Below are 229,115 nucleotides of genomic sequence, written 5' to 3'. Positions count from 1 at the left end.
CTCAACCACCACGACCTGTGGTCGCTGCGAGGCGTCGGCCTCGGCGAGGACAAGCTGCCGATGATCCTCGGCTGCGACGCCGCGGGCGTCGACGAGGACGGCAACGAGGTGGTGCTGCACTCCGTCATCGGCCAGACGGGCCACGGCGTCGGCCCCGACGAGCCCCGCTCCATCCTCACCGAGCGCTATCAGGGCACCTTCGCCGAGCAGGTCTCCGTCCCCGCCTGGAACATCCTGCCCAAGCCGGCGGAACTGTCGTTCGAGGAGGCCGCCTGTCTGCCGACGGCCTGGCTCACCGCGTACCGCATGCTCTTCACCAACGCCGGGGTGCGCCCCGGGGATTCGGTGCTCGTCCAGGGCGCGGGCGGCGGCGTGGCAACCGCCGCGATCGTCCTCGGCAAGGCCGCCGGACTGCGGGTGTACGCCACCAGCCGCGACGAGGCCAAGCGGCGGCGCGCCGTCGAACTGGGTGCGGAGGAGGCGTACGAGCCGGGCGCCCGGCTGCCGCGGCGGGCGGACGCCGTCATCGAGACCGTCGGCGCGGCGACCTGGTCCCACTCGGTCAAGTCGCTGCGCCCCGGCGGCACGCTGGTGATCTCCGGAGCGACCAGCGGAGACCGCCCTTCGCATGCCGAGCTGACCCGGATCTTCTTCCTGGAGCTCAAGGTCGTCGGCTCCACCATGGGGACCAGGGACGAGCTGGAGGACCTGCTCTCCTTCTGCGCCGCCACGGGCGTGCGGCCGGTGATCGACGAGGTGCTGCCGCTGGACCGGGCGCGGGAGGGCTTCGAGAAGATGGAGAGCGGCGAGCTGTTCGGGAAGATCGTGCTGACCTGCTGACCTGCTGACCTGCTGACCTGCTGACCTGCTGGCGTGCTGGCGTGCTGGCGTGCTGACGCGCTGAGGTGCTGAGGTGCTGGCGTGCTGAGGCCCTCTTGATGGTCCGTCAGTTCTGCTGATGGGATCCGGCTCATGCGACTGGTGCGTACGAACCCGCGTATGAGCCGGAGTCTCCGTCTGCTGGTGGCCTTGGCGCTGGCCTGCTGCTGTTTGGCCGTGCCGGGGCTGACGCCGACCGCCGCCCGAGCGGCGGACCGCCCCGACGGCATTCCGCCGCTCACCGACGACCGCGGCCGGGTGATCACCGTCCGCGGCTGGAACGTCGAGGACAAGACCGGACGGGGCGAGTCGGCCCTGACCGCCGTCACCGAGAAGCACTTCCGCGATATGCGGGCGAAGGGGTTCAACGTCGCCCGGCTGCTGGTCTTCTGGGACGACCTGGAGCCGCGGCGCGGCCGCTACAGCCAGGAGTATCTGCGCCGGATCGAACGCATCCTGAACTGGGCGCACCGGTATGACATCCAGGTGCTGCTGGACGCCCATCAGGACGTCTTCGGGCCGGCCTTCGGGCACCGGGGCATCCCCGAATGGGCTGCCAGGACCGACGGGCTGCCCTTCACCCCGCACCCCGACGACTGGTTCTCCGAGTACTTCGAGCCCGCCGTGCAGCGGGCCTTCACCCATCTCTACGAGGATCCTGACCTCCGGCGCGCCCAGGCGCGGATGTGGCGCGTTCTGGCGGCCCGCTTCGGCGGCCATCCGGCCGTCCTCGGCTATGACCTGATCAATGAGCCGATGGGGGAGCTGCGGGACGGCGAGGCCCCTGCGGCCGCGGCCCGCCGGGTCGAGCGCGAGCAGCTCACGCCGATGTACAACCGTCTCGCGGACGCGGTCCGCTCGGTCGACCGCGACAGCTGGCTCTTCGTCGAGCCGACGCCGATCGTCGGCGAGGGCGTGCCGACGGGCCTGGGCCGGATCGACGATCCGAAGGTCGTGTACGCGCCCCACTTCTACAACACCGCCATGGAGGCGGGGGCGGACTACGACCCGGACGCGGGCTGGATCGAGGCGTACGAGGCCGCCGTCACGGTCTACCCGGCACGGCACCGGATCCCGGTGGTGGTGGGGGAGTGGGGGCCGCTGAACAACGCACTGCCCAATATGTCGCGCTTCTACCGTGACGCGCTGGCCTCGCTGAACCGCTACAGCTCAGGCTGGGCGGGCTATGTGTGGTGCTACGGCGGCGGCTACTGCGCGGTCGACGCCGAGGGCCGCTTCCGTGCCAACAAGGAGCAGACGGCCGCCCCGTACGCGGCGGCGGTCGCGGGCCGGGTGTCCGCCGACGCGTTCGACCCCGAGGCCGGGACCTACCGGCTGCGGTACCGGGCGGCCGGCCGCGGGGTCAGCGAGCTCTCGCTGCCGCCGGACGCGGCCGGGTGGCGGATCGCGGTGACGGGGCGCGCGTGGACGCCGACGGAGGCGGTGGCGGCGGGGAGGGCCTGCACGGTGCGGGTGTTCGCGGCGCGCGGCGCCGAGGTCGAGGTCACGGTCACCCGTGGCGATGTCCACCAGGGTTGACGGCTGTGAGTGAGGCTTCACCCCCCCAGACCCCCAGACCCCCAGACCCCCAGACCCCCAGACCCCCAGACCCCTGACGGCCTTCGGCCGTGTCCTCGCTCCCCGGACGAAGTCCGAAGTCCGGGGACGCAGCTGAGGGAGTCTGGGGCGTGGGTCCGGAGTTTCCAGTCTGGCCGGGGTTTGGGGCGCGGGTCCGGAAATCCAGCCTCGCCTGGGGCACCTCTGGGGGAGGCAGCTGGGGGAGTCTGGGGCGCGGGCGTTCGGGGGCGGAGCCCCCGAGAACTGGGGGGCCGGGGCGGAGCCCAGGGGTGGGAGGGCCTACGGCCTGGGGGCCCTGAGCAGCGCCGAGATGTGGGCCGCCGCCGTGGAGAGGTGGCGACGGGCCTCGGTCAGCTGTGTCGCCGTCACCCCGTGGTCCCGCGCCGCATCGCGGATGTCGTCGCGGAAGCGGTCGAGCAGCCGGTCCAGGTCCCGCGCCGGATCGCCCGAGTCCGGCGTGTCCTTCGCCCACTCCGGGACCGCCTCCTCCGCAGGCTCCGGCCGGATGTACGGCGGCCAGGCCGTGCCCTTCGCCAGGCCGCCCAGCTGCGCGCTGAGTTCGCTGAGCCCTTCCCGTACACCGGTCGGCCAGTCACCCCGCGCGAAGTGGTCCTGCACCTGCTCCTGGACCTGGCGAGCGATACGCTGCATCTCCTGACGCGCCGTCTCCTGCGCCTCCCGCGCCCGGCGCGACTCGTCCTTCGCCCGGCGCGTCTGCTCCTTCCACTCCTGCTGGGCGCGGCGCAGTTCCTCCTTGGCGGCCCGCCACGACTGCTCTCCCGTCGCGGTCTTCGACGTCTGCCGGGTCTCGGTCGCCGCGGCCCGCATCTCGCTGCGCAGCTTTCCCGCCGCCCCGCGGACGTCGTCGCGGATCTCGGCGGCCAGCTCGGACACCGACTCGCGGATCTCCCGCTCCAGGTCGTCGAGTTCGCCGCTGCGTCCGGCGAGCTCCTCGCGGCCCGCGTCGGTGATCGAGTAGACCTTGCGGCCGCCCTCCGTGGCATGCGTGACCAGGCCCTCGGCCTCCAGCTTGGCCAGCCGCGGGTAGACGGTGCCCGCGCTGGGCGCGTACAGCCCCTGGAAGCGCTCCTCGAGGAGCCGGATGACCTCGTAGCCGTGGCGCGGCGCCTCGTCCAGCAGCTTGAGCAGGTACAGGCGGAGCCGACCGTGGGCGAAGACGGGGGGCATGTCAGAGCACCTTCCCGGCAGCGGCGTCGGACGGTTCGCCCTCAGGGGTCGCCGGCGGTCGGCGCAGCAGGGCGATGGAGCCGGAGACGGTCGTCACCCTGAGGGAGCCGGTGCCCGCGCCCAGCGTGCCGGTGATCTTCTTCGTGCCCCACTGGCCGCTGACCCGGAGGTCGTCGAAGGCGCTGGAGACGGCCCCGCCGGTGGTGTTGATGCCGACCTGTGCGTCCGCGGGCTGGGGCAGCCGGATCGCGACCTCGCCCGAGACGGTGGTGAGCCTGATGTCGGGCGGTGCGGCGCCGGCGGTCGGCGCGAGGTCCAGCACCATGTCGCCGCTGACGGACTCCGCCCTTACCGACCGGCCCAGCCCCTCGACGACGGTGAGGTCGCCGGACACGGATTCAAAGCGCAGATCGCCCGCCAGGGACTGGGCTTCCAGACTGCCGGAGACGGACTCGGCGCGGACGGCGCCGGTCAGACCGACCAGCGTGGTGTCGCCGCTGACGCCGCGTACGACGGCGTCGCCGCGGATGCCGGAGACGACGGCCCCGGCCCCGATGACGCCGACCTCCACTGCGGCGTCGGCCGGCACGGCCAGGGAGACGACCGCCTCGCGCCGCCAGCCCTTGGGGTCCAGCCACTTGAGGAGGCCCTTCCAGGGGAGATCCTCATAGGCCACCGTGAGCGTGGAGCCCTGCTGGGTCACGATCAGCGGCGGGCCGTCGAGTGCCGAGACCTCGAGCCGGGCGGGGCCCTCGTCCGTGCCGACGACATTCACCGTGCCGTTGACGATGCGGACGTTCAGGGCGGTTACGGGGTTGTCGAAGGTGAGCTTGGCGGGCTCGGCGACTTCCCAGGTCGAGTGGGGCATGACGGGGCCTCCTCGGCGGCCGTAGCAACGCAACATATCGCGTCTCCTGGTAACACGATATATCGCGGTTGCCCGGTGTCAAGGTGTGCGGGGCGCTATGCCGTCCACGCAGACTGCGCCGCCATGCCGTCGCGCCGTCCGCGCCATGATGCGGTCGCGCCGTCCGCGCCGTCCGCGCCGTGATGCGGTCACGCCGTCACGCCGTCACTCTTCGTCTTCGTCGTCCAGCCGCGCCAGCCAGGTGGCCAGCCGCTCCACCGGCACCTCGAAGTCCGGGTTCAGATCGACGAAGGTGCGCAGCTGCTCGGCGAGCCACTCGAAGGTGACCTCCTCCTCGCCGCGCCGCTTCTCCAGCTCTTCGATGCCGCGGTCGGTGAAGTACACGTCCAGCTCCAGTAGGCGAAGGGGGTTACGTACAAGTATGGCGGGAAACGCAGGGGCCCGGGCCGCACCGCAGTGCAGCCCGGGCCCTCAGACACGCTGGATCAGCGCGGCATCAGCGCGGCATCAGCGCGGGTCAGGCCTCGAAGACCTCGGCGACCAGCTGCTGCTGCTCCTGCTGGTGGCGCTTCGCCGAGCCGACCGCCGGGGAGGACGAGTGCGGCCGCGAGATCCGGCGCAGACGCTCGCCGTGCGGGATGTCCGCGCCGACCGCCAGGTCCAGGTGGTCGATCAGGTTCAGCGCGATGAACGGCCAGGCGCCCTGGTTCGCCGGCTCCTCCTGCGCCCACAGGTACTTGTCGGCGTTCGGGAACTTGGCGATCTCGGCCTGCAGCTCCGCACCGGGCAGCGGGTAGAGCCGCTCCACGCGGATGATCGCCGTGTCCGTGACGCCGCGCTTCCTGCGCTCGGCCTCCAGGTCGTAGTAGACCTTGCCGGCGCAGAAGACGACCTTGCGCACGGCCGCGGGGTCGACGGAGTCGTCTCCGATGACCGGCCGGAAGCCGCCGACGGTGAACTCCTCCGCCTTCGACGCCGCGGCCTTCAGACGCAGCATCGACTTCGGGGTGAAGACGACGAGCGGCTTGTGGTGCGGGTTGTGGACCTGCCAGCGCAGCAGGTGGAAGTAGTTCGACGGCAGGGTCGGCATCGCGACCGTCATGTTGTTCTGGGCGCAGATCTGGAGGAAGCGCTCGGGGCGGGCGGAGCTGTGGTCCGGCCCCTGGCCCTCGTAGCCGTGCGGCAGCAGCAGGGTGACGCCGGAGGTCTGGCCCCACTTCTGCTCGGCGGAGGAGATGAACTCGTCCACCACCGTCTGTGCGCCGTTGACGAAGTCGCCGAACTGCGCCTCCCACATCACCAGCGCGTTCGGGCGGGCCAGCGAGTAGCCGTACTCGAAGCCCATCGCCGCGTACTCGCTGAGCAGCGAGTCGTAGACGTTGTAGCGGGCCTGCTCCTCGTTGTTCAGGTAGAGCAGCGGGGTGTACTCCTCGCCGGTCTCCTGGTCGACCAGGACCGCATGGCGCTGGCCGAAGGTGCCGCGGCGGGAGTCCTGGCCCGCGAGCCGCACCGGGATGTTCTCCATCAGCAGCGAGCCGATGGCCAGGGTCTCGCCCATGCCCCAGTCGATCGTGCCGTCCTCGACGGAGGCGGCGCGGCGCTGGAGCTGCGGCAGCAGCCGCGGGTGGACGGTGATGCCGTCCGGGATGTTGACCTGGGACTCGGCGATCCGCTTGACAACCTCCTGGGAGACCGCGGTGTCGACGTGCACCGGGAACTCGGGCCGGGCGTCCGGGACATGCGCCGGGGCCGGGTGCGAGGTGGCCTCGCGGACCTCCGCGAAGACCTTCTCCAGCTGGCCCTGGAAGTCCTGGAGCGCCTGCTCCGCCTCTTCCAGGGTGATGTCGCCGCGACCGATCAGCGACTCGGTGTAGAGCTTGCGCACCGAGCGCTTCTTGTCGATCAGGTTGTACATCTGCGGGTTGGTGAACTGCGGGTTGTCGCCCTCGTTGTGACCGCGGCGGCGGTAGCAGATGAGGTCGATCACGACGTCCTTGTTGAACGCCTGGCGGAACTCGAAGGCGAGCCGGGCCACGCGGACCACGGCCTCCGGGTCGTCGCCGTTCACATGGAAGATCGGGGCCTCGATCATGCGGGCCACATCGGTCGCGTACATGGACGAACGCGAGGACTCCGGGGCGGCGGTGAAGCCGACCTGGTTGTTGATCACGATGTGGACGGTGCCGCCGGTGCGGTAGCCGCGCAGCTGCGACATGTTCAGCGTCTCGGCGACGACGCCCTGGCCGGCGAAGGCCGCGTCGCCGTGCAGGGCGACGGGCAGCACGGTGAAGTCGGTGCCGCCCTTGTTGATGACGTCCTGCTTGGCGCGGGCGACGCCCTCCAGGACCGGGTCGACGGCCTCCAGGTGGGAGGGGTTGGCGACCAGCGAGACCTTGATCTGCTCGCCGTCGAGGCCGGTGAAGGTGCCCTCGGCGCCCAGGTGGTACTTCACGTCGCCGGAGCCGTGCATCGACTTGGGGTCGAGGTTGCCCTCGAACTCCCGGAAGATCTGCGCGTACGACTTGCCGACGATGTTCGCCAGGACGTTGAGGCGGCCGCGGTGGGCCATGCCGATGACGACCTCGTCGAGGCGGGACTCGGCCGCGGAGTCGATCACCGCGTCGAGCAGCGGGATGACGGACTCGCCGCCCTCCAGCGAGAACCGCTTCTGGCCGACGTACTTGGTCTGCAGGAAGGTCTCGAACGCCTCGGCGGCGTTCAGCCGGCGCAGGATGCGCAGCTGCTCCTCGCGCTCCGGCTTGGTGTGCGGGCGCTCCACCCGGTCCTGCAGCCACTTGCGCTGCTTCGGGTCCTGGATGTGCATGAACTCGATGCCGGTGGTGCGGCAGTACGACTCGCGCAGCACGCCCAGGATGTCGCGCAGCTTCATCATCGACTTGCCGGCGAAGCCGCCGACCGCGAACTCGCGCTCCAGGTCCCACAGGGTGAGCCCGTGCTCGGTGATGTCCAGGTCGGGGTGCTTGCGCTGGCGGTACTCCAGCGGGTCGGTGTCGGCCATGACATGGCCGCGGACCCGGTAGGAGTGGATCAGCTCGAAGACGCGCGCCGCCTTGGTGACGTCGTCGTCGTGCGAGGCGTCGATGTCCTTCAGCCAGCGGACCGGCTCGTACGGGATGCGCAGCGACTGGAAGACGTCGTCGTAGAAGCCGTCCTCGCCGAGGAGGAGGCCCGCCACGATGCGCAGGAACTCGCCGGAGGCGGCGCCCTGGATGACGCGGTGGTCGTAGGTCGACGTCAGCGTCATGACCTTGGAGATGCCCAGCTTGTTCAGGGTGTCCTGGGAGGTGCCCTGGAACTCGGCCGGGTAGTCCATGGAGCCGACGCCCATGATCACGGACTGGCCCGGCATCAGCCGCGGCACGGAGTGGACGGTGCCCAGGCCGCCGGGGTTGGTCAGCGAGACGGTGACGCCCGTGAAGTCGTCCATCGTCAGCTTGTTGTTCCGGGCGCGGCGGACGATGTCCTCGTACGCCTGCCAGAACTCGAAGAAGTTGAGCGTCTCGGCCTTCTTGATGCCGGCGACGACTAGCTGGCGCTCGCCGTTCGGCTTCACCAGGTCGATGGCGAGGCCGAAATTGACGTGCTCCGGCTTGACGAGGGTCGGCTTGCCGTCCTTCTCCGCGTAGGACCAGTTCATCGACGGCATGGCCTTGATGGCCTGCACCATCGCGTACCCGATGAGGTGGGTGAAGGAGACCTTCCCGCCACGGGCGCGCTTGAGGTGGTTGTTGATGACGATGCGGTTGTCGAAGAGGAGCTTCACCGGGACGGCGCGGACCGAGGTGGCGGTCGGCACCTCCAGCGAGGCGTCCATGTTCTTCGCGACGGCGGCGGAGGGGCCGCGCAGGGTGATGAACTCCGGGCCGGCCGGGGTCCCGGCGGCGGGCTTCTCCGCCTTGGCCGGCTTCGCGGCGGCGGGCTTGGCGGCCGGAGCGGCCGCCTTCGCAGGAGCCGGGGACGCGGCCGCGGGCTTGGCGGCCGGAGCCGGAGCGGCCGCCTGTGCGGGTGCGGCCGGTGCGGCGGCGGGCGCCTGTGCCGGGGCGGCGGGCTTCGTCACCGCAGCCCCCGCGGCTGCGGAGTCGGCCGCGGGCCTCTCCGCCGTGCCGGGCTTGGCTGACGCCCCCGGCTTGTAGTCGGCGAAGAAGTCCCACCAGGCACGGTCGACCGAATTCGGGTCCTGGAGGTACTGCTGGTAGATCTCGTCGACGAGCCACTCATTGGGACCGAATGCGGCGGCGGGGTTGGCACCCGGCCCGCCTGGGTCGGTCGAGGTACTCGAGTTACTGGGGGACTGAGACGACACGGCGGCAACCGCCCTCTTCCGCTTCACAAGGTGATGGACAGCGGAAATAAAGGCTACGCCTCCGCGGCCGGGAGGTGCAGACCGGGCGGGCCATCGTCGCGCAAGTCACACTGGAACCCTGGTTTCGGTGCTGTGAATGGCGGGAAACAAGCGAGGTTCCGGTTCAGTGAGGGTGCGCGGAGCAGCGGCTACGGCCCCTGTGGCCCGTACCCCCGAAGCCGTGCGACGGCGCCTTCTTCGCTCCGCTGTCCTTCTCGGTTTTTCTCTGCTCTACGTCTGACAGGGTCTGGCGTGACTCTGCCTTCGTCTGTCTGCGTCTGTCCGCGGATCACTGCGCGTATGCCTGCCAGCGCGCAGAATCTCCGCTTCCGTTTGGAACCCTACGTCAAACGCGCGCCGAGTGGACGCCCGGAAGGGTGACGAGGATGCGGCACCCCCGGGCCGATTCGGCCACTCCTATCTGCCCGCCGTGCAGATCCACGGCCCAGCGGGCGATCGCGAGCCCCAGCCCGGTCCCGCCGTCGCTGCCCGGCCCGTGCGGGGACGGCGCACCGCCCCGGTTGAACCTCTCGAACACCCGATGGCGCTCCTGCTCCGGGATGCCCGGCCCCTCGTCGACGACTTCCAGGTCCAGCGACTCCGGGGACGGACCGCGCCGGGCCCGTACCGTCACCCGCCCGTGCGGCGGCGAGTGCTTCACGGCGTTGTCGATCAGATTCGCCACCACCTGGTGCAGCCGCTCGGCGTCCGCGTGCGCGGTCAGCTCGGGCGGGGAGACGTCGAGGTGCAGATGGACGTCGGTACGGGTGTGCAGGCCGGACGCAGAGGGCAGGCGGCGCCGGGTGGCGGCGAGATTGGCCTCCTTCAGCACGCCCGACAGATACGGCCACACCTCGAAGCGGTGGGCGCGCAGCGGTACGACGCCGTTGTCCAGCCGGGACAGATCCAGCAGGGTCTCCACCAGCCGGCCGAGCCGCTCGGTCTGCTTCAGCGCGGTGCCCATCGTCTCCGGGTCGGCGGCACAGACCCCGTCCACCACGTTCTCCAGCACGGCGCGCAGCGCGGCGATCGGGGTGCGCAGCTCGTGCGAGACATTGGCGACCAGCTCCTTGCGGTGCCGGTCCACGGCCTCCAGGTCGTCCGCCATGCGGTTGATGGTGCAGGCCAGGTCGCCCAGCTCGTCGCGGCGGTCCGCGCCGCGCACCCGGCGGGTGTAGTCGCCGTGGGAGATGCCCTTGGCGACGGTGTTCATCTCGTCCAGCGGGGCGGTCAGGCCGTGCGCCACGAACTGCGTGATCAGCAGGGTGGCGATCACCGAGAAGACGGTGATGAACCGCAGCTCGGTCTCGGTGCGCAGGGCGACCAGCAGCAGTCCGGTGGTGATGAAGACCGAGACGACCACCAGCGTGCCGAGCTTGGTCTTGACCGAGATCGAGAACGAGCGCCGACCGGACCCGCGCGCACTCATGGGGCGGGCGTCTCCAGCGCGTATCCCACCCCGTGGACGGTGCGGATCCGCTCGGCGCCGATCTTGCGGCGCAGCGCCTTGATATGGCTGTCGACGGTGCGGGTGCCGGAGGCGTCCGCCCAGTCCCACACCTCGGCCAGCAGCTGCTCCCGGGAGAGGACGGCGCGCGGGGTGTTCGCCAGACAGACGAGCAGGTCGAACTCCGTCGGCGTCAGATGGACGTCCTCGCTGCGCACCCGGACGCGCCGCTGGGCGTGGTCGATCTCCAGCTCGCCCAGGCGGAGGATGCCGCTGCGCGGGGTGACGGCGGCGATCGCGGCGCGCTCCACGCGGCGCAGCAGCACATGGACGCGCGCCGCGAGCTCGCGCATGGAGAACGGTTTGGTCATGTAGTCGTCGGCGCCGACGCCCAGGCCGACGAGCATGTCCGTCTCGTCGTCACGCGCGGTGAGCATCAGCACGGGCACGGGGCGCTGGGACTGCACACGGCGGCACACCTCGAGCCCGTCGAAGCCGGGCAGCATCACATCCAGCACCATCAGATCCGGCTGCCACGCCTCGGCGGCGTCGACGGCGGCCGGACCGTCGGCCGCGGTCTGCACCAGAAAGCCCTCGGCCCTCAGCCGAGCGGCGATCGCGTCGACGATCGTGACGTCGTCCTCCACGACGAGCACCCGGCGCTGGGCCCCGGGCGTGGTCGCGACGCCGTTGTGGGTGGTGTGTGTCTGCTCCATCGCCCGCCCCTGACGCACTCTTTCGCGTGCTGAAAATCGACGTAGATCCCGTGTGTTGGTCAGCAGCGTAAAGGCAGTCGAGCCGTCCCGGCTACGCAGGGCGAACAGCGAGGTGGACCACGTCGGGTACGCCTCGGGCAACGGGGATCTCTTCCGTCCTCACCTGGGTGAACCCGGCATTCCGCAATGTTTCCTCGAAAGCCGCGGACGGCTGGGCGGACCACACGGCCAGCACTCCGCCGGGCGTCAGCCGCCTAACGCAGGCGGCGAGCCCGGCCGGGGAGTAGAGGTTGCCGTTGTCGTCGGTGACCGTCCAGTCCGGCCCGTTGTCGATGTCCAGACAGAGCGCGTCGTAGCGGTGCGTAGTGGTACGGAGGTACTCGATGAGGTCCGTGTGAAGGATCACGCTGCGCGGGTCGTCCTGCGCGTCGCGCGAGATCGCACCGAGGAGCCCGCTGCGATGCCAGTCGATGATCGCCTCCTCGCGTTCGACGACGGCGATCCGCCCCCACCGGGGCTCTGCGGCGGCATGCGCGAAGGAGAAGCCGACCCCGAGCCCTCCGATGAGCACGGACGCCCCCGTCGTCCGCTCCCCGCGGGCGCCGTCCAGGGCGTTGAGCGCGGCATCGACCAGCAGCCGCTCGGAGCGCCCGTCCGAGGTGTCCATCAGAAAGCACCCATTGGCGATGATCTCGTACCGCTCCCCGTGCTCACGGAGTGCGACCTCTCCGTACGGCCCGGTGCGGCGGTCGAGGGTGACGGGCTGGTCGGGACGGGCGGGGTGGACGGGCGATGACATGCTGACGGCCTCCAGGCGCTGGTCGTAGGCGTCCGGGACGCCATCCTCACCGCCCGCGGCGGCTCGCGACAAACCGATTCAACGGTCGTCAGGCCGCCGGGCCGGCCGAGGTGTCGAAGAACAGGCTCACCAGCGGGGCCTGGACGCGCCAGCCGAGGCACTCGTACAGAGCCCGGCCCTGCGAGGTCGCGCCCAGCACGCCCACCGTGGCGCCGCGGTCGAGGGCCGCGTTCTGGAGGGTGCGCATGACGAGGCTGCCGAGGCCCCTGCGGCGGTGCGCCGCCGAGGTCTCCACCTGGTCGACGACGGCGGTGCGGCCCGTGGGCGCGATCTGGCCGCGGGCGGCGAAGGAGCCGTCGGCGGCCGTCACCAGGGCGCGGACGACGCCGCCGCGTGTCCAGGTCGTCAGGGTGTAGCCGTCAGGCGCGGCCACGGAGCCGCCGCACAGCTCCGCGGCCATCAGAAAGCCCGGCTCGTCCTCGCGCCACACGGGCCCCGCCCAGGCCCGCACCCGCGCCGGGTCCGCGAACACCTTCAGCCAGACCGAGGGCGCGGCCACGGCCTCGGCGACCTTGCGCACCGCGGCCTCGTCCCGGGCGGTCAGCACATGCCGGGTGGCGTGCGTGACCTGCCCGACGTGCACGGTGAAGCCCCACGGCTCGGCGATCGGATCGGCCGCGCCGCGCGAGACGACCCAGCCGTCCACCCAGGCGGTGACGGCATCGGCGACGGACGGGAACGACATCGAACCCCCTGTAATAGACACTGCTTCTATAGGAGTGTTACATGGGGCTGGGTGGCGGGGCGAGGGGTTTCCGTGCGGCGCCGGACTGCATCGGGCGGCACTGCTTGAGGCCGTGCACGGCCTCGTACTCCGCGGCAAGCCACGGGCCCAGGCCGTCGCGGTCGTCGCCGGCGTGGTGCGGTAGTTGCGGCCGGCCCCGTGGTGCGTGATCGCTGTGGGCGAACGAGCGTCGGGGAACATCTGCCGTCTCTCCTGCATTGAGTCGATACAGCTCAACTTGAATGCCGAAGGGGAGATCATGGCTGCTGAGTCCAATGCCGTCACCGCACTGTCCCTGCCGGTGCTGCCGCTCGACGACGAGGTCGTGCTGCCCGGCATGGTGGTGCCGCTCGATCTGTCGGACGCCGATGTGCGCGCCGCGGTCGAGGCGGCCCAGGCCGCGGCGCGTGCAGAAGGCGGGAAGCCGAAGGTGCTGCTGGTGCCCCGGGTCGACGGGACGTACGCCGCGACGGGAGTCCTGGGCACCGTGGAGCAGGTCGGCCGGCTCTCCGACGGCGACCCCGGGGCCCTGATCCGCGGCCGCGGGCGGGTGCGCATCGGGGCAGGCACCACCGGACCCGGGGCCGCGCTGTGGGTGGAGGGCACGCGGGTCGAGGAGGATGTGCCCGACCCCCTCCCCGGCGCGGTCGCCGAACTGGTCAAGGAGTACAAGGCCCTCGCCACGGACTGGCTGAAGAAGCGCGGCGCGTGGCAGGTCGTCGACCGGGTGCAGCATATCGACGGAGTCTCCGCGCTCGCCGACAACTCCGGCTACTCGCCCTTCCTGACCACCCCCCAGAAGATCGCCCTGCTGGAGACCGCCGACCCGGTGGCCCGCCTCAAGCTGGCGGTCGAACAACTGCGGGAGCACCTCGCCGAGCAGGACGTCGCCGAGGCCATCGCCAAGGACGTCCAGGAAGGCGTGGACAAGCAGCAGCGCGAGTTCCTGCTGCGGCGTCAGCTGGACGCCGTGCGCAAGGAACTGCGGCAGCTCAACGGCGAGCCCGCCGACGGTGAGGACGAGCCCGACGACTACCGGGCCCGCGTCGAGGCCGCCGACCTCCCGGAGAAGGTGCGCGAGGCCGCGCTCAAGGAGGTCGACAAGCTGGAGCGGGCCTCCGACCAGAGCCCCGAGGGCAGCTGGATCCGCACCTGGCTGGACACCGTCCTCGAACTGCCCTGGAACGAGCGGACCGAGGACGCGTACGACATCCAGGGCGCCAAGCGGACCCTGGACGCCGAGCACGCGGGCCTGCAGGACGTCAAGGAGCGCATCACCGAGTATCTGGCGGTGCGCAAGCGGCGCTCCGACCGGGGGCTCGGCGTGGTCGGCGGGCGGCGCGGAGGCGCGGTTCTCGCGCTGGTCGGCCCGCCCGGCGTGGGCAAGACCTCGCTCGGCGAATCCGTCGCGCATGCGATGGGGCGGAAGTTCGTACGGGTCGCGCTCGGCGGCGTACGGGACGAGGCGGAGATCCGGGGCCACCGGCGCACCTACGTGGGCGCGCTGCCGGGACGCATCGTACGGGCCGTCAAGGAAGCCGGGTCCATGAACCCCGTCGTGCTGCTCGACGAGATCGACAAGGTCGGCTCCGACTTCCGCGGCGACCCGGCCGCGGCGCTGCTCGAAGTGCTCGACCCCGCGCAGAACCACACGTTCCGGGACCACTACCTGGAGGTCGAGCTCGACCTCAGCGATGTGGTCTTCCTCGCCACCGCCAATGTGCTGGAGGCCGTTCCCGAGGCGCTCCTCGACCGGATGGAGCTGGTCCGGCTGGACGGCTACACGGAGGACGAGAAGGTCGTCATCGCCCGGGACCACCTCGTGCCGAGGCAGCTCGAACGCGCCGGTCTGGAGCCGGGCGAGGTGACCCTCGACGAGTCCGCCCTGCGCAAGCTCGCCGGGGAGTACACGAGGGAGGCGGGCGTACGGAACCTGGAGCGGTCCGTCGCACGGCTGCTGCGGAAGGTGGCGGCCCAGCACGAACTGGGCGAGCGGAACCTGCCGTTCACCGTCGGCGCGGAAGAGCTGCGCGGACTGATCGGGCGGCCCCACCATGTGCCCGAGTCCGCCCAGGACCCGGCCGAGCGGCGCACCTCCGTGCCGGGCGTCGCCACCGGGCTCGCCGTGACCGGCGCGGGCGGCGATGTGCTCTACGTGGAGGCCTCGCTCGCCGACCCCGAGACCGGCGCGGCCGGACTGACGCTGACCGGACAGCTCGGCGACGTGATGAAGGAGTCCGCGCAGATCGCGCTGAGCTTCCTGCGGTCCCATGGGGCGGAGCTGGAACTTCCGGTCACCGACCTCAAGGACCGGGGCGTCCATGTCCACTTCCCCGCCGGGGCCGTCCCCAAGGACGGGCCCAGCGCCGGCGTCACCATGACCACCGCGCTGGCGTCGCTGCTGTCCGGGCGGCTCGCGCGGACGGACGTCGCGATGACCGGGGAGGTGTCGCTGACCGGACGCGTGCTCCCGATCGGCGGTGTGAAGCAGAAGCTGCTGGCGGCGCACCGGGCGGGGATCACCACCGTGGTGATCCCCAAGCGGAACGAGCCGGACCTGGACGATGTGCCGGCTGAGGTGCTGGAGAAGCTGGACGTCCACGCGGTGACCGACGTCCGCCAAGTGCTGGAACTGGCGCTGGCGCCGGCGGATGTGGGGCTTCCCGCCGCGGCGTAGGCCCTTCCGGGGAAGGGCGGGGTGGCCGCCCGGGCGTGCCCGTCTCCGGGCAGGGGTGGCCGCCCGGGCATGCCCGCCTCCGCGGTGCGGGTCCTGCTCCCACCCGCCCCCGTGCGGGTGTGGGGCTTCGCCCCTCGCGCCCGGTGCGGCGCTGCGCGCCGTGGGGGTCTCTCGGGCCGCGCGTCCTCGCGGTGCGGGGGCTTCTCGGCGGCCTGGGGCGCCGGCCGGGTCCGGGCGGCCCGCGCGAGCGGGGAGCGCGCTGCGGGGCGTGGGGGCCGCTCAGCCCAGCCACCCCCGCAGCGCCGCTTTCGCCCCCGCCTGGAACCGCGTCTCCGCGTCCAGCGAGTGCAGCAGCCGGCTGATGCGGCGGCGCGCCGTGTGCACATGGACACCCAGGCGGCGGGCTATCGCCTCGTCCTTGAGGCCCGCCGCCAGCAGCGCGAGGAGGTCGTGCTGCGGGGCGGCGCAGGGGCCGCTCAGCGGCGTGGCCCGGTCCCAGACCGCCTCGAAGAGCGGCGTCAGCGCGCTGTGCAGCAACCCGTCCCGCACCACGAGCGCCGTGGCCCCCGGACCCGTGTCGTCCGGCGGAGGCAGCAGCGTGCCCCGCCCGTCGACCGTCAGCAGCCGGGTGGGCACCCCGCCCGCCGCCCGTACCCGCAGGCCCCGTTCGACCAGGGCGGCCAGATCGCGCACCCGGTCGGGCGAGGTCAGCTCGTCGCGGTCCAGGACGACCCGCACGGTGACGCCCCGGGCGAGCGGGCCCGTCAGGTCCAGGGCGGGCGGAGGGTGCAGCAGGACCGCCTCCCGCTCGGCGGACGCCAGCAGCTGTGCACTGCGTTCGGCGATCGCCCGGGGTCCGGTCACGGCCTCGACGCCGCACTCCGGCGGCCCCGGCGCATCCGACATCAGCCGCCCGGCGAGCCGGTCGGCGCTCATCCGCAGCCGCTCCAGTTCCGCGGAGCGCAGATGCAGTTCGGCCTGCCGCCGGTGGATGAGGGTGCGGATCGCCGCGTCCGGGGCCGTCGGATGGGGCAGTGCCCCGTCGCCGTCGGCCGGCGGAAGCGCGAAGCCGTGTTCCACGAGCCGGCCGAGCACCGCCTGCAGCCGGTCCCTCGGCAGCCCCAGCAGTGCCGCGAGTTCCTCCGCTCCCGAGGCCCGTCTGGTCAGCAGGGCCTCGTAGGCGCGTTCTTCGGTCTCCCCCAGACCGAGCGTGTGCAGCTCCCCTAATTCCCCCTTGCTCATGCCCCGGATTCTCACTCTGCGCTCAAGTGGCACACAAGTGTGCATGTCCACTTGTCAACATGCGTACTACATTGATCGGTTGGCGTTCGCCCGGTTGCATGTGCGCGACCACCTTTACGGCTCACCAGGCACGTGAGAGGGGTACGTACTGTGCGCACGTCCATACCAGGCAGGGCCGCATTACATCCGGGCGCAAGACGTTCCGGCAGGGGCGCGGGCGCAGGGGTCGCCGCGCTGCTCGCCGCCGCCGGGCTGCTGCTGACCGCGGTGCCGGCCCAAGCCGCGGCGGGCCCGGCGACCGCGCCGCCCCCCGACGTCGTACCCGGCGCGGAGACCGAGACCCCGTCCCTCGTCGAGGGAATCCGTGAAGCGGCCGATCCGAAGGCCAGCCCCGCGGACGCCGCCCGCAAACATCTCGACGCCAAGGAGAGCCGCTACCGGATCTCCGACGCCCGGCGCGATCTCGCCCCCCTCCAGACCGTCAGGCGCGGCGCGGAGGAGACCGTGCGGCTGCAGCAGAAGCACCGCGGCGTACCGGTGTTCGGCGGCCAGTACGTCGTGCGGATGGAGGCCGGGGACGGCGAACGCTTCGTCACCGGCACCTCGGGCAAGTACTTCACCGGCCTGAAGACCGGCACCGAGGCGACGGTGAGCGAGGAGACCGCCGTACGCCGGGCCGTCGCGGCCACCGCCGCCCGGCTGGCGGACAAGCGGCTCGCCAAGGCCGACGCCCCGCGCAAGGGCGAGCAGCGTACCGACCGGGCCGCCGCCCTCACCGGCACGGCCCGCGGCCTGGTCGTCATCCCGCGCGGCGAGGGAGTCCTCGCCCGCCAGGTGACGGTCCGCGGCACCGACACGGCCACCGGCGAGCCGGTGCTCCAGCAGGTCTTCATCGACGCCCGCGCCGGCTTCCCGGTCCTGCAGTTCAGCGGCATCAAGACGATGACGGACCGGGCCGAGAACAAGGGCCGCGCCGCGGCCGCCGCGCTGCCCGGAGACGGGACGGACGACCCCGCGCCGAAGGAGTTCCCCGGCGTCCAGGGCACGGGCGAGCGGCTGGACGGCGCGCAGACCGGGCTGGAGCTGACCCGCACCCCCTCGGGCGACCGGTTCCTGATGAACGACTTCTCCCGCATGTGGGGCAGCAGCCGGAACGCGCTGTCCACCTGGGACGCCCGCGACCGCGACGTCAGCGAGGTCGCCGGGGCCTGGCCGTCCGGACTGGGCGAGTTCGCCCACCCCACCCCGGAGTTCGGCAAGGAGGCCACCGAGTCGGGGGCGGTCGACGCCCACTGGGCGGCCGGCCGCGTCTACGACTACTTCAAGGACCGCCACGGCCGCGACAGCCTCGACGGCCGCGGCATGGCAGTCAACTCCCTCGTCGGCGTCACCGACTTCGGCTTCGGCTATGTCAACGCCTTCTGGGACGGCCAGAAGATGGTGTACGGCAGCGGCGACGAGGCCTACAAGCCGCTCTCCGCGGACCTCGACGTCGTCGGGCACGAGATGACCCACGGCGTCGTCGACAACTCCGCCGACCTGGTGTACGCGGGCCAGTCCGGCGCGCTCAACGAGGCCGTCGCCGACTACTTCGGCAACGCGATCGACCTCGCCGCCTCCGGCATGCCCATGGACCACCCGGACGCCGGCCTGATCGGCGAGGACCTGTGCCGCGACGCCGCCCCGCGGGACTGCGCCTTCCGCGATCTCAACGACGGCGCGAGCACCTCGAAGAACTTCCTCGGCGTGGCCTTCGGCACCGACAACGGCGGCGTCCACCTCAACTCCACGATCTTCTCCGGCGCGCTGTGGGACATGCGCGAGGACCTCGGCGGCGACCTCGCCGACAAGATCGTCTACAAGGCGCTCACCGAGTACATGACGCCGCTCGACGGCTTCACGGACGGCCGCAACGCCGTGCTCGCCGCGGCCCGGGACCTCGGCGTCGCGGGCAAGCGCCTGGGAGTCGTCAAGCGGTCCTTCAACGCCCACGGCATCGTGTCCGGCTGGGAGAACGCCCTCGGCGTGGACTCCGACCGGCTGCTCGGCCGGCTCAACATCGCCGGCACCGGCGCCCAGGCGGGCGGCGGCCGCTGGGTCGTCTCGCAGTCCAATGACGACGGTTCGGAGCCGTACACCGTCTGGTCCGGACGCACCGACGGCAGGGGCCACCCCAAGCTGATGAGCCCCAACGACGGGCGCTACCACGTGATGCCCGCCACCGACGGGAAGACCGTGGTCTGGGCCGCGTACGGCGCATCGGGCATCGACGTCCTCTCCCGCCCCGCGGCCGGCGGGCCGACGAAGAAGCTCTACACCACCGACACCGACGTCAGCGGACTGCGGGTGGAGAACGGCACCGTCGTCTTCGAGACCTTCGGGCTGTTCGGCGACCGTCACGTGGGCTATCTGCGGCCCGGCGACCGCAAGCCGGTCTGGGCCGACGGCGGCGGCTGGACGGTGCTCACGGCGTTGCCCTCGATCAAGAACGGGAAGATCGCGTACGCCAAGCTCTACCCGGAGGGCGGCGACTACAAGCTGGGTGTCGAGATCCTCGACCCGAAGACCGGGAACAAGATCCTCGCCGAGCAGCTCGAAGACCCGTGGACCCTCGGCCAGACCGGTCTCAACAGCACCCACGCCTTCTGGCTGACGGACGAGAACGTCCAGGACGACGGCCAGATGTCCATCCGCCGCTCCGGCGTCGACGGCACGGGCGCGATGGACATCAGTCCGGAGCGCAAGCCCCATGCGCTCTTCCCGGACGATCTCACCGTCTCCGAGACGGCCGTCACCGTCAGCAGCACCACGCCGGGCCTCGAGTGGAGCAATGAGGCGCTGTCGAAGCTGTGGCAGCTCACGACGGACGGCTCGCGCCAGGAACGGGTCTCCTGCAACCGGGGCGAGCAGCTCTCCCCGGCCGCGGTCTCGGGCCGCCAGGTGGTCTGGCTCGACGGAACCACCGGCTGGACCGATCTGGTCACCCGTGAGCGCCCTGCGGGCCGCTGCGGCTGACGAACCCGGTGAGCTGAATCGTCCGCGGACCCTCGGCGCCCGCGCGCCGGGGGTTCCGCCGCGCCGGGGGTTCCGCCGCGTCAGGCGTCTGCCGTGTTGGGTGTCTGCCGTGTCAGGCGCGCGCACCAGGGGCTGTGCCGCACCGGGGTGGCTACGCCGTCCCGCGCCCGTATCACGCACAATGGCTGCCATGACCACCGATCTGAAGGCCGACTGCGGGAACTGCTTCGGGCTGTGCTGTGTCGCCCTGCCCTTCTCCGCCTCCGCGGACTTCGCGATCGACAAGGACGCCGGCACACCCTGCCGCAATCTGCGGGACGACTTCCGCTGCGGCATCCACGCCCGGCTCCGGCAGAGCGGCTTCCCGGGCTGCACCGTCTACGACTGCTTCGGAGCGGGGCAGCGGGTCTCCCAGATCACCTTCGGCGGTCGGGACTGGCGGCAGGCGCCGGACGCTGCGGGGCGGATGTTCGCCGTGTTCCCCGTCGTACGCCAGCTCCATGAGCTGCTCTGGTACCTGGACGAGGCACTGGCCCTGCACCCGGCGCGCTCCCTCCACACCGACCTCCGGCGGCTGCGGGACGAGACCGGGAAGCTCGCCGCGGGCACGCCGGAGCAGCTGGCGGAACTGGCTGTGGCCGCACACCGCCAGCAGGTCAACGACCTGCTGCTGCGCACCAGCGAACTGGTGCGGGTGCAGGCCCCGGGCAGGCCGAAGAAGAGCCGCCGGGGCGCGGATCTGATCGGGGCCCGGCTCAACGGGGCGGATCTGCGCGGCGCGGACCTGCGCGGGGCCTGTCTGATCGCGGCCGATCTGCGCGGCGCGGATCTGCGGCAGGCCGACTTCATCGGGGCGGACCTGCGGGATGCCCGGCTCGACGGCGCCGACCTGACCGACGCGTTCTTCCTCACCCGGATGCAGCTCAACGCGGCCCGCGGCGACGCCGCGACCCGTCTGCCGACGGCGCTGGAGCGGCCCGCGCACTGGACGGAGCGCTGACCGGGATGCTGACCGGGATACTGACCCCGCAGGTTTCAGCAGATCCCGACCGGTGGGGCAGCAGCGCATAAGGAGCGCCGACGTGCACGACAACAGTACGGACAGCGGTGCGGACGGCGAGGCCGACCGTGAATTCCTGGCCCTGGAACGGGAGCTGGCCGTCTTCCTCCGCCGGGCCCGGGCGTCCTCCGGGGAGATGGCGCGCGAGGTGCACCCCGAGCTGGAGCCCGCCGCCTACGGGCTGCTCGTCCGGCTGGAGGAGGCGGGGGAGCAGCGGGCCACCGAACTGGCCGGATACTTCGGCGTGGGCAAGGCCACGATGAGCCGTCAGCTGCGCGCCCTGGAACACCTCGGTCTGGTCACCCGCGAGCCCGACCCCGCCGACGGCCGCGCCTCCCTCGTGCGGCTGACGGGCGAGGGCCTGGCCCGCTTCCGCCGGGTCCGGGACGCCCGCCGGGACCGCTATGTGCGCAAGCTGGCCGGCTGGGACCGCGGCGAGGTCGCGGAGCTGGCCCGGCTGCTGCACCAGCTCAACAAGCGAGCGGAGGGCTGACGCCCCGACGCCCGCTGTCTCCCGGATGCCTGCTGACGCCCTGATGCCCTGACGCCCTGACGCATGCTGTCTCCCCGATGCCTGCTGACGCCCGCTGATGCCCGCTGATGCCCGCTGACGCCCGCTGACGCCCGCGGTCCGCGCGGGCCGGCGGGTCACAGCTCGGCGAAGACCGCCGCCGCGTCGTCGTGGAGCTTCCAGCGGATGACCTGGGTACGCCGCTCCGCGGAGGTCTCCAGCGTCCGGACCCGGTCGATCAGTCCCCGCGGCCCCTCCTTCCGCAGCAGGGCCATGCACGCGCTCCAGTCGCCCTCCTCGAACATGTCCACCCAGCGGGACGCGCCGTCCGTCAGCGCCGCGACCGCCCGCACCCGCGTCCGCGGTGTGCTGCCGGCCACCGCTCGCTCCGCCACGCCGGGATCTGCGGCGGCGGTGAAGAAGCCGCCCTCCGCGTTCCGGAGCGCGTCCGCCGAGGCGTGGGTGCGCAGGGCCTCGCGCGGCAGCCGGTCGAGCCGGTCGTCGAGCACCGCCCGTACCGCGCCGTCCGGCGCCTGCAGCAGCAGCGTCGAGTCCGACAGCACCAGGTGCTCGACGGGGTCCGCCGGGCCGCCCCAGCGCACCAACACGGCGGTCGCCTGCGGCGTACGCACGTGAGAAAGGTCACAGGTTTGGCGGTGGGAGTCCGCGGTGCGCCGGATTGCCTCCGCGAGGATCTCGGTCAGCGTCAGATCACGCCGTGAACCGGACAGTTCGACCAACGCGCCGCCGAGGCGCGCCGTGAACCAGGGCACACCGTGCACACAGCCGTCACCCCCCGCCGGGGGCGTCACGCCGTCCAGCAGCACCAGCGTGCCGCCCCGGCCCGCAGCAGGAAGGGCCACAGAAGCCCAGTCCTCATTGGGGCGTTCGGGAGCGCCGGGGGAGGTGGCGAGTTCGAAGCGCATGATCGTAAGTCTGCACGAGTCGCACAGCGGACCTTCATGACGCCTCCGCAGGGCCTGCCAGGTCGTGCAGCTGATCCGTAGCGGCAGGTCAGGCCGTGCCGCGGCTCGTCCGACCGGGGCAGTGGGAATGCGGGCGGGCATCTTTCCAAAGGTTGCGCGGAAGATCCAGCCGCCGGGCCGCCTTGCGCCGATCCGGCCGCACCGGCGAGTTGTTCGCCAACTCCCGAGTGCTGTTCACTCGTTCGGGTGGCGGAGCGGCCGATGCGCGCCTCCCTCCCGAGTGCGCTGGAATGGTCGTCAACCGTGCCAGGGGTGGGATCTCGCGTGTGACCGGTCGTCATCTCTGCTTCATGGGTGGACGAGTCAAGCAGGATTGCGAGCACCGGTGCAGAAGAAGCGGCCTCAGGACAACGGCGGCAGGCCGGAGCAGGGCGTCACCCCGGACCAGGGCGGCACAAGCTCGGATGTCCCCGTCGGACGCGGTCGGCCCGTGCGCGTCCGCCGCCGTCTTGTCGCCGGTGTCGCCGTCGTCACCCTCGCCGTCGCCGGGGCCGGCGCCCCCGGTGTCCTCGCCGCAGCCGACCGGCTGACCGAGTCCCAGCGGCTCGCCACCCTGGCCGCCCTCAACCGCCAGGCCGTCACCCTCGCCCACTCCCTCGCGGACGAGCGGGACGACGTCACCGTGTACATCGCTGCGGGCCGCGAGGACCGGTCCGGCGACCGGTCCGGCGAAGAGCGCGGAGACCAGTCCGGCGACCGGTCCGGAGAAGAGCCCGGAGAGGCGTCCCAAGACGAGGGAGGCAAGGACGGCGAGCGGCGGAAGGTCTCCGACGACCACCGCGCCCGCGTCGACCGGCAGATCGAGGAGATCCGCGGCGAGCTCACCGGCGACCACGAAGAGCTGGGCCGCGAGCTGGCAGCCCTCTCCTCCGTACGCCGCACCGCGCTCACCGGCAAGGGCTCGGCGGAGGACGCCCACCGGGCCTACAGCCAGGTCATCGCGGGACTCCAGGCCCTCGCCGGTGAAGTGGCCGACAAGACCCCGGCCCGCGCCGCCGAGACCACCCGCGCCCCCGCCGCCCTCGGCCGGGCGGTCGAGCAGGCCGCCGCCACCCGCGGGCTGCTGCTCGCCGCGCTCGCCGTGCCCCGCGAGGAGAGCACCCCGACGCTCGACCCCGTCACCGGTCTGCCGGTGCAGAGCGACGAGCCCGACGAGGACGACCGCGCGCGCGACGCGCTCAGCGCCGCCGCCCAGCAGGCCCGCGTCCGGGAGCTGGCCGCCCTGGCCGACTTCGACCAGGCCGCGGGCAAGGAGGCTCGCGACTCGCTCGCCGCGACCGTCAGCGGACCGGAGGTCAAAGCAGCGCAGGGGCATCTCGCCCGCCTCGCCGACCAGCCGACGCTGAGCGACTCCGACCTGGAGTCGGACCCCGAGGACGTCGCCGCCGCGCTCTCCGCGCGCATCGAGCAGATGCGCGGCTTCGAGTCGTCCCTCGCCACCGCCCAGGCCGAGCGGTTCGAGAAGCTGCGCGACGACGACGTCACCGCGTTGGAACTGCGCATCGGGCTCCTCGGCGGTGTGGTCGTCCTGACCGTCGGCGCATGCGCGGCCATCGCCCGGACGCTGACCCGCCCGCTCGCCGTGGTGCGCATCGGGGCCGCGCGGCTCGCAGACGCGCCCGCACCCGAGACCGAGGAACCGGTGAGCTTCACCGGCCGCAACGACGAGTTCGCGCAGGTCGTACGGTCCCTGAACACCCTGCACGGCAGGCTGCGCGAACTCGCCGCGCGCGTGCGACGGATCGACGGCGACCACGCCGCCGGCGTCGCCGAAAGCGTCGACCTGGTCCGCGAGCGCGACGCCCTCACCTCCGAACTGGCCGCCGCCCGCGCCGAACTCCAGGAGCGCACCGGCGAGATCTCCGCCGAACTGCTCCGGCTGCGCCGCACCGTCAAGCACACCTTCGTCAATCTCTCGCTGCGCAACCTCGGGCTCGTCGACCGCCAGCTCTCCGTCATCGAGAAGCTGGAGGAGCGCGAACAGGACCCAGAGCGGCTCGCCACCTTCTTCAAGCTCGACCACATGGCCACGGTCATGCGCCGCCACAGCGAGAACCTGCTCGTCCTGGCCGGCGCCGAACACGGCCACGGCCAGGCGGGGCCGGTGCCGCTCGTCGATGTGCTGCGCGCCGCTGTCAGCGAGATCGAGCGCTACGAGCGGGTCGTCATCCAGGCCGTGCCGCCGCACACCCAGGTCGTCGGGTTCGCCGCGGACGATCTGAGCCATCTCGTCGCGGAACTCCTGGAGAACGCGGCTTCGTTCTCCCCGCCCGACGCCCGGGTCGAGCTGTCGGGCTGGCTGCTGCAGAACGGCGAGATCATGCTCTCCGTACAGGACGCCGGCATCGGGATGACGCCCGCCCGCATCGAGGAGCTGAACGCACGCCTGGCGGACCCCGAGCCGTACGAGAACGGACCCGGCGACGACGAGGGCGAGGGACTCGGGCTGCGGGTCGCCGCGCTGCTTGCCGCACGGCACGGCGTACGGGTCCAGCTCCGCGAGCACAAGCAGGGCGGCGTCACGGCGGTGGTCGTCCTCCCGCAGGCGCTGCTGCCGGAGGGGCCGTCTGCGGTCGCAGCTGCCGCCCCCGCCGTGCAACTGCCGGGTTCGGCGGCCGAGGCCAACTCCAACGTGCTGCTGCCGAGCCCGCGCCGCGCCGTCGAGCCGTCGGACGCCCCGGAGACGACACACGACCGGGCGCCCGACCTGGTGGACCAGGAGACGGTGGAGATCCGGCTGCCGAAGCCCCCCGCTGAGCGGGAGCCCGCCCGAGGGCCGGAGCCTGCCGCTGAGCCGGGGCCCGCCGCCGAGCGGGAGCCTGCCGGTGAGCCGGAGCCCGCCGGTGAGCCCAGGGCAGCCGCGGACCCGGACCCGGGGCCGGAGCCGCAGGCGGAGTCCTCGTACAGGCTCACGGACAAGGGGCTGCCGAAGCGCGTCCCGCAGTCCGTGGAGACCGCCGCATCCGCCGCCGACCGCACCCAGAGCGTGGACGCGGAAGAGCTCCGCCGCAGACTCGGCGGATTCCGGCAGGGCGCGATGGACGGCCACCGGGACGCCGCGGCGGAGATCGAAGCACGCACGCAGTCGGCAACCGCCGTACCGGCAACCGCTGAAGCAACCACCGAAGCAACCACGGACGAGGCGCCAGAAGAAGAATCGGGGGACACAGTCGAGGAGGCACGCAGTTGACTGCGACCCGCACGTTCGGACTGAGCAAGGAAGCCCGCAATCTGCACTGGCTGCTGGGCAATCTCGTCGAGGAGGTGCCAGGGGTGCGCTCCGTCGCGGTCGTCTCGTCCGACGGACTCCTGCTGCTGTCCTCCGACCCCGACGAGAACGCGGCCCCCGCGGCCCCCCGCCCCAAGGGCCCCAAGGGCTCCAGCGCCGACCTCGCCACCATCGTCTCGGGCCTCGCCAGCCTCACCGTCGGCGCGGCGAAGCTGATGGACGGCGGCCAGGTCAGGCAGACCATGGTGGCCATGCAGGAGGGCAGCGTCTTCGTGATGTCCATCAGCGACGGATCGCTGCTCGGCGTGCACGCGGCCCCCGACTGCGACATGAGCGTGGTCGCGTACCACATGGCGCTGTTCGTCGGCCGGGCCGGTCATGTGCTCACCCCCGAACTCCGCAGCGAACTGCGAAAGTCCATGGCGGAGAGGGAGGCCGTCCGATGACGCCGGCTCCCCTGCCCGAGCTTCCCGTGCGCGGCGGCGGCAGCCGCCCGGCCCGCGTCCGCCCGTACTCCCTCACCGGCGGCCGCACCCGCTTCGGCCACGTCCTGCTGGTCGAGACGTTCGTCGCCGCGCTCGACGCACCCGCCGGCCGCAAGGAACTCCCCAACGGCAGCCTCGCCACCCGAGTCATGCCCGAGCTGCGCGCGATCGTCGAGCTGTGCCGCCGTATGCGTACCGTCGCCGAGATCTCGGCGCTGCTGAAGATGCCGCTGGGCGTCGTCCGGGTGCTGCTCAGCGACCTGGTCGACCAGGGAAAGATCCGCGTGTACGGGACCGGGCACGGGCCCGGCAGACCCGACCGCGCGCTGCTCGAAAGGGTGCTGAGTGGACTCCGCCGCCTCTGACACGCTCCTCCCCGCCCGCTCCCACCCCGAAGCCGGCCCCCGCAACGCCGGGACGGCCGACGGCGCACGGCCGGCGGGGAGCCCGCAGCCGGAAGAGGACGCGCAGGCCTGGCAGCTGGACCTCACCCGAGCCCCGACCGCGACGAAGATCGTGGTCGCGGGCGGCTTCGGCGTCGGCAAGACGACCTTCGTCGGCTCGGTCTCGGAGATCACTCCGCTGCAGACCGAGGCGCTGATGACGCAGGCGAGCGAGGACACCGACGACCTGTCGGCGACGCCGGAGAAGCTGACGACCACCGTCGCCATGGACTTCGGCCGGATCACCCTGGACGAGGACCTGGTCCTGTACCTGTTCGGCACACCGGGCCAGCAGCGCTTCTGGTTCATGTGGGACGACCTGGTGCGCGGCGCGATCGGCGCGGTCGTGATGGCGGACACCCGGCGGCTGTCGGACTGCTTCCCCGCGCTGGACTACTTCGAGAGCTGCGGACTGCCGTACGTCGTCGCCGTGAACCACTTCGAGGGGACCGCCTCTTACGAGGCGCAGGACGTGCGGGAGGCGCTGACCGTGCCGACGCACATACCGGTTCTGATCATGGATGCGCGCAGGCGGACCACCGTGGTGGAGTCACTGCTGGCGCTGGTCGCGCAGGCGCTGGAAGCCACCCCCGAACAGCCCCAAAGATGAAAAGGACGGGTCGATGCGGAAGATTCTGATAGTCGGGGCCGGGCAGTCCGGTCTGCAGCTCGCGCTGGGGCTGCAGGCGGAGGGGTACGAGGTCACCCTGATGTCGAACCGCACGCCGGACGAGATCAGGACCGGGCGCGTCATGTCCACGCAGTGCATGTTCCACACGGCGCTGCAGCACGAGCGCGACCTCGACCTCAACTTCTGGGAGTCCCAGGCCCCGAAGACCGAGGGCCTCGGCGTCTCCGTCGCCGGGCCGGACGGCGCGCGGCCGATCGACTGGCTCGGACGGCTGGACGGCTACGCCCAGTCCGTGGACCAGCGGGTGAAGATGGCCGGCTGGATGGAGACGTTCGCACAGCGCGGCGGGCAGCTGGTCATCCACGGCGCGGCCGTGTCCGACCTGGACTACTTCTCCCGCGCCTACGACCTGGTGCTCGTCGCGGCGGGCAAGGGCGAACTGGTGTCGATGTTCGGCCGGGACGCGGAGCGCTCCCCGTACACCGAACCGCAGCGCGCACTGGCCGTCGCCTATGTCCACGGCCTCGGCCCGCGGCCGGAACACCCCGACCTCGACGCGGTGCGGTGCAATCTGGTGCCCGGGGCGGGCGAACTGTTCGTCATGCCGACGCTGACCACCGGCGGGCGCGCCGACATCCTGTTCTGGGAAGGCATCCCCGGCGGGCCGCTGGACGTCTTCTCCGGCGTCAAGGACCCCGCCGAGCATCTGTCGCTCACCCTCCAGCTGATGGAGCGCTTCACCCCGTGGGAGTACGCACGGGCGACGAAGGCCGAACTGACCGATGCCAACGGCACCCTGGCCGGCCGCTACGCCCCGACCGTCCGCAACCCCGTCGGACGGCTGCCCGGAGGCGGCCTCGTCCTCGGCGTCGCCGACGTGGTCGTCGCCAACGACCCCATCACCGGCCAGGGCTCCAACTCGGCGTCCAAGTGCGCGGCCGCCTACCTCGCCTCCATCGTGGAGCGGGGCGAGGAGCCCTTCGACGAGGCCTGGATGCAGGCGACGTTCGACGCGTACTGGGACACCGCCCGACACGTCACCAAGTGGACCAACGCCATGCTGGGCGCCCCGCCGGAGCACGTCCTGAACCTCATCGGCGCGGCGGGCGGCCTGCAGACGGTCGCCGACCGGTTCGCGAACGGCTTCAACGACCCGGCGGACTTCGAGAACTACTTCTACGACCCGGAGAAGACCGAGGCATTCCTGGCGGAGGCGGCGGCCCGGTAGCCCCGGGGGCTGCGCCCCCGCCCCCTCCCTCCTCGGGGCGAGCCCCGCCGGCTCCCCGCCGTGCAGAACGACGCGCTCGCCGGGCATCGCCGCGCCTGACAGCGTGCCGTCGCCCGCGCGAAGCGCTGGGGCGGACCGGGGTGCAGGGGGCCATGCGGCGCGACTGAAACTCCGCCAGCAGCTCGGCTGCGGACTCAGGGGGGTCGGCCGCCGCCGACGGCGGCGGAGTCGCGGCCAGGGCCGGCGTCAGCGCACCCAGGACACCCGGCGACCGCCGCACTGCGCGCAGCCTGTCACCACATCACCTCCGTTGCGGGGAACCGACGAGGCCGATCACCGGACCGGTCCGGCCCGTGCGCCGCTCCGGAGGCGATTCGGGGCAATCAGGTCACTCGTCCGCGCGGGCCGCGTCCTCGGGCGGGGTCTTCGGCTTTGACCAAGGCCACTTCAGCTCGCGCCGCTCCCGGCCGCCCGGTGCGTACTCGTACTTCCAGCCCCGCTGGAGCCCCAGCCGCTTGCTGTAGCCCGCGGGCACACGCTTGTAGGCGTACACCGCAGGCGGCCCGCCCGCGTCGTTCGGCACGGGGACCTGGTACCACTTCGGCGGATGTCCCGTCGGCCCGACCAGCACGGGCAGCACCCGGCCGTCCAGCGGCCCGCCGACGAAGGGGGTGTTCTCGCTTCTCACAGTCCGTCTCTCGTTAGCTTCTCCGCCCGCTCGGCGAGGCCGCGGGCATCGTTTCTGTCTGCGGTCCGGTGGCCTCGCGTGCGTCGCTCACGGTCCGTCTCTCGTTAGCTTCTCCGCCCGCTCGGCGAGGCCGCGGGCATCGTTTCTGTCTGCGGTCCGGTGGCCTCGCGTGCGTCGCTCACGGTCTGTCTCTCGTTAGCTTCTCCGCCCGCTCGGCGAAACCGCCGACGTCACAGCTCCAGTGTCACAGCAGGTGGGTTCCTTCGCTGACCACGGGCAGCACACCGCGCGCCAGCCGCCCCACGGGGCCGTCCCGGTGCTCCAGCGCCAGCAGCCCGCGGACGGCCCGGGCCGTCTCCGGATCCGTCGTCGCCGTGGCTGTGAGCAGTGCGACGAGATGGTCGACGAGCCAGTCCCGCAGCTGCTCGGCAGGGGGCTGCTTGCCCTCGTCGAGCCAGATCAGCGACGCCGCCTCCACCGCGGCTATCCAGGTGCGCACCAGCATCGCCAGCCGTGGGCCGGGCCGCTCGGCGCCCAGATGGACCAGGATCTGGTCGGCCGCCTCGCGCCGTATCCCGTCGACGATGGCCGTCGCCCGGGAGGTCTCGGCGACGCTGCCGCCGCGCAGCAGCGCGCTGAACCCGGCGTCGTGCTCGTCGACGAAGTCGAGATAGCGGTCGAGCACCCTCGCCAGCCGCTCGGTCGGCGGTCCGGACTGGGGCTCCGCGAAGCAGATCTCCAGCTCGTCGGCGGCGGAGCGCAGCGCCGTCTCGTACAGCTGCTGCTTGCCGCCCGGGAAGTACCGGTAGACGAGGGGCCGCGAGACCCCGGCCGCCTCGGCCACGTCGTCGAGCGAGACATCGTCCGGCGCGCGGTGTGCGAAGAGGGTCAGCGCCGCGTCGAGCAGTTGTGTGCGGCGCTCCTCCACGCTGAGCCGCCGGTACGCGCGGGACGGTGCGGGGTCCTGGGCCCCGGCCTTGGCCGGGACGCGAGCGGGGCTGGTCATGTCGGCAGCGTAGCCCTGCGCGGACTGCGCCCGGCAGCCGAGCGACCGGCCGTCGGCCACTCCCCGCGGCCGGTCTCGTCGGCCTGTTCGTTCCCCCGCGCGCGGCCGGTCTCGTCAGCCTGTTCGTCCACCCCTCCGGCCGCCGCTGCTACGCCAGCAGCCCGGAGCTCTTCCAGAGCCTGCGGCCCAGGCCGTTCAGCACGCCGACGTCGTCCAGGAAGTCGGTGAGCCGCTTCGCCCCGGTCTGCATGATCTCCCTGCGGTGCCCGCTGGCCCTGACCTGCGCGACGGCCTCCGCGCGGTCCAGGCCCACGTTCTCGTACACCTGCGGGTTGACGAAGCAGACGGAGAAGACGCGCGCGGCCTCCCCGCAGCTGACCTGGGTGAGGCGTCGCTCCCAGCGGGGCGCGGTCGCCATCTGGCGGCGCAGCTCCTCGCGTGCGTACCGCACGTGGCGCGCCTCCTCCACCACATGGATCCGGGTGACGCCGCGCACCAGGGTCTGGATGCGGTCGTCCGGGAAGGTGAGCCGCTGCATCCAGTCGAGGATCTCCTCGCCGAGCAGGGTGGCCGCGAACGAACCCGGGGTCGTCGAGATCGTCTTCAGTACGCGCGCGAGGTTGTGGTAGATCCTCGGTACGGGGTAGGCCGGGACTCCGCTCCTCTGGATCATCCGGGCGAACATCATCGAGTGCCGGCATTCGTCCGCGATCTCGGTCAGGGCGTATCGGACGTGATTGCTGGTCACGGACTTGTCGTAGATGTGGCGCACCAGCAGCTGCATCAGGATGATCTCGAACCAGATGCCGAGTGAGGCGAGTGACGCGGCCTCGTGCTTCGACAACTCGATCCGCTGCTCCTCGGACATCCGGTGCCACAGCGGGGTGCCGTAGAGGGAGAGCAGTTCAGGCGGCCAGAACCACTGGCCGTCCTCCAGGGGGGCGTCCCAGTCGAGTTCCTTGTCCGGGTCGAAGGAGTGCTTCGCGGAGGATTCGAGCAGGCGTGCGGCGACCTGTTCGCGGTCCCGGAGCGGGCCGAGGGCGTCGCGGAGGGCCTCGATGTCGCGATCGGTCACGGTCGGCGTGGGTGGCGTGGACGTCATGAGGGTTATGAGACTGCTTGTCAGCAAGGCCGTCAATCCCCTGCGCGCCACTTGTTGACGGATCGTCTATCAGCGTGTGAGTCTGCCAACAGTCCACTGTTGTACGTGTGTATGGGTCATCAGTACGGGTCATCAGACGAAGGAGCCGTCAGTGACAGCGTCGGCAGAACCCGCCCCGTCCTCCTCGTATCGGCACTATGTGCACGCTCCCGAGGACCCCCTCTGGGAGATCCCCGCGTCGGGCGCCGCGCGCTTCAACTGGGAGTACGGAGACGGCCGCGAGCGCCTCCTCGCCCTGTACCAGAAAGGCAAGGACAAGCAGTGGGACGGCGCCAAGCGGATCGACTGGGAACTCGAGGTCGACCCGTACAACCCGCTCGGCACGCCCGACGAGTCGTTGACCCTCTACGGCTCCCGCCACTGGCCCAAACTGACGGAGCGGGACAAGGGAGAGCTGCGCCGGCACTACTGCTCCTGGCAGTTCAGCCAGTTTCTGCACGGGGAGCAGGGCGCGATGGTGTGCGCGGCACGGATCGTGGAGTCGGTTCCCGACCTCGACGCCAAGTTCTACTCCGCGACGCAGACCATGGACGAGGCCCGGCACGCCGAGATCTACGCCCGCTTTCTGCACGAGAAGATCGGGCTGCTGTATCCGATCAACGACAACCTCCAGGGGCTGCTCGGCGACACGCTGCGCGACTCCCGCTGGGACATGCCCTACCTGGGTATGCAGGTGCTGATCGAGGGGCTCGCCCTGGCCGCCTTCGGCATGATCCGCGACACCACGAACCGGCCGCTGCCCAAGCAGCTTCTCGCGTATGTGATGCAGGACGAGGCTCGCCATGTGGCCTTCGGGCGGATGGCGCTGCGCGACTACTACCGGCAGCTCGGCGACGCGGAGCTGCGGGAGCGCGAGGAGTTCGTCATCGAGGGCTGCTATCTGATGCGGGACCGGCTCCGCGGGGTCGAGGTCCTGGAGAACTTCGGCATCCCGAAGCGGGAGGCGGCGGAGCTGTCGGAGCGCTCGGAGTATCTCCGGCTCTTCCGGAAGCTGCTGTTCAGTCGGATCGTCCCCTGTGTGAAGGACATCGGCCTGTGGGGCGAGCGGCTGCAGAAGGCCTATGTCGACATGGGCGTCTTTGACCTGGGCGACGCCAGCCTGGACCAGCTGATGTCCCAGGACGAGGAGATCGCGGACCGCCTCGACGGGGAACGGTTCGCCGCACAGGAGCGGGACCGTGTCCAGGAGGTCCGGGACGCGATCGCGGAGGGCGTCGCGGACGGCGCGGCGGACCGCGCGGAGGACGGGTGCGGGGCCGACTGAGGCCGCCCGTGTCAATAGGAGCGGTCGTCTACGCCTTCGAACTCGACCGCCGCACCGGCGCGTACATGCCCGCCGGCGTCTTCCGCAAGCAGCTCAGGCTGGACCGCCCGTTCCCCCTGGAGATCGACCTCACCGTCCTTCGCCGGCCCGCGCCCCGGAAGGCCGACTGATCAGCCCTTGAGCGCCGCCTCCATCACCTTGCGGGCGATGGGGGCGGCGATCCGGTCGCCGCTGATGCCCTCGCGGTAGGCCGAGGCGTCCTCGACCACCACCGCGACCGCCACCGCCGGCCGGGCCGCGTCGTCCGCCTGGGCCCAGGCGATGAACCACGCGTACGGGGTGCCCGCATTGCCCACGCCGTGCTGGGCCGTGCCCGTCTTGCCGCCGACCGTCGCGCCCTCGATCGCCGCGTTGTGGCCGGTGCCCTCCTCCACAACGGCCACCATCAGCCGCCGCATGACCTGCGCCGTGGAGGGGCTCATGGCAGTCCGGTGGACGCTCGGACGGGTGCGCTGCGCGGCGCGGGGGACGAGGTCGCCGTCCGCCTCCGTCACCCGGTCCACCAGATGCGGGCGCATCACCTCGCCGCCGTTGGCGACCGCCGCCGCGACCATCGCCATCTGCAGGGGCGTCGCCTTGGTGTCGAACTGCCCGATGGAGGACAGCGCGAGCTGGTCCTCCGTCATATCCGCATCGAAGTTGGACCGCGTCACCTGTGAGGGGATGCGCAGCGAACCGTCGTTGAAACCGAACGCGGCCACCGCGTCCAGCATCCCCGCCAGCCCCACCCGCACCCCCAGTTCCGCCATGACCGTGTTGCACGACCACTGGACGGCATAGGCGAGCGAGGCGTTCCGGCAGCCCGCGGCCTCGTTGGGGAGCGTGGTCGCCGTGCCGGGCAGCGTATACGGCTCCGGGGTGCGGGTCGGGGCCTCGGCTTCGGCCACCACCCCGGCCTCCAGCGCCGCGGCGGCCGTGACGATCTTGAAGCTGGAACCGGGCGGATACGTCTGCCGGATCGCCCGGTTGAGCATCGGCGACGCGTCGTCCGCGGTCAGCTCCGCCCAGGCGTCCCGGACCCGCTTCCCCGTGCCCGACAGCACCCCGGGGTCGTACGAGGGGCTGCTCACCAGCGCCAGGACGCGGCCCGTCGCCGGTTCCAGCGCGGCCACCGCGCCCCGCCGCCCGTCGAGGCCCTCGAAGGCGGCGCGCTGCATCGATGGGCGGATTCCGGTGACGACGTTCCCGCCGGGCGGGCGGGCGCCGCCGCCGAGGAAGGGCAGCCGGGCGAGCGCCGGGTCCGCACCGGACAGCAGCGCGTCCTCCGCCTCCTCCAGGAGGGAGACGCCGTACGTCTGCGAGGCGTACCCGGTCACCGGGGCGTACAGCGGCCCGTCAGCGTAGGTGCGTTCAAAGCGCAGCTGCTCCCCGGTGTCCTCGGAGCCGGTCACCGGCTTCCCGCCGGCCAGGATGTCGCCGCGCGGCTGCGCATAGCGGGAGATCGCAGGGCGTCGGTTGGCCGGGTTGGAGTCCAGGGCGTCCGCCTCGATCACCTGCACACGGAGGGCGTTGGCCAACAGGGCGAAGAACAGCAGCAGAAGCAGCGCGGCGGCGCGCCGGATGCAGGGGGTCACCGGCTCTCCTCGACGGCGGTCGGCAGTGCGGACACGGTGAGGCCCTCGCCCGTCTCCGCGGTATCGGGGTCCGGCGCGCGCGCCGAGTCGCTGACCCGGATCAGCAGCGCCACGATGATCCAGTTGGTGACGACGGACGAACCGCCCTGCGCGAGGAACGGCATCGCCATCCCGGTCAGCGGGATCAGCCCCATCACCCCGCCCGCGATGACGAACACCTGGAGCGCGAGGATCGAGGAGCACCCGATGGCGAGCAGCCGTCCGAAGGGGTCGCGCAGGGCGAGCCCGGCGCCGTAGCCGCGGGCCGTCATCAGGGCGTACAGCAGGAAGATCGCGGTCAGCCCGGTGAACCCGAGCTCCTCGCCCGCCGTCGCAAGGATGAAGTCCGACTTGGCGGCGAAGCCGATCAGGGTGGAGTGGCCGAGACCGAGGCCTGTGCCGAGCACGCCGCCCGCCGCGAAGGAGAACAGCGACTGGGCGAGCTGGCCGGGCCCGCGACCCGCCGCGATGCTCGCGAAGGGGTCCAGCCAGTCCTGGACCCGGTTGTGCACATGCGGTTCCAGCGTGCCGACCGCGAACGCCCCCGCTCCGGCCAGCAGCAGCCCTGCCGCCACCCATCCGGTGCGCCCGGTCGCCACATAGAGCATGATCACGAAGACGCCGAAGAAGAGCAGTGAGGTGCCCAGGTCGCGCTCCAGGATGAGCACCCCGACGCTCAGCAGCCAGATCGCCACCAGTGGGCCGAGGACCCGTCCGGCGGGCAGCTGAAGTCGCCAGATGCGGCGGCCGGCGTAGGCGAGCGCCTGGCGATTGGCCGCCAGATACGCGGCGAAGAAGACGGCGAGCAGGATCTTGGCGAACTCGCCCGGCTGGAAGGACAGCCCGCCGATCCGGATCCAGATCTTCGCCCCGTTCACGGCGGGGAAGAAGATCGGCACGGTCAGCAGGGCGAGGGCGGCGGCGACGGACAGATAGGCGTACCGCTGCAGCACACGGTGGTCGCGCAGCAGGACGACCACCACGATGAACAGCGTCACGCCGAGGGTGGACCACACGAGCTGGGCGGGGGCGGCCCGTTCTCCCGGGGTGGAGAGGTCGAGCCGGTAGATCAGCACCAGGCCCAGGCCGTTGAGGAGGACCGCGATGGGCAGCAGCAGCGGATCGGCCCAGCGGGCGCGCAGCCGTACGGCGAGATGGGCGAGGAGCGCCAGCACGCCGAGGCCCGCTCCGTAGCCTGCGACGTCGGGCGGCACCTGGTGGTTTCGGGCAAGCCCCACGGTGACATAGCCGTATACGCAGATGAGGACGGCGCAGACGAGGAGGCTGAGTTCGACGCCCCGGCGGCCCCGGCGTTCGACCGTCGCTGTGGTCATGCCAGGCAACGTAGCAACCGCGCCGCGTATGTCCGGTTATATCGGGCTGATCGGATCAGCGTGCCGGTGTGTCCGGTGAGCCCTCGCCGGAGTCGGGCCCCGTGCCGTTGCCGTGGTCGCCGCCATGCCCGCCATGCCCGCCATGCTCGCCATGCTCGCCATGGTCGTCGTCGGCGCGGTCGGCGCTCCGGCCGCTGACGTCTTCGCCCTCGGGGTCGATCGGCGCGTACTCGGGCAGCACGAGGTGCGCCACCGCGCCGCCCTCCGGCGCATTGGCGAAGGTCAGCTCCGCGCCGATCACCGCGGCCTGGCCGGCCGCGATGGTCAGTCCGAGGCCGTGTCCCTTGCCGCCGCCCTCGGTGCGGAAACGCTGCGGGCCGTGCTCCACCAGATACCCGGGATAGCCGGGCCCCTTGTCGCTGATGGTCACCTCCGGGCCGTCGACCGTCAGCGTCACCGGCGGCCGGCCGTGCTTGTGGGCGTTGCCGACCAGATTGCCGAGCACCCGCTCCAGCCGCCGCTTGTCGGTCTCCACGGTCGTCTCGCGCACGATCCTCAGCTGGGTGTCCGTGCCGGAGGCCCGCACCACGCGCTCCGCCAGCGGCGCGAGTTCGTACACGTCCAGATCCACCGTCTCGCCGCCCGCGTCCAGCCGGGAGATCTCCAGCAGGTCCTCCGTCAGCGACCGCATGGCCCGCACCCGGTCGCGGACCAGCTCCGCCGGACGTCCCTCGGGCAGCAGCTCGGCCGCCGCCGACAGCCCGGTCAGCGGGGTGCGCAGCTCGTGCGCGACATCGGCGGTGAAGCGCTGTTCGCTCTGGAGCTTGCGCTGGAGCGAGGAGGCCATCGTGTCCAGCGCTCCGGAGACGGTGGCCACCTCGTCCTTGGGGCGCGCCGGGTCCTCGGTGCGCGGGTCGTTCACCCGGGCGTCCAGATCGCCCGCGCTGATCCGCCGCGCCACCTGCGCGGTCAGATGCAGCCGGCGGGTGACGCGGGTGACCGCGAACGCCCCTACCAGCAGCGTCGCCCCGATCGCCAGTACCGAGGAGCCCACGATGGCCTGGTCGAGGCCGGTGATCGTTTCGGCGGCGAGGGTGTAGTCGACGCGTGCCGCGAGCGCCCGTCCGTCGGCCGGGCCGGCCGCCCACATCGCGGGGCTGCCCTCATGGTCGGCGACCAGCGTGCCGCGTTCGCCGCGCAGCGCGAGTGCCCGCAGCGATGCGGGCAGCCCCGGCGGGTCCACCGCCGCGTACGGGGGCATCGGCTCGCCCGCCACATATGCGCGAGTCGCCTGCTCCAGCCGGGAGAGCGCCTCCATCCGCGCCTGGTCGACGGTCTGACGGGTCACCGACACATGGACCAGCGCGCCGAGCAGGGCGGCCAGCGCACAGCACATGACGGTGATGAAGACCGCGGCCTTCCAGGTCAGCGTCGCGGTCCAGGCGGGAGGTCGCGGCCGTCTCATGGCGTGCCCGCCGCGCCGCCGCCGGGAGAGGCCCCGGGCACGGCCCCCGGTGCGGTCTCGGGCGTGGGGAAGCCGGCGGGTCCGGCGGCGCCGCCGGGGGAGGGGGTCGCGTCCGGCGGGGTGGGGGCGGACGGCTTGACCCGTACGATCTCGTCGCGCGTGGGCAGCATCGCCTGCTGTCGGTCGTCCCAGGACCAGTGGGTCCGGTACTCGTAACCGGGGATGCCCGCGGAGACCGAACGCAGGATCACGTCCCGCTCCGCCAGCTCCACGCTCACCAGCTGGTCGGAGGTGGACATGATCCGGATCAGTGCGCCGTCCTGCGGCATGTAGCAGCGCACCACGGTCTGCTGCTCGGGCATCGTGACGCCAACGATCAGCTCCTCCTTGCCGTCCCCGGTGAGATCGCGGTAGTACGCGGGCTCCAGCACGGGGCAGGAGTCGGGCTTCTCCGTGCACTCGGCGATCTGGAGTGCCGTCTCCTCGTAGAGCCCGTCCGCTCCCGAATACCGCTCCGGGTGCGAGCGGACCTCCGCCTGGACGACCGCTACCGGGTCGATGCGCCGTACGTCGTCGTCGGGTACGGAAACGCCCGGCACCCGCTCGGTCTCGCCCTCCCCGAAGTCGTACGGGGGAGAGGTGACGGGCGGCAGGCCGGGCCAGAGGCGCACCGGGCCGGCGGCCGGCTGGGTGGGGCCCGCACTCTCGATCCCGCCTGCGTCGCCGCAGCCCGACAGCGCAACGGACAGCACGGCGGCCGCGGCCGCGGTCAGCAGCGCGGCGCCGGCCGTGCGGTGCGGGCTCGGGCTCAACGTACTCCTCGCGGGCTGCGGAACGGGCTGCGGAAGGGTGGCAGAACGACCGGGCGGAGATCCGGGCGACCATCAGCCGACTCGGCAACCTTATTTCGCGGGAAGTCCCATTTGTCCAGTGGGGTCGGCTTCCCTCGGTCGTCCGTCTCCGTCAGCCGTCCGTTCGGCCCCGGCGCATCATCGCAAAGCCCAGCCCGGCCGCGCCGATCGAGGCAAGCCCGCCAGCCGCCGCGATCGTCGTCGCGGTGTCGCGCCCCGCTGAGATCCCCGCCATGTCCGCGCGGGCGGCGGTCACGTCCGCCACCGGCTCCCCGGCGCCGCCGTACGCGGCGTCACTGATGGTCACCACCCTGACGGGCGCGGCCTCCGGGGCATGTCCGGCCAGGTCTCCGGGCTGCGGGGCGTCAGCGGCGAAGGCGCAGACCGGCGCCGTCAGAGCCCCGCCGAGGGCGACGGTCACAACGGCGGTGCGGACGAAGCTGCGGCGGCGGACGGGGTGCACGGTGGATTCCTGACTCCTCTGTGCGGCGCTGTTCTGCGCGGCTGTGCGCAGCAGATGACAGTGAAGAAGCTAGGCGTCAACCGTCGCGGGGCTTCGACAGGTTTGTAACAGCCCTGCACAAGCCCTCGCGCGGTACGGCCACGGCGCCTCGCCGCCGGTGTGCGGCTCCGCGGCCCGTCACCGCGGCCCTCTCACCGCGTCCTCCTCACTGCCGCCCTCTCACCGCGGCCCGTCACCGCCGCTCGCCATCGCCGCCGGTCACCGCGGCTCGTCACCGCCGCTCGCCATCGCCGCCGGTCACCGCGGCCCGGGGTGCCATGCGCCCGGCCGCGGGGTCGCCGGGCTGCCCGCCGCGCCCCCGCCCGCGCCGTGTATCCGGAGCTGCTCCGCCTGCTCCCGGTTCAGCCGTTGCTCCAGCCCGCAGAACGTGCACTGCGTCGCATACGTCGTCGAGTACGGGAACAACGGCACGAAGAACAGCGTGAACTTCGCGACGCGCTTGCGCAGCGCGTGCGCGGCCGGATTGCCGCACTGCGCGCACACCAGCGTCAGCATCGCGAGCTGGTGCAGATAGCTCTTCGAGCCGAAGATGATCATCTCGGGTGGCCTTTCGGGTCAGCCTCTGCTCAGTGCGCGCCGGCACAGCGCCAGCAGCTTCTCGTCCGTGAAGATGTCATGACTGCCGTACCCGCTGTCCAGGGCGTTGTGCCGGCGTACGGCCGTGAGCTCGGCCAGCAGCAGCCGCTGCACGCCCCGGGCCCGCAGCTCCGCCAGGCACTCCGCGATCGGCACCCGCGTGTGCGGCATCTCGTCCCAGGCGGTCAGCAGCACCGGCCAGGCCCGCTCCCGGTCCCCGGTCACCCGCCACAGGGCCTGCGCCGCGTCCACCCTGATCCCCGGCTCGGGCGAGCGGAGCAGCGCGCCCAGCTCTCCGGCCACTTCCGCGGCGGCAGGACCCAGTGTGCCGAGCGCGGCCGCAGCGGAGCGCAGGGCCAGCGGCTGCGATGCCTCCAGCGCCGTCCGCAGCGCGCCCAGCGCCGCCCCGGCGTCGTGCTCGACGGCCCACACGGCCTGGGCGGCCAGCGCGGCCAGTGAGGGGGAGGGGTCGCGCAGCAGCCGGCGCAGCTCGGGGGCGGCCTCTTCGGCGGCGGGCCCGAAGGCGGTCAGCGCCCGGAGCGCGCACTCGACCACCCACTCCCTGCGGTGTTCGGGCGCCCCCCGCAGCACCCGCAGCACCTCGGGCAGCGCATCCGCCGCGCGCAGTTCGGTGACGGCGTGCAGCAGCGGCGCGGCGCGGTCGTACAGCCGGTCGTCGAGGGGCAGCGCGCCCAGCCGGGCGCACAGCGCGGGCACCAGCGGACCGGCCGCCGCACCCAGATGGCCCAGCGCATGGCCCAGGCCCTGCGGAGGTTCTGCCAGCTCCAGCATCCTGGCGAGCGCGGGCGCCGCACGCCGGTCGCCGGTGCGGGCGAGGGCCGTGAGCGCGCCCCCGAGTGCCACCGGGCCGCCGGGCCAGCTCCGCACCCGTCCGGCGGGATCGGCGGCGACCCGGTCCGCGAGCGCGTCGGCGGCCGGCGCGGCGAGCGAGAAAAGCTCGGCCAGTGTGTCCACGGCGGCGTCGGCGAGTCGCGGCTCCGGGTCGGCCAGCTGCTCCCCGATCAGGCAGACCAGTTCGTCGTAGGCGCCGCGCCAGGTGCGCAGCAGCGCGCTGCTCATCCGCACGGCGTCGATCCGCTGCCCCCAGTCGGGGCTGCACAACTGGTCGGCCAGGAGCGCGATTCGGTCGTCCACCCGGTCGCCGAGTCCGGCGTGGAGCGTGCGCAGCAGATCCGCGGTCCAGGGCGGCGCGCCGCGGCCGGCCGTGTCGGCGGCGCGCGCCTGCCGCAGCCCGCTCAACAGGGTGGGCGGCGACGAGGGCCGCTCGTCGGGTCCGTGCGCCCCCGGCCGCTCGGGTCTGGCCGGCGGCCGCTCCTCGGCCGGGGAGCGCCGCTCCTGCGCGGTGCTCTGCCCGTGCGGGGCGGCCCTGTCGTGCGGGGCGTTCTGATCGTGGTGGCCGGTCCGGCCCTGCGCGTCGGTTCCGTCCTGCGCGTCGGTTCCGTCCTGCGCGTCGGTTCCGTTCTGTGCGTCGGCCCGTTTGTGGGGGCCGGACCGCTCGTATGCGCTGGACCGGTCCTGTGGTCCGGACCGGCCGTGCGGTCCGGATCGGTCGTGCGGTCCGGATCGGTCGGGTGCGGCACTTCGCCCGGGTGGGCCGGGCCACGCGGGTGAAGCGGGCCACTCGGGTGCGGCGGAGCGCTCCGCCAGGGACGACCGCTCGGCGGCGGACTGCACGGAGCGCTCGGCGGGCGGCGACGGAGTCCGCTCGGCCATGGGGACGGCGAACACGACCGGGTCCGCGCGCAGTTCGCGCAGCAGGCTGGTCACACACGGCACGACGGTGTGCGGCAGCGCCTCGGGCGCACAGCGGGCGAGCTGTGCGAGAGCGGCCAGCCGCAGCCCCGCGTCATATGACGCCCGGGTCAGTCCGGAGAGCCAGTCCACCACCTCGGCGGCCAGCTCCCCGTGGCGCAGCGCGATCCGCCCGCCGGCCTCGACGCAGGCGAACCGCACCTCCGCGTCCGGCTCCACGGCGAGCCGGGTGCGCAGCAGCGACAGCACCCGCGCGGGGTCGGCGTGCAGGGTGGCCAGCGCGACCGGGACGGCGAGCCGCACGCCCCGGTCGTCGGCGTCCAGCAGCCCGAGGAAGACGTCAGCTCCCGCGGTGACGGCGGACGCCGCCATCGCGTAGTTCGCCGCGAACTCGAACTCCTCGTCCTCCGGGTCCAGTTCGTCGTCCCCGTCTAAGTCGATGCCGCCGATGCTGGTGAGCAGCTCGATGATGCCGCCGCGGTCCGGAACGGCGTCCGCCGCGGCGAGTTCGAGCAGGAAGGGGATGCACGCCAGCGTCGAGTCGTACACATCCCCCTGGTGGTGCACCGCGCCGTACATCCCGTCGAGAGCCTTCTCCCGCTCCGCGGGGTCGGCCGAGGCGAGTCCGCGCAGCAGCTCCGGCACATCGTCGGCCGGGCCGTAGGCATGTCTGAGTGAGGCCCAGTCGACCTCGTCGATTCCCCCGAACACGCTTGCCCCCTCCCAAGAACCTTGCGCTTGGGGAGAGTGTGCACCACCGCTCCGACATCGCGGGGATATTGCCCCGATGGCGTCGCGCCTGTTCCATGGTCGGGGGTGATGGGGTATGGACCCGCAGAAGCGCACGGCGGGGCGGGCCGGCGGCGTCCGGCTGCGGGTGACGCCGTCGCGCGCCGCCGGACGTGATCGGCTCTATGTGACGCTGCCGGACGGCGGCGTCGTCGCCTGGTACGACCGGGCGGGCAACAGCGTCATCCTGGTGTCGGACCGCAGGCGGGACGCGGTGCTTCAGGCCCTGGCTCCGTATCTCGCGGGCGAGGTGAGCATCGGCCCGCCGCCCGTGCCCACCGCGGCGGACCTCGCCCGGCTGGCCCTGCACCCCGACGACGACCTCGCCCCCAACCGCCCTGGAGAGGCGCTGCACACGGATTCCGACGCCGGGCAGGCCGCCGCGCCCGCCCGCGACGGTACCGAATCCCCCACGGAAGTCGACCGAATTCGATCGGTGCCGACCGTACGAGCGACAGGGGGTGGGCCGATCCGGTCGTGGCGCTCACACGGCGGCCCCCGGCGTGCCGAACTCGCCGCCCAGGAGCGGGTGGGCGGCGCGCTCGACCTGCTGACGGACGCGGGATGGCGGATTCTGCACTCCGTGCCGCTGCCCGGCGCGGACCGCGTCGACCATCTGGCCGTGGGGCCCGGCGGCGTGCTGGCGGTGCACACCGTCCGGGCCCGCCGTGCCAGGGTGCGGGTCGACGACCCGCACGTGCGCACGGGCCGGGGCCGTCCCGACCCGTTGCTGCGGCTGACGCGCCGCCGCGCCACACGCGCCGCCCTCGCGCTGACCGCGCCCGTCCGCCCGGTCCTTGCCGTCGTGGGCGCTGCCCGGCTGGACGTGGTGCGGATGGCGCCGTTCGACGTACGGATCATGCGGGACTGCGAACTCCCGGCGCTGGCCCGGCTGGGAGGGGTGCTGAAGCCCGCGGACATCGAGGCGCTGTACGCGCTGGCGCGCGACCGCCGTACCTGGCTGCGGGTGTGACGGCCAGGGTCGGTTCCCCCACGGGAGGCGCGGTGTCCCGCACGATCCAGCCCCTCCGGCGTTTGAGGAGCGGGGGCGTGGGGGCGGAGCCCCGGTCACGGAAGGCGTCAGCGGAGTCGGTCGCCCCATCCGCCCTGCAGCATGGACTGGAACGCCCACTCCCCGTCCTCGCGGCGGATCAGCACATCCGCGTACCGGAGCTGCTGGGTGTGTCCCTCCATGGTCATGGTCGAGTCGGAGAAGACGATCACCATCGCCGGGCTGAGGAAGACCGGCGTGCGGGTGGACTCAAAGGAGATGTCCTCCTCCCCGTCCCCCAGCACCTGGATCATGGTCTCGATGTACTGCTGCCGGTCCCACTGCGCCGAGGCCCCGCAGCCTGCGGAGTCGTCGCTGACCAGGTTGAGCGGGAAGACGGCCATGTCCGCCATGCGCTCGATGTCGCGCCGGCCGCTCGCCGCGTCGTAGTCGGCGAACCACTTCTCGACGGAGGCGAGGTCGTCGGCGGTCGGGGTGTATCCGGTGTCGGGCAGAACGGTCACAGGCACTCCTCGTCAAGTTTGACTAGTGGTCGACGAGGATATGCCCGGCCCTGCCACTAGTCAAACTTGATTAACTGAGCTCCGCCGGAATCCGGAGCCGCAGCACGGTGGTGACCGCGTGCCGGGTCGTGACCCGCTCCACCTCCGCCGCCAGTCCCGGCGTCACCTCCCGGTAGCCGACCTCCCCGAGACCGGTCGCGACCGCCGTCCCCGTGCCTTCGCCCACCCTGCCCGGAGCCTTCAGCGCCGCCCCCGCCTGGGCGCGCAGCGCCGGGCTCAGCGGTGCGGACACCACCGGCGCGTCGTCGTCCGGCAGCACCAGCACCAGCGCCGACGGGCGCGCGGCCGGACCGGTGAAGCCGACCACCACCGCGTCATGGGCGTCCGTATGGCGCAGCTTCCGCCAGGCGCGCATCCCGCCGCGGTACGGCTCGTCCAGGCGCTTGACCACCAGGCCCTCCAGGCCGATCGCCGGGAGCCTGTCGAACCAGACCGCCGCCTCCTCCGCGTCCTGGGTCATCGGCACCGGCTGAAGCGGGGGCCCCAGCGGGCCGAGCAGCGCCACCAGGCGGGCCCGCCGCTCCCTGTACGGCAGCAGCCGCAGATCCTCACCCGCCTCGGCCAGCAGATCGAAGGCGGCGTACGAGGCGGGGAGCCGCCGAGCCAGCGAGGGCGCCCGGGCCGGGGCGGCTGCGGCCCGCCGTTGCACCGCGGCGAAGTCCGTGCGCCCCTCGTGCCACACCACCACCTCGCCGTCCAGCACCGTTCCGACGGGCAGCCGCCGCGCCGCCTCGTCCAGATCGGGGAAGGCGGCGGTGACGATCCGCCCCGAGCGGGCCTGGAGCAGCGCCCCGTCCGCAGTCCGGAAGACCACCATCCGGTGGCCGTCGAACTTCGGCTCGTACGCCAGCCCCGCCCCGCGCGGCAGCTCGCCCACCGGCGCCGCGAGCGCGACCTTCAGCGGCGGCCGCAGCGGCCGCGCCCGCCCGCGCGGCGTCATCCGGCCTTCCCCGGCAGCCGTCCGGCCCGGCCGGGGTCGAGGAGCGGTGCGAGGAGGTCCCCGTGCCGCGCCAGCCGGTCCGCGATGTCGCCCAGCACAAACGCCAGCTTCCCGCCTTCCCGGCCGTGCTCGACCTCCTCCCAGGTCACGGGCGTCGACGCGGCCGGCTCCGGCCGTGCGCGCAGGGTGTAGGCCGCCGCGGTCGTCTTGGCAGCCGCGTTCTGGCTGTGGTCGACGAACACCTTCCCCGGCCGCAGCGAGCGCTTCATCCGGTGCAGCATCAGCTGCGGCAGCTCCGCCTCGCCCTCCACGGCCAGGCCCCTCGCATACGCGGAGACCTCCTCCGACGGCGTCGGCTCCAGCGGCACCAGCAGATGCAGCCCCTTGGACCCGGACGTCTTGGCATACGCGGCCAGTCCGTCGGCGGCCAGCCGCTCACGCAGCCACAGCGCCGCCCGACAGCACTCGGGGACACCCGCGGGCGCGCCGGGGTCGAGGTCGAAGACCATGCGGTCGGCCACGGCCGGGGCGTCCGCCTGCCACTGCGGGGTGTGAAACTCCACCACGAGGTTCGCCGCCCACATCAGCGACGGCAGATCCTCCACGACCACCTGCCGGGCACGGGGGTCGTCCGAGTGGGGGACCGGCACGGTCCGCACCCACGAGGGAGTGCCGGGCGGCGGATTCTTGGTGAAGAACAGCTGCCCGTCGGGGCCGTCCGGGTAGCGGAGGAAGGACACCGGGCGGTTGGCCGTGTGCGGGACGAGCGCCTCCGCCACGGTGGCGTAGTAGTGCAGGATCTCGCCCTTGGTGGTCCCCGTGACCGGATGGATCACCTTGTCGAGATTGCTCAGCGCCAGCCGCCGCCCCGCCACCTCTGTGATCGGCGTCATACGATGAGAGTCTCATGATTCACACCATTAACGGATGGAAGGGATGAAACGTGCGATCCATTTGGAACGGCGCGATTTCCTTCGGCCTGGTCAGCATCCCGATCAAGCTGGTGAACGCCACCGAGAGCCACTCCATCGCCTTCCGTCAGATCCATACGGCCGACGGCGGCCGGATTCGCTATCGCAAGGTGTGCGAGCTGGACGGCAAGGAGCTCGCCGCCGCCGAGATCGGCAAGGGGTACGAGGACGCCGACGGCACGATCATCCCCGTCACCGACGAGGATCTGGCGTCCCTGCCGCTGCCCACGGCCAAGACGATCGAGATCGTCGCCTTCGTACCGGCCTCGGAGATCGACCCGCTCCAGATGGACGCGGCGTACTACCTCTCGGCCAACGGCGTGCCGGCGGCCAAGCCGTACACCCTGCTGCGCGAGGCGCTCAAGCGCAGCCGGAAGGTCGCGGTGGCCAAGTACGCGCTGCGCGGACGTGAACGGCTGGGCATGCTCCGGGTGGTCGACGACGTCATCGCCATGCACGGGCTGCTCTGGCCGGACGAGATCCGGCAGCCGGTCGGCGTCGCGCCGGAGACCGAGGTGACCGTGCGGGAGGCGGAACTCGACCTCGCCGACGCCCTGATGGACACGCTCGGCGATGTCGACCTCGACTCGCTGCACGACGACTACCGGGACGCCGTCGAGGCGATGATCGCGGCCAAGGCGGAGGGCGGCGAGGCGGCCCTGGAGGCCCCCGCCGAGCCGGGCGGCAAGGTCATCGACCTGATGGCGGCGCTGGAGAGCAGCGTGAAGGCGGCGAAGGAGGCGCGCGGCGAGGAGGCGCAGGTCACCCCGATCGGAACGCGCAAGAAGGCCGCGGCGAAGAAGCCCGCCGCCGGGAAGGCCGCCGCCAAGAAGACGGCAGCGGGGAAGACGGCAGCGGGGAAGACGACCGCTGAGAAGCCAGCCGCGAAGAAGCCCGCCGCGAAGAAGGCCGCCGCCGAGAAGGCCCCGGCGAAGAAGCCCGCTGCGCGGTCGCGGAAGCGCAGCGCATAGACCGGCCCGCAGCGCGGCGACGCATCGCTCCACGCACTCTCGACCCGGCTGCTCCCGCCGCCTGGTACTCCAGGAGCCATGCGTACCCAAGGGAGCCCCGTGACCGCGGACACCAGCCGATTCGAGTCCCTCAGCGGCGAGACCGACCTCCCCTTCCCCGAGTACGACACCCCTCCGTCCGACCCCATGGACCTCCTCCGCGGCTGGCTCGCCGACGCCACGGCACGCGGCGTCCGCGAACCGCTGTCCACGGCCCTGTCCACCGCCGACGCCCGGGGCCGTGCCTCGTCACGGATCGTCACGATCACGGAAGTGCGGCCCCGCGGACTGGTGTTCACCACCCACACCACCAGCCGCAAGGCCCGTGATCTGGCCGCGACCGGCTGGGCGTCCGCGCTCCTCTACTGGCGGGAGACGGGACAGCAGATCGCCCTCGCAGGACCGACGGCCGAGCTGCCCGCCGCCGAGTCGGAGGCTCTGTGGTCCGCCCGCCCCACCCCCCTGCACCCCATGTCCACGGCCTCCCGCCAGTCCGAGCCGCTCGCCGACCCCGCCGCGCTGCGCGCCGAGTCCGGCAGGCTCGCCGCACCGGGCGACCCCCTCCCGCGCCCGCTCCGCTTCGCGGGCTACCTCCTCACCCCCGAGGCCGTCGAGTTCTGGTGCGCCGCCTCCGACCGTCTCCACCGCCGCCTGCGCTACACGCACCAGGGCGGCGACTGGCGGACGGAGCGGCTGCAGCCCTGAGCCCTCCGTCGGGTGCGCCGGGTCACCGGACATCGTGGGAGGCCACCGAGATGAAGTGCTCCACGGCCTCCCTGGCCTCGTCGCCGCTGTCGCGCACCCGCGTCCTGCCGGACGCCTCGTGCATGCCGGACGCCGCGTCGAGAGCGGCGCAAGCGGCCTCTGCCACGGCGGTGGAGCCGGCTATCAGACGCACCCGGAACATCGCGTGCTGCGCGGCCCCCTTGAGCCGGTACGACTCCCGCCGCGCCTCCGCGGCGGCGGGGCCCTGCGGGTCCTCGTCCGTGCGGTGCCACCGGTCGTACTGGCTGCGCCGGTACTCGGTCACGGCCCCGGCGAAGTCGCTGTAGACGGCCATCCGCTCCGCCCGCAACTGCTGCCGATGGGCGAAACCCTCGTTCCGCGCCGCCGTCTTCCGCTGGAAGAGATACGCCACCGTAGAGCCCAGCACCGTGCCGAAGACGGCGATGAGAGCCGAGAGAGCACCATCCATGGGGGTTAGCACACCACATCGCGAGTGTGGACCGGCGGCGGCCGGGCGTCGACGAGGGCTACGCGCGGTCTGCCGTGTCCGCGGCGTCTGAGGCGTCCGAGGCGAGGCCGGCGAGCGCCTGGGCGAGAACCTCCCGGGTGCGCCGGAACACCCGGGTGCGCCACTCTTCGTCGTCCGCCGGACTGAAGGCCTCACGGATCAGCGTCTTGAGCTCCGACCGTGCCGCGTCCGCGGGTTCCCGGTGCAGATGGAGCCAGTTGTCGGCGCACAGGGCGAGCAGCACCTCCGGGCCCGGGCGGGTGCCGAACTCCAGGGTGACGGCGGTGAGCCGGCGGTCGCGGCCGAGGCCGTCGGCGACCGCCGTCGCCGTGTTGCCGACGATCGGGGTGGAGGAGGAGGTGCCCTTCTCCGACGCGGTGAGCGCGTCGCCGTACCAGCGGCGGGCTCGCTCGTAGGCGCCGGCGTCCCGGCCGCCACGGAAGATCGGTTCGCCGAGGCCGCGTTCGCCGAGACCGGTGTGCAGATCGATATAGCCGATGTGCGCCGCGCCGGATCCGTCGATCTGGTCGGCGATGATCGTCCGGAAGACCCGCTGCGACCAGCAGGGGCCGCGTCCGCCGTAGAACAGGCCGTCGGGATGGCGGTACTGGCCGCGGGTCACGGCCTCCTGGAGCGTCTGCGGGCCGAGCCGGTCGCGGAGTCGGGCCAGTCCCGCTGCCACGCCGTCGGCGCGGAAGGCGTCGCCGTCCTGCGGGGTGAGGGCGGAGTGCACCAGGTCGTACGGGTCGTTGTGCGGCGGGCGGTCGTGGTCCACGAAGTTGCGGTTGAGGTCGATGTTGTCCTCGTTGACGCGCCGCAGATGGGCGAAGCCGTACGGGTTGAGTGCGTGGATCAGCAGCACGCCGGTGCCCTGGGCCGCCGCCGTGCGAGCCACGCCCTCTCCCAGCAGTATCCGCGTCTGGCACGCGGAGCCGCAGAACCCCTCGATCCCGTGTGTGCCCGAGACCGTCACCAGCAGCGTCGCCGGGGCGGCGGGCCCGAGGTACGCGGTGTCGACGCGGAGTTCGCCGCCGTCCGGACCACGGTGCCCGGGCAGCGGAAACGTGCGCAGCCGGGCGCCCGCGGAGTCGGCGGCGTGCACGAACTCCTTGCGTGCCTGGGCGTAGTCGAAGGGAAAGGCGTAGGCCATCGCGGTCTCTCGCTTCCAGGGGCCGTCGGGAGATAAGGGCCTGTCAGACGCGCCCCGAGGGGAGGGGCACGCCCAGGGCGGAGAGGATCGAGTCCGCACCGGCTCGGGTGGGGACGTGCAGCAGGCACAGCACCCTGTCGCCCGGCGCCGCGTTCGCCGCGAAGTACGCGTTCGTCTCGGCCACGTAGCTCATGGGCCGCTCCCGGTACAGGTCCACCGGCCGCCCGATGCCGCGCAGGACGCCTCCCGCCGGGTCGAAGGGCGCGCCGGGGGCGAGCGCGTCGGCGACCTCCGCCGCGAGCCGCGGCGCGCCGGAGGCGTGCCGGCCCCCGAGGTCCGGATACATCGTGATGTCGGGGTGGCCGCTGAAGGCCGCCATCGCGCAGTGCACCACGGGGTTGTACGTCTTGAGCGCGATGATCTCCGGGAACGGGCGGCCGTCGGCCAGCAGCCGGGCGAAGTGGGCGGACCAGCTCTCGCCGAACAGCGAGCCGTGGCGGTACGCGTCTCCCACGAACTGGACCATCACATGCAGGCACCGCCGCCCCGAGGGAAGCTCCGCCCACCGGGAGGTCAGCAGGGAGACGGCGCGGTCCAGCTCGCGGTCCACCCCGACGACGATGTACTCGGCCTCGGTGAGCATGTCGCGCCGGAGGGCGAACAGCTCCCGCATGCGCAGGCCCGGCATGGTCTCCACCAGGCCGTCGACGATCCATGCCCCGGTCCCGGGCGGCAGCTCCCGGCCGGGCGGCAGCGCCAGGACCTCGGCGCTCCCGTGTCCGTCCGGCCGGGATGTCCGGCGGTCGGTCTCCCGCACCGCGCGGCCCCTCAGACGTCCGCCGTGCCGGGCAGCGGTATCTGGGCCTCCGTCTTGCCGAGCACCGTAAGCTGGTGCAGCTCCACGAAGTAGAGCTTCCACAGCCAGTAGATGTGGTTCAGATGCTCGACGACCTTCTTCTCGTCGTCCTCGTCGGAGATCAGCGTGGCCATCACCCGCCACACGAAGTCGTCGTGGTCGTCGTCGAGGTCGGTGTTGACGTGGGCCCGGGCGCCCTTCACATGCTCCTGGCCGAGGACGTTCTCCAGATTGTCCAGCCAGTCCGGCTGCGTACGGGTGGTCACGTACTCGACGAAGTACACGCTGGTGATCAGTGCGAGCGGGCTGTCCTCGAACTCCATGCCGTACTGGAGGTAGCCGGTGAGGAGCTTGGTGGACAGCAGCGGCTCCGTGGAGTAGATCTCCTCCTTGCTCACGCCGACCTTTGCGAGGTCGGCGGCGAACAGCCGGTCGTGCAGCATCTCGTCGTCGGTGTAGTGCGCCCATGCCTTCGCCTGGACGGGGTCCGTCTTGGTGAAGTACTTGATGGCGAGGGCGTCTACGGTCCGCTTGCGGCGCAGGCGCAGGATCGTCTCGATGTTGTGCCGCTTGTAGTACTCGAGGTTCAGCTCGGCCGCGTCCTTCTGGTGCCGGGCGAAGGGCACGGTCTCGTAGAAGTCCTTGATGAAGGAGTCGAGGATGGCGTCGACTCGTCGGCGCAGGTCGGGGCTGGTCGTCATGGGCTTGCTTCCCTCCTGGTGCAACCGATGGCTCATGGCTCGGGGCGCGTGGCCCGCGCATGCGGGCGACGCTCGTGCGGGGCGTGGCTCGTGCGGGACGAGGCGCGTGCGTGCGTGCGGGACGGGGCGAGGCTCGTGCATGCGGGTGACGGGGCGTGCGCGGGTGACGTGTGGGACGGGGCGTGCGCGGGTGACGCGGCTGCGCGCGCCGTTCGGCGGCCTCGGTGAGGCCGCCGCAGCGTCGGGCGGCGTCAGTGGCATCCGCAGCCGGCGCTGGAGACCCGCTGCATCCGGCCCCGCCGCACCGCCTTGCGGGCGCCCAGCACCGGGGTGCCGTCCGACGTCAGCAGCGAGCTGCGCCGGCAGAGGAAGGCGAGGGCGAACCGTGTGGTCGGGGTGATCCCCAGCCCCAGGTTCACTGTCCCGGCAGGACCGCCGTACACCTCGTTGGGGCCGCAGTTCGCCGGGATGGCCTCCGTGGTGGCGTTGATGCCGAAACCCAGTTCCCAGATGACGCGGTAGCGCGGATCGTCGTCGAGGAGCCGCTGCAGCGCCTCGGCGGCGGGCCGGCCCCCGGAGGTCTGCGGGGTGATCCGCTCGACGGCGCCGGCGGCCACCCGGAGGGTCACGGGGTGGGAGACGACGGCGGACAGCGCCTCGAAGAGCTTCTGCTGGTCGGCGGCGTCCGCGGGGTCGGCGTGGCGGTGCACGATCGGCCATCCGTGCAGTGTCAGCTCGCCGTTCAGCCCGAGGAGCCGTGCATCGGGCCGGAAGGCGGTGATCTCGTTGGCCGTGACACTGAGCTTGCCAGGCGGGAAGATCTGCTGCTCGCCCGGCTCCAGGGGCCCGGCCTGCTGGTTCCAGACGCACTCGCCCGCGGTGTGGTCGAACTCCGCCTCGCTGCCGCTGGAGTCGTCGACGATCGTCAGCCGCTCGCTCGTCGCGACCCGCTCGAAGAAGTCGTCGGCCGTACGCTCCTGGAGGCCGATGGCGGTCTCGGCGGCGGACCGCAGGTAGTACTGCATATGCCCGACGGTCAGCGGGGTGGACCCGGCCGGCAGGACGGCCAGCTTGCGCTTGCCGAGCTGCTCCGGTGACGGGGAGTCCAGGAACCGGCCGGGGCAGACGGCCAGCACATGTGCGTCCGGCGGCACGCTCCGGGCGAGCAGTTCACCCAGGCTCCGTCCGGCGGGCAGTGTCAGCATCAGGCCGTCGGAGTAGCCGGAGCGCCCTCCCGCCGCGGTGTCCAGGGCGAAGGCGCCGCTGCCGTCCTCACTCGTGATCAGACAGAAGGTCCCGGCCGGTTCACCGAACTGGCCAAAGGAGGACGCGGTGAGTTCCAGCGGCGACGGCACGACAGCACTCCCTCAGACTCGACTCGTACTCGACCCGCTCATGCGACACATGGCGGGAACCCCGCGGCAGGGCTTGTGCAGCGCCCTGCCGCGGGTCGGTGCTCAGCCCACTCAGCCGAGCAGCGTGCCCAGGTAGTTGCGGTTCTTCTGAACCTTGATCTTCTTCATGCCCTTCACCTCCTGTCGGCAGCGGTTTCTGTGCTCACCCCGACGGCGGTTCACTGACCCTCAGCCGCTTGGCCAGCGGTGACGACCCGCTCTGCCGTGGGGCGGTCCGGGTGTCCGATCAGCGCGAGTCCACTGCTGCTCAGGACACGCGTGTCGGGCGAGATGATGTCCAGGTGGTACTGGGTGTACGGGGTGAGGCCGAGGCCGTAGTGCAGACAGCCCTCCGTGCCTCCGTACACCTCGTTCATGGCGTGGTTTCCGGGCAGGATGTCCAGCGAGGTGTTCAGCGCGTGGCCGATCTCCCAGACGATGCGGTAGCGGGAGTCGACGGCGAACATGTGCTCCAGCATCTCCACGGCCGGTGCTGCCCCCGCGTCCAGCGCCTCGAGGGCGGTGATCCTGCCGTCCACGACGACGGCCTTGATCGCGTTGTCCTTCATCGTCCAGAGCCGGGAGTGCACACGGGCCTGGTCGGCGCGGGAGAACGACGGGGTCCCGTTGTGCAGGATCGGGTAGCCGCGGAGGGTGATCTCCCCTTCGAGCGGGAGCTTGAGCGCCTCGTCGAACTCCCGGATCTCGACGGGCAGTACGCTCACCTCGCCGGACGGCACGATCTGCTGGTCGCCCCAGTCCAGCGGGCCGGCCTGCTGGTTCCACACCAGGCCGTCGCGCAGATGGTCGAGTACCGCGCGGGTGCCGTGCACGGGATCGACGTACACGAGGTGGTCGGACTCCTCCGCGATCTCGAAGAACGTATCGCAGAAAGCTTCTTGCTCGGTTGCCGAGGTCCGTTCCATCACCCCGAGGAAATGCCGGATCTCTTCGAGTGACGTGGGCGTCGAATTGCACGCCATCCCCATGATTTTCCGCTGCCCGACAAGTGCCGGGTCGGGCGATTCGAAGAACCGGTACGGAGATATGACCAGAACGTGCGAGGGCTCCGGGATGCTCTTCTCGAGCAGGTCCTCGAAACGGTCTCCGGTGCCCATGGGAATCGTGAGGAAGCGCTCGTAGGAGGCGGTCTTCACCACCTCGATCCCGTCGACCAGTTCGGGATTGGTGACCAGACAGAATGTACTGCCAGTGGCCTCGCCGAACTGGCTGAAGCGTCCGGGGTCGATGGAAATCTGTACCGACATGTTCACTCCCGTCATGGCCTTCACGGCCGGGCCTCGCCGTGGGAATCACTGTGGCTTCCGGGAGTTGTTCCGCACCATAGGACGATGGTCCCCTCGGGGAAGTCTGGGCCCATGGACTCAGATTCCCCGGTGAAGGACGGGGGAGGAGCGGCGACGGAGCGACGCGACGGCCCGGCGCATGGCAGTAATTCGTGGTTGCCGGTCGGTCTTGCCACTGTTGTGCCCGCGATCTCCATCGCAGAGTGACCGTATGGCGAGCAGTGATACGTCCACCACGTCGGGAGACGCAGGAGATGCGACACAGAGCACCGGGGCGGCCCACGCCGGGGTGAAGCAGGTCTGGCGCGAGGCGCCGACCGCCGTCAAGTCCCTGCTTGTCGGCACGGCCGTGAACAGACTCGGCGGGTTCGTCCAGGTCTTCATGGTGCTGTACATGACGCAGCGCGGCTTCACCGCGGCGCAGGCCGGCGGCGCGCTGGGCGTGTACGGCGCCGGGACGGTCCTGGGCGTGCTCACCGGCGGCTGGATGTCGGACCGGATCGGCCCGCGGCTGACCATCATGTCGACCCTGGTGACCTCGGCGCTGCTGCTGCCCACCGTGCTCTACCTGGACGGCTATCCGGCCATCCTCGCGGTCATCGGCGTCGGCGGGGCGCTGAGCCAGGCGTACCGGCCGGCGTCCACCAGCATGATCAGCCAGCTCGTTCCCGCGGAACGCCAGGTCATGATCTTCGCCATGGTGCGGCTGGCGATCAATCTGGGCACCACGGCGGCTCCGCTCCTGGGCGCGGCGCTGGTCCAGGTGTCCTGGGACTTCCTCTTCTGGGGCGAGTCCCTCGCCATCCTGGTGTTCGCGGCCGTGGCGGCCGCCACCCTGCCCCGCGGACACCGCTCCGGCGAGGACCCGCGAGCCGACCCGGCCGACGGGCCGGAAGGCGGCGCGGAAGGCGGTGCGGACGGCGGGGCCGCGAGCCGGGACGGAGCGGCGAGGGCGCGCAAGGCCAGCTATCTGACCGTGCTGGCGGACCGCCGCTATCTGCTGTTCCTGCTGGCGATGTTCGCCAGCTCCATGATCTACATCCAGTATGTGTCGACCCTGCCCCTGGCGGTCCGCCACCTGGGGATGAGCACGACGGTGTACGCCGTCCTGGTCGCGCTGAACGGCTTTCTCGTCATCACCTGCGAACTGCTCGTGGCGAAGGTGGTGCAGCGCTGGCCGGCCCGGATCGCGGTGGTCGCGGGCGTGGCGCTGACCGGCGTCGGAATGAGTCTGTACGCCCTGCCTCTGGGCCTGGCGGCACTGGTGATCGCCACACTGGTCTGGTCGCTCGGCGAGATCGTCGGCTATCCCACCCTCTTCTTCGCCTACCCCGCCCAGGCGGGCCCGCCCGAGCTGCGCGGACGCTATCTGGGCGCGTCCAACTCGCTGTACGGGCTCGGCACAGCGCTGGGCCCCTTCGTCGGCGTCATGCTCTGGAACCGCTTCGGGGAGGGGCTGTGGCTGGGGTGCGGGGCCGTGGGCCTGCTCGCGGTGGCCGCCGCCTGGTTCGGCGTCCGCCCCCTTGAACCAGCCGGCTCCAAGGGCCCCGCGGACTCCACGGCCAAGGGGCCGACGGAGGCGTCGGCCGAGACATGAGACGGCATCACGCATCACATCACCGGTCGGCAGGCGCCCGTACGGGTACACACGAACGTTCCGAGTGCCGGCACCACCAGAAGGGAACCGCCATGCAGCGCCATGTGATCCTCGTCGACCCCTACTCCGGTGCGGCCGAGTATGCGAAGGCCTTCCGGGAGCGGGGCATCGAGCCCGTCGCCGTGCTGAGCACGCCGGGCCCCCTGGACTCCTACCGGCGCACCTGGGCGCCGGACGGCTTCCTCCGCACCCATTTCTTCGACGGCGACTTCGGCGATCTCGTGGCGACGGTGAAGAGCTATGACCCCGTCGCCGTCGTTCCGGGCAACGAGTCCGCGGTCATGCTGGTGGACCGGCTGGTCGCGGAGCTGATGCCGGGCTCGGGCAATGTGCTCGAACTGTCCGAGGCGCGCCGGGACAAGTGGCCCATGGCCCGGGCCGTGGCGGAGGCGGGCATCCCGCATCTGCGGCAGATCGCCACCGCCGACCCCCGGGAGGTCGCGGCATGGATCACCGACTCCGGACTTGAGGGGCGTCCGCTGGTGCTCAAGCCCCGGCGCAGCGGAGGCACCGACGATGTGCACAAGGTCGCCGCGGGGGAGGACTGGCGGCCGTACTTCGACCGCCTCCTCGGCTCCGTCAACCGTTTCGACATCCGCAACGACACGGTGCTGGTGCAGGAGTTCGCAGAGGGGGCGGAGTACATCGTCGACACCTACTCGGTCGACGGCGCGTTCGGAGTGGTCTCCGTCTCCCGCTACAGCAAGTCGGCGAAGAACGACCGCATCGGGATCTACGACGCTCTGGACTACCTCTCGCCGCAGGACCCCGTCGCCCGGGAACTGGCCGCGTACACACGCAGGGTGGCCGAAGCCGTCGGCGTGCGCAACGGCTCCACCCACACCGAGATCGTGCTCACGGACGAAGGGCCGCGGCTGATCGAGATCGCCGCCAGGCTGGCCGGCAGCTGTCTTCAGTACTCCGCGCGGCTGGCCACGGGCGACTCCCAGATCGACCGCACCGTCCGGCACTGCCTGGACGGCGCTTTCACCCCTGGGTACGACATCCTCCGGCCGGTCCGGGTGGTGTGGCTGTCCAGCCCTCGGGCGGGGACCCTGCGCAACGCCGAGGCTCTGAGGGCGGCTGAGGGGCTGGAGACCTTCCACCGGCTCGGCACCCCGTACGCCTCGGGCGATCCGGTGCCCTGCACGGAGGATCTGTTCACCAGTCTCGGGTGGGTGATCCTGGGCGGGCGCAGCCAGGAGGCCGTCGACGCCGACACGGCCCGGGTGAAGGAGATCGAGGCGCAGCTGATCGTCGAGCCGTAGGCCGTGCCATAGGCCGTAGGTCCTTGACGGCCGCATAGGACATCAGTCCTATGTCGGGGACGAAGCACCTTCAACTAGAGTCAATCCTCAGTCCGCCGCGGAATCACGCATAAACGCATGAACGCACGCACAACACGCGTAACACGCGGCCTCGGACCCGACAACCGCACCTTGATCGAATCTGTTGTTCCTGGTGGGATCGCTGAGTCCAACTGCGAGAGCGAGGGCAGACGGTGGAGCCGGTTGCGTTACTGGGCGGCAACACGCCAGACCACGAGAAGGTCATCGGCTGGCAGGCACCACCGCTGAAGTTCGGCGTCGGCGCCACCCGGGAGATCGGCTATGAGCTGACCCGGGCCGGCATCCGCTCCGTGCTGCTGGTGACCGACCCCTCGCTGGCCGCTCTGGGACTCCCCTCCCAGGTGGCCAAGTCGGTCGAGCAGGAGGGCGTCTCGGTATCCGTCTTCGACCGGTCCGCCGTCGAGCCCACGGACGCGAGCTGCGCGGAGGCGGCCGCGGAACTGTCCTCCCTCGACGTCGACGGCTACATCGGCCTGGGCGGCGGCAGTTCGATCGACACGGCCAAGATGCTGAATCTCCTGCTCAGCCATCCCGGCCGCGCCGTGCGGGACTATCTGAACGCGCCGGTGGGCGCCGGAGCTCCCATACCGGGTCCGCTGAAGCCGCTGGTCGCGGTGCCCACCACGGCCGGCAGCGGCAGCGAGTGCACCGCCATGGTGGCGCTGGGCGTCAGCGGTCTGCGGGTGAAGACCGGGATCAGCGACAGACGGCTGCTCCCCTCCCTGGCCGTCGTCGACCCCGCCAACACGCTCACGCTCCCCCCGGCCGTGACCGCCTCTTCGGGGTACGACGTCCTCACCCACGCCTGTGAGTCCTACACGGCGCGTGCCTACGACCGCCGTCCGCCGTATCCCGCGCCGGCGGACCGCCCGCTGTACGTCGGGGCCAACCCGATCAGCGACATCTGGGCGGAACAGGCGCTGCGGCTGGTCGGCCGCCACCTCAGACGCGCCGTGCTCAATCCCTACGACCTCGAGGCGCGCACGGGGATGAGCCAGGCGGCCTGCTTCGCCGGGATGGGCTTCGGCAACGCCGGCACCCATATTCCGCATGCCTGCGCCTATCCGATCGCCGGTCTGGTCCGCGACTACCGGCCGGACGGCTATCCGGCCGGTCATGCGCTGGTCCCGCACGGCGCCGCCGTCGTGGCCACCGCTGCCGCCGCATTCGAGTTCACCTATCCGACGTCTCCGGAACGGCATTTGCGCGCAGCGGAGTTGCTGGGTGCGAATCTCAACGGCATCACGGCGGCCAATGGCGCGGATGTGCTGCCCGCCACCCTGCTGAGCATTGTGGCGGACACCGGAGGGCCTACGGGCCTGTCCCGCTTCGGTTACTCGCGCAGGGATCTCCCGGCGCTCGTCGAGGGCGCGCTCAAACAGCAGCGGCTGCTGGTGTGCTGCCCCAGAGACGTCGCAGCCCGCGATCTGGAGCGGATTCTGACCGATTCCATGACTGGCTGAGCAGCGCGCGTTGAGATTGGCTGAGCACTCAGCCCTGACTCCCCCAGGTCAGGCATCAAGGAGGCTGATGCCCTCGTGAGCGAATCCGATGCACCGGAAACAGTAGACACCTCGGACACCCAAGACATTCGAGATTCACCAGATTCACCAGAAGCACCAGATTCACGAGGCACACGGGACGCGCGAGGCACACGGGACGCGCGAGATCCTCGGCAAGTGCCGGCAGCGCCTGAGCATTTGGCTTTCATCGACGGCAGGAGAGTCCCGGCCGAGGAGTGGATCGACGTCCGTGATCCGGCCGACGCCCGGGTCATCGCCCGGGTGCCGCGGTGCGGCGCGCCGCATATGGATGAGGCGGTGCGGGCCGCCCGGTCCGCGTACGAGAGCGCCTGGCGTTTCACCGCACCCGCCGAACGGTCCCTCGTCTGCCGCCGGATCGCCGAAGGGCTGCGGGCCGAACGCGCCGGACTGGCCGCGCTGGAGACCCGCGACACCGGAAAGCCGATCAGCCAGTCGCTGACCGATGTCGACGTCGCCGCACGCTACTTCGACTTCTACGCCGGCGCAGTGGAGGCGCTCAGCGGAGAAACGTTCCTGCCCGACGGAGGGCTGCTGGCCTTCACCCTCCGCGAACCGTATGGGGTGTGCGGTCACATCATCCCGTGGAACTACCCCCTGCAGGTGGCGGCCAGAACCCTCGCGCCGGCCCTCGCCGCCGGCAACTGCTGTGTGCTCAAGCCGGCCGAGGACGCGCCGCTGACGGCGCTCCGACTCGCCGGGATCGCGCTCGCCGCCGGCCTTCCGGCAGGGGTGCTCAACGTTGTTCCGGGGTACGGGGAGGAGGCCGGCGCCGCGCTCACCGCCCATCCGGACGTGGACCATCTGGCCTTCACCGGGTCGCGGGAGGTCGGCGAGGCCGTCATGACCGCGGCGGCGCGGAACATCGTGCCGGTGACCCTCGAACTCGGCGGCAAGTCCCCGCACATCGTGCTGCCGGACTTCGACGCCGGGCGCGCGGTGCCGCTGATCGTCGGCTCGATCACCGAACACGCCGGGCAGAACTGCTCGGCGGGCAGCCGGCTGCTGGTCCACGAGTCGGTGCACGACGAGCTGGTGGAGGCACTCGCCAAGGCTTTCGACGCCCTGCGGATCGGCCCCGGGAGCGGCGACCCCGATCTGGGCCCCCTGATCTCCGCGAAGCAGCGGGACCGGGTGCTCGGATATCTGGACGAGGCGCGGCGCACCTGTGCCCTGGTCACCGGCGGCGGTGCGCCCGAGGGCCGGGAGTACGCCGACGGCTTCTATGTGGAGCCCACTATTCTCGACCGGGTGACCCCCGCGCACCGGGTTTTCAACGAAGAGATATTCGGCCCCGTTCTGTGCATATCGTCCTTTGGCTCCCTCGAAGAAGCGGTGGAACTCGCGGAACACACGACATACGGCCTCAGCGCCGGTGTCTGGACCTCCGACGTGGGTGCGGCCCACTGGCTGGCCCGGCGGCTGCGAGTGGGCCAGGTCTTCATCAACAACTACAGCGCGGCCGGCGGGGTGGAGCTGCCGTTCGGCGGCTACAAGAATTCCGGCATAGGGGTGGAAAAAGGATTCGAGGCGCTGCGGGAATACACGCGGTGCAAGACGGTCGCGCTCCATACAGAACCTCGTCATTCAACGAGCTCGCCGTTAGTCGAGGGGGAATCGACCCGATGAAGCGTGCTGAAACGAGGCAGGTCGCCGAGCTCGGCGGCCGGGGTTTCTGTCAGTTGTGCGGCGGAGCCAAGCAGCCCGCCGCGGCCTTTGCCGAGAACGTCGAACGCATCAATATGGCGCTGAGTGCGGTGCAGAGCGCCCTGGACGCCCAGGAGCGGATGATCGAGTGCCTGCTGGGCGACACTGTCGTCGTCCCCGCTTCGGCGGCTCCGCCGGCAGGCGCGTCGACAAGGGCCGCGCGGCCCGCGGACGTCGCGCCGAACGCGACGCCTGACGTCGCCCCTGACGTCACGCCCGGCCTCGCGGCCGAGCAGGGCCCCGCCGCCGGACAGAGCCGGCCGCCGGCGCCGGTGCTCGACTCGGGGTGCCGGCAGGCGCTCGCCCTCCTCACACCGCGCGAGCGAGAGGTGCTCGTTCTGGTGGCGCAGGGAAAATCCAACCGTCAAGTCGCCAACTCTCTCGGTATATCAGAGAAGACCGTGAAGAATCACCTGTCCGCACTCTTCTCGAAGATTGGCGCTGCCGACCGGACGCAGGCCGTGGTATTCGGCATCCGCGGCGGAGTCGTCGCGATAAGCGACGGACCGGGCATCGTACTCCCGTTCAGCGCACCCGAAGAGCGAGCCGAACCACCAGGACCTTCTGCATGAGGCATGTCTTTAGTGTGCGGGAGCCGGTGGCCGATGGACAGTGGATGGACTGTCGCCGGACAGCGAATCCCTGCCATATTGGGCCCCATGCTGAAGAACGTAGCCGCCGTGCTGCTCGACAACGTCCATCCCTTCGAGCTCGGCGTCGTGTGCGAAGTGTTCGGCATCGACCGCCGGGCCGAGGGCCTGCCCGCCTACGATTTCGTACTCGTCGCAGCGGAGTCCTCGTCGGTGCGCGCCGTCCCCGGCTTCACCATCAGCACACCGCACGGCCTCGACCGATTAGCGGAAGCCGACCTCATCACCATTCCGGTGGGAGACGACTTCCACACCCGGGACTTTCCCCCCGAGCTTCTGGAGGCCTTGCGCCAGGCCGTGGCAAGGGGGGCCCGGGTGCTCAGCGTCTGCGTCGGCGCCTTCGTCCTCGGCGCGGCGGGCCTGCTCGACGGCCGCCGCTGCACCACCCACTGGCGGTACGCCGACGCGCTCGCGGAGCGCTACCCCAAGGCATGCGTCGAACCGAGCGTGCTGTACGTCGACGAGGATCCGATCATCACCTCGGCCGGCACCTCCGCGGGCATCGACGCCTGCCTCCACCTCGTGCGCAAACTTCAGGGCAGCGAGGTCACCAACGCCATCGCACGCCGCATGGTCGTGCCCCCGCATCGGGACGGCGACCAGTCCCAGTACATCGAGCGGCCGGTGGCCGAGTACCGCGAGGACGGCATCCGTGACGTCATCGCCTGGATGGAACGCAACCTCGACCGGGAGCTGACGGTGGAACTGCTCTCCGCCCGCGCGTGCATGTCGCCGCGGACCTTCGCCCGCCGCTTCCGGATGGAGACGGGCACCACGCCCTACCGCTGGCTGCTGGGCCAGCGGGTGCTCAGCGCCCAGCGGCTCCTGGAGAACACGGACGAGACCGTGGAGACCGTCGCGGCCCGGACCGGCTTCCCCAACGCGGCCGCCCTGCGCCACCAGTTCGTGCGCTCGCTCAGCACGACCCCCAACGCCTACCGGCGTGCGTTCCGGGGACCCTCCCGCACCTGACACGGGGTGCGGTCGCCACCCACGGCGCGTGCCGCGCCGCCCACAGGAGGACATGCATGTTACGCATCGCGGTCATCGGCGCCACCGGAGCCGTCGGCAGGGAGTGCCTGACCCTGCTCGACGGCGGGATCGTGCCGGCAGCCCGGGTGGCGCCGGCCGCGTCGGCGCGGAGCGCCGGGCGCGACCTGGCATCCGAGTGGGGGCTGTCACTGCCGCTGGCCCCCCTGACCGCCGTCGAGGACGTCGATCCGGACGCCGTGGACGTGGCGGTGCTGTGCGCGGGCGCGGAGGTGAGCAGGCGCGAGGCGGAGCGGCTGGCGGCGGCCGGCGTGCTGGTCGTCGACAACAGCTCCGCGTTCCGGATGCGGCCCGACGTCCCTCTCGTCGTGCCGCAGGTGAACCCCGGGGCCCTGGCGGACCGCCCGGCGTGCAACCTGGTGTCAAACCCCAACTGCTCTACCATCCAGCTGGTCCGCGCGCTGCATCCGCTGCATGAACTCGCAGGCCTCGAAAGCGTCGTGGTGGCGACGTACCAGGCCGCCTCCGGCGGCGGCCTGCGCGGACTGGAAGAGCTGGCCCAGGGCTCGTCGCGCCTGCTCTCCGCCCCCGGCGCGCCCCCGGAGGAGGCCGGCGGCCGCTTCGGACAGCCGCTGCCCTTCAACCTCGTACCCGAGATCGGCCTCCAGGACGAGACCGGGCTCAGCCACGAGGAGCGCAAACTCGTGCGCGAGCCGCGCAAGATACTCGGCCTGCCGGGCCTGCGGGTCGCCGCGACGGCGGTCCGCGTCCCGGTCTTCCACTGCCACTCCGAAGCAGTCCACGTCAGGCTGCGCCGACCGGTCACCGCGGAAGCGGTCGAGGACGCGCTGGCCGCGACGCCGGGCCTGCGGGCCTACCGCCGCTCTCACAGCCCCTCGTACCCCATGCCCCGCTCGGTCTTCGCCCGCTCCGAGGACCGGGCCCTGGTCCACGTCGGCCGGATACGGGTCGAGCCCGAGGACCCGACGGCCGTGGCCCTGTGGGTCGTGGCCGACAACCTCCGGGTGGGCGCGGCGCTGAACGCGCTGCAGATCGTCGAACTCGCCGCCAAGCAGGGATGGCTGAGTTGACCGCGCGGCCTCCCCTGGTGATGAAGTTCGGCGGATCGGCGTTCACGGAGCTGAAGGGGTTCACCCGGGTGGCCCGGTACGCGGCGCGACGCCGCGCGGACGGGGAACGCCCGCTGATCGTCGTCGTCAGCGCGATGTCCGGAACCACCGGCAGGCTGCGCCGGCTCCTCGACTCGCTGGCCCCCGACCCGCCCGCGGACGCCGCCGCCATGCTGCTGACCAGCGGGGAGACGGTCAGCGTCGCCCTCCTCGCCGCGGCGCTCGACGCCGAGGGCGTAGCCGCCCGTCCGCTGTCGGCGGCGGAGACCGGTCTGCTCGCCGACCGGCTGTCCGACCGGGCGCATCTGCACCGCGCCGACCCCGGGCCGCTGCGCTCCGCCCTGTACGGCTCCGACGGCGACGGCTGCCGGGTCGTCGTCGTACCGGGCGGGCAGGCCGCCGACCCGGCCGGACGCACCGTCATGCTCGGCCGCAACAGCTCGGACCTCTCGGCGGTCGCCCTCGCGGGCGCGCTGGACGCCGCCGTGTGCGAGCTCTACTCCGACGTGCCCGGGGTGTGCACCGCCGACCCGTATCTGGTGCCGGGTGCACGGACCCTCGACCGGATCGGCTACGCGGGCCTGCGGCGGATGTCCCGCCATGGCGCGAAGGTCGTCCACGACAGCGCCGTCGACTGGGCCGAACGCACGGGCGTCCGGCTCCACTGCCGCCCCTTCCCCTGGGCCGCGGCCCAGGGCGGCGGCACCCTCGTGGGCCCGGGAGGCCCGTCCGCGGCAGCCGTGATCGTGCACCAGACGGACGAGGTCTGGCGCTTCCGCACCCCCTCCGAGCGCAGCCGCGCGGCCGACGCACTCCACACCCGCGACGTGCGGACGACGGCGGTCGACACCAGAAGCGGCGCATATCTGGTGACGCCGCGCGAACCCGGCGCACCGCAGGGGCCTCTTGCAGCGGCCCGGCTCCACGACGACCTGTGCCTGATCACTGCCCTCGGCGAGGACGGCGCGGCCGACCACCTCCTCGTCCGCCGTACCGACGCGGAGCGGGAGGCCCGCCGCTGCCACGATGTGCTCCACCCTCCGGGGAGCCGCCCCTCGACGGGCACCCCGCCCGGCCCAAAGTCCCGCTCCCCTCACAGCTCCGTCCTGGTCGCCGACCCGGCCGCGTCGCCGCTGCCGCCCGACGCCTGAAGTGACGTCCCGGTCGGACCGGTTCGGTGTCAGCGGCATATGGTTGGCTTCCGCGCATGGAAGAACATGTGTTCGCCGAGTACCGGGCGGCGATCGAGAGCCTCGCCGACGCCGACGCCGACGCCGACGCCGACGCCGACGCCGACGCCGACGCCCCTGACGCCGACACCGCCGACGCCCCTGACGGCGGCGCACGGCGCGCTCAGCGGCGGCAGGACGCGGTGGACGCCCTCTGCGGACTGCTCCGCCGCCCGGGGCCGGACCGGCGCACGCGTCAGGAGGCGCTTCGCAGACTGGCCGATCGTCTGCGCCCACGGCCCGAAGGCCCGCCGGACGCCGCTGACGGCCCCGCCGGCGCGTTCTGGGAGGGCATGGACGTCGACCTGTCCGGCGCCGACCTGTCCGGCGCGGACTTCAGCGGCTGCCACTTCGGTGAAGGATGCTTCCACGACGCCTGGTTCCAGGGGCCCACCGCCTTCGCAGGGGCCCGGTTCAGCGGGGACGCCCTCTTCCAGCGTGCACTGTTCTCGGGCGACGCCCGGTTCACGGACGTCCGCTTCCTCTCAAACGCCGCCTTCGGACGCACCCGGTTCCATGGGAGCGCCGACTTCTCCCGGGCCCGGTTCGCGGAGATCGCCTGGTTCGGCCATGGCGAGGACGCGCTCTGGGAGGACGACTTCCCGGAGGACGCGGCCTTGGACGAACCCCGGCCGGACCGGCGCGGGATGGGGCCCGACTCCTGGAACGAGCCGAACGAGGACGATCCGCACTGGCCCCGTGCCGTGCTGGTGGGCGACTACCAGAGCTGGGAGGAAGGCGGCGACGGGACGCGCTTCAACGGTCCCGCCTTCTTCCGGGACGCTCGGTTCGAGGGGCCGTCCTGGTTCTGGAAGGCCCGCTTCGGCGCGGACGCCTTCTTCACCGGGGCCCGGTTCGGCGACCGCGTTCATCTGGTCCAGCCCACGGTCGACCTCACCGGCAGCCGGGCGGCCGCAGACACGGACGAGGACAAGGAAGGGGACCCGTACGACGAGGAACTCCGCGCATGGCCGCTCGGCTGGACCCTCGGACCGGCCCGTGGCGGTGAACGGCACGTGGTGCCGGACGAGTCCGTCCTTCCCTACTCCCGCCAGCTGGCCCACCCGGACCCCGGGGTCCGGCTCGAAGGGCTGTCCCTCCTGGGGGAGTTGGGGGACGTAGACCCCGCCCTCCGGCAATCGGCGGTCACCGCGGTGTGCGCCTATCTGCGTACGCCCCTCGGGTTCGCCGTCGACGCCCGGGCCGTCGACCCGGCAGCCGGTCACACGGAGGAACTGGAGGTGCGCCGCAGCGCCCAGCACCTGCTCGCCGGGCGGCTGCGGGCATGGGAGGGCATGGTGCTCGCGCTCTCCGGCGCCACGCTCATCGACTTCGACCTCACCGGCTGCCATGTGGCGTACGGCGACTTCACCGCCGCCCAGTTCCACGGCCGGACGCGTTTCGACCGCTGTCGGTTCACGGAAGGCGCGCACTTCTCCCTCCCCGTGGGCGGCGGACTGGCCTCTTTCCACGGTGACGTCTCGGTCGACGGGGCCGCGATGGACGGACGCCGGTACGGGGGCGGCTTCGAGACCGCCCGGTTTCACGCCGACGTGACAGGTACGCCCGCGGCACACCGGAGCTGACGGGACGGGGCGTACGGGCCGGACACTCCCGGCACGGACTCAACTCTGCCCCTCCGCCAGGGCGTGCGCCCGCGCGGAACCGCTCGCCGGCGGAGATCACCTCGATCGCGCAGGCCAGGGGCCTCCGGCAACGCCTTCGTCGCGACGCGATGCTGCGTCAGACACGTGATTCCCCTACCCTTTATGCCTTCGGGCAGCATCGGCAGGCTGAGGGGGGACCGATGCCCGGGGGGAAGTGTCATGGCGGGGGTGCCGTGTGACGGCTGCCTTCATCAATCGTGACCGGCAGCTGGCTGTGCTTGACGGGTTGCTCGCGGAGACCGCGCGGGGGCAGGGGCGGATCGCCTCCATCGCCGGTCCCGCCGGGGTGGGAAAGTCCACGCTCTTACGCGAGCTGGAGCGGCGGGCCGCCGCAGCTGCGGGCCGCCGTCGCTGCCGGGTGGTGCGCGTCCCCTGCTATGGCGAGATCGGAGAGGTCAACGCCTACGGTCCGTTTCTGGAACTGCTCAGGCTGCTCCAGCGGGTTCGGCGCGTCCGCGGGCGCAGAGGCGCCCGTGCGCTCCTGCGGGAGGCCCCCGATCTGCTGGCGCTCGTCCCGGGCATCGGCCGCATCCTGCAAGCCGGGGCCGCGGTCACCAAGGCGGCGTTCGACGCCGGGGGCGACCCGGAAGCCCTGCCGTTGGCGGGGTCCGTCCGGCAGGCCGTCTGCGAAGCGGTGCTGCAGTTGGCCCACAAGCGGCACCCGCTGGTCGTGGCCATCGACGACGCACACTGCATCGACGTCAGCTCGACTCTCGTCCTGCGCAGTCTGACCCGCCAGCTCCACGAGCACGCCCTCAGCTTCGTGGTGGCCTACCGGGCGGAAGAGGTCGGCCGCGGACACGCCCTTGTGAAGGTCCTCGCCGACGCCGAGACCGCCGGGCGGCACACGTCCCTGCCCTTGGACGGCTTCTCCCGGCAGACGGTTTCGGACTATCTGTCCCGGCGGCTGCAGTGGCCGGGCCACGACGCCGCGGTCGACGGGCTGTTACGGCTCACCGGCGGCCACCCGATCTTCCTCGACCAGTACCTCACCCTGCTGGAGGAACGCTCCGCACTCGGCGTTCTGGCGACGCTGCGGTCGTCGAACGCCACGGAGCTGGTCCTTTCCCCGGGGACTCCATCCGGCAGCCCGTCCTCACTGCCCGCCACGGTGGAGAGCGTCCTGCATGAACGCACCAAGGACATCGACCCCGAGACCCGGTTGCTGCTGACGATCGGCGCGACCCAGGGCGAGCAGTTCATGTCGGCGGTCGTCCAGAAGCTGTCGGGACGGCGCCGGGACGAGGTACTGGACCGGCTCTACCGGGTACACCGGGACTACGGCGTCATCCGGCCGACGGCCGCGCCGCCCTGGGTGACGGCGAGCGGCTCGGACTACTACGCGTTCGAGCACGCTCTGCTCCGGCTGGCGTTCTACGAACTGCAGAGTCCCCAGACCAAGCGGGACCGCCATGCCGCCATCGGGGCGGTTCTCGACGACATGAGGTCCCGCGTTCCCGGAGTACCACAGGAGTTCGTTCTAGACATTTGTCACCACTACCACCTGGGGCGGAAACCGATGACTGCGGCACAGCACGCTCTGCGCAGCGCTCGTGATCTGGCCACGCGAAGCTCGTCGTTCAGCGAGGCCGCCAGCCTCTGCCGGCGGGCCCTGGAAGAGATCCGGTCCGTGGCCCCGCAGTCGGGAGAGGCGGACCGCCTCCGTGTCGAAGCCATCGAACTGCTGCTGGTCGTCACCGCCCTGCGCTGGCGCGGACGGCCGGACCTGCAGCGGCGCAGCGGGTTGGTGCTGGCAGAGCTCGCCTCCGAGGCGAGCGCCGCCGCCGAACGCACCGGAGATCCCGCCCTGCGCGCCCGCGCCCTCTTCCTGGAGGGCAAGACCCTGCTGCGCACCTCCGGCGTGGATGAAGCGCTGCCACGCCTGCGGCAGGCCGTCGGGCTCGCCCAGACGGGCTGTGACGTCGTCACCCGGTTCATCGTCACCGCCGAGTACGGCCACCAGCTGGCCAAACAGGACCTGCGGGCCGGGCTGGACCTGCTGCGCCGCGCCGAAGCGCTGTACGACGACAGCCCCGAGCTCTCCGCGAGCGAGGACCCGACGGTCGCTCACATACTCGACGAGGCCCGTATGCAGCTGGGCATCAACAGCTTTGACGTCGGAGACTTCCAGGACGCCACGCGTCGCATCAACGCCTGCGTGAGCGGCCTGCGGGCCCGGGACAGATGTGCCGAGCTGGCGGGGGCGCTCAACTACCGGGCGCAGATCGAACTGGCCCTCGGCGAGCTGCCCCAGGCGGTCGCCTCGCTGCGTGAGGCCATCGCCTGCGAGGAGAGCCGGGACGAGGAGCGGACCGGCTGGTTCGCGTGGAATCTGGGACTGCTCGGTCGCACCCTCGCCCAGCAGGGCGAGCTGGAGGAAGCGCGGCGGCTGGCCGACGCCGCGTGGGCCGACGCCCAGCGCCTCTGGCTGATCAACATCGTCCCGATCGTGCGCATCTTCCACGCGGAGGTGTCGATGCGGCTCCTGCCCGACGCAGCCGCGTGGGACAGCGCCGACGCCATGCTGCGAGCGGCCCTGGAGGATGCTCGCAGCGGTGGCCTGCCGCGCAGTCAGGTCAACGCGTTGTCCCTGCTCGCCCGGTTGCGCCGCTACCACGGAGAGCCGTCGCAGGCCCTCACGCTGAGCACGTCCGCGGTGGAGATCGTGGAGCGCTGCGGCCCGTTGTCCACCGTCCGCAGTGAGGAGATCCTCTTTCACCATGCGTGGATTCTGCATGCCGGCGGTGACGCCGACGCCGCCCGCCGCTGGCTGGACCGTGCCTGGGAGGAGGTCCGGCGGAAATCCGCCTCGATCGCCCAGGAACCCGCGCGCCGGAGATTCCTCGAATCAGTTCAGCTGAATCAGAACATTACGCTCGCGCGCCGCTTCGGTTTCAGTCGTCTCAGTGGATACGGCTGGTGACCTTCGGAGCAGCGTCCGCCGAAGCTCATTCGATTTCTCTGACATGTGCGGACTTCGCCTTCTTGGCCCGGGAGTTCCCGGCGGCCATCATAAGGGAAGGGAACCTGTCGAACTTCTGGCCTCGATCGACTCGATCGATCCGTGTATTGCCGCGCATATCCGGACCAGGGAGGCTGTCGGTGCGACTGCATGAGCTGGAGAGGCGGCTTGCGGAGGCAGTGCGCTCTCATGAGAGCGGCAATGCCCAGGCCCTGCCGGATGCGATGCACAGCCTTGCCGAACCCGAGGTGCCGCACACACTCGTCCATAACTTGCGTGCCGCTCCGGAACGCCTTTCGTCCGCAGCCGAACGATCGTATCTCCATGCCAACGGATTCACGAAGATCGTTCTTCTGGCGGGGGAGTCATATAAATTGCGCCTTCATCTCTGGTGGCCGGATGCCACGCCTGGCGGCCGCCACGTCGAAGACATTCACGATCACCGCTGGGACTTCGCGTCCTGTCTGCTGGCCGGTTCCTACAGGTACCAGGAGTTCCATGCCGGCTCCGTCGCCTCCGGCGCCTCGGCGGAGACGTATCACGCGTACACCTACCGGTCACCCGGAGGCGGCTCGTCCTTTCCGCTCACATCGCTGGGCCGCCGGAGGCTGCGCTGCGTCTTCGACGCCACGCTCACGGCTGGCACGTCCTATGTGCTGCGGGCCGAGGTGCCGCATCGCGTGATCAGCGACCCCGGACGGTTCACGGCGAGCCTGATGCTGCAGTGCACGGCTCGCCGTTCACGGACCTACGTCTACTCGACTCGCGATCTGGGGTCCGGAGTCCACGTTCCGATCACCCGGCTCACCCCTGACGACCTCGACGGGCAGCTATGCAGCTACCTGGCACACACCGGAGGGGCCCCTGATGTCAGATCTTGAGCAGCTGTCCACCGTCGACAGCGATGATCTCTCCGCAGATGAAGGTGGTGCGGACGAGGAACGTGACCGCCTCTGCTACCTCCTCAACCGTGCCCAGCCTTCCCAGGGGCGTGGTGTCGACCGACCACTGGACCAGATCCTCGCCGGCCGACCGCGTCAGCTCCGTGTCGATGTTCCCGGGAGCCACCGCGTTGACCAGGACTCCCTGAGGTCCGAGCTCGGCGGCCATGGCCCGCGTCACCGTGTTCACACCGGCCTTGGCAGCCGTGTACGAGAGCACCGGAGCAGCGCCGTTGAACGAGTACGTCGTGGTGATGTTGACGATGCGGCCCCAACCGGATTCCACCATCGGAGGAGAGAAGGCTCGCATCCCATGAATGACCGATTCCAGATCCACGGCAAGCGTCCGTCGGATCTCCTCCGGTTCCTGAACGTCCCACTCTCCCGGACGCAGGATCGTGCCCGCATTGTTGACCAGAATCGCAGCGGGGCCGAGATCGCGCTCCACCTCCGTGCGCAATTCGGTGAAACCGTCGGGTTCAGCGGCTTCCAACTGGTACGCAAAGGACTTGCGGCCCAGTGAACGAATCTGCTCCACGACCTCTTCGGCCGACTGACGCCGCTCCCGGTAGGTCACTGCGATGTCGCATCCGAGACCGGCCAGAGCCACGGCTACGGCACGGCCGATTCCACGTGAACTTCCGGTGACGACGGCCACCTTGCCATCGATGTATTCCAACGGCCAACCCTCCCAGAGTTCTTCATGTCGGAGCGGCTCAAGATACTCCGTCCACACGGCCCGCGGGGACGCTTCACCCCTACGTGCATGAACCGTTGCCGAGTATTGGCTGTTCGTCTCTCCCGGTGCCCGGAATCAGGTCACACCGTGGCCGTTCTCCGACCGCAATCTGGTCATTCTCATCCACTCAACCATCAACGAAGGCGGTTCTCTTGATCAATCGACCCAGCTCCGAGGCTCTCCGTTTCGCCGCGGACGACGCCATGACCATCACCGACCTCCTCCCGTCGTCGGCCTCACCCGACGTCAGCCTGGTCACCGGCCGCCTCAACGGCCTGCACGCCCCCCGTGTGAACCACCGCAGCGCAAAGGTGTACCTCCTGCTGGGCGGCTCGCTGACGGCCCGCACCCCCGCCAGGGAGGTGTCACTGGAGCCGCGTGATCTGCTGATGGTTCACCCGGGAGAGGAAGTGACCCTTGAGGGCGATGACGCCGATCTGGTCATCGTCTGCAGCCCGGGCTTCGACCCGGCGGACGAGAAGGACACCCCGACTGGCTGACCGCCGACCCCGTCCCCGTCCCCGACACCGGCCGGGGTCGGGGACGGCGGTCTGCCGGCGCCGCCCCCCGGCCGCGGACCGGGAGGCGGGCCTGGACCACGGCTCGTGCCCCGGATCAGCGCTGCGCCTCGGGGAGCGCGCACCCCGCCTCCGCGAGCAGCGAGGCCACATGGGTGACGGTGCGATCGGCGAGGTACGGGCCGATGATCTGGAGGCCCATGGGCAGGCCGTCGGCGGTGCGACCCGCCGGGACGGTGGCCGCCGGCAGGCTCGCGGGTCCGGCGAGGTTGAGCCAGGACGTCTGGTCCCAGTAGCCCCGGCGCTCGCCGTCCACCGTGATGTACCGCTCGGGGACGGGCACATCGGTCTGGTTGGGCACGGCGGCCGTCGGCGCGGCGGGCGTGATGAGCACGTCGACGCCGCCGTCGCCGAAGTAGGCCGCCCACCGCCTCCGCAGGCGCTGGCGTTCCTCGTTCGCCAGCAGCCAGTCCCGGTGGGGCATGGTGCGGGCCCGCAGGTACGCCGCGTTGGGACGCCGGTCGTCGGCGGCCAGGTCCCGCGCGGCCGCCGCCTCTCCGGCGAACGCCTCCGGGGATGCGCCGGCGGACGACCCCGCGAACATCAGGGTCTGGAAGAGGCGGTCGGAGGCCGCCATGTCCACGGGCCGCGCGGTTTCGTCGACATGGGCGCCGATGGAGCGCAGGGACTTGCAGACGTCCTCCAGCAGCGCGCGGGTCTCGGAGTCCACGGGGCAGTACGAGGAGTCGGCCCAGACGCCGATGCGGTACTCGTGCAGCCGTCCGCGACGAGGGGCGGGCAGCTCCAGCCGCCAGGCGGCGCCGTCGTCGGGTGACGGGCCGGCCAGGACGCCCAGGGCGAGGTCGAGGTCGGCCGCGCTGCGCGCGAGAGGACCCAGGGTGAGCATGTCGGAGGACGAGAGCCAGCCGGGCGGGCGGGGGATATGACCGCGGGTCGGCACGATTCCGTGGCTGGTGCGCAGGGTGTAGACGCCGCAGTAGTGGCCTGGCAGCCGCAGCGATCCCGCGAGGTCGCTGCCGATGCCCAGGGGGCTCAGCCGGGCCGCCACGGCGGCCGCGGCCCCGCCCGAGGAGCCGCCGGCGGTGCGCTGCGGGTCGTGTGGGTTGGGCGTGGTGCCGAACAGCGGATTGCCGGTCTGGAGGTCCTGGCACATCGGCGGGGTGTTGGTCTTGCCGAGGATGACGGCGCCGGCCGCACGGAGCCGCGCCACCGCGTCGGCGTCCTGTGCCGGTATATGGCCGGCCAGGTCGGTCGCTCCGCACGTGGTGCGCAGTCCCTCGGTCTCCAGCGAGTCCTTGACGACGACCGGCAGGCCGAGCAGCGGCCCGTCCGCCCTGCCTCCGGCTCGCCGCTCGTCCGCGGCTGCCGCCGCGGCCAGCGCGCCCTCGCGGTCGGGGGTGACGACCGCGTTGTACTCGGGATGGCGGTCGATGCGCTCCAGGTGCGCGGTGGTCAGTTCGCGGCTGGAGACCTCTCCGCGTTCCAGCGCGTGCAGCTGTTCGCCGGCGGAGTGGTGCGTCAGGTCCATGAAGGGGCGGCTTCCTCTTGGGCGGGTTCGGTGTCGAAACGGGCGGCGATGCGCAGCAGCGCTCGGACGTCGTCGTCCGGGGTGCGCACGTCGTCGCGGGTCCCGGCGTCGGCGTACTCGGTCGGGGTCTGCGGGGATTCGTCGCGGCGGTAGGCGGTGAGCGCGGCGCGGAGCTGGTCGGCGGTGACGGCGGAGGCCAGTTCTGCGCCGGTGAGGCCGGCGGCGCGGTGGCGCTGCTCGGCGGCGCGGCGTACGGATTCGTCCAGGTGCTGCTGCAGGGCCCATTGGCCGTCCCGGATCTCCACGGCACGCCGGTACAGCCGCCAGTTGATGTCCCAGACCCGCAGCCGGGCCACGGCGCCGGTGCGGGCGGGCTGGAGCGCGATCGTGGGCATGGCGCGGTGCACGGCCTTCCACAGCGGCGCCAGCCGCCGGTAGTCGCGGTGCGCCCGTATCCAGGCGCGCGCATTCGGTACGGCGTGCACCGCCACGGTCGGGATGAAGAACCCCGCCAGTGTGAGCGTGGTGCCGCCGTCCGCGCAGATCCACGCGAAGCTCTCGGCGTCCGCCGACGGAGGAGTGAGGTCCAGCAGGGAGGCGCCGACTCCGGCGAGGCGTACGGCGCTGTAGCCCAAGGTCAGCAGTGCGCCGATGCCCACGACTCGCAGTCCCCGAGCCACCCACACCTGGTCCGTGCGGCGTGCGGCCGTCCAGCAGCCCACGGCGAGGACGGTCTCGCCGACGGTGTAGGCGACGATATAGAGGGTCAGATACGCCTGATAGACGCCGGTGTGGATGTAGTTGGCGGTGAAACCCTGAGGAGTCGTCCGGCCGGCCGGCGTGAGCTGGAAGAACAGCACCGCCAGGGCTGCGATGACCCCGGCCCCGGCCGCCAGGCACACGCGCGCCCGCTTCCGTGCTCTGTCCGGGGGCAGTGCCCAGTAGGCGAGCACGACCGGTTGGAGGGCCAGCAGCGCGACGACGGAGCCGAACGCTCCGAGGATTCCGGTGGAGGGCCGTCCGGTGATGTCGTCCAGAAGCCGCCAGACCGGTTCCAGGGACACCAGGAAGGAGAGGGCGGAGAAGCCGTAGACGCCGGCGAGCGCGGCCAGCGCGCGGTCCTGGCGCAGATGCCGCGGGGGCCAGCACAGCAGGAGGAATCCGGTGACGGCCAGGGTCAGGCATATGGGGTGGAGGAGTTGCTGCACGGGTTTCCTATGTCCTCCTGCGCAGCAGCGTCTCTGCCGCGCGGTCGTGATCCGCTATCTGTCGGGTACGCCGGTGGACATGGCGCTGCAGGTAGGAGCCGATCAGTTCGGCTTCCCGTTCGTCCCGGTAGGTGTATTCGCTGCGGCCCAGCATCATCCTCACCACCTCCGGGTCGATATTGGGGAACAGTCGCTCGGGGACCGGACTGACCGGTGAAAAGGCTGGATTTTCATGGTGGTTGCGCAGGATGTGCGCTATTTCATGCGCGAGAATATGGTCCTGGTGGGCCCGGCTGGTGTCTTCGTGGATGAATATGTAGTCCATGTCCTCAACGGTCCGTATCCACATGCCGCACACGCCGAATGCGCTGCCGGCGGGTGCGGGCAGGAGGTGGATGGGGCAGCCCGTCCGCTGTTCTATGGCCGGAAGCAGTTCCCGGATGCTGCCCGCCGGGGGCAGGTCGAGGCTCTGGACGAAGCGGCGGCTGTCCCGCCGCATGGTGTCCCGGTGTATCACGGCTTGCGGCCCGCGCTCTTGTCGGCCGAGCCCGGGGGCAGTCCTTCCCCTTCAAGCCTGTTCAGTCGCTCACCGAGGCTGTTCTCCGGCACAACGGCCTCCCGGCTGTGATTGATCCGAGTCTGCAGCATAGGCCGCGTCAGATTATCTGAGATCAAAGGGGGCGATCCAGTCGGCGCGGTGCGGAAGGCCACTTCTGTTTACAGGTCAACGATCTGGTGTTCTGCAACGTCCAGTTCCGCCCAGATCGTTTTTCCGTCGGCATGGTGGCGTGTCCCCCAGCGCCGGGCCAACTGGGCGACCAGCAGCAGGCCGCGGCCGCCTTCGTCGAAGGTGCGGGCCCGCCGCAGATGCGGGGCGGTGCTGCTGCTGTCGGAGACCTCGCAGAGGAGTGAGGCGTCGCGGATCAGACGCAGCTGGATGGGCGGCTGCCCGTAGCGGATCGCGTTGGTGACGAGTTCGCTGACCACCAGTTCTGCGGTGAACGCCAGGTCGTCCAGCCGCCATTGCGCCAGGCTGGCCAGCGTCCGTGCGCGGCTGTCGGCCACCGCGGCGGGGTCGGACGGTACGTCCCAGGTGGCGACCTGGCTGGTGTCGAGGGCCCGGGTGCGGGCGACGAGCAGCGCGACGTCGTCCTGCGGCTTTGCGGGCAGCAGGGTGTGGATCAGATCGTCGCACAGGGCGTCCAGCGAGGCGGCGGGCCGCTCCAGGCGTTGGAGAAGGAGCGTCATGCCGTTGCCGGGGTCGTGCTCGGACCCCGCGACAAGGCCGTCCGTGTACAGCGTGAGGACGCTGCCGGGGGGCAGCTCCCACTCGACCGTTTCGAACGGCAGACCGCCCACCCCGAGCGGGGGGCCGGGGGGAATGTCGACGTACTCCGCGGCGCCGCCCGGTGTGACGACGGCGGGCGGCGGGTGCCCGGCGGCAGCGGCCGAGCAGTGGCGCGAGACCGGGTCGTAGACCACGTACAGGCATGTGGCGATGAGCCCCGTCGAGGGGTCGAGGCCGGGCTCCGCGGTGGGGTCCTCCTCCGCGGCCAGGTGGGTGACCAGGTCGTCGAGATGGACGAGGAGTTCGTCGGCGGGGAGGTCGACGTCGGCCAGGGTGCGCACCGCGATCCGCAGGCGTCCCATGGTGGCGGAGGCGCGCAGACCGTGGCCCACCACGTCGCCGACGACCAGTGCGACCCGGGCGCCGGACAGCGGGATCACATCGAACCAGTCGCCGCCCAGCCCCGCCCTGGTGAGGGCCGGGAAGTAGCGGTAGGCCGCCTCGACGGCGTCCTGGGCGGCCAGGCGGCGGGGGAGCAGGCTGCGTTGCAGGCCCAGGGCGGTTGTGCGTTCGAGGGTGTACAGGCGGGCGTTGTCCACGGCCACGGCGGCCCGGGCGCCGATCTCCTGGGCGAGGAGCAGATCGTCCTGGTCGAAGGAGTCCTGGCGTCGATGGCGGGCGAGGACGGCCACGCCGAGGGTGATGCCCCGGGCGAGCAGCGGGATGACCATGACCGAGTGGATCCCGAAGGACCGCACCACCTCGGACCGCTCCGGATCGGCTCGCTGCCAGCTGGGAAAGTCCTCGTCGAGCGTGCGGTGCAGCGAGGGCCGGCCGGTGGTCAGGCAGCGGACGGGAGGTGTGGACTGCGGATAGTGGTCCACGTCGCCCGGCTGGATTATCGCCTCGGGCACGCCGGGGAGCACCGACTGCTGCCCCGCGCGCCGCAGGGCGACGGCGCCGGCGGCGGCAGGTCTCGGCTCGGCGCCGCGGAACAGGGAGTCCAGCAGGTCGACGGTGACGAAGTCGGCCAGCCGACCCGCCATCGCGTCTGCCATCTCCTGCGCCGTATGGGTCACGTCCAGAGTGCTGCCCACCTGTGTGCTCACGTCGTTCAGCAGGGCGAGCCGCTCCCGGGCCAGGTGCTGCTCGGTGACGTCCAGGGCGGAGAGCTGCAGATGCCGCACCCGGCCCGCCGGAGTCTTGATCGGGGACACGGTCACGGACCAGACCCTCTCCCCGGCCTCCGGCCGGGCTCTGCCCCGCACCAGGAACTGCTCGGGCTCACCTGTCCGGAACACCCGCAGCATGCCGTCCTCGACCGTGCGGCAGGCGTGGGGCGGCAGGATCTCGGTGATGCGCCGACCGTGCATCTGCTCTTCGGTGAAGCCCAGCTCCCGTGCGGCGCCGGAGCTCGCGCGCAGGGCCCGCAACCCGGAGTCGAACACCATGACGGGCAGGTGGCACTGTGCGAACGCCTCATCCGTCGTGATCGGGTCCGGGCGCGGTTCCGGCGGTGGTTCCGGGTGCGGTTCCGGATCCGGGAGCGCGCGGCCGCCGTCGCCGGGTGGGGTGGCATCGTGCATGTCGATCATCGCCTATTCCGGCCCCGTGGACCCTGGCCTTGGGGAAGGCTGCCGCAGAACACCCGGCACAGCCGCGGAACACCGGCCCGCGAAGCGTCCGCCACGCCGTACCGACCCCCTACACCCACTTCTACCGCCCTCAGCCCGCATGCGCGCGCCATGGCCCTCGGCGGCCGTGTCGGCCGTCGTCGGGCAAGCGCCTGTTTCAGCTGCCTGTGTCCGGTGCGGTGAGTGAGGTGAGGGCGGCGTCGAGGCGACGGGTGGCTTCCTGGGCGATCGGGCGGAGGGCGTCGAGCTCGGTGAGGGCCGCCATCGTGTTCGGGTCCGGGGACGGGTGTCCGGCCTTGTGCGAGGTACCCGTGAGGTGTGGCTCGGGTACCCGGGAGTTCCCCGCCCTTGGGAATACCCCCCGGGGTACTCATGCTACCGTCGACAACATACCCCCCGGGGTAATTCTTCACTGGAAGGGAGTACCTCGTGTTCTTCGTCGACACGATCGAGGTGCCGGGGCTCGGCAACCGCAGCTATCTGGCGGGCGGCGAGCGGACGGCCGTGGCGGTCGACCCGCCGCGCGACATCGATCAGGTGATCGCGGCGGCTGCTCGGCGTGGGGCGCGGATAACCCACGTCGTCGAGACGCATGTGCACAACGACTACGTCACCGGCGGGCTGGAGCTCGCCCGGGTCACGGGCGCCGCCTACCTCGTGCCCGCCGGGGCCCGCGTCTCCTTCGCGCGCGTACCGGTGCACGACGGCGACCGTACGGAGATCGACGCCGAAGCCGGCCTGGCCCTGCGCGCCCTGGCGACGCCCGGCCACACCCCGCACCACACGTCGTATGTGCTGGAGAAGAACGGCACGGCGGTCGCGGTGTTCACCGGCGGTTCACTGCTGATCGGCGCCGTCGGCCGCCCGGACCTCGTCGAGCCGCGGCTGACCGAGCGTCTCGCCCGTGCGCAGCACGCTTCCGCGCACCGGCTGGCCGCCGAGCTGCCCGAGGAGACGGCGGTGCTCCCCACGCACGGCTTCGGCAGCTTCTGCTCGTCCTCCCAGGCCGAGGGAAGTGACACGACCATCGGCAAGGAGAAGGCCTCCAACGAGGCCCTCACCCGTGACGTGGACGCCTTCGTGGCCGATCTGCTCGCCGGTCTGGACGACATCCCCGCGTACTACACGCACATCGGCCCGGCCAACGCCGCCGGCCCCGCCCCCGTCGACCTGACGCCCCCGGCCGTGGCCGACCCCGAGGAGATCGCCGCCCGGCTGGCGGCGGGGGAGTGGGTGGTGGATCTGCGCAACCGCGTCGCCTTCGCGGAAGGGCACCTCTCCGGTTCGTTCAACTTCGAGGCCGAGGGGCAGCTCGCCACCTATCTGGCCTGGCTGATCCCGTGGGGCAAACCGGTCACGCTGCTCGCCGAGTCCCCCGAGCAGCTCGCCGCCGCCCAGCGCGAGCTGGTCCGCGTGGGCATCGACCGTCCGGCCGCCGCGGCTGTCGGCGCCCCGGCCGACTGGGTGCGGGAGGGCGAGACGCCGGCCTCCTTCCCGCGGGGGACCTTCGCGGACCTCGCCCGTCGGCGCACGGCGGGGGGCGTCGTCGTCCTCGACATCCGCCGTGCCTCGGAGCGAGCCGGCGGCCATGTCGACGGCTCGGTGCACATCCCGATCCACGCGCTGCACCGCCGCCTCGACGAGGTCCCCGCCGGTGAGGTGTGGGTGCACTGCGCGAGCGGCATGCGCGCCGCCGTCGCCGCCTCCCTGCTGGACGCCGCAGGCCGCGACGTCGTCGCCGTGGACGACTCCTTCGACGCGGCGGAGAAGGCGGGACTCACCGTCCCTTCCGTACGCGTGCGCACCGAGACGGGAACAGGAGCCCGAGAAGCGAAATGAGCGTTTTCCGGCGAGGCCGGGGCAGCCCCGGCCGTGTGACCGTGCAGGAGGCGGCCGGGCGCACCGGCCATGGTCACGGCGGCGCGAGCGGCGGTGTGCGGGGCGTCGCCGCCGTGCTGCTCGACGTCCGCGAACCGTATGAATGGCAGGCTGGACACGCCCCCCACGCCGTACACCTGCCGCTGTCCGCGCTGGTCGCCGGGGCAGCGCTGCCCGGTCACGCCCAGTCACGGCCGCTGGTCGTGATCTGCCGTTCGGGCAACCGCTCCCGGCAGGCGGCCGCGCTGCTCGCCTCCAGAGGCGCTGAGGCCGTGGATGTGATCGGCGGCATGAAGGACTGGGCCGGAGCGGGACTGCCGGTGGTGGACTCCCACGGCCGGAACGGCTCCGTCGCGTGAACGCGGTGATACTCGCCCTGGCCGCCGGGGCCGTGATCGGCCTGGCGCTCGGGGCGCTCGGGGGCGGCGGCAGCGTCCTGGCCGTCCCCGCCCTGATCTACCTGCTCGGCTTCACACCGGTCGCGGCCACCACCGCGAGCCTGGTCATCGTCGCGGTCACCTCGGCTGCCGCGCTGTCCGCGCACGCCCGCGACGGCCATGTGCGCTGGCGTACGGGGCTGCTGTTCGCGGCGGCCGGGGTCGGTCTGGCGATGCTGGGCGGCGCGGTCGCCGGGAGGCTGCCGGAGGCGGCCCTGACGGCGGCCTTCGGCGTGGTGGCGGCAGCCGCCGCACTGCGCATGCTGCGACTGCGCCCCACCCCGGACGCCGCAGCCTCTGATGCCGCGGCCGCGGCTGCCAACGCCCCGGACGTTACGGCGGCGGAGACCGCTGCCTCGGCGGCCACCACCTCGGACACTGCCGTCCCGGACACCTCGGATGTCGCCGTCCCGGACACCTCGGACACTGCCGTCCCGGACACCTCGGATGTCGCCGCCCCGATACGGCCGGGCAAGGCCGCGGCCGCGGGGGCGGGGCTCGGTGCGGTCACCGGCGTCCTGGGCGTCGGCGGCGGCTTTCTGGCCGTACCGGCGCTGGCAGGCGTACTCGGCATGCGGATGCGCAGCGCCGTGGCCACCAGCCTGCTGGTCATCACGGTCAACTCCGTGGCCGCGCTGGCGACGCGCGCCGGCACGGTCGAGGGGCTGGACTGGGCGGTCGTCGGGCCCTTCGCCGGCGCCGCGATCCTCGCGGCATGGGACGGGAAACGGCTGGCCGCGAAGGTCTCCGGGCACACGCTTCAGCGGATCTTCGCCGTGGTGCTGCTGGTCGTGGCCGCCTTCATGCTGATCGACGCGGCGACAGGAAGCGGTCACGGCGCATGATCACGCCAGGGACAGAAACAGCTTCTCCAGCCGGGCGCGCATCGCTTCCGTGTCCTCGCCGTTCCCGCGCCCGGAGTCGATGTCCGCCACGCACTGCTGCAACCCGGTGGCGATGATCGCGAAACCGGCACGGTCGAGCGCACGGGAGGCGGCGGCGAGCTGCGTCACGACGTCCTCGCAGTCGCGGCCTTCCTCGATCATCCGGATCACCCCGGAGATCTGGCCCTGTGCGCGGCGCAGCCGGTTGAGCACGGCCTTCAGATCCGCACCCGCAAGCTCCAGTTCCACGATCACTCCTCTATGAATACCCCTAGGGGTACTGTACGTCCCGGTTCGGGACGACGTCGACCATTAAGGATCACACCCCCATGACCGACTCCCCCCACCCCGTCGCCCTCGACGCCGACCAGGCCCGCACCCGCCTGCACGAACTGACGGTCATCGACGTGCGCACACCCGCCGAGTACGCCTCCGGCCACCTGCCCGGCGCCCTCAACCTCCCCCTGGACCGCATCCGCCGCGCGCTGCCCGAAATCCGCCAGGCCGCCGACCGCGGAGACATCCTCGTCGTGTGCGCCTCCGGCGCCCGCTCCGAGAGCGCCGCCAGACTCCTGGCCGAGGAGGGAATCCCCACGGCCACGCTGTCCGGCGGCACCGGCGCCTGGGCCGCCCGGGGCCACGACCTGCACCGCCCCGCCGCCTGCGACACCCGCCCCGGCTGGAGCATGGAACGCCAGGTCCGCTTCACGGCCGGCGCGGCGGTGCTTCTCGGGCTCCTGCTGGGCCTGCTTGCGCATCCGGCGTTTCTGCTTCTCTCCGCAGGCCTGGCGGGAGGTCTCGTCTTCTCCGCGGTCACCGGCGCCTGCGGCATGGCGGCGGCCCTCGGCAAGCTGCCCCACAACCGCCCCCGCACGGCCGACCTCGACGCCACGCTCGCCGCCCTGCGCAGCCGCTGAACTCTCCGAAGCCGGCGGGCTGCACTCGACCTCGACGCCGTCAGAGGGCCTCGCCGGCGGCCTCGAGTTCCGAGAACCTCCCCCGTCCAGGACTCGACGGTCCGGGCGGCGTTGCATCTCGGCCTTCTTGCCATCAGCCGAAGGTGGCCGATGTCGCCTGGCGCATTGCGTTCTGTTTCACCGGCAGACGTCCGCCCCAGGCGTTCTGTCCGGTGTGCGCTCTACGCGTATGCCGCCGCGGTGCCGACCCTCGTCGCCGGCGCCCCCGGAGAGGTGGCCGGACGCCGGGTAGCCGCGCCGTACGGCTCACCCGCGAGCCCCGCGGTCGTTATGCTGAGGTTCGTCACGAACGGTGCCGGGGGCGGGGGTTGAACGAGCTGTGGACGGCCTGACCGAGGCGGACCTCAAGGCGTTGGCCGGCGCCCGTTCCTTCGAGCGCGGGCTCGGATATCTCGACGCGGTGTCCGGGATCGAGGTCGGTGACGCCTGGGTCGCCGCGACCGTCCACGGCACGGAGCGGTACGAGGTGGAGCTCACCCTGGACGGGCCCGGGCCCGGGGGCGTGGCCGGCGAGTGCGACTGCCCGTACGGGATGGAGGGCAACTTCTGCAAGCACCTGGTCGCGCTCGGTCTGACCCTGCTCGCCCAGCGGGAGAGCCTGCCGCGGCAGCGGAAGGCGGCCCGCGGCCGGGCGCAGGACCTCGACGCCTGGCTGTCCGGCCTGCCGAGGGAAGGACTCCTCACCCTCGTACAGGAGCAGATCGCCGAGGACCGGCAGCTGCGGCGTCGGCTGGAGCTGCGGGCCGCGAGCGCCCGAGGGGACCTGGCCGGGGTCCGGGCCCGCGTCCGCGAGCTGCTGGACGTCTCACCGTTCGCGCAGTACGGGTACGTCGAGTACGCCGACGCCCGCGCCTATGCCGACCAGGCCGGGCAGGCGCTGTCCGCGATCCGCGGGCTCACCGGCTCGGGCCGGGCCGAAGACGCGATCACGTTGTCGCGGGAGGCGATGAGGCTGCTGGCCGAAGCGGCAGAGAGCGTCGACGACTCCGACGGACGGCTCGGACAGGTGGGCGACGGCCTCGCCGACGCCCACCTCGACGCCTGCCGTGCGGCGCGCCCCGCCCCCCGGGAGCTGGCACGCTGGCTGATCGGTCAGGCGCTCGACGACGCAGCCCACCTCACCGACGTCGACCCGCTCGACTACGAGGACATCCTCGGTGAAGAGGGAATGACCGACCTGCGGAAGCTGGCGGTCGGGGCATGGCGGGGCAACCGCCGCGGCTGGGCCGAGAAGTACCTGATGGAGCGTCTGGCCAAGGCGGGCGGAGACGTCGACACGGTGATCGCCGTGCATGCGGCCGACCTCGCAGCGGACGGTCACACCCACCTGGTCATCGCCCGCGAGCTGGACGCCGCCCGGCGCGCCGACGACGCCCTGCGCTGGGCGGAACGCGGCATCCGGGACACCCGGGAACTCTCCGCCGTCGACACGGCCCTCGTCGACTATCTCTGCGACCGCTACGCTCAGGCCGGCCGGCCCACTGACGCCGTCGCCCTGCGCCGCGACCACTTCCGTGCCCGCCGCTCCCTGCTCGCGTACCAGCAGCTCCGCGCCGCCGCCCGGGCCGCGGACTGCTGGCCGGCCGAGCGCGAGGGCGCACTCACCCTGTTGCGCGCCGACGCAGGGCGGCAACAGGGCCGGTACGGCGGCCCCGTCCTGGTCGACGCCCTGCTCGACGACGAGGACACCGACGCCGCCTGGCAGGCCGCTGCCGACTCCGGCGCCCACGACGCCCAGTGGCGCACCCTCGCCGACCGGACCCGGGCCACCCGCCCCGCCGACGCCCTCGCCGTCTACCTGCGCCTGGCCGAGCCGCTGACCCGGCAGACCGGCAACACCGTCTACGAGCGGCTGGTCAGCCTGCTGCTGAGCATCCGGGACTGCCACGACCGCCTGGGCACACCCGAGGAGTTCACCGCCTACACCGCCGCCCTGCGCACCGCCCAACGACGTAAGCGGAACCTGATGCGGCTGATGGACGACCACGGTCTGTAAGCCGGCCGGCGCCCCAGCGGACCCACGCATCCCATCGGGTCTCGCACCGCCCGCGCGACTGCACACCGCCCGGCTCATGCTGGTCAGGCGGGAGAAGGCCTCGGCTCGGTGCGCGCGCTCCGGGCGCACGGCGCACTCGGTGCCGTCCCAGCCCTGGACGCCGACCGCACGCTAGTCGACGGACTCGTCGTCCTCGGGCTCGTTGACGGGCGGCAGCACGTCGACGACGTACGAGCCCTTGTGGGGCAGCGTCTCGATCAGACCTCGTTCGCGGAGGTCTCGCAGTGCCCGCCGGATTGTCCGGTCGGCAACGCCGTGAGTCTGGGCGAGCCGCGTGATGCTGGACAGCGCCCCGCCCGGTGGAATGCGTCCGGACCGGATCTCTTCCTCGATGGTGCGTGCGATCCTCTGCCACTCGTACTCGGCCATGTCTGTAGCTTCGCGCGGTGTGCCAGGACCTACATCGCTAGCCCATGGTGCACCAATGGCCACCATGGCGTACCGTGGTACATCACAGAGGAGCCCCCGCAGCCGTTGCAGCGGCCCGGGGGCGTGGCCACCAACCCCATGGAGGTTGATGACAGTGGGCATTATCCATGTCTGCCTGCGCTTGCTGCTGGGCGTACTTGCGCCCGGAACCGGGCGGCGTCGGGCCGGAGCCCGTCCCTTGACCCCGGATTCCGCCAGGCGAACGGAAACGGCCCGATCGACCAGCGAGCCTTCCCGGACAGGGGCGGGTGAGCGGATCGGTCCCATTTGGGGCCGGACTCCGCGACCCAGGCCCCCGCACGGGCTCGCGGAGATGCTCAGGGGAGAGGACACGGCCCTCATCCGCCCGTACCTGGTCGAGTACGAGAAGAAGGAGCAGCGATCCCGCCAGCGGCGGCGGCGCCTCACCCTCGTACTGGCGGCGGACTTCGGCGTCGACCTGGACACCCGGGACGTGCACGCCACGGGGGTGGCCTGGTGAGCGAGCCGACCTTCAACGCGCCGACGCGCAAGCCCGTCCGTCTCTGCGTGCGCTGCAACGTCGTCACGGACGCGCCCGTGGTCGTCTCCGAGGTGCACCAGAGCTCCGGCCCCGGGTTCAACGTCTATGCGTGCCCGAAGTGCGCGCCGCTTTTCCCGGCGCTGCCGGACGCGTTCGACCTGCTCAACGGCTGGCGCGGCCGGAACGAGGACGGTGCGGAGTGACCGCCCGGCGCACGGTGGCCGTGGACGCCCCGCCGGCGATCCCCGCAGCCGAGGTGGTGGATGCGCGGTGAGCCCGAACCTTCAGCGCGTCGAATCGACGATTTCCTGTGTGCCGATGACGGTGAGCAGGTCGAGCAGGTCGGCGCTGTCCGTGCCGACCGCAGGTGTGAACCAGAGCAGTCGTTGCCGGCCGTCCTCGCTGAACAGGTTGAGACAGTTGACCTGGATCAGACCGAGCGTGGGGTGGTTGAGGCGTTTGCGGTCGTCTCGCCGGAACGCCACGTCATGGCGGGCCCACAGCGCGGCGAACTCGGGCGAGAGGTCGAGCAGTGCACTGATCATCGAGCCGGCTTCGACGTCCTTCGCGTCCCGCCTGGCGGCGGCTGCCCGCAGATCGGCGACGAAGGCGCGGGACTGGACCTCGTGGTCGGCTTCCGGGTAGAGCTGCCGGGCTTGGGGATCGGTGAACCACCGGTAGACGAAGCTGGCCCGGGCGCCCCGGAAACCGGACTGGTCTCCGAGCAGGGCCACCGCGAGCGGATTCTGCACAAGGGTGACGTGCAGGTCGGTGATGACCTGCGCAGGTGTCGACGTCAGACGTTGGAGCAGATCGAGCATGCCGGGGTGTACGTGCGAGGCGGCTCCGCCGTGCACGGGCACCGGACGACCGGCCAGATGGTAGAGGTGGTCGCGTTCGTCAGCGGTCAGGCGCAGCGCCCTGGCCAGGGCGGCGATCATCTGCTCGGACGGCTGAGACCCGGCTCCGCGCTCGAGTTCGGTGTAGTAGTCCACCGATGCCCCGGCGAGCTGGGCGACCTCGTCACGCCGCAGCCCGGGCACCCGGCGACGGGGCCCGGCGGGGAGTCCCACCTCGGCCGGGCGGATGCGTTCCCGCCGCGAACGCAGGAAGGACCCCAGTTCGGTGTATTTCGCAGAACCCATGTTTGCCATTCTGCGCTCGGCCGGGGGTGCGGACACAGGGGATGACATCCCCTGGTTCCGCTGGTCAGCGCTGTTCACCATGGAGGCATGAACGCAACCCCTTCCACTGGACCCTCGTCTTCCACCGAAGCCGCGTCGGCCACGCGGGTCGCCATCGTCACCGGCGGATCACGCGGCATCGGCGGGGCGGTCTCCCGGAAACTCGCCCAGGACGGCCTGGCCGTCGTGGTGAACTACGCCCATGACGCGGCGGTCGCCGAGGGGACGGTGGCGGCCATCACCGCTGACGGCGGGCGGGCGATCGCGGTTCAGGGCGACGTGGCGGACGAGAACGCGGTCGCCGCACTGTTCGACCAGGCGGAAAAGGAGTTCGGCGGTGTGGACGCCGTCGTCAACTCCGCAGGAAGGCTCGCTCTGTCGCCCATAGCCGATCTCGACCTGACGGTGCTCGACGCCGTGTACCGCACCAACATCCGGGGCACCTTCGTCGTCGCCCGGCAGGCAGCGCGGCGACTGCGGGCGGGCGGCTCCTTCGTGGGGTTCTCGACCTCCGTGGTCGGTACGCAGTTCCCTGCTTACGGTGCGTATGCCGCGAGCAAGGGCGCCGTGGAGGCGATGACGCTGATCCTCGCCCGCGAGCTGCGTGGACGGGACATCACCGTGAACACCGTCGCTCCCGGGCCCACGGCCACGGATCTGTTCCTCGAAGGCAAGACGGACGAGGAGATCGACCGGCTCGCCAAGATCCCGCCACTGGAGAGGCTGGGCACCCCGGAGGACATCGCCCATGTGGTTGCCTTCCTCACCAGTCCGCAAGGGCACTGGGTGAACGGCCAGATCCTGCGCGCCAACGGCGGCATGGTGTGACACCACGGCCGAACCGGCGGCACCCGATTCCACGGAAGAAGCCAATTCAAGGAGAAGCATCCATGCCTTTCGCTTATTTCAAGGTCCCTGCCGGCACTGTCACCGCCGAGGACAAGAAGAAGATCGTCGAGCGGACCACCGACCTGTACGCGGAGATCTACGGTGAGCGGGCCCGCCCCACCACCGTCGTACTCGTCGATGAAGTCGCCGACGGCGGCTGGGGCGTCGCCGGCAACGTCCTGACCGCCGCCATGCTCAACGGCGACGCCTGACTCCGATCACCGGAATGGGGCCCGGCATCCCAGTGCCGGGCCCCATGCTGGTTGGGCACGGTGCCGGACGGCCGACACGACACAGCGGCCCCGGGGCAGTCACCCATCTTTACCCGCCGGATGCTGAAAACCTTCCACAAAGCATCTTGACTCGGTGCATAACAGGTTTAGTCTGGTTGATAGGCCATAACACCGAAAGAGTCGCAAAGTCGATGAGGACGTCTAGTCGGCGGAGTGGACTTGGACAGGATGTGGTTTAGGCCCCCGGCAAGCCGGCGCGATACCGGAGTGACAGTGACGACTGAAGCTCCAGGACACGTGCAGCACTACCGGGGACTGCTTTTTGCCCTCACGGCCTTCGTACGGCAGGGCAAAAAAGATCGCGCTGCGAAGCCTGTGTCATGACCGCGAAGCCGCCTTCCTGGTTTCTCCTGCCGGGGGCGGCTCGTGCCGTAGCTGGGGGGCGGCTCGTGCGGTAGCCGGGCAGAGACCAAGGTCGCCGGCGGCACACCGCAGCGCCCTGGCTGCTGGACGAAACCGGCCGGGGCCGGAGGACGGTTGACGGAGTCACCTTGTCGGTGTTCGGAGGACCCGGGCGCTACGGGCACGGCTTCTATCCGGTGACAGGTGTCACGGTGCCGTTCGGGCCGCAGCGGACGGTCCAGGGGGTCTGGGAGGGGGCGAGGTTCTCGTGGATGCGGATGTCGATCCGGGTGGCGGGGCGGTCTCCGGGGACGTGGGCGTGGGCTGCGGTGCAGGCGAGCTGGGCGACGGCGGTGACATCGAGGTCGCCGCTGCTGACGGTGAGGGGGATGTAGACGTCGACGGCGCCCGCGGTGGCGGTGGCGGTGAGCTGGCCGGCCATCGGGGGGACCTGAGTGACCAGGCCGCGGTCGCGTTCGGCCGGGGTGGGGCCCTCCAGCAGGAGGTCGAGAGCCTGTTGGGGGCTGAGGGGCCGGTCGGTGGGACGGCTGACAGCACGCAGACCGTAGGGACCGGCGAAGTAGAGCTGGACGGTGCGGGCCTCGGCGCCGGGCCGCTGGATGCCGGAAGCCGGCGCCCCCGCGGGCGCTGGGCCGGTGGGGGTGATGCCGCAGCCTGCCAGGGTGGAGGCGATGACGCCGGCCGCGACGGTTGCGGTCGTGCGGGCGGTGAGGCGGCGGATCATCGTGGTTCCCGTGCGGGTGGGGTGGCGAGGGGAAGGGTGAGGGTGAACACGGCGCCCGCGCCCGGGGCGTTGGCGGCGGTCAGTGTGCCGTCGTGCAGGAGCGCGTTCTCGTGGGCGAGGGCGAGGCCGAGGCCGCTGCCCTCGGAGCGGGCGCGTGCCGTGTCGGCCTTGTAGAAGCGGTCGAAGACGTGGGGAACGGCGTGTGCGGGGATGCCGGGGCCGTGGTCGGTCACGGTGAGGACCGCCCGCTCGCCCTCGGCGCGCACACGGACGGTCACGGGTGGGCTGCCGTGGCGCAGGGCGTTGCCGACCAGATTGGCGAGGATCACGTCGACGCGCCGCGGGTCGGCGTGGACCGGAACGGGGCCGGCGAGGTCTCCGGTGACGTGTTCGCCGACATCCCACCCCCGGAGTCGCAGGGTCTTGGAGACGAGGGTGCGCAGATCGACGTCCTCGGCGCGCAGGGGCGCGGTCCTGGCGTCAAAGCGGGAGACCTCCATGAGGTCTTCGACCATCCGGGCCAGGGTGCGGGTCTCGTCGCTGATGAGACGGACGGCGTCCGCGGTGTCGGGCGGCAGGGCCCCGGAGCCGGCGTCCTCGTCGAGGACTCCGGTGACCGCGGTCATCGCCGCGAGAGGGGTGCGCAGTTCGTGGGCGACGTCCGCGGCGAAGCGGCGTGCGCCGGCCTCCATCCGCCGTAGTTCGGCGTCGTCCCGCTGCAGGGCCGTGGCCATGGTGTTGAACGTACGGGTGAGGTCGGCGAGTTCGTCGTGCCCTTCGGCGTCGAGGCGAGTGTCGAGTTCGCCGGCGGTGATGCGTTCGGCGCCGTCGTGCAGCCGGCGTACGGGCCGCAGCACGCGGCGGGCGGCGAACAGCGCGGGCACCAGGGCCAGGGCGAGAGCCGGGACGGCGCCCGCCTGGGCGGCGGTGCGCAGGGCCGCGATGTCCGCCTCGTCCTCATCGAGCGGGAGGGCGGCGTAGACGGTCAGGCCGGAAGAAGCACGGGACGTGGTGCCCGAGTCGCCGGAAGCCGAGGCCGAAGAGCCCGCGTAGGAGACCGGCATCGCGAGCACCAGCCAGGGCCGGCCCTCGTGCTCGATGCGCTGGTACGCGGCCTCGGCCCCGTCCCGTGCCGTTTCGCGGAGTGTCTGGGGGACGGGCGGGGCGGTGGGGGCGGCGGAGACGAGCGGGCCGTCCTGGTAGGCGGCGGCGGAGTGCCAGGTGTGGGCGCCGCCGGCACGGTCGAGCTGGAGGGCCAGATCGCGCAGGCCCTGGGTGCTCGGTGGGAAGGGCAGGCCGGGCGCGAGGGAGTCGAGCTGGGCCCGCAGATCCGCGACGGCGGCCTCCTGGGTGCGGTCGAGGATCGCGGAGCGGGCCTGCTGGAAGGTGAGCCCCGCGGTGAGCAGGGCGCCGAAGGCGGCGGCGAAGAGGAAGGCGGCCACCAGCCGCACCCGCAGCCCGCGCGGAAGACGAAGCCGAAAGGGTCTGCGAAAGGTCATGCGAGCGGCCCGAAGCGGTAGCCAAAACCTCGCACGGTCTGCACATACACCGGCGCGCGCGGGTCGTTCTCGATCTTGGCCCGCAGCCGCATCACACAGGCGTCGACGAGGCGGGCGTCGCCGTAGAAGGAGTGCTCCCAGACCTGCTCCAGGAGCTGCTGGCGGGAGTAGACCTGCCCGGGCGCGGCGGAGAGGAACAGCAGCAGTTTCAGCTCGGAGGGAGCCAGGGCGAGTTCGGCCCCGTCCCTGGTCACGATGAGCGCCGTGCGGTCCACGGTCAGGGCGCCGTGCCGTTCCGCACCCGGCTGCGCGGGGGCGGCCTGCGCGCTGCCGTCCTGGGCAGGGGCGACCCGGCGCAGGACCGCCTTGATGCGCGCTTCGAGCACCTCGTCACCGGCCGGTTTGACGATGTAGTCGTCGGCGCCGGCCTCCAGCCCCACGACCATGTCGATGTCGTCACCGCGGGCGGACATGATGATGATCGGTATCTGTTTGCTCTCCCGGATGCGGCGGCACACCTCCAGGCCGCTCATCCCAGGCAGCATCAGATCGAGCAGCACCAGGTCGGGCCGGTGGCGCTGCAGCGCGAGCAGACCGGTCTCACCGCTGCCCGCCACCTCCACCGCGTGCCCCCGGCGCTTCAGCGCGAGGGTCACCCCCTTCTGCACTGCGAGGTCGTCTTCGATCAGCAGGACTCGTGGCATGGCGTGGGGTCGCACTCCTCCGGCGGCGTCTGGGGACTCATTCGACCAGCGTGCTCGAAACGTATGACGGGTGGTTCCGCCTTCTGTGATGAAACGATGACGGCCTGCCTCTTCGGCGCCGCAAGCCGGTTCCGTCGAGGGCATGGGCAATGCACAGCGCAGCAACAGGACGAGCCGACGGGGCAGTCCGGGCCGATGCAGTCCGGGCCGTGGCAGTCCGGGCCGATGCAGTCCGGGCCGTGTGGGGTGGACGGCCGCGGCGACCCCGGCCCTGACCGGTGCCGTGGCCTTCACCCTCCTGCCGGGCTCCGCATCCGCACCCGCCGCCGGGGGCTCCGGCCCCGGCGCGGCAGGTGAGGTCCTGACGCAACCGGTGGTGGACATGGCCGGCCCTCTGCCGCCCCCTCCTCCACCCCTCACCACACCCCCTTGTACGAAAGGCCCCGCAACAGCCATGAAGACCCGTACGATCGCCCTCGCCCTCGTCGCCGCCACCGGGATGCTCGGCCTCACCGCCTGCCAGGACTCCACCCCCGGAACCAAGGAAGGCGCCGGCACTGCGACCACGCAGGCCGAGGCCACCCCCGACGCCAAACCGCGCCGACTCCTGTGGATGGGCGACTCCATCGGAGAGGCCCAGGCGCCCGCACTCGGCGCGGCGATGAAGGCGAGCGGCGCCGAGTTCGCCTCGATGGCCGCAGCCGGCGGCGGCGGCGTGATCGGCGAGATGGCCGCCCCCACCTGGGAGACCCTCCCCAAGGAACTCGCCGCCTTCAAGCCCGACGTCGTCGCCTACCAGATCACCACCTACGACTGGGGCACTCCCGAGGAGCAGCGCGCCGGGTACGAACGCCTGGCCAAGACGGTCAACGACGCCGGCGCCGACCTCCTGATCGTCTCCGCACCGCCGTTCAAGCTCGACGACTTCTACCAGGCGCACGAGGCCGCCATCACCGCCGCGCCGCGCTCCGCGAGCGAGGTCGCCGCCGAGCACCCCGACACCGTGTCCTTCCTCGACGCCTCCACCCTGTGGGGTACCGACAGCGCCGCCGCCAAGGCCCAGCGCAGCAAGGACGGCATCCACTCCTGCCAGCAGGGCTCGGCCGCCTTCGCCAGCTGGTTCGGCAAGGAGCTGAACAAGCACTACGGCTTCACCCCCGCCGCCCCGGACCAGTGGGCCACCGGCACATGGACCGGCGAGAAGCTCTACGGCCAACTCGGCTGCGCCTGACGCCTCGTTTCCCCCGTCCCGCACACCGCGCACGCGGCGGCTTCCGCCGGCAAGCCCGGCCGAAGCCGCCGCGCACGTCCAGGAGACCCATGACCGCCCCCGACCACATGCTTTCCTCCGCACCCCCCGCCCCTCGCTCCCACCGCCGCAAGACCCCGGCGCCGCCCACGGGCCCCGGCACCGGTCATATCACCGCCCTCGACGGGCTGCGCGGACTGGCCGTCCTCGGCGTACTCCTCTTCCACGCCGGACACCTCGGCGGCGGATTCCTCGGCGTCGACCTGTTCTTCGTGCTCTCCGGCTTCCTCATCACCGGCCTGCTCCTGAAAGAAGCCCGGGCCCGCGACGGCCGGATCGACCTCGCGGCCTTCTGGGGACGCCGGGCACGCCGCCTGCTGCCGGCGCTCGCCGCCGTGATCGCCGGAACGCTGATCCTGGCCTGGGCATTCGGCACGCCGCAACTCCAGCGCCAGGCCCTCGACGATGCTCCCTGGGTGATGGCCAACCTCGCCAACTGGCACTACATCGCCGACCAGGCGGGCTACTGGCAGTCGTCCCAGACTCAGGTGTTCAGCCACCTGTGGAGCATCGCCGTCGAGGAACAGTTCTACCTTCTGTGGCCCCTGCTGCTGGTGCTGCTCGTCCGCTTCGGCAAAGGCAGCGGCGAGCGTCTCGTCGCGGCAGCGGCCCTGACCGGGGCGCTCCTCTCCCTCGCCCTCATGATCATGCTCGTCGAGCCCGTCGACACCACCCGCGTCTACGAAGGCACCGACACCCGCGCCTTCTCCCTGCTCCTGGGTTCGCTGGCCGCCACCGCCCCCGCCGTCCGCCTCGTCCGCTCACTCGGCCGACGCGCCAGGGCCTGGTGGAGCCCGGCCCTGGCCGGCGGCATCGCCGCGTACTGGCTCACCGCCGACGGCCAGGACGCACCCGGCCTCTTCCACGGCGGCCTGTTCCTGCACGCCCTGGCCGCGGCCCTGCTCATCGCCTGCCTCGCCCACACCCCGCACGGACCCGTCGCCCGCGCCCTGTCGGCAGCCCCGCTGCGCGGCCTCGGCCTGATCTCCTACAGCCTCTACCTGTGGCACTGGCCGGTCTTCCTCCTGCTCACCGAGGACCGGCTGGGGCTGACCGGCTGGAGCCGCACCGCGGTCCTCCTCGGCACCTCCCTCCTCGCCGCCCTCCTCACCAAACTCCTGGTGGAAGACCCCATCCGCTTCCGGGCCCGCTGGGCACACGGCCGCACCGGCACGGCAGCCCTCCTGGCCGCGCTCGTCGCCCTCATCTCCCTCTGGGCCCTGCTTCCCCGCCCGCAGCCCGGCGCCGACACCGTCGACATCACCCGCCTCACCGTCACAGCACCGCGCTGAACTCCCGGCATGACGGCATGACGGCATGCCGGCACGAAGGCACGACGGGCGAACTCCCGGCAGCGGTGCGCCGCGCGGACCGGCCGGACACTCCATGGCACGACGACCAAGTCCTGAGCCCCGCGTCGCGGCGCTAGCCGCCGCCGTCGTGTCGGCGAGCAGGAAGCAACGGCCGATGGGCGCCGGCCAGGCCCGACGCAGTGTCCCGAAGTCCCCGCCGATGAACGGGGACGGCAGGAGTTGCGGGTGCGTTCGGGGCACGGCAGGGGCTCAGGCGGTGGTGGCGCGGTGTACTCGGAGCCGAGCGTTCGTATGCTGACCCGCGGTGGCGCGGGACGGACGGGCGGGCGGTGCGGTCGGTGGCGACATTTGTGCTGGTGCACGGGGCGATGCACGGAGGCTGGTGCTGGTCCCCGGTACGCCGGAGACTCACCGCGGCCGGGCACGAGGTGTTCACACCCAGCCTGACCGGACAGGGCGAACGGCGTGACGCCCTCACTCCTGAGATCGGTCTGTCGACCCATGTACGCGACCTTGCCGAACTGTTGTGGTTCGAGGACCTCACCGATGTGCATCTGGTGCTGCACAGCTACGCCGGTGTGCTCGCGGGTCCGCTCGCCGAAGCCGTCGGTGAACGGCTGGCCTCGGCGACCTTCCTCGCGGCCTTCCTCGTGGAGCCGGGGGAGTGCCTGCTGGACGTGGAGCCGCCCGAGGTCGCCGACGGCTACCGGCGGACCGCCCGGGAGCGGGGCGAGGGGTGGTTCCTCCCACCGGCCCCGGCGTTCCTGGAACAGTGGGGCATCCCGGACGACCTGCGTTCCCACGTGGGTGAGCGGCTGACGGCCTTTCCGCTGCGGTGCCAGACCGATGCCGCGCACTACGACCCCGCGCCGCTCGCGGCCCTTCCCGCCACCTACATCCGGCACACCCGGCCACCGCTGGAGAGTCTCGACCGGTCCTACGGCCGTGCGGTGCAGGCGGGTTGGGACATCCGGGAGATCGCCTGCGGACATGACGCCATACTGGCCGAGCCCGAGCGGACGGCGGCGCTGCTGGAGTCGATCGCGGGCGGCCGGTAGCGCCTGGTCCACTACCGGCATCCTCGCTGCTGGAGGGGGAGTCATGACATTGGTCCGCAAGGGATCACGACGGATCGTTGTCGACGGCGCCGCCTACCGCTGGCGGCTGAGAGGCAGGCCGATGTACTCCCGGGGGCCGGCCTGGTCGCCGTGCACGTTCGCGGTGGAGCAGGCGGACCTCCGGCGGGCGCTGCGCTCGTACGTGCTGCCTTCGCCACGACGGGACCGCGAACGGCCGGAGCGACGGCGGACCCGGAGCCTGCCTCTCAGGCGAGGGGAGTGGGGGAGCCGTACCTGACGGTGTTGTCGAAGGCCACGCCGTGGCTTTTGACGTCGATGGCGATGCGGTCTCCGTCGGCGATGCGGAAACCGTCATGGAAGCTGGCCTCGTCGGCGCCCAGGAGTACGTAGTTGACCAGTCCGGGCCGCCGTACCGCGGGGAATGAGAACAGGTGTTCCGTCATGTCCCGTATCCGGAAGTACAGGGCATCGTCGCCGCACTCGAAGCTGCCTTCCCAGGCGGTCGCGCCGTCCCGCTCGATGGTGACCCGGCCGGTCACAGAGGCCGGCGGTTCGCCGAGGAACAGCCAGGGCGCGAGGGCGGTGTCGCACAGCTTGCAGTACGGGTTGTAGCCGGGGTCCTGGCGGTGCAGGCCGATGTCACACAGGTCGTTGCCGAAGGTGTAGCCCGCGTAGTGCGGGGTGCCGTCGGCGTCGTTGACGTAGACGAGGGCGACCTCGGGCTCCTCGATGAGGGCGACCGGGTTCGCGGGCACGTTCAGCGTCTCGCCCGGCAGCCGTACCCAGTCGCCGAAGCCCTTGAAGAACCACTTGGGCGGCGTGAACTCGTCCTCCGGGGCGCTTTTGCCGTCCCACTTCTTCTTGTGCGTCCCCATGAAGCCGCTCAGGAGCGCGTTCCCAGTGGCCGTCGGCAGCAGCGGCGGCAGCGGCCGAGCCTCCGGGTCGCCGGCGGTGAGGGTGACGGTCTCGGCGCCTTCGGCGACGGCGGCCCGGACTGCGTCCGCAGAGCCGTCGGTGGCGATGAAGGCCGCCGCGAGCTGTCCGTCGGCCACCCGGTAAAGGGTCTGCCGCGTGCCCGCTTCGGGAAGGTCGAAGCCGACGTAGCGCTCGCCGTGGTAGAGCGCCTCGAAAAGGATCGGGTCAGACATGGGGAAGGTTCTCCTGGGGCTTGTGGGAAGCAGGCTTGTGGGAATCAGGCTTGTGGGAATCAGGGCGGAAGGGCGAGGGACGCTCAGGGCGTGCCGGTGAGGTCGGCCAGGGCCGTGTCGACGCGGTCCAACGCCTCCCGGACCCACGGCAATACGAGGGGATCCGGTGCGGTGAGCGCGGTCCAGCGCCGCTCGTCGGTGTCGCCGTAGAGGCGGCTGGTTGCGGCCCGGATGCGCAGCGCGTGCCGGGATTCGCCGAAGGCGCTCGCGGGGAGCACACCGAGGCCGTGGCGCTCGGTCAGGAAGCGGGCCAGGTCGTCGCCGTCGCGAATGCCGTGCGTACGGGCCAGGCGGTCCCGCAGCGGCTCGAAGTCTGGGTAAAGGTAGCTGGTCGCGCGGACCGGGGCCAGGGACGTGCCGGCCGCGGTGAAGCGGTCGGCGACCGCCCGCGCCACCGCCTCGTGCAGACGGCGGCTCGCCGCGATGTGCTCGGTGATCTCCGGGGGCTCGCCGAAGGCGTACGCGGCCGCGGTCTGCACGGGGGCCGGCGGACTCGACCAGATCTGGCTGGCGATCGACACGAGCCGGCTGTACAGCGCCCGCCCGAGGCCGCCGTCGGGCAGCCGGGCGACACCGGTGCGCCAGCCGCCGAGCGCCAGGTTCTTGGTCAGGCCGGTGGTGACGACGGTGCGCTCGGGGGCGTGCAGGGCCGGGGACTCGACGGGGGCGGAGGTGTCGTAGACCAGGTCGCAGTAGATCTCGTCGGACACGATGACCAGATCCAACTCCCGGGCCATGGCGCCCAGTCGGCGTACCGCCTCGGGCGAGGCGACGGTGCCGGTCGGATTGTCCGGCACCGTTACCACCATGGACCGCGGGTCCTGCCCGGCGGCGCGTGCCGCGGTGACCGCCTCACGCAGCCGCTCCGGCTCCGGTACGCCGCCCTCGCCCGGCAGAATCGGCACGGCGATGGGGCGGGCTCCGACGAGTCGCGCCTGCGCGGCGTAGCTGACCCAGCTCGGCACGGGCACGACCACGTCGCCGCCGATGGCCAGCAGCAGCGCGAAGAGCAGCGGCTTGCTGCCCGGGCCGGCCATGACGAGCCCGGGATCGGTGCCGAGCCCGCGCCGCCCCCAGTAACCGGCTGCGGCTTCCCGAAGCGCCCCGCTGCCGGGCACGGGCCCGTACGCGTTCTCGTGCACCGCTGCGGCGAGCCGCTTCCGCAGGGCGGGGTGCACGGGTAGGCCGATCTCACCACTGGTCATCGACAGCACCTGCTCACCGGCGCGACGCCGGCGGGCCATGGCCTCGTCGGCGGCGAGGGTCGCCGACATGGAGACCGGTGCGGGTTCGGGCATTTCAGACTCCAACGGGGGTGGGGGAGAGAGACGGGTCAGACCGTCGGCACGGAGAACCGCTGCCGCAGTTCCGCCTTGCGGACCTTGCCGGTCAGCGTCTTGGGAAGCGCGGGCAGCAGCTCCAGACGGTCGGGCAGGAAGCGGGCGCCCTGGCCCGACTCCCGCAGGTGGGTGCGGATGTCGTCGAGGGACGGGTCCGCGCCGCCCGCCGGGACCACCACCGCGCAGATCGCGGTCCCACCGGGGTGCGTCGCCGACGGCAGGCCCACCACCGCGGCCTCGACCGCCTTCGGATGGCTGCCGATCAGGGCCTCCAACTCCGTCATCGGCGCCACCATGCCGTCGCGGACGATCGCGTCGCGGGCCCGGCCGATGATGCGGATGCCGCCTCGGCCGTCGACCCGCGCGAGGTCCCCGGTGTCGAACCAGCCGTCCGCGCCCAGCTCCGCCGCGAACGCCTCCTCGCGCCGGTAGTAGCCGAGCGCCAGCGACGCGCCGCGCACCTTCAGCCGGCCCACGGAGTCGCTCTCGCCGTCGATGCCATGGGCGTCCCCCCGTTCGAGCGAAGCCGAGAATGGGGGAGGGTCGATACGGGTCTCCATGGCGTCGATGGCACGGCCGTTGCTGTGCGCCGCCCAGTCGGCGGGATCCGCAGGCCGCGTCATGGTCACCGGACCGTTCTCCGACATGCCCCACAGGGAGTGGGCGCGGGCGCCCAGGGCGTCGTGGACCTCGTCGGCCAGTTCCGCGAGGACCGGCGCGGAGCCGATCACCACGTGCCGTAGCGAAGAAGTGTCCCGCTTCACGGCACGCTGAGAGGCGGCCACGTCGGCGAGCGTGGCGGGCGGCCCGTACAGCAGCGTGGCGCCGTAGCGCTCCACCAGGTCCAGAAGCGCCTCGTTCTTGCGGATGTCCTGGAAGGCCACCGTGCCGCCGAGCATGACGCCCGCGAGGACGCCCTGCGCGAACCCTGAGTAGTGGACGAGCGGTGTGGACACCGCGGCGACCCAGTCGTCGCCGAGCCCGAACGCGTCCACATAGCCGCGTACGGCCGAGTGGACGGTGTTCTGGCTGTGCAGTACGCCCTTGGACTCGCCCGTGGTGCCGGAGGTGAACAGGACGACGAACGGCTCGTCGGCCGTGAGCGCCAAGCCGTCCAGCTCGCCGGCCCGGTGCTCTTCTCGGGCCGTGGCCACGAAGTGGTCGTGGAACGAGAGCGCGCCCTCGGGGGCCGGCCCGTCCACCACCACATGGGCCAGGGAGGGGAGTTCGTCCTTGAGCTTGGTGACGGTCTCCGCGAGCGGGGTGCCCGACCACTCGGGGAGCGTGACGCACACCCGCGCCTCGGTGAGGCCGAGGCGGTGGCGCAGCTCCTCCTCGGGGCAGATCGGCGAGATCGGACAGATGACCGCGCCGACCCGCAGAGAGGCGAACATCAGCGCCACCATCTCCCACCGGTTGGGAAGCTGGACGGCGACGAAGTCACCTCGTTGCACGCCGAGGTCGAGCAGAGCCAGCGCGAACCGGTCGGTGAGGCAGGATAGTTCGGCGTAGTCGAGGGTGTCGGTGCGGGACTCGGTGATCCGGCGGCCCGCGATGGCGAGCTTGTGCGGCCGGGTCTGTGCCTGGCGGTGCAGGTCGTCCAGGAAGGTCTCGTCCCGCCACCAGCCCCGGCGCCGGTACACGGCCGCCCGCTCCTCGTCGGAGAGGCCCGCCGGATCGGTGTCCCCGGCCGGGCCCGTGGTGGCCGCCGTGCTCATCCGCGCTCCTTCCCGCGGACGTGGAGCAGCTCCGGCAGCGGGTCACCGGGACGACCGGCGGCGATTTCCACCAGGTCCCGGGTGTTGCGGCGCACACAGTCGCCGACCCAGTCGAAGACCCATGCTTTACGGGCCTCGGCCTCCAGGTCGAAGGGCACGACCCGGGTGACGGCCAGGGCGGCCGAGCCGGCCCCGCCAATGTTGGCGATCACACCGGGGACCAGGAACGCGCCCGAAGCCCGTACCTTCTCCCGTGCCTCGGCGGTGGAGGTGATGTTGCCGCCCTCGACCACCAGAGCGGCCCGCAGCCGGTGCGCATTGTCCGCGTTCAGGGCGTACTTCTGCGCCGCGAGGATCAGCAGGTCGGCGTCTACGTCGAGCCAGGCGTCCTGCTCGGCGGAGACGCTGACGTGCTGCGGCAGCCGGGAGCGGTCGATGCGCCCGAACTCGTCGGTGACGGCGACCAGGTCGGACACCGGCAGCCGGTCGGCGCTGAGGGTGCCGTCCACGTCGGCGACGCCCACGATCACGTGTCCGCGGTCCTCCAGGAACCGCGAGACCGCCCGTCCCACCGCGCCGAAGCCCTGCACCACGACCCGGGCCGGCCCGGTACGGCCGCTCGCCTCCAGGGCGGTGACCGCGGCGACGCCGACCCCGTGACCGGTGCAGTCGATCAGCGGCTCGTAGTAGGTGCGCCAGTCGATCGGCATGTCCGGGGCGCCCAGCCGGTAGCGGGGGTCGTAGCCGGCCTCGGCGAAGAACACGGCCCGGTCGGCCGGGGTGACGCCCATGTCGATGCCGAGGTGGATGCCGCCGTGCAGCAGCGGCTTCACGGTACGGCCGAAGGTGCGGAACGTCTCCTCGCGGTCGGCGCCGTCGGAGACGATGCCGCCCTTGGCGCCGCCGATGGGCAGACCGGCCAGCGTGAACTTCTGGGTCATGTCACGGGCGAGGCCGGCCACCTCCTCCTCGGTGACCCCGGGCGTCATCCGCACACCGCCCATGGCCAGACCGTCGTACAGGGTGTCGACGACCACCCAGCCCTTGAGCGCGCCGCCGCTGCCGTTCAGATGGACGGTGAAGGCGGGGTCCTGGGGGGTGTCCAGCTCACTCGATGCGAGTTCACTCATGCCAAGTCCAAGTCCTTGAGTAGGGGTACGGGATGACGTCGGGGACTGCTCGCCGGGGCAGTCACTGGTAAAGGCCGGGGCAGTCACTGGTAAAGCCGGGCGAAGCCGCGCAGGATCTCCAGGCCGTCGCTGCGGAACTCCAGATGGGCCTGGGCGCCGAAGACGCGGCCGTCGTCGGAGCGCAGAAACTCCACGGGTGCGTGCTCGGAGCGGCCGATGGAACGGAAACCTTCGGGGGCCTCCTGGAGGTAGAGGGTGTGCCGGTGGAAGACGGTCACCGTCGGCTTGACGTAGGTGAAGAGCGGCTCGGACTTGTCGACCTGCACCTCGTAACCGCCGACCCGCTGCCGCCCCTCGGCGAGCCGGCCACCGGCCGCGACCGCGAGGATCTGCATGCCGCCGCAGATCCCGAAGACCGGGACGTCGGCGCCCATCACGAGATCCACGAGCGGCTTGTAGTGGTCGCGGTCGTAGGCCCGTACCTTGGTGCCGCTCAGAACGACCGCCTGGTAGCGGCCGTCGAGCCGGGCGGGCACGGACGTCGCGTCGACCGCCTCGGTGTCCGAGCCCAGCTCCTCGAACCGCTTGCGGAGCTGCTTCAGCGACAGCGTGCCGTTGTTGACGACGAGTACACGGGATTTCGCCACGTGCTTGCTCCTCAGGTGCGTGTGATGACGGTGCCGGTGCGGGCGGCGAGCAGGTCCGTGACGGCCGCGCTGCCGATGACGACGTGCTCCACACCCGCGTCCAGGGCCTCGCCGGCGGCCCGCAGCTTCTTGCGCATGCCGCCGGTGGCGCCCTTGTCGCGGAAAGCGGCCGCGGCCTTCGCGGAGATCCGGCGCACCGGCTCCCCGTCGATCAGCAGATGGGCGACATCGGTGACGAGCACCAGATGGCCGGCGCCGGTGGCTCCGGCGATCGCGGCGGCGGCCCGGTCGGCGTCGGTGTTGACCTCCTGGCCCGCCGCGTTCCTGGCCAGTGGGGTGACGAGGTAGGCGTGGCCCGGCTGGAGGTTCTTCAGCGCCGACGGGTCCACCCCGGTGATCGGACCGACGAGGTTCTCCAGCTCGACGAGTTGCTTGTCCCGCCACCACCAGCGCTCGCCCTCGCCCGCGGCGACCAGTCCGTCGCTGCCGACCAGCCGTTCCGTGGGGATGCCGCGCTGTTCGAGGCGGCCGAGGACGTCCTCGCCCAGCCGGGCGCTGACCGTCTTGATGTCGGCGATGACCTCGGGGGTGGTCCAGCGGCTCTGGTTGCCGTAGCGGTCGCGCAGGATCGCCGACGGCTCGTTGTAGCGCGCGCGGAGCTGCTTCAGCGGCTTGGACCAGCCGTGGACCAGGACCAGCGGCCGCTCCCGGCCGTGCCGGGCGAGGTCGTCCCACCAGTCGCCGGCGAGATCGTCCAGGCAACTGCCGCCCAGCTTCACCACGGTGGGCATGCTCACGGGTGTCGTCTCGCTCATGCGGGCATCACCGGCTGCATCGTCAGGCCCGTCTCCTCGGGCAGGCCGAAGCGGATGTTTGCGGCCTGTACGGCCTGCCCCGCCGCACCCTTGACCAGGTTGTCGAGGGCGGCGAGCACGACGATGCGGTCACCCTCCTCGTCGTACAGGGCCGTCACATCGCAGTAGTTGGAGCCCAGGACGGCCTGCGGGTCCGGCACCGGGATCAGCGTTTCGGCGTGCCGGCGGACCCGCACGAAGCGATGCCCCTTGTAGAAGCGCACATACGCCCGCTGCAGCTCGCGCTGGTCGACGGCGTCGTCCGTGAAGACGTACGAGCTGGTCAGCAGCCCGCGCACATGCGAGACGCCGTACGCCGACATGGTCAGCGAGCCGACCGCGCCGGGCTTGCTGCGCTCCAGGAAATCGCCGACCTCGGCGGCGTGCCGGTGCCCGGTGGGGGAGTACGGGGCGATCGCGCCGCTGCGGAACGGGTGCAGGTCGGGGGTGCGCAGCTGCAGTCCGCCGCCGCTGGAGCCGCTCTTGCCGTCCACCACCACGGTCTTCAGGTCGAGGCCGAGGCCGAGGGTGAGCGGCGCGAGGCCCAGGGTGATCGCGGTGGCGTAGCAGCCGGGCAGCGAGATGAGCGCCGCGTCCGCCAACTGGTCACCGATCAGCTCCGGTACGCCGTACACGAAGCGGTCGGCGAGATCGGGACGCCGCTTCACCTTCGGGTACCAGCGGTCGTGCAGCTCCGGGGTGTGGATGCGGAATGCGCCGCTGAGGTCCACGACGGCCGGCACCCGGTCGGCGAGGAGCGCGGCCAGCTCCGCCGACACTGGTGCCGGAGTGGCCAGGAAGACGACGTCGACCTGGTCGGCGATCTCCTCGGTGACCGGTTGCACCGTCAGCCCCAGGTCGAGGCGGAGGCCCGGGTGCAGCTCGGCCGGGCGGCGGCCGATGTTCGAGGAGCCGCCGAGGAAGGTCAGCTCCAGATCGGGATGCTGGGTGATCAGTCGGATGAGATCGCCGCCGGCGAGTCCGGAGGCGCCGACGACTCCTGCGCGGATCATGCGTTCAGCTCCTGGAGGTAGCGGGCGACGGCCGACGGGATGTCCGCCCCGGTCGCCGAGGCCACAGCCCGGAAACCGGGGGCGTGATTGACCTCGTTGACGACATAGCCGTCGGGGGTGCCGAAGAGGTCGACTCCGTAGATGCCGGCGCCGAGTTCGCCCACCACCCCGTCGATGATCTTCAGCACGTCGGGATCGTGGGCGACGGCGCGGCTGCTGTTGCCGAGCGCTGCGTTGTTGCGCCAGTCCGTGCCGCCGGAGGCGAACTCGGCGGCGCCGACCAGCTCGTGCCCCACGACCAGGCAGCGCACCGAGGTGCCGCCACCCAGGTATGGCTCGACCAGGCAAGCCTGCTCGAAGGCGTGCCCAAGGTCCTCGACGTAGTCGTACACGGACTGGGCGGTGTCGGCGTGTCGGATCAGCGTGACCCGCTTGCCCATCCCGCCGTAGACCGGCTTGAGGACCAGCGGCAGCTCCAGCTCTTCAAGGGCCTTGGTGAAGTCCTTGCGGGACAGAGCGAGCCGGAACTCCGGCACGGGCACGCCCGCGGTACGCAGCACGGTGCGCAGGACCGCCTTGTTCTCACAGGCATGCACCGCCCTGGCCGAGTTGAGGACCGGCACTCCGGCCGCCTCGGCAAGGGTGGCGATCAGGCCGCCGCGGGTGTAGCTGCGGCTGCGCAGCAGCAGCGCGTCGTAGTCGCGCACGGATGGCGCGTCCGGGTGCCCCAGACACAGGGACTCGTCGTTGACCCACTCGATGTGAAGGCCGAAGTCCGGTGCGGCCTTGATCAGCTCACGTTCCTCCCAGCTGATCCGGTCCGCGACGAGAGCGACGTTGCGGGGCATCTCACTGTCCCCAGTCACGCAGCTGCACCTCGACCATCTGCAGGGTCAGCCGGCCACCCTGGACACCTTCGACGCGCAGTGTGAGCATGCACTCGGGGCACGAGAGCGTCTCGCCTCGGTCGATCGGCGGCACGGTCAGGTCGGTCTCGCACTCGGGGCAGACGCCGTTGAGGGTGGCGGTGGGCATGAGTGAACTCCTTTTTCCTCAGGGGATTTCGCCGGGAGAAGAGGGAAAGCTGGTCAGGCGGCCTGGAAGTCGATGGCGGCCTTGCGGATGGCGTCCCGGTCGAGCAGCGGGGCCCCGCCGAGCTCCTGCCGCTGCACGAGCCACGGCGTGAACACGTCGACGTCGACGAAGACTCCCGAGCCGTCGAGTGCCCACTTGACGAGCGCGTTGGTGAGGCGGCTGCGGACGCGCAACTCCCGCCTGTTTCCGACGAGTTCGGCGGGCAGCGTCTCGTACGCCTCAGGATGGTTCAGCTGACCGGGCAGTTCGTACGCGAAGGCGTGCGGTGTGGTCGGCCCCGACTGGAACGCCTCGCCCAGGCCGGCGCCCTTGAGCGCGAGCTGTGACAGCTCGGTGAGGTGCGTCAGGTCGAAGCGGGTGTCGCCGTGGATGACGCGCAGCGAGGTGAGCAGCTCGGCCAGCGGCGCGTTGCCGCCGCGCTCGCCGATGCCGCCGACGGTCGCCGAAATCCACCGCGCTCCCGCACGCACGGCGGCGAGCGAGTTGGCGACGGCCATGCCGAGCATGTTGTGCGAGTGGATCTCGATCTCGGAGCCGTCGATCGCGGTGAGGTCGGCGATCACCTTCTCCATCTGCCAGGGCGACAGATACGCGACGGTCTCCGCGAGCCGGAACCGGTCGGCCCCGGCCTCGAAGCCCGCGGTGACATAGGGGACGAGCCGCTCCTTCGGGGTGCGGGCGCCGTCCTCGCCGCTGAAGGTGACGTGGAAGCCCCGCTCCTTGGCCTGAGTGATCGCCGAACGGGCCAGCGTCTGCAGGAACTTGGGGCTGGGTGAGCCGAGCTTCAGCTTGGCGTGCTGCTCCGAGGTGGGGATGGAGTACATGATGTGCCGCACGCCCAGCCGCTCGGCCTCGTCGAGGGCCTTTGCGACCTGCTGACGGTCCCGCACCACGACGAGCGTCATGCTGCGCTCGGGGCTGACCGCCTCGTGCGTGGCGAGCACGAGATCGGCGTCCTTCGAGCCGGGGCCGGACACCATGCCGACCTCGACCAGGTCGACTCCGGTCCGTACCAGCAGCCGGGCGATGGCGGCGGCGTCCTTCGGGCCGAACTCGACGCCGGCCATGTGCGCGGAATCCCGCAAAGTAGCGTCGGAAATATGGGGCGGTTCCGACTGTGCCGATATTTCCTCGGGGATTTCTTCTGTGGTCATTTCCTTCCACTCCTCATGGGTTCGGCAGGCCGTGGTTCATACGTTCTCCCGAACTCCCGCTCAGGACAAGGGGATTCGCGTCAGGGCTGTGTGGGGGTGTGTCAAGAAGTGTCAAGTAGGAAAGGAAATGAAAGACCGATGTCCGACCAGGGTCATTTCACGCGTAGAGGTCTGCCACTGCACGGGATGCGCGTCCTACGGTGTGGGCATGGACCTTTTCTCACTGCACAGGCTCGGAGTCGTCGTCCCGCCGGAAAACCCCACTGCGGAACCGGAGTTCAACCATCTGGTCGGCGACGGAATGAATGTGTACACCGCCCGTTTCCCGGTGACTCCCGGAGCGGGGCTCAGGGACATGCTGGAGACGTACAACCGCGTACTCCCCGACACCCTCGGCGACTTCGGCGGGATGCGCCTGGACGCGTCCGTCGTGGCGTGCAGCGCCTCGCACTACCTGCTGAACCCGGGCGGCGACCGCGCGCTGTGTGAGGAGCTGTCGGAGCGCTTCGGCCATCCCGTACGGTCCTCGACGCAAGCGATCCTCGCGGTGTGCGAGGCGCTCGGCGTGACCCGGCTGACGCTGGTCTCGCCCTACCAGCCGTGGCTCACCGACACCTCCCGCGCCTTCTGGGAGCGGGCGGGGCTCAAGGTCGACGACGTCGTCCTCGTCCCTGCGGGGCGGAAGCCGGACGGCAGCGAGCACTTCGACCCGTACGAGGTCACCACCCGTGAGATCCTCCGGCGCATACGGGGACGCAGGATCCCCGGCGACTCCGCGCTGCTGTTCACCGGCACCGGCATGGGCACCCTCGCCGCGCTCGCCGAACTCGCCCGCGAGGACGCCGACCGTCCACTGCTGTCCTCGAACCTGGCGTCCGCCTGGTGGGCCTGGCACACGCTGCGGGCCGACACTCGTGCCGCCCATCCGCTGCTGCGGCGTCTGGACGAGCAGGCGGCATGACAGGGCGGAGGGCCCCGGGCGAGACGTACCGCCCGGGGCCCTCGGCATGTCCGACACGGTGGGTCGGTCAACTCTCCCGGGGTGGGAGTTCAGTCCTCGAGCGCCTCCGGCAACCTGCCGGCGCGGCCCATGCGGTAGCCGACACCGCGGACCGTGATGATCCATCCGCTGGACCCCAGTTTCGCCCGCAGACTGCTCACATGCGTGTCGATGGTTCGGCTGGTGCGCGACCAGTTGCTGCCCCAGACCTTAGCCATCAACTCCTTGCGGGACACCACGTTCTCCGGCTTGGCGGCCAGGGTGTAAAGCAGCTCGAATTCCTTCGATGTGACATCCACGAGCCGGTCGCGTAGGCGTACTTCCCGGGTACGGGGATCGATGTGGAGCGGGCGCAGGGAAATGGTCTCGGAAATGATCGACCGGGGTCGGGTGCGGCGTAACACCGCTTCGATGCGGGCTCCTATTTCCCGGAATCCCCAGCTTTTCGCGACACAGTCGTCCGCGCCCGCCTTGAGGGCGAGGACCCGTTCCAGTTCCTCGTCGAGCCGGGTGAAGGCGATCAAGGGGATATCGCTCTCGGCCCGCAGGGACTGGCACATGTCCAGTCCATCGATGTCAGGCAGTTCCAGCGAGAGCAGGACGAGGTCGGCGTCGCGGTACAGGCGTAGTGCCCGCGCGCCCGTGTCGACGCTGAGGGCGGTGTGTCCCTGCCGGCGCAGATCGCGCACCATGGCTTCGGCGGTGGAGACGTCCTGCTCCACCACGAGTACGTTACTCATGTGGGGGCCTTCCTCTTCGCGGCGCGTCAGCTCGCGGCTTCGGCCGTCGCGGCGGGCGCCGGGGCCAGCGGGGCGAGGGAGGGCCGGTCGGGGAGGTGCCGGAAGGCGTATGCAGCCGAGGCCATGGTCATGTGGTGGTGCCAGCCGGGGAAGGAACGGCCCTCGAAGTCGAGCACGCCGAAGTGTTCCTGCAGTTCGGCGACGGCGGTTCGGACGGCGGCGCGGCTGCGCACCAGCGCCATGATGCCCTCCACGGGCCAGTCCGTGAGGCTGGTGATCCAGTACCGGGCGGGCAGGCGTCCGCCGTTGGCGGGGCGCTGAAGGATGCGGTATCGGACCTCGTCCCGGCCGATGCTGCGCCGCGACAGACGTACGGTCCCGGCGTAGGTGTTGATCGGGATTCCGATGGTCGCGCCGTCCGCAGCCTGACGTGTGATTGCCTGCTGCTGACGGGCGTACCGGCCCTCCATCAGCTCTCCGACGGTGATCACGGTGGGGAAGCGGTCCCCGGAGAACACGACCTGGCCCGGCTCGACCTCGCAGACGATGTCGAGCCGCTGCCGGGCGAGTCCTGCCAGTACGCCGTTCGCGTCGTCGCACCGGGTGAGAGCGAGCACCCAGGGCACATTGGGCAGCGGCGGCTGGGCGGCGACCCCAGAGGCGAGGTCGAAGACATGGTCGCCGACCGGGCGCGCGGTCTCGGCCTCTGGGGCGCGTGCCCGGAGGCTGTGCTGCCGGTTTCGGCCCCAAGTCTCGTCCAGCACCAGACTCCAGTCCACGGGGAAGCAGTGGCTGCCCGCGGCCAGGAAGAGCCCGACCGCCCGCTGGCAGTTGACGGTGAGCCCGGTATCGGGATCCAGACGGCGGTGCACGCCCACCGAGTGCTCGCCGCGCTTGGGGATGATGAGTTCGGCGACGGTCCAGGCGTACGGCGTGGTGCTCGCGGCGACCCGCAGGGCGATCCGGCGGCGGACCGGCTCCCAGTCCCAGGGGCTCGCGTTGATGAACTGGTGCAAGCCCCGTGCCGCGGCTGGAGGCAGTGCCTCGGCCTGTGCCATCCGCCGCGGGGTCTTCCGGCCGGTGACGTGCAGCAGGCCTCGTAAATACGTCCGGGCCCAACGGCGTTGCTCCGCCCGTTGAAGCGGCCTGAAGATCTCCTCGAGAAACGTCTGGCCCCCCTCGCTTCTGTCAGCCGCTCGTATCTCCCCTGACGACATCTGACGTCACGCCCCCTTGCCATAGATCGCTCACACCCGGGTGGGTGTACGGAGCATCCTCGCGGGGATAAAAATACCTTCTCGAAGGAAAAAATCACGGATTGATCGGCAACTTCGCGACTTCGCGCGCTGACCAGCGAGAAGATCAGCCCGGGAGATGTGACGCAAGGCATGCAGGCGGCAGCCGGCCTGCGCAGACGGGTTCTTGGAGCGTGGCATGAGGGCCCGTACGCCGCGTCAACCGTTCGTCACCAAAGGGATGATGGCCGCCGAAGGCCGGGGGATGTACCTTCGGCGGCCGTTCTGGGGCCCGTCGACGGGTGGCGTCGAGGGGCGTGTCAGCGGATCGCACCAGCCGCCAGGGTGTCCGGTCAGTGGCCCAACAGGTTCAGGACCACGGCGGACAGGGGTGGCGCCCGGATCTTGACGGGACGGCACACGGACGGACCTCGGACCTCCCGTGCCCGCAGGACGTTCAAGGGCTGTGCGCCGGCCTTACGCACTGGGCCGCTTCGCGGGGAAGCCGTGGCTGCGGGCGGCCACGACGACCCCGAGCACCGGCACCAGGAGCAGCAGCATGGTCCAGGGGAAGGAGTCGCTGCCGATCGCGTCGAGCAGGATGCCGCCGAGGATGCCGCCGCCCGCCATGGCGATGTTCCACAGCGTGACGAGCATCGCCTGGGCCGCGTCGGCGGAGTCCCCGCCGGCGTCGCCCGCGGCAGTCTGCAGCAGCGTGGGCACACCGCCCCAGCCGAGCCCCCACAGCAGGGCGGCGAGGTACACCAGGGCGGTGTTGTCGGAGAGCACCGCCAGCAGCGCCGCGGACACGGCGACCAGCAGCGCGCTGGCGATCGTCAGCGCGCGCAGCCGGCTGTGGATCTGGGAGCCCACGATCCAGATGCTGACCAGCGACGCGGCGCCGAAGACCAGCAGCACCAGGTCGGTGTTGCCGCCCATGCCCAGGTCCTCCAGGAACGTGGCGATGTACGCGTACAGGATGGTGTGCGCCAGGACGAAGACCAGCGTGACGAAGAGGACGGAGGCTACACCCGGGACCCGCAGCGCGCCCAGCATCCTCGGGCGCTCACCGCGCTCCTGACCCGGGTAGTCCGGTACGGCGGCGACGATCCACACCAGAAGTACGACGGTGAGCCCCGTCATCGCCAGGAACGCCGTGCGCCAGCCGAGCGTCTCGCCGAGGAAGGTGCCGGCCGGAACGCCGAGCGAGAGCGCCACCGGAATACCCGCCATGGCGATGGCGATCGCCCTGCCCTGCAACGGGACGGGCGCCATGCGCCGCGCATACCCAACGAGCAGGGCCCAGGCCAGACCGGCGGCTACACCCGCGACGAACCGCGCCAGCATCGTCACCTCGTAGACCGACGACATGGCCGTGACGGTGTTCGCCACGGCGAAGCCCGCCATAGCCGTCAGCAGCAGCACCTTGCGCCTCCACGCCGAGGTGGCCGCGGTCAGCGGGATCGCGGTGAGGGCGGTGCCGATCGCGTAGATCGTGACCGTCTGGCCGGTCGCCGACTCGCTCACATGCAGGTCGTCGCTCATCGCGGGGAGCAGGCCCGCCGGGAGCGTCTCGGTGAGGCAGGTGATGAAGACCGCCGTGGCGAGAGCCAGCAGGGCGAACAGCGGAAGCTTCTCCCGCTCCCCGCTCCCGCCCTTGGCATCGGGTGCGGCTCGGCTCTCCTCTCCGGGGGCGGTGGTGGTGTCTGGTGAGGTGCTCATGTGGTGATCTCCGGATCTCTCGGGGACGGGCGTGGATCGCGTAGGGCGCCGTGGGCCGTCGGGCGCAGCCTGCTACGGGGGGCCGAGGCCGCCGTCGACCGGGAGTCGGGCACCCGTCGTGAACGTTGCGTCGGTGGCGAGGAACAGCGCGGCGCGCGCCACCTCCTCGGCGGAGCCGAGGCGGCCCAGCGGAGGCAGGGGTGCCGCGCCACCGGCCGGCGCCTCGATACAGCTCGGCGCCACGGCATTCACGCGGATGCCGCGGGCGATGAGCTCGGCGGCGAGCGCACGCACGGAGGCCGGGGTAGGGGCAGGGGCGGTGAGCACAACCGCGCCGTGGTCCACGAGGTGCGGCAGCATAGGACGCACCGTCGGCACGGCGTCGGCGAACACCAGGTCGATGCCGCCGGCAGGCCCGAGAGCGGCCTCGACGGCGTCCGGTGCGACCACGCGGGCCGCAGAGCCCAACTCGACGCCCGCGTGGTCCCGCTCCTGCACGGTACGCGCGATCAGCAACACCTCCGCGCCGCCCTCCACGAGCCGCTTGGCGATGGCCAGCCCGATCCCGGTGGCCTGCCCCACGACCACGGCCCTTCTGCCCGCGTACCTGGTCATGCCTACCGCTCCCTCCTCATGGCGCCATTGCCGGTCGCGCCGCGGCACCCGACGGCGACGACTGTGCGCGCCGGCGCTTCGGAGGGGCTTCGGGGCTGCTGACGGTTGGCTGACGGTCGACCGCCCGGGCCGCCCCGGCGGTGACCCGGTCGTGTCCGCCGCCCCCGGACCTGTACGGTTGCTCGCATGCGGTTTGGGGTGCTCGGACCACTTGTGGTGTGGGACGACGAGGGGGAGACCGTCACGGTCCCCGAACTCAAGGTCCGGGCCCTGCTCGCGGATCTGCTCGCGCACGACGGGAAGCCGGTCTCCGCCGACCGCCTCGTCCACGACCTGTGGGGCGACGCACCGCCGGGCAAGCCGAGCGGCGCGCTCCAGGCCAAGGTCTCCCAACTGCGCCGAGTACTCGGGCGGGACCGCGTCGTACGGCAGGCGCCGGGCTACCGCCTGCGGTACGACCCCACGGCCGACGAGGTGGACGCCGACCGCTTTCACGCCCTCGTCGCCGAGGCCCGCCCCGTCCGTGACCCCCGCGCCAGGGCCGCGCTGCTCACCGAGGCCCTCGACCTGTGGCGGGGACCGGCCTACGCCGACTTTGCGGACGAGGAGTTTGCACGGGGGGCTGCTCGGCGCCTCGCCGAGCAGCGACTGTCCGTACTGGAGGAGCAGGCCGAGGCCCGCCTGGAGGCGGGGGACCACGTCCTGCTCGCCGGCGAACTGGCCGACCTGGTGGCCCGACACCCTCTGCGGGAACGCCTGCGCGCCCTCCAGATACGGGCGCTCTACCTTGCCGGCCGCCAGAGCGAGGCCCTCGCCTCGTACGAGGCCCTGCGCGCCCACCTCGCCGAAGAACTCGGCGTGGACCCCAGCCCCGCCCTCGGCGCCCTCCACCAGGCGGTGCTGCACCAGGATCCGGAGCTGGGGCAGACGTTCACCACGACGCCGCCCACAGCGACCGATGTGGCGCCAATGGCGCCTGGCACGACCCTCATGGCCCCCGGCACCTCAGCGGCCGCGTCCGGCGCCGCCCCGACCACCCTCGCGACACCCTCCACCAGCGCCCTGGTGATCCCCAGTCCCCCCACCAGAACCCCCCACTCGAACCTCCCGGCCCCCCTCACCCCCCTCATCGGCCGTACCGACGCCCTGACCCGCCTCTCCCAACTCCTCGGCTCCGCCCGCCTGGTGACCCTCACCGGGCCCGGCGGTGTCGGCAAGACACGTCTCGCCGTGGCCGCGGCCGCCTCGGCGACAGGGGAGGAACTCCCCGACGGCGTCTGGTTCGTGGAGTTCTCCGGAGCCCGGGCCGGTACCGCCGCCGACCTCGCCCAGGTCGTCGCCTCCGCACTCGGCATACGCGACGACGCCCCTTCCGCGCTGCCGGGCACCGGAGCGCCCTCCCCGTCTCTGGCTCACCGCCTCGCCGCAGTCCTGCGGGACCGCCGCATCCTGCTCGTCCTGGACAACTGCGAGCACGTGGTCGACGCCGCCGCCGAGCTCGCCGAGCTGCTGCTGCGCACCGCCCCCGGACTGCGGGCCCTGGTAACCAGCCAGGAACCGCTCGGCCTGGCGGGCGAGGCCGTGTTCCTTGTGGAGCCGCTCCGCAACGACGACGCCGTACGGCTGTTCACCGAGCGAGCCGCCGCCTCCGCACCCGGGTTCACCGCCGATCCGGACGCATCCGACCCGGCCGACCGCGCCGCCGTCGCCGAGATCTGCCGCCGACTTGACGGCATCCCCCTGGCCCTGGAGCTGGCCGCGACCCGAGTACGCGCCCTGGGGGTAAGAGAGTTGGCCGCCCGGCTCAGCGACCGGTTCCAGATCCTGACCGCCGGGCAGCGGGGTGCGCCCGCCCGGCAGCAGACGCTGCGGGCGATGATCGACTGGAGCTGGGAGCTGCTCAGCGCCCCCGAGCGCATCGTGCTGCGCCGTCTCGCCGTGCACAGCGACGGCTGCGACCTGGCCGCCGCCGAAGCGGTGTGCGCGGGCGACGGCGTGGCCCGCGAGGAGGTGCTCGACCTCGTGACGCGGCTCGTCGACCGGTCCTTCGTGGTCGTCGTCGAGAGCCCGATCGGGCCCCGCTACCGGCTCCTGGAGTCCGTCGCCGCGTACGCCACGGAGCGGCTGGACGAGATGCAGGACCTGACCGCCGTACGCGATCGCCATCTGCGCCACTACCTCGCGCTCGCCGAGCGCGGCGAGTCCCGGCTGCGCTGTGCCGGCCAGCGCTCCTGGCTCGCCCGACTGGACTCGGAGACGGGCAATCTGCGGGCCGCGCTTGACGAGGCGGTGCGTCGCGCCGCAGCCGGGCAGGCCGACGAGGCCGTACGACTGGCTACCGCCCTGTCCTGGTGGTGGCTGCTGCGCGGCCGGCTCACCGAGGCGCGCCGCAGCCTGTCGGCCGTCTTGGCCGCCGCCTCCGACGCCCCCGAACTCGTCCTGCTGCATTCCGCGTTCGCGCTCCTCGTCGGCGACCATGCCGAGGCGTCGGCCGCCGCGACGGCCGACGCCGTCCCCGACCCGGTTCGCCGGGCCCGTGCCCTCTGGCTGTGTGCGTACGGCCTGTTCAGCGCGGGCGAGGTGACCGCGAGCGCCGAGCTGAACGCGCGGGCACTCGACATCTTCGGCCGTGCGGGCGACCAGTGGGGCACCGCAGCCGCGCTCGGCCTGCGTGCCACGCTCGCCTTGGTCCGCGGCGACCTCGACGCGCTCGGCCGGGACGGGCGGCGCAGCGCCGAGCTCTTCGGTGAGGTGGGTGATGGCTGGGGTGAGTTGCAGACCGTGTCGCCGCTCGCCGCGCTCGCCGAGATCAAGGGCGAGTACGACGAGGCGGCCCGCCTGCAGCGGGAAGGGCTGCGGCTGGCGCGCGAACTGGGCCTGGCGGCCGAGGTGTCGGCGCGGCTCTCCGGGCTCGGCCGACTCGAACTGCTCGCCGGCCAGTGGGAGCAGGCACGCAGTCTGCACGAGCGGGCACACCGCATCGCGGCCGAACAGGGCTACAAGTACGGCGAGATCCACTCCGAGATGGGCCTCGCTCTCGGTGCGCGCCGCTCCGGCGACCTGGACGCGGCCGAGGTCCACCTGCTCCACATCCGCGACGGCTTCGCCGATGTCTCCTCGGAAGCGGGCGACCATCTGCTGCTGGCCGAGCTCGGCTTCATCGCCGAACTCCGCGGCGACGCCGACCAGTGCGTCCGTCATCACCTGCGCGGACTGGACGTCGCCCGCTCGCTCGGCGAGCCGCGCGCGCTGGCCCTGTCTCTGGAGGGCCTCGCGGGCGGGGCGGCCCTGCTTGGGTGCGCGCCTGCCGCCGAGTGTGCCGCGCTGCTGCTGGGAGCGGCGGACGCGGCCCGCCGAGAGGTGGGCGCCCCGCTGCCGCCCGCGGAGCGCGGTGACGTCGACCGTGTCACGGCGGGCGCACGGGCGGTTCTGAGCGGCCCGGCCTTCACGGAGGGGTTCGAGCGCGGGGCGCGGCTCACCGTGGAGGAGGCGGTGCACCATGCGTGTACGACGCTCGACTGGCCGGATCGGCACCACAGTTGAGTACCCGCCTGTGGTTCTGCGGGTTCCGAACCCTCATTCTCGTCTCGGCGCGGACGGACATCGCCCCATCTCCTCCACCGCCGACGGAATGATCGTCCGTATCAGGTCGGTGGTGCGTTCCACCAGGTCGGCTCGGTTGTCGAACACCCACGAGATGTGCTGGGCGCCGAAGAAGGCCGAGACCAGAACCGTGGCGAGGGTCTCGGGCGCCGACAGGTCCTCCCGTGCCCCCGCTTCACGGTCACTGGCCAGCCATGAGGTGATCAGCCGGGTATACGCCTCGTACGGCAGCGGGAGCCGGACACCGATCAACTGCCGTTCGAGTTGCAGCCGCGCTCCTGCCTGGACGACTGTCTCGTCCCGGAACGCTGCGGCCGTCCGGAGCAGGAGTTCTGCGACGGAGCCGAGCGGCGGGAGCTCCAACTCCGCCACTGCCTCGGCGATCTCGTCGATTCGGCGGTAGAACTGTTCGGTCACTGCGAGCGCGAGGGCGTCCTTGTTCTCGTAGTGGAAGTAGACAGCGCCCTTGGTCATCCCGGTCGCCTCGGCCACGTCCAGGATGGTCACCGCTGGATAGCCGTCGGCGGCGAACGCCTGGGCGGCGGCTGTGAGGATGCCCTCCCTCGTCCGTACCGCGCGCTCCTGCTTCAGCTCCCTGGTGCGCGGCCCGGCCATTTCCATGGTGATCTCTTTTCGCTCTTTTGAAGAAACCTGCTCGAAGGTATATTTGAGGTTCTGGAGGCAGGGTGCGTCGGCCTGCCTCGAGTTCTAGTGGGGGGAGAGACGATGTACCAGTGCCGACTTCGGCGAGAGGATCCTGAGCACCGCGTCCGCGCGGATCCCGAGCTCGACTTCCAGCGGACCGTAGCCCGTCGGCTGGTGCACCGGGCCGCCGTGGCGGAGGTCTTCGTCACCGACGCGATGGTGCTCGGCGAAAACCACTTCCTGGTCGGCGGCCAATGGCCGCGTGACCACGCGCTCTACCACCCCGACGCCCAGCGCAGAAGCGACCCCCTGCTGTTCGCCGAGACGATCAGACAGGCGCTTGTCTACCTTGCCCACTGGCACTACGAAGTCCCGCTCGGCCACCGTTTCGTAGGGTACGACATGGACTTCAAGATCACCGACCCCGACGCGCTGTGCGTGGGTGGCCGACCGATCCCGGTGGAGCTGGAGGCGCGCTGGCAGTGGACCGACCGCCGCCCGCCCCGCCGTTACGGCGCCCGGCTGGAGGTCGCGCTCTCCGTCGGTGGCCGGCGCTGCGGCCGCGGCAGCCTGCGGGTGGTCGCCCTCGACGAGCGCAGCTACCGGATCGTCCGCGGGCGGAGTGGCCGGGCGGAGTCCCTGTCCGTCGCGGCCGAGGAGTCGTATCGGCGTGTGGAGCCGGGCCTGGTCGGTCGGCTGCGGGACAGGGACAGTGTGCTGGTACGCGGTTCGTCGGCTGCCGAGTGGCTCCTGCGGCCGAACCCCGATCACGCCATCCTGTTCGACCACCCCACAGATCATCTGCCGCTGATGGTGCTGCTGGAGGGCTTCCGCCAGCTGGGGCACCTGATGACCCACTCGGCCACGCCGCGAGGTGACGGCCCCGCCCTCACTCTCGTGTCGGCGGCTGTCGACTGTCTGGCCTTCGCGGAACTCGACGTGCCCACCCGACTCGTTGTACGAGAGAAGGCGACGGCCGACGATCCGGCGGCTGTGGCCGCACGGGCCGAGCACCGGCTGCACATCGACGCGCTCCAGGGCGACACCCTGGTCGCGAGCTGCGCTTCGGTGTGGGCTCCGGTACGACTCGTCACGACGGCTGACCAGCCTGTGGGCCTGCCTGTGCCCTGTGCGTAGTGCCCCAGCGGCCAACGTTCGCCCGTCGAGGAACGGCGTCCGGTGCGTGCTCTCGGCGTGCCGGGTGCACGCCCTCGTGCCGGACGTACCCGGGCTTGTGCCAGGTGTGGGGAGAGTGCGTGCCGGGCGTCGCGACGGGGTGAATGTTGCCTGCTGGGGCTCGTGACGGCCGACGCCGCCCTCTCGCCCGGGAACAGAACAACGCCCCACGCCCTGCCTCCTCTTGCTGCCTCCAGCCTGATCGGCGAACCGATTACAAACCGTCAGGAAGGAATCGTACTGAAGTGTGGCGGAAAATCGAAGGGTCCGTCGCGTCTTTGCGCATCCGCGGCGCCCTCACCAGCTCATGTCGGGGCCAACTGAAAAGAGCACGCCATGACTGACGCCGACATACGACGAATTCGAGCCACGCCCCCTGGACCGTTCGAGGGGCCCGGCTCCCATGCAATACGACGGGCGACAAAGACGGCAGGTCGCAACGCCCACAAGGCGCAGCGCGAGCGGCGGCTGGCAGACGATACCATCATCGCTCTGACGAACGCGGGCTTCGCACGGCATTTCGTCCCGCAGCGCTGGGGCGGCGCCGAAGGGACGTTCACCGAGGTGTTCCGTGCGGCAGTCGACGTGGGGGAGGGGTGTGCCTCGGCCGCGTGGTGTGCCGTTCTGTGGGCGGCGCACGGGCGGTTCGCCGCGCAGCTGCCGGAGGAAGGGCAGAAGGAACTCTGGGGCGAGGTCCCCGACGTTCGGATCGCCGCCTCCCTCATGCCCCCGTCGGGAAGCGCGACCAGGGTGTCCGGAGGGTGGACCCTTCAGGGCGAGTGGGATCTGGCCAGCGGCGTTGACCATGCCCACTGGGTGTTGCTCGCCGCGCCGGAAACCGACGAACCGGGCCGCCCAGTCCGGGTGTTCGCCGTGCCGAGGAGTCTGGTGACCGTGCGCGACACCTGGAACGCCACGGGGCTGCGCGCAACCGGCAGCAACACCGTCGTCCTCGCCGCGACGGTCGTGCCCGACGGCCGCAGCGTCCCCCTCGCCACGCTGCTCGCCGGCGGCGGCGCGCAGGGCCTGCCCCGGTGCCACGCAGCGCCCGCTCACCTGGTGGGTGGGCTCATGTTCTGCGCTCCCGCGGTGGGCGCCGCCCGCCGCGCCCTCGCCATCTGGAACCGCTGGGCCCGGACAGCCACGCCCGGTGGCGTACGGCCCCTGGACCACGGGGCGGTGCAGGAGCGCCTCGCCCGCTCGGCCGCGGAGATCGAGGCGGCCGAGCTGATGCTGCGTACGGCGGCGGAAAGGGCGGACGCCGGGGCGATCACCGAGGCGGCGACAGCGGCCAACCGGAGGGACGCCGCCCTCGCGGTGGACTGGCTGGCCACGGCAGTCGACCGGCTCTTCCGCACCGGCGGAGCCCATCTGCGGGACGTGCAGGGCGAGTTGCACCGTCACTGGTCGGACGTGCTGACGGCCGCCTCCCATGGCGCACTTCGCCTGGAACCGGCAGCCGAGGCCTACGCCCGCTCCCTCGACGCAGATGGGGACGGCGATGCCTGACACACCGGGGCCGCCCCCCCCGACGGCTGGTGTTCAGCGACGTCGACGAGACCCTGCTCAACGGCAAGAGTCTCTTCGACTTCCTGGACTTCTACTTCACCGGGCGGTACGGCGCCGACGGAGCGCGGCACGCGGCCGGGACACGGCGTCGTATCGGCGCCCTGGTGGCCGCAGGCTCTCCACGGGAGGTGGGAAACCGGGTGTACTACGAGGCGTGGCGGGGCGAACGGCTGGACGCGGTGACGGACTGGGGAACCAGATGGTTCGCCAGGAGGAGCGGTATGCCGGGCTTCTATGTTCCAGCCGTGCGCGCGGCGCTGCGCGAGCATCAGAACGCCGGGGACCATGTCGTCCTGGTGTCGGGTTCCCTGCCCGCGGTGTTGGATCCTGTCGCGGTCGATGCCGGTGCCCGCCATGTGCTCTGCACCCGCCCCGAGGTGCGGGACGGCGTTCTCACCGGAGCCGTGGTCGGCGAGCCGTGCATCGGGGAGGGCAAGCGAAGAGCCGTGCGGGGCCTGGCCGAGCGCTACCCGGGAATCAGCCTGTCCGACTGCTACGGATACGGGGACCACTCCTCGGACCTGCCGATGCTCACGGAGGTCGGACACCCCGTCGTCGTCGGCGGCAGCCCGGAGCTGCTGGCCAGGATTCCCGACGCCCGCGTCCTGCCAGGCGGCGGGCCGGTCTGAGCTGGGCGAGCCGCCGTCGCCCAGCCGTCATGCGCTGCACTCCGGGTCGCTCGGAGAGAGCAACTGCCAAAGCTCGCAGACCTGTTCGGCGTCATCGCCGCTCCCGGCCGCCGCCGCGGTGTAGTACATCCCGAACATCAGGGCCACAACGAGCGAGCTGATCAGCTCCGGAGGCTGCCGGGTGGTCAGCTCCCGCTTCTCCTGAGCGTCGCGGATAAGCCGGGTGAGCGTGTCCGACAGATTGTTGATAACGGAAGGCACGCGACCGTGGGTACAGCCCTCCTCGAACGCGAGCCGGATCCCGGCGCGGAACCGCGAGTCCGACTGCATACGGAGGACGAAACCGACCGTGACATGGCGCAGGCTCGCCATCGTCAGGTCATCCTCGCCGATGTCCTGAAGCAGTTCCTGCACCACTCGGTCGAACGCCGACGTGAACACAGCCGCGAGGGCGTCCTTGGAGGGGAAGTGGGCGTACAACGCGCCTTTGGTCATGCCGACATGGGTCGCAATACGCTGAAGGTTGGCTCCTGCGTAGCCATGGCGTGAGAACTCGTCGGCCGACGCGTCCAAAAATCGCTCATGCGTCCGCGAAGACCTCTCCTGTTTGGCCATAATGCCCCTCCAGCAACGCTCGGTCACTCGCAATAACAGTCGCTGACGAATCTTTTCTTGCTCGGCGGCCCGGCCACAAGGCGGGGAGGGGGAAGTCGGTCACTTGGACGGATACACCGGAAGCCTGGTGGGTGACCAAAGCCCTCACGAAGGCCGGATTCGGGCGCTGCCTATCGCCACGTTGTCGGAGAGCGAGCTCGCCGAGTGGTGGACGACATCGCTGTGCCGGGAGAGGACCTTTGCCATGTCGTCGCGCATCTCCGACGGCGCATTGCGGTCTGCTTCTCGCATGCCGCAGTCTTGACACCGGCCTATTCGTCGTCAAATGTCACAAGAACGCAACGCTGCGCCAGGGATGTAGCCCGCGTATGTCCCGTGATTTCGAAATGCGCGCTTCATGCCGATACGGGAATCAGATCTTGATGACCGTCGCGCGCGACCCGAAGAGTGCGGCCAGGTCTTCCGGGTCGGACGTAAGTATGGTGACGGGCCCGGGGGCGGCCAGGGCGGTCGCGCTCAGCATGGCGTCGATCGCGTACTTATGGCCGTGCAGGCCGGCATCGGTCAGGAGTGCGGCGGCGTGGCGGGCGATCGGTTCCGTGACCGGCTCCACGATGAGACGGGAAAGGGTCCAGTCCAGTGCGGGTCGGTTGATGCGCGGGTGGACGACTTCCACCAAGGTGGCAGCGGACGTGATCACGCGCAGGTCATCGGCGCGGGCAAGGGCGAGCCAGGCTGTGACCGTCCGGTCGCGCAGTACGGCCTGGGCCAGTCCTTCGCTGTCGAGTGCCAACGTGCCACCCGGGGTGGCCGAGGAGCGCATCACGCCGCGTTCTTCCCGTTGCCGGTCTGCTGCGCGCGTGCCTGGTGCAACTGATCGCGCAGGGCCTGCACCTCGTCCTCGGTGACGGGGCCGTGCTCCGCCTCGGCAACCTGGATGAGTTCGTTGAGGTTGTCGCGCTCGATCTGCCGGGCGACGGCGGCGGCGACGTAGGCGGACAGGCCGGAGGGGCCGCTACGGGCGCGGGCGGCGTCGGCGATGTCCCGAGGCATCGTGATCGAGTACTTCTGGGTAGGCTCGCTCATACCCTTTATGCTACCGCGAATGCTACCGGTGCGCGTGTGGCACACGAGCCGCCGCTGCACCTCGGCGAGATCGCCGGTGGTCATCGTCTGACTGCCCTGGTACCACGGGATCAAGATCCAGGCGGCACGGTGATGGCGGGGAAACGTGGACTGGCAGGAAGAAGTCGTCTCGGCGCCGGACGCCTGGGTGGCCCACGAGTGCCTACCTGCGCTGGAGCCATCGTGGCGTGCTCTCGGGCGAGCGGTAGGAGGCCGGAAACCCGGGGGAGTACGTCGTCGACGTGCGTGGCTCCGACATCGGGACGGACCAGCTCCAGGGCGACAGCCTGAGACTGGCCGGGCCGGACGAGAACGGCGTCGACGCTGGCCGCTCCTCCTGTCGCTCCCCGCTCACCGCAGACCGTCACCATGACTGCTCCAGTGGTTCAGCTCTCGAAGCCGCTCGCTCAGTTCCCGGAACTATGGCCGCCTGTCCCCCAGCCGCTCCGACTCCAGAAGCATCGGCTCCCGGTCGCCTTCCGGCTCCAGCACCGGTTCGGGTTCCACAGGCGGCTCGGCTCGAACGATCAGCCCTTCCCGCCCCGCGATCCAGCGGGCGTACCGCCCGCTGCCCTCACTCATCACGCAACGTCTTCAAGGCAGCCAATACCCGTAACAGCAAGCGCTGTTCCTCGGTGGTGAGCGTTTCCGTACCGTCGCTCATCGGCTGGTTCCCTCGGCCCGTAGAGCCGCAGCGAGCAAGCGGGCGGTGGCGAGGTTGCAGCGCCCGAGGTCGATCAGCGGCACCGGCTGGTGTCCGGCGAGCGTCGGAGCGTCCAGCCCCAGCGACGGCGGCGTGATGCCGGCTTCCTTGAGCGCCGCCGCGCGTCCGCGTCGGAGATGGCGGCGCTTGAGGTCTCCACCCCCGACTGGATCCCATGTCAGCGACCATGCAGGGCATTACCGAATCCACGCCGGTGTCACCTACTGTGGCCGGATCTGGCACGTACCGTTGAACGCCCCCTGGCTGCCCCGGAAGATGACCATGTGCCCTTCCCGTTCGTGGTGAGGGCCGAGGGAACGCGGTGCCGGTTCTTCGAGGCCGGCGGATCGGGGGCAGTGGAGTGTCGGCAGGTAGTGACACGGTCGTGAGTGGTGCCGGATGAGACGCCGCATGCAGGTCGCGTTTCAGATCATGCTGGCGCTGCGACTACTGCGCGCCGTCGGGCGCCGCGGCAAACTCGCCCGCTGGTTCGGCGAACACGGCCATCCCGAACCCGCCGCACCTCCAGCAACCGAGGCCACGCCGTAACCGCCGCCCTGTACGTGCAGCCCGGTGTTGGCGCTCCCAGCCGGCGGTCACCACGGAACGGGTGGACCGTGACCGCGATATCGACGGGTCTCGTCAACTCCTGGAGTGGCGCTGGCACCTGTCCCCCACGCGGCGCGCGCGGCGAGCAGTGGGCGCGGGGATCTCGACAGACGAGCAGACGCACGCCCAAGGCTCCCCGTGCCACATGACAGCCCCGGCGCTTCTTTACCGTTTGACCGCCGTCACCGGCGCTCACAACTGGGGTCGCAGTTCAGCTGTCCAGACCAGGGCAAACCACTCAACGATCAGGAGCCGCGTCCTGTGTCTGTCTGTCCCGCGCCACTGGAGGTAGCTTGGTAAAGAAAGCCCCAAGAGGAGGGCGATTCGATGCCGTGGTTCGTCTGGTTGCTTACCGTCGCGGCGCTGGGTGTCGCGGAGTTCTTCACCTTGACACTGGTCTTCGGTCTGCTCGCGGGCGCCGCGCTGGTCGCCGCCGTAGTCGCCGGTGTAGGCGTCGGTGTCCTCGGCCAGTTCCTGGCGCTCGCGCTGGCGGCGGCAGCGGGCTTCCTCATCGTCCGTCCCGTCGCGCTGCGGCAGATGGCACGGCAGCCCCTCACCCGTGACGGGACCGACGCGCTGATCGGCAGGCGGGCTGAGGTCATGCGGGAGGTCACCGCGACCCACGGCCTGATCAAGCTCTCCGGCGAGGAGTGGTCCGCCCGAGCCCTCGACGAGACCCTGGTGATCCCCGCGGGAGCACTGGTCGACGTCATGGAGATCGAGGGCGCGACGGCAATCGTCTACCCCCGAGATCTCCTGCCCTGAGCAGCCGACACCGACCGGCCGACACCGAAACAGCTGAACACGCAGCAACGGAGGCACTGTGGATCCACTGGTCATCCCCCTTCTCGTGGCGGCCCTTGTCGTGGTCTTCCTCGTGGCCTCCAGCGTGCGGATCGTGCCGCAGGCCCGCCGCTACAACATCGAGCGCTTCGGCAGGTACCGCCGTACCCTGCAGCCCGGGCTGAACCTGGTCGTGCCGGTGGCGGACCGCATCAACACCAAACTCGACGTGCGCGAGCAGGTCTATTCGTCCGACCCCAGGCCGGTGATCACCGAGGACAACCTCGTGGTGAACATCGACACGGTGCTCTACTACCAGATCACCGACCCACGGGCGGCGGCCTACGAGGTCGCCGACTACCTGCAGGCGATCGACCAGCTCACCGTGACCACGCTGCGCAACGTCATCGGCAGCATGGACCTGGAGGAGACGCTCACCTCGCGTGAGGAGATCAACTCCCGGCTGCGCGCCGTCCTGGACGACGCCACCGGCAAGTGGGGCATCCGGGTCAACCGCGTGGAGATCAAGGCCATCGATCCACCGCACACGATCAAGGAGGCGATGGAGAAGCAGATGCGGGCGGAGCGGGACAAGCGCGCGGCCATCCTGCACGCGGAGGGGGAGCGGCAGGCCAAGATCCTCACTGCGGAGGGCACGAAGCAGAAGGACATCCTGGAGGCACAGGGCACCCAGCAGGCCATGATCCTGCGGGCGGACGGCGAGGCGAAGGCGGTGGAGCTGGTCTTCCAGGCCGTCCATCGCAACAACGCGGACCCGAAGGTCCTGGCGTACAAGTATCTTGAGACGCTTCCGCACCTGGCGAGCAGCGACAACAACACGTTCTGGGTGATCCCGGGCGAGCTGACTGAGGCGGTCCGCACCGTCACCAGCGCGTTCGGCGACCAGCAGTCGAGGGCGGGTGCTCCGCAACCTGCGCGATCCGGGGAAGCAGCCACCGCCGAAGCTGACGACACGTCGCACGAGAGCCGGATCCCGGCGCTCGGCGCGGGCTCGACGGCTTCACTCGACGCCGCGGCGGCTGCCGACGAGGCCGAGAAGCAGGCCGCCGCCGCGGTGAGCGACGCCAAGGCGGAGGCCGAGGCCGCGATGTCACCCCAGGCACCGCACCGGGGCCACAAGCACAACGATTGACCCCCTAGCCTCGGCTGGAGCCCGGGGCCGCCCTGACGCTTGCAGGGTTCTCGGCGCTTCCAGGACCGGGCCGTCGGCGCCGACCCGCTCGCCGGGCCGCACCCTGATGGTGTCCCCGATCTTCAGGACCTCGGCTGCGACGGTCTCCTCGCCGCCGAGGGTGCCTGGAGCCGGGTCGCGGTGGAGGGGCGAGGTCAAGCAGACCGCGCACGGAGTCCTCGGTGCGGGTGGTCGCTACCGCCTCCAGGGCACCGGAGGTCGCGAAGATGAAGATCAGCAGCGCCCCGTCGAGGACCTGGCCGAGGGCGGCCACGACCATCAGGAGATCCACGTCCAAGGTCTTGTCTTTCAGGGCCTCCAGGCCCTCCCTCGGTTCCCGGCCGCCTGTGATGCAGGTGGCGGCGTACAGCGGCGCCCAGAGCCACGCCGGGGCGTCGGCCAGGTAGAGCGGGAGGGCGAACGAGAGGGGGTGAGGCAGCCGACCCTACGGGAGGACGGCCTCCTGGCTCCGCTCCACCCGCTCGCGCAGTGTCCGCGCGAACTCCTCGGTGCGCGCCAGCTGGACGCGTAGCCGGGCGACCTGCTCGGTGGCTTCCTCCTCGTATCCGCGGACACGCTCCAGCAGGGCCTGCCGCTCCCTGGGCGTGAGCTGATCGCCGTCGAGGCGGTCGGAGGCGTCCAGCAGGTCGCGCATCTGCTCCTGCTGTCTCCCCGGCCGCTCGGTGTCCGGCGCCCGCACCCGCCTGTCCACCTTCCTAGCAGGGGCGTTCCTGATGGTGCTGTGCATTGTCTTCGGCCCCGTTGTCTCCGACATTCCCATGGCGGCCCTGGTGGCTGTCATGATCATGGTGTCGTTCGCGACCTTCGACTGGCACTCCATCGCCCCGAAGACCCTCAAGCGGATGCCCGCCGGTGAGATCACTGTCGTGGTGATCACCGTCGCGGCTGTTGTCGCCACCCACAACCTCGCCATCGGCGTTGTCGTCGGCTCGATCACTGCCATGGTGATCTTCGCCAAGCGGGTCGCTCACCTCGCCGAGGTCACGGCTTGTCACCGACCCCGACGGCACCGTGGTCGTCTACCGGGTCACGGGCGAGCTGTTCTTCGCCTCCTCAGGCGACCTGGTCAGCCAATTCGACTACGCGGGCGACCCGAAGAAGGTCGTCATCGACCTGAGCGCAGCCCACATCTGGGACGCCTCCTCCGTCGCCGCCCTCGACGCGATCGAAACGAAGTACGCCCAGCGCGGCAAGGACGTCGAGATCACCGGCCTCAACGACCGGAGCGCCCAGCTCCACGGCAGGCTCAGCGGGGAGCTCACCGCCAGTCACTGACCGAGGCAGGCACGACGCCCGTTGATCATGAAGTGTCGAGTCCTTGATCACCACGACGGAAGACCGTGCCTGCCCGCCTCATGGCCGCCATCCCCGGACAGCGCCGCGATCGTCGCGCGAGCAGAAGTGGGGCCTCGGATGCGGCGGGCCTTCGCGTACGGGTCGGAGGACGGGCAGGAGATCACCGGAGTGTCCTTCTGGGATTCCGAGAAGGCGTGCGAGTCCTGGCGGGCCTCCGAGCCGGAGGCGCAGCGACGTGTGGCCATGGCCCCGTATGGCGCAGAGGAGCGGGAGGGCTTCTACCGCGGCCGCGAGCTCACCATCCCTCAGTCGTAGCCGCGCACGGTGTCCGCGCCTACAACTGCCTCATGGGCCACCGGCACCACCAGCCCGCACGACCGGGCACGGGACAAGGCGGTGCAGGAACAGGAACAGGAACGGGGACACGCCGACCAGGCAGCCTCGGCGGTCAGGACACACACCCGTCCCCTACCCTCGGCGCCGTGGCACTGACAGACGGAACGTACCGGCTCGGGCCCTCGACCACCCGCCTCCTGATCAAGACCGGCCGTGCCGGGCTGGGCCGCCGAGCGGGGCATGACCTCACCATCGAGGCCGTCCGGTGGTCCGGTAAGGCGGTGGTGGCCGTCGGCATCCCGGACAGGTCGTCCGTGAGTCTGATGGTCGAGACGGGCTCGCTGAAGGTCCGCGAGGGAACGGGAGGACTGAAGGCGCTCACCGATGCCGATCGGGCCGAGATCGAACGGACAATGACAAACAGGGCTCTGCTGCACACCGCGGAACACCCCACGATCACCTTCCGTTCCACCCGCGTGACGGGAACGCCGCAGTCCTTCGAGATCACCGGGGACCTCACCATCAAGGGCCGGACCCACCCAGCGACGGTGCACGGGGAGGGCAACGGAGACGGGCTGTTGCGAGGCTGGGCGACCATCACGCAGTCCGCCTGGGGAATCAAGCCGTACACCGCTTTCCTGGGAACTCTGCGGCTGGCCGACGAGGTCCGAATCGAGTTCGACGTGGCCCGGCTCGAACCGGCGGGCGAGTGAACGTAGCCGCCGGTCCGGCTGCTGCGGTCGGATCAGGCGTGCGGCTGACCGCTGACTATCGTGGAGGCATGGGCGAGATCGTCGTCGCGTACGAACTCGACAAGGTGGTGGCCACGCATGGAGCGCGTGGCGGGGAGGGGTCCGTCCGCCGCTGCACGCGGCGCCCACCGCCCCGGGCAGGCCCACCGCGACCGGACCGCGAACCCTCTGCGGCAAGGACACCTTCGCCATGGAGACCACCGGCCGGAAACCTTCCGAGGACCCTGAGACCCCCTGGTACCCCGAGGAGTACACATCCCTGGTCTGCCCCGACTGCGATGCCGTGATGGCGACCTGACCTGCGTGCCGACTGCCTTGACGCCGCTGCCTCGCCATCCCCGTTCCCCGGCCACGGCGCTGTGGCGGCGCATGCCGTGCGGCTCCGCGCCAGCTCGCCCACAGCGTCGACCGAACTCGTGGAACCGTCGACGGGCGGACGCTGGCCGGCCTTCATTCCCGGCCGGATCTCTTCAGGAAGGGTCTCTTTCCTCAGGGATGGGGAGAGCCTGACGCCGACAGGTGGACGAGTCGATCCTCGGTGCCACACGGCAGAGCCGTTGTGCTGCAGCATCGGCGTGGTCCGGCACGGAGACGGCGAGCAGGCTGAAGGGAGCCCCAGGCCACAGTTCGATACACACCACGGGCCTGCCGGGCCGCACCGCCACGAAGTCCTCCCCGCCGTGGTGGCCCCGCATGCCGATGCACATCACGCCGGGAATCCAGGCACCGCGCTGAGCGACTCCCCGCAAGGCGCGCCACCAATCGGGTTCCACCGTCACACGGCACACCGCCGCCAGCGGCACGTGCACATTGCCGCGGCGCGCGGCCGCCTTCTCCCACCACGACAGACGTATGAGCAGGTCGTCGCCTTTGACCAGGATTCGCCTCATCGTTGATCTCTCTCCACCAACCTCGCTTCGGTCCCACCGAGGCAGGGCCGAGCGTGGACGTTGCGTCGTCACCGGATGGCAGCCACCTCAAACCGCGGTCAGCGCCGCACGGAACCGCGTCGGTGACGGCCGAATCCCGGTAGAGCAAGGCGGGGTCGGCCAGGAAGCCGGCGACTGTGGTGCCGGCTGCTGCCACGAGCAGTCGGCGGTCACGGCCCCGCGCCACACGCGCCAGAGTCGGCGCAGCCGGCCCGCTCACCGCAGTCGCTGAGGCGATCACGAACCAGCCGACGAGCACGAGCCAGACCTCGCTCGCCACGGCCCCGATGAGACCAGGCGCAGGCCCGACACTCTCTACCACAGTGCAGTCATCCCACCTGCTGCCGGCGTCACCGGGCGCAGCCGACGTCCAGCACCTCGATCACGTCACCATGGCTGGTGTAGACGAGCCAGCACCATTCACCGAACGCTGCCGCCACCTCTGGGGCCTGTGGCTTCGGGGTCCGGGCCACGGCAGTGACGAGCGTGATGATCTCCTGATGTACATCGTCCGGGACGCCGAACAGCACGTCGGCCGTCCGTTGGATCAGTTCGACTTTCATTTCACACCCCGCGGACCGCAGGAGCAGCAAGGTAAAGGTAGGGAGCTGAGCACTGCGCCCACGCCTGTGGACGACTACGTCCAGCGTCCGACATCGGCAGCCAGCCTCGCAAGGTTGCTGGTACGTGTGTGACATGTGCTCCGCCGCGCCGCCGTCGGTGTGGACGTCCGTCTCTCCACAACGCGCTTGAGCCGTTGTCGCTCGGTGAGCCATGAGACGGTGAAGAACACCGGCAAGGGCGATCCCCAGCAGCAGCGCGGAGCCTGAGAATGCGCTTGCAAGGAAGCGGCCTCCCAGGCGTGCCACCTCGTGGTACTGGCCGGTCGCCACGGTCATCAACAGCGCGTTTCCGCCGACGGCAAGGCCGAGCACCTTTCGGATCAGGCCGGGCCGCCCGCGCCCGGGTGCGCCACGGCGATGCCGTGGGGGCTGGCATGACCTGTGAGGCTGCTGTCAATAGTCCAAGCCGAAACGGCAACGACCCACCAGACCGTGTGCGTTTTGGCGGGTACGCAAAAGCTCCCGACCTGTATTTCTGCAGGTCAGGAGCTTTTCCCGGAGTACCCCCGGCAGGATTCGAACCTGCGCACACGGCTCCGGAGCCATGGCTGGGCCCATGGTGCCCCGTGAGTCACGCAACCCTGGCTGATTCATGTCAGGCCGTGGATGGGTCCGTCGCCGTACAGCGCGCCGATGTCGACCAGCAGGACATCGCGGCGGTGTCCGGCGGCGTCGATGACGTCGGGATGGAAACCGTGCAGGGAGAACAGGGCGAGGGGCGCGTCATCGGACCGGTGCCCCTGGTCTGCGAGGAGGGCCCGGATGTGCTCGAGGCGTTCGAGGTCCTTGAGTCCTCGGGGTTGGACGGTGGCCTTGGCCTCTCCGATCAGGGCGATGGCGGCTCGCCGATTCTGAGGGCGCTCGCCGGGGGCCATGGCGAGCAGGTCGACCTCGTGCTTGGTCCGGGCGGCCGGATCCGCGATCTCCGCCGTGCCCACCGCGCCGAGCGACAGCCCTGTTTCGTCGATGGCGAAGGAGCGGGCCCATTCGCGCGCGGTCTCCTCGAAGTGCGGGCCGAGGATCTTCGAGTGGTACGTCGGTCGGGACGACTGCCACACCTGGGCTCCGCGCCTCCGCTCCACCAGGTCCACCATGGGCAGTGTAATCAGCTGGTTGAAGCGGATCACTGGGTCCGCCACGCTGATGACCGGGTGCCGCGCCTTGAGCAGGTCCTGCTCCTTGCGGATGTAGCCGGTGGACTCGAGCACCTCCAGCGGGGCCACCATGGCGGAGCGGGACCGTTCCAGCATCGAGCCGACCTTCGCCGGGGTCGAGGCACCCCGGGCGACCGCGGACAGCACGTCGTAGTACAGCGTGCGGTGGGTGATTCGTGGGTCCTCGCGCAGCAGGAATTCAGCCTCCACCCGTGAGTACAGGGCCCGCCCCGGGTCCAGCAGGGTGCGTTCCACCCAGGGGCCGAACTCCGCCTCGCCCTGCGGCACGGGCCCGGCGGCCAGCGGCCGGTAGCCGGGTGCACCGCCGAGCACGGCGTCGACCTGCAGCGCCACCGCCGGATCCTCGATCCCCCAGTGGGCGCGGGCGGTGCGGTAGTCGAAGGCCGGCAGGCGCAGGTCCAGCACTGCCCGGCCGCGCAACGGCTTGGTGCCGGACAGCAGCTCGGACATCACGCTCATCGCTGACCCGCACAGCACGATTCGGCCGCCGGGTGCCTTGCCGGACTGCGACTGGTCGTACAGCAGTTGCAGGAACCCGGGGATCTCCGGGGAGTGCTGCATCAGATACGGCAGCTCGTCGATGACGATCAGCGGTGCACCCGAGGCCCGGTTCACCACCTCCAGTGCGGCGGTGAGCGCATCCCGCCAGTCGTCCAGCCGCATCGCCCCAGGCCGCACCCCCGCGTGCGCGGCGATCGCCTCGGTGAACCGGTGGAGCGCGGGCACCCGACCCTCCTCCTGCACGGCAGTCAGGTACAGCCCGCCCACCGCCTCCGTGAGCGCCTCCAGCAGGAACGACTTCCCGTTCCGCCGCCGCCCCGAGACGATGGCCAGCCGCAGCTCGGGGGATGGATCGGTGAGGAAGTCGTTCAGGAGGGACCACTCGTGATCACGGTCCAGCAGCCGCTCCGGCTTGTCGATCTGTTCAGGCACAGCTTCCTCGTTTCCGTTCAGGTGCACCTAGACAGTATTGGCATGGGTCGAGCTTAACGCGCTCCGGCCGCGGTGCCACGCTGCGGGTGCCCCCCCTCACGTGGGTCAGGCGGGCGAGGCGGTAGCGGGTGAGGACCCGGTGAACGGTCGCGGGGTTCAGCCCGAGGAGGTAGGCGATGCGGGCCGGGCCCCAGCGGCGCAGCACGCGGACACTTGATGATGCGCCGCTCGGTGCGGGTCGGAGTCCGGCGCGGGCTGTGATGCGGGCGTGAGGACCGGTCGGTCATGCCTGCCTTGCCCAGTTCGCGGTAGTGGGTGGCCTACCCCTGGGCTGTCGTGGGTGACACCCGGAAAGCGTTCGGCGGCCCGGCGCAGAGTCCAGCCCTCTGTCGCTGGTGCAAGATGGAGCAATCCACACCAGGCCAGAAGGCCCTCAACCATATTAAGATCGGTCAGCCGTGACCCCCGTCACCGTCCACAACCTCCCGGGACAGAACAGCAGATCATGCTGAGCCAGGTCACCGGTCGCGTCCGCAGCGGCCGGTGGCTCGCGGCTGCCGCAGTTCCCACCGTGCGTCAGTTCTTCGTGGGCGCACCGCAGCACTTCTTGTACTTGCGGCCCGAGTCGCACCAGCACGGGACGTTGCGCGCCGGCGGCCACAACAGGACACGCTCGGGGTGTCCCGTCAGGGCATACCACTCGCCGAAGGAACGCCGGGATTCCGCCGCGTCCGCGTCACGGCCCTGCCGGTGGGTGTACGCCTCGAACTCGGCGAGGGTGGCGCTGACCATACGGACACGGGCGGCGCCGGCCTCGCTGTAGGCGCGGGCTTCACGCTGCAGCCGCTCCGCGTAGGTGTCGTAGTCGTCGCCGTAGTGGGCGGTCGACTCCGGCCAGCGGGCGCGGACGGCGGTGAAGTCCTCGCGGACCCAGCGCAGCACGATCCCGTCGAACGCCTCCCCGTCCTCGGGCACGTCCACCGACGGCCCCTGTGACAGCGTCTCCAGCAGTCCCTCCCGGAACTGTGCGAAGGAGGCGTTCGCCTCCTCCTCCGCGGCGAGGTCGTCTTCGTCAAGCTCGATTCCCAACTCGCCGCGCAGGAAGCCGCGGTCGATGAGCAGCCCGTGCCGGTACTCGGCCGCCTGCGGGCTGTCGTCGTTTGCGGTGATGCGGTCCAGGCCCGCCTGGCACCACTCAAGTGCCCGCTCGTACCGCCCGGCCTCAGTCAGCGCCTCGACCATATCGTCGATGACCCGCAGCCGCGCCGCCCCGGCGTGTTCGGTGTCGAGGCGAGCCCGTAGGTCCTCCTGGGTGTGCTCGGCCTCCGTCGCGCGGCGCAGCGCGTACAACTGGTCGACGATGCCGACGTGGGCGTCGAGACGGTACTCGCCATCGCATGCGGCGGCGCGCCGGAACAGAGACAGCGCCGCCTCGGCCTCGCCGTGTCGGACCGTGAGCCACCCAGCGTCCACCAGCGCCCGTGGCTCCTCCGGATCACCGGCGTGTTCATCCGCCCAGCGTTCGCACGCGGCGGCGGACGGCTCTCCCCGCTGGGTGCCAAGGAAGGCTTCGTAAGCGGTTGTTGGGGCATCGGGGCCAGCGAGTTCGTTCACAGGAAAACCCTACCGAGAAGCAATGCGTCCCGGTGCGTGCGGAGCCCTCATGAGGCATCACCCGTGGAACACGCGCCCGCATTGCCCGGGGCGCGCCCCGTCGCCGTCGGCTGCACGGCGGCCCCCCAACTGGATGATGTCACTCGATGGGGTGAAGGGAATTCCTCAAGCGCGCGACAGACGGCTACCTGGGGACGCATGCTGATCTTGCCGTATCCCGGCAGCGCCACATGATCCGCAGCCGTACGTACCTCTGGAGATGGTGCGCGTGCCCCACCAAGTGCCCCTGGACGCCTCGGAAGTCATCGAGGGCGTGGTCGACCACTTGCTGCACGTCAGTTTCGACGAGCGCACGGTACTGCGGCTGACCGCCACAACGGGCGGTGAGGAAAGCATCACCGCCCTCGGCAGGGCGCTCTTCGGGGTGCGGCCCGGGGAGAGCCTGCGGCTGCACGGAGCCTGGGTCCGTCATCCGCGCCACGGGCGGCAGTTCAGAGCCGAGCGGTGCGAGCGGACGGTGCCGGCCGACGAGCGGGCGATCCGTCTCTATCTCGCCTCGGGCATGATCCGCGGGATCGGGCCGATTCTCGCCTCGGCGATCGTGGACGCCTTCTGCGAGCAGACCCTGAACGTCATCGACGCCGAACCCCAGCGGCTCCTCGATGTGCACGGGATCGGTCAGGTCCGGCTGGGCCGGATCACGGCGGCCTGGCAGGAGCAGAAGGCCATCGCCGAGATCATGGTGTTCCTGCAGGGCCTCCGGATCACTCCGGCGCTCGCAGTGAAGATCTACACCGCGTACGCCGACACCGACGACGACCCGATGCACATCGTCCGTCGTACCCCCTACCGGTTGTGCCGGGACGTGCGCGGTGTCGGCTTTGTCAACGCCGACAAGATCGCCCTCGCCGTCGGCATCCCGAAGCACAGCGACGCACGCCTTCAGGCCGCGCTCTTGCATGAACTCGACCAAGCCGGAGCCAGTGGCCACTGTCACCAGCCGGTGCGCGTTCTGATCGTCCGTACCCGTCAGCTGCTCACCGATGACGATCCGGCGACCGAGGAGATCCTCGACGACGCGGTCCTGCGTCACGCGCTGGAGACGCTGTGCGGCCAGGGCGAGGTGATCACGGAGACGCTGCCGCTACCCGTGCTGGACGGAACTGACACCGTGGCTGACACCGAGATCGCCATGCTGGCGCACCGGCACCGGGATGAGGCACAACTGGCCTTCCACGTACGGCGCCTGCTCGGCTCCACCTCCTCGCTGGCCGACCTCGCTCCGTGGGCCGAGCGTCTGGCTGCGCTGAGGGGCCGGGAGACGGCCGGGCTGACCGACGAGCAGCACCAGGCGATCCTGACCGCCCTGATCCGCCCTCTCTCGGTCCTGACCGGCGGACCGGGCTGCGGCAAGACCCATACCCTGCGCACTCTGGTCGACATCGCCGACGAGGCCGGTGCGGTAGTCGCGCTGGCCGCTCCGACCGGAAAGGCCGCCAAACGCCTGGAGGAGACCTGCGGGCAGGCGGCGATGACCGTGCACCGGCTGATCAGACCGCCCGACGGCGACTCCCTCTTCGATCACGCCGGCGTTCTGGAGACCGCCGACCTGGTGGTCATCGACGAGGCATCGATGCTCGACCTGGCCCTGGCCCGCCGGCTGTTCTCCGCCGTCCGGAACGGCTGCCACCTGATGCTTGTCGGCGACATCGACCAGCTTCCCAGCGTCGGCCCCGGCCGCGTGCTGCGCGATCTCCTCGATGTCGAGGACATCCCGCGCACCCGGCTCACCAAAGTCTTCCGCCAGCACGACGACAGCGCGGCGATCGTCATCAACGCCCACCGCATCCTGCACGGTGAACTGCCGAGGGAGGACCCCAAGGTCTTCTGGAATCGTCCCGTACCCACCGCCGAGGACACCGCCCAGCGTGTGGTGGACCTGGTCTGCGAGCTCATGCCGAAGCACTTCGGGGCCCGCCCGGAGGACATCCAGGTCCTGTGCCCCGGCAAGAAGAACATCGCCGGCATGACCGACCTCAACCTGCGCCTCCAGGAGCACCTCAATCCTCCGGCCGACGGCAAGCCGCAGCACTATCACGGTGGTGCCGCCTTCCGGCTCGGCGATCGCGTGCAGCAGGTCCGCAACAACCCCCACCGTGGCGAATCCGGAATCTTCAACGGCAGCAGCGGCACCGTCACAGCTGTCGACGTCGAAGCCCACCGGCTCACCGTCACCTTCCACGACGGCGAGGCGGCGACGTACCCCTTCACCGACCTCGACGAGTTGGTCCACGCCTACGCGCTGACCGTCCACCGCTCCCAGGGCAGCGAATACCCCTACGTCATCATCCCCATGATCAGCGCGGCCGGGATGATGCTGCTCCAGCGCGACCTGCTCTACACCGCCGTCACCCGCGCCCGCAACGGAGCCATGCTCATCGGCCAGAGCGAAGCCGTCGAACGCGCGATCGCCAACAACCGCACCCAGCGCCGCAACACCGCCCTCACTCATCGCATCCATCACGCCGAGGCCGCCGTACCGGCACCACGCGCCCACACGCCGAGCGGCCAACTCACCTGGGACTGAACGGAGGCGGACCCATCCAAGGGCTGCGCAGCGGCCTTGGCCTGCGGTGGCGTACCTGCTCATACGCCCGGCATGCCGCAACCCGTCGCCTCGTGGTACCGACGCTCGCACGCGCTGCGATGGCGGGCCGCTGACATTCGTGCCGAGCATCGGCCGGCTAAAATGAAACGGCCTCTTTCTCCGTGTGCTTCCGGACCGTCTTTATTGGCAAACGCGCAGTTCACGGCAGGTGCCCTACGGTGAGGACTCCGCCTTGCGCTCTTTCCCGTCCCGCGTATGTCCCGCATGCGGGACATACGCGGGATCGGACATTTGGGCTTTCATCCGCCCGGCACCGTAAAATCGCAGGTCACAGCCCTGTTGGGCCAAGCGGGTGTCGCCGAGTAGGTCGTGTGCGTTTTGGCATGCACAAGAAAGGCGCTGAACCGCGTTTCCGCTGTTCAGCGCCTTGATCCGGAAGTGCCCCCGGCAGGATTCGAACCTGCGCACACGGCTCCGGAGGCCGTTGCTCTATCCCCTGAGCTACGGGGGCGTGCGCTGCGCTACTGCGCGGCGACGGGTAGAACACTACCAGCTCCGGGAGGGTGGCCGTGAACAGGTATTTCCGGTGCAGCGGAGGGGAGGCGGGGTGCCCCGGCGGGGGCGGAAGTGGGGAAAACCCGGACGCAGGGCGCTCCGGAGACCTACTCTCGAGTTGTGTCAGGCGCGTCCGGGCGAGTGCTCGTTGTCGACGACAACCGGGTCATTCGGCAGCTGATCAGGGTCAATCTCGAGCTGGAGGGCTTCGAGGTCGTGACCGCGGCCGATGGTGCCGAGTGCCTGGAGGTGGTGCATCAGGTGCGGCCGGATGTGGTCACGCTGGATGTGGTGATGCCCCGGCTCGACGGTCTGCGGACGGCGGCGCGGCTCAGGGATGATCCGCGGACCAGACGTCTGCCGTTGGCGATCATCAGTGCCTGTACGCAGTACGAGGTGGAGACCGGGCTTGCCGCCGGGGTGGACGCGTTTCTTGCGAAACCGTTTGAGCCGGCCGAGTTGGTGCGGACGGTGCGGCAGTTGGTGCATCGGGAGGGGCCGCCGCCCGTCGAGGGCAGGAGTGGAGTCGGGCGGGCGGAGAGCGCGCGGGGCTGACCGCATGGCGAAACCGGTTCGCGTTTGACCCCCCTGCCTCCCATACGCTTGTCCCGTGACCCCCGCTGAGCTCTCCCGTACCGTCCGGCACGCCGTGCGTCGGGCGGTCGACGAGGGTGCCCTGCGGGTGGCCGTTCCCGACAGCGTCAAGATCGAGCCGTCCCGTCCCGGCGGCCGCGGGGACTATGCGTCGGCCGTCGCCCTCCGGCTGGCCGGCGCCGCGGGGAAGAGCCCGCGCGAGGTGGCGGAGGTGCTCCGGGAGCGAGTCGAGTGCGGTGCCGGCATCGAGGCCGTGCACATCACCGGGGTCGGGTTCCTCAACTTCACACTGGGCGGAGAGACTGTTCCCGAGCTGCTGCGCCGCGTCCGCGAGCAGGGAGAGCGCTACGGGTACAAGGACGGGGATGGGGACGGGGGCAAGGACGGTTACGGAGGCGGGGGCGGTCTCGCCGGGCAGCCCGTCGTCCTCCGTACGCCGCGTGAGCTGCGTGCCCGTGTGATGGCGGAGACCCTTGTGAGGCTGCTCCGCAGCCAGGGAGCCCCCGCCGAGCTAAGCGATGCCGAGACCTCTGACGCCGAGCTCCGCGACTCCGAGCTCCGCGACGCCGAGATCCCTGACGCCAAGCTCCGAGATGCCGAGACCTCTGACGCCGAGCTCCGCGGCATCGAGCTCCGAGACGCCGAGATCCCTGACGCCAAGCTCCGAGATGCCGAGACCTCTGACGCCGAGCTCCGCGGCATCGAGCTCCGAGACGCCGGGGAGGCCGTCCGCGTCCGGGGTGTGGACGACCAGGATCTGCTGCGGCGGCTCGGGGACGACGCCGGGCGCTGGGCCCTCCTCCGGGCCGCTCCCGGAGATCGGCCCCAGACCCGGAGTCCCCTCCTGCAGAAGGAGGAGAACGGGCTGTTCCGGGTGCAGTACGCGGCCTCCCGCGCTCGCGCCCTCACCCGCGGTGCCGCTCAGCTGGGGTTTGCGAGCCGGTACGAGCGGTACGAGGAGGACGTCCGCTGCGCCGACGTCAGTCAGGGGATCCGCGACTACCCGGCCGTCCTCGCCTCAGCCGCCCGCCTCCGTTCCCCCGACCGGCTCGCCCGCCATCTGGAGGCGCTCGCCGACGCCCTGCTCGCCTTCCAGCACACCGTGCTGCCCCGCGGCGACGAGAAACCCTCGGCCGCCCACCGGTCCCGGCTCGCCCTCGCCGAAGCCGCCGGGACGGTGCTCGCCGGCGGCCTGGGACTTCTCGGCGTCAGTGCACCCGAATACGTGTAACAGCCGTACGCAACAGCCGTAGGCAACAGCGGTAAGAGAGAGACAGATGAGCCGATCCGCGCACCCCGCCGGGCCCCGTCACGCCGATGTGCTTCCCGAGGGGCACTACACCGCCCCGCCCGCCGACCTCAACGCCCTCGACGCCAAGGTCTGGTCCCGCACCGTGCACCGCGGCGAGGACGGCGTCGTCACCGTCGGCGGGATGGAAGTGACCCGGCTCGCCGAGGAGTTCGGCACGCCCGCGTACTTCCTCGACGAGGCCGACTTCCGGGCCCGCTGCCGCGCCTGGGCCGACGCCTTCGGGCCCGACGCCGACGTGTTCTACGCGGGGAAGGCGTTCCTGTCCCGCGCCGTCGTGCGCTGGCTCACCGAGGAGGGGCTCAACCTCGACGTCTGCTCCGGCGGGGAGCTCGCCACCGCCCTGGACGCCGGGATGCCCGCCGAGCGGATCGCCTTCCACGGCAACAACAAGTCGCAGGAGGAGATCGAGCGGGCCGTGAGCGCCGGCGTCGGGCGCATTGTCCTCGACTCCTTCCAGGAGATCGTCCGCGTCGCGCACGTCGCCCAGGCGCAGGGCAGGCGGCAGCGCGTGCAGATCCGCGTCACCGTCGGCGTCGAAGCGCATACGCACGAGTTCATCGCCACCGCCCACGAGGACCAGAAGTTCGGCATCGGGCTCGCGGACGGGCAGGCCGCCGAGGCCGTGCGGCGGGCGTTGAAGCTGGACGGCCTGGAGCTCATCGGCATCCACTCGCACATCGGATCGCAGATCTTCGACATGGCGGGCTTCGAGGTGTCGGCCCGCCGGGTGGTGCAGCTGCTCGCCCAGGTGCGGGACGAGCACGGCGTCGAGCTGCCCGAGATCGACCTGGGCGGCGGGCTCGGCATCGCGTACACCTCCGAGGACGACCCCAAGGAGCCGCACGACATCGCCAAGGCGCTGCGCGAGATCGTCGCCCGGGAGTGCGAGGCCGCGAAGCTGCGCACCCCGCGCATCTCCGTCGAGCCGGGGCGGGCCATCGTCGGGCCCTCCGCGTTCACGCTCTACCGCGTCGGCACGATCAAGCCGCTGCACGGCCTGCGGACGTATGTGAGCGTCGACGGCGGCATGTCGGACAACATCCGCACCGCGCTGTACGACGCGGAGTACAGCGTCGCCCTTGTCTCCCGTAGGTCCGACGCCGCGCCCGTGCTCAGCCGGGTCGTCGGCAAGCACTGTGAGAGCGGCGACATCGTGGTCAAGGACGCGTTCCTGCCGGCCGACGTGGCGCCGGGCGATCTGCTCGCCGTGCCGGCGACCGGCGCGTACTGCCGTTCCATGGCCAGCAACTACAACCATGCGCTCCGTCCGCCGGTCGTCGCCGTCAAGAACGGCCGGGCGCGCGTGATCGTCCGGCGCGAGACCGAGGAGGACCTGCTGCGCCTCGACGTCGGCTGAACCGCCGGCTGAAGCGCCGGCTGAACTGTCGGCTGAACCGTCGGCCGACGATCGAGGCGACATCGGATGATGGAATAGGCGTCTCGCGATCTGGACCGAGGGTGGAAACTCTCATCCGGTGCGTGAGACTGGATCGATTCATGCTTGAAGTGAGAAACGAGGTCGGATGATGCGTACGCGTCCGCTGAAGGTGGCGCTGCTGGGCTGTGGAGTGGTCGGCTCAGAGGTGGCGCGCATCATGACGACGCACGCGGACGACCTCGCCGCGCGCATCGGCGCCCCGGTGGAGCTCGCCGGGGTGGCCGTGCGCCGCCCCTCCAAGGTGCGGGAGGGCATCGACCCGGCGCTGATCACCACCGATGCGACCGCCCTGGTCAAACGCGGCGACCTCGACGTGGTCGTCGAGGTCATCGGGGGCATCGAGCCCGCCCGCACGCTCGTCACCACCGCCTTCGAGCACGGCGCGTCCGTCGTCTCCGCCAACAAGGCGCTGCTCGCCGAGGACGGCGCCACGCTGTACGCCGCGGCCGAGCAGCACGGGCGCGACCTGTACTTCGAGGCCGCGGTCGCCGGCGCCATCCCGCTGATCAGGCCGCTGCGCGAGTCCCTGGCCGGCGACAAGGTCAACCGGGTGCTCGGCATTGTGAACGGCACCACCAACTTCATCCTCGACCGGATGGACTCCTCCGGCGCCGGGTACTCGGAGGCGCTCGACGAGGCCACCGCCCTGGGGTACGCCGAGGCCGACCCGACCGCCGACGTGGAGGGCTTTGACGCCGCCGCCAAGGCCGCCATCCTCGCCGGGATCGCCTTCCACACCCGCGTGCGCCTCGACGACGTCTACCGCGAGGGGCTGACCGAGGTCACCGCCGCCGACATGGCCTCCGCCCGCCGCATGGGCTGCACCGTCAAGCTGCTGGCCATCTGCGAGCGGGCCGCCGACGGACAGTCGGTGACCGCCCGGGTCCACCCCGCGATGATCCCGCTCAGCCACCCGCTCGCCTCTGTGCGCGAGGCGTACAACGCGGTCTTCGTCGAGGCGGAGGCGGCCGGGCAGCTGATGTTCTACGGCCCCGGGGCCGGCGGCGCGCCCACCGCCTCGGCCGTTCTGGGGGATCTGGTCGCCGTCTGCCGCAACCGGCTGGCCGAGTCGACGGGGCCCGGCGAGTCCGCGTACACGCAGCTGCCCGTGAGCCCCATGGGCGAGGTCGTCACGCGCTACCACATCAGCCTGGACGTGGCCGACAAGCCCGGCGTGCTCGCGCAGGTCGCCACGGTCTTCGCCGAGCACGGAGTATCGATCGATACTGTTCGGCAGCAGGGCAAGGACGGCGAGGCGTCCCTCGTCGTCGTCACCCACCGCGCGCCCGACGCCGCCCTCTCCGGGACCGTCGAGGCGCTGCGCAAGCTCGACACCGTGCGCGGTGTCGCCAGCATCATGCGGGTTGAAGGAGAGTAAACACCCATGAGCACCCATCAGTGGCGCGGCATCATCGAGGAGTACCGGGACCGGCTCCCGGTCACGGACACCACGCCTGTCGTCACGCTCCGTGAGGGTGGCACTCCGCTCGTGCCGGCGCAGGTCATCTCCGAGCGCACTGGCTGCGAGGTGCACCTCAAGGTCGAGGGCGCCAACCCCACCGGGTCCTTCAAGGACCGCGGCATGACGATGGCGATCACCCGCGCCAAGGAGGAGGGCGCGAAGGCGGTCATCTGCGCCTCCACGGGCAACACGTCCGCCTCCGCGGCCGCCTACGCCGTCCGGGCGGGCATGGTGTGCGCCGTCCTCGTTCCGCAGGGCAAGATCGCGCTGGGCAAGATGGGTCAGGCGCTCGTCCACGGCGCCCGCATCCTCCAGGTCGACGGGAACTTCGACGACTGTCTTGATCTCGCCCGTGGATTGTCCGACAACTACCCGGTCGCGCTGGTCAATTCGGTCAATCCCGTCCGAATAGAGGGGCAGAAGACCGCGGCGTTCGAAATCGTCGACGCGCTCGGCGACGCCCCCGACGTCCATGTGCTGCCGGTCGGCAACGCCGGCAACATCACCGCATACTGGAAGGGCTACACGGAGTACGCGGCCGACAAGACCGCTTCCCGCACCCCCCGGATGTGGGGTTTCCAGGCCTCCGGCTCCGCGCCCCTCGTGCGCGGCGAAGTGGTCAAGGACCCGTCGACCATCGCCACCGCCATCCGCATCGGCAACCCGGCCTCCTGGCAGTACGCGCTCGCGGCCCGGGATGAGTCGGGCGGCTTCATCGACGAGGTGACGGACCGTGAGATCCTGCGGGCGTACCGGCTGTTGGCCGCGCAGGAGGGCGTCTTCGTGGAGCCCGCCTCCGCCGCCTCCGTCGCCGGTCTGCTCAAGGCCGCAGAGCAGGGCAAGGTGGACCCGGGGCAGCGGATCGTCTGCACCGTGACCGGGAACGGTCTCAAGGATCCCGACTGGGCGGTGGCGGGTGCGCCTCAGCCCGTCACGGTGCCGGTGGACGCCGCCACGGCCGCGCAGCACCTCGGCCTGATCTGATCGGTCGGAGAGTTCCGGCGAGCTGTTTATGGCCGGAAAGGGACTGGAAATGACCTGGAACCGGTCCCTCGAAGGCTGGCAAGCCGGACAACGGCGTACGTAGGGGCACAGCAGGCTCGCGACACGCATCGTGCGCCTCCTGTGCGCCCTATGTCGCCACAGAACCTTCCTTCGATAGGCTGTGCCGAGGCCGCCCCGCCGCATATGCCGCGGCGATGCCGCCGTTGTCGTCGTCCGGGCCAGGTCCGCCGCTGGCCCTGCCGTCACGACGGGCCGCGGGTGTCGGCCCTCCCCCTCCCTCTCGAAGTCCTCGTCACGCAGAATCACCAGCAGAATCACTTAGAGCCGAACCAAGGAGAGTCGTCGAGCGATGGCCGGTCCAGCGTTCCGCGCCGCCGCCGTACGGGTGCGCGTCCCCGCCACCAGCGCCAACCTCGGCCCGGGCTTCGACGCCCTGGGCCTGTCGCTGGGTCTGTACGACGACGTGGTCGTCCGGGTCGCCGACTCCGGCCTGCACATCGACATCGCCGGCGAGGGCGCCGAGACGCTGCCCCGCGACGAGGAGCATCTGCTCGTACGCTCCCTGCGCGCCGCGTTCGACCTGCTCGGCGGACAGCCGCGCGGCCTGGAGGTCGTCTGCGCCAACCGCATCCCGCACGGGCGCGGCCTCGGCTCGTCGTCCGCGGCCATCTGCGCCGGAATCGTCGCCGCCCGCGCGGTGACGATAGGAGGCGAGGCCCGGCTCGACGACGCCGCGCTGCTGGAGCTGGCCACCGAGATCGAGGGGCATCCCGACAATGTGGCCGCCTGTCTGCTCGGCGGTTTCACGCTCGCCTGGACCGACGCCGGCGCTGCGCGGGCCATCAGGATGGACCCCGCGGATTCCGTCGTTCCGGTGGTCTTCGTGCCCAGCAAGCCCCTCCTCACCGAGACCGCCCGCGGTCTGCTGCCGCGCACGGTCCCGCATGTGGACGCGGCGGCCAACGCGGGCCGGGCCGCGCTGCTCGTCGAGGCGCTGACCAGACGCCCCGAGCTGCTGCTGCCCGCCACAGAGGACCGGCTCCACCAGGAGTACCGCGCCCCGGCCATGCCGGAGAGCGCCGCCCTGGTGGGCAGACTGCGCGCCGACGGGGTACCCGCAGTGATCTCCGGTGCGGGCCCCACGGTGCTCGCGCTGGCCGAGGACGGTGTGGCCGACAAGGTCGCACGGCTGGCGGGCGAGGGATGGGCGGCCAACCGGCTCACCTTCGACGCCGCGGGAGCGAGCGTTCTGCCGCTTGCCCCGTAGGGCCACGCAGTGACACGTGATTGCCGGTGATGGAGAGGGGGAATGTTTGTTGGAGCCGGTAGTGTTAACCTCAAGTCTGCAGCCGTCGTCATTACGACACGGTGCTGTGCGTCCCCTCTCGGGACCACCCTTCTTCCAGGAGCCTCCCCAACTGCCTGAGCAGCCTGCCTGAGCAGTTTTGAGCACGCTCCGGAACCGGCACGACACCCCTCGCTTCCCGCCGGCGGGCAGCGCGGCGGGATCTCGGGCCGGGCCTTGCACGTATATCTCTTCCGCCGAAATCCCCGGCGGGACCACCGCCCCGACACGGTCCGCACCAACAAGGACTGCGGTCGGACAGCACAACCGGTCGCCGAGCCAGAAGGCCGACGTCCGCTCCAGGGAAGGACCCTTCGTGAGCGACACCACCGATCTGATGGGCGTGAGCGCCGACAACAACGTCGACAACTCCGCGCCCGCCGCAGGTGCTGCCTCCGGCACCACCTCACGGCGCCGCCGCTCCGGCACCGGCCTCGAGGGCATGGTCCTGGCCGAGCTGCAGCAGGTCGCGTCCGGCCTCGGCATCAGGGGCACGGCGCGGATGCGCAAGAGCCAGCTGATCGAGGTCATCAAGGAGGCGCAGGCAGCCGGAGGGGCTTCCGCGCCGAAGACCGCCGAGGCCGGCGAGGCCGCGGCCAAGCCCAAGCGGCGCGCCACGTCCAAGACGCGCACCGGCGAGGCCGCCGACAAGGCCGCCGCCTCGGAAAAGACCGAGAAGGCCGAGAAGGCCGAGAAGCCGGAGAAGGCCGGCAAGGCCGCGGGGAAGGCCGACAAGGCGGAGACGCGCGAGCCCGCCGCCGCATCCGAGCGGGCCGAGAAGGCCGTCGCACAGCAGCAGATCGAGATCCCCGGTCAGCCGGCCAGCGACGACCAGCCGGTCGGTGAGCGCCGCCGTCGCCGTGCGACCGCCCAGGCGGGCAGCCCGGAGGCCAAGGGCGAGCCCCGCGCCGAAGGCGGCGTGGACACCGCCGTCGAGGTCAGGGCGGACGTCCGCACCGAGACCAGGTCCGAGGCGAAGACGGCCACCCAGACGGAGACCAAGCCGGACACGCAGGCCGAGGCCTCCGGCGGCGGCCAGGAAGGCGGCGACGGCCGTCAGGGCCGCGGCGAGCGAGGCCAGCGCGACCGCCGCGGCCGCCGCGGCAAGGGCGACGACCAGCAGGGCGGCGGCCAGCAGGGGCAGGGCCAGGGCCGTCAGCAGCAGGGCGACGGCCGTCAGGGCCGTCAGGACGACTTCGACGACGACGGCCAGGGTGGCCGCCGCGGCCGCCGCGGGCGCTACCGCGACCGCCGTGGCCGCCGTGGCCGCGACGACTTCGCCGGCGAGCCGCAGCTGTCCGAGGACGACGTCCTGATCCCCGTCGCGGGCATCCTCGACATCCTCGACAACTACGCGTTCATCCGGACCTCCGGCTATCTGCCCGGCCCGAACGACGTGTACGTCTCCCTCGCCCAGGTCCGCAAGAACGGCCTGCGCAAGGGCGACCACGTCACCGGCGCGGTCCGCCAGCCCAAGGAAGGCGAGCGCCGCGAGAAGTTCAACGCCCTCGTCCGCCTGGACTCCGTCAACGGCATGGCCCCCGAATCGGGTCGCGGCCGCCCGGAGTTCAACAAGCTGACCCCGCTCTACCCGCAGGACCGGCTCCGCCTGGAGACCGACCCGGGCGTCCTGACCACGCGGATCATCGACCTTGTGTCGCCGATCGGCAAGGGCCAGCGCGGTCTGATCGTGGCCCCGCCGAAGACCGGCAAGACCATGATCATGCAGTCGGTCGCCAACGCCATCACCCACAACAACCCCGAGTGCCACCTGATGGTCGTCCTCGTCGACGAGCGTCCGGAAGAGGTCACCGACATGCAGCGGTCGGTCAAGGGCGAGGTCATCTCCTCGACCTTCGACCGCCCGGCCGAGGACCACACCACCGTCGCCGAGCTGGCCATCGAGCGCGCCAAGCGCCTGGTGGAGCTGGGCCACGACGTGGTCGTCCTGCTGGACTCGATCACCCGCCTGGGCCGTGCGTACAACCTGGCGGCCCCCGCCTCCGGGCGCATCCTGTCCGGCGGTGTCGACTCCACCGCGCTCTACCCGCCCAAGCGCTTCTTCGGCGCCGCGCGCAACATCGAGGACGGCGGCTCGTTGACGATCCTCGCCACCGCGCTGGTCGACACCGGCTCGCGCATGGACGAGGTGATCTTCGAGGAGTTCAAGGGCACCGGCAACATGGAGCTCAAGCTCGACCGGAAGCTCGCCGACAAGCGCATCTTCCCGGCGGTGGACGTGGACGCGTCCGGCACCCGCAAGGAGGAGATCCTGCTCGGCGGCGAGGAGCTCGGCATCGTCTGGAAGCTGCGCCGAGTGCTGCACGCGCTCGACCAGCAGCAGGCGATCGAGCTGCTGCTGGACAAGATGAAGCAGACGAAGTCCAACGCGGAGTTCCTGCTGCAGATCCAGAAGACCACGCCGTCCGCCGGAAACGGCAACGACTGAGCGGCTGACGACCGACGGCTGACGGCTGACCGCTGACGGTCTTTCGCCGAAGCGAACGCCTCGCGCCCACTGCCTCCGCAGTGGGCGCGAGGCGTTTCCCAGCTCGTTTCCCCGGTCGCTTCCCGTCCCGTTTCCCGGCCCGACTCCCGGCTCGTTTCCCCGGTCGCTTCTCAGTGAGTTCTCACCTGCGCGTGCAACCCTTCGGCCCGCTGCCCCGTCTGACAACTACAGGGGGACGAAAAGGACGCAACCGCGCCAACCGGCTGTTCATAGAGACGAACTGAGGGGACTATGGCCGACCAGAGCAGCAGCGGCAGTCGAATACGCAGCAGCGGCAAACGCCGCAAGCCGCCCAGTGGGGGACGCCGGGCGCTGACGATCCTCGCCTGGTCCGCGGCCGGAATCGCCCTCATCGGCGGCTCCGGCCTCGGCTATGTGTACGTCACCCTCAACGACAACATCCAGGGCGTCGACATCAACGCCGCCCTCGGCGCCGACCGCCCCGACGACGTCGACAACGGCTCCATGGACATCCTCGTCCTGGGCTCCGACTCCCGATCCGGCGCCAACTCCGAGTACGGCGCGGACGAGGGGGGCGCACGCTCCGACACCGCGATGATCGTCCATGTCTACGAAGGCCACAGGAGGGCCTCCGTCGTCTCCATCCCCCGCGACACCCTGGTCACCAGGCCCATGTGCGCCGACGCCGAGGGCGCGACCGTCCCCGCCCGGCCGCGCGCCATGTTCAACACGGCATACGAGGTCGGCGGGCCGGCCTGCGCCGTGAAGACAGTGGAGACCATGTCCGGCATCCGCATGGACCACTACATCGAGGTCGACTTCACCGGCTTCAAGAAGCTCGTCGACGAACTCGGCGGCGTGAAGATCACCACCACCCGGGCGATCGAGGACGGCAAGAGCCATCTCGACCTCCAGCCGGGCGCCCACACCCTCGACGGGGAGCAGTCCCTCGGCCTCGTACGCACCCGCAAGAGCGTCGGCGACGGCAGCGACCTGGGGCGGATACAGCTCCAACAGGCGTTCATCAAGGCCCTCATCGACCAGGTGAAGTCCGTCGGCGTCCTCACCAGCCCGAAGAAGCTCTTCGACCTCGCCGACACCGCCACCAAGGCCATCACCCCCGACTCCGAACTGGACTCGGTCGACGAGCTGACCGGCTTCGCCAGGACCCTGTCCGGCCTCGGCGCGGACGACGTCCAGATGATCACGCTGCCGGTCCGGTACGACACCGTCGACCCCAACCGCGTGGTGCCGCTGCTCGGAGCCTCCCAGCAGGTCTGGACGGCCCTGAAACAGGACAAGCCGATCCCCGGCTCCGCCACCGAGGACGCCGTGACCGGGCAGGCCGAGGGAGTGGTCGAACAACCGAGCGGTCGAGTGGCCGAATAGTCGAACAGCGGGATAGCCGGACAGCCGAGTGGCCGGGCAGCCGAAATGGCCGCCGACGCCGCAGTCGGGCACCCGCCGGGTAACCGGACGATCACGCAGCAGAACCGGAATTCCGGCATGCGTGAACCGGAATAGACGGGGGCCGCCCCCGGTTTTGGTGAGATGCGGCCGGTACTGGCAGACTGGTACGTCGGCTCCGGTTCACGCACCCGCATCCCGCGCGTGCGACCCGGCGCCCTCCCGAATCTAGGAGACACCTTGAAGCGCGACATCCACCCCGAGTACGTCGAGACCCAGGTCAGCTGCACCTGCGGCGCGGCGTTCACCACCCGCAGCACGATCGAAGCCGGTTCCATCCGCGCCGAGGTCTGCTCCGAGTGCCACCCGTTCTACACGGGCAAGCAGAAGATCCTCGACACCGGTGGCCGTGTGGCCCGCTTCGAGGCCCGCTTCGGCAAGGCCGCCGGCTCCGCCAAGAAGTAGCGAGCCACTGCGCCGGTCTTCGGCTGTCCCTGCGCGGGGCGGCCGGGACCGGCGTTTGGCGTCCTACACCCCCTTTCGCGTCACCTATCGCGTCATCCCCATCAGGAGCCCCCGATGTTCGAGGCGGTCGAGGAACTGGTCGGCGAACACGCCGACCTCGAGAAGCAGCTCGCCGACCCTTCGGTCCACGCCGACCAGGCCAATGCGCGCAAGCTCAACAAGCGCTACGCCGAGCTGACCCCGATCGTGGCCGCGTACCGCTCCTGGAGGCAGACCGGGGACGACATCGTTACGGCGCGTGAACTGGCCGCCGACGACCCCGACTTCGCCGACGAGGTCAAGGAGCTCGAGAAGCACCGCGAGGAGCTCACCGAGAAGCTGCGGCTGCTGCTGGTGCCCCGCGACCCCAGCGACGACAAGGACGTCATCCTCGAGGTCAAGGCGGGCGCGGGCGGCGACGAGTCCGCGCTGTTCGCCGGCGACCTGCTGCGGATGTATCTGCGCTACGCGGAGCGCGCCGGCTGGAAGACCGAGATCATCGACGCCACCGAGTCCGAGCTGGGCGGCTACAAGGACGTCCAGGTCGCGGTGAAGAGCCGCGGCGGGGCCGCGGAGCCCGGCCAGGGCGTCTGGGCGCGCCTGAAGTACGAGGGCGGGGTGCACCGCGTGCAGCGCGTGCCCGCCACCGAGTCCCAGGGCCGCATCCACACCTCCGCGGCCGGTGTGCTGGTCACCCCGGAGGCCGAGGAGATCGACGTCGAGATCAACCCGAACGATCTGCGGATCGACGTCTACCGCTCCTCCGGGCCCGGCGGCCAGTCGGTCAACACCACCGACTCGGCGGTGCGCATCACCCATCTGCCGACCGGCGTCGTAGCCTCGTGCCAGAACGAGAAGAGCCAGCTCCAGAACAAGGAGCAGGCGCTGCGCATCCTGCGTTCCAGGCTGCTGGCCAAGGCGCAGGAGGAGGCCGAGAAGGAGGCCGCGGACGCCCGCCGCAGCCAGGTGCGCACCGTGGACCGCTCCGAGAAGATCCGTACGTACAACTTCCCGGAGAACCGGATCTCGGACCACCGGGTCGGCTTCAAGGCGTACAACCTGGACCAGGTGCTCGACGGAGATCTGGACACGGTGATCCAGGCGTGCGTCGACGCGGACGCCGCGGCGAAGCTCGCCGCCGCGCAGTGACGGGCAACGACGCGCGGTAATGCGCAACAACTGGCACGTGCTGGAGGGAACAGCGTGAACCTGCTGCTCGCCGAGGTGGCCCAGGCCACCCAGCGGCTGGCCGACGCCGGCGTGCCCTCGCCGCGTTTCGACGCGGAGGAGCTCGCCGCGTTCGTGCACGGTGTGAAACGAGGAGAACTGCACAGCGTCAAGGACGCGGACTTTGACGCCCGCTACTGGGAGGCCGTCGCCCGCCGCGAGGCCCGTGAACCCCTCCAGCACATCACCGGCCGCGCCTTCTTCCGCTATCTGGAGCTCCAGGTCGGCCCCGGGGTCTTCGTGCCGCGGCCGGAGACCGAGGCCGTCGTCGACTGGGCCATACAGGCCGTACGCGCCATGGACGTCGTCGAACCGCTGATCGTCGACCTCTGCACCGGCTCCGGCGCGATCGCGCTCGCCATGGCGCAGGAGGTGCCGCGCTCGCGCGTGCACGCCGTGGAACTGTCCGAGGACGCGCTGAGGTGGGCTCGCAAGAACACCGAAGGCTCCCGCGTCACCGTCCACCACGGCGACGCCCTGGCCGCGCTGCCGGAACTGGACGGGCAGGTCGACCTCGTCATCTCCAATCCGCCGTACATTCCGCTCACAGAGTGGGAGTATGTCGCCCCCGAGGCACGTGACCACGACCCGCAGATGGCGCTGTTCTCCGGAGAGGACGGGCTCGACGTCATCCGGGGCCTGGAACGCACCGCCCACCGGCTGCTGCGCCCGGGCGGCCTGGTGGTCGTCGAGCACGCGGACACCCAGGGCGGCCAGGTGCCGTGGATCTTCAGTGAGGAGAGCGGCTGGGCGGATGCGGCGGACCACCCGGACCTCAACAACCGGCCGCGGTTCGCGACGGCCCGCAAGGCCACGCCGTGACCGCGTCCGCGACCCTGACGCGCCCCGCTTCCCCTTTGACCGCCATGACCGATGCGAACGACATGAGGAGGGCCGGCTGATGGCTCGGCGATACGACTGCAACGACGCGACCGACCGCGCCACCGGCCTGCGCGAGGCCGCGTCGGCCGTACGGCGCGGCGAGCTGGTCGTGCTGCCCACCGACACCGTGTACGGGATCGGTGCGGACGCCTTCAGCTCGGAGGGCGTGGCCGATCTGCTGGACGCCAAGGGCCGCGGGCGCAACATGCCCACCCCCGTGCTGATCGGTTCGCCGAACACCCTGCACGGGCTGGTCACCGACTTCTCCGAGAAGGCATGGGAACTGGTCGACGCCTTCTGGCCGGGTGCGCTGACGCTGGTCGCCCGGCACCAGCCGTCCCTCCAGTGGGACCTCGGCGACACCCGCGGCACCGTGGCCATCCGCATGCCGCTGCACCCGGTCGCCATCGAACTGCTCACCGAGGTGGGCCCGATGGCCGTCTCCTCCGCGAATCTCACCGGGCACCCGGCGCCCGAGGACTGCGACTCGGCCCAGGAGATGCTCGGCGACTCCGTGTCCGTGTACCTCGACGGCGGCCCGACGCCCGGCATCGTGCCGTCCTCGATCGTCGATGTGACGGGGGACGTCCCGGTGCTGCTGCGTGAGGGCGCGCTGACCCCGGAGGAGCTGCGCAAGGTCGTACCCGACCTCGAGGTGGCGAATTGACCGCCCCTGAGGGGCGTGGCATAGGTGCGGCGGTCGCCACGGGCGACACGTTCAGAATCCTCCACGTCAGCACCGGCAATGTGTGCCGCTCGCCGATCACCGAGCGGCTGACGCGGCATGCCCTGAGCAACCGCCTCGGCGACCGCCTGACCGGCGGCCTGATCGTGGAGAGCGCGGGTACCTGGGGGCACGAGGGGGCCCCGATGGAGGCCAACGCGGAAATCGTGCTCGCGGACTTCGGGGCGGATGCGAGCGGGTTCACGGGGCGGGAGCTGCTGGACGAGCATGTGATCCGCGCGGATCTCGTCCTCACCGCGACGAGGGACCACCGGGCGCAGGTCATCTCCATGGGGCACTCCGCGGGACTGCGCACCTTCACGCTGAAGGAGTTCACCCGGCTGGTCCGGGCCATAGACCCCGCCACCCTCCCCGACCCCCGCGACGGCGTCGTCCAGCGCGCCAGGTCCCTGGTGCAGGCCGCGGCGGCGCTACGGGGGTGGCTGCTGGCGCCGAACCCCGACGCGGACGAGGTCCACGATCCCTACGGTGCGCCGATCACGTTCTTCCGTTCGATCGGCGACGAGATTCAGCAGGCGTTGGATCCGGTGGTGACGGCGCTGACGGGGGTCGCGGGGCGGGGCTGACCCTCTCCGGGGCTCCGCCCCTGAACCCCTTGCGCCTCAATCGCCGGCGGGGCTGGGTGGTGCGGGTCCTGCGCATCAGGCGCCGGCGGGGCTGGGTGGTGCGGGTCCTTGCGCCTCAATCGCCGGCGGGGCTCGGTTTCTGGCCCTTGCGCCGCAATCGCCGGCGGGGCTGGGTGGTGCGGGTCCTTGCGCCTCAGGCGCCGGCGGGGCTGGGTGGTGCGGGTCCTTGCGCCTCGATCGCCGGCGGGGCTCGGTTTCTGGCCCTTGCGCCGCAATCGCCGGCGGGGCTCCGCCCCCGAACCCCTTGCGCCTCGATTGCGGCGGGGCTGGGTTTCTGGCTCCTGCCCTTCAATCGTCGGCGGGGCTGGATTTTCCAGCCCGTCCGGCGATTGAGGACACGGCCGAAGGCCGTACAGGGGGCGCGGGGCGGCAGCCCGCAGCCCTCCCCGGAAGGGGGGTCTGGGGGCTTGCCCCCAGTTACGGGAAGGGGCGGGGAGGGGAAAACACCCCCCGGCCGACACCAGGCGGCCCCCGCCCCCTCGGCCTACATTGGAGAGGCCGGAACCGCACCGTCCACGCCGGGAGCCCCGCCATGCCGGTGACCGCCGCGGCAACCGCCGCCCCCGCCCCCGCCCCCGCGGATTTCGAGGCGCTGCGCCGGCAGGACCCGAGGATCGCCGAGGTGATCCTCGGCGAGACGGCCCGGCAGGCGGAAGGGCTCCAGCTCATCGCCGCGGAGAACTTCACCTCGCCCGCCGTGCTGGCCGCGCTCGGCTCGCCGCTGGCGAACAAGTACGCCGAGGGCTACCCCGGGGCCCGCCACCACGGCGGCTGCGAGCTGGTCGACGCGGCCGAGCGGATCGCCGTCGAGCGGGTCAAGGACCTCTTCGGGGCCGAGCATGCCAATGTGCAGCCGCACTCCGGCTCCTCCGCCGTCCTCGCGGCCTACGCCGCCCTGCTGCGGCCCGGTGACACCGTGCTCGCCATGGGACTGGCGTACGGCGGGCATCTCACCCATGGCTCGCCGTCCAACTTCTCCGGCCGCTGGTTCGACTTCGTCGGGTACGGCGTCGACGCCGAGAGCGGTCTCATCAACTACGACGAAGTCGACGCACTGGCCCACCGCGACCGGCCGAAGGCCATCGTCTGCGGCTCGATCTCCTACCCCCGCCACCCCGACTACGCCGTCTTCCGGGAGATCGCGGACGAGGTGGGGGCCTGTCTGATCGCGGACGCGGCCCATCCCATCGGGTTGGTGGCGGGCGGCGCGGCCCCGAGCCCGGTCCCGTACGCGGACGTCGTGTGCGCCACCACGCACAAGGTGCTGCGCGGACCGCGCGGCGGAATGATCCTGTGCGGGGCGGATCTCGCGGAGCGCATCGACCGGGCGGTCTTCCCCTTCAGCCAGGGCGGTGCGCAGATGCACACGATCGCGGCGAAGGCCGTCGCCTTCGGGGAGGCGGCGACACCCGCGTTCGGGGAGTACGCCCATCAGGTGGTCGCCAATGCGCGCGTGCTTGCCGATGCGCTCGCCGCGGAGGGCTTGGAGGTCCTGACCGGCGGCACGGACACCCATCTCATCGGCGTCGACCCGGCTCCGCTCGGCGTGGACGGCAGGAGCGCCCGCGGCCGGCTCGCTGCGGCCGGTCTGGTGCTCGACACCTGCGCCCTGCCTTACGGGGACGGGCGCGGCATCCGTCTGGGCACGGCCGCGGTGACGACGCAGGGCATGGGGGAGGCTGAAATGGGGCGTATCGCCACGTTGTTCGCCAAGGCCGTCAGGGACGGGGCCGAAGAGGGCGGGGAGTTGATCGGAAAGGTGCGTGCGGAAGTCCGCGAGCTGGCCGGTAGATTTCCCCCCTATCCGGGGTAGCCGGTGGCGGTGCAACCACCGCGCTGGTCCCGGTTGTCCTCATCCATGCGGCGACCAGAGCTAGGGTGTGGGGCTGAGATGGCCAGCGATTCCTGTGGGGCAGCCCGTGCGTGATTACCTGCTGACACTGTGTGTCACGGCCGCGGTGACGTATCTGCTCACCGGGCCGGTGCGCAAGTTCGCCATCGCCACCGGTGCGATGCCGGAGATCCGCGCGCGGGACGTCCACCGGGAGCCCACGCCCCGGCTCGGCGGGATCGCCATGTTCTTCGGCCTGTGCGCGGGGCTGCTCGTCGCGGACCATCTGCAGAACCTGAACAGCGTGTTCGAGCTGTCCAACGAGCCGCGTGCGCTGCTCTCCGGCGCGGCCCTGATCTGGATCATCGGCGTCCTCGACGACAAGTTCGAGATCGACGCGCTGATCAAGCTCGGCGGACAGATGATCGCCGCGGGTGTGATGGTGATGCAGGGCCTTACGATCCTGTGGCTGCCGATCCCGGGTGTCGGCACGGTCTCCCTGACGCAGTGGCAGGGCACGCTGCTGACCGTGGCCCTGGTGGTCATCACCATCAACGCGGTCAACTTCGTGGACGGTCTGGACGGCCTGGCGGCCGGCATGGTGTGCATCGCCGCGGCCGCGTTCTTCCTCTACTCGTACCGGATCTGGTTCGGGTACATGATCGAGGCGGCCGCGCCCGCGACGCTGTTCACGGCGATCCTGATGGGCATGTGCCTGGGCTTCCTGCCGCACAACATGCACCCCGCCCGGATCTTCATGGGCGACTCCGGCTCGATGCTGATCGGCCTGGTGCTTGCGGCGGCCGCGATCTCGGTGACGGGACAGGTGGACCCGGATGCGCTGAAGATCTTCGAGGGCGGCACCCGGGAGGCGACTCACGCGGCGCTGCCGGTCTTCATCCCGCTGCTGCTGCCGCTGACCATCATCGCCATCCCGGTGGCCGACCTGGTGCTGGCGATCGTGCGCCGCACCTGGAAGGGCCAGTCGCCGTTTGCCGCGGACCGCGGCCATCTGCACCACCGGCTGCTGGAGATCGGCCACTCGCACAGCCGGGCCGTTCTGATCATGTACTTCTGGTCGGCGCTGATCGCCTTCGGGGTCGTGGCGTACTCGGTGCACTCGGCGTCGATGTGGATCGTGCTGGTCGTCGTCGCGCTGAGCGCGGTGGGCCTGGTCCTGCTGCTGCTTCCGCGCTTCACCCCGCGTGCGCCGCGCTGGGCGGAAGCCTTCGTCCCCCCGCGCTACCGCCGTCGCCGGGCCCTTGCCGCGCAGACGCCGCCCGCGCCCTCGATGCCCTGCGAGGCCACGGCCGACGCCGCTTCGGACGCCCGGGACGAGGACGAGGAGCGCGTCCCGGTGGCCGTCGGCGTCTCGGGCGTCAACGGAGCGACCGCCATCGGCCCCCGTTCGCGCTTCCCGGATCGGCGGAAGGCCGAAACTCGCGGCTGACGGCTGGGAGGTCCTCCGGCAGCGTGTCCCGCTATGAGCGCCTATACCAGACATAGGCACCCAACGTCATGCACACACGGGCGGGTTAACTCTCATGTGTGACAGTCGGCACACCCAGTGGGTAAAGACCTCATCAAATAGTTTGTGATACCGTTCACGAGAACCGGAGACAGCGCCGAGGGACCGCAGTGCGACGGTCCACTGGCCCCGAGATCTGCCTCGGACCGGATCTACGCTCGTCCATGACGACACCACTGCCCCCACCAGTATGCGGAGCTGCCGCCATGCCGACGTCCCAAGACGCCCGGACTCTCCTGCACACCGTCCTACCCACCGCTGCCGTCGGCGCGGTCGCAGCCGTCGTCGGCGGGGTGGTCGCGGGGGGCAAGGGAGCGCTCGGAGCGGTCGTCGGGGCGCTGGTGGTCATCGTCTTCATGGGGATCGGGCTCGTCGTCCTCCAGCGGACCGCCAAGAACTTCCCCCAGCTTTTCCAGGCGATGGGGCTGATGCTCTACACGACACAGCTTCTGCTGCTGTTCGTCTTCGTCGCCGTCTTCAAGGACACGACCCTCTTCGATCCCAAGGTCTTTGCCGCAACGATCGTCGCTGCGACGCTCGCTTGGGTGGCGGCCCAGGCCCGTGCCTATATGAAGGCCAAGATTCTCTACGTCGAACCCGAACCCTCCGCGCCCCGTGCCGGTGAGAAGACAGGCCTGTCGTCGTGACAGGTAGGGCCGGGATAAGTGCTCGTTCGAGATCCTGCTATCGTCCGGTGCCAACTGCGGCACTGCGGGCGCGGGCATCTGAGCTGACGCCTGTTCGATCGCGAGGCCTCGATGCCTGATCGCCGCTCCCACATCCGAAACACCAGTCCGGTGCCGACTCGCGGCTGCGCGCCGCGCCGACAAACCGAGGTTGCCGAACCCATGCGTCACGCCGAAGGAGCCCGCGGTGAGTGCTGAACAGACCACGCTCGCCTTTGACTGGAGCTGCCGCATCATGGCCGACAACGGCTGTGGTTTTCCGGCGCCGGGCTTGCATTCCTTCCTCTTCCAGCCCCTCTTCACCGTCGGCGGCTACGAGTTCAACAAGGTGATGCTGCTTGCCCTGGTCACCTCCGTCCTTGTGGTCGCCTTCTTCTGGGCGGCATTCGGCAAGGCGAAGGTGGTTCCCGGCAAGGTGCAGATGATCGGCGAGGCCGGTTACGACTTTGTGCGCCGCGGGATCGTCTACGAGACCATCGGAAAGCGTGAGGGCGAGAAGTACGTCCCGCTCATGGTCTCCATCTTCTTCTTCGTCTGGATCATGAACATCTGGTCCGTGATCCCGCTGGCCCAGTTCCCCGTCTCCTCGATCATCGCGTACCCGATCGTCCTCGCGCTGATCGTCTATGTGATCTGGGTGTCGCTGACCTTCAAGCGCCACGGGTTCGTCGGCGGCTGGAAGAACATCACCGGTTACGACAAGCAGCTCGGCCCGGTTCTTCCGCTTGTGGTGGTCATCGAGTTCTTCTCGAACCTGCTGGTCCGCCCCTTCACCCACGCGGTGCGGCTCTTCGCCAACATGTTCGCCGGTCACCTGATGCTGGTGATGTTCACCGTCGCCTCCTGGTACCTGCTGAACAGCTACATGATCCCGGCCGCCGGCGTCTCGTTCGCGATGACGATGGCCATGATCGTCTTCGAGCTCTTCGTCCAGGCCGTCCAGGCGTACGTCTTCGTTCTGCTGGCCTGCTCCTACATTCAGGGCGCTCTCTCCGAGAGCCACTGAGCCAATCCCGCCCGCAACACCCAGAAACGTCCGGTGGCCAACCCCCACCGGTCCGTAAAGAAAAGGAAGAATCAGCATGGCTGCCACTGAGACCCTCGCCGCCGTCACCGGTTCGCTCGGCTCCATCGGCTACGGCCTCGCCGCCATCGGCCCCGGCATCGGCGTCGGCATCGTCTTCGGTAACGGCACCCAGGCCCTGGCCCGCCAGCCCGAGGCTGCCGGCCTGATCCGTGCCAACCAGATCCTCGGCTTCGCCTTCTGTGAGGCGCTCGCCCTCATCGGCATCGTTATGCCGTTCGTGTTCGGTCGCTAATTAACAGCTACCCGGCACTTTTCGACGAAAGGCATTGATGTGATCGCCAACCTCGTTCAGCTGGCGGCCGAGGAGGAGCAGAGCCCGCTCGTTCCTCCGGGCCCCGAGCTGCTCGTCGGCACGATCGCCTTCGCCATCGTCTTCTTCTTCCTCGCCAAGAAGCTCCTCCCGAACATCAACCGGGTTCTGGAAGAGCGCCGCGAGGCCATCGAAGGCGGCATGGAGAAGGCCGAGGCGGCCAAGATCGAAGCCGAGAGCGTGCTCGAGCAGTACAAGGCTCAGCTCGCCGAGGCCCGCCACGAGGCCGCGCGTCTCCGCCAGGAGGCGACCGAGCAGGGCACCGCGATCATCCAGGAGATGAAGGCGGAAGGCCAGCGGCAGCGTGAGGAGATCATCGCGGCCGGTCACGCCCAGATCGAGGCCGACCGCAAGGCCGCGGCCGCGGCGCTGCGCCAGGACGTGGGCCAGCTCGCCACCGCCCTGGCCGGCAAGCTCGTCGGCGAGTCCCTGGAGGACCACGCCCGGCAGAGCCGCACGATCGACCGTTTCCTCGATGACCTCGAGGAGAAGGCCGAGGCCGCCCGATGAACGGAGCGAGCCGCGAGGCACTGGCTGCCGCACGTGAGCGCCTCGACGCGCTGACCGACAACACCTCGGTCGACGCCGCGAGGCTCGCCGAGGAGCTGGCCGCCGTCACCGCGCTGCTCGACCGCGAGGTGTCGCTGCGTCGGGTCCTGACCGACCCGGCGCAGGCCGGCGAGGCCAAGGCCGAGCTGGCCGGGCGGCTGCTGACCGGTCAGGTGGGCGGCGAGGCCGTCGACCTGGTCTCCGGCATGGTCCGCTCCCGCTGGTCCGCCTCGCGTGACTTGGTCGACGCGGTCGAGGAGCTGGCGAACACCGCCGACCTCACCGCGGCGCAGCGGGCCGGCGCCCTGGACGGCGTCGAGGACGAGCTGTTCCGGTTCGGCCGCGTCGTCCAGTCCAGCACCGAGCTGCGTGCCGCGCTCACGGACCGTGCCGCCACGGCGTCCGCCAAGGGCGAGCTGCTGCGCAGCCTGCTCGGCGGCAAGGCCGATCCGGCCACCGAGCGGCTGGTTGTCCGCCTGGTGACCGCTCCGCGAGGACGTAGCCTGGAGACGGGACTGGAGTCCCTGTCCAAGCTGGCCGCGGCGCGCCGTGACCGTATGGTCGCGGTCGTCACCACGGCGGTTCCGCTGAGCGAGACGCAGAAGCAGCGCCTCGGCGCCGCGCTGGCGAAGCTGTACGGCCGCCAGATGCACCTCAACCTCGACGTGGACCCCGAGGTCCTCGGCGGGATCTCGGTGCGAGTCGGCGACGAGGAGATCAACGGCACCATCGCGGAGCGTCTCGACGAGGCGGCCCGCCGGATGGCCGGCTGATCAGCCACCAACTCAACAAGCATCAGCTAGCGGCCCGGTTGGGCCGTGCAGAGATTGCAGAAGATTCCTGGGGGCCGCCCCCAGACCCCCAAAGAAACTTCGGGCCCAACAAGGAGAGCAGGGAACCCAGATGGCGGAGCTCACGATCCGGCCGGAGGAGATCCGGGACGCGCTGGAGAACTTTGTCCAGGCGTACAAGCCGGACGCGGCCTCGCGCGAGGAGGTCGGTACGGTCAGCCTTGCCGGCGACGGCATCGCGAAGGTCGAGGGCCTTCCCTCGGCCATGGCAAACGAGCTGCTGAAGTTCGAGGACGGCACCCTCGGCCTCGCCCTCAACCTCGAGGACCGCGAGATCGGTGCCATCGTCCTCGGTGAGTTCAGCGGCATCGAGGAGGGCCAGTCGGTCTCCCGCACCGGCGAGGTCCTGTCCGTCGCGGTCGGCGAGGGCTACCTCGGCCGTGTCGTCGACCCGCTCGGCAACCCGATCGACGGCCTCGGCGAGATCGAGACCTCGGGTCGCCGCGCCCTCGAGCTGCAGGCCCCCACGGTCATGCAGCGCAAGTCGGTGCACGAGCCGATGGAGACCGGCTACAAGGCCGTCGACGCCATGACCCCGATCGGCCGCGGCCAGCGTCAGCTGGTCATCGGCGACCGGCAGACCGGCAAGACCGCCCTCGCCGTCGACACGATCATCAACCAGCGCGACAACTGGCGCTCGGGCGACCCGAAGAAGCAGGTCCGCTGCATCTACGTCGCCATCGGCCAGAAGGGCTCCACCATCGCGTCCGTGCGCGGCGCGCTGGAGGAGGCCGGCGCCCTGGAGTACACGACGATCGTCGCCGCCCCGGCGTCCGACCCGGCCGGCTTCAAGTACCTCGCCCCCTACACCGGCTCGGCCATCGGCCAGCAGTGGATGTACGAGGGCAAGCACGTCCTGATCGTCTTCGACGACCTGTCGAAGCAGGCCGACGCCTACCGCGCCGTGTCGCTGCTGCTGCGCCGCCCGCCGGGCCGTGAGGCCTACCCGGGTGACGTCTTCTACCTGCACTCCCGTCTGCTGGAGCGCTGCGCGAAGCTCTCCGACGAGATGGGCGCCGGTTCGATGACGGGTCTGCCGATCGTCGAGACCAAGGCGAACGACGTGTCGGCGTTCATTCCGACCAACGTCATCTCCATCACCGACGGCCAGTGCTTCCTGGAGTCCGACCTGTTCAACGCCGGTCAGCGCCCGGCTCTGAACGTCGGCATCTCCGTCTCCCGAGTCGGTGGCTCCGCCCAGCACAAGGCCATGAAGCAGGTCTCCGGCCGACTGCGTGTGGACCTGGCCCAGTACCGCGAGCTGGAGGCGTTCGCCGCCTTCGGTTCCGACCTGGACGCCGCCTCGAAGTCCGCCCTGGAGCGCGGCAAGCGCATGGTCGAGCTGCTCAAGCAGCCGCAGTACGACCCCATGCCGACCGAGAACCAGGTCGTCTCCGTGTGGGCCGGCACCACCGGCAAGATGGACGACGTCCCGGTGCAGGACATCCGCCGCTTCGAGCGCGAGCTGCTGGACTACCTCCACCGCGAGGAGGGCACGCTGATGACCTCCATCCGCGAGGGCGGGAAGATGTCGGACGACACGCTGACCAAGGTCGCGGACTCCATCGCCGCCTTCAAGAAGCAGTTCGAGACCTCCGACGGCAAGCTGCTCGGCGAGGACGCTCCGGCGGCCGTCAACGCCTCCAAGTGACGACGGAAGGGACCTGACTCATGGGAGCGCAGCTCCGGGTCTACAAGCGTCGCATCCGGTCCGTCACCGCGACGAAGAAGATCACCAAGGCGATGGAGATGATCGCCGCCTCGCGCATCGTCAAGGCGCAGCGCAAGGTGGCGGCCTCCACGCCGTACGCGACCGAGCTGACCCGCGCGGTCACGGCGGTGGCCACCGGATCGAACACCAAGCACCCGCTGACCACGGAGGCGGACCAGCCGACCCGTGCCGCGGTTCTGCTCGTCACGAGCGACCGCGGTCTGGCCGGCGGCTACTCCTCCAACGCCATCAAGGCGGCCGACCGGCTCACCGAGCGGCTTCGCGGCGAGGGCAAGGAGGTCGACACGTACATCGTCGGCCGCAAGGGTGTGTCCTACTACGGCTTCCGTGAGCGCAAGGTCGCCGAGTCGTGGACCGGGTTCACGGACAGCCCGAGCTACGAGCACGCCAAGATGGTGGCCGAGCCGCTCATCGAGGCGGTTCAGCAGGACACCTCCGAGGGCGGCGTCGACGAGCTGCACATCGTCTTCACGGAGTTCGTGTCGATGCTGACGCAGACGCCCGTCGACCGCCGGATGCTGCCGCTCAGCCTTGAAGAGGCCGCCCTGCAGGGCGGTGCGAAGGGCGGCGAGGTCATGCCGCTGTTCGACTTCGAGCCGTCGGCGGAGGACGTCCTCGACGCCCTGCTGCCGCGCTATGTCGAGAGCCGCATCTACAACGCCCTGCTGCAGGCCGCCGCTTCCGAGCACGCGGCCCGCCGCCGGGCGATGAAGTCGGCGACCGACAACGCGGGCGAGCTGATCAACACGCTCTCCCGCCTTGCCAACGCGGCCCGCCAGGCCGAAATCACCCAGGAAATCAGCGAGATCGTCGGTGGCGCCAGCGCCCTGGCCGACGCGACCGCGGGGAGTGAAAAGTAAATGACGACCACTGTTGAGACGGCCGCCGCCACGGGCCGCGTCGCCCGGGTGATCGGCCCGGTCGTCGACGTGGAGTTCCCCGTCGACGCGATGCCGGAGATCTACAACGCCCTGCACGTCGAGGTCGACGACCCGGCGCAGGAGGGCACCAAGAAGCAGCTGACGCTCGAGGTCGCCCAGCACCTCGGCGACGGCCTGGTGCGCACCATCTCCATGCAGCCCACCGACGGTCTGGTCCGCCAGGCCCCGGTGACCAACACCGGCACGGGCATCACCGTCCCGGTCGGCGACTTCACCAAGGGCAAGGTGTTCAACACCCTCGGCGAGGTGCTGAACCTCCCCGAGGAGAACGCCAACGTCGGCGAGCGCTGGCCGATCCACCGCAAGGCCCCCGACTTCGACCAGCTCGAGTCCAAGACCGAGATGTTCGAGACCGGCCTGAAGGTCGTCGACCTGCTGACCCCGTACGTCAAGGGCGGCAAGATCGGTCTGTTCGGCGGCGCCGGCGTCGGCAAGACCGTGCTGATCCAGGAAATGATCATGCGTGTCGCCAACCTCCACGAGGGCGTCTCCGTCTTCGCGGGCGTCGGCGAGCGCACCCGTGAGGGCAACGACCTCATCGCGGAGATGGAGGAGTCCGGCGTTCTGGACAAGACCGCGCTGGTCTTCGGCCAGATGGACGAGCCCCCGGGCACCCGTCTCCGTGTCGCCCTGGCCGGTCTGACCATGGCGGAGTACTTCCGCGATGTGCAGAAGCAGGACGTGCTCTTCTTCATCGACAACATCTTCCGGTTCACCCAGGCCGGCTCCGAGGTGTCCACCCTGCTCGGCCGTATGCCGTCCGCGGTGGGCTACCAGCCGAACCTGGCCGACGAGATGGGTCTGCTGCAGGAGCGCATCACCTCGACCCGCGGTCACTCGATCACCTCGATGCAGGCGATCTACGTCCCCGCGGACGACCTGACCGACCCGGCCCCGGCCACCACCTTCGCCCACCTCGACGCGACGACGGTGCTCTCCCGTCCGATCTCCGAGAAGGGCATCTACCCGGCCGTGGACCCGCTGGACTCCACGTCCCGGATCCTGGACCCGCGCTACATCTCCCAGGACCACTACGAGACGGCCAGCCGTGTCAAGGGGATCCTGCAGAAGTACAAGGACCTCCAGGACATCATCGCGATCCTCGGCATCGACGAGCTGAGCGAGGAGGACAAGCTGGTCGTCCACCGCGCCCGTCGCGTCGAGCGCTTCCTGTCGCAGAACACCCACGCGGCGAAGCAGTTCACCGGTGTGGACGGCTCGGACGTGCCGCTCGACGAGTCGATCTCCGCGTTCAACGCGATCTGCGACGGCGAGTACGACCACTTCCCCGAGCAGGCCTTCTTCATGTGCGGTGGTCTCGAGGACCTGAAGAAGAACGCCAAGGAGCTGGGCGTCTCCTGAAGTCCCCGTGACTGGTGAAGGGGGGCGGGCGCGTCCCGCCCCCCTTCACAACGCCCCATCGAGAACCCCCTAGAATTTGTCCAACACCCGGCACAACCCGCCGGGTGGTGACCCGAGGAGCCCACCTTGGCTGCTGAGCTGCACGTCGAGCTGGTAGCGGCGGACCGCAGTGTCTGGTCCGGCGAGGCCACCCTGGTCGTCGCGCGCACCACGTCCGGCGACATCGGCGTCATGCCCGGTCACCAGCCGCTGCTCGGTGTGCTGGAGTCGGGCCCGGTGACCATTCGTACGTCTTCCGCGGACGGGTCCGGCACGGTGGTCGCCGCCGTGCACGGCGGTTTCATCTCGTTCGCGGACGACAAGCTCTCGCTGCTCGCCGAGATCGCCGAGCTGGCAGATGAGATCGATGTCCAGCGCGCCGAGCGTGCGCTGGAGCGTGCCAAGTCGGACGCGGACGCCGGCGCCGAGCGCCGCGCCGAGGTCCGGCTGCGCGCGGTGGCGGTGCGCTGAGCCGCTCCGCCGACGGTTCGACCCTCAGCCGCGGCCGGCCCGGACTCTCCGGGCCGCGCCGCGGCTGAGGCGATGCAGATGCACGTGATACAGCGTGTATCTGTGTTCCATAGACGGATAGCAGGTACGGGACGATGCGAGGAGGTCGGTGGAGATGTTCCTCGCTCTGCTTGTGGGCGGCCTGGTCATCGCGCTGGTGGTGGTCGGGCTGTTCGTCTTCGGACTGCGCCGACGGCTGATCCAGCGTTCGGGCGGCACCTTCGACTGCAGCCTGCGCTGGAACGTTCCCGAAGAGCCCGATGCCTCCGGCAAGGGCTGGATCTACGGGGTGGCCCGTTACAGCGGCGACCGCGTGGAGTGGTTCAGGGTCTTCTCGTATGCGCCGCGTCCCCGCCACTTCCTGGAGCGGGCGTCGGTGGAGGTCGTCGCCCGCCGCACCCCGGAGGGTGAGGAGGAGCTGGCGCTGCTGTCCGACGCCGTCGTCCTGGAGTGTCGGCACGATGACACCCGGCTTGAGCTGGCGATGAGCGAGGACGCGCTCACCGGCTTCCTGGCCTGGCTGGAGGCGGCCCCACCGGGCCAACGAGTCAATGTGGCTTGATTAGTCTGCTCGTTGGTTGGGGGTGCCCCCGGACGGAGTCTGGGGGAGAGTCAATGTGGCTTGATTAGTCTGCTCGTTGGTTGGGGGTGCCCCTGGGGGCACCTCCCAGCGGTAGCTGGGGGAGGAGTCTGGGGGAGAGTCATCTGGCCTAGCTGGTCCTTCTCGTCGGATGGGGTCCCCCGGCCGAAGTCTCGGGGAGGGTGAGTGCGGCCTGATCGTCGTACGACATGAGGGGGCCCGGGAGAGCGAGTCTCCCGGGCCCCTTCGGCGTACGGCGTGTGTACGAAGGCGTTCTCAGCGGGACCGGGGAAGTCCGGCGCGGTCGGCGTCGCCCCGAAGGGCCGCGGGGCCGTGCCGATATGCGGCCGCGCCGCGTGGGCGGGGCCGGCCGCGAGGTGCCCGCACACTCCCGACGGCCGATCGCGTCACTTCCCGCGGAGCGCTCAGCCGCCGAGGCCGCTGTCGATCGCGCTCACCAGCTCGCCGTTGGCCGTGTCACCGCTGAACTCCCAGAAGAACGCCCCTCCCAGGCCCTGGTTCCTGGCCCAGCCCATCTTGGAGGCAACGGTCGCGGGGGTGTCGTAGCTCCACCACTCGCTGCCGCAGTGGGCGTACGCCGTGCCTGCGACCGTGCCGTTGGACGGGCAGCGGGACTTGAGCACCTTGTAGTCCTCGATGCCCTGCTCGTATGTGCCCGAGGCCGGCCCGGTCGCGCTGCCGCCCGGGGCCGACTGGGTCACCCCGGTCCAGCCGCGGCCGTAGAAGCCGATGCCGAGCAGCAGCTTCTCCGCGGGGACGCCCTTGGCTTTGAGCTTCGCGATGGCCGCCGCCGAGTTGAAGCCCTCCTGCGGGATGCCCGGGTAGGAGGTCAGCGGGGAGTGCGGGGCGGTCGGCCCCTGGGCCGCCCAGGCGCCGAAGAAGTCGTACGTCATGACGTTGTACCAGTCGGCGTACTGTGCGGCGCCCGCGTAGTCCGCCGCGTCGATCTTGCCTCCGCTGGAGGCGTCGGCGGTGATCGCTGCGGTGACCAGGTTGTCCGGGCCGAAGCGGTTGCGGAACGCCTGCATCATCGTCCTCATCACGGCCGGGCCGCTGGAGTCGCAGCTCAGCCCGCAGGCGTTCGGATACTCCCAGTCGAGGTCGATGCCGTCGAAGACGTCGGCCCACCGCGGGTCCTCGACCAGCTGGTAGCAGGAGTCGGCGAAGGCGGCCGGGTTCTGCATGGCCTGCCCGAAGCCGCCGGACCAGGTCCAGCCGCCGAACGACCACAGCACCTTGATGTGCGGGTACTGGGCCTTGAGCTTGCGCAGTTGGTTGAAGTTGCCGCGCAGCGGCTGGTCCCAGGTGTCGGCGACGCCGTCGACGGACTGTGCGGCGGTGTAGGCCTTGTCGTAGTCGGCGTAGGAGTCGCCGATGGTGCAGCGGCCGTTCTGGACGTTGCCGAAGGCGTAGTTGATGTGGGTGATCTTGGCTGCGGAGCCGGAGGTCACCAGATTCTTGACGTGGTAGTTGCGCTGGTACACGCCCCAGTTGGTGAAGTAGCCCAGCTTGACGGTGTCGCCCGGGCCCGGGCCGGGGCCGGGGCCCGGGTCGCCGCCGGTGGTGCGGACCGCGCGAGCGCCGCTGGCCGGTCCGGTCTGGTCGGCGGTGTCACGGGCCCGGACGGTGTAGGAGTAGTCGGTCCCGGCGCTCAGCCCGGTGTCCGTGTAGGAGGTGGCGGCCACGGTGGCGACGACCGCGCCGTCACGCAGGACGTCGTAGTTCTTGACGCCGTTGTCGTCGGAGGCCGCGGTCCAGCTCAGCTGTACCGAGGTGTCGGTGATTCCGGAGGCGCTCGGCGTGCCGGGTGCGGAGGGCGGGTTGTCACCGGGCTCGCTCGGGCCGCCGTCGCAGGAGCCGCCGTTCAGCTTGCAGTTGGTGGGCGAGCCGGGGCCCGCGCCGTTGAAGCCGAAGGAGACGGAGGCGCCGGGGGCGAGGGTGCCGTTCCAGCTCTTGTTCTTGGCGGTCCAGTGGTTGCCGGAGCTGGTGACGTCGGCGTCCCAGGCGGTGGTGACGGAGGTCCCGGAGGGGAAGTCCCACTCCACCGTCCAGGAGTTGATGGTCGTGGTGCCGGTGTTCTTCACCGTCCATTTGCCTTCGAAGCCCGTGCCCCAGTCCAGGGTCTTGGCATATGTGGCGGTGGCGGAGGCCGCGGCTTCTGCGGGGGAGGCGAGGCCCACCATGGCGGCGAGCGGCAGCGCCAGCGCGGTGAGACCGGCGATCAGCCGGGAGCGGCGTCTGCCTCTGGCGCCGTGCCGGGAGTGCGGGGGGTGCTGGGAGTGCGGTTTCACAGGTGCTCCTCAACGAGGTCCGGACGTTCAAGGGGGTGTCCGTGCATCACTGCGCACCCTGCGGGGCTCACCGCGGGGTGTGTCCGGTGAGAGTAGGGAGGTCTGGACCAATCGTCAATAGGTCCAGACCATAGCCGGGGAGGTCTCCGTCGGCCGGGTTCACACACCCAACTCCTGTGCCAGCACCGCCGCTTGCACCCGGCTGCGGAGCTCCAGCTTTCCCAGGAGCCGGCTGACATGCGTCTTGACCGTCGCCTCGGCCATCGAGAGGCGTACGGCGATCTCGGCGTTGGACAGGCCCTCGCCGAGGCAGGACAGCACCTCCCGCTCCCGCCGGGTCAGCACGTCGAGCACCCCGGGGCCGGGGGCGTCCGCGGGTTTTGTCTTCGGGGCCGTGGGGGCGGCGAACTCCGCGATCAGTCGCCGGGTCACGGCGGGGGCGATCAGGCCTTCGCCGCGCGCCACCGTGCGCACCGCCTCCAGCAGATCCCTTGCCTCGGTGTTCTTCAGCAGAAAGCCCGCGGCCCCGGCACGCAGGGCCCCGAACACATACTCGTCCAGATCAAAGGTCGTCAGCACCAGCACATCGGCCAGCCGCTCTCCGACGATCAGGGCGGTCGCCGACACCCCGTCGAGACGCGGCATCTGAATGTCCATCAGCACCAGATCGGGGCCCAGCTCACGGGCGAGCCGCACCGCCTCCTCGCCGTCCGCCGCCTCGCCCACGACCTCGATCTCCGGTGCGCTGCGCAGAATGAGCACCAGTCCGGCGCGTACGGCGCTCTGGTCCTCCGCCACCACGACCCGGATCGTCATAGAACGCTCTTCCCTTCGTCCATGGGCAGCTCCGCCCGCACCCGCCAGATCTTCCCGCCGTCCGCCGCGGCCGTCGGACCCGAGTCGAAGCGGCCCGCCAGCAGCGTCGCCCGTTCGCGCATGCCGACCAGCCCTGCGCCGGAGCCCGGCGCGCGCGGACCGTTCGCGCCGTCGCCCCTCTCGTACGGGCTGTTCACCAGGACGGTCAGGCCCCACGCGTTCTGGGTGAGGGTGACCGTGACCTCGCCGGGCGAGGCGTGCTTGAGGGCGTTGGTCAGCGACTCCTGGACGATCCTGTATGCGGCGAGCTCCACCGGCGCGGGCAGCGGGCCCTGCCCGTCCCGGGCGTCGTGCAGGGCGAAACGCAGCCCCGCAGGTGCGCCATGGGCCTCGGCCTGCTCGATCAGCGCGTCCACGGCGGCGAGGCTCGGCGCGGCCGCTGCCGGGGAAGCGGCCGCCGGATCCGTGCCGCCGCTGTCGCGTAGCAGCCCGATCAGCCGGCGCATCTCGGCCAGCCCCTCGACGCTGTTCTCCCGGATGACGGAGAGCGCCTCATGGCTGGTCCCGGGGTCGCCGATGGACAGCGCGGCCGTGGAGTGGATGGCGATCGCGGAGAGATGGTTGGCGACCATGTCGTGCAGTTCGCGCGCCATCCGGGCACGCTCGGCGACCACCGCCTGGGTGCGGTCGACCTCCGCGAGCAGCTTGGTCTGCTCGGCACGCAGCCGGGCCGCCTCGGCGGCGTCGCGGTGGTCGCGCACCACGACCCCCGTCAGGGCGGGGGCGAGCGACACCAGCCCGGTGACGACGCCGATGACCAGCGCTTCCGGTGTGCGGAACCAGGCCAGAAAGCCGATGGTCACCGCCACAGTGATCAGCCCGCAGCTGACGGGGATGCGCCGCGCGGCCGCCGGGGTGCCATAGAGCACTGCCGCGTATATGACGTCCGTGAACATCACGATGGTGACCAGATTGCTCTGTGTGAACTGATCGGCCACGATCGCCACGGTGCCGGTCACCAGGGCGGTCTGCGGCCAGGTTCTGCGGAACAGCTCCGCGCCCGCCATGACGGCGAGCGGCAGCAGCACCCAGGCGCCCTTCAGCGGCCTCTCGTCCACGGGCGCCATGTGCAGCCCGAGGGCCCAGAAGACCAGACCGCCGACGAGACCGGTCAGCGCGATCAGCGCGTCATGGCGGTGGGGGCGGGGGAGTCTCACCGCTCCATCAAACACGGCGGGTCGGACCGGGGCCTCCTCGTAGGGGGTGACCTGCGACTACATCGAAGGATGCAGTGCCACCTCGTCACTGGCGACGACGCTTTCCCGCCCGCCGGCCGAGAACCTGGGACGGGTACACCGGGGGAGTCACGGGGGAACGACGGGAGAGCGCTGTGATCGTCACGCTGATCGTGGTCTGTGAGGTCGGCTTCTGGGTGCTGCTGGCGCTGGGGCTCTCGCTGCGCTATCTGGCGCGGCTGCCGCGGCTGGGTGCGGGCGTGCTGCTGCTGGAGCCGCTGCTGGAGGTCGTGCTGCTGGTCGTCACGGCCGTCGACCTGAAGAACGGCGCGGAACCGGACTGGAAGCACGGGCTCGCCGCGCTCTACATCGGTTTCACGGTCGCCTACGGCCACTACACGATCAAGTGGGTCGACGGCCACTTCGCCCACCGCTTCGCCGGCGGCCCCCCTCCCGTCAAGGCCCCGCGGTACGGCTCCGCCCGTGCCAGGCACGAGGCGAAGCTGTGGCTGCGCACACTCCTCGCCGCGGCCGTCGCGGCCGTGCTGCTCCAGTTCGCGATCTGGTACGTGGACGACCCCGGTCGCACGACGCCGCTGACGGACTGGCAGACGGCGGCCGGGCGGGCGGTGGCGATCCACGGGCTGATCGCGCTGAGCTACACGATCTGGCAGAAGAAGCCGCCGAAGGGGGAGGAGGGCGCGGAGCGGCGTCCGCCGGTGAGGGTGGACCGCTAGGGGCGGCGCTCCGGGGGTTCGACTCCTGAGCTGGCTGCTATCCGGCTAATCGCGACGGTGGCGAGGACGAAGGCCACGTCGGCCATCGCATGCTCCTAGATACGGGAACGGTCCTCGCAGGACACCCGGGCCGACCTCCCCGCACGCGATGATGCGGCGCGAACGCCGAGGGGAGGGTCAGCAGACCCAGTCTTTGAGGGGTTCGGTGTCGAGGGTGATACCGACGGGGTCGGGGAGGTGGATGGTGCGGCCGAAGGGGCGCCGGGCGAGGTTGGCGTAGGTGTCGCCGTCGGGGTCGGTGTACACGAGGGTTTCGCAGGTGTCCCGGTCGATAAGCAGGTAGACGGGGATACCGGTCTGGGCGTAGGCGCTCGGCTTCTCCTCGCGGTCTTGCTTGTCGGTATCGCTGTCGTAGGAGGTGACCTCGACGATCATGACCACCTGGCTGGGATCGGCCCATTCGCCCTGGCCTGCGAAGCTGCCCTTGGGGGCGAGAGTGCCGTCGGGCTTGGCGTGGCCCTTGCGGTAGCGCTCGACGCGCAGGCCGCGTTCGGGGTAGAGCCACAAGTCGGGGCGGTGCTGCATGCAGCGTTCCATGAGCCAGCGGATGATCTCGTCGTGGTCGCCGTCCGGCACCGCTTTGACTCCCAGCCTGCCGTGGATGAACTCCATCCGGACGCCTTCGCGCTCGGCGGCGGCGGCGATGCGCTCGAACTCCTCGGCCAGCATCTGCGGCCGGTCCTCAGTGACGGTCACCACACACCTCCCGCGTTCAGTCTAAGCGGGGCAGAAGCCGAGGGGCAGTAGTGCCGACGGCTGTTGCGTGCCGAACAGGTGTGTGGCGCGTGGGTAGCACCGTGGACTCAGGGGGATGGAAACAGGGTATTTGTCTGGGTTCTCCGGCGTTTTCGCAGGCCAGGAAGGTAACGGCTTCGGGTTCTGTTCCCCTGCCCCGCCTTTCCCGAAGCCGGGAGCGGAGCCCCCGGCTTCGGGAGTCAGCGCTCGCCGCCCGGCACCCACAGCACGTCCCCGACCTCCCGGTTCGCCGCCCTGGCGAGAATGAACAGCAGGTCCGACAGACGGTTCAGATACGTCGCCGTCAGCGGGTTCATCGTCTCTCCGTGCACCTCCAGCGCCGCCCATGTGGACCGTTCCGCGCGGCGGACCACCGTGCACGCCTGGTGCAGCAGGGCCGCGCCGGGGGCGCCGCCGGGGAGGATGAAGCTGCGGAGCTTCTCCAGGGGTTCGAGGAAGACGTCGCAGTCGGCCTCGAGCTTGTCGATGTACGACTGCTCGACCCGCAGCGGCGGGTGCTCGGGGTCCTTCACGACCGGGGTGCACAGGTCCGCGCCCACGTCGAAGAGGTCGTTCTGGACGCGGACCAGGACCTTGACGACGGCCTCGTCCAGCCGACCCAGCGCGATCGCGGCGCCGATCGCGGCATTGGCCTCGTTGGCATCGGCGTAGGCGGCGATCCGCAGGTCCGTCTTGGCGGTGCGGCTCATGTCACCGAGCGCCGTGGTGCCGGTGTCGCCGGTGCGGGTGTAGATGCGCGTCAGATTGACCATGCGACCAGCCTAGTGAAGGGCGGCCCGGCTCAGCTCTCCGCGCTGCGGAACACCCGTGTGCCGACCGTCACGGCGAGGACCGCGAAGCCCGCGGCGACCAGGGCCCCTGCAGCATGGAGGCCGTGGCGTACTCGCCGACGTACGCGTCCCGCATCGCGTCGACGAGATACCGGAACGGCATCGCATGGGAGAGTCCGTCCAGCCAGCCCGGTGCGAGCGTCATCGGCAGCATCAGCCCGGACAGCAGGATCGACGGCATGGCGAGCGCGTTGACGGCGGGTCCGAACTCCCTGCGCCGCTGTCCGCCCGACAGCGCGGCGGTCTTCCGGTCCAGCAGCTCCGCGAGGGCGAGGGCGTGCGCGAGTTCTTCCGCCCGGGCTGCGGCACGGGACTTCGGCAGGCGGTACGGCCGCCCCTGGGTGATCAGCTCCTCCCGCACGGTCACCTGCGGGTCGACGCCGCCGGACTGGTGCGGCTGCGACATAGCCGGTCGCGCGCCGTACACCCCGCGGGTCGCGCACCAGATCGCAGCCCGCCAGGGTCGCCGCCCCCGCGGTGGGCGCCAGCAGGGTGGTGAGCATCCGCAGCGTGGTGGTCTTTCCCGCGCCGTTCGGGCCCAGGAAGCCGAGGATCTCGCCGCTGTGCACGGTCAGGTCGATGCCGCGCACCGCTGTGACGGGTCCGCTCCTGGTCTCCACCGCCGTACTGCGCGAACTGCACCCGGGAAGTCCAGGCCGTCTCCCCGGCCGTCGGCCTGATCGACGGATATGCCGACTTCATGCGCGTGGTCATGGAGGCGCACCCCCTGCGCTCCCGGCTCTGGGCCATCCAGCAGGAGGTCGTCCTGCGGCTGGAGGAGACCCTCCGTGCCGAGACCGGCGCGGCGGACGACGACCCCCTGCCCGCCCTCATGGCCGGTCAGCTCGCCTGGATCCAGTCCGCCCTCATGGGGTGGATCGGCGCGGAGATGGTCAAAGGCCGCAAGGCCGCCGAAGTCTCGCGCGGCGCACTCGCCCTCCTCGACGACATGGAGGGGATGCTGGGGGAGCAGGTGCTCAAGTACGCCGTCCGCGAGGGCTGATGGGCGCGCCGACGGGCGGCCGCTGCGCCGTACCGGTGTGATGTCCGTCATCTGAGACGTGACGCGCATCTCTTCACCGCCACTTGGCGGCGCGCGACCGCTAACCTCCGGCAGAGCGTCCATACGTATACGCACAGTCGCCCAGTCGCGCGGTCGCGCGATTGCACGGCCGTACGGGACAGTCGTTCACACACAGCCGAAGGGGTGCCGCAGTGGCCAGGAAGCTCGCCGTCATCGGAGCCGGACTCATGGGGTCCGGAATCGCGCAGGTCTCCGCCCAGGCGGGCTGGGAGGTCGTGCTGCGCGATGTCACCGACGGCGCGCTGGCACGCGGCAAGGACGCCATCAAGACCTCGTACGACCGCTTCGTCGCCAAGGGCAAGCTCCAAGCCGCAGACGCCGAGGCCGCGTTGGCCCGCATCACGACCACCACCGACATGGACGCCGTCGCGGACGCGGACGTCGTCGTCGAGGCCGTGTTCGAGAAGCTCGAGGTCAAGCACGAGATCTTCCGTACGCTCGACAAGCTCGTACGGGACGAGACGGTCCTCGCGTCCAACACCTCCGCCATCCCGATCACCAAGATCGCGGCCGTGACGGAGCGCCCGGAGCGGGTCGTCGGCGCCCACTTCTTCTCGCCGGTCCCGATGATGCAGCTGTGCGAGCTGGTGCGCGGCCACAAGACCAGCGACGAAACCCTGGCCGCCACGCGGGAGTTCGCCGAGTCGGTCGGCAAGACCTGCATCGTCGTCAACCGCGACGTCGCCGGCTTTGTCACCACCCGGCTCATCTCGGCCCTCGTCGTCGAGGCCGCCAAGCTGTACGAGTCGGGCGTCGCCTCCGCCGAGGACATCGACATCGCCTGCAAGCTCGGCTTCGGCCACGCCATGGGCCCACTGGCCACCGCCGACCTGACCGGCGTCGACATCCTGCTCCACGCCACCTCGAACATCTACACCGAGACCCAGGACGAGAAGTTCGCCCCGCCGGAGCTGATGCGCCGCATGGTGGACGCGGGCGACATCGGCCGTAAGAGCGGGCAGGGCTTTTACACCCACTGACCCGCTGCCGCCGAGTCCGGATCACCCTCTGGAGTGAATTCGGTATCGGTTCGCTTACAGACGGCAACTTCCCGGCTTACGGGGCCGTCAGTTGTTGAAAGAAAAGAGTCACCAGCACGATCCGGCGCCGCTCGGCGCCACGCGTACGCACCAGCACCGCGCACATACGCACACACCTGTCACGGACCAGCGGAGCACTCTCGGGGAGCGCATATGCACATCAGGGGCGACCACGCCGAGCTCGTCGTCGGGGGCCGCCTCGACGTCCGCAGCGCGGCGGACGCCCGTACGGCCCTGCACTCCGCCGTCGACGGCGGACACGGCGACCTCGTGCTCGATCTGACCGCCCTCGACTCATGGGACGCCACCGGACTCGGCGTCATCATGGGCGCGCACCGACGGGCCGGCCGCTGCGGCCGCCGGCTCGTCCTGCGCGGAGTGCCGCCGCAGATGCAGCGCCTGCTGGTGGCCACTCGGCTGCACCGCATCCTCGCCGTCGAAGGCGGCCTCGCAGCGGAAACGGTCCCTCGGGTCTGATCGGCGCGAGCCGGCCCGTGCCGGGGTAAGCCGGGCCGTGCCGGTGTGACCTGGTCCAAGCCGGGCGGGAACCTCCCGACGCGCCCAATCATCATGAGAATGTGACGTGACGGGCGGCGCGGCACCCCGCCCGTTCGGCAATACTGAGCGAACGTCTAGGGTTCCGGAACGCCTCACCGTCGGATCGGTCCAGAGCTCGACGGTGACAAAGCCGAGCAACCGCATCTGGGGGGCTAGGACCATGGACAACGACAGCTTCCGCGAGGACGCGGGCAGCGGCCTGCCGCGGGCGACGCGCGACGCCGCCGCCCCCGATCTCGGGCCGTCCGGGGCGGCGTCGCCCGCCAGGACCGTCCAGCTGGTGTCGGGCGACTTCCTCCTCACGGTCAACCCCGTCGACGGCAGCGAGATCGAACCCTGCCCGCCCGGTGAGCGGCCCGATCGCCCCGAGCGCCACAGCCCCTCCGAACGCGCCGAACTGCGCCGCGCCGCCCAGCCGCCCGTGCCGCCCGGCCCCGCCGCCCCGCGGCTCCCCCTGCTGGAGCGGGACGAGAAGCGCGGCCAGCTCGTCCGCCTGCTCGGCCGCGGCCGCTCCATACGCCTCACCGGCCCCGTCGGCTCCGGACGCACCACTCTTCTCAATGTCGTGGCCGAGGAGTGCGCAGACCTCGCCCCCGACGGAGTCATACGGCTCAACGGCCTCGGCCGCACCCCCGCCGAGCTGCTGTACGACCTCTTCGCCGCGGTCTTCCGCGCCCCCCGGCACCGCCCGGAACGGGACGAACTGCTCACCTACGTCGCGGAGATCGGCGCGATCGTCGTCCTCGACGACCTGGAGTTCGGCGGCGCGCCCCTGGACGAACTGCTCGACGCCGCGCCCGAGTGCGCCTTCCTCTTCGCCGCCGCCCCCGACGTCGCCGCGCCTTCCTCCGACTCGCACATCGAGGAGATGGTGCTCACCGGCCTCGGCCGCAGCTCCTCGCTGGAGCTGCTGGAGCGCGCCGTGGACCGGCCGCTGACCGAGGACGAGACCAACTGGGCGGGCGACCTCTGGTTTGAGTCCGAAGGGCTGCCCCTGCGCTTCGTACAGGCCGGCGCCCTGCTGCGGCAGTGCGACAGCCTGCGCGCCGACCCCGAGGCCGTCGAGGACGCCAGCCCCTTCGAATCCGTCGGCGCCATCGAGGTGCCGCTGCCCACCCTCGGCGAGGGCGCGGCCCCGGCCGGCCTGCTGGCCTCCCGGATGAGCGCCTCCGCCCGCGAGGCCCTGCGCTTCGCCGTGGCACTCGGCGACGAGGTGCCCCACCAGGCGCATCTGCCGGCACTCGTCGGGGACACCCACGCGGACGCGGCCCTCGGCGAGCTGATGAGCTGCGGGCTGCTCTCCGCCGTCGGCGGCCGCTACCGGCTCGCGCCCGGAGTGGCCGCCCAGCTCACGGAGAAGGGCTACGCCGACGACGCCACGGCCCACGCCCACACCGCCGCCCAGCACTACGCCTGGTGGGCGGGCCACCCCTCGGTCAGCCCCGAACGGGCCGCGGGCGAGGCGGACGCGATGCTCGCCGCCCTGAGGGCACTCGTCCCCAGCGAGGAGGCCGGACACGCCAGCGCGGCCGTCCTGCTGGCCCGCAGCGCCGCCCCCGCCTTCGCCGCGGGCATGCAGTGGGGCGTCTGGGAGAAGACGCTCCGACTGGGCTCCGAGGCCGCCCGAATAGCGGGCGAAGTGGCCGAAGACGCCTACTTCCACCATGAACTGGGCGTGCTGGCGCTGTGCAACGGCAATGTCGACCGGGCCCGCGCCGAGTTGGAAGCCTCCATCGGCATGCGCGGCGCCCTCGCCGACAAGAGCGGCACGGTCGCCGGCCGCAGGGCGCTCGCCCTCGTCTCCGACCAGGCGCGGGGCGACTCCGGCGCCGTCGCGCCCCCGCTCACCGTGGGCGACGACAGCCCCGCGGCCCCCCGTCCCCCGTACGACTCGTCCGAGGCGCCGACCGCGGGCCTCCCGGCGATCGTCTCGCAGACCTTCTCCACCTCCGACCGGAAGCCCGCGTCCGCGTCTGCTCCGGGACCTTATCCCGGGTCGGTGCGGCCGGAGCTGCCGCCGGGCGCGGCGGCGTCGCGGGGACCGCTGGACGACGAGCCCATGACCGTCATGACGAGCCGGGTCGCGCCCCTCGCGCCCCTCGCGGGCCTCAAGGACCGGTTGTCCGGCGGTGTGTCCGGAGTGTCCCGGCTGTCGCTCCTCAGCGGGGCCCGGCGCAATCTGGTGGCCGTGGGCGCGGGCGCTCTGCTCGCCGCCGTGCTGGGCACCGTGGTGACGCTCGGCGCGACCTCGGACCAGGAGAATCCTCCCGGGGAGAAGGTGCGCCAGGGCCAGTCGGCGAACGAGGACGACACCGACACCGGCCTCGACGCGGATGTGCCGGTCGCCGACACCCCCAGCAGCCTCCACGCCCCGAGCGACGCGCCCTCGTCCTCTTCCTCGGACGGGACGACGCCGAGTCCCGGCTCCTCGTCCTCGGTCCCGGCGGCGGGCGGCGGCTCCACACCGACGACGGGGCAGTCCCGCCCGGGTCAGAATCCGACGACCCCCGGACAGCCGAGTCGGACGCCGACCCAGACGACGCCGGGCACCGGTTCGCCGTCGTCGCCTACGCCCAAGCCCTCGCCGACGGACTCTGGCGGGTCGCCGACGCCCACCCCCACACAGACGGAGCCGGGCCCGACGCCTGACCCGACGCCCACGGGTACGGAGGACTCCGGCGGTGAGGCCGGCGGCACCGGCGAAGGCGGAGGCGGCACCGGTACGGACACCACCGCCAGCGCCCCCCACGCCACCCCCACCACCGCGACCTCGTCGGCCGCCTCCGGCTCCGCCGACTCGCCCGCCGAGACCGGGTCGGAGCCGAGCAGCGGCTCGCCCTCCGGTTCGGGGTCGGGCAGCCCCGTCATCTGACGGTCCGGCCGGGGCGGACGCCCCTCGAACGCGCTCGGCCCCGGACGGCGATGCCGTCCGGGGCCATGCTCGCGCCCGTCGCGCTCAGAAGAGCCGCAGCTTGTCGTCCTCGATGCCGCGCAGCGCGTCATAGTCCAGCACCACACAGCCGATCCCGCGGTCCGTCGCCAGCACCCGCGCCTGCGGCTTGATCTCCTGGGCCGCGAAGACGCCCTTCACCGGTGCCAGGTGCGGGTCGCGGTTGAGCAGTTCCAGATAGCGGGTGAGCTGCTCCACACCGTCGATCTCACCGCGTCGCTTGATCTCCACTGCGACGGTCCCGCCGTCCGCGTCCCGGCAGAGGATGTCCACCGGCCCGATCGCGGTGGGGTATTCACGCCGGATCAGGCTGTAGCCCTCGCCCAGTGTCTCGATCCGGTCGGCGAGTAGCTCCTGGAGATGGGCTTCCACGCCGTCCTTGATGAGTCCGGGGTCCACGCCCAGTTCATGCGAGGAGTCATGGAGAACCTCCTCCATGGTGATGATCAATTTCTCGCCTGCCTTGTTGACCACCGTCCATACGCTGTCCTCGTCTTCCTTCAGCGTGCACGGCGGGGACATCCAGTTGAGCGGTTTGTACGCTCTGTCGTCCGCGTGGATGGACACGCTGCCGTCCGCCTTGACCAGGATCAGACGGGGGGCGGAGGGCAGATGGGCGGTGAGCCGGCCCGCGTAGTCCACGGAGCAGCGGGCGATGACGAGACGCATGGTCCGCAACGCTACTCGACGGACGCGGTCGCGCGCGATTCGCCCTGGAAGCCCCGTTCGCCGATGGCCGGTTGTACTCCCAATCTTCTGGTGCCCTCTGGACAGCGCACTTACCGTGGAGACGGGAGGTCGTCGGTTGTGCACTCTGCGTCGCTGTGCGTCGTCGATCCGCCGCGCACGTCGGCGCCTCCTTCCCTGCCCGTAAGGCCTCCGTCCTCACTCGGGGGCCGCGAGAGGAGAACTCATGTCGCTCGACGTCTCACCGGCGCTGTTGGATCAGGCCGAGCGAGGCGAGGTCGACGAAGCCGCCTTCGTCGACTGCGTCCGGACCTCCCTGCCCTTCGCATGGGAGATGATCAGTTCTCTGGTGGCTCAGCTGAAGGTGGACGGCGGCGACTTCGCCGACAACCAGACGCCTCCGCCGGACGAGCAGGCCCGCGGCCAGCTGCTGCGCGCGCTCGCGAGTGACGCCATACGCGGCGCGCTGCAGAGGCACTTCGGAGTACGTCTGGCGTTCCAGAACTGTCACCGCGTCGCGGTGTTCCCTCTGGACCCCTCGGTGGACAAGCGGCTCGCCCGCTTCACCTCCTCGCGGGCCCAGCTGCTCAACCAGTCGCCGGAACTGCGCGACTGCTGAACTTCTGCTGCCGCTCCGCATCGCGGGAGGTGCATCTGGTGGCGGGGCGGCAGCGTCAGCCGAGCGGAGTCAGTCGAGCAGCGTCGGTCGAACAGAGACGTCGGGCAGCGTCAGTCGAGCAGCGGCAGCACCTCGGCGCCCAGCCGCCGGACGTTCTCCTCGGTGGCCGCCAGATCTCCGGAGCCTTCGGCGAGCAGGGCGAAGCGGGTGATGCCGGTGCGCTCCGAGGTGGCCGCGATACGGTCCGCGGCGAGGCGGGGCGGGCCCACCGGGTGCAGGGAGCACAGCAGTTCGGTGTAGGACACCGGATCGCGCATCGCGCGGCGCCGCCCGTCGACGGTGACATGGGCGTCAAGCCCCTGCTTGAGCCAGCCCGGCATGGCCTTCACCAGAGTCTGCGTCGCCTCCTCCCGGCCGTCCTCGATCTGTACCACTCCGGCGGACACATGTGCGGCTTTGTCCACTTCTTCCTGTGAACGGCCCGCGGCAAGCGCCTGCTTGCGCCATAGTGCGACCATGTCCGCCTTTTCTTCGTCGCCGCAGTGCATCCCCAGCAGCATCGGGAGGCCGCGCACCGCGGCCCGCTCGACGCTCTTGGGAGACGTGCAGGCGATGACCACCTCGGGCCCGGAGCCGCTGCCGGACCCGGCGGCCCCGTCGGCGGCGGAGTGCGGGTCGGCGATCAGCTCGTCGGGCCTGGGCACGACGGCCACTTCGCGGAAGCTGAATCGTTCCCCCTCGTGTCCGACACGGGGTTCGCGCAGCCAGCGCAGCAGCAGGTCGAGAGACTCGGGGAAGTCCTTCTCGTATGCCTCCAGGCCTGCGCCGAACACCTCCAGGTCCACCCAGGGGCCGCCGCGGCCCACGCCCAGGGTGAACCGCCCGCCGGAGGTGAGGTGCAGCAGCGCCGACTGCTCCCCCAGCGCCACCGGATGGACGGTCGGCAGCACGCTGACGGCGGTGCCGACCCTGATCCGCCGGGTGCGGCCCAGCAGCAGCGCGGCGAGCGTCACGGCCGACGGGCATACCCCGTACGGTACGAAGTGGTGCTCCGCCAGCCACACCGAGTCCAGCCCGGCCTCCTCGGCGACTTCGGCGCTCCGCACCGCTCGATGCAGCGCCTCCCCCTGCCCTTGGCCCGGAAACTGGGCCCCCAGTACGAACGTTCCCACGCGCATCGCCTTCTGCCTCCTTGCGGCCGACGCGTCACTCCCCCTGACCGCATTAACGTCTGACACGTGCCATGGGCACGGCCATCCGTGAAGTTCTTGCGATTTTCCGGTAACTCATGATGACGGTCGTCACCGTGGAGGGTCTTGCGGTACACGTACCCGCTGACACGGACCGTAGGCTGGAGGGGAACTGTCCGGACTTGCCCCGTGAGGTGTCACGTGTCCCCGCGCCGCAACCGCCCCCGTGGGGGCGAGCGATCCGACGAACGCCGCAGTGAAACGGCCGGCCGGTACGGCGGGTTCGGGCGCAGCGAGTCCTGGCAGGGCGAGGAGTGGTCGGTCCGCCATGTCGCCGGGGCGAGTGCCGCGGGTAAGACGTACCGCTGCCCCGGCTGCGATCAGGAGATCCCCTCCGGCATGCCGCATGTGGTGGCGTGGCCGGAGTACGGCGGCGTCGACGACCGCAGGCACTGGCACAAGGCGTGCTGGAACGCGAAGGACCGCCGCACCGCGAGGGTGCAGCGGTCCCGTAACGCGCCGAGGCACTGAGCAGGCCGGCAGGCTGACGGGCCGCGTGCCCGGCCCCGGTCAGATGCGCCTGGTCAGATGTGCCTTGTCGGACGTGCCCGGTCAGCCGTGCCCGGCCCCGGTCGACATGCTCGGTTCTGACGTGCCCGGTCGACGTGCCCCGTCAGACGTCGCGCGTGCGGAGCAGGGCGAACGCGCCGGCCATCGCGACCGCCGTCACGCCCATGACGATCCACAGCGGCTGCCAGCCGGTCGGCCCGGACGTCGTCACCGCGGAGTCGTAGAGCACGCCGATCTGGTTGGGGATCGAGTACTGGAACAGCGCCTCCTGCACATCGCGGAGCGACTCGGAGAACATGAAGATCGCGACCACGAGGGGAAGCAGCATCACCCCGATCATGATGGTGATCGCGCCCGCCGAGTGCCGGATCAGCGCGCCGACGGCCAGCGCCAGCAGACCCAGGACCGCGACATAGAGACCGACGCCCACGGTGGCGCGGAACCAGTCCTCGCCCGACGGCTCGCCGCCGACGATGCCGACCTGCACGGCGCCGACGATCGCCGTCGTGACCGTGGTGAGGGTGAAGACCAGCAGGAAGAAGACGATCGCCTTGGCGGCCAGCACCCGGCCGCGGCTGGGGCAGGCGGTCAGCGTCGTGCGGATCATCCCGGTGCCGAACTCCGAGGAGATGGTCAGCACGCCCAGCGTCATCACGCAGATGCTGCCGAGCAGCACCCCGGAGAAGCCGAGGGAGAGCACCGACTGGCCTTCGAGGTCGGGATCGGCGGCGGCCACGAGGCTCGCCGTGAGCAGCCCGAGGCCGACCATCAGCACGATCATCACGCCGAGCGTCCACATCGTGGAGCGCACCGAGCGGATCTTGGTCCACTCGGAGGCGAGGGCGTCGCCGAGGTGGGTGTTGCGCACCGGGATCGGCGAGGTGTAGGAGGCGCCGGGTGCGCCCTGCTGCTGGTACGGGGTGGTCATCGGGCGTCCTCGGACGTGGTCGGGCCGGCGGGCGGAGCAGTGGGGGAGGAGGGAGCAGCGGGGGCGGGGCCGCCGGGAGCGGCAGCGGGCGGCGCGGGAGTCCCCTGTGCATCGGGGTGCTGGCCCGGCTGGGGTGGCGGCGGGGCGTAGAAGCCCTGCTGCGGCACCTCGGGGATCTGCTGCTCGTGTCCCGGAACCGGCCCCATGGCGCCCATCGGCGGCTGCTGCATCAGACCCGCCTTCTGGTCGGCGGTGGAGCGGTAGTCGACGGCGCCCTGCGTCATCCGCATATAGGCCTCCTCGAGCGAGGCCTGGTGCGGGGAGAGCTCCCACAGCCGTACGTCGGCCTCGTGAGCGAGGTCGCTGATGCGCGGCAGCGGAAGCCCCGTCACCCGCAGCGCGCCGTCCGGCTCCGGCATGACCTGGCCGCCGGCCTCCGTGAGGGCCGCGGACAGTTTCTCGCGCTGCTCTGCCTCGGTCTGCGGGGTGCGGACCCGGGCGAAGTCGGCCGAGTTGGCCGAGATGAAGTCCCTGACGCTCATGTCCGAGAGGAGCTGGCCACGGCCGATCACGATCAGATGGTCGGCGGTGAGCGCCATCTCGCTCATCAGATGGGAGGAGACGAAGACCGTACGGCCCTCGGCGGCGAGCTGCTTCATCAGATTGCGGACCCAGAGGATGCCCTCGGGGTCGAGGCCGTTGACCGGCTCGTCGAAGAGCAGCACCTGCGGATCGCCCAGCAGCGCAGCCGCGATGCCCAGGCGCTGGCCCATGCCGAGCGAGAACCCCTTGGAGCGCTTCTTGGCGACCTCCTGCAGGCCGACCACGCCGAGCACCTCGTCGACCCGGCGGGCCGGGATGCCGGACAGCTGGGCCAGCGACAGCAGATGGTTGCGCGCGCTGCGCCCGCCGTGCACGGCCTTGGCGTCCAGCAGCGCGCCGACCTGCCGCGGCGCGTTCGGCAGCTGCTTGAACGGACGGCCGCCGATTGTCACATGGCCCCCGGAGGGCTGGTCAAGCCCGAGGATCATGCGCATCGTCGTCGACTTCCCGGCGCCGTTGGGTCCGAGGAACCCGGTCACCAGCCCCGGCCTCACCTGGAAGGAAAGGTTGTACACGGCCGTCTTCGCGCCGTAGCGCTTGGTCAGGCCGACTGCCTCGATCATTCTCCAGCCCCATCGACTTTGCGGGTCGTCGGGCACACGCCGCCATCCGGCCGTACGCCCCCGTAAGAGTTAGGAGGATAGCCGTGCCTTGACGGTTCCGGCCAAGCCGAAAGTGACCGGCAGATGGCCGACGGGGTCGGGACGCCCCTCCCGGCCTGGTCAGGCGTCGCGCTTCTTCAGCACCAGATAGCCGCCGAGCAGTGCCGCCGCCACCCACGCGCACATGATCCCCAGCCCGCCCCAGGGTCCGTACGGGGCTACATCGCTGCCCAGGGCGTCCGGCACCACCTGCATGATCTTTGAGCCGGCCTGGTCGGGGAAGTACTGGGCGACCGTCTTCGCCTTTGGCACGGAGATCAGGATCTGGGAGACCAGGAAGAAGAACGGCACCAGGATGCCCAGGGACAGGATCGAGGAGCGCAGCATCGTCGCCACGCCCATCGAGAACAGCGCGATCAGCCCCATGTAGAGGCCGCCGCCGATGACCGCGCGCAGCACGTTGTCCGCGCCGAGCGTCGTACGGTGCTCGCCCAGCAGCGCCTGGCCGGCGAAGAAGGCCAGAAAGCTGGTGACCATGCCGACAGCCAGCGCCAGCGCGGTGGCCACCGCCATCTTGCTGAAGAGGAACGTCGCACGCTGCGGAACCGCGGCCAGCGAGGTGCGGATCATGCCCGAGCTGTACTCGGTGCCCACGACCAGCACACCGAAGACCACCATGGCGAGCTGGCCGAGGATCATCCCGGAGAAGCTGACGAACGTCGGGTCAAACGTCGCCTGCTCCAGCTCGGACAGCTCGTCGAAGGTGGCTTTCATCAGGGCGCTGATCCCGGCGCTCATCGCGACGGTGACCACCAGGGCGCTCACCAGCGTCCAGACGGTGGAGGAGACCGTACGGACCTTGGTCCACTCGGACTGCAGGACGGCGGGTACGGAGGCCATCGGTCACGCTCCCTTGCGGCTGCTGCGACGGCGCCGCCGCTCTTCGTAGCTCCGGCCCCACTGCACGGCCGGCTGCCCCGGCTGATCCGGCGCGCCCGGCGGGGTCGGCGCGCCCGGAGGCGCCTCGGCCGGGACGCCGTGCTCGCCCGCGGCATGCGCGTGGTACTCCACCGAGGCGGCGGTCATCTGCATGAACGCCTCCTCCAGAGAGGCACGTTGCGCGCTCAGCTCATGCAGGGTGATCTGATGCCGGGCTGCCAGCTCCCCGATCTGCTCGGCGGTCGCACCGTCGATCTCCAGCACACCGCTGCCCGCCTCGACGGCGGTCAGCCCCTCGGCGCGCAGCACGTCGAGCACCCGCTCCCGCTGCGGTGAACGCATCCGCACATAGCTGCGCGAGTTCTCCTGGATGAAATCCGCCATCGACGTGTCGGCCAGCAGCTTTCCCTGCCCGATCACAATCAGATGATCGGCGGTCAGGGCCATTTCGCTCATCAGATGGGAGGAGACGAAGATCGTCCGTCCTTCGGCGGCGAGCTGCTTCATCAGATTGCGGATCCAGTGAATTCCCTCGGGGTCAAGGCCGTTGACCGGCTCGTCGAACATCAGGATCTCGGGATCGCCGAGCAGCGCGGATGCGATGCCGAGCCGCTGGTTCATACCGAGCGAGAAGCCCTTGGACTTCTTCCGGGCCACGGCCGTGAGACCGACGAGGTCCAGCACCTCGCGCACCCGGGACGCCGGGATGCGGTTCGACTGGGCGAGACACAGCAGATTGTTGTAGGCGCTGCGCCCGCCGTGCATCGCCTTGGACGCCTCCAGCAGCGCCCCGATGTACTTCAGCGGCTCCGCGAGGTCCCGGTAGTGCCTGCCGTCGATGCGGACCGTGCCGCTGGTCGGATTGTCGAGGTCCAGCATCATGCGCATCGTGGTCGACTTGCCCGCGCCGTTCGGCCCGAGGAATCCCGTCACCACGCCCGGCCGCACCGTGAAGGACAGATGGTCGACCGCCACCTTCGCGCCGAAGTGCTTGGTGAGACCCTCGAGCTCGATCATGCGGCCACGCTAAGGGGGAAGCCTGCCCTCCGCCACCGGGCGGCGCCACTTTTCGCTGCGGACTCGGGTGCGGACTCAGCTGCGGACTCGGCTGCGGACACAAACGCCGGAGGGGCTGATCTCTCAGCCCCTCCGGCGCTCGGGGAACGGGGTCCGGGCGGAGCCCCTGAAAGCTCGGCGGTCAGCGCGACTGCTGAGCAGGAACTCCCCGGGTGATCGGCTCGTCGTCCGCGGGCGCGCCCGCCGCGGCCACCGCGGCGCCCGTCAGCGTGGCCAGCATCTCGCGGACGTTGGTCAGCTGGGCGTTGATGGAGTCGCGGCGGTTCGTCAGCGCCGCCAGCTCGCGCTCCGATTCGCTGCGGATGCGGTCCGCCTTGGCGTTGGCGTCGGCCACGATGTCCTCGGCCTGGCGCTGCGCCGTCTCCACCGTCTGACGGGCCCGGCGCTCCGCGTCCGTGCGCAGCTTCTCGGCCTCCAGCCGGAGCTGCTCGGCGCGGTGCTCGATCTCCGCCAGCCTCTTCTCCGCCTTCGCCTGACGCGATGCCAGGTCGCGCTCGGACTGCTCGCGCCGCTTGGCGAGGTTCGTCTCGAAGTCGGCAGCGGCCTGGGCGGCCTTGGCGCGGGTCTCCTCGAAGAGCGCGTCCGCCTCCTCCCGCTTGGACTGCGCGTCCTTCTGCGCGTCGGCGCGCAGCGTGCTGGCCTCGCCCTTGGCCTTCTCGACGATGCGGACGCCCTCGTCCTCCGCCTTCGCCTTGCGCTCCGCGGCGAACGACTCGGCGTCATTGCGTACCTGCTGGGCGGCGGACTCGGCGAGTTCCCGGTGCTGCTCGGCAGCGCGGCGGGCCTCCTCGCGCAGGTCCTTCGCCTCTTCCTCGGCGAGGCGGAGGATCTTCTCCACGCGCGCACCGAGGCCCGCGTACGACGGCTCCGCGTCGTTGACCTGGGCCTGGGCGTTCTGCGTCTCGAGGTGGAGCTCCTCGATGCGCTTCTCCAGAGAAGTGATGCGGGCCAGAGCACTGTCTCGGTCTGCGACGAGTTTGGTAATGCGGTCATCCACCTGACCGCGGTCGTAACCACGCCGCACGAGCTCGAAGCCGAAGGGGGAGGAAGTGTCGCTCATGGGGTTCCTGTCGAATGAGACCGGTGAGGTGTTAGGGGGAATCCTAGGGGTCGAAGCGGCGTGTCATCGAGCGTATGCCCGTTTGATCTGGAGAATGTCCAGCCTTTTGAGTGGCTAGCCGTCGGACGACTTGCCACTCGAACGTGTAACTCCGGCCGTGGCGCCCGCTTTGACTCCCGAGCCCTCTTTGCCGCCGCCCCCGGGGGCTTCGAAAGACTCCAACGCCTCGAGCACATCCTGGACACGGGAGATCTCCGCCTGAATGTCCTCGCGCCTGCGCACCAGCACCTCCAGCTCCCGCTTGCCCTCGGCGATCAGCTCGTCCGCCTCCCGCTCGGCCTCCGCCTTGACCGCCTCGGCCTCCCTGACGAGCCCGGCCTTCTTCTGCTCCGCCTCCTTGAGCAGCCCCTCCGCACGCTTGACCGCGGCGATCCGCACCTTGCTCGCCTCCGAAGAGGCCTCGGACATGAGCTCCTTGGCCTTGGCCTCGGCTTCCTCCCGCTGCTCGGTCGCGGCCTTCACCAGCTGGTCGGCCCGCTCGCCCGCGGTCTTCAGCTGCTCGGCGGTCTCCTTGCGGGCCCGCTCGTGCAGCTCCTCGACCTCCGCCTCGGTACGGGCCCGCAGCTCCTCGCCGCGTTCCCTTATGGCGGCCGCGTCCCGGCGTGCGCCGACGAGCAGCTCGTCGGCGTCCGTACGGGCCTTCTCCACCAGGGTGTTGCCCTGCACCGTCGCCTCGGAGACGATCCGCTCGGCCTCCTTGCGGGCCGCGCCGACCATCGTGTCGGCCTGCTCCTCGGCCTCCGTGGCGGCGCGCAGCGCCTCCTCCTGGGCCTTGGAGATGAGCTGATCCGCCTGCTCGGCCGCGTCCGCGCGACGCTTGGCCGCCGCCTCGCGGGCCTCGTCGACGGTGCGGTCGGCCTCCTCGCGCGCCTCGGAGCGCATCTTCTCGGCCGCCGCCTCGGCGTCCGCCCTGACCTTCTCCGCCTCGGCCGCGATCCGCCCGGCCGCCTGCTGCGCCGACCCCACCGTCTCGGCGGCTTCGGCGCGCAGCCGCTCCGCCTCGCCGGCGGCTTCGGCGATGAGCTGGTCGGCCTGCTCGGCCGCGTCCGCGCGGCGCTTGGCCGCCGCCTCGCGGGCCTCGTCGAGGACCTGTTCGCCGTCGGCGCGGGCGGCGGCGCGCAGCTGCTCGGCCCGGGTCTCGCCGTCGGCCTTGACCTGTTCGGCCTCGGTGCGCAGCCGGGCGGCGTCCGCCTCCGCCGCAGCCAGCACCTCGGCAGCCTCGGTGCGCAGCCGCTCGGACTCGGACGTCGCCTCGCCGATGAGCAGATCGGCCTGGGCCGCCGCGTCGGTGCGGATGCGGTTAGCGTCCTCGCGAGCCTCGGCTCGGGTACGCGTCGCGTCCTGCTCGGCGGAGGCCAGCGCGTCGGACGCCTCGGTGCGCATCCGCTGCGCGTACTCCGAGGACTCGGTGCGCAGCCGCTCGGATTCGGCGATCGCCTCCGAAACGGTGCGCTCCGCCAGCTCCTTGGCCGCTTCCGTCTCCTCGTGCGCACGCTCCCGCAGCCGGGTGGCGTCCTGCGAGGCGCGCTCCCGCTCGTCGTAGGCGTCGGTGCGGACCCGGTCCGCCTCCTCCTGCGCCTCTGTACGCGTGCGCTCCGCCGCGTGCTCTGCAGCGGACCGCAGCCCGGCGATCTCCTCCTCGGCCTGCTCGTGCAGACCGGCGACCGAGTCCCGCACCTGCTGCGCGGTCTGCTCGGCGGCCGCGACCATCTCCGAGGCCCGGTGCTCGGCCTCCTCGACCAGGCGCTGGGCCTCGGCCTCCGCGTCCTCGACCCGCTTGCGCGCCGAGGCCAGCAGCTCCTCGCTCTGCTCGCGCGCCCGCCGGCGCTCCTGGTCGGCCTCCGCTCGGGCCGAACCGAGGGTCTCCTCCGCCTCACGGCGCCGCCGGGCGGCCTCCTCCGCCGCGGCGGCCAGCGCCTCCGCGGCCTCCGCGCCCACCCGCTCGGCCGCCGCGGCCGCCTCGGAGCGGATTCGGTCCGCGTTCTCCTGCGCCTCGGTGCGCAGCCGCTCCGCTTCCGCGGCCGCCTCGCTCTGCAGCCGGGACGCGGCCGTCTCGCCCTCCGCACGCGCCGCCGAGGCGTCGGCCGCGGCCTCGGTGCGCAGCCGGTCCGCCTCCTGCTCGGCCTGCTCCCGCAGCCCCCGCAGCCGCTCGGCCGCCTCGGTGCGCAGCCGCTCGGTCTCCTCGGCCGCCTCGCGCCGGATCCGCTCGCCCTCGCCGCGCGCCTCCGCCAGCGCCTGCTCCGCCGCGGCAAGCCGCTCCTCGGCCTCCGCGTGCAGCCGGTTCAGCTCCTCGGCGGCTTCCGCTCGCCGCGCCTCGACGCCCTGCTCGGTCTCCTCGCGCAGCTGCGCTGCGGCCTCCTCGGCCGCCGCCGTCACCGCCTGGGCCTGCTCCTCGGCCTCGGTGCGCAGCCGCTCGGCCTCGGCGCGGGTCCGCTCCAGGGTCTCCTCGGCCTGCCTGCGCAGCGTCGTGGCCCGCTCGATGGCCTCCGTACGGACCTTCTCGCTGTCCGAGCCGGCCGCGGCCCGCAGTTCGTCGGCGTCCGTGCGGGCCTTCGTCAGCAGCTCCTCGGCGGTGCGGGCCGCCTCCTCGATCTGCTGCACGGCCTCGCGGCGGGCCTCGCCGCGGATCCGCTCGCCCTCCGCCACCGCCTCGGCGCGCAGCTGCTCGGCCTCGCCGCGCAGCCGCCGCGCCTCCTCCTGCAGCTCGACGGTCTTGGCGCGGTACTCCTTGGTGTCGTCCTTGGCGGCGCCCTTGAGCTGGTCCGCCTGGTCCTCGGCCTCGGCGCGCAGCCGGTCCGCCTCGGCCTCGGCCTCGCGGCGGATGCGTTCGGCCTCCTCGGCCGCCGCGCGGGTGGTGCCCTGGGCGTCCTCCGAGGCCTTGCTGAGCACCTCCTCCGCGGTGCGCGCCGCCTTGGCGAGCTGCGCCGCGGAGTCCTCGGCCGCCGCCGTACGCGCTTTCTCCGCTGCCTCGGCGACCAGCTTCTCGGCCTCGGCGCGGGCGTCCTGCAGGGCCTGCTCGGCCTCGGCCTTGAGGGCTTCGGCCTCCTTGGTGGCCTCGCCGACCAGCCGGGCGATCTCGGCCTTCGCGGTGCGGGTGCGCTGTTCGTTGACGGATTCGGCGGACGCCAGCTGCTTGGCGGCCGACTCCTTGGCCTCCGTGAGGACCTTCTCGGACTCCGTGCGCGCCTCGCGCAGCCGCTCGTCCGCTTCCTGAATGCGCTGTTCCGCGGAACGGCTGAGCTCCGCGGCCTGCTGCCTGGCCTGCTCGGACTCGGCCGTGGTCGACGAACGCAGCTGCTCGGCGTGGGCGGTGGCCTCCTGCGCCTGGCTGGAGGCGGCGTTGAGCAGCCGCTCGGCGTCCTTGCGGGCGCGGAGCAGGATCGCCTCGGCCTCGCTGCGGGCGGTCTCCGCTTCGGAGGAGACCCGCCTGCGGGTCTCCTCCGCCACCCGCGCGGCCTCGGCGCGGGCGGTGGCCAGGGCCTGCTCGGCCTCGCTGCGGGACTCCTCCAGCAGCCGGCGGGCCTGGGACTCGCTGCGGGCGCGGAGCTGCTCGGCCCAGGCGACGTTCTCGTTGACATGCGCCTCGACGGTCTGCCGGCGCTCGGCCAGCTCCCGGTCCAGCTGCTGGCGGCGCTGGTTGGCCTCGGCGTGCAGTTCGGCCTGGAGCCGGGCCTGGTGCTCGGCGTGCTCCTGGAGGATGCGCTGGGTCTGGGCGCGGGCCTCGCGCAGTTCGCGCTCGGCGTCCATGCGCATCTGGTCGGCCTGGAGCTGCGCGTTCCGCAGCATCTGCTCGGCCTGGTAGCCGAGGTCCGCGCTGTCGTAGGCAGGACGGGACGCGAGAGCGCGCCGCGCCTCATGGAGCTTGGCGCGCAACACCTCGACCTGGTAGCCGAGGTCTTCGGCGTGCTGGACGGCCTTCTCCCGCTCGGTCTTCAGCCGGTCCATCTCGGCTTCGAACCGCGAAAGGTGGTCGTCGTCAGCTCGGTGGCTCTCCTGGCGTTCGTAGCCCCGCACTGCGCGGTCCCATCCGTCCCCTGGTTAACAATTCTCCACACGAGCACCGTCCGACGGCGAACGGCCCCCCGGGGAATGGTGACAGATCAACGGCGGGGACGCGGCACGGCCCCGAACCCGGCCCCGGCCCGGAACAGCCCACTCTACCGGGCCGGGGATGTGTGCGGTCAGTGCTCCGCAGAGTCGTCCGGGGCCGAGGTGACCAGCTCCGTCAGCACTCCGTGGCAGTCCTTGGGGTGCAGGAACGTGATGCGGGAGCCCATCGAACCGATACGGGGCTCGTCGTACAGCACACGTACGCCCTTGTCCCGGATCGACTGCGCGTCCCCGTCTACGTCCGCCGTCCCGAACGCGATGTGGTGCACGCCCTCGCCGTTCTTGGCCAGCCACTTGCCGACCGCGGAGTCCTCGCGGGTGGGCTCCAGCAGCTGGAGGTAGGAGGCCCCGCCGTCGGAGGTCTCGTTGATCTTGAGCATGGCCTCGCGCACGCCCTGCTCCTCGTTGACCTCGGTGTGGAAGACCTCGAAGCCGTACGTGGCCCGGTAGAACTCCACGGTCTTGTCGAGGTCGAAACAGGCGATCCCGATGTGGTCGATTCGCGTCAGCATGCCCCCAGTGCAGCGCTCCGGACACGGTTACGCAACGTGCGCGCGATCACACCGGTCGGCCGGTGACCCGACCGCGTACCGCTCAGTACATTTGAGGTAAACCCTCGTTCACTCCTCAGCCGTCGCGCTGGAAGGGGAATCGCGCCTCATGTCTGGAACGACCGGTACCACCTCAGTGATCGTCGCGGGCGCCCGTACGCCCATGGGCCGTCTGCTCGGCTCGCTCAAGTCCTTCTCCGGCGCCGACCTCGGCGGCTTCGCCATCAAGGCGGCGCTGGACCGGGCGGGCATCTCCGGCGACCAGGTGCAGTACGTGATCATGGGCCAGGTGCTGACGGCCGGGGCGGGCCAGATCCCGGCCCGGCAGGCAGCCGTCAAGGCCGGCATCCCGATGGGCGTGCCCGCGCTCACCGTCAACAAGGTGTGTCTCTCGGGCCTGGACTCCATCGCGCTGGCCGACCAGCTGATCCGCGCCGGAGAGTTCGACATCGTCGTGGCCGGCGGCCAGGAGTCCATGACCAACGCACCGCATCTGCTGCCGTCCCGCGAGGGCGTCAAGTACGGCTCGATGCAGGTGCTCGACTCGATGGCGCACGACGGCCTCACCGACTCCTTCGAGGGCATCGCCATGGGCGAGTCCACGGAGAAGCACAACGCGCGCCTCGGCATCGGCCGCGCCGAGCAGGACGAGATCTCCGCGCTCTCCCACCAGCGGGCGGCCGCCGCACAGAAGAACGGCCTGTTCGAGGCCGAGATCACCCCGGTCGAGGTGCCGCAGCGCAAGGGCGACCCGGTGCTGGTCACCAAGGACGAGGGCGTGCGGCCCGAGACCACGGCGGAGACCCTCGGCAAGCTGCGCCCGTCCTTCGCCAAGGACGGCACGATCACGGCCGGCTCGTCCTCGCCGATCTCGGACGGCGCGGCAGCGGTCGTGGTGATGAGCAAGGCCAAGGCCGAGGAGCTCGGCCTGGAGTGGATCGCGGAGATCGGCGCGCACGGCAATGTGGCGGGCCCGGACAGCTCCCTGCACTCCCAGCCGTCCAACGCCATCCGCCACGCGGCCGGCAAGGAGGGCATCGCCGTCGAGGATCTTGACCTCATCGAGATCAACGAGGCGTTTGCCGCGGTGTCGGTGCAGTCAATGAAGGAGCTCGGGGCAAGCCCGGAAAAGGTGAACGTCAACGGCGGCGCCATCGCCCTCGGCCACCCCATCGGCATGTCCGGCGCGCGCCTGGTGCTCCACCTTGCACTGGAGCTCAAGCGCCGGGGCGGCGGAGTGGGCGCGGCGGCGCTGTGCGGCGGCGGCGGCCAGGGCGATGCGCTGATCGTCCGGGTGCCGGTGAAGTAAGAGACGCGACGGTACGCGAAACAGGGAGCTGTGTGATGGTGGACGTCCCCCAGCTGGTCGCTCAGGCGAGGGAGGGCCGGCCGAGGGCCGTCGCCCGGCTGATCTCCCTGGTGGAGGGGGCGTCCCCGCAGCTGCGCGAGGTGATGGCGGCGCTCGCCCCGCTGGCCGGCAACGCCTATGTGGTCGGGCTGACCGGTTCGCCGGGCGTCGGCAAGTCCACGTCCACGTCGGCGCTGGTGACGGCGTACCGGCGGGCCGGGAAGCGGGTCGGCGTGCTCGCCGTCGACCCGTCGTCGCCGTTCTCGGGCGGCGCGCTGCTGGGCGACCGGGTGCGGATGTCGGAGCACGCCTCCGACCCCGGCGTCTACATCCGCTCCATGGCCACCCGCGGGCATCTCGGCGGCCTCGCCTGGGCCGCCCCGCAGGCGATCCGCGTCCTGGACGCGGCCGGCTGCGACGTGATCCTCGTCGAGACGGTCGGCGTCGGCCAGTCCGAGGTGGAGATCGCCTCCCAGGCGGACACCTCCGTGGTGCTGCTGGCGCCGGGCATGGGCGACGGCATCCAGGCGGCGAAGGCCGGCATCCTGGAGATCGGCGATGTGTACGTCGTCAACAAGGCCGACCGCGACGGCGCGGACGCCACCGCCCGCGAACTCAACCACATGCTGGGCCTGGGCGAGGCCCGCACGCCCGGCGACTGGCGGCCGCCGATCGTGAAGACGGTCGCGGCGCGGGCGGAGGGCGTCGACGAGGTCGTCGAAGCCCTGGAGAAGCACCGCGCCTGGATGGAGGAGCACGGCGTCCTCGCGGAGCGCCGCACCCGCCGCGCGGCCGACGAGGTCGAGGCGATCGCGGTCACCGCCCTGCGCGCCCGCATCGCCGACCTGCACGGGGACCGCCGCCTCGGCACCCTCGCGGAACGCATCGTCGAGGGTGATCTTGACCCGTACGCGGCGGCGGACGAACTGGTGGCGGGTCTGACGGAGGGGTAGGGCCTTTCCGGGGGCTCCGCCCCCGCGCCCCGCGCCTCAATAGCCGGCGAGGCTTGAAGTTGCCCGACGTGCGGGCAGTTCAAGCCCGTCCGGCGATTGAGGACACGGCCGAAGGGGAGGGGCTCCTCCCAGCGGCAGCTGGGGGGTGAGGGCACGCCCTTCAGACCGTACGGGGTCTGGGGGTTTGCCCCCGGTTTCGGGAGGGGGCGGGGCGGGGAACAGCCCCCGGCCCCTCACACCGCCGGCTTGATGTTGTGGTTCCGCCGGAACACGTTCTCCGGGTCGTACTCCGCCTTGACCTTCGCCAGCCTCCGGTAGTTCTCCGGCCCGAACCCCGCCATCACCCGTTCCTCACCCTCGTCGCCGATGAAGTTCAGATACACGCGTCCGATGGCCCACGGCTGTGCGTCCTCCCGCACGGCGCGGACCCACCGCCTGGCCCGTTCGTCGTCTGCGGGGTCGGCCCAGACGCCGAAGGGGTGGACGGCCCAGGGCGCCGTGCGCCAGGGCACCGGGAAGGAGGAGTCGCCGCGGGCGACCGCGCCGCCCATGGGGAAGAGGACGTGCTGGGAGTTGGTGGGGACGGGCATGTCGGCGGCACGGTCGCAGAAGCGCCGTACGGCCTCGTCAGGGAAGGCGCGCAGGTACTCCGCCGACCAGTAGTTCCGCATGCCCGGCGGGTCGTCGAGCATGCACTGCAGTTCCGCGTACGGCGTCTCCTGGATGATCTCCACCTCGGGGCCCGGCGCCAGCAGCGGCCGGGCGAGCCGGCGCACGTCGGCCTCCGGGCCGGTGCAGGTGATCAGCACGGCGCAGACGGCCGTGCCCACCAGATGCTCGGGGACGAACTCCTCGGGCGGGCCCGTGATGTAGAGCAGACCGCCCCCGGCCTCGTCCGGCGCGGCCTCCATGAAGTCCCGGTACAGCCGCACCACCTCGTTGCCCTTGGCGGCCGGGAACATCAGCAGGGCGAAGGACAGCACCGGCAGCGGATGCAGCCTCAGTGTGATCGCCGTGGCCACGCCGAAGTTCCCGCCGCCCCCGTGGAGCGCCCAGAACAGCTCCGGGTTCTCGTCCTCGTCCGCGTGCACCTCACGGCCGTCCGCCGTCACCAGGTCGACGGCGGCCAGGTTGTCGCAGGCGAGCCCGAACTTCCGCTCCAGCCAGCCCGATCCGCCGCCGAGCGTGAAGCCGCCGACCCCGGTGGTGGACACCCGGCCGCCGGTCGTCGCAAGCGCGAACTGCTGGGTGGCCCGGTCCAGATGGCTCATCGTGGCGCCGCCGCCGACCCGCGCCGTGCGCGCCTCGGGGTCGACCGTGACCGCGTGCATCCGGCGCAGATCGACCACCAGTCCGCCGTCGTTGAGGGCGAGTCCCGCGACGCTGTGGCCGCCCCCGCGCACCGCCACGTCGAGGCCCTGCTCCCTGGCGAAGAGCACCGCGGCCGACACGTCAGCGGCCGTCTCGCACTGTGCGATCACCGCCGGACGGCGGTCGATCATTGCGTTGAAGATCGTCCTGGCCTCGTCATAGGCCGGGTCGTCGGGGAGGATCACATCCCCGGTGAGGCGTGTGCGGAGCGCTTCCAGCGACGGCTCGGCAAGACGGGGAGAAGTCATGGTGTGCCCCCTGTCCGAGAGGGGCGGACAGGACCTTCCCATCGTAAGGTCCGCCCACCCCGCCCGCGCGTCGGCGGAACGCCGCGCCGACAGCCGCGGCGTCGTGCCCGCTGCCACGGCGTCACGCGACGCCGCCACAGCGGGCGGCCGACGGCGTCGCCGGCCGGTCGCCCGTGCCTGTCGGCCCCCTGTGCCTGCGGGCCGCCGTGTCCTGCCGGTCGCCCGCGCCTGTCGGCCCTCCGTGCCTGTCGGCCCGGTGCCTGTCGGCCCGGTGCCTGTCGGCTTCCCGTGTCCTGCCGGCCCCCCCGTGCCTGCGGGTCGCCGTGTCCGGCCCGGGCCGCCCCGCTCGCGGATCAGGCCTTGCCGCGTCTGCCCCGCAGATGGTCCGCCACCGGCGACAGCGAATCGCGCAGCGCCTGCAGCGCCTCGGGCGACAGCAGATCGATGAAGTGCCTGCGCACCGACTCGACATGGTGCGGTGCGACCTTGCGCATGGTCTCCATGCCGTGCTCGGTGAGCACGGCGTACAGCCCCCGCCGGTCCGACTCGCAGTTCTCCCGGCGCACCAGTCCCGCGTTCTCCATACGTGTGATCTGGTGGGAGAGGCGGCTCTTGGACTGGAGGGTGGCCGTGGCCAGGTCGCTCATCCGCATACGGCGCTCGGCCGACTCCGAGAGGTTGACCAGGATCTCGTAGTCGTTGTTGGTCAGGCCGAACGGCTGGAGGTCCTTCTCGAGCTGGTGCATCAGCAGTCTGCTGACATCAAGGTGAGTGCGCCAGGCGCACTGCTCGGCATCGGTCAGCCAGCGGGTGGCCGTCTCGGTCTCCATATATGGATTCTACCTAAGAAGTTGAAAATCGGACGAAGTGAGGAGGTGCGACGCCCGGCACCCCGGCTTGTCCCCCGAGACCCCCGATACCGCGATAAGGGTGCACACGTTCGACGTCACACTCCGCAGACTACCGCTCACAGGCCGAAGCGACGCTGGAGGTCCCCGAGCTGACCGGGAAGACGCGGTGTCGAACCATGATGTCCTCCCGCCCCGGCCCCGCCGTGCGCCCCGTGCGACCCGTGGCCGCCACCGGGAACCCCCGGCTCATGCGGGACCGCGCCCGTGGCCTGATCCGGCAGCAGCGCCTCGCTCGACTGCAGCAGCACCGTGCCCGCCCCGACGAAGTCGAACTGGTGCTCCTCGCCGGACGTGCCGCCGATCCCGGTCAGTGCGCGCACGCCGCCCAGCACTCCCGACATATAGCCGTGATCGTAATGGTGGCAGGGCGAGGGGCAGTCCGCCCACCCGACCAGGGCCTGCGGGTCCACCCGGATCGGCGGCTCCATGAAGACCACGGGCCCGTTGGACGCGGCTACGAACTTGCCCGTGCCGATCAGCGTCAGAAACCCCGGGACGATCGACTGCTTGAGCGCCAGCGAGGGCTGGTACGCCAGCAGGTTCCCGGCCCGGATCGTCAGATTCCCGTCGTCCAGATCGTAGGAGTTGACATCGAAGGCCCGGTCGGCGAGCAGCATCTTGCCGCTGCCCTCGGCCACCACCCAGTCGCTCGCGTGCAGCGGCGAATGGAACGACGTCCGCATCAGCCGGTCCAGTCGGCCGTGGCCGATTCCGTTGAAGTCGATCCGCCCGTAGTAGGCGATCATCTTCCCCTTCTGCAGAAACCACTGGGAGCTCTTCAGCTCCACGCAGAAGGTGTAGGAGTTGACGTTGTCGTCGCTCGGCAGCGTCATCGGGTCGAAAACGACGGGCGTGCTCACAGTTTCTCCTCCGACGCCTGGACATACACCGCACCGCTGCCGCTCAGCTCCAGCTGGAACGCCTCGCCCGAGCCGCGCCCCACCATGTCCCGCCAGCCCAGCGCGGCAGAGAGCTTGTTCCGCACATCCCCGTGGTGGGCGACATACGCCTGCGGGTCGACGTGCACCGGCCGGCCGGGTGTGATCGGCAGCTCGATCACCCCGCCGTGCGCCATCACAGCGACCGCGCCATGGCCCCTGAGCGTCGTGGTGAACAGGCCCTGCCCGGTCACCTGGCCGCGGACCATGCCCATCACCCCGCCCTGCGAGCCCATGAACATCGTCCCCTGCTCCAGCGTCCCGTCGAAGGCGAGCAGCCGGTCCGCCTCCACGTACAGGGTGTCGCCGGAGAGGTTGATCACCTGGATGTGATGCCCGCCATGGCCGAACATCACGGTGCCGCATGGGGTCTCCCCAGGGCCGCCAGGCCCGAGGGGAACTTCCACCGTCATCAGCGGGGTCGCCTCATTGGCCACCCGGCGGCCGATCATCGACATCACCCCGCCCTGCCCGCCGGTGATGTTCGGGGTGAAGGTCACGTCCCCGTTGTAGGCGAGCATCGCGCCGCGCTGGCTGAACATCCGCTGCCCCGGGTTCACCGTGGCCTCGACCATCTTGGAGTTGATCTCACGGAAGGGCATCTCAGACGTCACCGCCGATCGTGTTGCGCTCGCTTGGCTGTACGTAGACGAGCCCGTCGCCCTCGAAGCGGATCTGGAACGCCTCGCCCGAGCCCTCGCCGATGAAGGTCCGGAAGTTCACCCCGGACTGGAACTCCTGGCGCAGCTCGCCTTGGTGCGCGATATATGCGCCGGGGTCCACGGAGAGCGGGTACTGCGGAGTCACCCGGAGCACGACCGCCTCGCCGTCCGACATGATCGCCGCCTGTCCCGTGCCCTCCACGGTCGTGGTGAACAGGCCGTTGCCCGTCACCCCGCCGCGCAGCCCGGTGAAGCTGGTGCCGGTGCGCAGCCCGCCGTCCGTGCAGAGCAGATTGCTGGACTCGACATAGAGCTTCTCGCCGCGCAGGCCGACCAGGCTGATCTCGGAGGCCCGGTCGGCGAAGTAGCAGGTGCCCTGCCCCTTCACTTCCATCATGGTCATCTGCTCGCCGGTCAGTCGGCGGGTGACCATCCCGCGGATGCCCTCACCGCCGCCGGTCAGTTTCTTGAAGGCCATCTGGCCGTCGTACGCGACCATCGAGCCGTTCTTCGCCTTGACGGCGTCGCCGGCCATGTCGACGGCGAGCACCTTGCTGCCTTGCAGTCGGAACGTTGCCACGGGGTGACGTTAGCCGGTGGCCCGGTGGGCGGCCAGGGTCCTTGGGGAGGAGAAGGACCCGGGTAAAAATCCGGGAAAGCCCGGTGCCACAATGGCCTGGGCTTGTGCATCCATTCACAAGATCAGTGCCGCCCCCAGACCGACCTCCCATCGAAGGTGCCCCGTGGACATCAAGACCGCCTCCTCCCTGCACCGCCTCCGGCTCGTCTCCGCGCCGGAAGCCGTCTCCTTCCTCGTGCTGCTCGTCTGCTCCGTGCTCAAGCGGACGACGGAGTTCAATGCGGTCCCGGTGATGGGCGCCATCCACGGCGTGCTCTTCCTCCTCTACGTCCTGTTCTGGCTGGACGCCTGGAACCGCACCAGGTGGGAGCTGAAGACCGCCGCGCTCTACTTCGTCCTCTCCGTGCTGCCCTTCGGCGGCTTCCTCGCCGAGCGGAAGCTCAAGCGTGAGGCCGAGGCCGCGGTCGTCGCCGCCCGCGCCGACCGCGAGCAGCGGGAGGGCCGCGAGGGAGCGGTCAACGCATGATCGTCGCCTTCTCGGTCACTCCGCTGGGCGTCGGCGAGGACGTGGGGGAGTACGTCGCCGACGCGGTCCGCGTCGTCCGCGAGTCCGGACTGCCCAACCGCACCGACGCCATGTTCACCTCCGTGGAAGGCGACTGGGACGAGGTGATGGACGTCGTCAAGCGCGCCGTCGCGGCCGTCGAGGCCCGCGCCCCGCGCGTCTCCGTCGTCCTCAAGGCTGACATCAGGCCCGGCGTCGCGGACGGACTGACCTCCAAGGTCGAGACCGTGGAGCGGCATCTGTCCCGGTGAACCCGTTACGGCGGAACCGCCCGCCTGGCCGACCGGCGTCGGCGCTCCGTCTGCGTCCCGGACGTGCCCGCCGTCGGCGAGGGCCTCGGGTCCGCCCCTGTGCCTGCCGCTGCTCGAACCGGCGGCGGCGTCGCTGTCCGGGCGGACCGCGGCCAGGGGGCGGCGACGGGCGGCACATACGGAGCCGTCGTATGCGGTCGACATGCGCGCCGACCGATGGGCGAGACGGGGCTGACCGCCATATGGCCCGTGGGTAAGGTCGGAGCCGTGTCCAAGCCGCTCAGCCTCCCCTTCGATCCCATCGCCCGCGCCGACGAACTCTGGCGGCAGCGCTGGGGCCCCGTCCCCTCCATGGCCGCGATCACCTCGATCATGCGCGCCCACCAGATCCTGCTCGCCGAGGTCGACGCGGTCGTCAAGCCGTACGGGCTGACCTTCGCCCGCTATGAGGCGCTGGTGCTGCTGACCTTCTCCAAGGCGGGCGAGCTGCCGATGTCCAAGATCGGCGAGCGGCTGATGGTCCATCCGACGTCGGTGACCAACACGGTGGACCGGCTGGTGAAGTCGGGTCTGGTCGCCAAGCGCCCCAACCCCAACGACGGCCGGGGCACGCTGGCGTCCATCACGGACAAGGGCCGCGGGGTGGTGGAGGCGGCCACCCGCGATCTGATGGCGATGGACTTCGGGCTCGGCGTGTACGACACCGAGGAGTGCGCGGAGATCTTCGCGATGCTGCGCCCGCTGCGGGTGGCGGCGCAGGACTTCGAGGAGGCGTAGCCCCCTGGGGCCGCGGTCACCGGCCGTGGTGGCGGCCGTGGCCGTGGCCCGGGCCGGAGCCCGCCCCGAGCGAAGATCGCCCTTTGCGTCCGGATACGCTCGGGGCCATGAAGTCGAATGTGCTGTCGCGCTACCGGGTGATGGCGTACGTCACCGCCGTATGGCTGCTGGTCTTCACCGTGGCGATCATCGCCAAGTACGGGTTCGACACCGGCGACACCATGCTGATCTCCCAGATCCACGGCGTGCTCTTCATCGTCTATGTGGTCTTCGCCTTCGATCTGGGCTCCAAGGCGAAGTGGCCGTTCGGCAAGCTGCTGTGGGTGCTGGCCGCGGGCTGCATTCCCGTGGCGTCCTTCTTCGTCGAGCCCAGGATCACCCGCGAGGTGCGCGCCCAGCTGGCGCAGACGGAGGCGGAGGCGGCGCCGGCCGAGGCGTAGACGCTCTCTTTTTCGGCTTGCCGGGCAAGACCCGCGTTTTGCCATCGACATTTAGTAGGACGTCCTAGTAAATTTGAAGCATGGACGCTCACGCCATCGAGGAGGGCCGCCGCCGCTGGCAGGCCCGCTATGACGCCGCAAAGAAGCGGGACGCGGACTTCACCACGCTCTCCGGCGATCCCGTGGACCCGGTGTACGGCCCGCGCGCCGGAGACTCCTACGAGGGCTTCGAGCGGATCGGCTGGCCGGGGGAGTACCCCTTCACCCGCGGCCTCCACCCCACCGGCTACCGCGGCCGCACCTGGACCATCCGGCAGTTCGCCGGCTTCGGCAACGCCGAGCAGACGAACGAGCGGTACAAGATGATCCTTGCCGCGGGCGGCGGCGGGCTCTCCGTCGCCTTCGACATGCCCACCCTCATGGGCCGCGACTCCGACGACCCGCGCTCCCTGGGCGAGGTCGGCCACTGCGGCGTCGCCATCGACTCGGCCGCCGACATGGAGATCCTGTTCCGGGACATCCCGCTGGGCGACGTCACCACCTCGATGACCATCTCCGGCCCCGCCGTGCCGGTCTTCTGCATGTACCTGGTGGCCGCGGAGCGCCAGGGCATCGACCCCCGCGTCCTCAACGGCACGCTGCAGACGGACATCTTCAAGGAGTACATCGCCCAGAAGGAGTGGCTCTTCCAGCCGGAGCCCCATCTGCGGCTCATCGGCGATCTGATGGAGCACTGCGCCGCCCAGATCCCTGCGTACAAGCCGCTCTCCGTCTCCGGCTACCACATCCGCGAGGCGGGCGCGACGGCCGCCCAGGAGCTGGCGTACACGCTCGCCGACGGCTTCGGCTATGTGGAGCTCGGCCTCTCCCGCGGCCTGGACGTCGACGTCTTCGCCCCCGGCCTGTCCTTCTTCTTCGACGCGCACCTCGACTTCTTCGAGGAGATCGCCAAGTTCCGGGCCGCGCGCCGCATCTGGGCGCGCTGGATGCGCGACGTCTACGGCGCGAAGAGCGACAAGGCCCAGTGGCTGCGCTTCCACACCCAGACGGCGGGCGTCTCGCTGACCGCCCAGCAGCCGTACAACAACGTCGTGCGGACGGCCGTCGAGGCCCTCTCCGCGGTCCTGGGCGGCACCAACTCCCTCCACACCAACGCCCTGGACGAGACCCTCGCCCTGCCGAGCGAGCAGGCCGCGGAGATCGCGCTGCGCACCCAGCAGGTGCTGATGGAGGAGACGGGTGTGGCCAATGTGGCCGACCCGCTCGGCGGCTCCTGGTACGTGGAGCAGCTCACCGACCGGATCGAGGCCGACGCCGAGAAGATCTTCGACCAGATAAAGGAACGCGGCCTGCGCGCCCACCCGGACGGCAGGCACCCCATCGGACCCGTGACCTCCGGCATCCTGCGCGGCATCGAGGACGGCTGGTTCACCGGCGAGATCGCCGAATCCGCCTTCCGCTACCAGCAGGCGCTGGAGAAGGGCGACAAGAGGGTCGTCGGCGTCAACGTCCACCATGGCTCGGTCACCGGCGATCTGGAGATCCTGCGGGTCAGCCATGAGGTGGAGCGCGAGCAGGTCAGGGTGCTCGCGGACCGCAAGACGGCCCGCGACGACACGGCGGTGCGCGCCTCGCTGGAGGCGATGCTCTCCGCGGCGCGCGACGGCGGGAACATGATCGAGCCGATGCTCGACGCGGTGCGCGCGGAGGCGACGCTCGGCGAGATCTGCGATGCGCTGCGGGACGAGTGGGGGACGTACACGGAGCCCGCGGGCTTCTAGGGACTGTCCTGGAGGGACCCGAGCCCCGACACCAGGAGCCTGGTGAACCGCCGCGCCCACTCCTCGTCCACCGGCTCCGCGCTGACCAGCGCCCGGTGGACGACCGCCCCGGCCACCACGTCGAAGATCAGGTCCGTGGTGCGGGACGCCTCGCAGGGGTCGTCCTCGTACGGCAGCTCCCCGCGCGCTTGGGCGCGTTCGCGTCCGGTCACCACCAGCCGCTTCTGCCGGTCCACGAGGGCGGACCGCACCCGCTCGCGCAGCGCGTCGTCGCGGGTGGACTCCGCGACCACGGCCATCAGCGCGGTCTTGGCCTCGGGCCGGTTCAGCAGGGCGGCGAACTGGAGCACCACGCCTTCCACATCCGCGAGCAGACTTCCGCGGTCGGGGAGTTCCAGCTCGTCGAAGAGGACGGCGACGGCGTCGACAACCATCTCGTTCTTGTTCGCCCAGCGTCGGTAGAGCGTCGTCTTGGCCACCCCGGCCCGTGCGGCCACATCCCCCATCGTCAGCTTCGACCAGCCCAGCTCGACGAGCGCGGCTCTGGTCGCCTGGAGGATCGCTGCGTCGGCGGCGACGCTGCGCGGGCGTCCGGTACGGGTGTGCTGCGGCATGACGGTGACCATACCGGCCGGTAGGCAATGCGCTGTGACCGACTTCACCGCCCGCGGTCGAACAGGCCCTCTATGAACCGTCGGCCACCCCAGTTACGCTACGACGCGTAGCGAAAGGCTGGCAGGCCGGAGCGACAACCACGGGCGTCGGTGGGGACCGACGCCGATGACCGCGATGACCAGCGTTTTTCATATGCGCGCGCGGAGGGGGGAGGATGTACTCATGCAGCCTAGGAACATGTCCATGAGCGGCGTCGTCGACCTCGCCGCGGTGAAGGCGGCCGGAGAGGCCAAGGCCAAGGCGGAGCAGGCCCGCGCGGAGGCCGCGCGCCAGGGCGGCGGCGGCGCCGTGGCCCCCTCCAGCCTGGTGATCGACGTCGACGAGGCGGGCTTTGAGGGCGACGTCCTCCAGCGTTCCGCCGAAGTCCCGGTCGTCATCGACTTCTGGGCCGAGTGGTGCGAACCCTGCAAGCAGCTCAGCCCGCTGCTGGAGCGCCTGGCCGCGGAGTACAACGGCCGGTTCGTGCTGGCCAAGATCGACGTCGACGCCAACCAGATGCTGATGCAGCAGTTCGGGATCCAGGGCATCCCGGCCGTCTTCGCCGTGGTGGCGGGACAGGCGCTGCCGCTCTTCCAGGGCGCCGCGCCCGAGGCGCAGATCCGCCAGACCCTGGACCAGCTGATCCAGGTCGCCGAGCAGCGCTTCGGCCTGACCGGCATTGCCGTCGACCCGGAGGCGGAGGGCGAGCCCGCGGGCGCCGCCGCTCCCGCCCCCGCCGGTCCGTATGACGCCGCGCTGGCCGCGGCGGTCCAGGCGCTGGACGCGGGTGACTTCGGCGGCGCGGTCCAGGCGTACAAGAACGTGCTGTCGGACGACCCGGGCAACACGGAGGCCAAGCTGGGCCTGGCCCAGGCCGAACTGCTGCGCAGGGTCCAGGGCATGGACCCGCAGCAGGTGCGCAAGGAGGCCGCCGACGACCCGGCCGATGTGTCCGCCCAGGTCCGGGCGGCCGACCTCGATCTGGTCGGCGGCCATGTCGAGGACGCCTTCGGCCGCCTCGTCGAGACGGTGCGCCGCACGGCGGGGGAGGACCGCGACACGGCCCGGCTGCGGCTGCTGGAGCTCTTCGAGGTCGTCGGCGCGGAGGATCCGCGGGTGACGGCGGCGCGTTCGGCGCTCGCGAGGGTGCTGTTCTGATGTAACGGGTCATGCCCGCCGCGGTGCCGTCGGCCTCTGCCGATTTGGCGACACAGTGACCTGCAGCGGCCGCGCTTTACCAAAACTTGGTAAACGCGGCCGCTGTTACTGCGAGTAAATCAACCGCCTTCTTCTGTCCGATTATTGGCGGTATTCACCCCTTCTGGCGCGTAGTCGTGAGGAACCCTGCGTGCCCGCATCGCGCCGGTCGGTCGTGGCGCGGTTATCGGGCCGTTACTAGTGAGTAACGAACCCCTTGTGCGGCAGCCGTGAATGGACCACGATCGGCCACGCTCGGTCCAACACCGCACCAGCCCGGCCCCCAGCCGTGCCGCGGCTTGGGTCCCCACCGAGCCGGCCGACGCCGCATCGACGCCGGCCGCGGACAGGGGGGTTCCTGCCCGAACGGCAGGGCCTGTCCGGCGGGTTGCGCAAGTTGCGCGCGAACAGCGCATCAGGCGCAGCCAGTGGTTGTCGCTCGGGGGTGATCGCCGGTTGTTTCGGACGCGGTACGCGCCGGAAAGTACGGGCGCTCTCCTTCCCGAGGACGTAGCACTTCTCCCATCCCAGGACGGATCCGCTGGATCCGGACCGGAGATGTACGTCCGAGAAGGAGGAAAGTCATGGAATCTGTGGCTCGTGGCGGAACCAGATGGAAGCGGTTCGCCCTTGTCATGGTGCCCAGCGTGGCCGCAACGGCTGCGATAGGCATCGGCCTGGCACAGGGGGCGCTTGCGGCGTCGTTCAGCGTCTCCGGCCAGGAGTTCAAGGTCAAGGCGAAGGAACTCGAGGGCTACAACTTCGTCCAGTACGGCAGCATCGCCAACGGCAAGACCCTGGAGGGCAAGCCGTTCGCCGAGCCGGTTGGCGTGTCGGGCTTCAAAGAGGCCTACATCACCGACATGTGTCAGTCGGTCGTCACCCCCAATGTGCCCTTCATCGGCAATGTCAGCCTGGAGCTGAGGGCCGGCACCCCGGGGCACGACCGGGTGTACGCCAAGGACATCTACCTCGATGTCTCTCAGCTCGACGCTGACGCAGAGTTCTCGAACATCGACATCGGCGTCGCCGCCGGCGATCTGAAGAACCCGGGCATTCAGCCCGGCACCGAGGCCAAGGTCAACCCGCACGGCTTCTCTCAGCGCGCCGAGAAGGCGGTGCTGAAGAACGTGGAGCAGAAGGCGTGGGCCACCACCGCCGGCACGTTCAAGCTCAGCGGTCTCTCCCTGCGCCTGCACAAGGGCACCAAGGAGTGCTTCTAGCACTTCGGGACTGACGGGAATCACATCTCGTACGTCCCCCCAGCACGTCCGGACGGGCGGGGGGCGGCCCCACGGCGCCCCGCCCGCTCCACCCCACGCAGTACCTCTCTTCAGCACGACATAGAGCACCACCGTTTCCAGGGAGCTGTTTTCCATGAGCGCCGAGGCACCCGGACAGAACGAGCACTTCCTCCGAGTCATTCGGCGGCGCTTCCGTAACTGGCGTGGCACCCGGCCGTTCTGGGCCGGACTGTTCACTCTGTTCGGCGGTGTGCCGATCGCCTACTTCCCGTACGCCAATCTCCACCTCGGCAATCTCACCCTCGCGATGTCCACCACCGGTGGCGCGGGATCGCTGATCATCGGCGTACTGCTGTTCACGCTCGGCCTGACGATGTGGTTCCACTCGGTCGTCCGGGTGTTCGCGGGTGTCGCCGCCATTGTGCTCGCACTGGTGTCCATTCCCGTGTCAAACCTCGGCGGCTTCTTCATCGGCTTCCTGTTCTCCCTGCTCGGCGGTGCTCTCTCCATCTCCTGGGCTCCCGGCAAGCCGGCGAAGCCGGCCGGCGACGCCGAGCCGGAGCAGGCTGCGGCTCCCGAAGGCGAGGCGGACGCCATGCCGTCCGCCGTCACCGAGGAGCCCGTCCCGAACGAGACCGAAACGACTGCCCACGCCAACGGCGGGAGGAACAGTGCGGGGTGATGAAACACAGCTGAGCGCAGCTGACGGCAGTTCGGCCCCGGTGAGGAAGGGGCCGCGCCACGCGGCCCCGAGGAAGTCACTTCTGACCAAGCTTCAGCTGCCTGCCAGCAAGGCACTCGCCCTGGCGGCGATGCCCACCGCCGTCTTCGTGGGCATGGGGCTTACCCCCAAGCTGGCACTCGCCGACGACAAGGAGATCCCCTTCGCGCCCGGCCCGTGCGTGACCCGCTCGGACGAGCCGGAGGAGACCGAGGAGCCGACGTCGCCGACACCGTCGGAGACCCCCTCGCAGAGCCCGTCGGCCGAGCCCTCCGAGAAGCCGGACCCCACACCCGCGGAGGAGGACAAGGGCGAGGACGAGCCGAAGCCGGGCGCGAGTCCGTCGGACGCCTCCACCCCGGACGCCGGCAAGCAGCAAGCGGCGGAGGCCCAGCCCCCCGAGGCCCCGGCCGCACCCTCCACGAGCGAGCCGGAACAGGAGCCGGAGCCGGAACCCACCGAGTCCAAGAACCCGCTGGACCCGCTGGGCCTCGGGGACGCGATCAAGGACCTGTTCGACGGCCCGGACGAGGAACCGACGCAGACGTCCACGCCGACGCCCACTCCCACGTCGAGCGCTGCCGAGACGACCCAGCCCGCTGAGGATCAGCAGCCTGCTGAGAAGAAGCCCGCCGCCACGGAGGAGAAGACAGAGCCCAAGGCCGCGGACAAGCCGGCCGCGGACAAGCCGGCCGAAGACGATGCGGCCGAGGACGATGCGGCCGAGGACGAGGCGGCGGACAAGGCCAAGACCGCCATCAAGGACGCCGCCGACAAGGTCGGCGCCACGGTGGAAGAGCTTGACGAGGACGTCAAGGGGCTTGACCCCAAGAAGGACGAGGACATCCCGGACGGCGCCAAACCGCGCTTCCCCTGCCCGACCTCCGACCCGGAAGCCCTGGCCAACGCCCAACTGGAACCCGGCATCCCGCTGCTCCCGGACGACCCCTGGATCCTGGAGAGCTCGCTGCTCACGCTGAACGGCCTCGACTACCACGGAATCGTCGAGGTGAAGACCAGCAGCGGAAAGATCAAGAAGGTCCTGAAGTTCACCGCGACCAGCATCGACATCAAGGACCTGCACCAGCTGGTGGTCTACCCCCAGGGAACCACCGCCCATGTCCAGGCGGCCAAGGGGTCCACCTCGACCATCCGCAAGGGCACCGTGACGATGTACACGGAAGAGCTGAAGGGCAACCTGTTCGGCATCATCCCGATCACCTTCAGCCCGGACTCTCCGCCTCCGCTGAATGTCCCCTTCGCCTTCTTCACCAATGTGAAGGTCACCCAGGCGGGCCAGTTCGGCGGCACGCTGACCGTCCCGGGTCTGCGGAACTTCGTCACCGGCGGGAACACCTGACACCTCAACAGCCTTTGTGGTGACGGGCCCTGTCTCAAGCAGTACCCGGGCATCGGAAAGAATCACGCAGATCTCGAGTTACTGGCCTCGCCATATGAACGGCGGGGTCAGACTCGTTTCGTGCCGAGGGGGAGGGTGGCCTGGGCGTCGAGGCTCCTGCTGTCATGCCCATGAGTGATGGCAGGCATCACGTACACGTCACACGTCGACCTGTTCATCTGCCTGGCCCCGTCGGAGTCCTGCACGGGTAGCTGCCCAAAGGCCGATATGGTCTACCTCGGCCCGAGGCGTTCAAGGCCAGAACCGAACGGCTCAGCTACACGCTGGCGATGATCGAGTTCAACTCGGGCATCGACCCGATCGACATCCTTCTCGGCGACTTCATTGGCTGCGCAACAGTCGGACAAACTGGCGGTCCGGCTGGAGCAGCACACCTGGAAGTCCATCGAGTGGCACATGACCAACGACGGGGGCGAGGTCGTACGGGTCCACCCGCAGCGCTTCAAGTATTCCAGCGGAGAGCCGGTACCCGGTGAGGAGAAGATGGCGGTCATGACAGATTTCATCCGGGAGGGGCGGCTCTTCAGAGTCAGCGGGTTCGTCCCCTCGCACCGGCAGCTCTTTCTGACCAGTGAGGCCACGCTGGTGGACCGGACCACGACGATGATCGAGGTCTATATCGGGCATGTAGGCCTGATGCTCCTCAAGCCCTACTACGAGAACGGGCTCCACATCCGACGAGCGACCGCCGCCGAGTTCGGCATGCTCAGCGAACGGCATGGCATTCAGCCGCAGGACGCCGTCTACACCTGGATGCTGGAGCGAGAAGGCGGCAGCTTCGTCGTCGGCAGCAATCCGAGCTGGCGGGAGGCGGAGTATGAGCTGATGGGTGAGCGGGAGGCGTTGTACGACCCGCGTGAGCCCTGGCCGCCGGACTTCCCGGCGGAATGGGGGCAGGTCGGCTGACCGTCTGTCGGCCGCAGCCACCCCAGGCGTGATGCGTGCTCATCCCGTATAGCGCCGCCGGACTCTTCCCGGCACCTCGGGTCTGTGGTCCTCCGACCTGGAATTGACAGACGGGCGGCCTCCCGATCCATCGAAGTCGGGAAGGCCGCCCGTCGAGCGAGACGAACGTCGACAAGGACAACTGCAACCCCATCATCCACGTGGGTGACTGCACGATCACCGCAGACATTACGTAACGTCACACGTCGCCTGTTCATTTCTTCGGAAGGCCTCACCCTGATCGTCCCAGAAGGAAGCCGGTGAGGGTCCAACCATGAGTCGCATGCTATTCGTGCTCCGCTATCGGAACGGTGAACCGGAGCCCCTCGACATGGAACTCGTACGGGAAGCCCTGGGTCCCTACATCGTCACCGCCGACGAGGATCTCATGAACGGTGTGCTGATCCGGACGGCCGACGGCCACGAGGTCGACGTGGATGTCAGCGAGGTCTGCGTCGCCGTCAACCGTTTCCCACCCGGCCAGTTCTTCGACGTCCTGGCCCAGCTGGTGGGCCGCCTTGAGGCGAGTGTGACCCCGACGGACATGCCGATGATTCTCCGTGAGGAGGAGGACCGGGCCCACCTTCCCCCCGAAGCGCAGGAGAAGGCCGTCGTCGTCACCATGACCGGTCCGACCATCGAGCGTCACCTCAGCGGCTCCTGACCGGAGGTGCCCACGAGAAGGGGCTGTTCCCGGTGACTCGCACCGGGGACGGCCCCTGCTCATGCCACCAGGGCGCGGCGGGCAGCGGCGTAGCCCGCCGCCCGCCCCTGGTCGCTATCTCGGCCCGCAATGCGGTGTGAGGTACTGGAGAACGAGGCGCACAGCACGGCGAAGTTCGTGTGCTGGGCGTGCAAGCGCTGCACTGGAACCTGAGCGAACACGGCAGCCCGCCTTCCCGTCCGGATAACGGTCGAGGTCCAGTACGAGCGGTTCCCGATCAGTCCGAGCGGTTCGGGGACTTCACGCCCGACGACCTGAGGCATCGTGGTGTTGGCGATCGGGCTGGCGTACTTCACCCTGCTCTTGACCGGGGCCGTCATAGGGATTCATGCGCTGCTCCTGGGCCGTATGCCGGGCCGCAGGCTCCAGCAGCGGGTCCGTCACCCCAGGCTCCTGGGAGCCGGCGCCCTGCTCATGGTGGCGAGCGCGGTAATGCGAGTCCCGTCGCTCGTGGCCGTAGGGGGAGGCCTGGTTGCCCTGGGGTTTGTGGAGCACCGCGCCTGAACCCCTGGGTGGCGCACCGATGCAGGCGTGCGCCACCCAGGACGTCCCGAAGCGCCCGCCTACCGCGGCCGCTTGCCTTCGTCGGCTCGTTCACGGAAGCCGACCTCCAACAGCTCTGCGGCATCGGGCGGCGTCGGGCACAGGGGTGCGCATGGTGCGCAGGCGTACACGTTGAAGCCGGGGCCGGAGCCCGCGTGTACCTCGGAGACGAGAACGGGGGCGGTGGTGAAGGCCTGGCAGCGTACGCACATGCGCACCGGGGGAAGGTCGCGCGCACATCCCGTGCAGATCTGCCGGTGGACCACGTGGCCGGTGGCGTCGGTGGTCACCACTGTCATCGGTGCCCGGTGCGATCCGCAGGCGTCACAGGCGGCGGGCTCGCTGCTCGCGGTCATCAGGCGGCTCCCGGTGCGCCGATGAGGTGGGTGTCGAGGTCGACGCCGAAGTCTGCGGCGAGTACGAGAGCGAATCGCCGCTCCCGCTGCTCCTGGGCGCGTACGTAGGGGCGGACCAGGGGGGTGGCGTTGCCGTTCAGTGGTCCGTCGAGCCCGTACGGCGAGCGGTGCGCGGGAAGGTCGATTGCAGGGACCCGGTGCGGGGAGGTGGCGGGTTCGAGCTGTGGTGTACGCGGATGCCGTGCGAGTGTGACTCTCGCCCACAGGGCAAGGGTGCGGATAAAGTCGAGCACTGTCGACGCTCCTTGTCAGCGTTGGCCACGCCCTGGGAGGTCTACTCACCTCGCCAGGGTTTCTTGGTGATCCAAGCTAGCCTGTATCTGTCTACGGGTAGGGATAGACAGGCATGTCTATGTTCGACTGGGTGTTACTACGTACAGTCACTGTCGTGATCGAGTTTGACCCGACCCGGCCCAAATGGACGCAGATCGCTGACCTCATCCGGGATCGAATCGCGACAGGGGAGTATCCACCGCGACACCTGCTCTCTGAGGTGCAGATTGAGCGGGAGTTCGGTGTTGCACGGATGACCGTTCGAAAGGCCACGGCAGCGCTTCGCGAAGAGGGGCTGATCACAACGACCCCTGGCATGGGATCGTTCGTCGCCGAGCGGTCTGAGGATGGAGCTGGCTGACGCGGCGTCGGCCATCTATCGGGGGCATGTGCTGACGCGCTGCGACCCCGGATCCGACGATGCGATCGCCGAGGGGCTTGCGCTGACACGGCGGCTCAAGGAGACGTGAAGCGGCCGTGGGCCGCACCCCGTGGCAGACGGGGTGCGGCCCACGGCCGCAGCAAAGGGGACGGAACTAGCGGCCGCCGCCCAGGTGGTGGACGCGGACCATGTTCGTGGTGCCGGGGATGCCCGGAGGGGAGCCCGCGGTGATGATCATGGTGTCGTCCTTGCCGTAGCGCTGGAGCTTCAGCAGCTCGGCGTCGACCAGGTCGACCATGGCGTCGGTGTTGTCGACGTGCGGGACGACGAAGGACTCCACGCCCCAGCTCAGGGTGAGCTGGTTGCGGGTGGAGGCGTCCGTGGTGAAGGCCAGGATCGGCTGGGTCGTGCGGTAGCGGCACAGGCGGCGGGCCGTGTCGCCGGACTTGGTGAAGGCGACCAGGGCCTTGCCGCTGAGGAAGTCGGCGATCTCGCAGGCCGCGCGGGCGACCGAGCCGCCCTGGGTGCGCGGCTTCTTGCCGGGGACCAGGGGCTGGAGGCCCTTGGAGAGCAGCTCCTCCTCGGCGGCGGAGACGATCTTCGACATGGTCTTGACCGTCTCGATCGGGTACGCGCCGACCGAGGACTCCGCGGAGAGCATCACCGCGTCCGCGCCGTCCAGGATCGCGTTGGCCACGTCGGAGGCCTCCGCGCGGGTCGGGCGGGAGTTGGTGATCATCGACTCCATCATCTGGGTGGCGACGATCACCGGCTTGGCGTTCCGGCGGCACAGCTCGATGAGGCGCTTCTGGACCATCGGGACCTTCTCGAGCGGATACTCGACGGCCAGGTCGCCGCGGGCCACCATCACACCGTCGAACGCCATTACGACGTCCTGCATATTGGCGACGGCCTGCGGCTTCTCCACCTTGGCGATGACCGGGACCCGGCGGCCCTCCTGGTCCATCACCTTGTGGACGTCGTTGACGTCGTCGGCGTTCCGCACGAAGGACAGCGCCACCAGGTCGCAGCCCATGCGCAGCGCGAAGCGGAGATCCTCGACGTCCTTCTCGGACAGGGCCGGGACGTTGACCGCCGCGCCGGGCAGGTTGATGCCCTTGTGGTCGGAGATCACGCCGCCCTCGACGACGATGGTCTTCACCCGTGGGCCGTCGACCTCGACGACCCGCAGCTCGACGTTGCCGTCGTTGATCAGGACCTGGTCGCCCTTGGAGACGTCCCCCGGCAGGCCCTTGTATGTGGTGCCGCAGATGGACTTGTCGCCGGCGACGTCCTCCGTGGTGATGGTGAACTCGTCACCGCGGATGAGTTCGACCGGGCCCTCGGCGAAGGTCTCCAGGCGGATCTTGGGGCCCTGGAGGTCGGCGAGCACGCCAACGGCGCGGCCGGTGTCCTCGCACGCCTTGCGCAGGCGGACGTACCGCTCCTCGTGCTCAGCGTGGGTCCCGTGGCTCATATTGAAACGGGCCACGTTCATGCCGGCCTCGATGAGCGCTTTCAGCTGCTCGTAAGAGTCGACGGCGGGGCCCAGTGTGCAGACGATTTTGGAACGGCGCATACGGCGCATCCTATCGGTTTGTTTCTAGGCGGAATATTCCGTCTGGTGGAAGATACAAATGGGCAGGGGGTCGCTCAGTTGTTCAGTTCTTCAGTGGCGCCGTTGACCACGGCGAACGTCTGGTGGGCGATCTCCAGTTCCTCGTCCGTCGGGACCACGGCGACCGCCACGCGCGCGTACGACGGCGAAATGATCCGCGGCTCATCGGACCGTACGGCGTTGAGCTCGGCGTCCACCGCCACGCCCAGCTCCTCCAGGCCCGCGATCGCAGCTTCCCGCACCGGGGCCGCGTTCTCACCGACCCCGGCCGTGAACGCCACCGCGTCCACCCGGCCGAGCACCGCGTAGTACGCGCCGAGGTACTTCTTCAGCCGGTGGACGTAGATGTCGAAGGCGAGCCGCGCCCGCTCGTCGCCCTCGTCGATCCGCCGCCGGATCTCCCGCATGTCGTTGTCGCCGCACAGCCCGACCAAGCCGCTCTTCTTGTTCAGCAGCGCATCGATCTCGTCGACCGACATGCCGGCGACCCGGTGCAGATGGAAGATGACGGCCGGGTCCAGGTCCCCGGACCGCGTCCCCATCACCAGCCCCTCCAGAGGCGTCAGCCCCATGGAGGTGTCCACGCACACCCCGCCCCGCACCGCCGACGCCGAAGCCCCGTTGCCCAGGTGCAGCACGATGACGTTCACCTCGGAGGGGTCCTTGCCCAGCAGCTCGGCCGTACGGCGGGACACATAGGCGTGCGAGGTGCCGTGGAAGCCGTACCGCCGGATGCGGTGTGCGTCCGCCGTCTCCACGTCGATCGCGTACCGGGCCGCCGACTCCGGCATGGTCGTGTGGAAGGCCGTGTCGAACACCGCCACCTGCGGCAGGTCCGGGCGCAGCGCCTGCGCCGTGCGGATGCCGGTGATGTTCGCCGGATTGTGCAGCGGGGCGACGGGGACCAGCCGCTCGATCTCCGCCAGCACCTCGTCCGTGATCACCGTCGGCCGGGTGAACCGCAGCCCGCCGTGCACCACCCGGTGGCCGATCGCCGCCAGCTCGGGGGAGTCCAGGCCCAGACCGTCCTGGGCCAGCTCCTCCGCCACCGCCTTCAGGGCCGAGGCGTGGTCGGCGACCGGGCCGGTGCGCTCCCGGCGCTCCGCGCCCTCGTGCGCCAGCGGGGTGTGCACCAGACGGGACGTTTCCTCACCGATGCGTTCGACGAGGCCGACGGCCAGCCGGGCGTCGTCGCGGGCGTCCAGCAGCTGGTACTTCACCGACGAGGAGCCCGAGTTGAGGACGAGGATGCGGCTGGGGCGAGGGGAGGTCGTCATGCTCTTCATGCTTTCTGTGCGGCGGCGATGCCCGGCGGCGTTACGCGGATTGTGGCTGCGACTGCGACTGCGACTGCGACTGCGGCTGCGACTGCGGCTGTGGCTCTGGCTGGGACTGGATCGCCGTGATCGCGACCGTGTTCACGATGTCGCTGACCAGCGCACCGCGCGACAGGTCGTTCACCGGCTTGCGCAGGCCCTGCAGCACCGGGCCGACCGCCACCGCGCCGGCCGAGCGCTGCACCGCCTTGTAGGTGTTGTTCCCCGTGTTCAGGTCCGGGAAGATCAGCACGGTGGCCTGGCCGGCCACCTCGGAGTCCGGGAGCTTGGTCGCGGCGACGGACGGCTCGACCGCCGCGTCGTACTGGATCGGGCCCTCGATCTTCAGATCCGGCCGCCGGGAGCGCACCAGCTTGGTCGCCTCCCGCACCTTGTCGACGTCCGCACCGGAGCCGGACGTGCCCGTCGAGTACGACAGCATGGCGATGCGCGGCTCGACGCCGAAACGTGCCGCGGTCGCGGCGGACTGGATCGCGATGTCGGCGAGCTGCTCGGCGTCCGGGTCCGGGTTGACCGCGCAGTCGCCGTACACCAGCACCCGGTCCGCCAGGCACATGAAGAAGACGGACGAGACGATCGCGGCGTCCGAACGCGTCTTGATGATCTCGAACGAGGGGCGGATGGTGGCGGCCGTCGAGTGCACCGAGCCCGACACCATGCCGTCGGCCAGGCCCTCCTGCACCATCAGCGTGCCGAAGTAGTTCACATCGGCGACCACGTCGTACGCCAGCTCCACGGTCGCGCCCCTGTGGGCGCGCAGCTGGGCGTACCGCTCGGCGAATCGCGTCCGCAGCTCGGAGGTGTGCGGGTCGATCAGCTGCGCGGCGGAGAGGTCGATGCCCAGGTCGGCGCTCTTCTTGCGGATCGTCTCCGGGTCGCCCAGGAGGGTCAGCTCGCAGACGGAGCGGCGCAGCAGCACATCCGCCGCGCGCAGCACACGCTCCTCCGTGCCCTCGGGCAGCACGACGCGTCGGCGGTCGGCGCGGGCCTGCTCCAGCAGCTCGTGTTCGAACATCATCGGGGTGACCCGGCCGCTGCGGGCCACCGCCAGCCGCTCCAGCAGCTCGCCGGTGTTCACATGCCGTTCGAACAGCCCGAGTGCGGTCTCGGCCTTGCGCGGGGTGGCCGCGTTCAGCTTGCCCTCCAGCGCGAACAGCTCGGCGGCGGTCGGGAAGCTGGTGGAGGCGACGGAGATGACGGGGGTGCCGGGCGCGAGACGGGAGGCGAGGGTGAGGATCTCCTCGCTGGGCCGCTCGTTGAGGGTCAGCAGCACTCCGGCGATGGGCGGGGTCCCGGCGGAGTGCGCGGCGAGCGCGCCGACCACCAGATCGGCCCGGTCCCCGGGGGTGACGACCATGCAGCCGGGGGTCAGGGCGTTGAGGAAGTTCGGCAGCATCGCGCCGCCGAACACGAAGTCCAGCGCATCGCGGGCGAGCCCGGAGTCGTCGCCGAGCAGGATCGTGCCCCCCAGGGTGTGGGTGATCTGGGCGACCGTGGGCGCGGCGAGGGCGGGGTCGTCGGGCAGCACATAGCAGGGGGAGGGGAGGCGGGCCGCGAGCCGTTCGGCTATCGACTCGCGCTCCTCGGGCGCCACCCGGTTGACCACCAGTGCGAGGATGTCGCAGCCCAGCGCCTCGTACGCCCGGTAGGCGTTGCGGGCCTCGGCCCGTACGAGGTCGGCGGCCTGCCCCTTGCCGCCGACGACCGGGATCACGGACGCGCCGAACTCGTTGGCGAGCCGGGCGTTGAACGCCAGTTCGTCGGGGAGCTGGGTGGCGGCGTAGTCCGTGCCGAGGACCAGCACCACCTCGTACTCGCGCGCCACCCGGTGGAAGCGCTCGACGAGCTGCGAGACCAGCTCGTCCGTGCCCTTCTCGGCCTGGAGCGCGGCGGCTTCGCGGTAGTCCATCCCGAACACGGTCGACGCGTCCTGGGAGAGCCGGTAGCGGGCCCGCAGCAGTTCGAACATGCGATCGGGGTCGTCGTGCACAAGGGGGCGGAAGACGCCCACCCGGTCCACCTGGCGGGTCAGGAGCTCCATGACTCCCAGCTCCACGACCTGGCGGCCGTCCCCTCGGTCGATCCCGGTCACGTACACGCTGCGGGTCACGCGTGCTCTCCCGTCATGTTCATGCGTCATCATGCGTCGAAAAAATGCCCGGAGGCGCCGTTGCCCCCTTGACAATACCTCCGCGGCTGGCTAGTGCGCGCCTCGGGTGATCGGGGTCGAAGGCGGCGCGAGCCGGGGCCGAGCGACGGCGTGCGCACTGGTCGGCGCACTGGTCGGCGCACCGGAGTCGGCCGTCGGCGGCCGGCTGCCGACGGAGTGGCCGGCGGGCTCGGGCGGCGGAGTGGCGGGGGAGCCGCCGAGGAGCCGCCGGGCAGTCGCCGGGGAGCTGCCGGGGAGCCGCTGAGGACGCGAGTGCCCCGTCATACATGGAACAATCGCACTGGGCTCACACGAACCAATACGAGCAGGAGACACAGCACGATGCGCATCGGAGTACTCACCGCAGGCGGCGACTGCCCCGGCCTGAACGCAGTGATCCGGTCGGTCGTGCACCGCGCCCTGACCGGCCACGGAGACGAAGTCATCGGCTTCGAGGACGGTTTCAAGGGACTGCTCGACGGCCACCACCGTCCGCTCGACCTCAACGAGGTCAGCGGCATCCTCGCCCGCGGCGGCACCATCCTCGGCTCCTCGCGCCTGGAGCGCCGCCGCCTCGCGGAAGCCGCCGAGAACGCCGCCGAACTGGCCGGGAAGTACGGCATCGACGCGCTCATCCCCATCGGCGGCGAGGGCACGCTCAGCGCGGCCCGGCTGCTGTCCGACGCCGGGATGCCCGTCGTCGGCGTGCCGAAGACCATCGACAACGACATCTCCTCCACCGACCGCACCTTCGGCTTCGACACCGCGGTCACGGTCGCTACGGAGGCCATCGACCGGCTCAAGACCACCGCCGAGTCCCACCAGCGGGTCATGGTGGTCGAGGTGATGGGGCGGCACGCCGGATGGATCGCCCTGGAGTCCGGCATGGCGGGCGGCGCGCACGGCATCTGCCTGCCCGAGCGGCACTTCGAGGTCGAGGACCTGGTGAAGATGGTCCAGGAGCGCTTCGCCCGCGGGAAGAAGTTCGCCGTGATCTGCGTGGCCGAGGGCGCCCACCCGGCCGAGGGCTCCATGGACTACGGCAAGGGCGAGATCGACCAGTACGGCCACGAGCGTTTCCAGGGCATCGGCAACCGGCTCGCGGCGGAACTGGAAAGGCGGCTCGGCACGGAGGCCCGTCCGGTGATCCTCGGCCATGTGCAGCGCGGCGGCACGCCCACCGCATACGACAGGGTGCTCGCCACCCGCTTCGGCTGGCACGCGGTGGAGGCCGCGCACCGCGGCGACTTCGGGATGATGACGGCGCTGCGGGGCACGGAGGTCGTGATGGTGCCGCTGGCGGAGGCGGTGACCCGGCTGAAGACCGTGCCGGGGGACCGGATGCTTGAGGCGGAGTCCGTTTTCTGACCGGGGGTCCGGGGCGGAGCCCCGGCTCAGACACGGGCGGGCCTATCCGTCCGCCAGCTCCCAGAAGTGGTCCACGATCCGGTCCAGGAAGTCCCGGCCGGGCTCCGCCGTGTCATGGGCCGTGTCGCCCCAGCTGAGCGTCGCCACCATCCGCGACTGGTAGTCGGAGTGCAACTGCTCCAGCACTCCCTCCAGCAGATCCCGCTCCAGCGGCAGCAGCTTGCCCACCGGCCGGACGTACGGCTGCCAGCGCGCGGCAACCGCGTCGCGCAGCAGCGTCGCCAGGTCCTCGTCGCGGCCCGTGACCGTCAGCAGCGCGCGCGGGCCGAGCTGGAGGGCGTCCGCCAGGGCGGCGGTCTGCCGCGCATTGCCGCGCCAGCGGCCCGACTCCTCCATCTTCAGATACGCGGACGCGTCCACGCCGACGCGCCGGGCCAGTTCGTCGGTGGCCAGCCCGCGGGCCATGCGGTGCTCGCGCAAGGTCGTGGCCTGCGCGAGCAGTTCGCCCGGTGAGCACCACAGCACCCCCGCGAGCGCCGACAGCTCATGCGGCCGGGGCACGGCCAGACCGCGCTCCCACGCCGCGACCGTCTCCGGACTGATCTGGAGTCCGTACTGGGCGTGGAGGCCGTAGGCCACATGGCCGGGATGCATGCCGAGCGCCTCGCGCAGTCGGCGCGCGGCGGAGGCGTTGAACGGAGGCGAAGAGCGGTGCTGCACGGGCACAAGCTAGGGGTGGAGGAACACCCGCGACTACGGTCCGTTCCCCCAAGGCCACATGTCGTAGGAAGCTCTTAGGTGATCGCCCGGTGACTCCCGGCAATGGGATTACCGGCCGGTTCCGGAGCGGTCGGGGGTGGTCGGGGACGGACGGGAGCGGTCCGGAGCGGTCGGGAACGGACTGGAGCGGTCGGGGACGGACGGGAGAGGAGCGGGGCCCGTGCCCGCGGCACGGTCAGGAGGCCGACGGCAGCCAGCGGTACTGCAGTTCGGGGCGGCCGATCTGGCCGTACCGCGGACTGCGTTCGGCCCGCCCGGCGGACACCAGATGCTCCAGATAGCGGCGCGCCGTGATCCGGGAGATGCCGACGGCCGCGCCCGCCTCCGCCGCCGTCAACCCGCCCTCCGCCCCGCGCAGCGTCAGCGTCACCGCCTCCAGGGTCGGGCCGCTGAGCCCCTTGGGCAGGCCGATGCTCTGCGGCGTCGCGCGCAGCGCGGCCAATGCCCGATCCACCTCCTCCTGACCGCTGGCCTCGCCCGCCGCGGCACGGAACTCGGCGTACCGGGCGAGCCGGTCGCGCAGTGTGGCGAACGTGAACGGCTTCAGCACGTACTGCACCACCCCCAGGGACACGCCCTCGCGGACGACCCCCAGATCGCGGGCGGACGTGACGGCGATGACGTCCGCGTGATGTCCGCCCGCGCGCAGGGACCGTACGAGCCGCAGCCCGTGCCCGTCCGGCAGATAGAGGTCGAGGAGCAGCAGGTCGACGCGGGTGCGCTCCAGCGCGCGCACGGCCTCCGCGCGCGAATGCGCCACCCCGGCGACCTCGAAGCCGTCGACCCGGCGCACATAGAGCGCGTGCGCGTCTGCGGCCACGGGGTCGTCCTCGACGACGAGCACGCGCACCGGTCCGGCGGGGCGGGGAGCGGGGGCGGTCATACGCGTGCCCCCGCAACGGTCGTCGCGTCGCCGGGCGCGGGCTCCACGGTGGTCGTCCGGTCGCCGGGCGCGGGCTCCGGGGCGTGGAGGGGGAGCCGTACGGTGAACTCCGCCCCGCCGTCCGCCGACCTGGCGATCCCGACCGTGCCGTGGGCGCGGCGCACGGCCTGCCGCACCAGTGCGAGACCCAGCCCGCGGTCCGCGCCGCGGGTGGACCAGCCGCGCCGGAACACCTCCTCCGCATCCGCCGGATCGACACCGGTGCCGCTGTCCTCGACCCGCAGCAGCAGCGTCTGCCCGTCCTCCTCGACCCGCGCGGTCACGGTCACGACCGCCCGCCGACGTGCCGCGGGCATCGCGGGAAGGTCGCGCAGGCGTCGGCCGTCCTCGTCCGCGGCGCCCGGGGGCGCAGGCTCGTCGGGCCGAGCGGCTTGTGGCGGCCGCCCGTCGTCAGCCGTCGACCGGCCGGCCGCAGGCCGAGTCCGATCCCTCGAGGCCGCCGCCGGGCGCGGGCCCGCGCCCGGCCCCGTCCTGTCGGCGTGCTCCGCGTCAGCGAGGGCTGCGCGCACCGCAGGTACGTTCGCCTCTGCGCTGTCCGCTGCCGGCACGGGCATCCCAGGCAGGCGCGTCACGTGCTCCGTGTCCGGGCTGGCGGCCTCCGGGCCTGCCGTGTTCGGGCCTGCCTGGTCCGGGTCCGTCGTGTTTGGGCCTGCCGTGTTCGGGTCCGTCGTGTCCGGGTCTGCCTGGTCCGGGTCCGGGTCCGCGGCCTCCGGGGCCGGGGCTGCCGGGTGTACGTCCGCCGCCTCCGAGGCCGCGTCCACCGCGTTGTCGATCAGGTTGCCGAGGATCGTCACCACGTCGCGCGCCGGGAGGGACGCGGGCAGCACACCGTCGTCGATGCGGCTGTCGTCCGCCAGCACCAGCTCCACGCCGCGCTCGTTCGCCTGCGCCGCCTTTCCCAGCAGCAGCGCCGCGAGCACCGGTTCGCCGACCGCGCCGACCACCCGGTCCGTCAGCACCTGCGCCAGCTCCAGCTCCGCCGTCGCGAACTCGACCGCCTCGCCGACCCGCCCCAGCTCGATCAGCGAGACCACCGTATGCAGCCGGTTGGCCGCCTCATGGGCCTGGGAACGCAGCGCCTGGGAGAAGCCGCGTTCGGAGTCCAGCTCCCCGGAGAGCGCCTGCAGTTCGGTGTGGTCCCGCAGTGTGACCACGGTGCCGCGCCGCTCGCCGCCGACCACCGGACGGGTGGAGACCACCACCACCCGGTCCGCCGTCGGATGCACCTCGTCCACCCGGGGCTCGGACGCCAGCAGCGCCCCCGTCAGCGGCGCGGGCAGGCCGAGCTCCGCCACGGGCCGCCCCACCGCGTCCTCGCCGAGCCCCAGCAGCTCCCGTGCGCCGTCGTTGATCAGGGCGATCCGCCGCTGTCCGTCGAGCATCACCAGCCCCTCGCGCACCGCGTGGAGGGCCGCCTCGTGGTAGTCGTGCATCCGGCTCAGCTCGGCCGCGTTCATCCCGTGCGTATGCCGCCGCAGCCGGGCGTTGACGACATAAGTGCCCACCGCGCCGAGAGCCAGCGCCCCGCCCGCGACCGCCAGCAGCGCGGTGAGCTGCTCCCGAGCCTGCTCGCTGATCGCCCGGACCGTGATGCCCGCGCTGACGACGCCGACGACCGCACCATCCGTTCCGCGTGTTCCGCCCGCGCCATCCGTCCCGCCCGCGCTATCCGTCCCGCCCGTTCCATGCGTCCCGCCCGTTCCGTCCCTTCCGTTGGCGACGTCCGTTCCGTACACCGGGGCCACTGTCCGCACCGACCGTCCGAGCGTGCCGGTGTAGCTCTCGCTGTAGACCTCGCCGCGCAGCGCCGGGCCGATGTGCCCCAGATACGTACGGCCGATCTCCCCGGCCGCCGGGTGCGTCCAGCGCGTGCCGTCCGGCGCCATGATCACCACAAAGTCCACTCCGGAGTCGCGGCGCACGCCCTCCGCGTACGGCTGGAGTACGGACGAGGGGTCGGCCAGCCGGGCCGCCGCGGCGACCGACGGCGAGCGCGCGACCGCCGTCGCGGTCGCCGTGGCCTGGCGGCGTGCCGCCTCCTCGGCCTGGTCCCGGTCGGTGACGTACGCGAAGAGCGCGCAGCCCGCGACGATCACCGTCACCAGCACCGCCTGCATGGCGAAGAGCTGCCCGGCGAGGCTTCGGGGCCGAGGTATGCGCATGGGGCAAGTGTGCCCGGCCGGTTCCGCATGACCGACTCGCACGACGGATTCGCATGAACGAAAAGAACACAACGGTGACCGGCGTCACAGCCTGATGGATAGTCGCGGGGATCCATCGGGACATGGACACGCAATCACCCCAGGAGGCACCCCGTGGGAGCTGTGACAACGCCGTCGCGAACCGCAAGACGGGACCGTACCCACTACCTCTACATCGCCGTCATCGCCGCCGTTCTGCTCGGCATCGCGGTCGGCTTCGCCGCGCCCGGCGTGGCCGTCGAGCTCAAGCCGATCGGCAAGGGCTTCGTCAATCTGATCAAGATGATGATCTCCCCGGTCATCTTCTGCACCATCGTGCTGGGCATCGGCTCGGTCCGCAAGGCGGCGAAGGTCGGCGCGGTCGGCGGACTGGCCCTCGGCTACTTCCTCGTCATGTCGACGGTGGCGCTCGGCATCGGCCTGCTGGTCGGCAATGTGCTGGAGCCCGGCGCGGGACTCCATGTGACCGAGGCGGCGCGCGCGGCGGGCGAGCAGCAGGCGGCGGGTGCGAGCGAAAGCACCGTGGACTTCCTCCTCGGCATCATCCCCACCACCCTGGTCTCCGCCTTCACCGAGGGCGAGGTGCTGCAGACGCTGCTGGTCGCGCTGCTCGCCGGTTTCGCGCTCCAGGCGATGGGGGCTGCGGGCGAGCCCGTGCTGCGCGGCATCGGCCACATCCAGCGGCTTGTCTTCCGCATCCTCGCCATGATCATGTGGGTGGCGCCGGTCGGCGCGTTCGGTGCGATCGCGGCCGTCGTCGGCGAGACCGGCCTCGATGCGCTGAAGTCCCTCGCGGTCATCATGATCGGCTTCTATCTCACCTGCGCGGTCTTCGTCTTCGTGGTGCTCGGGGCGCTGCTGCGGCTGGTCGCCGGGGTGAACCTGTTCTCTCTGCTGCGCTATCTGGGGCGGGAGTTCCTGCTGATCCTGTCCACGTCGTCGTCCGAGTCGGCGCTGCCGCGGCTTATCGCGAAGATGGAGCACATGGGTGTGAGCAAGCCGGTCGTCGGCATCACCGTGCCCACCGGCTACTCCTTCAACCTCGACGGCACGGCGATCTATCTGACGATGGCCTCCCTGTTCATCGCCAATGCGATGGGCGACCCGCTGTCCGCGTCCGAGCAGATCTCGCTGCTGGTCTTCATGGTCATCGCTTCCAAGGGCGCGGCGGGCGTGACGGGAGCGGGCCTTGCGACACTCGCCGGCGGGCTGCAGTCGCACCGGCCGGAACTGGTCGACGGCGTGGGGCTGATCGTCGGCATCGACCGCTTCATGAGCGAGGCGCGGGCGCTGACGAACTTCGCGGGCAACGCCGTGGCCACGGTGCTCGTCGGCACCTGGACGAAGGAGTTCGACAAGGAGCGGGCGGCGGACGTCCTGGCGGGGCGGGCGCCTTTCGACGAGAAGACGCTGATGGATGACGGCCACGGCGGCCACGGCGGCCACGGTGGCGATGACGGCCATGGCGGCCCGGCTGCGGAAGTGGGGGAGGGGGAGGTTCCGCAGTCGCGGGATGCGGAGCCCGCCCCCGCGAAGGTCTAGAACGGACTTCCCCGCACCCCGGACGTACCGCCGGTAACCGGAACGTGTCATCGTATGGGTCGGCCCTGTCATGGCATGCACATTGCGAAGCACGGGAAGGGACGGCCCCATGTGGCGCAGGACGCGTCTTCCGGCACTGCTCGCGCTCACTCTCACGCTCGCCCTCGGCTCGGTGACCGCCTCGGCCTCGACGGCCGCGGACGGATCGGCGGCCGGGGGCGGGCTGCGCGACGTCGTCATCGTCGGCAACAGCGCCGACGGCACCGTCAGCTTCATCGACGCACACACCTATGAGAACCTCGGCTCGCTCGACGTGATCCCCGACCTCGACGAGGTGCTGGACGGGATGGACCCGATCCGGCGCGCCGCGTACGAGATCGTCAAACAACAGGCGGGCGGCGACAAGTTCGTCGACGACGCCCATCTCTCGCCCGACGGCGCCACGCTGTATGTATCCCGAGGCAACCTGGGCGACGCGGCGGCGTACGACGTCGCCGGCGGCCGACAGCTCTGGCGCACCCACCTCGACGGCTTCAAGGCCGACCATGCGGCGCTCTCCCCGGACGGCCGGACCTTCGTCGTCTCGGCCATCACCGCCGCCAAGTCCCAGACGCTGGACACGGCGACCGGCCGGATCACCGGCGCGTTCCCGACCGGCACCTACCCGCACGAGAACATCTACTCCGCGGATGGCTCCCTCATCTACAACATGTCCATCGGCATCACCTCACTCCCCAAGGCCCTCAACTTCCTCAAGGGCGCCAAAGAGGTGACGGTCGCGGACGCGCGCACGCTTGAGGTGGTCCGCACCTACCGCTTCGACCACGGAGTCCGCCCGTCCGTGATCACCCCGGACGGGAAGACGATGTACGCCCAGCTGTCGTACCTCAACGGCTTCGTCGAGTACGACCTGGAGCGCGGGCGCACGGTCCGCACGGTCCGGATGCCCTTCAGCGAGGCGGGCGCACAGCTCAAGCCGGACGACTACCCGCAGAACTCGGCGCACCACGGCATGGCCGTGAACGCGGCGGGCGACAAGCTGTGCATGGCGGGCACCATCGACGACTACACGGCGATCGTCTCCCGCCCCTCCCTGACGACGGACGGCTTTGTGCACTACCCCGAGGGCTCGCTGCCGTACTGGTCGGTCACCGGCCCCGACGGCCGGCACTGCTTTGTGACGCTGTCCAACCGCGACGAGGTGTCCGTGGTCGACTACACGACGGCCAAGGAGGTCGCCCGGATCGAGGTCGGCGACTTCCCGCAGCGTGAACGCGCGGGCAGGCTCGCGGAGGCGGCCTTGGACGGGCTGAGCGCGGACCGCTGATCTCGTCCCCTCGTCCCCTCGCCGCCGGGGGCGAGGCGGGCCGCGCCCCCGGCCGGTGATGTGCGGACCGCGCCCCCGGCCCGTCGAGTGCGGCCGCTCAGGTGCCTCAGGGCGTGCCCCTCGGGCGCCTCAGGGCGTGCCCCTCAGCCGAAGGGGATGCGGACGTACGACTGGTTGCCGGTCCCGAGCGTGCTCGGCGCGTTGCCGATCGCGCTCCAGACCTCGATCCGCACCCGGCCGCCCGCCAGATCGCCGTGCGAGCCGGTGGCGGACTTCAGCCCGCGCGCCTGCGTGTAGTGCTCGTAGCCCGGCACCGGATCGGTGGCGAAGTAGTGGTACGTCTCGGTCCGGTCCCAGGTCCCGTCGCCCGTGCGGTCGTAACTCACCCTGATCTGCTGGCCGTTGGCCACCACCGACCCCGCGTCCAGGAACAGATCGAACTCCGTCGAGCCGCCGTTGTACGCGCGGGTGATCCCGGAGGCCGTGAACACCTGGGGACTGTGCGGACTGCCGTCGTGGTTCGCCCCGTCCGCGGAGGCGAGGCTCACCGTCGAGCCGGAGCCCGCCGCATCGCCGGCCGCGCCCCCGGAGTGCAGATACAGCTGGGACGATCCCCCGGGCGGCGGGGTGGTGCCGCCTCCGCCCCTGGTCCATACGGCGACATAGTCCACGAGCATCGCATGGCCGGGGACCGTCGCCGCCGTGGGCGTGCTGCCGCCCAGCGCGTCCGGGAACGCACCGCCGATCGCGACGTTGAGCAGGATGAAGTAGCCCGCGTGGTCCGTCATGTTCGCCCATGTCGTGGCGTCGAACCGGCTCTGGTCGAGGCTGTGGTAGAGCTGTCCGTCCACATACCAGCGCAGTTCGTTGGGGGAGACGGACCGGTCCCATTCGAAGCGGTATGTGTGGAACGCCGACTGGCAGCTCGCCCCGGGGCAGACCCGGCTGGCGCCGAGCCCGCTGGTCTCGTTGCACGGCCCGCCGGGGTTGACGCCGCAGTGCAGCACGCCCCAGACCGAGTTGATGCCGTTGACGTTCTCCATGATGTCGAACTCGCCGATGGACGGCCAGTTCCAGTAGTCGCCCCGGTACGGGGAGCCCAGCGCCCAGAAGGCCGGCCAGTAGCCGAGGGCGGCGTCCCCGGTCACGTTCGGCATCCGTATCCGGCCCTCGATGCGCAGTGCGCCGCCCGCGGGCGCCTTGAAGTCCGCCCGCCGCGTCTCGATCCGCGCCGAGGTCCAGTTGCCCGCCCCGTCCCGGAGCGGGGTGATGCGCAGATGGCCGTTTCCGTCCTGGCTGATGTTGTCGGGGCTGGCGGTGTAGTTCTGGACCTCGCCCGTGCCCCAGTTGGCGGGCCCTCCCGGATAGGAGTGGCCGGTGTCGATCTGCCAGTCGGCGGACGACGGGAGCGACCCGTTCGCCCCGTTGAAGTCGTCGCTCCACTGCTGGGTCCACCCGGGCGCGGGCGGCGGCACGTCCCCACGCGCGGTCCCGGCCCCGCCGCCGAAGGCGGCGATGCCGGCGAGGACGACGGCCAGGACGGCCAGCAGGGAGACGGCGGGCGCGCGGCGCAGGGTGTGGTGCCTGCTTGCGATGCGGCTCGTACTCAAGGAACACCTCCGGACGGATGGTGCTGAGACGGGGGTTGAGGTGGGAGGTTGAGGTGGGGGTTGAGAGCGCTCTCACTGTTTTCTAGATGGAGGTAGAACGCCCGTCAATCCCTATGCGGTGTTAACTACTTGAACGGCATCCCGGCTGTCGGCAGGCGCAGTCGCGGTATTCGCCTGCCGACGTCGTGCCCGGTTTGGGAGACTGCTCGCCATGTTGCACTCCCGTCATGCTGCGTGCGTCCTTGTGTCCCTGTGCGCCGGGGCGGTGGCACTGGTCGGCTGTTCCGGTCCGTCGGGCACTCCGAAGGGCACGTCGTCCGGCGACGCCGGCCGCGGTGCTGCCGCGGACGCCGCCGGCGCGGCTGGCGGCAGCCGGTCGGTCGTGACCTTCGCCGCTCGGCCGCCGGCGACCGCCGATGCCGTGCGGAAGACCGTGGAGCGGCTCCGGCAGCGTGCCGACGCACTGGGGATGGCCGGTGTGAGGGTTGCGGCGGAGGGCGATTCCATCACCGTCGCCGGTCCCAGCTCCGACGAGGAACGCATGAAGCACCTGGGCGACGCCGGAGAGCTCCACTTCCGACCGGTGCTGGCGGCGGCCCCCGGGGCTACCCTCCCCGCCGGCCGCTCTGCCGGCCGCCCCGCCGTTCCCTCGGCCAGCCCCTCCGCCGTTCCCTCCGCCGTTCCCAACGCCGGTCCTTCCGCGAACACGTCGGAGCCCGGCGCCGCGCTTCAGGCGGAGTTCGCCGCGCTGGACTGCTCCGGCCGCACGCGCACCGATGCCGGTCGGCGCGACGCAGGCCGGCGCGCGGACTCACAGGAACCCATCACCGCCTGCGGCGCAGCAGGCGAGACGCCGGGCCCGCCCGAGAAGTATCTGCTGGGGCCGGCCGCCCTGGACGGCTCCGGCATCAGCTCTGCCGAAGCCGTCCTGGACGCCCAGTTCGGGGGCTGGATCGTCCAGTTGGACTTCAACGCCGAGGGCACACGGAAGTTCGCCGACATCACCGGAGACCTCGCCGTCCGCACCGCGCCACAGAACCGGTTCGCCATCGTCCTCGACGGCGAGGTCGTCTCCGCGCCCGCGGTCACCCAGAGACTCCCCGGCGGCAAAGCCCAGATCTCCGGGAAGTTCACACGCGGGTCCGCCGAAGAGCTCGCCGCCACCCTCAATTCCGGTTCACTGCCGACCGAGTTGGAGATCACCAGCCTCACCCAGGTGACCAAGCCATAGGCCGGCCGTACCGGACCCGGTTCCCGCGCGACGGGAGTTCCATCCGGGGCAGCGGGGCGGCCCCGCGAGCGGGCAGCGGCGGCAGCGGCGGCATGATGGGCATTCGCACCGCCGCCAGGCCACGTACCGACAGGAGCCCCCGAACCATGGTCGACCGCGCCCGCCCCGCCCTTCGCCGACCGCTCACGGCGTTGATCGTCTGCGGTGTGCTCGCCTGGGCGGTGGGCGCATGCTCCCCGTCCGAAGGCGAGGACGCCGAAGTGACGGACCGGCCGTCCTCCGCCGCGCCGGCCGGTGCCGGGACCCCGGCCGGCGCCGCGAAGCCGACGGCGGGCGGCACCCCCACGCCGACCACAGCCGGAACCGCTGCGCCGTCCCCCGCCGGCACCCCAAACCCGACCGCGTCCGCCACCCCGGCCCGCACCCCGGCCGGCGCGGGCAAGGTGGCCATGCCCGAGCCGGGCATCGCCTTCGACTACCAGATCGGCGGCGCCTACGCACCGCCGCCCGGTGTACGCGCGGTCTCCCGCGACCGCGCCGCGAAGCCGGCGCCCGGGCTGTACAACATCTGCTACGTCAACGCCTTCCAGGCCCAGCCGGACGCCACCGGCTGGTGGCGGGAGCACCACCCCGACCTGCTGCTCCGCGACGCCGCGGGCGCGCTTGTCATCGACGGCGACTGGGACGAGGCGCTGCTCGACATCTCGACGCCCGCCAAGCGCGAGCGGCTCGCCGAGGTCGTGGGGGAGTGGATCGACGGCTGCGCCACGGCCGGCTACCAGGCCGTCGAGGCCGACAACCTCGACTCGCACGAGCGGTCCAAGGGGCTCCTCACCGCCGAGGACGACCTCGCCTTCGGCAAGCTGCTCGTCTCCCGGGCCCATGCGGCCGGTCTGGCGATCGGCCAGAAGAACGCCGCCGAACTGGCAGGCCGCGGACGGAGCATCGGATTCGACTTCGCGGTCGCCGAGGAGTGCGGACAGTACGACGAATGCGGCGCCTACGCGGACGCCTTCGACAACCGGGTCTTCGTCATCGAGTACCAGGCGGAGGGCCTCGCCGCCGCCTGCGAGACCTGGGGCGACACACTCTCGGTGGTCCTGCGCGACCTGGACGTCGCTCCGGCCGGGGAAGCCGCGCACGTCCGCCGCACCTGCTGATCCCGCCCGTCGCGGCGGCGCAGCGCCCCCGGGACTCGGCGCGCCCCCGGGACTCCGCACGCCCCCGCTCCGGGGCACGCCGCCGCTCCGGGGCGCGTCGCCCCGGCCCGCGTTGCCTTGACGCCGGCGTCAATGTCTAACGTCGGCGGCATGCGCATCGGCGAGCTGGCGAAGCGGGCGGGCACGACCACACGGGCCCTGCGGTACTACGAGGCACGCGGGCTGCTGCCCGCACGGCGGGACGGCAACGGGCACCGGACCTACGACGAGAGTGACCTGCGGCTGCTCCGGCAGATCAGAACCCTCCAGGACTTCGGGTTCGGGCTGGAGGAGACGCGCCCCTTCGTCGAGTGTCTGCGGGCGGGTCATCCCGCCGGAGACTCGTGTCCGGCGTCGCTCGCCGTGTACCGGGCCAAGCTCGATGAGCTGGACGGACTGATCGGCCAGCTGCGGTCGGTGCGCGAACAGGTGGCCGCCCAGTTGGCGCGGGCCGAGGAAGCGCGGGCCGTGCTGGCGGCCGGGGCGGAAGTTCCGGGAGGGCCGGAGCCCGTATGCGAGATGACTTATGGAGGGGTTTTCGAATGATTCGAGCCGAGGGCGTCGCCGTCGTCACGGACGCGGACTTCGACGCGGAGGTACGGGGGGCCGACCTGCCCGTGCTTGTGGAGTTCACAGCCGACTGGTGCGGGCCGTGTCGTCAGCTCGCACCCGTGCTGAGTGCCGTGGCGCAGGAGGAGGCCGGACGGCTCAAGGTCGTACAGCTCGACACGGATGCGAATCCGGAGACGATGACGCGCTATGGCGTGCTGTCGGCGCCGACGCTGATGGTGTTCCGCGACGGCGAGCCCGTGTGGTCGAGGGTCGGCGCACGGCCCAGGAGGCGGCTGATGGAGGAACTCGCCGAGGTGATCTGACCGCGCCCTGAAGTGCCGTACACGGAAAAACCCCGGCTCCGCATTGGCGGCCGGGGTCTTTCTCTGGGTATATTGAGTGGTTCCGTTTTGTGCGTGAAAAGCAATACGGTTAACCAACTCCCCACAATATACCGCGTCAGGAGCTGAATTGTCAAACGACGAATTGCATCAGGAACAGCAATTCATCTCCCTGCTCCACGAGCGTCTCGACACGCTGCGCGAGCAGGCCGAATCCGCCCTCCGACAGGCCGTTGCGCAGGTCGGGACGGGGCGGCAGGCACGCGTCGAGCGGGATGTCGTCGCCGCGGAGCACTCCGCGAGATTCGCCTCGCTGAACGTCGCGGACACCGGTCTCTGCTTCGGACGCATCGATCACCGTGACGGACGCACCCACCACATCGGGCGCATCGGCATCCGCGCCGACGACAGCGAACGGACACCCCTGCTGATCGACTGGCGTGCACCCGTGGCGCGGCCCTTCTATCTCGCCACCGGCTATGAGCCGCTGGGACTGCGCCGCCGCCGGCACATCACCACCGAGGGGCGGACCGTCACCGGACTCCATGACGAGATCCTCGACCTCGACGACGACACACGCACCGGATACGAGTCCCGCGACGCCGACGAAGTGCTGCTCGCCGCGCTGAACTCCGCCCGCACCGGGCGCATGGCCGACATCGTGCAGACCATCCAGGCCGAACAGGACCGCATCATCCGCGCCCCGCACCACGGCGTGCTGGTCGTCGAGGGCGGGCCCGGCACCGGGAAGACCGCGGTGGCGCTGCACCGGGCCGCGTATCTGCTGTACGCGCACCGCGAGCAGCTCGCCAAGCGCGCCGTGCTGATCGTCGGGCCCAACCCGGCCTTCCTCGGCTACATCGGCGAAGTGCTGCCCTCGCTCGGCGAGACGGGCGTGCTGCTGGCGACGGTGGGCGAACTCTTCCCCGGGGTACGCGCAGAGGGCGGCGACACCCAGTCGGCCGCGGAGGTCAAGGGACGCGCGGAGATGGCCGAAGCGCTGGCCGCGGCTGTACGAGACCGTCAGCAGGTGCCCGAGCGCGGCGCACCGCTGGTCGTCCCCCACGACGACGGCGATCTCGTCCTCGACTGGGACATGGCGCTCGAGGCCCGGCACAAGGCCCGCGAGACAAGGCTGCCGCACAACCTCGCCCGCCCGTACTTCGCCTTCCAGATCATCGACGCGCTGACCGAGCAACTCGCCGACCGCATCGGCGAGGACCCCTACGGCGGGCCCAACTTCCTCGGCCCCGACGACATCGCCCAGCTCGCGAAGGGCATCGCCGCCAGCAGCGAGGTACACGCCGCGATCGACGAGCTGTGGCCCCTGCTCAGCCCGCAGGACTTCCTCGCGGACTATCTCGCCGAACCGACGCATCTGCCCGACGCGGACGCGGAAACGATCAGGCGTGCCTCCGGTCCCTGGACGCCCGCCGATGTGCCGCTGCTCGACGAGGCCGCCGAACTCCTCGGCGCGGACGACTCCGCCGCCCGCGCCGCAGCGGAGGCCGAGCGACAGCGGCGGATCGCCTACGCCCAGGGCGTGCTGGACGTGTCCTACGCCTCCCGCACCTACGAGTTCGAGGACAAGGAGGAGCTCGACAAGGACGCGTCCGAGGTCCTCGCCGCACACGACGTCATCGACGCGGAGCGGATGGCCGACCGCCAGGAGGAGGCCGACACCCGCAGCGCCGCGGAGCGCGCAGCGGCCGACCGCACCTGGGCGTTCGGGCACATCATCGTGGACGAGGCGCAGGAGCTGTCCGCGATGGCCTGGCGGCTGCTGATGCGGCGTGCCCCGACCCGCTCCATGACCCTCGTCGGCGACCCGGCGCAGACCGGCGACGCGGCCGGCAGCAGCTCGTGGCAGCACATCCTCGGCCCATACGTAGAGGACCGCTGGGAGCTGGCCACGCTCGGCGTCAACTACCGGACCCCCACCGAGATCATGGACCTCGCGGCGGAGCTGAGGCGCGCCGCGGACCCCGGATTCGAGCCGCCGCGCTCGGTGCGGTCGACGGGCGTACGGCCCTGGGAGACGGCGGTCTCCCCGGACGAGCTGCCCCACGCCGTCGCCGAACGCGCCGCCGACGCCCCGCCCGAAGGCCGCCTCGCCGTGATCGCCCCGCCGGCCCTGCACCCGGGCCTGCGCGAGGCCCTGTCCGCCGCGCTGCCCGACGTCCCCTTCGAGGGCCCCGTCGACCTCACCCGCCCGGTCGTCCTGATCGACCCCCGCCAGGCGAAGGGCCTGGAGTTTGACACGGTGGTGGTCGTCGACCCGGACGGCATCCGCACGGCCGTCCCGCACGGCGAGAACGACCTTTATGTGGCGCTGACCAGGGCCACACAGCGGCTGGGGCTGGTCCGGGTGGACGCGAAGGGGTAGACGATCCGAGGGAGTCGCACTCGCCTGCACACCGCGGGAACGGGGCGAGGGGGCGCTCTGCTCCGTCCTAGCATGCGGCCATGGCGATGTTCGTCCACTTGACGTCGGCGGCGAACGCGCCGCGCATCCGGCGCTCCGGGATCCGCGCGGCCGGCCACGGCCCGGGCGGTGCGCGCGGCGTGTACTGCTTCCCGGTGCTGCCGTCGTACATCCGCTGGACGGTCCGCCGCCGCCCGCCAGGGTTCTGCTGGCCCGCCTCGCAGCGGCCGGCGACCCCGGGGACCCGGCCGTTCTGCTGGACGCGCTGCACTGGTTCGGCATGCGCCGCCGGGGCCCGCTCGCCGAACTGGCCCGCCTCGCGTCCCACCCCGACCCGAGGGTTCGGGAGGAGCTGGTGTGGGCCGTCGCCCGCTGGTCCACCCCCGGAGTCGCGGAACTGCTGGACGCCCTCGCCGACGACCCGCACCCGGATGTCTGGGAGGCGGTGGCGGAGGTCCGCGCGCCGTAGCCCGTGGCCGCGGGTGGAACGGAACGGGGTCTGAGTACGCCTGCTCAGTCCCCGTCCCCCGTCCGGTGTTTAGGATGACGTCCGGTATCTGATCAAAACTTCGGGGGGACGTCGGTGGCACTCGGCGCCAAGTGGGACGAGCCCGAGGAAGCCGAGCTTGGCTGAGCGACTCGCGCAAGTCCTGCCCGCTCTGCTGGCCTGCGCACTACTCACAGGATGCTCGGCCATGGACAAGAAGACCGCCGAGGCCGCCGACGGCGCCGAGATGACGGCGGCGACCGAGAGGGTCTCCAGCCGCATCTTCGAGATGATCGGACTGAGGGCGAGGACCACGCAGGCCCGGGCGAAGACGATGGGGTGCTCGGGCTATGAGCCCGAGGGCAGGGTGCACCAGACGAACCATCCCTGGAGCGTGTACGACGTCCCGTTCGCGGATCTGGAGACGGCGTTCGCGGCTATGCGTACGTCACTCCCCGAGAGCGGCTGGAAGATCACCTCGGACGGCCCGGACAAGAGCCGGGCGAAGTCCCCCACTCTGCGAGCGAACTCGCCCGACGGCGACTTCTCCGTGGAGCTGCAGCTGCTGAACCGCGAGAACCAGAAGCCCAAGGGCACCTCGCTGATCAACGTCACGGTCGTCTCCCGCTGCTTCGAGGACTCCTCGGCCTGAGGCTCCACCGGCAGGACCACGCTGCTGCGCCGCCCGAGCGACGAGCTGCGGGCGGCAGGAACACCACCCCGACCTGTGTCAGCGCCGCAGCACCCACCGCTGCACCGACTCCAGCGGCCCCGCCGAGAAGCGGCGCAGCCACAGGAACGAGCCCAGCAGCAGGACCGCGGACACCGCCGCCCACAGGCCCATCACCCACCACGGGTGCCACATGCCACCCAGCCGGGTGGCAAGACCCAGCCCGATGCCATACGCGACGAGGGCGCACAGCACGTTCTGAAGGACATACCCGGTCAAGGACATCCGCCCCAGCGAGGTGAGCGCGCCCATCAGCGGGCTGGGCCGCCGGACCCGATCGACCAAGGTGCCGATCAGCCCCGCGTATCCGATCGCGACCAGCGGAGCGGCCACGTACCGGCCCATCAGGAACCAGTCCGTGCCGCCGAGGGCGCACGCCACGTTGAGCGGTACACCCAGGCCAAGACCCCATGCCAGCATGCGCGCCCGGATGCGCCGCCCGGTCTCGCCCGCGTTGAACGCGCCCGACCTCAGCAGCCGAACGCCCAGCAGGAACAGAAACACCATCAGACCGAACGACAGCACCGGCTCGATACGCAGGGCGACGGCGTTCTCCAGGCGGAACCCGATCTGGTCTCCCCAACTGCCGTGCGCGTACAGGTCTGCGACCCGCGGCGGTATCCGGCCGTCCCCGTCTGTCGCGTCGTCCAGGGCAAGTGCCACCGTGAGCAGGCCCATCACGGTCAGGTGAAGCCCGATCGCCCACCCCATGACCCGGCGCCTGGTCCGCTCCGGGCGCGTCAGCAGCCAGGCTACGTAGAGCGCGGTCACCGCGTACCCCATGAGCACGTCGAATGCGAAGACCAGCACGAAGTGGACCGTGCCCTCGGCGAACAGGAACAGCGCCCGCCACCGGTACCGCCCCGGCCACGGCTGCCCGCGCCGCTCGGCCGCCCCGTACTGGATGGCGATCCCGGCGCCGAAGAGGATCGTCAGCAGCGAGAAGAACTTGCCGTCCGCGGCCAGCCGCAACACACTCTCGGCGACCTCGCCGAACGACCCGGAGGAGAAGCCTCCCCACACGCCGGCCTCCAGGACGCCCCCTTCGGCACCGGGACCGGTGAAGACCCACACGTTCGTCATCAGCGTGCCCAGGATCGCCACCCCCCGCAGCACGTCCAGCAGCGGCACTCGCTTCCCACCGACGGTGGTCACAGGCACGCCCGCACTCGTTGTCGTCATGCGCTTCATCGTCTGCGTGGCCGTGCCGCAGTTCGTCCTGACGGGGGACGAACCTCCGCTGCATCGAAGGATGTAGTCGGGGCGAGAACAGGGCTGAGAGCGTCGTTTTACGAGCATGATCCCGGCCGGACCGGCTTCCTCCGGACCGATTTTTGATCTAGCTCATCTATCGACCGGTGCATGAGCAAGATCGAAAATGGCGGCCCGGGGCCCTTCCGTCAGCGCCCGGCCGGAAGGTCGCCTCAGTGGCGGTGCATGCGGGTCGCGGTGGCGGGAGGGTGGTGCGTTGCCGCTCCCGCACGGCTACCCGCTGCGGGTCTGTCGGTCGATCATGGAGACCAGGGTCGAGACGAGTTCCTCGGCCGTGATGTGCCACTTGTCCGCGGACAGGTGCCCGCTGACCTCCATATCCGTGATCCCGTGCACACTGGTCAACAGCAGCGCTGCGTATCGACTGGTGTGCTGGGCGCCGACCAGATCGCCGACGATGGCGAAGAACTCGTCCTGGGCGCGGTCGCCCGCCTGCGTCGCCGCGTGGATCGCGGCCGGGTCGCCGGCCGGGGAGGCGAACATCAGCCGGTACAGGTGCGGCTGACGGCGGCCGATCGTCATCAGCGCGGAAAGGGCGCGGCGCAGCTTGTCGGCCGGGGGCGCCTGCGGATCGGTGCGCACGTCCTGTGCCTGATCCGCGAGCCGGTCCAGGGCTTCGGCTGCTACGGCGGTCAGCAGGCTGTCCTTGTCGGGGAAGTGCCGGTACGGCGCCCCGCGGGTGACCCCCGCGCGCGCCCCGACCTCGCGCAACGTCACCGCGCCCGGCCCGCCGCTGTCCAGCAGGTCGGCGGCCGCGTCCAGCAGGGCGCGTCGCGTTGCGGCGGCGGATTCCACTCGGCTGACCATGCCGATCACTATACAGTTGACACTGTCATCTGAGTGGTCCACTCTTGTTAAGGTGACAACGTCATCTGAAACTTCGCTGGAAAACCGCGGCTGCGTCGTCGTGACCGGAGCCTCGACCGGGATCGGCGCGGCGTCCGCCCGCGAGCTGGCCCGCCGGGGATTCCACGTCCTCGCCGGCGTCCGCCGCGACCAGGATGCCGACGCGCTCCGCGCCCCGGGCATCGAGCCGGTCATCCTCGACATCACCCGGCCCGACCACATCGCCGAGCTGGCCGCCCGCGCCGGCTCGCAGACAGGTGCGTTGCGGGCGTTGGTGAACAACGCCGCCATCTCCGTCAACGCCCCGGTCGAGGCCCTGCCGCTGGACGAGTGGCGCCGGCTGTACGAGGTCAACCTGTTCGGCCACGTCGCCGTCACCCAGGCACTGCTGCCCGCCCTGCTGCGCCACTGTGGCCGGGTGGTCAACATCAGCTCGGTCGGCGGGAAGGTCGCCATGGCCACCTTCGGCCCCTACGCGGGCACGAAGTTCGCCCTGGAGGCGGTCAGCGACGCGCTGCGCCGGGAAGTGACGCCGCTGGGCGTGCGGGTGGTGGTCGTCGAGCCCGGCGGGGTCCGCACCGAGATGGGCGACCGGGGCATCGCCACCACGAGCCGGCTGGCCGAGGCCATGTCACCGGAACAGCGGGATCGCTACGGGCCGCTGGTCCAGGCGGTCATCGCGCTGACCGCCGCGGGCACCGCGAGCGGAAAGACCGCCGACGATGCCGCCCGGGTGATCGCCAAGGCCGTGACCGCCAGGAAGCCCCGCACGCGCTACACCGTCGGTCGCGACGCGGCCGTACTCACCCGACTGTCGCGGGTACTGCCGGACCGGATGCTCGACCGCATCAGTGCGGCCGCCCTCCGCCCGCACTACCCGAAGACCACCACCCCGCAGGAAACCCACGTTCGAGCGAGCAGCGGCTGACCACGCGGGCCTGCCGCTGCCCAGGCCCTGATACGGCCCGTACGCTCCAGGCGCCCCGGGTGGGGAGAGAGACGGCCCCGCCCAGGGACGCCTGGCCGTGCATTTACCAGGTCCGCTCACCCCGGCGGGGCACTTCGCCGATACCCACGCCCGCTGTACACCGCCGCCTCTACCGTCCAGCCCGGATACCGGGTGCGGGGGTGACGGAAGGGGCTGAACAGGCACTGCTTCCCACCCCGTCTACCAGGCCATGCTGGAAGTCGGCAAAGCCCAGAAGACCATCTTCGTCGCCCGCTACCTGCGCGACCGCGACCTCCAGCGCGAGATCCAGGAAGGGCTGAACGTCGTCGAGGGCTGGAACGGCGCCAACGACATCATCTTCTTCGGCAAGAGCGGCGAACTGTCCAGCAACCGCCGCGACCAGCAAGAACCCTCCGTTCTTGCGCTCCATCTCCTGCAAACCGCGCTCGTCTTCGTGAACACCCTGATGATCCAGGACATGCTCGCCGACCCCGAATGGGCCGACGCGCTGACCGACGAGGACAAGCGGGCCCTGACCCCGCTGTTCTGGATGCACATCCAGCCCTACGGCGAGGTACGGCTGAACTTGGCAGCCGCCTCCAGCTCGCCCACCCCGTCCCCCAGGAGCCGGACCCCGTCCCGGAGCCGGCCGCGGCCTGAACACCAGCACCACGCAACTCGGCCCCTCGCTGCATCCCAGCGAGGGGCCAGCCTTCGATCTGGCAGCTACTGGCGGGTTACTTGTCACCTGGTTCGCTGTTCGTTAACGGCACCCCTGGATCCCCGTGGGTTCAAGGAAACTGAAGCCTGTTCAGCGGGAACTCGCGTGTCGGCCCGTGTGCATCAGCTGGGCGTGTCCGTGGGTTCGGCTGGAACGTGGGGGTGGGCTGCGAGGCGGCGGGCTTCGGCCGTGACCTCGCCATCGACCTGGTCTACAGTTCTGTCGCCGTATTCGAGGACGTCGTACTCGTCATCGAGTTCGGCGAGCCGCTCAGTCAGGGGCAGCTCATGTCCGTATCGCTCGTGAATACGGAATGTGAACTCCCGAGGTGTCAGCTCGCCAGCGAGCATGCGGCGTGCGAGCGCTCGGGCGGCGGCCTCTTGGCCGACATCGCTGGCGAGCGGATAAAAGGTGAGGCCGAGTTCGTTGAGTGCTTCGGGAAGCAACTCGTGGATGTCGTAGTCCGCCTCGGCACGTGTGCAGGCGGCGAGGACCCGAAGGCCGGGGGTGTCGAGTCCGGCGACGAGCGCATCACAGGCTGCATTGACGACGTCGCTCGCACGGATTTCTCCCACGCTCCAGAGGGCGGCATGGTCCTGTAGAGCGATTGCTGCTGCTTCGGTCGACGTCACTCGCTCATGATTCCCTTCACGGTGCGTCCCGGTCGAGCGGGTTTCACCGAAGCTGCTGTTCAGCGGCCTGGACGAGAAGAACGCGGGCGGAGTTCGCGTAGCGGATCGCGGTCTTCTCGTCCAGGCCGAAGACCTCGGCGAGGTGGAGGGGGTCTGGTCCGTGGACGAGGGCCTCTTCGAGTTGCCTGTCGATGCGGAGCTGTTCCAGGGTGGCGGCCTGGCCGCGAAGGGGTTTGGAGAGGGTGACCTCGCTGACCGGGCCGGTGCTCAGAGCGGTGATTTTGTTGATCAGGAGGTGTGGGTTGGCGGTGTCGGGCCAGCGGCGGCGCCGGAACTCCAGCCACTCCAGGGCGACGTGCAGTGTGAGGTCGTCCAGTGGCCGGACGCGGCCGCCGATCGTGAGCTTTCGGTTGCCGATGTCGAGGTCGTCGAGCTGGAGGCGGCGGATTGCGCCTGACCGTGCAGCGTGCACCGCGGCGAGGGCGAGGACCAGGCGGTCCGCC

General features: G+C 70.9%; 208 protein-coding genes, 1 tRNA gene and 7 pseudogenes (2 of these 216 running past the window's edge). 110 read left to right on the top strand and 106 right to left on the bottom strand.

What is annotated here, in order from left to right; genetic code table 11:
• Positions 1-840, top strand: partial view of a zinc-binding dehydrogenase gene (locus tag QCN29_RS01495; protein ID WP_240134918.1) — the 3' portion only. The gene continues 123 nt to the left of window position 1, outside the view; the window shows 840 of its 963 coding nt (coding positions 124-963); its start codon lies beyond the left edge, outside the window; it ends in the stop codon at positions 838-840.
• Between the two features lie 159 nt (positions 841-999).
• Positions 1,000-2,418, top strand: coding sequence for a glycoside hydrolase family 5 protein (locus QCN29_RS01490; protein ID WP_279925596.1), 1,419 nt, complete (start codon positions 1,000-1,002; stop codon positions 2,416-2,418).
• A 318-nt stretch (positions 2,419-2,736) separates the two neighbouring features.
• On the opposite strand, the gene QCN29_RS01485 is transcribed toward QCN29_RS01490, so the two are convergent.
• From QCN29_RS01485 to QCN29_RS01450, 8 genes are all read right to left on the bottom strand, one after another.
• Entirely contained in the window at positions 2,737-3,645 is a 909-nt protein-coding gene (locus QCN29_RS01485; protein ID WP_279925594.1) for a PadR family transcriptional regulator, read from the bottom strand.
• A gap of 1 nt (position 3,646) precedes the next feature.
• Positions 3,647-4,513 carry a DUF4097 family beta strand repeat-containing protein gene (locus QCN29_RS01480; RefSeq protein ID WP_279925593.1) on the bottom strand — a complete coding sequence of 289 codons (867 nt, stop codon included), beginning with the start codon at positions 4,511-4,513 and terminating at the stop codon, positions 3,647-3,649.
• 204 nt (positions 4,514-4,717) lie between these two features.
• The gene (locus QCN29_RS01475; protein ID WP_023586593.1) at positions 4,718-4,897 is read right to left on the bottom strand and encodes a DUF6104 family protein; all 180 of its coding nucleotides are present in this window, start codon (positions 4,895-4,897) and stop codon (positions 4,718-4,720) included.
• 133 nt (positions 4,898-5,030) lie between these two features.
• Entirely contained in the window at positions 5,031-8,837 is a 3,807-nt protein-coding gene (locus QCN29_RS01470) for a multifunctional oxoglutarate decarboxylase/oxoglutarate dehydrogenase thiamine pyrophosphate-binding subunit/dihydrolipoyllysine-residue succinyltransferase subunit (RefSeq protein WP_279925592.1), read from the bottom strand.
• A 385-nt stretch (positions 8,838-9,222) separates the two neighbouring features.
• The gene (locus QCN29_RS01465) at positions 9,223-10,305 is read right to left on the bottom strand and encodes a HAMP domain-containing sensor histidine kinase (protein WP_279925591.1); all 1,083 of its coding nucleotides are present in this window, start codon (positions 10,303-10,305) and stop codon (positions 9,223-9,225) included.
• Positions 10,302-11,039 (bottom strand): response regulator transcription factor, encoded by a 738-nt coding sequence (locus QCN29_RS01460; protein ID WP_279925590.1) that lies wholly within the window; start codon positions 11,037-11,039, stop codon positions 10,302-10,304. The genes QCN29_RS01465 and QCN29_RS01460 overlap by 4 nt, the downstream gene beginning before the upstream one ends.
• Positions 11,040-11,130: 91 nt before the next feature.
• Complete coding sequence (locus QCN29_RS01455) at positions 11,131-11,838, bottom strand: spermidine synthase family protein (protein WP_279925662.1); 708 nt, start codon at positions 11,836-11,838, stop codon at positions 11,131-11,133.
• A gap of 88 nt (positions 11,839-11,926) precedes the next feature.
• Positions 11,927-12,583 carry a GNAT family N-acetyltransferase gene (locus QCN29_RS01450; RefSeq protein WP_279925589.1) on the bottom strand — a complete coding sequence of 219 codons (657 nt, stop codon included), beginning with the start codon at positions 12,581-12,583 and terminating at the stop codon, positions 11,927-11,929.
• Positions 12,584-12,881: 298 nt separating this feature from the next.
• On the opposite strand from QCN29_RS01450, the gene lon reads away from it, so the two are divergent.
• A complete protein-coding gene (gene lon / locus QCN29_RS01445) occupies positions 12,882-15,299 on the top strand; it encodes an endopeptidase La (protein ID WP_279925588.1) in 2,418 nt (805 codons plus the stop codon).
• A gap of 279 nt (positions 15,300-15,578) precedes the next feature.
• On the opposite strand, the gene QCN29_RS01440 is transcribed toward lon, so the two are convergent.
• Positions 15,579-16,541, bottom strand: a complete 963-nt coding sequence (locus QCN29_RS01440) for a helix-turn-helix domain-containing protein (protein ID WP_279925587.1) — start codon at positions 16,539-16,541, stop codon at positions 15,579-15,581.
• Positions 16,542-16,691: 150 nt separating this feature from the next.
• On the opposite strand from QCN29_RS01440, the gene QCN29_RS01435 reads away from it, so the two are divergent.
• The 3 genes from QCN29_RS01435 (at position 16,692) to QCN29_RS01425 (ending at position 21,109) form a co-directional block, all read left to right on the top strand.
• Entirely contained in the window at positions 16,692-19,556 is a 2,865-nt protein-coding gene (locus tag QCN29_RS01435) for a M4 family metallopeptidase (RefSeq protein ID WP_398859073.1), read from the top strand.
• A gap of 181 nt (positions 19,557-19,737) precedes the next feature.
• On the top strand, positions 19,738-20,556 hold the full coding sequence (locus QCN29_RS01430) for a pentapeptide repeat-containing protein (protein WP_279925586.1): 819 nt from the start codon (positions 19,738-19,740) through the stop codon (positions 20,554-20,556).
• 67 nt (positions 20,557-20,623) lie between these two features.
• Complete coding sequence (locus QCN29_RS01425; protein ID WP_398859078.1) at positions 20,624-21,109, top strand: MarR family winged helix-turn-helix transcriptional regulator; 486 nt, start codon at positions 20,624-20,626, stop codon at positions 21,107-21,109.
• Between the two features lie 155 nt (positions 21,110-21,264).
• On the opposite strand, the gene QCN29_RS01420 is transcribed toward QCN29_RS01425, so the two are convergent.
• Positions 21,265-22,053, bottom strand: coding sequence for a hypothetical protein (locus tag QCN29_RS01420; RefSeq protein WP_279925584.1), 789 nt, complete (start codon positions 22,051-22,053; stop codon positions 21,265-21,267).
• A 385-nt stretch (positions 22,054-22,438) separates the two neighbouring features.
• Here QCN29_RS01420 and QCN29_RS01415 point away from each other — a divergent pair, with 385 nt between their 5' ends.
• Genes QCN29_RS01415 through QCN29_RS01395 form a run of 5 tightly spaced genes read left to right on the top strand, consistent with a single transcriptional unit; the run spans position 22,439 to position 28,129 of the window.
• Positions 22,439-25,303 carry a nitrate- and nitrite sensing domain-containing protein gene (locus QCN29_RS01415; RefSeq protein WP_279925583.1) on the top strand — a complete coding sequence of 955 codons (2,865 nt, stop codon included), beginning with the start codon at positions 22,439-22,441 and terminating at the stop codon, positions 25,301-25,303.
• Complete coding sequence (locus QCN29_RS01410) at positions 25,300-25,788, top strand: roadblock/LC7 domain-containing protein (RefSeq protein ID WP_279925582.1); 489 nt, start codon at positions 25,300-25,302, stop codon at positions 25,786-25,788. Before QCN29_RS01415 ends, QCN29_RS01410 begins: the two co-directional genes overlap by 4 nt.
• Complete coding sequence (locus QCN29_RS01405; RefSeq protein WP_279925581.1) at positions 25,785-26,192, top strand: DUF742 domain-containing protein; 408 nt, start codon at positions 25,785-25,787, stop codon at positions 26,190-26,192. Before QCN29_RS01410 ends, QCN29_RS01405 begins: the two co-directional genes overlap by 4 nt.
• A complete protein-coding gene (locus tag QCN29_RS01400) occupies positions 26,173-26,880 on the top strand; it encodes a GTP-binding protein (RefSeq protein ID WP_398859072.1) in 708 nt (235 codons plus the stop codon). Before QCN29_RS01405 ends, QCN29_RS01400 begins: the two co-directional genes overlap by 20 nt.
• 13 nt (positions 26,881-26,893) lie before the next feature.
• Entirely contained in the window at positions 26,894-28,129 is a 1,236-nt protein-coding gene (locus tag QCN29_RS01395) for a styrene monooxygenase/indole monooxygenase family protein (RefSeq protein ID WP_279925580.1), read from the top strand.
• A 388-nt stretch (positions 28,130-28,517) separates the two neighbouring features.
• Here the strand turns inward: QCN29_RS01395 and QCN29_RS01390 are convergent, their stop codons facing one another.
• The 3 genes from QCN29_RS01390 to QCN29_RS01380 all read right to left on the bottom strand — a co-directional run bounded on the left by QCN29_RS01390 (position 28,518) and on the right by QCN29_RS01380 (position 30,925).
• Positions 28,518-28,817, bottom strand: a complete 300-nt coding sequence (locus tag QCN29_RS01390; RefSeq protein WP_240134945.1) for a hypothetical protein — start codon at positions 28,815-28,817, stop codon at positions 28,518-28,520.
• A 244-nt stretch (positions 28,818-29,061) separates the two neighbouring features.
• Positions 29,062-29,823 carry a TetR/AcrR family transcriptional regulator gene (locus QCN29_RS01385; protein WP_240134946.1) on the bottom strand — a complete coding sequence of 254 codons (762 nt, stop codon included), beginning with the start codon at positions 29,821-29,823 and terminating at the stop codon, positions 29,062-29,064.
• Positions 29,824-29,971: 148 nt separating this feature from the next.
• Positions 29,972-30,925, bottom strand: a complete 954-nt coding sequence (locus QCN29_RS01380) for an AurF N-oxygenase family protein (RefSeq protein WP_279925579.1) — start codon at positions 30,923-30,925, stop codon at positions 29,972-29,974.
• Positions 30,926-31,076: 151 nt separating this feature from the next.
• Between QCN29_RS01380 and QCN29_RS01375 the strand changes: the two genes are divergently transcribed.
• Both QCN29_RS01375 and QCN29_RS01370 read left to right on the top strand, forming a co-directional pair.
• Positions 31,077-32,249 carry a ferritin-like domain-containing protein gene (locus tag QCN29_RS01375; RefSeq protein WP_398859071.1) on the top strand — a complete coding sequence of 391 codons (1,173 nt, stop codon included), beginning with the start codon at positions 31,077-31,079 and terminating at the stop codon, positions 32,247-32,249.
• Positions 32,250-32,257: 8 nt separating this feature from the next.
• Positions 32,258-32,419, top strand: coding sequence for a hypothetical protein (locus tag QCN29_RS01370; RefSeq protein ID WP_279925578.1), 162 nt, complete (start codon positions 32,258-32,260; stop codon positions 32,417-32,419).
• On the opposite strand, the gene QCN29_RS01365 is transcribed toward QCN29_RS01370, so the two are convergent.
• The 7 genes from QCN29_RS01365 to QCN29_RS01335 form a co-directional block, all read right to left on the bottom strand.
• Positions 32,420-33,883 carry a penicillin-binding transpeptidase domain-containing protein gene (locus QCN29_RS01365; protein WP_279925577.1) on the bottom strand — a complete coding sequence of 488 codons (1,464 nt, stop codon included), beginning with the start codon at positions 33,881-33,883 and terminating at the stop codon, positions 32,420-32,422.
• On the bottom strand, positions 33,880-35,256 hold the full coding sequence (locus QCN29_RS01360; protein WP_279925576.1) for an FtsW/RodA/SpoVE family cell cycle protein: 1,377 nt from the start codon (positions 35,254-35,256) through the stop codon (positions 33,880-33,882). Before QCN29_RS01360 ends, QCN29_RS01365 begins: the two co-directional genes overlap by 4 nt.
• A gap of 55 nt (positions 35,257-35,311) precedes the next feature.
• Entirely contained in the window at positions 35,312-36,721 is a 1,410-nt protein-coding gene (locus QCN29_RS01355) for a HAMP domain-containing sensor histidine kinase (RefSeq protein WP_279925575.1), read from the bottom strand.
• Positions 36,718-37,533: a hypothetical protein gene (locus QCN29_RS01350; RefSeq protein WP_279925574.1), complete on the bottom strand. Its 816-nt coding sequence runs from the start codon at positions 37,531-37,533 to the stop codon at positions 36,718-36,720. Before QCN29_RS01350 ends, QCN29_RS01355 begins: the two co-directional genes overlap by 4 nt.
• A gap of 151 nt (positions 37,534-37,684) precedes the next feature.
• Positions 37,685-38,035, bottom strand: coding sequence for a hypothetical protein (locus tag QCN29_RS01345; RefSeq protein WP_279925573.1), 351 nt, complete (start codon positions 38,033-38,035; stop codon positions 37,685-37,687).
• 297 nt (positions 38,036-38,332) lie between these two features.
• On the bottom strand, positions 38,333-38,632 hold the full coding sequence (locus QCN29_RS01340; protein WP_279925572.1) for a zinc-ribbon domain-containing protein: 300 nt from the start codon (positions 38,630-38,632) through the stop codon (positions 38,333-38,335).
• Between the two features lie 18 nt (positions 38,633-38,650).
• The gene (locus QCN29_RS01335) at positions 38,651-41,155 is read right to left on the bottom strand and encodes a PBS lyase (protein ID WP_279925571.1); all 2,505 of its coding nucleotides are present in this window, start codon (positions 41,153-41,155) and stop codon (positions 38,651-38,653) included.
• A gap of 115 nt (positions 41,156-41,270) precedes the next feature.
• Between QCN29_RS01335 and QCN29_RS01330 the strand changes: the two genes are divergently transcribed.
• Positions 41,271-42,206 carry a nuclease-related domain-containing protein gene (locus QCN29_RS01330; protein WP_279925570.1) on the top strand — a complete coding sequence of 312 codons (936 nt, stop codon included), beginning with the start codon at positions 41,271-41,273 and terminating at the stop codon, positions 42,204-42,206.
• A gap of 107 nt (positions 42,207-42,313) precedes the next feature.
• Here QCN29_RS01330 and QCN29_RS01325 read toward each other — a convergent pair whose 3' ends face one another.
• The 3 genes from QCN29_RS01325 to ligD form a co-directional block, all read right to left on the bottom strand.
• The gene (locus tag QCN29_RS01325; protein WP_240134956.1) at positions 42,314-42,748 is read right to left on the bottom strand and encodes a Cif family virulence factor; all 435 of its coding nucleotides are present in this window, start codon (positions 42,746-42,748) and stop codon (positions 42,314-42,316) included.
• 70 nt (positions 42,749-42,818) lie between these two features.
• Positions 42,819-43,748 (bottom strand): ATP-dependent DNA ligase, encoded by a 930-nt coding sequence (locus tag QCN29_RS01320; protein WP_279925569.1) that lies wholly within the window; start codon positions 43,746-43,748, stop codon positions 42,819-42,821.
• Positions 43,745-44,641: a non-homologous end-joining DNA ligase gene (ligD, locus tag QCN29_RS01315; RefSeq protein WP_279925568.1), complete on the bottom strand. Its 897-nt coding sequence runs from the start codon at positions 44,639-44,641 to the stop codon at positions 43,745-43,747. The genes QCN29_RS01320 and ligD overlap by 4 nt, the downstream gene beginning before the upstream one ends.
• Positions 44,642-44,691: 50 nt before the next feature.
• On the opposite strand from ligD, the gene ku reads away from it, so the two are divergent.
• Positions 44,692-45,690, top strand: a complete 999-nt coding sequence (ku, locus tag QCN29_RS01310) for a non-homologous end joining protein Ku (protein ID WP_279925567.1) — start codon at positions 44,692-44,694, stop codon at positions 45,688-45,690.
• Between the two features lie 99 nt (positions 45,691-45,789).
• Entirely contained in the window at positions 45,790-46,434 is a 645-nt protein-coding gene (gene phzG, locus QCN29_RS01305; RefSeq protein ID WP_279925566.1) for a phenazine biosynthesis FMN-dependent oxidase PhzG, read from the top strand.
• A 22-nt stretch (positions 46,435-46,456) separates the two neighbouring features.
• Here the strand turns inward: phzG and QCN29_RS01300 are convergent, their stop codons facing one another.
• The 6 genes from QCN29_RS01300 to QCN29_RS01275 all read right to left on the bottom strand — a co-directional run bounded on the left by QCN29_RS01300 (position 46,457) and on the right by QCN29_RS01275 (position 52,332).
• Positions 46,457-46,924, bottom strand: a complete 468-nt coding sequence (locus tag QCN29_RS01300; RefSeq protein ID WP_279925565.1) for a hypothetical protein — start codon at positions 46,922-46,924, stop codon at positions 46,457-46,459.
• A 58-nt stretch (positions 46,925-46,982) separates the two neighbouring features.
• Positions 46,983-48,113, bottom strand: a complete 1,131-nt coding sequence (locus tag QCN29_RS01295; protein WP_279925564.1) for a M14 family metallopeptidase — start codon at positions 48,111-48,113, stop codon at positions 46,983-46,985.
• Positions 48,114-48,156: 43 nt separating this feature from the next.
• The gene (locus QCN29_RS01290) at positions 48,157-48,930 is read right to left on the bottom strand and encodes a hypothetical protein (protein ID WP_279925562.1); all 774 of its coding nucleotides are present in this window, start codon (positions 48,928-48,930) and stop codon (positions 48,157-48,159) included.
• A gap of 11 nt (positions 48,931-48,941) precedes the next feature.
• Positions 48,942-49,670, bottom strand: coding sequence for a hypothetical protein (locus QCN29_RS01285; protein ID WP_240134974.1), 729 nt, complete (start codon positions 49,668-49,670; stop codon positions 48,942-48,944).
• A gap of 251 nt (positions 49,671-49,921) precedes the next feature.
• On the bottom strand, positions 49,922-51,025 hold the full coding sequence (locus tag QCN29_RS01280; protein ID WP_279925561.1) for a hypothetical protein: 1,104 nt from the start codon (positions 51,023-51,025) through the stop codon (positions 49,922-49,924).
• 218 nt (positions 51,026-51,243) lie between these two features.
• Positions 51,244-52,332: a hypothetical protein gene (locus QCN29_RS01275; protein WP_279925560.1), complete on the bottom strand. Its 1,089-nt coding sequence runs from the start codon at positions 52,330-52,332 to the stop codon at positions 51,244-51,246.
• 250 nt (positions 52,333-52,582) lie between these two features.
• Here QCN29_RS01275 and QCN29_RS01270 point away from each other — a divergent pair, with 250 nt between their 5' ends.
• The 11 genes from QCN29_RS01270 (at position 52,583) to QCN29_RS01220 (ending at position 68,134) form a co-directional block, all read left to right on the top strand.
• Positions 52,583-53,968, top strand: coding sequence for an MFS transporter (locus tag QCN29_RS01270; protein WP_279925559.1), 1,386 nt, complete (start codon positions 52,583-52,585; stop codon positions 53,966-53,968).
• Between the two features lie 92 nt (positions 53,969-54,060).
• The gene (locus QCN29_RS01265; RefSeq protein ID WP_279925558.1) at positions 54,061-55,296 is read left to right on the top strand and encodes an ATP-grasp domain-containing protein; all 1,236 of its coding nucleotides are present in this window, start codon (positions 54,061-54,063) and stop codon (positions 55,294-55,296) included.
• 233 nt (positions 55,297-55,529) lie between these two features.
• The gene (locus QCN29_RS01260) at positions 55,530-56,840 is read left to right on the top strand and encodes a hydroxyacid-oxoacid transhydrogenase (protein ID WP_279925557.1); all 1,311 of its coding nucleotides are present in this window, start codon (positions 55,530-55,532) and stop codon (positions 56,838-56,840) included.
• 216 nt (positions 56,841-57,056) lie between these two features.
• The gene (locus tag QCN29_RS01255; protein WP_279925556.1) at positions 57,057-58,547 is read left to right on the top strand and encodes an aldehyde dehydrogenase family protein; all 1,491 of its coding nucleotides are present in this window, start codon (positions 57,057-57,059) and stop codon (positions 58,545-58,547) included.
• A gap of 53 nt (positions 58,548-58,600) precedes the next feature.
• Positions 58,601-59,197 carry a response regulator transcription factor gene (locus QCN29_RS01250; RefSeq protein WP_279925555.1) on the top strand — a complete coding sequence of 199 codons (597 nt, stop codon included), beginning with the start codon at positions 58,601-58,603 and terminating at the stop codon, positions 59,195-59,197.
• Between the two features lie 87 nt (positions 59,198-59,284).
• Entirely contained in the window at positions 59,285-60,247 is a 963-nt protein-coding gene (locus QCN29_RS01245; RefSeq protein ID WP_240134982.1) for a GlxA family transcriptional regulator, read from the top strand.
• Between the two features lie 56 nt (positions 60,248-60,303).
• Positions 60,304-61,356, top strand: coding sequence for an aspartate-semialdehyde dehydrogenase (locus QCN29_RS01240; RefSeq protein ID WP_279925554.1), 1,053 nt, complete (start codon positions 60,304-60,306; stop codon positions 61,354-61,356).
• Entirely contained in the window at positions 61,344-62,546 is a 1,203-nt protein-coding gene (locus tag QCN29_RS01235; RefSeq protein ID WP_279925552.1) for an amino acid kinase family protein, read from the top strand. The genes QCN29_RS01240 and QCN29_RS01235 overlap by 13 nt, the downstream gene beginning before the upstream one ends.
• Before the next feature lie 56 nt (positions 62,547-62,602).
• Entirely contained in the window at positions 62,603-64,210 is a 1,608-nt protein-coding gene (locus QCN29_RS01230) for a pentapeptide repeat-containing protein (protein ID WP_279925551.1), read from the top strand.
• Positions 64,211-64,466: 256 nt separating this feature from the next.
• Positions 64,467-67,214: an ATP-binding protein gene (locus QCN29_RS01225; RefSeq protein WP_279925550.1), complete on the top strand. Its 2,748-nt coding sequence runs from the start codon at positions 64,467-64,469 to the stop codon at positions 67,212-67,214.
• Between the two features lie 179 nt (positions 67,215-67,393).
• Positions 67,394-68,134 (top strand): hypothetical protein, encoded by a 741-nt coding sequence (locus QCN29_RS01220; RefSeq protein WP_279925548.1) that lies wholly within the window; start codon positions 67,394-67,396, stop codon positions 68,132-68,134.
• Here QCN29_RS01220 and QCN29_RS01215 read toward each other — a convergent pair.
• The gene (locus QCN29_RS01215; RefSeq protein WP_279925547.1) at positions 68,124-68,852 is read right to left on the bottom strand and encodes an SDR family NAD(P)-dependent oxidoreductase; all 729 of its coding nucleotides are present in this window, start codon (positions 68,850-68,852) and stop codon (positions 68,124-68,126) included. The genes QCN29_RS01220 and QCN29_RS01215 overlap by 11 nt on opposite strands.
• A 233-nt stretch (positions 68,853-69,085) precedes the next feature.
• Between QCN29_RS01215 and QCN29_RS01210 the strand changes: the two genes are divergently transcribed.
• Positions 69,086-69,433, top strand: coding sequence for a hypothetical protein (locus QCN29_RS01210; RefSeq protein ID WP_279925546.1), 348 nt, complete (start codon positions 69,086-69,088; stop codon positions 69,431-69,433).
• Between the two features lie 115 nt (positions 69,434-69,548).
• Here the strand turns inward: QCN29_RS01210 and QCN29_RS01205 are convergent, their stop codons facing one another.
• From QCN29_RS01205 to QCN29_RS01185, 5 genes and pseudogenes are all read right to left on the bottom strand, one after another.
• Positions 69,549-71,000 carry an amidase gene (locus QCN29_RS01205; protein WP_279925545.1) on the bottom strand — a complete coding sequence of 484 codons (1,452 nt, stop codon included), beginning with the start codon at positions 70,998-71,000 and terminating at the stop codon, positions 69,549-69,551.
• The gene (locus QCN29_RS01200) at positions 70,991-72,208 is read right to left on the bottom strand and encodes an MAB_1171c family putative transporter (protein WP_279925543.1); all 1,218 of its coding nucleotides are present in this window, start codon (positions 72,206-72,208) and stop codon (positions 70,991-70,993) included. Before QCN29_RS01200 ends, QCN29_RS01205 begins: the two co-directional genes overlap by 10 nt.
• A gap of 7 nt (positions 72,209-72,215) precedes the next feature.
• Positions 72,216-72,707, bottom strand: coding sequence for an ImmA/IrrE family metallo-endopeptidase (locus QCN29_RS01195; protein WP_279925541.1), 492 nt, complete (start codon positions 72,705-72,707; stop codon positions 72,216-72,218).
• A gap of 218 nt (positions 72,708-72,925) precedes the next feature.
• Positions 72,926-75,091 (bottom strand): SpoIIE family protein phosphatase, encoded by a 2,166-nt coding sequence (locus QCN29_RS01190; RefSeq protein WP_279925539.1) that lies wholly within the window; start codon positions 75,089-75,091, stop codon positions 72,926-72,928.
• Positions 75,092-75,287: 196 nt separating this feature from the next.
• Positions 75,288-75,407: pseudogene (locus QCN29_RS01185) on the bottom strand (DUF302 domain-containing protein); the annotation flags it as partial.
• 152 nt (positions 75,408-75,559) lie between these two features.
• Here QCN29_RS01185 and QCN29_RS01180 point away from each other — a divergent pair.
• Genes QCN29_RS01180 through QCN29_RS01170 form a run of 3 tightly spaced genes read left to right on the top strand, consistent with a single transcriptional unit; the run spans position 75,560 to position 78,290 of the window.
• On the top strand, positions 75,560-76,969 hold the full coding sequence (locus QCN29_RS01180; RefSeq protein ID WP_279925538.1) for an MBL fold metallo-hydrolase: 1,410 nt from the start codon (positions 75,560-75,562) through the stop codon (positions 76,967-76,969).
• A complete protein-coding gene (locus QCN29_RS01175; RefSeq protein ID WP_279925537.1) occupies positions 76,966-77,367 on the top strand; it encodes a rhodanese-like domain-containing protein in 402 nt (133 codons plus the stop codon). The genes QCN29_RS01180 and QCN29_RS01175 overlap by 4 nt, the downstream gene beginning before the upstream one ends.
• A complete protein-coding gene (locus QCN29_RS01170) occupies positions 77,364-78,290 on the top strand; it encodes a sulfite exporter TauE/SafE family protein (protein WP_279925536.1) in 927 nt (308 codons plus the stop codon). The genes QCN29_RS01175 and QCN29_RS01170 overlap by 4 nt, the downstream gene beginning before the upstream one ends.
• On the opposite strand, the gene QCN29_RS01165 is transcribed toward QCN29_RS01170, so the two are convergent.
• Positions 78,291-78,578: a metal-sensitive transcriptional regulator gene (locus QCN29_RS01165; RefSeq protein WP_279925535.1), complete on the bottom strand. Its 288-nt coding sequence runs from the start codon at positions 78,576-78,578 to the stop codon at positions 78,291-78,293.
• Positions 78,579-78,658: 80 nt separating this feature from the next.
• Between QCN29_RS01165 and QCN29_RS01160 the strand changes: the two genes are divergently transcribed.
• Both QCN29_RS01160 and QCN29_RS01155 read left to right on the top strand, forming a co-directional pair.
• The gene (locus QCN29_RS01160) at positions 78,659-79,246 is read left to right on the top strand and encodes a rhodanese-like domain-containing protein (RefSeq protein ID WP_279925534.1); all 588 of its coding nucleotides are present in this window, start codon (positions 78,659-78,661) and stop codon (positions 79,244-79,246) included.
• Between the two features lie 379 nt (positions 79,247-79,625).
• Positions 79,626-81,302 (top strand): SWIM zinc finger family protein, encoded by a 1,677-nt coding sequence (locus QCN29_RS01155; protein WP_279925533.1) that lies wholly within the window; start codon positions 79,626-79,628, stop codon positions 81,300-81,302.
• 171 nt (positions 81,303-81,473) lie between these two features.
• Here the strand turns inward: QCN29_RS01155 and QCN29_RS01150 are convergent, their stop codons facing one another.
• Complete coding sequence (locus tag QCN29_RS01150; RefSeq protein WP_279925532.1) at positions 81,474-81,731, bottom strand: winged helix-turn-helix domain-containing protein; 258 nt, start codon at positions 81,729-81,731, stop codon at positions 81,474-81,476.
• A 373-nt stretch (positions 81,732-82,104) separates the two neighbouring features.
• On the opposite strand from QCN29_RS01150, the gene QCN29_RS01145 reads away from it, so the two are divergent.
• Positions 82,105-82,272, top strand: coding sequence for a hypothetical protein (locus QCN29_RS01145; protein WP_279925531.1), 168 nt, complete (start codon positions 82,105-82,107; stop codon positions 82,270-82,272).
• On the top strand, positions 82,269-82,496 hold the full coding sequence (locus QCN29_RS01140; protein ID WP_279925530.1) for a hypothetical protein: 228 nt from the start codon (positions 82,269-82,271) through the stop codon (positions 82,494-82,496). The genes QCN29_RS01145 and QCN29_RS01140 overlap by 4 nt, the downstream gene beginning before the upstream one ends.
• Positions 82,497-82,577: 81 nt before the next feature.
• Here QCN29_RS01140 and QCN29_RS01135 read toward each other — a convergent pair whose 3' ends face one another.
• Positions 82,578-83,447 carry a helix-turn-helix transcriptional regulator gene (locus QCN29_RS01135; RefSeq protein WP_279925658.1) on the bottom strand — a complete coding sequence of 290 codons (870 nt, stop codon included), beginning with the start codon at positions 83,445-83,447 and terminating at the stop codon, positions 82,578-82,580.
• 78 nt (positions 83,448-83,525) lie between these two features.
• On the opposite strand from QCN29_RS01135, the gene QCN29_RS01130 reads away from it, so the two are divergent.
• Positions 83,526-84,305: an SDR family oxidoreductase gene (locus tag QCN29_RS01130; RefSeq protein ID WP_279925529.1), complete on the top strand. Its 780-nt coding sequence runs from the start codon at positions 83,526-83,528 to the stop codon at positions 84,303-84,305.
• A 62-nt stretch (positions 84,306-84,367) separates the two neighbouring features.
• Positions 84,368-84,577: a 4-oxalocrotonate tautomerase family protein gene (locus QCN29_RS01125; protein ID WP_279925528.1), complete on the top strand. Its 210-nt coding sequence runs from the start codon at positions 84,368-84,370 to the stop codon at positions 84,575-84,577.
• A gap of 613 nt (positions 84,578-85,190) precedes the next feature.
• Here QCN29_RS01125 and QCN29_RS01120 read toward each other — a convergent pair.
• Genes QCN29_RS01120 through QCN29_RS01110 form a run of 3 tightly spaced genes read right to left on the bottom strand, consistent with a single transcriptional unit; the run spans position 85,191 to position 87,948 of the window.
• Positions 85,191-85,745 (bottom strand): hypothetical protein, encoded by a 555-nt coding sequence (locus QCN29_RS01120; RefSeq protein WP_279925526.1) that lies wholly within the window; start codon positions 85,743-85,745, stop codon positions 85,191-85,193.
• The gene (locus tag QCN29_RS01115) at positions 85,742-87,244 is read right to left on the bottom strand and encodes a sensor histidine kinase (RefSeq protein ID WP_279925525.1); all 1,503 of its coding nucleotides are present in this window, start codon (positions 87,242-87,244) and stop codon (positions 85,742-85,744) included. Before QCN29_RS01115 ends, QCN29_RS01120 begins: the two co-directional genes overlap by 4 nt.
• Positions 87,241-87,948: a response regulator transcription factor gene (locus QCN29_RS01110; RefSeq protein WP_279925524.1), complete on the bottom strand. Its 708-nt coding sequence runs from the start codon at positions 87,946-87,948 to the stop codon at positions 87,241-87,243. Before QCN29_RS01110 ends, QCN29_RS01115 begins: the two co-directional genes overlap by 4 nt.
• A 454-nt stretch (positions 87,949-88,402) precedes the next feature.
• Here QCN29_RS01110 and QCN29_RS01105 point away from each other — a divergent pair, with 454 nt between their 5' ends.
• The 3 genes from QCN29_RS01105 (at position 88,403) to QCN29_RS01095 (ending at position 91,628) form a co-directional block, all read left to right on the top strand.
• On the top strand, positions 88,403-89,179 hold the full coding sequence (locus QCN29_RS01105; RefSeq protein WP_279925523.1) for an SGNH/GDSL hydrolase family protein: 777 nt from the start codon (positions 88,403-88,405) through the stop codon (positions 89,177-89,179).
• A gap of 89 nt (positions 89,180-89,268) precedes the next feature.
• A complete protein-coding gene (locus QCN29_RS01100; protein ID WP_279925522.1) occupies positions 89,269-90,549 on the top strand; it encodes an acyltransferase family protein in 1,281 nt (426 codons plus the stop codon).
• 359 nt (positions 90,550-90,908) lie between these two features.
• Positions 90,909-91,628 carry an alpha/beta hydrolase gene (locus QCN29_RS01095; protein ID WP_279925520.1) on the top strand — a complete coding sequence of 240 codons (720 nt, stop codon included), beginning with the start codon at positions 90,909-90,911 and terminating at the stop codon, positions 91,626-91,628.
• A 266-nt stretch (positions 91,629-91,894) separates the two neighbouring features.
• Here the strand turns inward: QCN29_RS01095 and QCN29_RS01090 are convergent, their stop codons facing one another.
• The 10 genes from QCN29_RS01090 to QCN29_RS01045 form a co-directional block, all read right to left on the bottom strand.
• Positions 91,895-92,797 carry a fumarylacetoacetate (FAA) hydrolase gene (locus QCN29_RS01090; protein WP_279925519.1) on the bottom strand — a complete coding sequence of 301 codons (903 nt, stop codon included), beginning with the start codon at positions 92,795-92,797 and terminating at the stop codon, positions 91,895-91,897.
• A gap of 83 nt (positions 92,798-92,880) precedes the next feature.
• Positions 92,881-94,155: a pyridoxal phosphate-dependent aminotransferase gene (locus QCN29_RS01085; RefSeq protein ID WP_279925518.1), complete on the bottom strand. Its 1,275-nt coding sequence runs from the start codon at positions 94,153-94,155 to the stop codon at positions 92,881-92,883.
• Positions 94,156-94,190: 35 nt separating this feature from the next.
• A complete protein-coding gene (locus QCN29_RS01080; RefSeq protein ID WP_279925516.1) occupies positions 94,191-95,915 on the bottom strand; it encodes an AMP-binding protein in 1,725 nt (574 codons plus the stop codon).
• On the bottom strand, positions 95,912-97,045 hold the full coding sequence (locus QCN29_RS01075; RefSeq protein WP_279925515.1) for a Glu/Leu/Phe/Val dehydrogenase dimerization domain-containing protein: 1,134 nt from the start codon (positions 97,043-97,045) through the stop codon (positions 95,912-95,914). The genes QCN29_RS01080 and QCN29_RS01075 overlap by 4 nt, the downstream gene beginning before the upstream one ends.
• Before the next feature lie 83 nt (positions 97,046-97,128).
• Positions 97,129-97,692, bottom strand: a complete 564-nt coding sequence (locus QCN29_RS01070) for a type 1 glutamine amidotransferase (protein WP_279925514.1) — start codon at positions 97,690-97,692, stop codon at positions 97,129-97,131.
• Between the two features lie 11 nt (positions 97,693-97,703).
• Positions 97,704-98,507, bottom strand: coding sequence for an amino acid kinase family protein (locus tag QCN29_RS01065; protein WP_279925513.1), 804 nt, complete (start codon positions 98,505-98,507; stop codon positions 97,704-97,706).
• Complete coding sequence (gene argC, locus QCN29_RS01060) at positions 98,504-99,559, bottom strand: N-acetyl-gamma-glutamyl-phosphate reductase (protein ID WP_279925512.1); 1,056 nt, start codon at positions 99,557-99,559, stop codon at positions 98,504-98,506. Before argC ends, QCN29_RS01065 begins: the two co-directional genes overlap by 4 nt.
• Positions 99,556-100,407: an ATP-grasp domain-containing protein gene (locus QCN29_RS01055; protein WP_318036683.1), complete on the bottom strand. Its 852-nt coding sequence runs from the start codon at positions 100,405-100,407 to the stop codon at positions 99,556-99,558. Before QCN29_RS01055 ends, argC begins: the two co-directional genes overlap by 4 nt.
• Before the next feature lies 1 nt (position 100,408).
• Positions 100,409-100,594 (bottom strand): lysine biosynthesis protein LysW, encoded by a 186-nt coding sequence (locus tag QCN29_RS01050; protein WP_279925510.1) that lies wholly within the window; start codon positions 100,592-100,594, stop codon positions 100,409-100,411.
• A 53-nt stretch (positions 100,595-100,647) separates the two neighbouring features.
• The gene (locus tag QCN29_RS01045) at positions 100,648-101,808 is read right to left on the bottom strand and encodes an isopropylmalate synthase (protein ID WP_279925509.1); all 1,161 of its coding nucleotides are present in this window, start codon (positions 101,806-101,808) and stop codon (positions 100,648-100,650) included.
• 208 nt (positions 101,809-102,016) lie between these two features.
• Between QCN29_RS01045 and QCN29_RS01040 the strand changes: the two genes are divergently transcribed.
• Positions 102,017-102,769: a maleate cis-trans isomerase family protein gene (locus QCN29_RS01040; RefSeq protein WP_279925507.1), complete on the top strand. Its 753-nt coding sequence runs from the start codon at positions 102,017-102,019 to the stop codon at positions 102,767-102,769.
• Positions 102,770-102,858: 89 nt separating this feature from the next.
• On the opposite strand, the gene QCN29_RS01035 is transcribed toward QCN29_RS01040, so the two are convergent.
• The 4 genes from QCN29_RS01035 to QCN29_RS01020 all read right to left on the bottom strand — a co-directional run bounded on the left by QCN29_RS01035 (position 102,859) and on the right by QCN29_RS01020 (position 107,120).
• Positions 102,859-103,548, bottom strand: a complete 690-nt coding sequence (locus QCN29_RS01035; RefSeq protein ID WP_279925506.1) for a response regulator transcription factor — start codon at positions 103,546-103,548, stop codon at positions 102,859-102,861.
• Positions 103,549-103,574: 26 nt separating this feature from the next.
• The gene (locus QCN29_RS01030) at positions 103,575-104,765 is read right to left on the bottom strand and encodes an IS701 family transposase (RefSeq protein WP_279925505.1); all 1,191 of its coding nucleotides are present in this window, start codon (positions 104,763-104,765) and stop codon (positions 103,575-103,577) included.
• A gap of 495 nt (positions 104,766-105,260) precedes the next feature.
• Positions 105,261-106,505 (bottom strand): MFS transporter, encoded by a 1,245-nt coding sequence (locus QCN29_RS01025; RefSeq protein WP_279925504.1) that lies wholly within the window; start codon positions 106,503-106,505, stop codon positions 105,261-105,263.
• Between the two features lie 72 nt (positions 106,506-106,577).
• The gene (locus QCN29_RS01020; RefSeq protein WP_279925503.1) at positions 106,578-107,120 is read right to left on the bottom strand and encodes an SDR family oxidoreductase; all 543 of its coding nucleotides are present in this window, start codon (positions 107,118-107,120) and stop codon (positions 106,578-106,580) included.
• Between the two features lie 186 nt (positions 107,121-107,306).
• Between QCN29_RS01020 and QCN29_RS01015 the strand changes: the two genes are divergently transcribed.
• Positions 107,307-110,663, top strand: a complete 3,357-nt coding sequence (locus QCN29_RS01015; RefSeq protein ID WP_279925502.1) for an AfsR/SARP family transcriptional regulator — start codon at positions 107,307-107,309, stop codon at positions 110,661-110,663.
• A gap of 33 nt (positions 110,664-110,696) precedes the next feature.
• Here the strand turns inward: QCN29_RS01015 and QCN29_RS01010 are convergent, their stop codons facing one another.
• Positions 110,697-111,344 carry a ScbR family autoregulator-binding transcription factor gene (locus QCN29_RS01010; RefSeq protein ID WP_279925501.1) on the bottom strand — a complete coding sequence of 216 codons (648 nt, stop codon included), beginning with the start codon at positions 111,342-111,344 and terminating at the stop codon, positions 110,697-110,699.
• A 105-nt stretch (positions 111,345-111,449) separates the two neighbouring features.
• Here QCN29_RS01010 and QCN29_RS01005 point away from each other — a divergent pair, with 105 nt between their 5' ends.
• The 3 genes from QCN29_RS01005 to QCN29_RS00995 all read left to right on the top strand — a co-directional run bounded on the left by QCN29_RS01005 (position 111,450) and on the right by QCN29_RS00995 (position 114,742).
• On the top strand, positions 111,450-112,505 hold the full coding sequence (locus QCN29_RS01005) for a ScbA/BarX family gamma-butyrolactone biosynthesis protein (RefSeq protein ID WP_279925499.1): 1,056 nt from the start codon (positions 111,450-111,452) through the stop codon (positions 112,503-112,505).
• A gap of 375 nt (positions 112,506-112,880) precedes the next feature.
• On the top strand, positions 112,881-114,053 hold the full coding sequence (locus QCN29_RS01000; RefSeq protein ID WP_279925498.1) for an acyl-CoA dehydrogenase family protein: 1,173 nt from the start codon (positions 112,881-112,883) through the stop codon (positions 114,051-114,053).
• Between the two features lie 29 nt (positions 114,054-114,082).
• Complete coding sequence (locus QCN29_RS00995) at positions 114,083-114,742, top strand: HAD family hydrolase (protein WP_279925496.1); 660 nt, start codon at positions 114,083-114,085, stop codon at positions 114,740-114,742.
• Between the two features lie 27 nt (positions 114,743-114,769).
• Here QCN29_RS00995 and QCN29_RS00990 read toward each other — a convergent pair whose 3' ends face one another.
• The 5 genes from QCN29_RS00990 to QCN29_RS00970 all read right to left on the bottom strand — a co-directional run bounded on the left by QCN29_RS00990 (position 114,770) and on the right by QCN29_RS00970 (position 117,064).
• The gene (locus tag QCN29_RS00990; RefSeq protein ID WP_279925495.1) at positions 114,770-115,357 is read right to left on the bottom strand and encodes a TetR/AcrR family transcriptional regulator; all 588 of its coding nucleotides are present in this window, start codon (positions 115,355-115,357) and stop codon (positions 114,770-114,772) included.
• Between the two features lie 144 nt (positions 115,358-115,501).
• Positions 115,502-115,648, bottom strand: a complete 147-nt coding sequence (locus QCN29_RS00985) for a hypothetical protein (RefSeq protein WP_279925494.1) — start codon at positions 115,646-115,648, stop codon at positions 115,502-115,504.
• Positions 115,649-115,769: 121 nt separating this feature from the next.
• A complete protein-coding gene (locus tag QCN29_RS00980; protein ID WP_279925492.1) occupies positions 115,770-116,183 on the bottom strand; it encodes a type II toxin-antitoxin system VapC family toxin in 414 nt (137 codons plus the stop codon).
• A complete protein-coding gene (locus QCN29_RS00975) occupies positions 116,180-116,443 on the bottom strand; it encodes a CopG family transcriptional regulator (RefSeq protein ID WP_279925491.1) in 264 nt (87 codons plus the stop codon). The genes QCN29_RS00980 and QCN29_RS00975 overlap by 4 nt, the downstream gene beginning before the upstream one ends.
• 459 nt (positions 116,444-116,902) lie before the next feature.
• Positions 116,903-117,064 carry a hypothetical protein gene (locus QCN29_RS00970; RefSeq protein ID WP_279925490.1) on the bottom strand — a complete coding sequence of 54 codons (162 nt, stop codon included), beginning with the start codon at positions 117,062-117,064 and terminating at the stop codon, positions 116,903-116,905.
• 532 nt (positions 117,065-117,596) lie between these two features.
• On the opposite strand from QCN29_RS00970, the gene QCN29_RS00965 reads away from it, so the two are divergent.
• The 3 genes from QCN29_RS00965 (at position 117,597) to QCN29_RS00955 (ending at position 119,730) form a co-directional block, all read left to right on the top strand.
• On the top strand, positions 117,597-117,734 hold the full coding sequence (locus QCN29_RS00965; protein ID WP_279925489.1) for a hypothetical protein: 138 nt from the start codon (positions 117,597-117,599) through the stop codon (positions 117,732-117,734).
• 387 nt (positions 117,735-118,121) lie between these two features.
• Complete coding sequence (locus tag QCN29_RS00960) at positions 118,122-118,559, top strand: NfeD family protein (RefSeq protein ID WP_279925487.1); 438 nt, start codon at positions 118,122-118,124, stop codon at positions 118,557-118,559.
• 58 nt (positions 118,560-118,617) lie between these two features.
• On the top strand, positions 118,618-119,730 hold the full coding sequence (locus QCN29_RS00955; protein ID WP_279925486.1) for an SPFH domain-containing protein: 1,113 nt from the start codon (positions 118,618-118,620) through the stop codon (positions 119,728-119,730).
• Between the two features lie 59 nt (positions 119,731-119,789).
• On the opposite strand, the pseudogene QCN29_RS00950 reads toward QCN29_RS00955, so the two are convergent.
• Both QCN29_RS00950 and QCN29_RS00945 read right to left on the bottom strand, forming a co-directional pair.
• A pseudogene (locus tag QCN29_RS00950) lies at positions 119,790-120,187 on the bottom strand (heavy metal translocating P-type ATPase); the annotation flags it as partial.
• A 27-nt stretch (positions 120,188-120,214) separates the two neighbouring features.
• Positions 120,215-120,571: a hypothetical protein gene (locus tag QCN29_RS00945; RefSeq protein WP_318036680.1), complete on the bottom strand. Its 357-nt coding sequence runs from the start codon at positions 120,569-120,571 to the stop codon at positions 120,215-120,217.
• Between QCN29_RS00945 and QCN29_RS36800 the strand changes: the two are divergent.
• From QCN29_RS36800 to QCN29_RS00930, 3 genes and pseudogenes are all read left to right on the top strand, one after another.
• A pseudogene (locus QCN29_RS36800) lies at positions 120,453-121,065 on the top strand (STAS domain-containing protein); the annotation flags it as partial. The gene QCN29_RS00945 and the pseudogene QCN29_RS36800 sit on opposite strands and share 119 nt — an antisense overlap.
• 138 nt (positions 121,066-121,203) lie before the next feature.
• A complete protein-coding gene (locus QCN29_RS00935; protein WP_279925483.1) occupies positions 121,204-121,401 on the top strand; it encodes a hypothetical protein in 198 nt (65 codons plus the stop codon).
• A 167-nt stretch (positions 121,402-121,568) separates the two neighbouring features.
• Positions 121,569-122,135 carry a YceI family protein gene (locus QCN29_RS00930; RefSeq protein ID WP_279925481.1) on the top strand — a complete coding sequence of 189 codons (567 nt, stop codon included), beginning with the start codon at positions 121,569-121,571 and terminating at the stop codon, positions 122,133-122,135.
• 509 nt (positions 122,136-122,644) lie between these two features.
• On the opposite strand, the gene QCN29_RS00925 is transcribed toward QCN29_RS00930, so the two are convergent.
• The 6 genes and pseudogenes from QCN29_RS00925 to QCN29_RS00905 all read right to left on the bottom strand — a co-directional run bounded on the left by QCN29_RS00925 (position 122,645) and on the right by QCN29_RS00905 (position 127,448).
• A complete protein-coding gene (locus QCN29_RS00925) occupies positions 122,645-123,064 on the bottom strand; it encodes a hypothetical protein (protein WP_279925480.1) in 420 nt (139 codons plus the stop codon).
• Positions 123,065-123,453: 389 nt separating this feature from the next.
• On the bottom strand, positions 123,454-123,666 hold the full coding sequence (locus QCN29_RS00920) for a hypothetical protein (protein WP_279925479.1): 213 nt from the start codon (positions 123,664-123,666) through the stop codon (positions 123,454-123,456).
• Between the two features lie 228 nt (positions 123,667-123,894).
• Positions 123,895-124,077, bottom strand: a pseudogene (locus QCN29_RS37005) (DUF6256 family protein); the annotation flags it as partial.
• Positions 124,078-124,316: 239 nt separating this feature from the next.
• Entirely contained in the window at positions 124,317-125,834 is a 1,518-nt protein-coding gene (locus QCN29_RS00915) for an AAA family ATPase (RefSeq protein ID WP_279925478.1), read from the bottom strand.
• 61 nt (positions 125,835-125,895) lie between these two features.
• Positions 125,896-126,275, bottom strand: a pseudogene (locus QCN29_RS00910) (helix-turn-helix domain-containing protein); the annotation flags it as partial.
• A 135-nt stretch (positions 126,276-126,410) separates the two neighbouring features.
• Positions 126,411-127,448: an SEC-C domain-containing protein gene (locus QCN29_RS00905; RefSeq protein ID WP_279925477.1), complete on the bottom strand. Its 1,038-nt coding sequence runs from the start codon at positions 127,446-127,448 to the stop codon at positions 126,411-126,413.
• A gap of 268 nt (positions 127,449-127,716) precedes the next feature.
• On the opposite strand from QCN29_RS00905, the gene recD2 reads away from it, so the two are divergent.
• On the top strand, positions 127,717-130,035 hold the full coding sequence (gene recD2, locus QCN29_RS00900) for an SF1B family DNA helicase RecD2 (protein ID WP_279925475.1): 2,319 nt from the start codon (positions 127,717-127,719) through the stop codon (positions 130,033-130,035).
• 460 nt (positions 130,036-130,495) lie between these two features.
• Here recD2 and QCN29_RS00895 read toward each other — a convergent pair.
• A tRNA-Arg gene (locus tag QCN29_RS00895) sits at positions 130,496-130,567 on the bottom strand.
• Positions 130,568-130,683: 116 nt separating this feature from the next.
• Between QCN29_RS00895 and QCN29_RS00890 the strand changes: the two genes are divergently transcribed.
• The 25 genes from QCN29_RS00890 (at position 130,684) to QCN29_RS00770 (ending at position 157,616) form a co-directional block, all read left to right on the top strand.
• Complete coding sequence (locus QCN29_RS00890) at positions 130,684-131,166, top strand: response regulator (RefSeq protein ID WP_279925474.1); 483 nt, start codon at positions 130,684-130,686, stop codon at positions 131,164-131,166.
• A gap of 55 nt (positions 131,167-131,221) precedes the next feature.
• On the top strand, positions 131,222-132,436 hold the full coding sequence (nrtL, locus tag QCN29_RS00885) for an ArgS-related anticodon-binding protein NrtL (protein WP_279925473.1): 1,215 nt from the start codon (positions 131,222-131,224) through the stop codon (positions 132,434-132,436).
• Between the two features lie 46 nt (positions 132,437-132,482).
• Positions 132,483-133,874 (top strand): diaminopimelate decarboxylase, encoded by a 1,392-nt coding sequence (gene lysA / locus QCN29_RS00880; RefSeq protein WP_279925472.1) that lies wholly within the window; start codon positions 132,483-132,485, stop codon positions 133,872-133,874.
• Between the two features lie 169 nt (positions 133,875-134,043).
• Positions 134,044-135,333 (top strand): homoserine dehydrogenase, encoded by a 1,290-nt coding sequence (locus tag QCN29_RS00875; protein ID WP_240135067.1) that lies wholly within the window; start codon positions 134,044-134,046, stop codon positions 135,331-135,333.
• Between the two features lie 6 nt (positions 135,334-135,339).
• On the top strand, positions 135,340-136,401 hold the full coding sequence (gene thrC / locus QCN29_RS00870; RefSeq protein WP_279925471.1) for a threonine synthase: 1,062 nt from the start codon (positions 135,340-135,342) through the stop codon (positions 136,399-136,401).
• 370 nt (positions 136,402-136,771) lie between these two features.
• Positions 136,772-137,689, top strand: a complete 918-nt coding sequence (gene thrB / locus QCN29_RS00865) for a homoserine kinase (RefSeq protein ID WP_240135014.1) — start codon at positions 136,772-136,774, stop codon at positions 137,687-137,689.
• A 394-nt stretch (positions 137,690-138,083) separates the two neighbouring features.
• Positions 138,084-140,216, top strand: a complete 2,133-nt coding sequence (gene rho / locus QCN29_RS00860; RefSeq protein WP_279925470.1) for a transcription termination factor Rho — start codon at positions 138,084-138,086, stop codon at positions 140,214-140,216.
• A gap of 291 nt (positions 140,217-140,507) precedes the next feature.
• Positions 140,508-141,626, top strand: a complete 1,119-nt coding sequence (locus QCN29_RS00855) for an LCP family protein (protein WP_279925469.1) — start codon at positions 140,508-140,510, stop codon at positions 141,624-141,626.
• A gap of 258 nt (positions 141,627-141,884) precedes the next feature.
• A complete protein-coding gene (gene rpmE / locus QCN29_RS00850) occupies positions 141,885-142,109 on the top strand; it encodes a 50S ribosomal protein L31 (protein ID WP_240135017.1) in 225 nt (74 codons plus the stop codon).
• 114 nt (positions 142,110-142,223) lie between these two features.
• Positions 142,224-143,297 (top strand): peptide chain release factor 1, encoded by a 1,074-nt coding sequence (prfA, locus tag QCN29_RS00845; RefSeq protein ID WP_279925468.1) that lies wholly within the window; start codon positions 142,224-142,226, stop codon positions 143,295-143,297.
• Between the two features lie 54 nt (positions 143,298-143,351).
• Positions 143,352-144,197 carry a peptide chain release factor N(5)-glutamine methyltransferase gene (gene prmC / locus QCN29_RS00840; protein ID WP_279925467.1) on the top strand — a complete coding sequence of 282 codons (846 nt, stop codon included), beginning with the start codon at positions 143,352-143,354 and terminating at the stop codon, positions 144,195-144,197.
• 79 nt (positions 144,198-144,276) lie between these two features.
• Positions 144,277-144,924 (top strand): L-threonylcarbamoyladenylate synthase, encoded by a 648-nt coding sequence (locus QCN29_RS00835; protein ID WP_279925466.1) that lies wholly within the window; start codon positions 144,277-144,279, stop codon positions 144,922-144,924.
• Positions 144,921-145,568 (top strand): arsenate reductase/protein-tyrosine-phosphatase family protein, encoded by a 648-nt coding sequence (locus QCN29_RS00830; RefSeq protein WP_279925465.1) that lies wholly within the window; start codon positions 144,921-144,923, stop codon positions 145,566-145,568. Before QCN29_RS00835 ends, QCN29_RS00830 begins: the two co-directional genes overlap by 4 nt.
• A 592-nt stretch (positions 145,569-146,160) precedes the next feature.
• Positions 146,161-147,441: a serine hydroxymethyltransferase gene (locus QCN29_RS00825; protein WP_279925464.1), complete on the top strand. Its 1,281-nt coding sequence runs from the start codon at positions 146,161-146,163 to the stop codon at positions 147,439-147,441.
• Positions 147,442-147,535: 94 nt separating this feature from the next.
• Complete coding sequence (locus QCN29_RS00820; protein WP_398859070.1) at positions 147,536-148,909, top strand: MraY family glycosyltransferase; 1,374 nt, start codon at positions 147,536-147,538, stop codon at positions 148,907-148,909.
• 284 nt (positions 148,910-149,193) lie between these two features.
• The gene (locus QCN29_RS00815; RefSeq protein ID WP_279925462.1) at positions 149,194-149,634 is read left to right on the top strand and encodes a hypothetical protein; all 441 of its coding nucleotides are present in this window, start codon (positions 149,194-149,196) and stop codon (positions 149,632-149,634) included.
• A 274-nt stretch (positions 149,635-149,908) separates the two neighbouring features.
• A complete protein-coding gene (atpB, locus tag QCN29_RS00810; protein ID WP_279925657.1) occupies positions 149,909-150,679 on the top strand; it encodes a F0F1 ATP synthase subunit A in 771 nt (256 codons plus the stop codon).
• A gap of 76 nt (positions 150,680-150,755) precedes the next feature.
• Positions 150,756-150,992: an ATP synthase F0 subunit C gene (gene atpE, locus QCN29_RS00805; RefSeq protein ID WP_017949948.1), complete on the top strand. Its 237-nt coding sequence runs from the start codon at positions 150,756-150,758 to the stop codon at positions 150,990-150,992.
• Positions 150,993-151,031: 39 nt separating this feature from the next.
• Positions 151,032-151,580: a F0F1 ATP synthase subunit B gene (locus tag QCN29_RS00800; RefSeq protein WP_240135025.1), complete on the top strand. Its 549-nt coding sequence runs from the start codon at positions 151,032-151,034 to the stop codon at positions 151,578-151,580.
• Entirely contained in the window at positions 151,577-152,392 is an 816-nt protein-coding gene (locus QCN29_RS00795; RefSeq protein WP_279925461.1) for a F0F1 ATP synthase subunit delta, read from the top strand. The genes QCN29_RS00800 and QCN29_RS00795 overlap by 4 nt, the downstream gene beginning before the upstream one ends.
• A gap of 130 nt (positions 152,393-152,522) precedes the next feature.
• A complete protein-coding gene (gene atpA / locus QCN29_RS00790) occupies positions 152,523-154,121 on the top strand; it encodes a F0F1 ATP synthase subunit alpha (RefSeq protein ID WP_240135027.1) in 1,599 nt (532 codons plus the stop codon).
• A 20-nt stretch (positions 154,122-154,141) separates the two neighbouring features.
• Complete coding sequence (locus tag QCN29_RS00785) at positions 154,142-155,062, top strand: F0F1 ATP synthase subunit gamma (RefSeq protein WP_240135028.1); 921 nt, start codon at positions 154,142-154,144, stop codon at positions 155,060-155,062.
• A complete protein-coding gene (gene atpD / locus QCN29_RS00780; RefSeq protein WP_279925460.1) occupies positions 155,063-156,505 on the top strand; it encodes a F0F1 ATP synthase subunit beta in 1,443 nt (480 codons plus the stop codon).
• Between the two features lie 126 nt (positions 156,506-156,631).
• The gene (locus tag QCN29_RS00775) at positions 156,632-157,015 is read left to right on the top strand and encodes a F0F1 ATP synthase subunit epsilon (protein WP_240135030.1); all 384 of its coding nucleotides are present in this window, start codon (positions 156,632-156,634) and stop codon (positions 157,013-157,015) included.
• A gap of 148 nt (positions 157,016-157,163) precedes the next feature.
• Positions 157,164-157,616, top strand: a complete 453-nt coding sequence (locus QCN29_RS00770) for a DUF2550 domain-containing protein (RefSeq protein ID WP_279925459.1) — start codon at positions 157,164-157,166, stop codon at positions 157,614-157,616.
• A 443-nt stretch (positions 157,617-158,059) separates the two neighbouring features.
• Here QCN29_RS00770 and QCN29_RS00765 read toward each other — a convergent pair whose 3' ends face one another.
• From QCN29_RS00765 to QCN29_RS00755, 3 genes are all read right to left on the bottom strand, one after another.
• On the bottom strand, positions 158,060-159,838 hold the full coding sequence (locus tag QCN29_RS00765) for a glycoside hydrolase family 18 chitinase (RefSeq protein WP_279925656.1): 1,779 nt from the start codon (positions 159,836-159,838) through the stop codon (positions 158,060-158,062).
• Between the two features lie 267 nt (positions 159,839-160,105).
• A complete protein-coding gene (locus QCN29_RS00760; RefSeq protein WP_279925458.1) occupies positions 160,106-160,762 on the bottom strand; it encodes a response regulator transcription factor in 657 nt (218 codons plus the stop codon).
• On the bottom strand, positions 160,759-161,979 hold the full coding sequence (locus QCN29_RS00755) for a sensor histidine kinase (protein WP_279925457.1): 1,221 nt from the start codon (positions 161,977-161,979) through the stop codon (positions 160,759-160,761). The genes QCN29_RS00760 and QCN29_RS00755 overlap by 4 nt, the downstream gene beginning before the upstream one ends.
• A gap of 173 nt (positions 161,980-162,152) precedes the next feature.
• Here QCN29_RS00755 and QCN29_RS00750 point away from each other — a divergent pair, with 173 nt between their 5' ends.
• Positions 162,153-162,734 carry a hypothetical protein gene (locus QCN29_RS00750; RefSeq protein ID WP_279925456.1) on the top strand — a complete coding sequence of 194 codons (582 nt, stop codon included), beginning with the start codon at positions 162,153-162,155 and terminating at the stop codon, positions 162,732-162,734.
• Between the two features lie 177 nt (positions 162,735-162,911).
• Here QCN29_RS00750 and QCN29_RS00745 read toward each other — a convergent pair whose 3' ends face one another.
• The 3 genes and pseudogenes from QCN29_RS00745 to QCN29_RS00735 all read right to left on the bottom strand — a co-directional run bounded on the left by QCN29_RS00745 (position 162,912) and on the right by QCN29_RS00735 (position 165,000).
• Positions 162,912-163,490 carry a Uma2 family endonuclease gene (locus QCN29_RS00745; protein WP_398859069.1) on the bottom strand — a complete coding sequence of 193 codons (579 nt, stop codon included), beginning with the start codon at positions 163,488-163,490 and terminating at the stop codon, positions 162,912-162,914.
• Positions 163,491-163,729: 239 nt separating this feature from the next.
• Complete coding sequence (locus QCN29_RS00740; RefSeq protein ID WP_279925455.1) at positions 163,730-164,302, bottom strand: cob(I)yrinic acid a,c-diamide adenosyltransferase; 573 nt, start codon at positions 164,300-164,302, stop codon at positions 163,730-163,732.
• Between the two features lie 29 nt (positions 164,303-164,331).
• Positions 164,332-165,000: pseudogene (locus QCN29_RS00735) on the bottom strand (ATP-binding cassette domain-containing protein).
• An 80-nt stretch (positions 165,001-165,080) separates the two neighbouring features.
• On the opposite strand from QCN29_RS00735, the gene QCN29_RS00730 reads away from it, so the two are divergent.
• From QCN29_RS00730 to QCN29_RS00715, 4 genes are all read left to right on the top strand, one after another.
• On the top strand, positions 165,081-165,383 hold the full coding sequence (locus QCN29_RS00730; protein ID WP_318036679.1) for a hypothetical protein: 303 nt from the start codon (positions 165,081-165,083) through the stop codon (positions 165,381-165,383).
• A gap of 212 nt (positions 165,384-165,595) precedes the next feature.
• The gene (locus QCN29_RS00725) at positions 165,596-166,444 is read left to right on the top strand and encodes a 3-hydroxyacyl-CoA dehydrogenase family protein (RefSeq protein WP_279925454.1); all 849 of its coding nucleotides are present in this window, start codon (positions 165,596-165,598) and stop codon (positions 166,442-166,444) included.
• A 213-nt stretch (positions 166,445-166,657) separates the two neighbouring features.
• Complete coding sequence (locus QCN29_RS00720; protein ID WP_279925453.1) at positions 166,658-166,981, top strand: STAS domain-containing protein; 324 nt, start codon at positions 166,658-166,660, stop codon at positions 166,979-166,981.
• Positions 166,982-167,222: 241 nt separating this feature from the next.
• Positions 167,223-169,934: an ATP-binding protein gene (locus tag QCN29_RS00715; RefSeq protein ID WP_279925452.1), complete on the top strand. Its 2,712-nt coding sequence runs from the start codon at positions 167,223-167,225 to the stop codon at positions 169,932-169,934.
• Between the two features lie 84 nt (positions 169,935-170,018).
• On the opposite strand, the gene nucS is transcribed toward QCN29_RS00715, so the two are convergent.
• A complete protein-coding gene (gene nucS, locus QCN29_RS00710; RefSeq protein ID WP_240135039.1) occupies positions 170,019-170,681 on the bottom strand; it encodes an endonuclease NucS in 663 nt (220 codons plus the stop codon).
• Between the two features lie 244 nt (positions 170,682-170,925).
• Between nucS and QCN29_RS00705 the strand changes: the two genes are divergently transcribed.
• Positions 170,926-171,318 carry an SCO5389 family protein gene (locus QCN29_RS00705; protein WP_279925451.1) on the top strand — a complete coding sequence of 131 codons (393 nt, stop codon included), beginning with the start codon at positions 170,926-170,928 and terminating at the stop codon, positions 171,316-171,318.
• A gap of 110 nt (positions 171,319-171,428) precedes the next feature.
• Here the strand turns inward: QCN29_RS00705 and QCN29_RS00700 are convergent, their stop codons facing one another.
• Positions 171,429-172,496: an LLM class flavin-dependent oxidoreductase gene (locus QCN29_RS00700; RefSeq protein WP_279925450.1), complete on the bottom strand. Its 1,068-nt coding sequence runs from the start codon at positions 172,494-172,496 to the stop codon at positions 171,429-171,431.
• Between the two features lie 213 nt (positions 172,497-172,709).
• On the opposite strand from QCN29_RS00700, the gene QCN29_RS00695 reads away from it, so the two are divergent.
• Complete coding sequence (locus QCN29_RS00695) at positions 172,710-173,039, top strand: ATP/GTP-binding protein (RefSeq protein WP_240135042.1); 330 nt, start codon at positions 172,710-172,712, stop codon at positions 173,037-173,039.
• A gap of 142 nt (positions 173,040-173,181) precedes the next feature.
• On the opposite strand, the gene QCN29_RS00690 is transcribed toward QCN29_RS00695, so the two are convergent.
• From QCN29_RS00690 to mce, 7 genes are all read right to left on the bottom strand, one after another.
• Entirely contained in the window at positions 173,182-174,006 is an 825-nt protein-coding gene (locus QCN29_RS00690; protein ID WP_279925449.1) for an ABC transporter permease subunit, read from the bottom strand.
• A complete protein-coding gene (locus QCN29_RS00685) occupies positions 174,003-175,172 on the bottom strand; it encodes an ATP-binding cassette domain-containing protein (protein ID WP_279925448.1) in 1,170 nt (389 codons plus the stop codon). Before QCN29_RS00685 ends, QCN29_RS00690 begins: the two co-directional genes overlap by 4 nt.
• 159 nt (positions 175,173-175,331) lie before the next feature.
• Positions 175,332-176,111 carry an ABC transporter permease gene (locus QCN29_RS00680; protein ID WP_240135045.1) on the bottom strand — a complete coding sequence of 260 codons (780 nt, stop codon included), beginning with the start codon at positions 176,109-176,111 and terminating at the stop codon, positions 175,332-175,334.
• Between the two features lie 3 nt (positions 176,112-176,114).
• Positions 176,115-177,167 (bottom strand): ABC transporter ATP-binding protein, encoded by a 1,053-nt coding sequence (locus tag QCN29_RS00675; protein WP_279925447.1) that lies wholly within the window; start codon positions 177,165-177,167, stop codon positions 176,115-176,117.
• Between the two features lie 181 nt (positions 177,168-177,348).
• Positions 177,349-178,287 (bottom strand): coiled-coil domain-containing protein, encoded by a 939-nt coding sequence (locus QCN29_RS00670; RefSeq protein WP_240135047.1) that lies wholly within the window; start codon positions 178,285-178,287, stop codon positions 177,349-177,351.
• A gap of 114 nt (positions 178,288-178,401) precedes the next feature.
• Positions 178,402-182,361 carry a polarized growth protein Scy gene (gene scy / locus QCN29_RS00665; RefSeq protein ID WP_279925446.1) on the bottom strand — a complete coding sequence of 1,320 codons (3,960 nt, stop codon included), beginning with the start codon at positions 182,359-182,361 and terminating at the stop codon, positions 178,402-178,404.
• A 167-nt stretch (positions 182,362-182,528) separates the two neighbouring features.
• Positions 182,529-182,969, bottom strand: coding sequence for a methylmalonyl-CoA epimerase (gene mce / locus QCN29_RS00660; RefSeq protein WP_240135049.1), 441 nt, complete (start codon positions 182,967-182,969; stop codon positions 182,529-182,531).
• A 148-nt stretch (positions 182,970-183,117) separates the two neighbouring features.
• Here mce and QCN29_RS00655 point away from each other — a divergent pair, with 148 nt between their 5' ends.
• Positions 183,118-184,317 carry an acetyl-CoA C-acetyltransferase gene (locus QCN29_RS00655; RefSeq protein ID WP_240135050.1) on the top strand — a complete coding sequence of 400 codons (1,200 nt, stop codon included), beginning with the start codon at positions 183,118-183,120 and terminating at the stop codon, positions 184,315-184,317.
• A gap of 35 nt (positions 184,318-184,352) precedes the next feature.
• Positions 184,353-185,309: a methylmalonyl Co-A mutase-associated GTPase MeaB gene (meaB, locus tag QCN29_RS00650; RefSeq protein WP_279925445.1), complete on the top strand. Its 957-nt coding sequence runs from the start codon at positions 184,353-184,355 to the stop codon at positions 185,307-185,309.
• A 233-nt stretch (positions 185,310-185,542) separates the two neighbouring features.
• On the opposite strand, the gene QCN29_RS00645 is transcribed toward meaB, so the two are convergent.
• The 5 genes from QCN29_RS00645 to QCN29_RS00625 form a co-directional block, all read right to left on the bottom strand.
• Positions 185,543-186,928, bottom strand: a complete 1,386-nt coding sequence (locus QCN29_RS00645; protein ID WP_279925444.1) for an FAD-binding oxidoreductase — start codon at positions 186,926-186,928, stop codon at positions 185,543-185,545.
• 353 nt (positions 186,929-187,281) lie between these two features.
• Entirely contained in the window at positions 187,282-187,758 is a 477-nt protein-coding gene (locus QCN29_RS00640; protein WP_240137943.1) for a MarR family winged helix-turn-helix transcriptional regulator, read from the bottom strand.
• A gap of 137 nt (positions 187,759-187,895) precedes the next feature.
• Positions 187,896-188,699: an AIM24 family protein gene (locus tag QCN29_RS00635; protein WP_240137944.1), complete on the bottom strand. Its 804-nt coding sequence runs from the start codon at positions 188,697-188,699 to the stop codon at positions 187,896-187,898.
• On the bottom strand, positions 188,696-189,379 hold the full coding sequence (locus tag QCN29_RS00630) for an AIM24 family protein (protein WP_279925654.1): 684 nt from the start codon (positions 189,377-189,379) through the stop codon (positions 188,696-188,698). Before QCN29_RS00630 ends, QCN29_RS00635 begins: the two co-directional genes overlap by 4 nt.
• A gap of 1 nt (position 189,380) precedes the next feature.
• Positions 189,381-190,019 (bottom strand): AIM24 family protein, encoded by a 639-nt coding sequence (locus QCN29_RS00625; protein WP_279925443.1) that lies wholly within the window; start codon positions 190,017-190,019, stop codon positions 189,381-189,383.
• A gap of 163 nt (positions 190,020-190,182) precedes the next feature.
• Between QCN29_RS00625 and QCN29_RS00620 the strand changes: the two genes are divergently transcribed.
• The 5 genes from QCN29_RS00620 to QCN29_RS00600 all read left to right on the top strand — a co-directional run bounded on the left by QCN29_RS00620 (position 190,183) and on the right by QCN29_RS00600 (position 193,833).
• Entirely contained in the window at positions 190,183-190,545 is a 363-nt protein-coding gene (locus tag QCN29_RS00620) for a DUF3817 domain-containing protein (RefSeq protein ID WP_279925442.1), read from the top strand.
• Positions 190,542-190,835 carry an MTH1187 family thiamine-binding protein gene (locus QCN29_RS00615; protein WP_240137947.1) on the top strand — a complete coding sequence of 98 codons (294 nt, stop codon included), beginning with the start codon at positions 190,542-190,544 and terminating at the stop codon, positions 190,833-190,835. Before QCN29_RS00620 ends, QCN29_RS00615 begins: the two co-directional genes overlap by 4 nt.
• Before the next feature lie 267 nt (positions 190,836-191,102).
• Entirely contained in the window at positions 191,103-191,612 is a 510-nt protein-coding gene (locus tag QCN29_RS00610) for a MarR family winged helix-turn-helix transcriptional regulator (protein ID WP_279925441.1), read from the top strand.
• A gap of 107 nt (positions 191,613-191,719) precedes the next feature.
• Positions 191,720-192,052 (top strand): DUF3817 domain-containing protein, encoded by a 333-nt coding sequence (locus QCN29_RS00605; protein WP_240137949.1) that lies wholly within the window; start codon positions 191,720-191,722, stop codon positions 192,050-192,052.
• A gap of 80 nt (positions 192,053-192,132) precedes the next feature.
• Complete coding sequence (locus QCN29_RS00600; RefSeq protein ID WP_279925440.1) at positions 192,133-193,833, top strand: acyl-CoA mutase large subunit family protein; 1,701 nt, start codon at positions 192,133-192,135, stop codon at positions 193,831-193,833.
• Here the strand turns inward: QCN29_RS00600 and QCN29_RS00595 are convergent.
• A complete protein-coding gene (locus QCN29_RS00595; RefSeq protein WP_279925439.1) occupies positions 193,830-194,447 on the bottom strand; it encodes a TetR/AcrR family transcriptional regulator in 618 nt (205 codons plus the stop codon). The two genes, QCN29_RS00600 and QCN29_RS00595, sit on opposite strands and share 4 nt — an antisense overlap.
• A 223-nt stretch (positions 194,448-194,670) precedes the next feature.
• Here QCN29_RS00595 and QCN29_RS00590 point away from each other — a divergent pair, with 223 nt between their 5' ends.
• The 6 genes from QCN29_RS00590 (at position 194,671) to QCN29_RS00565 (ending at position 200,678) form a co-directional block, all read left to right on the top strand.
• Positions 194,671-195,645, top strand: coding sequence for a tetratricopeptide repeat protein (locus tag QCN29_RS00590; RefSeq protein ID WP_279925437.1), 975 nt, complete (start codon positions 194,671-194,673; stop codon positions 195,643-195,645).
• A 623-nt stretch (positions 195,646-196,268) separates the two neighbouring features.
• Positions 196,269-196,907, top strand: coding sequence for a DUF6230 family protein (locus QCN29_RS00585; protein WP_279925436.1), 639 nt, complete (start codon positions 196,269-196,271; stop codon positions 196,905-196,907).
• Between the two features lie 154 nt (positions 196,908-197,061).
• Positions 197,062-197,610 carry a DUF6114 domain-containing protein gene (locus QCN29_RS00580; protein WP_240137954.1) on the top strand — a complete coding sequence of 183 codons (549 nt, stop codon included), beginning with the start codon at positions 197,062-197,064 and terminating at the stop codon, positions 197,608-197,610.
• Entirely contained in the window at positions 197,600-199,009 is a 1,410-nt protein-coding gene (locus QCN29_RS00575) for a hypothetical protein (RefSeq protein WP_279925435.1), read from the top strand. The genes QCN29_RS00580 and QCN29_RS00575 overlap by 11 nt, the downstream gene beginning before the upstream one ends.
• A gap of 552 nt (positions 199,010-199,561) precedes the next feature.
• Positions 199,562-199,975, top strand: a complete 414-nt coding sequence (locus tag QCN29_RS00570; RefSeq protein ID WP_279925653.1) for a hypothetical protein — start codon at positions 199,562-199,564, stop codon at positions 199,973-199,975.
• A gap of 313 nt (positions 199,976-200,288) precedes the next feature.
• Complete coding sequence (locus QCN29_RS00565; protein WP_279925434.1) at positions 200,289-200,678, top strand: hypothetical protein; 390 nt, start codon at positions 200,289-200,291, stop codon at positions 200,676-200,678.
• 59 nt (positions 200,679-200,737) lie between these two features.
• On the opposite strand, the gene QCN29_RS00560 is transcribed toward QCN29_RS00565, so the two are convergent.
• The 3 genes from QCN29_RS00560 to QCN29_RS00550 form a co-directional block, all read right to left on the bottom strand.
• Positions 200,738-201,058: a hypothetical protein gene (locus QCN29_RS00560; protein WP_279925433.1), complete on the bottom strand. Its 321-nt coding sequence runs from the start codon at positions 201,056-201,058 to the stop codon at positions 200,738-200,740.
• Between the two features lie 243 nt (positions 201,059-201,301).
• Positions 201,302-201,637 (bottom strand): hypothetical protein, encoded by a 336-nt coding sequence (locus QCN29_RS00555; protein WP_279925432.1) that lies wholly within the window; start codon positions 201,635-201,637, stop codon positions 201,302-201,304.
• The gene (locus QCN29_RS00550) at positions 201,637-201,930 is read right to left on the bottom strand and encodes a hypothetical protein (protein ID WP_279925431.1); all 294 of its coding nucleotides are present in this window, start codon (positions 201,928-201,930) and stop codon (positions 201,637-201,639) included. The genes QCN29_RS00555 and QCN29_RS00550 overlap by 1 nt, the downstream gene beginning before the upstream one ends.
• Before the next feature lie 155 nt (positions 201,931-202,085).
• On the opposite strand from QCN29_RS00550, the gene QCN29_RS00545 reads away from it, so the two are divergent.
• The gene (locus QCN29_RS00545; RefSeq protein ID WP_240137959.1) at positions 202,086-202,331 is read left to right on the top strand and encodes a GntR family transcriptional regulator; all 246 of its coding nucleotides are present in this window, start codon (positions 202,086-202,088) and stop codon (positions 202,329-202,331) included.
• 175 nt (positions 202,332-202,506) lie between these two features.
• Here QCN29_RS00545 and pyk read toward each other — a convergent pair whose 3' ends face one another.
• The 3 genes from pyk to pta all read right to left on the bottom strand — a co-directional run bounded on the left by pyk (position 202,507) and on the right by pta (position 207,417).
• Entirely contained in the window at positions 202,507-203,931 is a 1,425-nt protein-coding gene (pyk, locus tag QCN29_RS00540) for a pyruvate kinase (protein ID WP_279925430.1), read from the bottom strand.
• A 74-nt stretch (positions 203,932-204,005) separates the two neighbouring features.
• Positions 204,006-205,247, bottom strand: coding sequence for an acetate kinase (locus QCN29_RS00535; RefSeq protein WP_279925429.1), 1,242 nt, complete (start codon positions 205,245-205,247; stop codon positions 204,006-204,008).
• Between the two features lie 40 nt (positions 205,248-205,287).
• Entirely contained in the window at positions 205,288-207,417 is a 2,130-nt protein-coding gene (gene pta, locus QCN29_RS00530; protein WP_279925428.1) for a phosphate acetyltransferase, read from the bottom strand.
• A 381-nt stretch (positions 207,418-207,798) separates the two neighbouring features.
• Between pta and QCN29_RS00525 the strand changes: the two genes are divergently transcribed.
• A complete protein-coding gene (locus QCN29_RS00525; RefSeq protein ID WP_279925427.1) occupies positions 207,799-208,824 on the top strand; it encodes an ATP-dependent 6-phosphofructokinase in 1,026 nt (341 codons plus the stop codon).
• 42 nt (positions 208,825-208,866) lie between these two features.
• Here the strand turns inward: QCN29_RS00525 and QCN29_RS00520 are convergent, their stop codons facing one another.
• The 3 genes from QCN29_RS00520 to QCN29_RS00510 form a co-directional block, all read right to left on the bottom strand.
• The gene (locus tag QCN29_RS00520; RefSeq protein ID WP_279925652.1) at positions 208,867-209,478 is read right to left on the bottom strand and encodes a helix-turn-helix domain-containing protein; all 612 of its coding nucleotides are present in this window, start codon (positions 209,476-209,478) and stop codon (positions 208,867-208,869) included.
• A 301-nt stretch (positions 209,479-209,779) separates the two neighbouring features.
• Complete coding sequence (locus QCN29_RS00515; protein WP_279925426.1) at positions 209,780-210,487, bottom strand: response regulator; 708 nt, start codon at positions 210,485-210,487, stop codon at positions 209,780-209,782.
• On the bottom strand, positions 210,484-212,709 hold the full coding sequence (locus QCN29_RS00510; protein WP_279925425.1) for an ATP-binding protein: 2,226 nt from the start codon (positions 212,707-212,709) through the stop codon (positions 210,484-210,486). Before QCN29_RS00510 ends, QCN29_RS00515 begins: the two co-directional genes overlap by 4 nt.
• A gap of 162 nt (positions 212,710-212,871) precedes the next feature.
• On the opposite strand from QCN29_RS00510, the gene QCN29_RS00505 reads away from it, so the two are divergent.
• A complete protein-coding gene (locus QCN29_RS00505) occupies positions 212,872-214,290 on the top strand; it encodes a cation:dicarboxylate symporter family transporter (protein WP_279925651.1) in 1,419 nt (472 codons plus the stop codon).
• 109 nt (positions 214,291-214,399) lie between these two features.
• Positions 214,400-215,617, top strand: coding sequence for a YncE family protein (locus QCN29_RS00500; protein WP_279925424.1), 1,218 nt, complete (start codon positions 214,400-214,402; stop codon positions 215,615-215,617).
• 143 nt (positions 215,618-215,760) lie between these two features.
• Here the strand turns inward: QCN29_RS00500 and QCN29_RS00495 are convergent, their stop codons facing one another.
• Positions 215,761-217,227, bottom strand: a complete 1,467-nt coding sequence (locus QCN29_RS00495; RefSeq protein WP_279925423.1) for a glycoside hydrolase family 16 protein — start codon at positions 217,225-217,227, stop codon at positions 215,761-215,763.
• Between the two features lie 211 nt (positions 217,228-217,438).
• On the opposite strand from QCN29_RS00495, the gene QCN29_RS00490 reads away from it, so the two are divergent.
• The 5 genes from QCN29_RS00490 to QCN29_RS00470 all read left to right on the top strand — a co-directional run bounded on the left by QCN29_RS00490 (position 217,439) and on the right by QCN29_RS00470 (position 222,936).
• Entirely contained in the window at positions 217,439-218,458 is a 1,020-nt protein-coding gene (locus tag QCN29_RS00490) for a preprotein translocase subunit SecD (protein WP_279925422.1), read from the top strand.
• A gap of 146 nt (positions 218,459-218,604) precedes the next feature.
• Positions 218,605-219,618 carry an endo alpha-1,4 polygalactosaminidase gene (locus QCN29_RS00485; RefSeq protein WP_279925421.1) on the top strand — a complete coding sequence of 338 codons (1,014 nt, stop codon included), beginning with the start codon at positions 218,605-218,607 and terminating at the stop codon, positions 219,616-219,618.
• A 150-nt stretch (positions 219,619-219,768) separates the two neighbouring features.
• The gene (locus tag QCN29_RS00480) at positions 219,769-220,203 is read left to right on the top strand and encodes a MerR family transcriptional regulator (protein WP_279925420.1); all 435 of its coding nucleotides are present in this window, start codon (positions 219,769-219,771) and stop codon (positions 220,201-220,203) included.
• The gene (gene trxA / locus QCN29_RS00475; RefSeq protein ID WP_279925419.1) at positions 220,200-220,532 is read left to right on the top strand and encodes a thioredoxin; all 333 of its coding nucleotides are present in this window, start codon (positions 220,200-220,202) and stop codon (positions 220,530-220,532) included. Before QCN29_RS00480 ends, trxA begins: the two co-directional genes overlap by 4 nt.
• Before the next feature lie 148 nt (positions 220,533-220,680).
• Positions 220,681-222,936: a HelD family protein gene (locus QCN29_RS00470; protein ID WP_279925418.1), complete on the top strand. Its 2,256-nt coding sequence runs from the start codon at positions 220,681-220,683 to the stop codon at positions 222,934-222,936.
• A 67-nt stretch (positions 222,937-223,003) separates the two neighbouring features.
• Here QCN29_RS00470 and QCN29_RS00465 read toward each other — a convergent pair whose 3' ends face one another.
• Complete coding sequence (locus QCN29_RS00465) at positions 223,004-223,246, bottom strand: hypothetical protein (protein ID WP_279925417.1); 243 nt, start codon at positions 223,244-223,246, stop codon at positions 223,004-223,006.
• Between QCN29_RS00465 and QCN29_RS00460 the strand changes: the two genes are divergently transcribed.
• Complete coding sequence (locus QCN29_RS00460) at positions 223,151-223,444, top strand: HEAT repeat domain-containing protein (RefSeq protein ID WP_318036682.1); 294 nt, start codon at positions 223,151-223,153, stop codon at positions 223,442-223,444. The genes QCN29_RS00465 and QCN29_RS00460 overlap by 96 nt on opposite strands.
• 226 nt (positions 223,445-223,670) lie before the next feature.
• Positions 223,671-224,114, top strand: a complete 444-nt coding sequence (locus QCN29_RS00455) for a hypothetical protein (RefSeq protein ID WP_279925416.1) — start codon at positions 223,671-223,673, stop codon at positions 224,112-224,114.
• 78 nt (positions 224,115-224,192) lie between these two features.
• On the opposite strand, the gene QCN29_RS00450 is transcribed toward QCN29_RS00455, so the two are convergent.
• Positions 224,193-225,374 (bottom strand): DUF418 domain-containing protein, encoded by a 1,182-nt coding sequence (locus QCN29_RS00450; protein WP_279925414.1) that lies wholly within the window; start codon positions 225,372-225,374, stop codon positions 224,193-224,195.
• 303 nt (positions 225,375-225,677) lie between these two features.
• The gene (locus tag QCN29_RS00445; RefSeq protein ID WP_279925413.1) at positions 225,678-226,271 is read right to left on the bottom strand and encodes a TetR/AcrR family transcriptional regulator; all 594 of its coding nucleotides are present in this window, start codon (positions 226,269-226,271) and stop codon (positions 225,678-225,680) included.
• A gap of 100 nt (positions 226,272-226,371) precedes the next feature.
• Between QCN29_RS00445 and QCN29_RS00440 the strand changes: the two genes are divergently transcribed.
• Together QCN29_RS00440 and QCN29_RS36995 are read left to right on the top strand one after the other, a co-directional pair.
• On the top strand, positions 226,372-227,238 hold the full coding sequence (locus QCN29_RS00440; RefSeq protein WP_279925412.1) for an SDR family oxidoreductase: 867 nt from the start codon (positions 226,372-226,374) through the stop codon (positions 227,236-227,238).
• Positions 227,239-227,488: 250 nt separating this feature from the next.
• Positions 227,489-227,773: pseudogene (locus QCN29_RS36995) on the top strand (Tn3 family transposase); the annotation flags it as partial.
• Positions 227,774-228,102: 329 nt separating this feature from the next.
• On the opposite strand, the gene QCN29_RS00430 reads toward QCN29_RS36995, so the two are convergent.
• A complete protein-coding gene (locus QCN29_RS00430; protein ID WP_279925409.1) occupies positions 228,103-228,612 on the bottom strand; it encodes a hypothetical protein in 510 nt (169 codons plus the stop codon).
• Between the two features lie 43 nt (positions 228,613-228,655).
• Positions 228,656-229,115, bottom strand: partial view of a hypothetical protein gene (locus QCN29_RS00425; protein ID WP_279925408.1) — the 3' end only. It continues 839 nt past the right edge of the window; only the last 460 of its 1,299 coding nucleotides appear in the window; the start codon falls outside the window, past its right edge; the stop codon is at positions 228,656-228,658.

The organism is Streptomyces chengmaiensis (assembly GCF_029846775.1).
Taxonomy (GTDB): Bacteria; Actinomycetota; Actinomycetes; order Streptomycetales; family Streptomycetaceae; genus Streptomyces; species Streptomyces chengmaiensis.
Note: the sequence above shows the minus strand (reverse complement) of the source record. Positions and strands in the feature narration are given on the sequence as shown.

Coding starts and splice junctions, on each gene's coding strand:
- QCN29_RS01490 (WP_279925596.1), top strand. CDS start 1,000: ATGAGCCGGAGTCTCCGTCTGCTGGTGGCCTTGGCGCTGGCCTGCTGC.
- QCN29_RS01485 (WP_279925594.1), bottom strand. CDS start 3,645: ATGCCCCCCGTCTTCGCCCACGGTCGGCTCCGCCTGTACCTGCTCAAG.
- QCN29_RS01480 (WP_279925593.1), bottom strand. CDS start 4,513: ATGCCCCACTCGACCTGGGAAGTCGCCGAGCCCGCCAAGCTCACCTTC.
- QCN29_RS01465 (WP_279925591.1), bottom strand. CDS start 10,305: ATGAGTGCGCGCGGGTCCGGTCGGCGCTCGTTCTCGATCTCGGTCAAG.
- QCN29_RS01460 (WP_279925590.1), bottom strand. CDS start 11,039: ATGGAGCAGACACACACCACCCACAACGGCGTCGCGACCACGCCCGGG.
- QCN29_RS01455 (WP_279925662.1), bottom strand. CDS start 11,838: ATGTCATCGCCCGTCCACCCCGCCCGTCCCGACCAGCCCGTCACCCTC.
- QCN29_RS01450 (WP_279925589.1), bottom strand. CDS start 12,583: ATGTCGTTCCCGTCCGTCGCCGATGCCGTCACCGCCTGGGTGGACGGC.
- lon (WP_279925588.1), top strand. CDS start 12,882: ATGGCTGCTGAGTCCAATGCCGTCACCGCACTGTCCCTGCCGGTGCTG.
- QCN29_RS01440 (WP_279925587.1), bottom strand. CDS start 16,541: ATGAGCAAGGGGGAATTAGGGGAGCTGCACACGCTCGGTCTGGGGGAG.
- QCN29_RS01430 (WP_279925586.1), top strand. CDS start 19,738: ATGGCTGCCATGACCACCGATCTGAAGGCCGACTGCGGGAACTGCTTC.
- QCN29_RS01420 (WP_279925584.1), bottom strand. CDS start 22,053: ATGCGCTTCGAACTCGCCACCTCCCCCGGCGCTCCCGAACGCCCCAAT.
- QCN29_RS01405 (WP_279925581.1), top strand. CDS start 25,785: ATGACGCCGGCTCCCCTGCCCGAGCTTCCCGTGCGCGGCGGCGGCAGC.
- QCN29_RS01395 (WP_279925580.1), top strand. CDS start 26,894: ATGCGGAAGATTCTGATAGTCGGGGCCGGGCAGTCCGGTCTGCAGCTC.
- QCN29_RS01385 (WP_240134946.1), bottom strand. CDS start 29,823: ATGACCAGCCCCGCTCGCGTCCCGGCCAAGGCCGGGGCCCAGGACCCC.
- QCN29_RS01380 (WP_279925579.1), bottom strand. CDS start 30,925: ATGACGTCCACGCCACCCACGCCGACCGTGACCGATCGCGACATCGAG.
- QCN29_RS01360 (WP_279925576.1), bottom strand. CDS start 35,256: ATGACCACAGCGACGGTCGAACGCCGGGGCCGCCGGGGCGTCGAACTC.
- QCN29_RS01355 (WP_279925575.1), bottom strand. CDS start 36,721: ATGAGACGGCCGCGACCTCCCGCCTGGACCGCGACGCTGACCTGGAAG.
- QCN29_RS01340 (WP_279925572.1), bottom strand. CDS start 38,632: ATGATCATCTTCGGCTCGAAGAGCTATCTGCACCAGCTCGCGATGCTG.
- QCN29_RS01330 (WP_279925570.1), top strand. CDS start 41,271: ATGGACCCGCAGAAGCGCACGGCGGGGCGGGCCGGCGGCGTCCGGCTG.
- QCN29_RS01320 (WP_279925569.1), bottom strand. CDS start 43,748: ATGACGCCGCGCGGGCGGGCGCGGCCGCTGCGGCCGCCGCTGAAGGTC.
- ligD (WP_279925568.1), bottom strand. CDS start 44,641: ATGACGCCGATCACAGAGGTGGCGGGGCGGCGGCTGGCGCTGAGCAAT.
- QCN29_RS01300 (WP_279925565.1), bottom strand. CDS start 46,924: ATGGATGGTGCTCTCTCGGCTCTCATCGCCGTCTTCGGCACGGTGCTG.
- QCN29_RS01295 (WP_279925564.1), bottom strand. CDS start 48,113: ATGGCCTACGCCTTTCCCTTCGACTACGCCCAGGCACGCAAGGAGTTC.
- QCN29_RS01285 (WP_240134974.1), bottom strand. CDS start 49,670: ATGACGACCAGCCCCGACCTGCGCCGACGAGTCGACGCCATCCTCGAC.
- QCN29_RS01275 (WP_279925560.1), bottom strand. CDS start 52,332: ATGTCGGTACAGATTTCCATCGACCCCGGACGCTTCAGCCAGTTCGGC.
- QCN29_RS01270 (WP_279925559.1), top strand. CDS start 52,583: ATGGCGAGCAGTGATACGTCCACCACGTCGGGAGACGCAGGAGATGCG.
- QCN29_RS01265 (WP_279925558.1), top strand. CDS start 54,061: ATGCAGCGCCATGTGATCCTCGTCGACCCCTACTCCGGTGCGGCCGAG.
- QCN29_RS01245 (WP_240134982.1), top strand. CDS start 59,285: ATGCTGAAGAACGTAGCCGCCGTGCTGCTCGACAACGTCCATCCCTTC.
- QCN29_RS01240 (WP_279925554.1), top strand. CDS start 60,304: ATGTTACGCATCGCGGTCATCGGCGCCACCGGAGCCGTCGGCAGGGAG.
- QCN29_RS01235 (WP_279925552.1), top strand. CDS start 61,344: ATGGCTGAGTTGACCGCGCGGCCTCCCCTGGTGATGAAGTTCGGCGGA.
- QCN29_RS01230 (WP_279925551.1), top strand. CDS start 62,603: ATGGAAGAACATGTGTTCGCCGAGTACCGGGCGGCGATCGAGAGCCTC.
- QCN29_RS01205 (WP_279925545.1), bottom strand. CDS start 71,000: ATGGACCTGACGCACCACTCCGCCGGCGAACAGCTGCACGCGCTGGAA.
- QCN29_RS01195 (WP_279925541.1), bottom strand. CDS start 72,707: ATGCGGCGGGACAGCCGCCGCTTCGTCCAGAGCCTCGACCTGCCCCCG.
- QCN29_RS01190 (WP_279925539.1), bottom strand. CDS start 75,091: ATGATCGACATGCACGATGCCACCCCACCCGGCGACGGCGGCCGCGCG.
- QCN29_RS01175 (WP_279925537.1), top strand. CDS start 76,966: ATGAGCGTTTTCCGGCGAGGCCGGGGCAGCCCCGGCCGTGTGACCGTG.
- QCN29_RS01160 (WP_279925534.1), top strand. CDS start 78,659: ATGACCGACTCCCCCCACCCCGTCGCCCTCGACGCCGACCAGGCCCGC.
- QCN29_RS01150 (WP_279925532.1), bottom strand. CDS start 81,731: ATGGCCGAGTACGAGTGGCAGAGGATCGCACGCACCATCGAGGAAGAG.
- QCN29_RS01145 (WP_279925531.1), top strand. CDS start 82,105: ATGCTCAGGGGAGAGGACACGGCCCTCATCCGCCCGTACCTGGTCGAG.
- QCN29_RS01135 (WP_279925658.1), bottom strand. CDS start 83,447: ATGGCAAACATGGGTTCTGCGAAATACACCGAACTGGGGTCCTTCCTG.
- QCN29_RS01130 (WP_279925529.1), top strand. CDS start 83,526: ATGAACGCAACCCCTTCCACTGGACCCTCGTCTTCCACCGAAGCCGCG.
- QCN29_RS01125 (WP_279925528.1), top strand. CDS start 84,368: ATGCCTTTCGCTTATTTCAAGGTCCCTGCCGGCACTGTCACCGCCGAG.
- QCN29_RS01120 (WP_279925526.1), bottom strand. CDS start 85,745: ATGATCCGCCGCCTCACCGCCCGCACGACCGCAACCGTCGCGGCCGGC.
- QCN29_RS01115 (WP_279925525.1), bottom strand. CDS start 87,244: ATGACCTTTCGCAGACCCTTTCGGCTTCGTCTTCCGCGCGGGCTGCGG.
- QCN29_RS01110 (WP_279925524.1), bottom strand. CDS start 87,948: ATGCCACGAGTCCTGCTGATCGAAGACGACCTCGCAGTGCAGAAGGGG.
- QCN29_RS01105 (WP_279925523.1), top strand. CDS start 88,403: ATGAAGACCCGTACGATCGCCCTCGCCCTCGTCGCCGCCACCGGGATG.
- QCN29_RS01100 (WP_279925522.1), top strand. CDS start 89,269: ATGACCGCCCCCGACCACATGCTTTCCTCCGCACCCCCCGCCCCTCGC.
- QCN29_RS01090 (WP_279925519.1), bottom strand. CDS start 92,797: ATGTCTGACCCGATCCTTTTCGAGGCGCTCTACCACGGCGAGCGCTAC.
- QCN29_RS01085 (WP_279925518.1), bottom strand. CDS start 94,155: ATGCCCGAACCCGCACCGGTCTCCATGTCGGCGACCCTCGCCGCCGAC.
- QCN29_RS01080 (WP_279925516.1), bottom strand. CDS start 95,915: ATGAGCACGGCGGCCACCACGGGCCCGGCCGGGGACACCGATCCGGCG.
- QCN29_RS01075 (WP_279925515.1), bottom strand. CDS start 97,045: ATGAGTGAACTCGCATCGAGTGAGCTGGACACCCCCCAGGACCCCGCC.
- QCN29_RS01065 (WP_279925513.1), bottom strand. CDS start 98,507: ATGAGCGAGACGACACCCGTGAGCATGCCCACCGTGGTGAAGCTGGGC.
- argC (WP_279925512.1), bottom strand. CDS start 99,559: ATGATCCGCGCAGGAGTCGTCGGCGCCTCCGGACTCGCCGGCGGCGAT.
- QCN29_RS01055 (WP_318036683.1), bottom strand. CDS start 100,407: ATGCCCCGCAACGTCGCTCTCGTCGCGGACCGGATCAGCTGGGAGGAA.
- QCN29_RS01050 (WP_279925510.1), bottom strand. CDS start 100,594: ATGCCCACCGCCACCCTCAACGGCGTCTGCCCCGAGTGCGAGACCGAC.
- QCN29_RS01045 (WP_279925509.1), bottom strand. CDS start 101,808: ATGACCACAGAAGAAATCCCCGAGGAAATATCGGCACAGTCGGAACCG.
- QCN29_RS01040 (WP_279925507.1), top strand. CDS start 102,017: ATGGACCTTTTCTCACTGCACAGGCTCGGAGTCGTCGTCCCGCCGGAA.
- QCN29_RS01035 (WP_279925506.1), bottom strand. CDS start 103,548: ATGAGTAACGTACTCGTGGTGGAGCAGGACGTCTCCACCGCCGAAGCC.
- QCN29_RS01030 (WP_279925505.1), bottom strand. CDS start 104,765: ATGTCGTCAGGGGAGATACGAGCGGCTGACAGAAGCGAGGGGGGCCAG.
- QCN29_RS01025 (WP_279925504.1), bottom strand. CDS start 106,505: ATGAGCACCTCACCAGACACCACCACCGCCCCCGGAGAGGAGAGCCGA.
- QCN29_RS01020 (WP_279925503.1), bottom strand. CDS start 107,120: ATGACCAGGTACGCGGGCAGAAGGGCCGTGGTCGTGGGGCAGGCCACC.
- QCN29_RS01015 (WP_279925502.1), top strand. CDS start 107,307: ATGCGGTTTGGGGTGCTCGGACCACTTGTGGTGTGGGACGACGAGGGG.
- QCN29_RS01010 (WP_279925501.1), bottom strand. CDS start 111,344: ATGGAAATGGCCGGGCCGCGCACCAGGGAGCTGAAGCAGGAGCGCGCG.
- QCN29_RS01005 (WP_279925499.1), top strand. CDS start 111,450: ATGTACCAGTGCCGACTTCGGCGAGAGGATCCTGAGCACCGCGTCCGC.
- QCN29_RS01000 (WP_279925498.1), top strand. CDS start 112,881: ATGACTGACGCCGACATACGACGAATTCGAGCCACGCCCCCTGGACCG.
- QCN29_RS00990 (WP_279925495.1), bottom strand. CDS start 115,357: ATGGCCAAACAGGAGAGGTCTTCGCGGACGCATGAGCGATTTTTGGAC.
- QCN29_RS00985 (WP_279925494.1), bottom strand. CDS start 115,648: ATGCGAGAAGCAGACCGCAATGCGCCGTCGGAGATGCGCGACGACATG.
- QCN29_RS00975 (WP_279925491.1), bottom strand. CDS start 116,443: ATGAGCGAGCCTACCCAGAAGTACTCGATCACGATGCCTCGGGACATC.
- QCN29_RS00970 (WP_279925490.1), bottom strand. CDS start 117,064: ATGAGTGAGGGCAGCGGGCGGTACGCCCGCTGGATCGCGGGGCGGGAA.
- QCN29_RS00965 (WP_279925489.1), top strand. CDS start 117,597: ATGCAGGTCGCGTTTCAGATCATGCTGGCGCTGCGACTACTGCGCGCC.
- QCN29_RS00960 (WP_279925487.1), top strand. CDS start 118,122: ATGCCGTGGTTCGTCTGGTTGCTTACCGTCGCGGCGCTGGGTGTCGCG.
- QCN29_RS00945 (WP_318036680.1), bottom strand. CDS start 120,571: ATGACAGCCACCAGGGCCGCCATGGGAATGTCGGAGACAACGGGGCCG.
- QCN29_RS00935 (WP_279925483.1), top strand. CDS start 121,204: ATGCGGCGGGCCTTCGCGTACGGGTCGGAGGACGGGCAGGAGATCACC.
- QCN29_RS00925 (WP_279925480.1), bottom strand. CDS start 123,064: ATGAGGCGAATCCTGGTCAAAGGCGACGACCTGCTCATACGTCTGTCG.
- QCN29_RS00920 (WP_279925479.1), bottom strand. CDS start 123,666: ATGAAAGTCGAACTGATCCAACGGACGGCCGACGTGCTGTTCGGCGTC.
- lysA (WP_279925472.1), top strand. CDS start 132,483: ATGAGCCGATCCGCGCACCCCGCCGGGCCCCGTCACGCCGATGTGCTT.
- QCN29_RS00875 (WP_240135067.1), top strand. CDS start 134,044: ATGCGTACGCGTCCGCTGAAGGTGGCGCTGCTGGGCTGTGGAGTGGTC.
- thrC (WP_279925471.1), top strand. CDS start 135,340: ATGAGCACCCATCAGTGGCGCGGCATCATCGAGGAGTACCGGGACCGG.
- thrB (WP_240135014.1), top strand. CDS start 136,772: ATGGCCGGTCCAGCGTTCCGCGCCGCCGCCGTACGGGTGCGCGTCCCC.
- QCN29_RS00855 (WP_279925469.1), top strand. CDS start 140,508: ATGGCCGACCAGAGCAGCAGCGGCAGTCGAATACGCAGCAGCGGCAAA.
- prfA (WP_279925468.1), top strand. CDS start 142,224: ATGTTCGAGGCGGTCGAGGAACTGGTCGGCGAACACGCCGACCTCGAG.
- QCN29_RS00835 (WP_279925466.1), top strand. CDS start 144,277: ATGGCTCGGCGATACGACTGCAACGACGCGACCGACCGCGCCACCGGC.
- QCN29_RS00825 (WP_279925464.1), top strand. CDS start 146,161: ATGCCGGTGACCGCCGCGGCAACCGCCGCCCCCGCCCCCGCCCCCGCG.
- QCN29_RS00815 (WP_279925462.1), top strand. CDS start 149,194: ATGCCGACGTCCCAAGACGCCCGGACTCTCCTGCACACCGTCCTACCC.
- atpB (WP_279925657.1), top strand. CDS start 149,909: ATGGCCGACAACGGCTGTGGTTTTCCGGCGCCGGGCTTGCATTCCTTC.
- atpE (WP_017949948.1), top strand. CDS start 150,756: ATGGCTGCCACTGAGACCCTCGCCGCCGTCACCGGTTCGCTCGGCTCC.
- QCN29_RS00795 (WP_279925461.1), top strand. CDS start 151,577: ATGAACGGAGCGAGCCGCGAGGCACTGGCTGCCGCACGTGAGCGCCTC.
- atpA (WP_240135027.1), top strand. CDS start 152,523: ATGGCGGAGCTCACGATCCGGCCGGAGGAGATCCGGGACGCGCTGGAG.
- QCN29_RS00785 (WP_240135028.1), top strand. CDS start 154,142: ATGGGAGCGCAGCTCCGGGTCTACAAGCGTCGCATCCGGTCCGTCACC.
- atpD (WP_279925460.1), top strand. CDS start 155,063: ATGACGACCACTGTTGAGACGGCCGCCGCCACGGGCCGCGTCGCCCGG.
- QCN29_RS00765 (WP_279925656.1), bottom strand. CDS start 159,838: ATGGTGGGCCTCGCCTCCCCCGCAGAAGCCGCGGCCTCCGCCACCGCC.
- QCN29_RS00760 (WP_279925458.1), bottom strand. CDS start 160,762: ATGACGATCCGGGTCGTGGTGGCGGAGGACCAGAGCGCCGTACGCGCC.
- QCN29_RS00740 (WP_279925455.1), bottom strand. CDS start 164,302: ATGGTCAATCTGACGCGCATCTACACCCGCACCGGCGACACCGGCACC.
- QCN29_RS00730 (WP_318036679.1), top strand. CDS start 165,081: ATGCGCGTGGTCATGGAGGCGCACCCCCTGCGCTCCCGGCTCTGGGCC.
- QCN29_RS00720 (WP_279925453.1), top strand. CDS start 166,658: ATGCACATCAGGGGCGACCACGCCGAGCTCGTCGTCGGGGGCCGCCTC.
- QCN29_RS00715 (WP_279925452.1), top strand. CDS start 167,223: ATGGACAACGACAGCTTCCGCGAGGACGCGGGCAGCGGCCTGCCGCGG.
- nucS (WP_240135039.1), bottom strand. CDS start 170,681: ATGCGTCTCGTCATCGCCCGCTGCTCCGTGGACTACGCGGGCCGGCTC.
- QCN29_RS00705 (WP_279925451.1), top strand. CDS start 170,926: ATGTCGCTCGACGTCTCACCGGCGCTGTTGGATCAGGCCGAGCGAGGC.
- QCN29_RS00700 (WP_279925450.1), bottom strand. CDS start 172,496: ATGCGCGTGGGAACGTTCGTACTGGGGGCCCAGTTTCCGGGCCAAGGG.
- QCN29_RS00690 (WP_279925449.1), bottom strand. CDS start 174,006: ATGACCACCCCGTACCAGCAGCAGGGCGCACCCGGCGCCTCCTACACC.
- QCN29_RS00685 (WP_279925448.1), bottom strand. CDS start 175,172: ATGATCGAGGCAGTCGGCCTGACCAAGCGCTACGGCGCGAAGACGGCC.
- QCN29_RS00680 (WP_240135045.1), bottom strand. CDS start 176,111: ATGGCCTCCGTACCCGCCGTCCTGCAGTCCGAGTGGACCAAGGTCCGT.
- QCN29_RS00675 (WP_279925447.1), bottom strand. CDS start 177,167: ATGATCGAGCTCGAGGGTCTCACCAAGCACTTCGGCGCGAAGGTGGCG.
- QCN29_RS00670 (WP_240135047.1), bottom strand. CDS start 178,287: ATGAGCGACACTTCCTCCCCCTTCGGCTTCGAGCTCGTGCGGCGTGGT.
- mce (WP_240135049.1), bottom strand. CDS start 182,969: ATGCTGACGCGAATCGACCACATCGGGATCGCCTGTTTCGACCTCGAC.
- QCN29_RS00655 (WP_240135050.1), top strand. CDS start 183,118: ATGTCTGGAACGACCGGTACCACCTCAGTGATCGTCGCGGGCGCCCGT.
- meaB (WP_279925445.1), top strand. CDS start 184,353: ATGGTGGACGTCCCCCAGCTGGTCGCTCAGGCGAGGGAGGGCCGGCCG.
- QCN29_RS00645 (WP_279925444.1), bottom strand. CDS start 186,928: ATGACTTCTCCCCGTCTTGCCGAGCCGTCGCTGGAAGCGCTCCGCACA.
- QCN29_RS00640 (WP_240137943.1), bottom strand. CDS start 187,758: ATGGAGACCGAGACGGCCACCCGCTGGCTGACCGATGCCGAGCAGTGC.
- QCN29_RS00630 (WP_279925654.1), bottom strand. CDS start 189,379: ATGCCCTTCCGTGAGATCAACTCCAAGATGGTCGAGGCCACGGTGAAC.
- QCN29_RS00615 (WP_240137947.1), top strand. CDS start 190,542: ATGATCGTCGCCTTCTCGGTCACTCCGCTGGGCGTCGGCGAGGACGTG.
- QCN29_RS00605 (WP_240137949.1), top strand. CDS start 191,720: ATGAAGTCGAATGTGCTGTCGCGCTACCGGGTGATGGCGTACGTCACC.
- QCN29_RS00600 (WP_279925440.1), top strand. CDS start 192,133: ATGGACGCTCACGCCATCGAGGAGGGCCGCCGCCGCTGGCAGGCCCGC.
- QCN29_RS00595 (WP_279925439.1), bottom strand. CDS start 194,447: ATGCCGCAGCACACCCGTACCGGACGCCCGCGCAGCGTCGCCGCCGAC.
- QCN29_RS00590 (WP_279925437.1), top strand. CDS start 194,671: ATGCAGCCTAGGAACATGTCCATGAGCGGCGTCGTCGACCTCGCCGCG.
- QCN29_RS00585 (WP_279925436.1), top strand. CDS start 196,269: ATGGAATCTGTGGCTCGTGGCGGAACCAGATGGAAGCGGTTCGCCCTT.
- QCN29_RS00580 (WP_240137954.1), top strand. CDS start 197,062: ATGAGCGCCGAGGCACCCGGACAGAACGAGCACTTCCTCCGAGTCATT.
- QCN29_RS00570 (WP_279925653.1), top strand. CDS start 199,562: ATGACAGATTTCATCCGGGAGGGGCGGCTCTTCAGAGTCAGCGGGTTC.
- QCN29_RS00565 (WP_279925434.1), top strand. CDS start 200,289: ATGAGTCGCATGCTATTCGTGCTCCGCTATCGGAACGGTGAACCGGAG.
- QCN29_RS00560 (WP_279925433.1), bottom strand. CDS start 201,058: ATGACGGCCCCGGTCAAGAGCAGGGTGAAGTACGCCAGCCCGATCGCC.
- QCN29_RS00555 (WP_279925432.1), bottom strand. CDS start 201,637: ATGACCGCGAGCAGCGAGCCCGCCGCCTGTGACGCCTGCGGATCGCAC.
- pyk (WP_279925430.1), bottom strand. CDS start 203,931: ATGCGCCGTTCCAAAATCGTCTGCACACTGGGCCCCGCCGTCGACTCT.
- QCN29_RS00535 (WP_279925429.1), bottom strand. CDS start 205,247: ATGACGACCTCCCCTCGCCCCAGCCGCATCCTCGTCCTCAACTCGGGC.
- QCN29_RS00525 (WP_279925427.1), top strand. CDS start 207,799: ATGCGCATCGGAGTACTCACCGCAGGCGGCGACTGCCCCGGCCTGAAC.
- QCN29_RS00520 (WP_279925652.1), bottom strand. CDS start 209,478: ATGCATCCCGGCCATGTGGCCTACGGCCTCCACGCCCAGTACGGACTC.
- QCN29_RS00515 (WP_279925426.1), bottom strand. CDS start 210,487: ATGACCGCCCCCGCTCCCCGCCCCGCCGGACCGGTGCGCGTGCTCGTC.
- QCN29_RS00510 (WP_279925425.1), bottom strand. CDS start 212,709: ATGCGCATACCTCGGCCCCGAAGCCTCGCCGGGCAGCTCTTCGCCATG.
- QCN29_RS00500 (WP_279925424.1), top strand. CDS start 214,400: ATGTGGCGCAGGACGCGTCTTCCGGCACTGCTCGCGCTCACTCTCACG.
- QCN29_RS00490 (WP_279925422.1), top strand. CDS start 217,439: ATGTTGCACTCCCGTCATGCTGCGTGCGTCCTTGTGTCCCTGTGCGCC.
- QCN29_RS00485 (WP_279925421.1), top strand. CDS start 218,605: ATGGTCGACCGCGCCCGCCCCGCCCTTCGCCGACCGCTCACGGCGTTG.
- QCN29_RS00480 (WP_279925420.1), top strand. CDS start 219,769: ATGCGCATCGGCGAGCTGGCGAAGCGGGCGGGCACGACCACACGGGCC.
- trxA (WP_279925419.1), top strand. CDS start 220,200: ATGATTCGAGCCGAGGGCGTCGCCGTCGTCACGGACGCGGACTTCGAC.
- QCN29_RS00455 (WP_279925416.1), top strand. CDS start 223,671: ATGGACAAGAAGACCGCCGAGGCCGCCGACGGCGCCGAGATGACGGCG.
- QCN29_RS00450 (WP_279925414.1), bottom strand. CDS start 225,374: ATGACGACAACGAGTGCGGGCGTGCCTGTGACCACCGTCGGTGGGAAG.
- QCN29_RS00445 (WP_279925413.1), bottom strand. CDS start 226,271: ATGGTCAGCCGAGTGGAATCCGCCGCCGCAACGCGACGCGCCCTGCTG.